At 50.9% G+C, this 230686-nt stretch carries 165 protein-coding genes, 4 tRNA genes and 1 pseudogene (2 of these 170 only partly in view); 74 read left to right on the forward strand and 96 right to left on the reverse strand.

The features are described 5' to 3' along the window. On the reverse strand, window positions 1-1671 hold the 5' portion of the coding sequence (locus tag CRO74_RS13445; protein WP_097126564.1) for an ABC transporter permease. It extends 735 nt beyond the left edge of the window; the window shows 1671 of its 2406 coding nt (coding positions 1-1671); the start codon lies at window positions 1669-1671; its stop codon lies off the left edge, out of view. Between the two features lie 355 nt (window positions 1672-2026). On the opposite strand from CRO74_RS13445, the gene CRO74_RS13450 reads away from it, so the two are divergent. Further along, window positions 2027-5338, forward strand: coding sequence for a leucine-rich repeat domain-containing protein (locus CRO74_RS13450; protein ID WP_097126565.1), 3312 nt, complete (start codon window positions 2027-2029; stop codon window positions 5336-5338). 25 nt (window positions 5339-5363) lie between these two features. On the opposite strand, the gene CRO74_RS13455 is transcribed toward CRO74_RS13450, so the two are convergent. Further along, complete coding sequence (locus CRO74_RS13455; RefSeq protein WP_097126566.1) at window positions 5364-7745, reverse strand: ABC transporter permease; 2382 nt, start codon at window positions 7743-7745, stop codon at window positions 5364-5366. Window positions 7746-8147: 402 nt separating this feature from the next. Between CRO74_RS13455 and CRO74_RS13460 the strand changes: the two genes are divergently transcribed. Further along, the gene (locus CRO74_RS13460; RefSeq protein WP_097126567.1) at window positions 8148-10355 is read left to right on the forward strand and encodes a carbohydrate binding family 9 domain-containing protein; all 2208 of its coding nucleotides are present in this window, start codon (window positions 8148-8150) and stop codon (window positions 10353-10355) included. Window positions 10356-10505: 150 nt separating this feature from the next. On the opposite strand, the gene CRO74_RS13465 is transcribed toward CRO74_RS13460, so the two are convergent. Then, a complete protein-coding gene (locus tag CRO74_RS13465) occupies window positions 10506-12902 on the reverse strand; it encodes an ABC transporter permease (protein ID WP_097126568.1) in 2397 nt (798 codons plus the stop codon). 39 nt (window positions 12903-12941) lie between these two features. Here CRO74_RS13465 and CRO74_RS13470 point away from each other — a divergent pair, with 39 nt between their 5' ends. After that, window positions 12942-13385: a hypothetical protein gene (locus tag CRO74_RS13470; RefSeq protein WP_097126569.1), complete on the forward strand. Its 444-nt coding sequence runs from the start codon at window positions 12942-12944 to the stop codon at window positions 13383-13385. Window positions 13386-13461: 76 nt separating this feature from the next. Here the strand turns inward: CRO74_RS13470 and CRO74_RS13475 are convergent, their stop codons facing one another. Beyond that, entirely contained in the window at window positions 13462-15888 is a 2427-nt protein-coding gene (locus CRO74_RS13475; protein WP_097126570.1) for an ABC transporter permease, read from the reverse strand. Window positions 15889-16599: 711 nt separating this feature from the next. Between CRO74_RS13475 and CRO74_RS13480 the strand changes: the two genes are divergently transcribed. Beyond that, complete coding sequence (locus tag CRO74_RS13480; RefSeq protein ID WP_245877840.1) at window positions 16600-18126, forward strand: right-handed parallel beta-helix repeat-containing protein; 1527 nt, start codon at window positions 16600-16602, stop codon at window positions 18124-18126. A 121-nt stretch (window positions 18127-18247) separates the two neighbouring features. On the opposite strand, the gene CRO74_RS13485 is transcribed toward CRO74_RS13480, so the two are convergent. The 5 genes from CRO74_RS13485 to CRO74_RS13505 all read right to left on the reverse strand — a co-directional run bounded on the left by CRO74_RS13485 (window position 18248) and on the right by CRO74_RS13505 (window position 24102). Further along, window positions 18248-20239 (reverse strand): hybrid sensor histidine kinase/response regulator transcription factor, encoded by a 1992-nt coding sequence (locus CRO74_RS13485; RefSeq protein WP_097126572.1) that lies wholly within the window; start codon window positions 20237-20239, stop codon window positions 18248-18250. Then, entirely contained in the window at window positions 20214-20612 is a 399-nt protein-coding gene (locus CRO74_RS13490; RefSeq protein ID WP_097126573.1) for a response regulator, read from the reverse strand. Before CRO74_RS13490 ends, CRO74_RS13485 begins: the two co-directional genes overlap by 26 nt. A 785-nt stretch (window positions 20613-21397) precedes the next feature. Next, entirely contained in the window at window positions 21398-21901 is a 504-nt protein-coding gene (locus CRO74_RS13495) for a hypothetical protein (RefSeq protein ID WP_097126574.1), read from the reverse strand. A 494-nt stretch (window positions 21902-22395) separates the two neighbouring features. Next, complete coding sequence (gene fdhA / locus CRO74_RS13500; RefSeq protein ID WP_097126575.1) at window positions 22396-23586, reverse strand: formaldehyde dehydrogenase, glutathione-independent; 1191 nt, start codon at window positions 23584-23586, stop codon at window positions 22396-22398. Between the two features lie 114 nt (window positions 23587-23700). After that, entirely contained in the window at window positions 23701-24102 is a 402-nt protein-coding gene (locus CRO74_RS13505; protein WP_097126576.1) for a GlcG/HbpS family heme-binding protein, read from the reverse strand. A 332-nt stretch (window positions 24103-24434) separates the two neighbouring features. Here CRO74_RS13505 and CRO74_RS31570 point away from each other — a divergent pair, with 332 nt between their 5' ends. Together CRO74_RS31570 and CRO74_RS13510 are read left to right on the forward strand one after the other, a co-directional pair. After that, window positions 24435-24587: a hypothetical protein gene (locus CRO74_RS31570; protein ID WP_179830194.1), complete on the forward strand. Its 153-nt coding sequence runs from the start codon at window positions 24435-24437 to the stop codon at window positions 24585-24587. Between the two features lie 419 nt (window positions 24588-25006). Beyond that, window positions 25007-25414 carry a response regulator gene (locus CRO74_RS13510; protein ID WP_097126577.1) on the forward strand — a complete coding sequence of 136 codons (408 nt, stop codon included), beginning with the start codon at window positions 25007-25009 and terminating at the stop codon, window positions 25412-25414. Between the two features lie 108 nt (window positions 25415-25522). Here CRO74_RS13510 and CRO74_RS13515 read toward each other — a convergent pair whose 3' ends face one another. After that, on the reverse strand, window positions 25523-25870 hold the full coding sequence (locus CRO74_RS13515) for a DUF3140 domain-containing protein (protein ID WP_097126578.1): 348 nt from the start codon (window positions 25868-25870) through the stop codon (window positions 25523-25525). Between the two features lie 558 nt (window positions 25871-26428). On the opposite strand from CRO74_RS13515, the gene CRO74_RS13520 reads away from it, so the two are divergent. Then, window positions 26429-29512: a PAS domain-containing protein gene (locus CRO74_RS13520; RefSeq protein ID WP_097126579.1), complete on the forward strand. Its 3084-nt coding sequence runs from the start codon at window positions 26429-26431 to the stop codon at window positions 29510-29512. A gap of 27 nt (window positions 29513-29539) precedes the next feature. Here CRO74_RS13520 and CRO74_RS13525 read toward each other — a convergent pair whose 3' ends face one another. From CRO74_RS13525 to CRO74_RS13560, 7 genes are all read right to left on the reverse strand, one after another. Beyond that, on the reverse strand, window positions 29540-30904 hold the full coding sequence (locus CRO74_RS13525; protein WP_097126580.1) for a neutral/alkaline non-lysosomal ceramidase N-terminal domain-containing protein: 1365 nt from the start codon (window positions 30902-30904) through the stop codon (window positions 29540-29542). Further along, on the reverse strand, window positions 30901-32304 hold the full coding sequence (locus tag CRO74_RS13530; RefSeq protein ID WP_097126581.1) for a DegT/DnrJ/EryC1/StrS family aminotransferase: 1404 nt from the start codon (window positions 32302-32304) through the stop codon (window positions 30901-30903). The genes CRO74_RS13525 and CRO74_RS13530 overlap by 4 nt, the downstream gene beginning before the upstream one ends. Before the next feature lie 338 nt (window positions 32305-32642). Next, complete coding sequence (locus CRO74_RS13540) at window positions 32643-33059, reverse strand: hypothetical protein (protein ID WP_097126583.1); 417 nt, start codon at window positions 33057-33059, stop codon at window positions 32643-32645. Window positions 33060-33189: 130 nt separating this feature from the next. Next, a complete protein-coding gene (locus CRO74_RS13545; protein ID WP_245877872.1) occupies window positions 33190-33693 on the reverse strand; it encodes a Crp/Fnr family transcriptional regulator in 504 nt (167 codons plus the stop codon). A 171-nt stretch (window positions 33694-33864) separates the two neighbouring features. Further along, entirely contained in the window at window positions 33865-36267 is a 2403-nt protein-coding gene (locus tag CRO74_RS13550; protein ID WP_097126585.1) for an ABC transporter permease, read from the reverse strand. 128 nt (window positions 36268-36395) lie between these two features. Next, window positions 36396-38837, reverse strand: a complete 2442-nt coding sequence (locus CRO74_RS13555; protein ID WP_097126586.1) for an ABC transporter permease — start codon at window positions 38835-38837, stop codon at window positions 36396-36398. Window positions 38838-38961: 124 nt separating this feature from the next. Further along, a complete protein-coding gene (locus tag CRO74_RS13560; protein ID WP_097126587.1) occupies window positions 38962-41379 on the reverse strand; it encodes an ABC transporter permease in 2418 nt (805 codons plus the stop codon). 38 nt (window positions 41380-41417) lie between these two features. Here CRO74_RS13560 and CRO74_RS13565 point away from each other — a divergent pair, with 38 nt between their 5' ends. Then, the gene (locus tag CRO74_RS13565) at window positions 41418-41861 is read left to right on the forward strand and encodes a PDDEXK family nuclease (protein WP_097127101.1); all 444 of its coding nucleotides are present in this window, start codon (window positions 41418-41420) and stop codon (window positions 41859-41861) included. 71 nt (window positions 41862-41932) lie between these two features. Here CRO74_RS13565 and CRO74_RS13570 read toward each other — a convergent pair whose 3' ends face one another. From CRO74_RS13570 to CRO74_RS13585, 4 genes are all read right to left on the reverse strand, one after another. Next, entirely contained in the window at window positions 41933-44320 is a 2388-nt protein-coding gene (locus CRO74_RS13570) for an ABC transporter permease (protein WP_097126588.1), read from the reverse strand. 100 nt (window positions 44321-44420) lie between these two features. Continuing rightward, window positions 44421-45098 (reverse strand): ABC transporter ATP-binding protein, encoded by a 678-nt coding sequence (locus tag CRO74_RS13575; protein ID WP_012929072.1) that lies wholly within the window; start codon window positions 45096-45098, stop codon window positions 44421-44423. Between the two features lie 185 nt (window positions 45099-45283). Next, window positions 45284-46531, reverse strand: a complete 1248-nt coding sequence (locus tag CRO74_RS13580) for an efflux RND transporter periplasmic adaptor subunit (RefSeq protein ID WP_097126589.1) — start codon at window positions 46529-46531, stop codon at window positions 45284-45286. 246 nt (window positions 46532-46777) lie between these two features. Continuing rightward, complete coding sequence (locus CRO74_RS13585) at window positions 46778-48502, reverse strand: ArnT family glycosyltransferase (protein WP_097126590.1); 1725 nt, start codon at window positions 48500-48502, stop codon at window positions 46778-46780. A gap of 224 nt (window positions 48503-48726) precedes the next feature. Here CRO74_RS13585 and CRO74_RS13590 point away from each other — a divergent pair, with 224 nt between their 5' ends. Beyond that, window positions 48727-50097: a sigma-54-dependent transcriptional regulator gene (locus tag CRO74_RS13590; protein ID WP_097126591.1), complete on the forward strand. Its 1371-nt coding sequence runs from the start codon at window positions 48727-48729 to the stop codon at window positions 50095-50097. Here CRO74_RS13590 and CRO74_RS13595 read toward each other — a convergent pair. From CRO74_RS13595 to CRO74_RS13605, 3 genes are read right to left on the reverse strand one after another with little or no spacing between them, the layout of a single operon-like run. Continuing rightward, complete coding sequence (locus tag CRO74_RS13595) at window positions 50094-50417, reverse strand: type II toxin-antitoxin system RelE/ParE family toxin (protein ID WP_097126592.1); 324 nt, start codon at window positions 50415-50417, stop codon at window positions 50094-50096. The genes CRO74_RS13590 and CRO74_RS13595 overlap by 4 nt on opposite strands. Then, window positions 50414-50638 (reverse strand): hypothetical protein, encoded by a 225-nt coding sequence (locus CRO74_RS13600; protein ID WP_097126593.1) that lies wholly within the window; start codon window positions 50636-50638, stop codon window positions 50414-50416. Before CRO74_RS13600 ends, CRO74_RS13595 begins: the two co-directional genes overlap by 4 nt. 59 nt (window positions 50639-50697) lie before the next feature. After that, a complete protein-coding gene (locus CRO74_RS13605; RefSeq protein ID WP_097126594.1) occupies window positions 50698-51438 on the reverse strand; it encodes a lysophospholipid acyltransferase family protein in 741 nt (246 codons plus the stop codon). Window positions 51439-51599: 161 nt separating this feature from the next. On the opposite strand from CRO74_RS13605, the gene CRO74_RS13610 reads away from it, so the two are divergent. From CRO74_RS13610 to CRO74_RS13680, 15 genes are all read left to right on the forward strand, one after another. Next, entirely contained in the window at window positions 51600-52577 is a 978-nt protein-coding gene (locus CRO74_RS13610; protein WP_179830195.1) for an acyl-ACP desaturase, read from the forward strand. Between the two features lies 1 nt (window position 52578). Beyond that, entirely contained in the window at window positions 52579-53946 is a 1368-nt protein-coding gene (locus CRO74_RS13615) for a sensor histidine kinase (protein ID WP_097126596.1), read from the forward strand. 36 nt (window positions 53947-53982) lie between these two features. Further along, window positions 53983-54291, forward strand: a complete 309-nt coding sequence (locus tag CRO74_RS13620; RefSeq protein WP_097126597.1) for a nucleotidyltransferase family protein — start codon at window positions 53983-53985, stop codon at window positions 54289-54291. Further along, entirely contained in the window at window positions 54284-54622 is a 339-nt protein-coding gene (locus CRO74_RS13625) for a HepT-like ribonuclease domain-containing protein (protein ID WP_097126598.1), read from the forward strand. Before CRO74_RS13620 ends, CRO74_RS13625 begins: the two co-directional genes overlap by 8 nt. 205 nt (window positions 54623-54827) lie before the next feature. Then, window positions 54828-55067, forward strand: coding sequence for a DUF433 domain-containing protein (locus CRO74_RS13630; RefSeq protein ID WP_097126599.1), 240 nt, complete (start codon window positions 54828-54830; stop codon window positions 55065-55067). Window positions 55068-55073: 6 nt separating this feature from the next. Continuing rightward, window positions 55074-55430 (forward strand): DUF5615 family PIN-like protein, encoded by a 357-nt coding sequence (locus CRO74_RS13635; protein ID WP_097126600.1) that lies wholly within the window; start codon window positions 55074-55076, stop codon window positions 55428-55430. A gap of 74 nt (window positions 55431-55504) precedes the next feature. Further along, window positions 55505-56983, forward strand: coding sequence for a DUF3375 family protein (locus CRO74_RS13640; protein ID WP_097126601.1), 1479 nt, complete (start codon window positions 55505-55507; stop codon window positions 56981-56983). Window positions 56984-57100: 117 nt separating this feature from the next. After that, window positions 57101-57307: a hypothetical protein gene (locus CRO74_RS13645; RefSeq protein WP_097126602.1), complete on the forward strand. Its 207-nt coding sequence runs from the start codon at window positions 57101-57103 to the stop codon at window positions 57305-57307. A 60-nt stretch (window positions 57308-57367) separates the two neighbouring features. After that, window positions 57368-57952, forward strand: a complete 585-nt coding sequence (locus CRO74_RS13650) for a DUF4194 domain-containing protein (RefSeq protein WP_097126603.1) — start codon at window positions 57368-57370, stop codon at window positions 57950-57952. After that, the gene (locus CRO74_RS13655; protein ID WP_097126604.1) at window positions 57936-61409 is read left to right on the forward strand and encodes an ATP-binding protein; all 3474 of its coding nucleotides are present in this window, start codon (window positions 57936-57938) and stop codon (window positions 61407-61409) included. Before CRO74_RS13650 ends, CRO74_RS13655 begins: the two co-directional genes overlap by 17 nt. Then, entirely contained in the window at window positions 61406-62536 is a 1131-nt protein-coding gene (locus CRO74_RS13660) for a Wadjet anti-phage system protein JetD domain-containing protein (RefSeq protein WP_097126605.1), read from the forward strand. Before CRO74_RS13655 ends, CRO74_RS13660 begins: the two co-directional genes overlap by 4 nt. Window positions 62537-62568: 32 nt before the next feature. Then, on the forward strand, window positions 62569-64830 hold the full coding sequence (locus tag CRO74_RS13665; RefSeq protein WP_097126606.1) for a type I restriction-modification system subunit M: 2262 nt from the start codon (window positions 62569-62571) through the stop codon (window positions 64828-64830). Beyond that, entirely contained in the window at window positions 64827-66170 is a 1344-nt protein-coding gene (locus CRO74_RS13670; RefSeq protein ID WP_097126607.1) for a restriction endonuclease subunit S, read from the forward strand. Before CRO74_RS13665 ends, CRO74_RS13670 begins: the two co-directional genes overlap by 4 nt. Continuing rightward, a complete protein-coding gene (locus CRO74_RS13675) occupies window positions 66167-67732 on the forward strand; it encodes an AAA family ATPase (RefSeq protein WP_097126608.1) in 1566 nt (521 codons plus the stop codon). The genes CRO74_RS13670 and CRO74_RS13675 overlap by 4 nt, the downstream gene beginning before the upstream one ends. After that, window positions 67729-68358, forward strand: a complete 630-nt coding sequence (locus CRO74_RS13680) for a retron system putative HNH endonuclease (RefSeq protein WP_097126609.1) — start codon at window positions 67729-67731, stop codon at window positions 68356-68358. Before CRO74_RS13675 ends, CRO74_RS13680 begins: the two co-directional genes overlap by 4 nt. An 11-nt stretch (window positions 68359-68369) precedes the next feature. Here the strand turns inward: CRO74_RS13680 and CRO74_RS13685 are convergent, their stop codons facing one another. The 3 genes from CRO74_RS13685 to CRO74_RS13695 are packed head-to-tail and all read right to left on the reverse strand — an operon-like array spanning window position 68370 to window position 75325. Further along, window positions 68370-70946, reverse strand: a complete 2577-nt coding sequence (locus CRO74_RS13685) for a pPIWI_RE module domain-containing protein (RefSeq protein WP_097126610.1) — start codon at window positions 70944-70946, stop codon at window positions 68370-68372. Further along, window positions 70903-74250 carry a pPIWI_RE_Z domain-containing protein gene (locus CRO74_RS13690; RefSeq protein WP_097126611.1) on the reverse strand — a complete coding sequence of 1116 codons (3348 nt, stop codon included), beginning with the start codon at window positions 74248-74250 and terminating at the stop codon, window positions 70903-70905. The genes CRO74_RS13685 and CRO74_RS13690 overlap by 44 nt, the downstream gene beginning before the upstream one ends. Window position 74251: 1 nt before the next feature. After that, window positions 74252-75325: a restriction endonuclease-related protein gene (locus CRO74_RS13695; RefSeq protein ID WP_097126612.1), complete on the reverse strand. Its 1074-nt coding sequence runs from the start codon at window positions 75323-75325 to the stop codon at window positions 74252-74254. A 153-nt stretch (window positions 75326-75478) separates the two neighbouring features. On the opposite strand from CRO74_RS13695, the gene CRO74_RS13700 reads away from it, so the two are divergent. After that, window positions 75479-76732 carry an IS1096 element passenger TnpR family protein gene (locus tag CRO74_RS13700; RefSeq protein ID WP_097127102.1) on the forward strand — a complete coding sequence of 418 codons (1254 nt, stop codon included), beginning with the start codon at window positions 75479-75481 and terminating at the stop codon, window positions 76730-76732. Window positions 76733-76749: 17 nt separating this feature from the next. On the opposite strand, the gene CRO74_RS13705 is transcribed toward CRO74_RS13700, so the two are convergent. From CRO74_RS13705 to CRO74_RS13725, 6 genes are all read right to left on the reverse strand, one after another. Next, window positions 76750-77205, reverse strand: a complete 456-nt coding sequence (locus CRO74_RS13705) for a hypothetical protein (protein WP_097126613.1) — start codon at window positions 77203-77205, stop codon at window positions 76750-76752. 137 nt (window positions 77206-77342) lie between these two features. Then, the gene (locus tag CRO74_RS31575) at window positions 77343-77492 is read right to left on the reverse strand and encodes a hypothetical protein (RefSeq protein ID WP_179830196.1); all 150 of its coding nucleotides are present in this window, start codon (window positions 77490-77492) and stop codon (window positions 77343-77345) included. Between the two features lie 170 nt (window positions 77493-77662). After that, window positions 77663-78115 (reverse strand): pPIWI_RE_Z domain-containing protein, encoded by a 453-nt coding sequence (locus tag CRO74_RS13710; RefSeq protein WP_097126614.1) that lies wholly within the window; start codon window positions 78113-78115, stop codon window positions 77663-77665. A gap of 213 nt (window positions 78116-78328) precedes the next feature. Further along, a complete protein-coding gene (locus CRO74_RS13715) occupies window positions 78329-78577 on the reverse strand; it encodes a hypothetical protein (RefSeq protein ID WP_097126615.1) in 249 nt (82 codons plus the stop codon). Window position 78578: 1 nt separating this feature from the next. Then, a complete protein-coding gene (locus tag CRO74_RS13720) occupies window positions 78579-79919 on the reverse strand; it encodes an ADP-ribose polymerase (protein ID WP_097126616.1) in 1341 nt (446 codons plus the stop codon). A 222-nt stretch (window positions 79920-80141) separates the two neighbouring features. After that, the gene (locus tag CRO74_RS13725) at window positions 80142-80537 is read right to left on the reverse strand and encodes a pPIWI_RE_Z domain-containing protein (protein WP_097126617.1); all 396 of its coding nucleotides are present in this window, start codon (window positions 80535-80537) and stop codon (window positions 80142-80144) included. A gap of 199 nt (window positions 80538-80736) precedes the next feature. On the opposite strand from CRO74_RS13725, the gene CRO74_RS13730 reads away from it, so the two are divergent. The 4 genes from CRO74_RS13730 (at window position 80737) to CRO74_RS13745 (ending at window position 85110) form a co-directional block, all read left to right on the forward strand. Continuing rightward, window positions 80737-81816 (forward strand): helix-turn-helix transcriptional regulator, encoded by a 1080-nt coding sequence (locus tag CRO74_RS13730; RefSeq protein WP_097126618.1) that lies wholly within the window; start codon window positions 80737-80739, stop codon window positions 81814-81816. Between the two features lie 45 nt (window positions 81817-81861). After that, on the forward strand, window positions 81862-82377 hold the full coding sequence (locus CRO74_RS13735; protein WP_097126619.1) for a YdeI/OmpD-associated family protein: 516 nt from the start codon (window positions 81862-81864) through the stop codon (window positions 82375-82377). Window positions 82378-82723: 346 nt separating this feature from the next. Beyond that, a complete protein-coding gene (locus CRO74_RS13740; protein WP_097126620.1) occupies window positions 82724-83425 on the forward strand; it encodes a hypothetical protein in 702 nt (233 codons plus the stop codon). Window positions 83426-83460: 35 nt separating this feature from the next. Further along, a complete protein-coding gene (locus tag CRO74_RS13745) occupies window positions 83461-85110 on the forward strand; it encodes a hypothetical protein (RefSeq protein WP_144035915.1) in 1650 nt (549 codons plus the stop codon). 83 nt (window positions 85111-85193) lie between these two features. On the opposite strand, the gene CRO74_RS13750 is transcribed toward CRO74_RS13745, so the two are convergent. The 3 genes from CRO74_RS13750 to CRO74_RS13760 form a co-directional block, all read right to left on the reverse strand. Beyond that, window positions 85194-87668 carry a TonB-dependent receptor gene (locus CRO74_RS13750; protein ID WP_097126622.1) on the reverse strand — a complete coding sequence of 825 codons (2475 nt, stop codon included), beginning with the start codon at window positions 87666-87668 and terminating at the stop codon, window positions 85194-85196. Window positions 87669-87751: 83 nt separating this feature from the next. Further along, window positions 87752-88120, reverse strand: a complete 369-nt coding sequence (locus CRO74_RS13755) for a DUF8478 family putative metalloprotein (protein ID WP_097126623.1) — start codon at window positions 88118-88120, stop codon at window positions 87752-87754. Window positions 88121-88266: 146 nt separating this feature from the next. Beyond that, on the reverse strand, window positions 88267-89199 hold the full coding sequence (locus CRO74_RS13760) for a tryptophan 2,3-dioxygenase family protein (RefSeq protein ID WP_097126624.1): 933 nt from the start codon (window positions 89197-89199) through the stop codon (window positions 88267-88269). A gap of 116 nt (window positions 89200-89315) precedes the next feature. Between CRO74_RS13760 and CRO74_RS13765 the strand changes: the two genes are divergently transcribed. Next, entirely contained in the window at window positions 89316-90038 is a 723-nt protein-coding gene (locus tag CRO74_RS13765) for an SDR family oxidoreductase (protein WP_097126625.1), read from the forward strand. Window positions 90039-90111: 73 nt separating this feature from the next. Here CRO74_RS13765 and CRO74_RS13770 read toward each other — a convergent pair whose 3' ends face one another. From CRO74_RS13770 to CRO74_RS13795, 6 genes are all read right to left on the reverse strand, one after another. Next, a complete protein-coding gene (locus CRO74_RS13770; RefSeq protein WP_097126626.1) occupies window positions 90112-90510 on the reverse strand; it encodes a hypothetical protein in 399 nt (132 codons plus the stop codon). Window positions 90511-90533: 23 nt separating this feature from the next. Beyond that, on the reverse strand, window positions 90534-91406 hold the full coding sequence (locus tag CRO74_RS13775; RefSeq protein WP_097126627.1) for a DUF4190 domain-containing protein: 873 nt from the start codon (window positions 91404-91406) through the stop codon (window positions 90534-90536). 156 nt (window positions 91407-91562) lie between these two features. Beyond that, window positions 91563-92198, reverse strand: coding sequence for a response regulator transcription factor (locus tag CRO74_RS13780; protein ID WP_097126628.1), 636 nt, complete (start codon window positions 92196-92198; stop codon window positions 91563-91565). Between the two features lie 37 nt (window positions 92199-92235). Beyond that, window positions 92236-94215, reverse strand: a complete 1980-nt coding sequence (locus tag CRO74_RS13785) for an ATP-binding protein (RefSeq protein ID WP_245877841.1) — start codon at window positions 94213-94215, stop codon at window positions 92236-92238. A 93-nt stretch (window positions 94216-94308) separates the two neighbouring features. Continuing rightward, entirely contained in the window at window positions 94309-96627 is a 2319-nt protein-coding gene (locus CRO74_RS13790; protein WP_097126630.1) for a tetratricopeptide repeat protein, read from the reverse strand. After that, on the reverse strand, window positions 96606-97823 hold the full coding sequence (locus CRO74_RS13795; RefSeq protein ID WP_144035916.1) for an ATP-binding protein: 1218 nt from the start codon (window positions 97821-97823) through the stop codon (window positions 96606-96608). The genes CRO74_RS13790 and CRO74_RS13795 overlap by 22 nt, the downstream gene beginning before the upstream one ends. Before the next feature lie 164 nt (window positions 97824-97987). Here CRO74_RS13795 and CRO74_RS13800 point away from each other — a divergent pair, with 164 nt between their 5' ends. Next, the gene (locus CRO74_RS13800; protein ID WP_097126632.1) at window positions 97988-100009 is read left to right on the forward strand and encodes an alpha-amylase family protein; all 2022 of its coding nucleotides are present in this window, start codon (window positions 97988-97990) and stop codon (window positions 100007-100009) included. A gap of 139 nt (window positions 100010-100148) precedes the next feature. Here CRO74_RS13800 and CRO74_RS13805 read toward each other — a convergent pair whose 3' ends face one another. The 5 genes and pseudogenes from CRO74_RS13805 to CRO74_RS13825 all read right to left on the reverse strand — a co-directional run bounded on the left by CRO74_RS13805 (window position 100149) and on the right by CRO74_RS13825 (window position 105912). Continuing rightward, on the reverse strand, window positions 100149-102368 hold the full coding sequence (locus tag CRO74_RS13805) for a TonB-dependent receptor (RefSeq protein ID WP_097126633.1): 2220 nt from the start codon (window positions 102366-102368) through the stop codon (window positions 100149-100151). Window positions 102369-102425: 57 nt separating this feature from the next. Next, entirely contained in the window at window positions 102426-103700 is a 1275-nt protein-coding gene (locus CRO74_RS13810; protein ID WP_097126634.1) for a sensor histidine kinase, read from the reverse strand. Then, window positions 103697-104380, reverse strand: a complete 684-nt coding sequence (locus CRO74_RS13815; protein ID WP_097126635.1) for a response regulator transcription factor — start codon at window positions 104378-104380, stop codon at window positions 103697-103699. The genes CRO74_RS13810 and CRO74_RS13815 overlap by 4 nt, the downstream gene beginning before the upstream one ends. Window positions 104381-104450: 70 nt before the next feature. After that, complete coding sequence (locus CRO74_RS13820) at window positions 104451-105422, reverse strand: aldo/keto reductase (protein WP_097126636.1); 972 nt, start codon at window positions 105420-105422, stop codon at window positions 104451-104453. Window positions 105423-105519: 97 nt separating this feature from the next. Continuing rightward, window positions 105520-105912: pseudogene (locus tag CRO74_RS13825) on the reverse strand (GxxExxY protein). A 234-nt stretch (window positions 105913-106146) separates the two neighbouring features. Here CRO74_RS13825 and CRO74_RS13830 point away from each other — a divergent pair. Together CRO74_RS13830 and CRO74_RS13835 are read left to right on the forward strand one after the other, a co-directional pair. Beyond that, complete coding sequence (locus CRO74_RS13830; RefSeq protein WP_097126637.1) at window positions 106147-106446, forward strand: putative quinol monooxygenase; 300 nt, start codon at window positions 106147-106149, stop codon at window positions 106444-106446. A 64-nt stretch (window positions 106447-106510) separates the two neighbouring features. Beyond that, window positions 106511-110089, forward strand: coding sequence for a carboxypeptidase regulatory-like domain-containing protein (locus CRO74_RS13835; protein WP_097126638.1), 3579 nt, complete (start codon window positions 106511-106513; stop codon window positions 110087-110089). 32 nt (window positions 110090-110121) lie between these two features. On the opposite strand, the gene CRO74_RS13840 is transcribed toward CRO74_RS13835, so the two are convergent. The 4 genes from CRO74_RS13840 to CRO74_RS13855 all read right to left on the reverse strand — a co-directional run bounded on the left by CRO74_RS13840 (window position 110122) and on the right by CRO74_RS13855 (window position 114740). Further along, on the reverse strand, window positions 110122-111324 hold the full coding sequence (locus CRO74_RS13840; RefSeq protein WP_097126639.1) for an MFS transporter: 1203 nt from the start codon (window positions 111322-111324) through the stop codon (window positions 110122-110124). 95 nt (window positions 111325-111419) lie between these two features. Further along, on the reverse strand, window positions 111420-111929 hold the full coding sequence (locus CRO74_RS13845) for a GNAT family N-acetyltransferase (RefSeq protein ID WP_097126640.1): 510 nt from the start codon (window positions 111927-111929) through the stop codon (window positions 111420-111422). 127 nt (window positions 111930-112056) lie between these two features. After that, window positions 112057-112503 (reverse strand): IS200/IS605 family transposase, encoded by a 447-nt coding sequence (gene tnpA / locus CRO74_RS13850; protein WP_097126641.1) that lies wholly within the window; start codon window positions 112501-112503, stop codon window positions 112057-112059. A 386-nt stretch (window positions 112504-112889) separates the two neighbouring features. Next, a complete protein-coding gene (locus CRO74_RS13855; RefSeq protein ID WP_097126642.1) occupies window positions 112890-114740 on the reverse strand; it encodes a family 43 glycosylhydrolase in 1851 nt (616 codons plus the stop codon). A 27-nt stretch (window positions 114741-114767) separates the two neighbouring features. On the opposite strand from CRO74_RS13855, the gene CRO74_RS13860 reads away from it, so the two are divergent. Beyond that, complete coding sequence (locus CRO74_RS13860; RefSeq protein WP_097126643.1) at window positions 114768-115223, forward strand: hypothetical protein; 456 nt, start codon at window positions 114768-114770, stop codon at window positions 115221-115223. 93 nt (window positions 115224-115316) lie between these two features. Here CRO74_RS13860 and CRO74_RS13865 read toward each other — a convergent pair whose 3' ends face one another. Then, on the reverse strand, window positions 115317-115994 hold the full coding sequence (locus tag CRO74_RS13865; RefSeq protein WP_097126644.1) for a leucine-rich repeat domain-containing protein: 678 nt from the start codon (window positions 115992-115994) through the stop codon (window positions 115317-115319). Between the two features lie 136 nt (window positions 115995-116130). Beyond that, on the reverse strand, window positions 116131-117060 hold the full coding sequence (locus CRO74_RS13870; protein ID WP_097126645.1) for a cation diffusion facilitator family transporter: 930 nt from the start codon (window positions 117058-117060) through the stop codon (window positions 116131-116133). A gap of 285 nt (window positions 117061-117345) precedes the next feature. Here CRO74_RS13870 and CRO74_RS13875 point away from each other — a divergent pair, with 285 nt between their 5' ends. The 4 genes from CRO74_RS13875 (at window position 117346) to CRO74_RS13890 (ending at window position 122128) form a co-directional block, all read left to right on the forward strand. After that, the gene (locus tag CRO74_RS13875) at window positions 117346-117873 is read left to right on the forward strand and encodes a PAS domain-containing protein (RefSeq protein ID WP_097126646.1); all 528 of its coding nucleotides are present in this window, start codon (window positions 117346-117348) and stop codon (window positions 117871-117873) included. A gap of 75 nt (window positions 117874-117948) precedes the next feature. Further along, the gene (locus CRO74_RS13880; protein ID WP_097126647.1) at window positions 117949-118326 is read left to right on the forward strand and encodes a hypothetical protein; all 378 of its coding nucleotides are present in this window, start codon (window positions 117949-117951) and stop codon (window positions 118324-118326) included. Window positions 118327-118446: 120 nt separating this feature from the next. Then, window positions 118447-120786, forward strand: a complete 2340-nt coding sequence (locus tag CRO74_RS13885) for a TonB-dependent receptor (RefSeq protein ID WP_097126648.1) — start codon at window positions 118447-118449, stop codon at window positions 120784-120786. Between the two features lie 163 nt (window positions 120787-120949). Continuing rightward, window positions 120950-122128 (forward strand): sialidase family protein, encoded by a 1179-nt coding sequence (locus tag CRO74_RS13890; protein WP_245877842.1) that lies wholly within the window; start codon window positions 120950-120952, stop codon window positions 122126-122128. Window positions 122129-122140: 12 nt separating this feature from the next. Here the strand turns inward: CRO74_RS13890 and CRO74_RS13895 are convergent, their stop codons facing one another. From CRO74_RS13895 to CRO74_RS13910, 4 genes are all read right to left on the reverse strand, one after another. Further along, window positions 122141-124573, reverse strand: coding sequence for a TonB-dependent receptor domain-containing protein (locus tag CRO74_RS13895; protein ID WP_097126650.1), 2433 nt, complete (start codon window positions 124571-124573; stop codon window positions 122141-122143). Next, window positions 124551-125900: an HTTM domain-containing protein gene (locus CRO74_RS13900; protein ID WP_097126651.1), complete on the reverse strand. Its 1350-nt coding sequence runs from the start codon at window positions 125898-125900 to the stop codon at window positions 124551-124553. Before CRO74_RS13900 ends, CRO74_RS13895 begins: the two co-directional genes overlap by 23 nt. 25 nt (window positions 125901-125925) lie before the next feature. After that, window positions 125926-127086, reverse strand: a complete 1161-nt coding sequence (locus tag CRO74_RS13905) for an imelysin family protein (RefSeq protein ID WP_097126652.1) — start codon at window positions 127084-127086, stop codon at window positions 125926-125928. A gap of 70 nt (window positions 127087-127156) precedes the next feature. Next, window positions 127157-128329, reverse strand: coding sequence for a DUF4856 domain-containing protein (locus tag CRO74_RS13910; protein WP_097126653.1), 1173 nt, complete (start codon window positions 128327-128329; stop codon window positions 127157-127159). A gap of 388 nt (window positions 128330-128717) precedes the next feature. On the opposite strand from CRO74_RS13910, the gene CRO74_RS13915 reads away from it, so the two are divergent. The 4 genes from CRO74_RS13915 to CRO74_RS13930 all read left to right on the forward strand — a co-directional run bounded on the left by CRO74_RS13915 (window position 128718) and on the right by CRO74_RS13930 (window position 133152). After that, window positions 128718-129146, forward strand: coding sequence for a response regulator (locus CRO74_RS13915; RefSeq protein WP_097126654.1), 429 nt, complete (start codon window positions 128718-128720; stop codon window positions 129144-129146). 70 nt (window positions 129147-129216) lie between these two features. Beyond that, a complete protein-coding gene (locus tag CRO74_RS13920; protein WP_097126655.1) occupies window positions 129217-130293 on the forward strand; it encodes an alpha/beta hydrolase in 1077 nt (358 codons plus the stop codon). A 30-nt stretch (window positions 130294-130323) separates the two neighbouring features. Next, window positions 130324-131799, forward strand: a complete 1476-nt coding sequence (locus tag CRO74_RS13925; protein WP_097126656.1) for a leucyl aminopeptidase family protein — start codon at window positions 130324-130326, stop codon at window positions 131797-131799. A gap of 141 nt (window positions 131800-131940) precedes the next feature. Continuing rightward, window positions 131941-133152, forward strand: a complete 1212-nt coding sequence (locus tag CRO74_RS13930) for an ATP-grasp domain-containing protein (RefSeq protein WP_097126657.1) — start codon at window positions 131941-131943, stop codon at window positions 133150-133152. On the opposite strand, the gene CRO74_RS13935 is transcribed toward CRO74_RS13930, so the two are convergent. The 5 genes from CRO74_RS13935 to CRO74_RS13955 form a co-directional block, all read right to left on the reverse strand. Then, complete coding sequence (locus tag CRO74_RS13935; RefSeq protein WP_097126658.1) at window positions 133149-133448, reverse strand: hypothetical protein; 300 nt, start codon at window positions 133446-133448, stop codon at window positions 133149-133151. The two genes, CRO74_RS13930 and CRO74_RS13935, sit on opposite strands and share 4 nt — an antisense overlap. A 98-nt stretch (window positions 133449-133546) precedes the next feature. Then, a complete protein-coding gene (locus CRO74_RS13940) occupies window positions 133547-136105 on the reverse strand; it encodes a bifunctional glycoside hydrolase family 9 protein/polysaccharide deacetylase (RefSeq protein ID WP_097126659.1) in 2559 nt (852 codons plus the stop codon). A gap of 4 nt (window positions 136106-136109) precedes the next feature. Next, window positions 136110-137474 carry a neutral/alkaline non-lysosomal ceramidase N-terminal domain-containing protein gene (locus CRO74_RS13945; RefSeq protein WP_097126660.1) on the reverse strand — a complete coding sequence of 455 codons (1365 nt, stop codon included), beginning with the start codon at window positions 137472-137474 and terminating at the stop codon, window positions 136110-136112. 149 nt (window positions 137475-137623) lie between these two features. Then, entirely contained in the window at window positions 137624-138367 is a 744-nt protein-coding gene (locus tag CRO74_RS13950) for a ferritin-like domain-containing protein (RefSeq protein WP_097126661.1), read from the reverse strand. Window positions 138368-138382: 15 nt separating this feature from the next. Continuing rightward, entirely contained in the window at window positions 138383-139099 is a 717-nt protein-coding gene (locus CRO74_RS13955) for a ferritin-like domain-containing protein (protein WP_097126662.1), read from the reverse strand. 565 nt (window positions 139100-139664) lie between these two features. Between CRO74_RS13955 and thrA the strand changes: the two genes are divergently transcribed. The 5 genes from thrA to CRO74_RS13985 all read left to right on the forward strand — a co-directional run bounded on the left by thrA (window position 139665) and on the right by CRO74_RS13985 (window position 147049). Next, entirely contained in the window at window positions 139665-142121 is a 2457-nt protein-coding gene (thrA, locus tag CRO74_RS13960; RefSeq protein ID WP_097126663.1) for a bifunctional aspartate kinase/homoserine dehydrogenase I, read from the forward strand. 27 nt (window positions 142122-142148) lie between these two features. After that, window positions 142149-142847 carry a putative polyvalent protein kinase domain-containing protein gene (locus CRO74_RS31300; protein WP_144035917.1) on the forward strand — a complete coding sequence of 233 codons (699 nt, stop codon included), beginning with the start codon at window positions 142149-142151 and terminating at the stop codon, window positions 142845-142847. 199 nt (window positions 142848-143046) lie between these two features. Further along, complete coding sequence (locus CRO74_RS13975; RefSeq protein WP_097126666.1) at window positions 143047-144261, forward strand: retropepsin-like aspartic protease; 1215 nt, start codon at window positions 143047-143049, stop codon at window positions 144259-144261. A gap of 38 nt (window positions 144262-144299) precedes the next feature. Further along, the gene (locus CRO74_RS13980) at window positions 144300-145925 is read left to right on the forward strand and encodes an McrB family protein (RefSeq protein ID WP_097126667.1); all 1626 of its coding nucleotides are present in this window, start codon (window positions 144300-144302) and stop codon (window positions 145923-145925) included. Between the two features lie 92 nt (window positions 145926-146017). After that, a complete protein-coding gene (locus CRO74_RS13985) occupies window positions 146018-147049 on the forward strand; it encodes a galactitol-1-phosphate 5-dehydrogenase (RefSeq protein ID WP_097126668.1) in 1032 nt (343 codons plus the stop codon). Here CRO74_RS13985 and CRO74_RS13990 read toward each other — a convergent pair whose 3' ends face one another. Continuing rightward, complete coding sequence (locus tag CRO74_RS13990; protein WP_245877843.1) at window positions 147050-148432, reverse strand: DUF4932 domain-containing protein; 1383 nt, start codon at window positions 148430-148432, stop codon at window positions 147050-147052. Window positions 148433-148662: 230 nt separating this feature from the next. Here CRO74_RS13990 and CRO74_RS13995 point away from each other — a divergent pair, with 230 nt between their 5' ends. Genes CRO74_RS13995 through CRO74_RS14005 form a run of 3 tightly spaced genes read left to right on the forward strand, consistent with a single transcriptional unit; the run spans window position 148663 to window position 150189 of the window. Further along, on the forward strand, window positions 148663-148878 hold the full coding sequence (locus CRO74_RS13995; protein ID WP_097126670.1) for a hypothetical protein: 216 nt from the start codon (window positions 148663-148665) through the stop codon (window positions 148876-148878). A gap of 18 nt (window positions 148879-148896) precedes the next feature. Then, the gene (locus CRO74_RS32400) at window positions 148897-149100 is read left to right on the forward strand and encodes a PIN domain-containing protein (protein ID WP_097126671.1); all 204 of its coding nucleotides are present in this window, start codon (window positions 148897-148899) and stop codon (window positions 149098-149100) included. Between the two features lie 12 nt (window positions 149101-149112). After that, window positions 149113-150189, forward strand: coding sequence for a Gfo/Idh/MocA family protein (locus tag CRO74_RS14005; RefSeq protein WP_097126672.1), 1077 nt, complete (start codon window positions 149113-149115; stop codon window positions 150187-150189). Between the two features lie 85 nt (window positions 150190-150274). Here CRO74_RS14005 and CRO74_RS14010 read toward each other — a convergent pair whose 3' ends face one another. Together CRO74_RS14010 and CRO74_RS14015 are read right to left on the reverse strand one after the other, a co-directional pair. Then, a complete protein-coding gene (locus CRO74_RS14010) occupies window positions 150275-151588 on the reverse strand; it encodes a RagB/SusD family nutrient uptake outer membrane protein (protein ID WP_097126673.1) in 1314 nt (437 codons plus the stop codon). Between the two features lie 78 nt (window positions 151589-151666). Then, entirely contained in the window at window positions 151667-154837 is a 3171-nt protein-coding gene (locus CRO74_RS14015) for a SusC/RagA family TonB-linked outer membrane protein (RefSeq protein WP_245877844.1), read from the reverse strand. Between the two features lie 158 nt (window positions 154838-154995). Here CRO74_RS14015 and CRO74_RS14020 point away from each other — a divergent pair, with 158 nt between their 5' ends. Beyond that, on the forward strand, window positions 154996-157218 hold the full coding sequence (locus tag CRO74_RS14020) for a S9 family peptidase (protein WP_097126675.1): 2223 nt from the start codon (window positions 154996-154998) through the stop codon (window positions 157216-157218). A 231-nt stretch (window positions 157219-157449) separates the two neighbouring features. Beyond that, window positions 157450-157770 (forward strand): hypothetical protein, encoded by a 321-nt coding sequence (locus CRO74_RS14025; protein ID WP_097126676.1) that lies wholly within the window; start codon window positions 157450-157452, stop codon window positions 157768-157770. 114 nt (window positions 157771-157884) lie between these two features. On the opposite strand, the gene ruvA is transcribed toward CRO74_RS14025, so the two are convergent. The 5 genes from ruvA to CRO74_RS14050 form a co-directional block, all read right to left on the reverse strand. Then, window positions 157885-158481 carry a Holliday junction branch migration protein RuvA gene (gene ruvA / locus CRO74_RS14030; protein ID WP_097126677.1) on the reverse strand — a complete coding sequence of 199 codons (597 nt, stop codon included), beginning with the start codon at window positions 158479-158481 and terminating at the stop codon, window positions 157885-157887. Window positions 158482-158593: 112 nt separating this feature from the next. Next, a complete protein-coding gene (locus CRO74_RS14035) occupies window positions 158594-160210 on the reverse strand; it encodes a lytic transglycosylase domain-containing protein (protein WP_097126678.1) in 1617 nt (538 codons plus the stop codon). Window positions 160211-160328: 118 nt separating this feature from the next. After that, the gene (gene gatA / locus CRO74_RS14040; protein WP_097126679.1) at window positions 160329-161777 is read right to left on the reverse strand and encodes an Asp-tRNA(Asn)/Glu-tRNA(Gln) amidotransferase subunit GatA; all 1449 of its coding nucleotides are present in this window, start codon (window positions 161775-161777) and stop codon (window positions 160329-160331) included. Window positions 161778-161875: 98 nt separating this feature from the next. Beyond that, on the reverse strand, window positions 161876-162079 hold the full coding sequence (locus tag CRO74_RS14045) for a Sec-independent protein translocase subunit TatA/TatB (protein WP_012928982.1): 204 nt from the start codon (window positions 162077-162079) through the stop codon (window positions 161876-161878). A 214-nt stretch (window positions 162080-162293) separates the two neighbouring features. Continuing rightward, entirely contained in the window at window positions 162294-162755 is a 462-nt protein-coding gene (locus CRO74_RS14050) for a YkvA family protein (protein WP_097126680.1), read from the reverse strand. Between the two features lie 192 nt (window positions 162756-162947). On the opposite strand from CRO74_RS14050, the gene mdh reads away from it, so the two are divergent. Next, entirely contained in the window at window positions 162948-163889 is a 942-nt protein-coding gene (gene mdh / locus CRO74_RS14055) for a malate dehydrogenase (protein ID WP_097126681.1), read from the forward strand. A 162-nt stretch (window positions 163890-164051) separates the two neighbouring features. On the opposite strand, the gene CRO74_RS14060 is transcribed toward mdh, so the two are convergent. The 7 genes from CRO74_RS14060 to CRO74_RS14090 all read right to left on the reverse strand — a co-directional run bounded on the left by CRO74_RS14060 (window position 164052) and on the right by CRO74_RS14090 (window position 175395). Continuing rightward, window positions 164052-165536 carry a hypothetical protein gene (locus CRO74_RS14060; protein WP_097126682.1) on the reverse strand — a complete coding sequence of 495 codons (1485 nt, stop codon included), beginning with the start codon at window positions 165534-165536 and terminating at the stop codon, window positions 164052-164054. A 183-nt stretch (window positions 165537-165719) separates the two neighbouring features. Further along, window positions 165720-168869, reverse strand: a complete 3150-nt coding sequence (locus tag CRO74_RS14065; RefSeq protein WP_097126683.1) for an efflux RND transporter permease subunit — start codon at window positions 168867-168869, stop codon at window positions 165720-165722. 20 nt (window positions 168870-168889) lie between these two features. Next, window positions 168890-169993 carry an efflux RND transporter periplasmic adaptor subunit gene (locus tag CRO74_RS14070; protein ID WP_097126684.1) on the reverse strand — a complete coding sequence of 368 codons (1104 nt, stop codon included), beginning with the start codon at window positions 169991-169993 and terminating at the stop codon, window positions 168890-168892. A 10-nt stretch (window positions 169994-170003) separates the two neighbouring features. Next, window positions 170004-171377, reverse strand: coding sequence for a TolC family protein (locus CRO74_RS14075; RefSeq protein ID WP_097126685.1), 1374 nt, complete (start codon window positions 171375-171377; stop codon window positions 170004-170006). 34 nt (window positions 171378-171411) lie between these two features. Then, complete coding sequence (locus tag CRO74_RS14080; protein WP_097126686.1) at window positions 171412-172041, reverse strand: TetR/AcrR family transcriptional regulator; 630 nt, start codon at window positions 172039-172041, stop codon at window positions 171412-171414. Between the two features lie 175 nt (window positions 172042-172216). Beyond that, complete coding sequence (locus CRO74_RS14085; protein ID WP_097126687.1) at window positions 172217-174748, reverse strand: zinc-dependent metalloprotease; 2532 nt, start codon at window positions 174746-174748, stop codon at window positions 172217-172219. A 137-nt stretch (window positions 174749-174885) separates the two neighbouring features. After that, window positions 174886-175395, reverse strand: a complete 510-nt coding sequence (locus tag CRO74_RS14090) for a DUF4293 domain-containing protein (RefSeq protein WP_097126688.1) — start codon at window positions 175393-175395, stop codon at window positions 174886-174888. 150 nt (window positions 175396-175545) lie between these two features. Here CRO74_RS14090 and mnmD point away from each other — a divergent pair, with 150 nt between their 5' ends. The 17 genes from mnmD (at window position 175546) to rpoC (ending at window position 193511) form a co-directional block, all read left to right on the forward strand. Continuing rightward, window positions 175546-176217: a tRNA (5-methylaminomethyl-2-thiouridine)(34)-methyltransferase MnmC2 gene (gene mnmD, locus CRO74_RS14095; RefSeq protein WP_097126689.1), complete on the forward strand. Its 672-nt coding sequence runs from the start codon at window positions 175546-175548 to the stop codon at window positions 176215-176217. A 126-nt stretch (window positions 176218-176343) separates the two neighbouring features. After that, window positions 176344-176934: a thioredoxin family protein gene (locus CRO74_RS14100; RefSeq protein WP_097126690.1), complete on the forward strand. Its 591-nt coding sequence runs from the start codon at window positions 176344-176346 to the stop codon at window positions 176932-176934. Window positions 176935-177077: 143 nt separating this feature from the next. Beyond that, on the forward strand, window positions 177078-179099 hold the full coding sequence (locus CRO74_RS14105; RefSeq protein WP_097126691.1) for a M13 family metallopeptidase: 2022 nt from the start codon (window positions 177078-177080) through the stop codon (window positions 179097-179099). A 58-nt stretch (window positions 179100-179157) separates the two neighbouring features. Beyond that, on the forward strand, window positions 179158-179694 hold the full coding sequence (locus tag CRO74_RS14110) for a hypothetical protein (RefSeq protein ID WP_097126692.1): 537 nt from the start codon (window positions 179158-179160) through the stop codon (window positions 179692-179694). Window positions 179695-179810: 116 nt separating this feature from the next. Beyond that, window positions 179811-179893 (forward strand) — tRNA-Tyr (locus tag CRO74_RS14115). Window positions 179894-179965: 72 nt separating this feature from the next. Continuing rightward, window positions 179966-180038 (forward strand) — tRNA-Gly (locus CRO74_RS14120). Between the two features lie 99 nt (window positions 180039-180137). Next, window positions 180138-180209: transfer RNA gene (locus CRO74_RS14125), tRNA-Thr, on the forward strand. Window positions 180210-180365: 156 nt separating this feature from the next. Then, window positions 180366-181553: an elongation factor Tu gene (tuf, locus tag CRO74_RS14130; protein WP_097126693.1), complete on the forward strand. Its 1188-nt coding sequence runs from the start codon at window positions 180366-180368 to the stop codon at window positions 181551-181553. 111 nt (window positions 181554-181664) lie between these two features. Next, a tRNA-Trp gene (locus CRO74_RS14135) sits at window positions 181665-181738 on the forward strand. 15 nt (window positions 181739-181753) lie between these two features. Then, window positions 181754-181945, forward strand: coding sequence for a preprotein translocase subunit SecE (gene secE / locus CRO74_RS14140; protein WP_012928967.1), 192 nt, complete (start codon window positions 181754-181756; stop codon window positions 181943-181945). Window positions 181946-182055: 110 nt separating this feature from the next. Beyond that, window positions 182056-182616 (forward strand): transcription termination/antitermination protein NusG, encoded by a 561-nt coding sequence (gene nusG / locus CRO74_RS14145; protein WP_097126694.1) that lies wholly within the window; start codon window positions 182056-182058, stop codon window positions 182614-182616. A 149-nt stretch (window positions 182617-182765) separates the two neighbouring features. Then, window positions 182766-183209, forward strand: a complete 444-nt coding sequence (rplK, locus tag CRO74_RS14150; RefSeq protein ID WP_012928965.1) for a 50S ribosomal protein L11 — start codon at window positions 182766-182768, stop codon at window positions 183207-183209. A gap of 25 nt (window positions 183210-183234) precedes the next feature. After that, window positions 183235-183933 carry a 50S ribosomal protein L1 gene (gene rplA / locus CRO74_RS14155; protein ID WP_097126695.1) on the forward strand — a complete coding sequence of 233 codons (699 nt, stop codon included), beginning with the start codon at window positions 183235-183237 and terminating at the stop codon, window positions 183931-183933. Window positions 183934-183936: 3 nt separating this feature from the next. Then, on the forward strand, window positions 183937-184470 hold the full coding sequence (gene rplJ, locus CRO74_RS14160) for a 50S ribosomal protein L10 (RefSeq protein ID WP_097126696.1): 534 nt from the start codon (window positions 183937-183939) through the stop codon (window positions 184468-184470). 57 nt (window positions 184471-184527) lie between these two features. After that, complete coding sequence (gene rplL, locus CRO74_RS14165) at window positions 184528-184914, forward strand: 50S ribosomal protein L7/L12 (protein WP_012928962.1); 387 nt, start codon at window positions 184528-184530, stop codon at window positions 184912-184914. Between the two features lie 250 nt (window positions 184915-185164). Continuing rightward, on the forward strand, window positions 185165-189034 hold the full coding sequence (gene rpoB, locus CRO74_RS14170; protein ID WP_097126697.1) for a DNA-directed RNA polymerase subunit beta: 3870 nt from the start codon (window positions 185165-185167) through the stop codon (window positions 189032-189034). A gap of 109 nt (window positions 189035-189143) precedes the next feature. Then, a complete protein-coding gene (rpoC, locus tag CRO74_RS14175; protein ID WP_097126698.1) occupies window positions 189144-193511 on the forward strand; it encodes a DNA-directed RNA polymerase subunit beta' in 4368 nt (1455 codons plus the stop codon). Between the two features lie 160 nt (window positions 193512-193671). Here the strand turns inward: rpoC and CRO74_RS14180 are convergent, their stop codons facing one another. The 6 genes from CRO74_RS14180 to CRO74_RS14205 all read right to left on the reverse strand — a co-directional run bounded on the left by CRO74_RS14180 (window position 193672) and on the right by CRO74_RS14205 (window position 202896). Beyond that, window positions 193672-196533 carry a TonB-dependent receptor gene (locus CRO74_RS14180; protein WP_097126699.1) on the reverse strand — a complete coding sequence of 954 codons (2862 nt, stop codon included), beginning with the start codon at window positions 196531-196533 and terminating at the stop codon, window positions 193672-193674. Window positions 196534-196722: 189 nt separating this feature from the next. Continuing rightward, the gene (locus tag CRO74_RS14185) at window positions 196723-199290 is read right to left on the reverse strand and encodes a TonB-dependent receptor (RefSeq protein ID WP_097126700.1); all 2568 of its coding nucleotides are present in this window, start codon (window positions 199288-199290) and stop codon (window positions 196723-196725) included. Between the two features lie 430 nt (window positions 199291-199720). Beyond that, on the reverse strand, window positions 199721-200422 hold the full coding sequence (locus tag CRO74_RS14190) for a hypothetical protein (protein ID WP_097126701.1): 702 nt from the start codon (window positions 200420-200422) through the stop codon (window positions 199721-199723). 128 nt (window positions 200423-200550) lie between these two features. Further along, a complete protein-coding gene (locus tag CRO74_RS14195; protein ID WP_144035918.1) occupies window positions 200551-201594 on the reverse strand; it encodes a hypothetical protein in 1044 nt (347 codons plus the stop codon). A 56-nt stretch (window positions 201595-201650) separates the two neighbouring features. Beyond that, on the reverse strand, window positions 201651-202367 hold the full coding sequence (locus tag CRO74_RS14200; RefSeq protein ID WP_097126703.1) for a hypothetical protein: 717 nt from the start codon (window positions 202365-202367) through the stop codon (window positions 201651-201653). Next, a complete protein-coding gene (locus tag CRO74_RS14205; protein ID WP_097126704.1) occupies window positions 202339-202896 on the reverse strand; it encodes an RNA polymerase sigma factor in 558 nt (185 codons plus the stop codon). The genes CRO74_RS14200 and CRO74_RS14205 overlap by 29 nt, the downstream gene beginning before the upstream one ends. A 247-nt stretch (window positions 202897-203143) precedes the next feature. Here CRO74_RS14205 and CRO74_RS14210 point away from each other — a divergent pair, with 247 nt between their 5' ends. Both CRO74_RS14210 and CRO74_RS14215 read left to right on the forward strand, forming a co-directional pair. Further along, on the forward strand, window positions 203144-204724 hold the full coding sequence (locus CRO74_RS14210) for an amidase (RefSeq protein ID WP_097126705.1): 1581 nt from the start codon (window positions 203144-203146) through the stop codon (window positions 204722-204724). 97 nt (window positions 204725-204821) lie between these two features. Continuing rightward, window positions 204822-207038, forward strand: coding sequence for a penicillin acylase family protein (locus tag CRO74_RS14215; RefSeq protein WP_097126706.1), 2217 nt, complete (start codon window positions 204822-204824; stop codon window positions 207036-207038). Between the two features lie 111 nt (window positions 207039-207149). Here the strand turns inward: CRO74_RS14215 and CRO74_RS14220 are convergent, their stop codons facing one another. The 6 genes from CRO74_RS14220 to CRO74_RS14245 all read right to left on the reverse strand — a co-directional run bounded on the left by CRO74_RS14220 (window position 207150) and on the right by CRO74_RS14245 (window position 215200). Beyond that, window positions 207150-207455, reverse strand: a complete 306-nt coding sequence (locus tag CRO74_RS14220) for a hypothetical protein (RefSeq protein ID WP_097126707.1) — start codon at window positions 207453-207455, stop codon at window positions 207150-207152. 687 nt (window positions 207456-208142) lie between these two features. Next, window positions 208143-210416, reverse strand: a complete 2274-nt coding sequence (locus CRO74_RS14225) for an alpha-L-rhamnosidase-related protein (protein ID WP_097126708.1) — start codon at window positions 210414-210416, stop codon at window positions 208143-208145. A 90-nt stretch (window positions 210417-210506) separates the two neighbouring features. Continuing rightward, the gene (locus CRO74_RS14230) at window positions 210507-211370 is read right to left on the reverse strand and encodes a glycoside hydrolase family 16 protein (RefSeq protein ID WP_097126709.1); all 864 of its coding nucleotides are present in this window, start codon (window positions 211368-211370) and stop codon (window positions 210507-210509) included. A 4-nt stretch (window positions 211371-211374) separates the two neighbouring features. Continuing rightward, the gene (locus tag CRO74_RS14235; protein ID WP_097126710.1) at window positions 211375-212217 is read right to left on the reverse strand and encodes a 3-keto-disaccharide hydrolase; all 843 of its coding nucleotides are present in this window, start codon (window positions 212215-212217) and stop codon (window positions 211375-211377) included. Window positions 212218-212362: 145 nt separating this feature from the next. Further along, entirely contained in the window at window positions 212363-213754 is a 1392-nt protein-coding gene (locus CRO74_RS14240) for a hypothetical protein (protein ID WP_097126711.1), read from the reverse strand. A gap of 12 nt (window positions 213755-213766) precedes the next feature. Beyond that, window positions 213767-215200 carry a Dyp-type peroxidase gene (locus CRO74_RS14245; RefSeq protein ID WP_097126712.1) on the reverse strand — a complete coding sequence of 478 codons (1434 nt, stop codon included), beginning with the start codon at window positions 215198-215200 and terminating at the stop codon, window positions 213767-213769. A gap of 332 nt (window positions 215201-215532) precedes the next feature. Here CRO74_RS14245 and CRO74_RS14250 point away from each other — a divergent pair, with 332 nt between their 5' ends. Then, window positions 215533-217524 carry a tetratricopeptide repeat-containing sensor histidine kinase gene (locus CRO74_RS14250; RefSeq protein WP_097126713.1) on the forward strand — a complete coding sequence of 664 codons (1992 nt, stop codon included), beginning with the start codon at window positions 215533-215535 and terminating at the stop codon, window positions 217522-217524. Between the two features lie 36 nt (window positions 217525-217560). Here the strand turns inward: CRO74_RS14250 and CRO74_RS14255 are convergent, their stop codons facing one another. Together CRO74_RS14255 and CRO74_RS14260 are read right to left on the reverse strand one after the other, a co-directional pair. Next, window positions 217561-217950 carry a hypothetical protein gene (locus CRO74_RS14255; protein ID WP_097126714.1) on the reverse strand — a complete coding sequence of 130 codons (390 nt, stop codon included), beginning with the start codon at window positions 217948-217950 and terminating at the stop codon, window positions 217561-217563. 36 nt (window positions 217951-217986) lie between these two features. Further along, on the reverse strand, window positions 217987-218628 hold the full coding sequence (locus tag CRO74_RS14260) for a response regulator (RefSeq protein WP_097126715.1): 642 nt from the start codon (window positions 218626-218628) through the stop codon (window positions 217987-217989). 260 nt (window positions 218629-218888) lie between these two features. Here CRO74_RS14260 and CRO74_RS14265 point away from each other — a divergent pair, with 260 nt between their 5' ends. Continuing rightward, window positions 218889-219200 carry a hypothetical protein gene (locus tag CRO74_RS14265; protein WP_144035919.1) on the forward strand — a complete coding sequence of 104 codons (312 nt, stop codon included), beginning with the start codon at window positions 218889-218891 and terminating at the stop codon, window positions 219198-219200. A gap of 20 nt (window positions 219201-219220) precedes the next feature. On the opposite strand, the gene CRO74_RS14270 is transcribed toward CRO74_RS14265, so the two are convergent. The 5 genes from CRO74_RS14270 to CRO74_RS14290 all read right to left on the reverse strand — a co-directional run. Beyond that, window positions 219221-221785, reverse strand: coding sequence for a GH116 family glycosyl-hydrolase (locus tag CRO74_RS14270; RefSeq protein ID WP_097127103.1), 2565 nt, complete (start codon window positions 221783-221785; stop codon window positions 219221-219223). A gap of 263 nt (window positions 221786-222048) precedes the next feature. Next, complete coding sequence (locus CRO74_RS14275; RefSeq protein ID WP_097126717.1) at window positions 222049-223530, reverse strand: RagB/SusD family nutrient uptake outer membrane protein; 1482 nt, start codon at window positions 223528-223530, stop codon at window positions 222049-222051. A gap of 14 nt (window positions 223531-223544) precedes the next feature. Further along, window positions 223545-226733, reverse strand: coding sequence for a SusC/RagA family TonB-linked outer membrane protein (locus CRO74_RS14280; RefSeq protein ID WP_097126718.1), 3189 nt, complete (start codon window positions 226731-226733; stop codon window positions 223545-223547). A gap of 446 nt (window positions 226734-227179) precedes the next feature. Then, window positions 227180-228592: a SusD/RagB family nutrient-binding outer membrane lipoprotein gene (locus CRO74_RS14285; protein ID WP_097126719.1), complete on the reverse strand. Its 1413-nt coding sequence runs from the start codon at window positions 228590-228592 to the stop codon at window positions 227180-227182. Window positions 228593-228631: 39 nt separating this feature from the next. Beyond that, window positions 228632-230686, reverse strand: the 3' portion of a protein-coding gene (locus CRO74_RS14290; RefSeq protein WP_097126720.1) for a SusC/RagA family TonB-linked outer membrane protein. Its footprint extends 1116 nt past the window's final position; 2055 of the gene's 3171 nt are visible here — the last part of the coding sequence; its start codon lies off the right edge, out of view — the gene reads right to left on this strand; its stop codon occupies window positions 228632-228634.

The following is a 230686-nucleotide window of genomic DNA, read 5'->3' on the forward strand; positions in this document are numbered from 1 at the left end:
GCGGGAGAAGTTGCGCCCGGCGGCCATGCCGATCTGATAGGCGGGAATAAAGTCGTAATCGACGCGTAGTCCCCGCAGGTTGATTTTCACCGGGGCCATGCTGTCCCCTTTCATGGCCATTGCACCGTACGAATCGAGCAGCCGACCCGACGGTACCCGCGACGAGCGGCCCATGTCGCGCACGGCACCCGTTCGCAGGAGTTGCTGTTTGAGGGTTTCGTAATTCGTTGTCGAATCGCCAATGTCGGGCATGAGCAGCACCTGATCTTTCGCGTAGCCTAGGCGGTAATTCTGAATGTACTTCATCTGGTTATAAACAACCGCCGTGCTGATAATGAGCGCGATGGCAATGGCGAACTGCGTGACGACCAGCACCTGACGCAGTTTACCCGTCCGCATGGTCGACGCAATCTGCCCTTTCAGTACGCCCAACGGCCGGAAGGAGGTGAGGAAGAAAGCGGGGTAACTACCGGCCACCAAGCCTGTCAGCAACGTAATGCCAACCAGAACACTTAAGAAGACGGGGTCGAGCAGTTGCTGAAACGACAGTTGTTTCTGGGTGAAGGCGTTCAGGGCCGGGAGGCACAGGATCAACAATAGGATGGCAATGCCTAAGGCAAACGTGACGAGGAGAATGGATTCGCTCAAAAACTGCCCAATGAGTTGGGAACGCAAAGCCCCTACAACCTTGCGCATCCCAACCTCTTTGGCCCGCCCCGCCGACCGGGCTGTTGCCAGATTCATGTAGTTGATGCAGGCAATGAGCAGAATGAATAAACCAATGGCCGAAAATAAATAGATATAACTCATGTCGCCGGTCGGTTCTATCTCCGAATCGGTATGCGACTTCAGGTGAATATCCGTGAGTTTTTGCAGGTTCAGCACCGAAAAAGCGGAGGCCTTGCGCCCTTCTTCGGCCGGAACATACTTGTCCTGAAAGCTCGGAAACGCAGCTTCCATTCGCTGTGGATTAGCATTGGGCTTCAGGAGCACGTAGGTATTAAATGAGTTGTTGCTCCAACTGGTCCGAAGCTGTTCAGCGCCGTAAACGCGGTTGTCGTTGAAGGTCGAAAACGACAGTAAAAAGCTGGGGTGAAAATGCGATTGCGCGGGCAAGGGTTCAAACACGCCCGTTACGGTCAGGTCGAACTGGTCATTCAGCCGAACGGTTTTACCGACTGGATTTTCGTTACCAAAATACTTCTCCGCCATGGGCCGCGAGAACATAATTGAAAACGGATTTACCAGGGCCTGATCCGGGTTGCCGCTAATCAGGTCAAAATCGAACACCTTGAACAGATTCGCTTCGGCAAAGAACATATCGTCCTCATTGAACGAGTGTTCGCCGTATTTGACCAGCCCCCCATTGTCAATCGTTCGTACAACCTGTTCGGCTTCGGGAAAGTCCTGTTTTATAAGCGGGCCAAAAGGTGGTGCCGCCTGCGCCAGCCGCAGGGAAGCCGTACCTTCCGATGACAGGAACGTTCGCGTAAGGCGGTACGTCCGGTCGGCATGTGTGTTGTAGCGGTCGTAACTGAGTGCGTCCTGCACATACAGCGCAATGAGCAGGAAACACGCCAGCCCTACCGCAACGCCCGTAATGTTGATGAAGCTGAATGATTTATGTTTCCGCAAATTGCGAAAGGCGATGAGGAAATAGTTTCGCAGCATAATCAGGCAGAGTTGAGCAGGGTACGCTGTACCCTATGCCAAATGCCGTACCAGAAATATAAGTAATTGGTAAATAGTGGATTAGGTGTAGTGGGTTGGGGCGGTGTGTCCGCAAACGGACGCTGGACGTACAGTTGCGGACAATGTAGTGCCGACCGTCCCGGTCAGATTTGACTAGTCTTTTATCCCCTAATGGACTAGTAGAAACTACCCTGGCCTCAACGACTTTGGGGGAATAATCAAGTTCGCTTTCAACGTCTGAAAACGCTCTTTCCTTATCTAATTTCTTACGCTTCTGGTTATAAAAAATTCACTACAATTTTTTAGTACTTTAGTTTTTAGAAATATACATTCTATGTCCACCCTAGCACTGAATCAAATCCAGCAAGCCAAACAAAGCCGCGCTACGTTTCTTGACTTAGGTAACTGCGGCCTTACAGAACTACCAGATAGCCTGTTGGATCTGACTTTTCTTGAGGGGTTAAACTTGGGTACTTTTTATCGCGATAAAGAGACTAAGGGGTGGATCGAGTCAGGTAATAAGGGCAATAGTAATGAGTTAGAGCCAACTGCCTTAATAAAGCTGTCGCGTCTCCCCCGGCTTCAGTCCCTGTCTCTGATGCGCACGGGCATTACCGACATTGGCGTGCTGGCCCAACTTCCCCGGCTTCAGTCCTTGGATCTGAGCGGCAATAGTAACCTGAGCGACATTGGCGTGCTGGCCCAACTCCCCCGGCTTCAGTCCCTGGATCTGAGACTCACGGGCATTACCGACATTGGCGTGCTGGCCCATCTCCCCCAGCTTCAGTCCCTAGAACTGAGCGGCAATAGTAACCTGAGCGATATTGGCGTGCTGGCCCAACTCCCCCGGCTTCAGTCCTTGGATCTGAGCTTCACGGGCATTACCGACATTGGCGTGCTGGTCCAACTGCCCCAGCTTCAGTCCCTGGATCTGAGCGGCAATAGTGACCTGAGCGACATTGGCGTGCTGGCCCAACTCCCCCAGCTTCGGTCCCTGTATCTGATGCGCACGGGCGTTACCGACCTTGGCGTGCTGGCCCAACTGCCCCAGCTTCAGTCCCTGAATCTGAGCTACAATAGTGACCTGAGCGACCTTGGCGTGCTGGCCCAACTCCCTCAGCTTCAGTCCTTGGATTTGAGCCACACGGGCATTATCGATATTGTTGTGCTGGCCCAACTCTCCCAGCTTCAATTCCTGGATCTGAGCGACACGCGCATTACCGACATTTCTCCTTTACGTTCTTTGTTTCAGGCAGGTCTTGACGTGAAATGGAGTGATTACTATTGGAAAGAAAATGGTATCTATGTTAAAGATTGTCCGTTGCTAATTCCCCCTGTTGCTATTGTACAGGAAGGTAATGCGGCCATTCTTAACTTTTTTCGGCAGATCGACGAGCAGGGCGGCACTGTTCCCTTATATGAAGCGAAACTCATTATGGTGGGTGAGCCGGGAGCCGGCAAAACATCGCTTACGGAGAAACTGATCGATGAGACGCATCAGGTACTTGTCGATGACCCTAAAAAGAAATCGACTTTGGGTATCAACGTTCGTGAAAACTGGCGGTTTACGGATTGCCTGCGGCCTAATGAGACCTTCACCGCCCACATTTGGGACTTTGGCGGGCAGGAAATTCAATACATGACGCACCAGTTTTTCTTGACGCCCGAGTCGCTCTATGTGCTGGTCGCCGATGACCGTAAACAGCATACACTTTTCCCATACTGGTTTGAAGTTATCCAGTTGTTAGGGAAAGATGAGTCAGGTACTAATAGCCCGGTGCTGGTTGTCCTGAACGAGCGGAACCATAAATCCATTTCCAATTTCGACCTGAATGAGTACCGGCGTAAATATCCGGGCATTCAGATTGATGTACTGGAAGTTGATTTGTCAGAGCCTAATCTCAATCGGTTTAAACTGGTCAGAGACAAAATTCAGCACTTGTTATGCACACTTACGCATGTTGGCCGTCAGTTGCCAAAAAAGTGGCCCATCATACGTAAAGCCATTATTGAACGTAGCGCTACACAAAACCACATCAGCGAGAAGGAATTTGCCGAAATTTGCGCTCAGTCTACCATCACGCGGCCAGAGGACCAGCAATTGATCAGTAAATACCTGCATCAGTTGGGCGTCATTCTGCATTTTCAGCATGATCGTCAATTGCGCGATTTTATCATCATCAACCCAACCTGGGCGCTCAAAGCCGTCTATGCGGTTCTGGAAGATAAAGACGTGCTGAAACGACATGGTCGATTTACCGACGCAGACCTCGATCGGTATTGGGAAAGCCTGACGGCTGAGGAGCGAATTAAAATTCTGAGCCTGATGGCGAAAGATAGCTTCGAGATTTGCTATCCCGTTGACAAACAGACGTACATTGATAAACAGACGTACATTGCTCCCCAGCTACTGTCAGACAAACGACCTGATTTTGTCTGGAACAATCGCGAGAGCTTGAAATGTCATTTTTTTTATCGCTTCATGCCGAAGGGTATTATGACCCGGCTGATTGTCCGCAAACATGAGGACCTGAAAAATGAAGAACTGGTTTGGGCGCGTGGCGCTGTTTTTCATCGCTTCGAATGCGATATGCTGGTAACCGAAGACGAAACAGAGCGCAATGGATTAATTGCCATTGAAATAAGTGGCCCGGCCAGCAGTCGAATTCGCGCCCTGAATTTTATCCGGGACGAAATAGAGGATATCCACCGAGCCTGGTTTCCCAATATCGAGTACGAGGAGCGAGCCCCCTGCAATTGTAAAGACTGTTTCCAGTCGCCAACGCCTACGTTTTTTAGCTGGACTAGTTTGAGTAAGTATGTCGAACAGAACATAAAAACAATAAACTGCGAAAATGGACTTATTAAGGGCGTGCCCGTTATCCCTTTACTCGAAGGTATTTATGACAAAGAGCGAATCAATAGTATTCAACGAGCCAGAAAGGAGCGGATGAGTCTGGGTGATGTCTATCCGTTTTCTGGTGATGTACCTGATCGTTCGCCAAAAAATGAGCGTATTGCTGGTCCATCTGTTAAGGAGGAGACTATAAAAGAAGACGCCAAAATTCCTGATCAACAAGTCGATAACCTACCAACACCAACCCTATTTGAGAAAATGAAAACGAACAGTTGGCAGGTTGCTGTCATTGCCGCCATTGTAGCCGCCCTTTTCTTTGTGTTTGCCAAGTCAAACAGTGAAGTTGACTTTTTGGGATTATTTCACGCCAAACAGGGGCAGGACACGGCCACACAAAAGCCCGAAGCAGTTCTAAAACCTGAAGCACCTACAACGGCTACGATCGTAGGACGTATAAAAATTAATAATCGGAATGCACGCGCCGAAGATGTCGAACAGGTGTATATCGTGGAGCAAGCGGCAGGGCAACCGGCATCGTTAGCTAATAATTCATTCAAACTTGACCGAGTAAAGATTCCTAAAACCCGACTCGTTACAATTGCTATAAATTTATCTGGAGGGCGGAGTTCGTCGCAGCTTCATGATTTACCTCAGGCCGATGAGAATAACGTGATTGATTTGGGTGAGGTACTATTATTCACCAGAGCTGATCGGGCACCTGCAACGACCGGAAAGCGTAACGGCCCATCCATCATTATCAACAACCTGAATAGTCAGCAGACCCAATAAGGCAGAAATCAGGATTTGCACCACGCTATTCATTTTGCAACGACTTGGCCGGATTCATCAGGGCGGCTTTCACACTCTGGAAACTCACCGTCAACAGGGCGATACTAACCGCCAGCAGCCCCGCCAGCGCAAAGACCCACCAGTCGATACTGATTTTATAGGCGAAATCCTGTAGCCATTGGGTCATGAGCCACCAGGAAACAGGCACGGCCAGGACAATGGCAATGCACACGGGTTTTAGAAAATCTCTCGATAGCAACGACACAATGCTTGTTGCCGAGGCCCCCAGCACTTTGCGAACGCCAATCTCTTTGGTGCGACTTTCGGCAATAAAGGTAGCCAGCCCAAACAAACCCAGACACGAAATCAGCACGGCCAGGGCTGCAAACAGACCAAACACCTGCCCCGTACGGACGTCGGTGCGGTAGGTGCGGGTGAAAAAATCATCAATAAACTCATAATCGAAGGGCCAGTCGGGAAACGATTGCTTCCAAAGTCCTTCGATTTGCCGGACGGTAGCGGGCACAGCCCCCGGCCGTACTTTCACGGAGAGCATCCCCGCTGCACCGTCGGCTAATGAAAACGTCAGTGGCTCAATGGTATTCCTGAGGTTTTTCTGGTGGTAATCGGCCACCACGCCCACTACCGGGCCACGCTGCGGCACTTCGCGGTAATTGCCGGTCTGGTCGTATTCAAAGGTGTAGTAGCCGAGCATCTTTCCCTTCAGGTTTTTCCAGCCGAAATACGCCATGGCTGCTTCGTTCACCAGAAATGCTTTTCGGTCGGCGGGGCGGCTGGCGTCCAGATTACGGCCCTGTTTCAGTTTAATATCGAATGTATTCAGGAAATCGTCGTCGATCATCTGGCGGCTCATGCTTAAATCCGTAACCCCCGCCGGTGCGTAGTCGCTGACCAGTTTATCACCGATCAATGCGCCACTACCCGGTACACTATAACTCCGGGATGCCACGACAACGCCTGCTAATCGGTTTACCTGTTCCTTGAAACGCAGCTTGACCGGCTCTGCCGCATCGCGCAAGTCCATCACCAATACCTGTTCGCGGTTGTACCCCAACTGCTTATGCTGAATGTAGTCCAGTTGGGTATACACGACCAGCGTAGCCACAATCATGACAATCGACACGGCAAACTGCCCGATTACCAGCGACTGCCGGAGTAAGGGCGTTTTGCGGCTCGTTGCCTGCCCTACGGCTCCTTTGAGAACCGAAGCGGGTCGGAATGACGAGAGCACAAAGGCGGGATACCCCCCCGCCATCAGGCACAGCAGGCCGATACCTACCAGCAGCCAAAGTCCGTACGTGGGTGTAAACAGCGTCGACAGGACCAGATTTTTTTCGGCCAGTTGATTGAATGCGGGCACTAACGCTGGAACAATCAGCGCGGTAAGGGACAGCGCGAGCAGGATAAAGAGCAGCGTTTCGCCCATGAACTGGCGGGTCAGTTGCCCGAATGTAGAGCCGAGAACTTTCCGAACCCCCACTTCCTTCGCTCGTCCGGTAGCACGGGCCGTAGCCAGGTTTACGTAATTAAACGCGGCCAACAGCAAAACCAGCAGGGCCACTATTGAAAAAATGGTGACGTAGGTTAGCCGGTTTGGGGCAATCAGATCGGTTTTGAGGTAGAGGTCGGTTAGCGGAATGAGGTGTAGTTTCCAAACGCCCACATTGGGGTCGTTAAGTTGTTTGAGATAGGCTGGAAACTGCGCTTCAACGGCTTCGGGTTTCGTGCCGGGGGCCAGCAGCAGGTACGTCCAGGCACTCCCGCCCCATAGATTGGTGGTTACGTCGTAGCCAACCAATTCATTGGCGTTGGCATAATTGGCCAGAAAGTCGATGTGGTGATGCGAATTGCCCGGCAGGTTGCGCATAACCCCCGTTACGTGCAGGGTGTGTTTGGCGTCGTAGCGGATTCGCTGGCCGAGCGGGTTCTGACCCGGAAAGTATTTCTGCGCCATGGCTTCGGAGATCACGACACCATACTGTTCCGTTAGCGCCGTGCGTGAATTTCCCTGGACAAGCGGCAATGTAAACACATCAAAGGCGGTGCTATCGGCAAAAAAGAAGTTGTCTTCGTAGGCGGATGTTGTTTGATGGGTAAGTAACGGACGTACTTTTTTGAGACGTACCACCTGCTCTACCTGGGCAAAACGTTGTTTGATGTCAGTGCCTAATTTCCCTCCGGATGTGGCATTGTTCTCGAATTGCTGGAGCAAAACAATCCGGTCGGCGTTCTGGTGGAATCGGTCGTAGGTAAGCTCATCGAATACATAAGCCGTAATCAGTAGGCCGCAGGTTAGTCCCAGCGTCAGGCCAATCAAATTGATAACGGTATACAGCTTATACCGGTACAGGCTCCGCAGCGTGATTTTGATATAGTTTGTAAACATCGTAATGCCGACCGTTCCGGTTGGGTGTAAGTGGAACACATAGGAACAACGCAACGATACCCCTATGCCAAATGCCGTACCAGTTTAATAACTAATTGGTTAGTAGTGGATTAGGTGTGGTAGGCTAGGGCGGATTGTCCGCAAACGGACGCTGGACGTACAGTTGCGGACAGTGTGGGGTGTAGTGCCGACCGCCGATACGTCGGACCGCTCGGTCAGGTGAGACAGGGTAATGAGTGGGTGACACGACTGGCGAGTTTAGCCTAGTTTTTGCTCAGTAAACAAACCTGCTTCGAACGTCTATAGTCGGTTGTAAGATTTACCTATCCGCAATACTAATTCATTGATCATAGCCGTACAATTAATCATTTTGCAGACTTTTGTTGCCATAAATTTCTGTCAATGAAAATACTGTCTACGCTATTACTTCTGATTTCCCTTCGTTCGTTTGCCCAGGATGCGACCATTTTTAAGCCCGATTCGGTTCGGCGGGTGATTGAAGCGGTACAAATTACATCGTCTCTGAAAGTTGAGGGACTATTGAACGACGCGGAGTGGAAGAAAACCAAACCGTCGCCCGGCTTTATCCAGATTGAACCGTATCAGGGTAAAAGCCCCAATCACCAAACGGACGTGCGGGTGCTTTATAACAAGCAGTTTCTTTATTTCGGAATCTTCATGCGGGATTCGCTGGGCAAAAAAGCCATTCGGGCCACCGATTTCAAGCGCGATTTCAACTACATGCAGCACGATCTGGTCAACCTCTCGTTCGATGGGTTCAACGACCGGCGCAATGCCATGGCCTTTGCCACCAACCCCTATGGCGTGCAGCGCGATTTCCTGTCCTTCGATGATATCTATTACGATTTCGACTGGGATGGTCTGTGGCGGGTGCGTACCACGCGGAGTGATTCGGGTTGGGTGGCCGAAATAGCCATTCCGTGGCAAACACTGCGCTACCCGAAAACGACCGAAGCGGTTCAGAACTGGGGATTCAATATGTACCGCAATCGGCGCTTAACGAACGAAATCTCGGCGTTTTCGCCTTATCCGCGCTCGTTTTCGTCGTTTCGGATGGATTACGCGGGTATGCTGGCTAACCTACAGCCGCCACCGCCGAAACCGAACATCCGCATTCAGCCGTATGTCCTGACGTCTTACGACCGATATACTGGTTTCGATGCGGCTGTAAAACCCGAAGAAACGCAGGTTAAATTCGGGGGCGAACTCAAATGGGCCATTAACCCCAATACCGTGCTGGACCTGACCGCCAACACGGATTTTGCCCAGGCGGACGCCGACCGGCAGGTGAACAACGTAAGCCGGTTTTCGGTGTTTTTCCCCGAACGGCGCCAGTTCTTTCTGGAAAATGCCTCGCTCTTTGGCGTAGGTATCAGCCGGAACTTGGATGAGTCGGGCGGGAATATGCGCATCCAGCCGTTCTTTAGCCGCCGGATTGGGCTGGACGATAGCGGTAATCCCATTCCGATTGATGTGGGTGGGCGGTTTGTGTATCGGTCCCTGAAACGAAACATCGGCGCTATTTTGATGCGGCAGCGGGGTGTTGGCGATACGCCCGCGACCAATTTTTTTGTCGGGCGTTTCTCGGAGAATTTCGGCAAACAGCACCATATCGGGGGCTTGCTGACGGTGAAAGATCGGCCCGATGGCTCGAATATCGTTGGTACAGTAGATGGCTTTTTCCGACTGGGCGAATCGCACTCGCTCAATACGCTGGCGTCTTACTCAACCTCGGCCCGAACGGGCAAACAGGGTTTCTCGGCTTATGCGCAGTATTTTTATGTCAGCAATCAGTTCAAAATCTGGTGGACCCAGTCCATTGTTACCAAAGATTATGATCCTGAACTGGGGTTTGTCTCGCGTAACGATGTCATCGCCACCACGCCCGGTGTCTTCTGGTGGTATCGCGGTCGGCGTCTGCCGTTCAAGAAGTGGCTGCGGGCCTGGGAGCCGAGCGTTTTCCCGGAGTTTTATCACCAGGCATCAACCGGCAAACTCATCGAACGCACTTGGACGGTTTACCCGGTCTGGCTGAATCTCCAGAGTGGGGCCTATGTTGGGTACAGTGTCACGCCCACTTACCAGCAACTAACGGAGGTGTTTGAGCCGCTGGGCGTCAAAATCGAAACGGGTCAGTTCAATTATGTGCGTCACCAGATCTACGCCAGCACCGACCCTTCCCGCATCCTCAACCTACAAACGATTTACAACTGGGGGACTTATTTTGGCGGAAAACTCAACTCGGGCGACTGGACGTTGCAGTTTGCGCCTATTCCGCATTTCTCGCTGTCGGGGCGTTTTAACCGGAACCGCTTCGTTGAGGTGGGCGAGGATAAAACCAGCACAACCGTCGATTTGTATTCCATCGAAGGGCGATTTGCCTTGAACCCGCGCCTTCAGTTGATCGGGTTTTACCAGCGCAATTCCGAAAACCAGTTGCAGAATTACAACATCCGTCTGTCGTGGGAGTACCAGCCGTTGTCATACATCTATCTGGTTTTCAACCACCGGGGTTTCCAGAATCTACAACAGCGAGCCCAGACCGAAGACCACGCCATTGCCAAGATCAGCTATCTGAAACAGTTTTGAGGGTTATCCATGTTATGTAGAGCCGCAACCCTTTGCGGCTCCTGTGCGTCAGCAACCTCTTGCGGCTCAGCACCCGGATGATTTTTGCTGACGTAAGGGATTGCTGACGCTAAAATTGCTGACGCACAGGAGACGCGAGGGGTCGCGTCTCTACTCGCTACGCAACGACTTCACCGGATTCGCCAGCGCGGCTTTCACGCTCTGGAAACTGACCGTCAACAGGGCAATACTCTCTGCCAGCAGCCCCGCCAGCGCAAACACCCACCAGGCAATGTCGGTTTTGTAGGCGAAATCCTGTAGCCATTGGGTCATCACCCACCACGCCAGCGGACTGGCAATGCCAATGGCCACCAGCACCAGTTTCAAAAACTCGGTGGAGAGTAAGCCTACAATGCTGGCGACACTCGCGCCCAGTACTTTCCGGATGCCGATTTCTTTGGTACGTTGCCCAACGCTGTGTAGTACCAGGCCATACAGACCCAGACAACAGATCAGGATGGCAACACCGGTGAAGGCGTTGATGAGCCGGGCAGTCAGGTCTTCTGTCTGGTAAAACCGCGCTACCTGTTCGTCCATAAACTGGTATTCAAATACTTCATCGGGGAACAACTGCTGCCAGGTTTGTCGGATGTGCTGGAGCGTTTGTGCTGGATGATGGCCCGCAATCCGGATACCCGCCCGGGCGTACCAATCGGCTTTGCTGGCAATCAGGCAGGGGCTTATCGCTTCCCGGAGCGATTTCTGATGGAAGTCTTTTACAACCCCTACAATGGGCAACTGCACCGGCGAGTGATAATACTGTAGTTTTTTGCCCAATATCTGCTGTGGATTGCTGAACCCAAGCTGATGGACGAGGGATTCATTAATGAGGTATTCGCGGATGGTATCGCTGGGGGCTATGTTCCGGCCGGCCATCAATGTCAACCCATAGGTGCGGACAAAGTCGGCATCGGCCAGCCGGTCACGAACGGGGAACACCGACCAGTCGTTGCTGCCGTTGAATTTAATGGAGCCGCCAAATAGCTGGTCGCTGGCGGGTGGGCGGTGACTAAGACTCACCGACAGCACATCGGCATACTGCGAAAGCTGCTTCTTGAAGGCTTCCTGCCGGGCTTGCTGTTTGGCGGGTACGGTAACTAGCACGACATTGTCTTTCGTAAAGCCAAGGTCGGCCTGCTGGATGTACCGAATCTGACTGGCTACCACCAGCGACCCAATGATCAGTGCCTGACAAACCGCAAACTGCGTCACGACTAGTGCCCGCTGAACCGTAAAGCCTCGCCCGGAAGCACCCGTAAGGGTACCTTTCAGAGCCGCCCAAGGCGAAACGCCGGACAATACCAACGCTGGATACCCACCCGCAATCAGGATGATGCCTGCCAGCAGCGAGCCAATGAATAAGATCGTTGGCCCATCGAGCCGGAAGGTTAATGCCAATTGGACCCAATCGGAGAACAAGGGAAGCAGAATCGTAACCAGTAACAGGGCCAGCGCGGATGATGTGAAAACGATCAGGCTTGTTTCCAGCATAAACTGGCTAATCAACTGCCCGCGCGAACTGCCCAGTGTTTTACGAACACCCACCTCTTTTCCCCGCCGGAGGGCCTGCGCCGTGGCCAGGTTGATAAAGTTGATACAGGCTGCCACAATCAGCAACACACCAATGATCCCCAGCGACCAGAGTAACGAAGCCCGAATCGTTTCGCCACCCCGCTTTATATCCGTGTGGATGTCGCATAGGGGTTGGGCGTGAAACTGAAAAACCTTCGCGTCGACGCCGTAATGCTTTTTGGCCAGTGCCGGAAACGACTGTTCGAGGCTTAGGGCCGCTTCCGGATTTTTGAGTGCCACATACACCCGGTTAGTACTGTTGAGGAACCACCAGTTGTCAACTTCATTCGCCGGGTCGAGTTGCTTTAGCGTGGCCATCGACACAAACAGACCAAGGTTAGTGTCGGTCATGGGCGGTGGGTCGGCCAGAATGCCCGTGATGGTTACGCCGGTTTTGTTATTGAGGGTTAGCGTTTGCCCGATTGGGTTGACATCGCCGAAATACTTTTTCGCCCATGATTGAAGCAAAACAGCGCTGTTGGGCTGACGCAGCGCTGTTTTTGGATTGCCCTGTAACCAGGTGTAATCGACTATATTAAACCATTCCGGCTCTACCAGCCCCGTGCCTTTATGCTCCAGAAATCGCCGGGGCGCAGTTTGCCCCGATTGCCTGATGCTAACGGTCAGTTCGCGGTTCATCATCAGAAAAGCCGCCTGTTCTACCTGAGAGTAGTCGTTGCGCAGGGCTTCGGCCAGGGGCAGGGGCGACTCCGGATTGTACTCAATGGAGCCATCGTCGAGGTGCATATCCGTGTTAATGCGGAAGATGCGGTCGAGTTTGGCGTGGTGCCGGTCGATGCTGAGGTGGTGGCGCAGAAACAGGAAAATGAGCAAGGCTCCCGCCATGCCAACGGACAGGCCAATGACGTTTAGCAGGGTGTAACTGCGTTGCGAACGGAGGTTCCGGAGGGCGATTTTGAGGTAGGAGCGAAGCATCACTTTTTTCGTTAGATTTGTTTACATCTTTCTGGCACTATGTATAACCCAGGCACCTTCGAATTTGCTCTTGTTCATGACGACATGAGCGTTTATGGCCCTAAAGCGCATCAACGGGTCATTTCTAAACTAAATTCAGGGCTTGGCCCTCTATTCTACCGCGAACAGACTATTCAACTGGAACCACTACCCGAAACCATGCTCGATGATGGGCAGGCAAGCCCTGTCCCCGATTTGATCCTGTATGATAACGAGGCTCGTTTAACACCCATTATTATTGAGATTTGTCATTCTGAAGGTCTTCGTAAAGACCTCAAGAAAGTGATTACGCTGCTTGAATCGGATGATTACGGCATTCGGGAAGGATTTGTGTACGATTATGTGGCCAGCCTCTGGTTTCGTTACACCAAAGGCGATGGCGGATTAACTCAGTCAACGTCCTTCTCCGAAATCCTGCAACTGGACCTGAATCAGTTTTTGTAGAGACGCAATACCTTGCGTCTCAGCACCCGGATGGTTTTGCTGACGCACAGGAGACGCGAAGTATCGCGTCTCTACATCATTCACTCCGTAACGACTTCACCGGATTCGCCAAGGCTGCTTTAATCGTTTGCGTACTGACCACCGCTCCCGTTAACAAAGCCAGCACGAACGCTACCAGCGCAAAAGGCCACCACGATAAATCGGTTCGATAGGCGAAGCGCGTGAGCCAGTCGCTGAGCAGGTAATACGCTGCGGGCCAGGCAATGACATTGGCGATGACGAGAATCAGCACAAATTCCTTCATAAACAGGTTGACAATGCCGAGCGTCGAGGAACCCAGTACCTTTCGGATGCCGATCTCTTTTGTCCGGTGGGTCACGTTCAGCGACACCAGTCCCAACACCCCTAAAAAGACGATAATCAGCGCCAGTGAGGTGGCCAGCCGGGATGCCTTCTGCAATTGAATCTCGGTCTTGTAGAGTTTCTGGAGCGTATCGTCCATGAATGAGTAGTCGAAGGGTGCATCGGGAAACAGCCGCGCCCATTCGTTGCCAATGGCGGCTACCGTTTCGGGCAAACTGGCCCCTGCCTGCCTGCCGGGCGCGATTTTAATGGATAAATAGCGATAGATAGGATCTTTCCGAACGGGAATGAACACCAGCGGCCGGATGGTTTCGCGGAGTGAGCCGAAGTGAAAATCGGTCAGGACACCACGAATGCGGAAGGTGCCGCCACGAAACACAACCTGCTGTCCCAGCGCCTTCTCCGGACGGGTCCAGCCCAGCGCTTTCGTCGCCGATTCGTTCATGACCACCGAAAGGGAGTCATACCCCCCGCCGTCAGCATTGAAAAACCGGCCCGCTTTCAGTGTCAAGCCATAGGTTTGCGCGTACCATTCGTCGGTTGTGATCGAATTGGCCGTAATGGCCTGTGTGCTATCCTGCCCCTGCGCAACCATACTGACACTCCCGCTACTGGCACCATCGGGAATCTCGAACGAGAGGCTTACACCGGCCACCCCCGGAACGCGGGCCAGTTGATTTCGGATACCTGCCATGCGCTGCACACCGGCCGTCGACCAATCACGCGGGACGGACTTGATCGCCAGAATCTGGTCTTTCTGATAGCCTAAATTCTTGCTGAAAAAGAAGGAAACCTGACGGTTAATAACGATAGCTCCCACAAAAACCAGAATGGCCACCGTAAACTGAAAGACAATCAGCGCCCGCCGAAAGCCAACGCCTTTCTGCACGGATGCTACCAGTTTCCCTTTAAGTGAATCGACCGACGGCAACCCCGACAGGACAAAGGCGGGGTAACTGCCCGCCAGTAGGCCAATCACAAATACAAGTACTGCCAAACCCAGAAATGCATAGGGCGACCAACTCAGCAGCGACGGTATTGGTTTTTCCAGCACTGTAGCGAACGTTGACCGGAAGAGTTCGTAACACCCCAATGCCAGCAAGGCAGCGCCAGCCGTTAACAGCACCGCTTCGACCAGAAACTGGGCAATGACCTGTTGCTTGAGACCCCCCAGCACTTTCCGGACACCAATTTCCCGCAACCGCGTTGCCGACATGCCGATGGTGATATTAACAAAATTCACCACCGCCATCAGCAGGATAAACAACGCGACAACCGTCAGGGTGAGGAGCATCTTCCCGACCAGCTCATTGTCCGCTTTCAGGTGAAAACTACGGAGCGGGCTTAGGAAAGGCTGTAAATTGCCCCGAATATCGGGGGGCGCGTGTGTCTTTAGCAACTGGGCGAAGGGTTGCGTCAGTTGTTCGGCTGAGGTGCCCGGCTGTAGCTCCAGATACGTAACAATGCTCCGGTTTTCCCAGGCGTTCAGGCCCTTTGCGTCGGAGAAATACCCAAAGTTGCGCAAGGAGATGAACAACTGCTCCGGCTGGTCGAACAGGTGCGTGACACTGTTGTCGGGTTGATTACTCAGCACCCCCGTAATGGTAAACACCTGTTTGCCAGCCCCCGGCGTCTGGATGGTCAGTTGCCGCCGGAGGACATTGGTTTGCTGGAAATATTTTTGGGCCAATGCCGCCGTAACTACCACCGTATTGGGTTCGCTGAGGGCCGTTTTCGGATCGCCATAGGCCAGCGGAAAACCAAACATAGACAGCAGCGTAGAGTCGCCCACCTGCATCGGCTCTCGAAAGTGTTTCTCACCGCTGGACACGATGGCATTTACGCCGTAGGTGCGGTAGTAATTAGCCACCAGATTAGGATAGGATTGCCTGAGTGCCGGTCCCATAGGTGCCAGCGAGCCGATCTCACTGCCCATGTCCGTTACCCTCCAGCGGCTTTGCAACAGGTACTGCCGGTCTACATGCCGAAGGGTTGTGTTCACGGCCAGTTCGCCCTGAATGTAACTGCCGATCAGCAGCAGAAACGTAATGCCTACCGTTAGTCCGAATAAGGTTACCAGCGCGTAGAATCGCCTTCGGGCGAGGTTGCGCAGGGCGATCTTGAGGTAATTTTGTAGCATATATGTAGAGCCACAAGGGATTGCGGCTTTGTTCGCATTACAGACAAGTTGTGGCTGAAACGAGCCGTTTACAGTTCTGAGATGCCGTAGACAATGGAGAAGAATTTGCTGCCGTGAAGGTATTCAGGAATGCGGTTTGTTCTCGCTTTGGGCTGGTTAGCAGGTCGTTAAAAAATGTTAAGCTTTTTACTGGTTACCTCACCTGCTCCCGGAATATCCAGATAGTTCGACTGCGTAGTAATTCGATCGCCCAAAATGACTCACGGGTTCTTGGTCAAAGTAGGATAAAAACAAGATGAGTGGTTTGTCCGCCAGTCTGAATTATAGGAAAGCATCTGTTTATTTGGCTACCTGACAGATGAGACGCCCAGAGGGGAAAAACTATTAAAATAGCGATTAAGTATACTATTGAATACCAGACTGTTTAGTTGTAAATAAATAGTTACACATATAAAGCTTTGCGGTTTGTATTATTGATGCTATTAATATATTTATGCATTTCACCGTAAATGTACTTAATATATGTCGATGATCTATTTATGTTTATTTAGAATTAAAAATAGTCTGATTCTGTTAACTAAGCAAGCGCTAAGGTTAAACTATGTATGTAAGTTTGCGCTATCCCTTCTGTTAGCTTTTACTCTGATGCTAACTAGTCAGTCTCTGGTAGCTCAAACATGTAATTGTAACATCACTATCTCGAAAGCAGCCATGTACGATGGCAAGGCGCTGGGCTACAAACCAGGCCAGACAATTTGCATTGCAGCCGGTAACTATTCGTACCTCTACTTCAAAAATATTGTTGGTTCTGCTACCCAGCCCATTAAGATCATTAACTGCGGTGGGCTGGTTACGATTGGCACCTCGACCGGTACAAATGGTATCCAGTTTTATGACAGCAAATTTGTCAAACTGACCGGCTCGGGCGATAGCCGCTATAAATATGGCATTAACCTGAATAAGACTCCCAGTGGAGCATCGGGCATCAATGTAACGGGCTTCAGCTCCGATTTCGAGATTGAGCGGGTTGAGGTCTCGGGCACGGGCTTCGCCGGAATCATGATCAAGATGGACCCTACCTGCAACCCGGCCACCTGGCGGGGTAATTTCAGCATGTACAACATCAAAGTCCACGACAACTACGTGCATGATACTTACGGGGAGGGCATGTACATTGGGAACTCCTTCTGGAACAGCGGCATCACCAAAACCTGCGATGGCGTAAGCAAAGTGGTGTATCCGCACAACATTTATGGTCTGGCCATTTACAACAACCTGGTCGAACGCACCGGTGCCGAAGGTATTCAGTATGCCTGTGCACCGGACTATCAGGTGTATAACAATGTGATCAACTATGCCGGTATCTCGCCATTTCAGCAGTATCAGAACAATGGCATTCAGGCCTCGGGGGGCTCTTCGGGTCAACTGTACAACAACATTGTGCGTAATGTGGGTGGAAATGGAATCATCTTCGTTGGCCACTCCGGTAAAAATACAATTTACAATAACCTGGTTACGGATGTAGGAGGGTACGGTTTATTCTGCGACAACCGGGCCGGAACACCCAGCGGTAATCCCCTGATCGTGACCAATAATACCTTTATCAAGTCGGCTCAGGATGGTTTATGTTTCTATAACAAGCTGGATAAAACCACCGTCACTAACAATGCGGTAATTCAGGCAGGAACGGGTAAGATAATTAAGCTCATAACCGGTTACCAGATAACGCAGTCTACCAATTATTACGGGTCTTCGCTAAGTACAGCGCTGACAACAAATGTTTTTGATATAAACTACCGGCCACAGAAAGGCTCTCCGCTGGTCGATAAAGGAGTTCTGAATACATCCTGCACCTTGACCACTGATCTTGCCGGTAACGGGCGCCCCAAAGGAATGGCTATCGACATTGGGGCGTATGAGTTTCAACCGGTGGCTGGCGCACGGGAAGGCGCTGAACTACGGGGGCTAACCGAAGGGCTGGAAACAACGGTGCGGGAAATTTCCTCATCGCCCTCGCCTTGTGTCGACGAAATAGTTCTTCGCCTGACAAACCCGGATCTGACCATGTCGGAAGTAAGTATCTATTCGATCGACGGCCAGCGAGTCAACCACATAATACCAGCTACACCCGCCAACGAAGTTCGTGTAGAAACGGCGATGTTACCGACTGGCCTTTACGTGTATCAGGTCATCACCCCCGATCTTAAGCTGCTGAAAGGTCGGTTTATTAAAAAGTAAGTAGTAAGGCAAATTAAGATTGAACACATCGAACCGCAGCCGTAGACGGTCCTATGTGTTCAATCTTGTTTGTTCCGTTACCTAAGAAACTCGTTGAAGATGCTGGTTGAACCAAAGCCCTCTACGCTTTTGCCAGGATAGCAAAGTCTTTGGGTGTAATTTGGTAAAGCTCCTTGAAACACTGACCAAAATACGAAGGCGTATCGAAGCCGACCATGTAAGCCGTTTCGGATACACCGTGTCCAGCTCGCAGCAGATCGACGGCTTTGCGTAACCGGTACCGGCGAACCAGATCGTTGGTCGACAGTTGCGTGAGCGCCTGCACTTTGCGGAGCAACGTTTTACTACTCAGCGCCATGCATTCGGCCAGTCGCTCAACGCTGAACGACGAGTCGTCGAGGTGCTCATCCAACACGGTAAACAGCGTTCTTAACCACCCATCCTGAACGGTTTCTATGGGTTGGGGAAGTTCCGGCCGGGCTAGTTGTTGCTGGTAAAGTGTCCGCAACCGTTGCTGACGAGCCAGCAGGTTTCGGAGTCGCAGCACTAGTTCCTCAATGACAAAAGGCTTGGTCAGGTAATCGTCGGCACCGTGTTGCAGGCCGGTAAGCCGACTATCGTCGGCCGCTTTGGCGGTGAGTAAAATAACCGCAATATGATCGGTAGCCGGTGTGGTTTTAATGCGGTGCGTTAAGGCATATCCGTCCATTCCCGGCATCATGATGTCGGAAATGACAACGTCGGGTAATTCGGTTTGAATGATTGTCCAGCCCTGTTCGCCCGAAGCCGCCGTAAGTACCCGGTACTGATGAGCCAGTTCTTCGGCTAAAAACGTGCGTAATTCATCATTATCTTCAACAACCACAACGAGTGGAGCATCGTTTGGAGGAACTACGGCCGCCAGTTCCGTATTTAATTCGGTTACCCGCAACGGAAACCAGTCCTGTAAAGGAAAACTGTCGTCGACTACGCCCTCATCGGTCACTAGAGGACTAATCGGTAACTCCACAACGAAGGTGCTGCCAGATGGTGTTGTGGCAGTGCCCGTATGGCTGCTGACTGATACGGTACCGCCCATGAGTTCGGTAAGTTCCTTAACCATCGACAAGCCAATGCCCGTGCCGGGTTCCAGCGGCCGTGCCAGCGAATCGACCTGATAAAAACGATCAAAAATATGAGGTAAATGAGCGGGTGCAATTCCGATGCCTGTATCTGAAACCAACAACCGAACGGGTGAGCCGTTTGTCAATTGAATTGTAACCTGCCCGGAGCCAGCTTTCTGAGTTGCCAATCCGGTTGTGAACTTAATGGCGTTCGCCAGCAGATTATACCCGATCTGGCCAATTTTTTCCGAATCGAACAGCCACATTCCCGACACATCGGTATGGTAGGTGAGGGTAATCCCGCGTTGCTCAGCCACGGGGATAAAAGCCTGTACCAATTGCTCAATAAACTCACCCAGGTAACCCGGCTGTTCGTTTACCTGAAGGTGGCCTACCTCCAGTTTGGCCAGGTCGAGAAGCTGGTTGACGAGCCGGAGTAACTGGCGGGCGTTTCGGTCAATGGCCACCAGGTCCCGGTGCGTACCCTGGTTTTCGCTCCCCTGGCGCAGTAGCCGCTCAACAGGGGCCAGAATAAGGGTTAACGGCGTTCGGAACTCGTGCGTTATGTTATCGAAGAAGTGGGTTTTTAAGTCGGCAATTAGTTTCGTTCTGGCCGATTCACGCAATTGGCGAACGTGACGCGCGGTTTTCTCAACGGTTAATTCCAGATCTTTGAAGTCGATTGGTTTACAGACGAAGTCAAACGCCCCCCGATTCATAGCCGTCCGTATGTTATCCATATCGCCATAGGCGGATACCATCACCGCCCGCCCATTAGGTAACAGATCGGGTAGATAGCCGAGCAGGGTCAGCCCGTCCATGTCCCGCATGTTGATGTCGACTAACAATACGTCGTAGTCCGGTTCGGCCTCAATCAGGGAGAGGGCTTCATAGCCTCCTCTGGCGAACCGGAACTGGTAGGTACCTTCTCTGATGGTAAGCCAAAACCGCTGCAGGAGCAGCGGTTCAATGTCGGGTTCATCATCAATGACCAGGATCTTGGTGCTCATGCGCCGTCAGGTCTTTGAGTTTGGTTTTGAGTAGCTTGAAATCCAGCGGTTTGGTTAGAAAGTCATCGGCACCGGCACGCATGGCCTGCTGGTAGTTTTCATCATCACCATAGGCCGTTACCATCATGATGGCTGGTGGCTGTTTTGGGTACTTTTGCCGGATTCGGCGCAGTAACTCCAGCCCATCCATGCCCGGCATGTTAATGTCTGACAGAATCAGCCCAACTTCCGAGTTTGCCAATCCTCCCAGCGCTTCTTCGCCCGAATGGGCAAAACTAAGATCTACCTGCTGGCTTAAAATTTCACGGGCAAACCGTTGTTCGTATAAGGGCTTGATGTCCAGTTCGTCATCGACAATTAAAATTTTTAGCATATGTTGATGTTTAGTATAGGGTAAGAGGGTTTTCCGTCTGGTGAACAATGCCAACCACCAGGTTGTCTGGTGTGCAACTAAATGTAGGCATTGTCCAGCCCTTAATCAGCAATATCCTTAAATGGAATAATTTAATTGGCCGGATACTACCTGCTTGTGTATCGACAGGCGGGTATCCGTATTTTATATGTTGAGTTAGTGAACAGTCGTTGCCTTGTTAAAAAGCATCATTTATAGTCTGGCCGACTGTAGAGCGGGTAAAGGTGCTGACGAAGTTGAACGCTGGTTTTGGATAAGGTGCTTTTGGTGAAACGTTATCTCGTTTTATGCGGATGGTCGAATTTTGACTCCGATAAACTAAATAAGCAAAACAAAATAAATGGTTAAGTAAACGTTGCCAAAAGGGATATTTTATTAATAAAAACGCTTAATAATTGCGTAATATGACTGTTTTTGTTTAAAATTCAAAGTATATTAATTTTCAGGCATGGGTACTGTCGTGTCTTGTTTTGAATCGAAATCATCTCGCTGTTTGCCAACGGCCGTGTGAGAATAGCTAGCCTCTCTGGAAGCTTGCGTACTAGACTTTAAAAGATGTTGATCTATCGGGAGGGGGATTGTTTTTGAACCAGACCAGGATATGCTGGTCAGATCAGGTTAGCACAGATGCGGGGAGACCTGAAAAGCAAAAGGCGACCGTTTCGGGTCGCCACAACTTTCCTCTTGCTAGTTTTTTCTGCCTGAATTCGCGGGGGCGTGAATGAGTTCGTAGGCTCCTGGCCCTATTACATTGACGATGTTTTGGCGAAAGGAATGATGAGGTGTTTGTAGACCATATGCTCGGTTGACGATCTGTCGGTAAACTGATCGATGTACTGCAGGAGCGTATCGGAGTTGGAGTGGCTGTCGGCGGCACAGTCGTACAGAAACCATTGAGATGCTTTGCCATCCGGTTCGTGCGCCGAAGTGTTCGGTATAACGCTTGGTCTGTTATTGGTCAGGTTCCTGCCTTTGAGAATTTCGTTATGACAGGATGTGCAGTTGGGGCCCATCGACCTGTAACTGATGGGCCATTCGGCCGGCCCCACTGGCAGCTTGTGCCCTTCTTTGAAAACAGGTTCCGGCGAGCGGTAGCCTTCTTCGCCATTGCCGGGTAGTTTTTCTGTTAAAAGGGTGGGTAGTACGTCGAAAATATGAATCAGCCCGTCGGGAGCGGGGATAGCGAAACCCAGATTCAGGACAATACCCAGCCAAACCGTACGGCAATACCCAACAAGTAGCGTGTTCATGACAAGTTTACGGGAAAGAAGAGAGTTAGGATCTCTTGATCGATTTGCTCCAGCCCACTACAGTGTAGTGGGCTTTCATCGCATCAGGAGAGTTGGATAAAGTTTTCACGGTTGGAGTTAGGAATAAGTCGTACCTGAGCCGGGTGCTCGACCCAGGTACGGCGATTAAAAAGAAGAAATCGGGTGTGGTTAAAGGTTAATTTTTAATGGTATGCGTTTAAGCTGGTGTGGTAAGAAGCAGCAACGTATTGGTTCTGGCTGTGTGTCATTGACAGTAGCAAAGTTGGGGCATCTGTCCAGCAGGCGCGCTCACATTTCGGACAAACACACTCACATTTCGGACATCCGTTTAGGAGACTTACTTCTTTAAGCATTCTCCCGAAAAATTAAAGTACACCCCATAAAAAATCCGCCGATCGATGAAGTCATCAATCAGCGGACATCCGTTTGGTTTGAGTCCGGGTCAACCTCATGGCGAACCGGTTATCCCTTATCTAGTTTGGGATCATTCCGTGGGGATCGATGACGAATTTCTTGGCGGCTCCTTTGTCGAAATCCTGATAGCCTTTTGGGGCTTTGTCCAGGCTGATCACTTCCACATTGACGGCTTTGGCAATCTGTATTTTGTCGTACAGAATGGCGTTCATCAACTGCCGGTGGTATTTCATGACCGGACACTGACCCGTGTAGAACGAGTGCGACTTTGCCCAGCCCAGGCCGATGCGTATGTTCAGGTTTCCTTCTTTAGCGGCTTCTGTCGATGCACCGGGATCGCCCGTTACGTACAGGCCGGGAATACCAATGGCCCCGCCCGCGCGGGTAATGGTCATGGCGGCATTCAATACGGTGGCCGGTTGCTCGGTAGCGGCATCGGCACCGTGGCCGCGTGCCTCAAAGCCCACGCAGTCGACGGCCGAATCTACTTCGGGTACGCCAATGATTTCGGCGATCTGATCGGCCAGAGAGGCTTCGTTGCGGAGGTCGATCGTTTCGCAGCCGAAGCTTCTGGCCTGCTCCAGCCGCTCGGGAATCATGTCGCCAACAATAACGACGGCGGCTCCGAGCAAATGGCAGGAGGCCGCACAGGCCAGCCCAACGGGTCCGGCTCCGGCAACGTACACAATTGACCCCGGCCCTACCCCGGCCATAACAGCTCCGTGGTAGCCCGTCGGGAAAATGTCGGACAGGAGCGTCAGGTCGCGTATTTTGGCCATCGCCTGGTCTTTATCCGGAAACTTCAGCAGGTTAAAATCGGCGTAGGGTATCATCACGTATTCGGCCTGTCCGCCAACCCAGCCGCCCATATCGACATAGCCATAGGCCGCACCGGGCCGGGCGGGATTAACATTCAGGCAAATACCCGTTTGGCCTACTTTGCAGTTGCGACAACGTCCACAGGCGATATTGAATGGCACCGATACCAGATCACCTTCCTTAATAAACTCCACATCGCGACCGGCCTCAATGACCAGCCCCGTTATCTCGTGTCCCAGCACCAGTCCGGCGGGTGCCGTTGTCCGACCCCGAACCATGTGTTGATCGCTGCCGCAGATGTTGGTTGAAACGATTTGCAGAATTACCCCATGGTGGCATTTCCGGTCGCCCAGGGCCAGCTTTGGGTACTCAATAGATTGTACTTCAACCACACCGGGTTTAATGTACGCAACACCGTGATTTTGACACATAGGGTTAGGGGTTAGGAGTTAGTAGTTAGTAGTTAGTAGTTAAGAGGTGGCTGACGCGAGTACATTGTTCTCGTGTCAGCCACGTATTGACTTAATTGACTTACTTCACTTTTTTTAACCAAATGCATCGACGCCTGCCTGGGCAACGATGTGGTCATTTTCGACGGTGCTACCGGAGACGCCGATGGCACCAATGATCTCACCTTCAGTATTTTTGATCGGTATGCCGCCGGGAAAGGTGATAAGCCCGCCATTGGAGTGCTCTATGTTATAGAGTGATCCGCCCGGCTGCGATAGTTTACCAATTTCGCCCGTTGGCATATCGAAGTAGCGGGCGGTTCTGGCTTTCTTCTGCGAAATGTCAATCGACCCCAGCCAGGCACCGTCCATGTGGGCAAAGGCAGTGAGGTTTGCTCCTGCATCGACGATGGCAATGTTCATTAGGGTTCCTAATTCGGTTGCTTTGGCTTTGGCTGCCTGTACTGCTGTTTCGGCTTGTGCTAACGTAATGTTCATAATCTGGTTTTAAATAACGACGAGTAAATTGGGCAGTTTGCCCTGATTTAAGCAAAACTAGAGAATAAGTAGGAGATGTGCCAGCACAATAATACCAATAAATAATACAATTATTTTAAGGGAGCCAGATTCTTTAGCAATTGGTTAACCGTATGGTAAGAATTGTGAAAGGGCGGCTTTGGTCCGTACCTCTACACTAACCAACTAATGTCTACCCCGCTCCACCTCGTAGTTGGTATGCCCAGTTCCGGGCTTTTATATTTTACGATCACCTTCGAACCGGTTATTAAGAGCCTTATAGATTATCTCTAATCGTATAAACGGCCCGGCGAGTGTCATGTGGCACTTTCGCTTTATGGCTGATGAGTGCGCTGAGTCTACGGGCTCAAACGGTGTATGTTACCCCCGATGGAGCGGGCCTAGGGCTGTTGCAGGTTAGCTCACCTACCCGCCACCAGACCGTTGAGGTACTCAAATCGAATTAAACTTGCAGGCAATTGTGCGAGCGAGCCTCCTCTTCTTAACTGAAGAAGAGGAGGCTCGCTCGCACAATTGCCTCAATTATTTTCAGGACCTGATTCAATTATAACGTAAATTCGGGGTTGTAAATGGCCCTGACGGGCCAACTAAACTTAAGTAAATAATGAATTCATTTAGTAGACCGACGACAAAACAAGACCTTTTTCCTTCACTTCTCAAGTGTATTTACTGTTGATGTTCAGCACCTTAAACGACCATTGAAACCGATACAACTAATTGCAAGGACCTAATAGCTACTAAAAAGAAACTTGTTCGTACTGGATTCTCTGTTTAAACAATTATGTCTATTCATATGTTAGTTAATTGTATACTTGAGGGTAGCCAAGCCGAGTAGTTAAAAGAGCCGGTGCCTGTTTGCAAAACAATGATGAAGATTAAGACTCCGCTTATCTACATGGTGGATGATGACGAACACCAACTCGACTTGGTTAAACACATTTTTGGCCGCTATCATGCGGATTGCCGCTTTCGTAGTTTTCGCGATGGGGCAGATTTAATCATCCACCTAACTCACCGGCTGGATAAGCAGTTACCCGATTTGATTATTCTGGACTGGAGTATGCCGATTCTGTCAGGAAAGCATATTCTGGAATTATTGAATATGGATCAGGAGTGGCGCCACATCCCGGTTGTGGTGCTGAGTGCCTCCGAACTGGACGAACACCGGACGCTGAGTTACAAACTGGGCAGTAAAGCCTTCATTGCAAAAGCCGAAACATTACAGGAATTGACTGATACTATCGCTCTGATTCGTGAGCTGTGGCTCGACTAACCTAAAAACCTCCGATCAAGGAGGTTTTTTTTAGCCTATTCAGCTTTGCTAAGTCGGTAACGCACACGAGTGCCGGAACGCCTTACTCACGAACCCATCAGTTAAAAACTACTTCTTAGTTGGGTCATGGCCCCAGTTCTTGAGCGAATACATCCAGTTAGAGTCCTCTACCTGAGCAGGGCGCTGGGCCAGATGACGCTTAATGTAGCTAACCACCCGCTTCATCTGGCTAATGTCTGCCTCCGACATAGCCTTGCCTTTCTTGCCCAAAATCTCGACGATCTCTTCACCCGATTGGTGGCCCGTTGATTCCCTGGCACCATCTTTTTTTTGACCTACCGATTTTGACTCTTCCGTAGTTAACCACTTCTTTAATTCAGAAGCTGACATATTGACGAGTTTATCGAACTCCTCTTGTGTTGTTTGCTCTTCCGGGTGATCTGTCTTGGTTGCCATACTGGTATATGTTAGTTTTTGTCTGCTTCACTAGCTGTGCATTTGCCCTGTTTTCATCAACGTTTCATTCAACATCATAGCCTTCACGATAAGAAGGGGACAACTCGTTGATTTCTTCAATAAAGCAGTGTTTGGAATAAGTGTTTCAAAAAAATAGATTTACAAACCAGAAGTTTCAATCATTTTCTGAATGGCGTGATTCTCGAAACGACGAATCTTCGGCTTGGAAAACAACGTTTGTCTGTGGTATGTTTATAACAACCGGCAACGGGACGGTATAATCAATAATCCGCTTTATGTTACCGGTTTGGATTCAATAAGCCGTATTATTTTCTCGTATTTCCAAAAAAAAGAAATAGGTAACACCAACTCTCTGCCGATAGTAGAAGTTGGGATTGGGAATAGGCAGGTTCTGTTTTAACTGAAGGCTGATTAGGCGTTAATAAGGCTAGCTTGTCGATTCAAAAAGTGGGTTATAATTAGTTACATTTGTTTACAATAAGGCCACAATAATGTATTTGTGCCTAACTCCGTAACTGACGATTTTACCCCAGTGTTATGATACCAGTATCTGCTTCCTCTAACGCACTGCATAAACCGGACCTAAGCTCCTCCTTCAACAGTACAGTACTATACCATGCCCGGCGTGGTGCCGATGGAAAGATTACGGATTTCAGCCTGGTTATGCTCAACTCCTCCGCCCAGGAGATGTGGGGATATTCACAGCATGAACTGGCGGGGCGTTCGATCAGTCAACTTTTTGCGGAAACAGACTGGCAGTTCTTACTACACCAATTCAGCCTTGTGGTGGAGTATGGGCGCTCTGTCCGGTTCGAGATGGAGCATAGCTGGCAACGGGACCCGTCAGTACATCGGTACGATATGCTGGTAACGAAGCTGGAAGACGGTGTACTGGTGTGCTACAGCGCAATTGTCCTCCCTGCCCAAACGGAACCGGTACAGCAACAGACAGATTTGCTCCGGAAACTCTTCGACGACTCCTCCTGCCTGATGCAAATGCTGGAAGCGGTGCGTGATGAGGCTGGTGAAATTGTGGACTTCGTTTGCCGAATGGTTAATCAGCCCTGTCTGGATCAGATGAGACTTGCTGAAAGCCAAGTGGTTGGCCAGCGGATGTTGCCCCTCTTTCCCGGCCTGTTGCCGTCAGGCGCGTTTGCCAATTGGGTAGCCGTAATGGAAACGGGCGAGACCCGGCAGCAGGAACTTTATTGCAACGCTAATGGCTACGAAGTCTGGGTCGATGCCAGGTACATCCGGCATAACGATGGTGTGATTGCTACGGGGTTTGATCTGACAGCTACCCGTCTTGCCGAACGGAAGCATCAACAGCAGGCCGAACTTTATAAAACTATTCTGGATACAGCGTTGACATCCATCACCGTACTGGAAGCTGTGCGGAATACTGATGGCAAAATTATTGACCTGCGCTACACCCTGATCAATCAGGAGCGGTTGCGGTTGGCCGGTAAGTCCGAATCCTTTTTTATGGGCAAACGCCTGACGGAGGTCTACCCCGGAATGGTGGAGTCGGGCGTGTTTGACCGGTGGGTCGAAGTGATCGAAACCCGGCAACCCCAAAAATTCGAAGTAAACTACCACTACGATGGGTTCGACGACTGGAGCCTCTGTCTGGGGTCGCCTTTTGGGGATGGGATAGTTGTTTCGTATACGGATATCACCAAACAAAAGGAGGATGAGTTGCAGGCCCGCCAGCAGGCTGACTTGCTGAACAGCATTCAGAATACGTCGCAGATAGGCATTTCGGCCTGCAAATCCATTCGCGATGCGGCTGGTACAATTATTGACTTTCAGCCTGTATTCCGGAATGCGACGGCCTCCCATTTGCATCGTCATCCACCGAACGAGCCAATTAAAGCTACCCTGCTTGAAGATATGCCCAGCCTGAAACCGTCAGGCGTGTTTGATCGCTATGTACGGGTGGTCGAAAGTGGCCAGCCCGATCAATTTGAACAGCACTTTAGTAGTGGTGGTCTTGATGGCTGGTTTGAGTTTTCGGTGCAGCCCTGGGAGGATGGATTCGTTCTGAATATACTCGATACAACCAGTTTGCGGCAAGCCGAACGGGAAAAAGTAAAACAGAGTACCATACTTCAGCAGGTTGTTGACAATTCCCAGGCGGGCCTGGTGCTGGCGCGGCCCCTGCGCAACGAATTGGGTACGATCATCGACTTTCGCTATGTATTGACAAACGAGTACAACGCCCGCATAACGGGCTGGACGGTAGCGGCAATGGCAGATGCCCTGGTGAGCGACCTGTTTCCCGGCTGGCAGAGTTCGGACCTGTTCCGTCGGTACGCCGAGGTAGTTGAGAGTGGTCAGCCGCAACGGCTAACCTTTCCGTACGAAGCTTATGGGATGGAAGGCTGGTTCGATGGGTCGTTTAGCTGCGTAGATGGCTGTTTGCTTTATACGTATACGGACGTAACCCCCCTGAAAGAAGCCGAGCTGGCTCAGCAACAATATGCCAGCTTACTGGAACAGGTCATGAACATGACGCCTGCTGCCATTGTACTGAACGAAAGTATCCGAAATGAAGCCGGAGAAATTGTTGATCTGCGCATGACGAAGTTGAACCAGATGGCGGTCGACCTGCTTAGGAATCCGATTGAAAAAGTCCAGTTTCGGCGTGTCTCCAACTACATTCCCGGTTCGCTGGACACGCCCCTGTTCGCGCAGTGTAAAGGGGTTATTGAAACAGGTAACCCTGCCCGCCTGGAAGTTCCCTGGGGCGACCGTTGGTATGATTTCTCCCTGGCCCGTTTTGGCGATGGCGTTGTGCTCACCGTACATGACATTACCCCCATGCGCGAATACCGGCAGAAACTGGAACTGGCCAATCTCGAACTGAAGCGGTCCAATGAAAATCTTCAATCATTTGCCTTCGTTTCCTCGCACGATTTGCAGGAGCCACTTCGGAAAATAATTTCCTTTGCCGATATACTGACTACCCAGTATGCCGGGCAGTTCGATGCACCGGCTACCGATATTGTGAAGCGAATCAACACGTCGGCCAACCGGATGCGGCTGCTTATTCAGGATTTGCTGGCCTACTCGCAGGTAGACACGCGTCAGGATTCGTTCGAGCCGGTCAATCTTACCCGGTTGATTGGGGAGTTACAGGAACATGAACTCTGGATGACGATTCAGCAAAGTAACGCCGAAATCCACCTCGGTGAGTTGCCAACCCTCATGGCCGACCGCCTGCAAATGCGGCAACTGTTCCAGAATTTACTGTCTAATGCCATTAAATTTTGCCCGAAAGGTGATACACCCAGTATCACCGTGAGCAGTCGACTGGTCAAACGCTCCGACCTATCAGTGCAGTTGATGTCGTCCAAACTGGAAAAGGATCAGGCAACGGAAACGTTGTTTGCTGAAATTTCGGTAGCCGACAATGGCATTGGCTTCGATGAAAAGTACCTGGACCGCATCTTTCAGGTCTTCCAGCGGCTACACGGCCGAAGTCAGTACAGCGGGTCGGGTATTGGGCTGGCTATTTGTTACAAGATCGCTGAGCGACACAACGGAGCCATTACTGCCAGCAGCCAACCCGGACAGGGCAGTACATTCCGGGTATATCTGCCCGTCAGGAAGGGTTGATGAGGCCGGAAGTGGATAAACGTCTTATCAATGATTCACCCTGGGTACCCCCACCTGGTCGGCCAGGCGGTTGATCTCATCGTAAATCAGGTTGGGTACAGAAGCGGCCCAGGGACTTGGCAGGCCATAGACCATTTGGGAAGATGCGCCTTCGTAACCGCCTTCCAGCAAAATGGTGGCCGAGGGAATGTATCCCATCACATCGTTGGCATAGCCCATCACGAAAATATCCGGACCAAAACGTTTTTTGCAGACGAGGGCGTATTCGATAACGAGTTCTCCCCCGAAGCTCAGAATGGGTTGATTCCCCAGTTGCCAGACCTGCAACGGATACGGATAATGAGTCAGAAAGGGTTTGCCCTGCTTCATCTCAGTCAGCATCCGGTTTGCCCACCGCGTTATATGTGGCGGACCGTCGATGGTCAGTTTGGTTAAGTCAGCCGCCGTCGGTGGGGCCGATAGCGGCAGGTCGATCTCCGAATACGCCGTGCGGAGTTGGGCCGGTAAACTGCGCATGGGTTCGTCGAGCACCCGGTCGACGGCAGCGGCCAGCTCCCGCCCGTACTGACGCGCCAGCGAGATCGTCCGGCGGGGGAGTGGGTTCTGATCGCCTGCCGCTCCCTGAAAGAAAAGGGCCGTAACGCCGGGGTGCTCTTGCTCCAGAGCCAGTTGCGCAAAACCGGCGTAGTCGCCCGACCACTGGTACAGATCCAGCACGGTAGGGTGACAGGCATAGCCAAAGACAATGGCTTTCAATGTGCCAGTGGCCGTCAGCACTTTAATGACCGGCACGGCATAGTCGTTGGGGCCTTTCAGTTCGGTTTGTTCCAGCAGCGCACCTTCCTTGTTGTTGCGCCGGTTCACCTGAAAACGGGTGACGCCATTCTGCGCGAAAAGCGTCACCGGCTCCATCGTCCGCAAAGCCTCGCCCACCAACGAAATAATCTGCGCTTCGAACTGCCGGGAATACCGGTCAATGATCGCCTGCTGGGCAGCGTCGAGCGGGTACACATCCTGAAGGCTGCGGTCGAGCACCGGCCCCGAATGTGTGTGCGAACTGTTCAGAATGATCTGCGCTTTCGACAACCTGAATTGGCTGTTCAGCCGGTCGCGAATCCGATCCGACATCGCTTTGGGGAAACCCAGCATATCGGTGGTGACGAGGACGGCCTGTTTGCCGTTTTCATCTTCCAGCGCCACCGCTTTAGCCCATAAGTCGTGAAGTTTACCGTCCGAGGCATGCGTTCGGGAAGCATAACCAGCCAGCCACTGCGCCGTTGTCGGGGTAATGACCACGCGGGCGACACCGGCTTTCCAGCCTTTTGCCAGGGCGGAGCTACCCGGCAGCCCGATCAATACTATGAGCCAGATGAACCGGAGCTGTTGTTTCATTTCTGACTCAGCAGTTTATCGGCCTGTGTATAGATTTTCTCGATGGCATTGGCAATTTCATCCATATCGGCCTGCGTGCCCAGCAGCATATTTTGCGTGAACCACACGGCTTCTTCGTTGCAGAGCCGGTCGTTTTGCGGGCAGTGGTTCCGCTCGACGTACCCCTTGAAATTCAGCATGGCTTTGGGATACATTTTCTGGTAGTTTTTCGACCGAAAGGCGTCGTCCAGATATGGCATGTTATTCAGCGTGGCATACCCTTTTGAGCAGGGAATACCTTCGGCCGCCAGCGCTTTTAGGAACATCTCGCGGGGTAATCCCTTGAACGCTTCTTTCTGGTACCGGAAAGGGAAAAGGTGAAAAGCCGCCCGCGTTACATTGTCGTATAGTTTATAGGGTACGATACCCGGAATGGAACGGATCTTCGCTTTCAGGTAAGCTGCATTGGTATTGCGGGTGGTGGTTTCGGCATCGAGCCGTTTCAACTGTGCCAGACCAATCGCGGCTTGGTATTCTGTCAGCCGCATTTTTGTGCCCTGAATCAGCGTGCCCGCGCCAATCACGCCGGATACCATACCGTAGGGATTTCCGTAGTTGTGGTACGAAAAACAGCGATCCATAAACGCGTCGTCGTTGCTCACCACGGCTCCCCCTTCGCCAATGGCTAGGTTCTTCGAGTTCTGAAAGCTGAAGCAGCCCGCATCGCCAAAGGTGCCCACTTTCTGATGGTCAATCTCGGCCAGATGCGCCTGACAGGCATCTTCAATAACCACTAGATTATGCTTTTTGGCAATCGCAAGAATCTGGGGCATGTTGGCCGGTAGCCCCAGGATATGCACCGGAATAATGGCTTTAGTCCGCGACGTGATTTTAGCTTCGATGTTGGCCGGGTTCATCTGGAACGTTTCGGGATCGACATCGACGAAAACGGGCATGGCTCCCGTTGCCAATACGGGTGCCACCGTACCGATAAAGGTGTAGGGCGGCACCAGCACCTCGTCGCCCCCGCGAACGTCCAGCTGCGCCAGCGCGGCAATGAGGGCATTGGTTCCATTCACGACCGCCAGCGAGCGTTTCACCCCCAGCGTAGCGGCCCATTGAGCCTCAAACTCACTAACGACCGTTGCCCGCGACCAGATGCCGCTGCGAATCACCTCCAGTAATTGTTTCTCGTCCTGCTCCGGTTTCCAAATCGGCCAGACTGGCCATTGTTTACTTCGGATGGGTTTCCCGCCCAGCAGCGCCAGCGGCTCCGCCAGCGAGGAGGACGTTGGTAACGCCGGGCTGGATGAACCACTGGCTGACGTACCCGTGAGTACGGCAGGGGCCAGCACGGCACCGAGTCCCGTTAGCGAATTGCGCCGGATAAATTCACGTCTGGAAAACTTGTTGGTTGGCATGTGCGTATAGCCGTGCCCGGTAGCCCATCCGGGGAACGCTCACCCCGGCACGTTATGGAGGTAAGCCGCTTCAAAAAGCGGGGGTTAACCAAAAAATACCTGTTTCCTTGATGGCGCGATGGCGCGAGGCTGGAGCCTCGTGTCTCTTATTCCCCGGCCTCTGGCCGGTAAGTCACAACAGCTAGATATACTGGCCAGAGGCCGGAGAATAGTAGACACGAGGCTCCAGCCTCGCGCCATCGCGCCACTAGGTATACGTACTTCCTTTTTCACGCTGCTAAATCAAAAAAAGTCGGAACATAAGTTGTCCCGACTTGAGAAGTAAATGGTCGTTTTTATTATCCAATCACTCGTTTGTCTTTCGCTACGAATTTTGCAAAAGCCAATAAGGCACCTGTCACCATTACGTTTCTGAAAAAGTTTACCATTTCCAACTCCTGTTCTCTCGCCAAATCGGCCGTCATAGTCTCTGTGCCTAATTCGTGACCCATGGCGCGTGGTAAATGAACCAATACAGCCATTAAGAGTGTATATAAAGCCATTGCCGAATAAGCCAACTTATCGTATTTGCCAATGACAGCACTTACGATAAATAAAAGGATGCAAACCAACGTGAAGTAATTCCAGAAATAGGGGAAAGGGATGTAATCAGGCACGAAGGAAGCTCCAACGTCTGGTTTGCCCAAATGTAGGCCAACGTAAAGCAAAAACGAAAGTGGGAAAATGTATTTCCCAGAGTGTAGAATTTTGTCCATGGCTTTACTGTCTATCGGGTTGGAAAGGGGACGAGTGGTCTGATTCCTACCGAACTAGCTGGATATTTTGGTGAATGATGAGCAAAATTCACCAATTGAACTTCCGTGAACGATGACAAAAGTCTATGTTTTACAACTTGGCTTTGAGTCGGCTAAAAACATCTTTGTTGATGCCCAGATAGGAGGCTATGAGTTTGCTTGAGAGTCTTGTCAGGAGCATTGGCCGGTATTCCATTAGCCATTTTATTCTGTCCAATGCCGTCAAGGATACAAAGGCGTTGATGCGATACACGGAGTTTGCGTAAGAGGCTTCCAGAATTTGTTTATACACTTTATCAAACTGCGGACTGGTTTCCATCATTGTCTGAAAGGATGGTCGGTCAATAGCAAAAAGTTCGCAGGGTTCAACGGTCCGTATATTTTCTGTGGCAGGGTTGCCACTGCTAAAACTTAACAGTTCTGAGCACCAATTGTCTTCAATGACGATGTCGCGGGTCGTTTCGTTAAAATCCTTGTCGTAGACGTAAACCTGCAAACAGCCTTTGGCAATAAAGTAAACGTATTTGCACGGGTCGCCTTGCCGTAAAATTTGTTCGTTTCGTTTTGCCTTGATGTGTTTGAACGTAGCAAGCACCTTGTCCAAATTGTCAAGGTCGTTTCCGAGTCTGTTTGTAATATGATTGCGTAAAACGTCTATCATTTAGTATCGGATGGTGATGGTTGCCTGACACCTAAATATACGACGTTCCTGTAGAGACAGGGCATGCCCTGTCTCTACCTATGCCCTGTCTCTACGTATGCATGATTATTCTGACCGCAACGATTTCACCGGATTCATCAACGCAGCTCTAATACTCTGGAAACTGACTGTCAATAGCGCAATGCCTACGGCCAGCATACCCGCTAGGGCGAATACCCACCACTCGATGTCGATCTTGTAGGCGAAGTCGTTGAGCCATTGGTTCATGGCGTACCAGGCCAGGGGCGAGGCTATGACCAGGGCCACCAGAACGAGTTTTAAAAAGTCCTGCGAGAGTAGGCTGACAATGCTGAACACCGAAGCGCCGAGCACTTTCCGAACGCCAATCTCTTTAGTGCGCTGCGCCGTTGTGTAGGCCGATAAGCCGAACAGGCCCAAGCAGGCCAGAAAGATGGACAGGAACGCAAAAATGCTGAAAATGAGCCCGGTTCGCGTTTCGGCGGCATAGAGTTTGTTGAACTCCTCGTCCATAAATTCGTAGGAAAAGGGTCGGTCGGGGATGAGCGTCCGCCATTTGCTTTCCAGGAACCGGAGCGTGTTGGGCAACTGACTGCCCGATAGTTTGACCAGCAGGATCTCACCGCCATTCTGCGGAAAAAGAACCAGCGGGCTAATCTTCTGCTTCATCGACGCGAAGTGGAAATCGGCCACAACGCCTTTGATTTCGCCCAGTCGCCCATTCATATCCAGCCACTGGCCAATGGCTTGCTGGGGTGTCCAGCCCAGTTCTTTTACGGCGGCCTCGTTGAGAATGAACCGGCTTCGGGTGAGGCTGTCGTTATCCGTGCGCGAGATACGGTCCATATCGGCGGCATTCAGGTTGCTGCCCGCAATCAGTTGCAGGCTCATCGTTGGCACATAATCTTCGTCGATGGTCACTCCGGCGACCATCTTTCGCTGATCGGCCGCCATCTTGGCACTGCGCATCACGTACCCGCCTTCCACAAACACCGGCGACTCCGACGCCAGCGACACATGCTGAACGTCCGCATTTTGGCGGAACTCACTTTTTATGGCCGCTATCTTCTCATTGACCTGCTTATCGACGGGAAGCATCAGCACATGGTCTTTGCTGTAGCCTAATTTCTTTTGCTGCACAAAAGCGAGCTGGTTGCGAACCAGCAAGGTGCTGATGATGAGGAAGGCAGTAATGGCGAACTGAAAGACGATCAGCGCCCGCCGAAACTGGCCCGCTCCGGCGGTTTTCAGATGCCCTTTCAGCACGCGTACCGGCTCAAACCGCGCCAGTACCAGCGCCGGATAGCTGCCCGCGATCAGGCTGACGACCAACCCGATACCCACCAATAGCAGGAGGTTGCTGGGTTCGAACCAGCTGCTAATGGTAAACTGCCGGTCAGACAGCTCATTGAATATTGGTAACGTTAGTGCCGCCAGCAGCAATGCCAGCACTAGGGCAATGGACGTAACAATCACCGATTCGCCAATGAACTGCCCGAAGAGTTGACCGCGCATTGCACCCATCACTTTTCGTACACCCACTTCCTGCGCCCGTTCCACCGCCCGCGAGGTAGCCAAATTAACGTAGTTGACGCAGGCGATCAGTAGAATGAGCAGGGCTATCGACCCGAAAATATAGATGTAGGTCAGGTCGCCGTTGGGTTCGAAACTGCCCTCTACCTCGGAGTGCAAATGCACCCGGCGCAGCGGTTCGAGATTATACGTCAGGTAGCTCCCCGCCGACATTTCCTCTTTCCCGAACTGCGTTTTCATGAAGCCCGGAATCTTGGCCTGTAGCGGGGCCATGCCGTCCGGTTTACGAAGCAACAGATAGGTGGCGTAATTGGACGAAAACCACTCTTCGCTTTTCGCTGCGGGCAGCGTCAGGAACGACGTCAGCAGGTCGTATTTAATCTGCGAATTGGCCGGACTGTCTTTCACGACGCCCGTAACGGCATAATCCCGGAACGACCCGCCTGTGTTGATGCGAAGCGGTTTGCCCACTGGATTCTCGTCGCCGAAGTATTTGCGGGCCGTGCTTTCCGACAGCACCACCAGGTTCGGGGCCGCCAGTGCCGTTTGCGGATCGCCTTTCAGGAGCGGGAACGAAAACAGTGTAAAGAAGGCTGAATCGGCGAAGACGATCCGTTTTTCGCTGAACTGCTGGTCGCCGGTATTGACAACCCCGTCCCGGTTAATGAGCCGCACCCCCGATTCGATCTCGGGAAACTGCCGCCCAAATTCCTTCACGACTTTGGTGCCCGTTTGCGGAATTTTCGCGACTCGGCCCTCCATGCTGTACTCCATCGTTACCCGCACGATCCGGTCGGCTTTCTGCTGGAAATCGTCGTAGCTCAATTCATGCGTGATGTACATGAACAACAGCAGGCACGAGGCCAGCCCCACCGCCAGCCCAACAATGTTGATACCGGAGAAAACCTTATTTCTCCACAAGTTTCGAACCGCAATTCGGAGATAGTTCTGGATCATGATTTGTGTAGAGACGCAATACCTTGCGTCTGTTTTGCGTCAGCAATTGGTATCTATAAAAAACCGTCCGGGTGCTGAACCGTCCGGGTGCTGAACCATCCGGTCAGGAGACGCGAAGGGTCGCGTCTCTACTCGCTCCTTAAACTCTTCACCGGGTTCATCAACGCGGCTTTCACACTCTGAAAACTTACCGTCAATAGGGCAATGCCTACGGCCAAAATACCCGCCAGCGCGAACATCCACCACTCGATGTCGATTTTGTAGGCGAAGTCGGCGAGCCATTGGTGCATGGCGTACCAGGCCAGCGGGGAGGCAATGACGATGGCGATCAGGACCAGCTTCAGGAAGTCTTTGGAGAGCAGACCGATGAGGCTAGGGACGCTCGCGCCCAGTACTTTGCGAACACCGATTTCTTTAGTACGCTGTTCAGCCATGAACGCGGCCAGACCAAACAGACCCAGACACGCAATCAGGATGGCCAGAGCGGCAAACGTTAACGCAATGGTGCCGATCCGTTGTTCAGCCCGGTACATCTCGTCGAAACTATCGTCCATGAATTTGTAGGTAAATGGCAGGCCGGGAGCCAGTTGCTTCCATTTCGCTTCGATCTGCTGCATTAGTACCGGCAGGTTCGTACTGCTCACCCGGAACGAAGCTGCCCCCGAATTAGCGTCCAGCACCATCGACAACGCCCCAATGTTGCGCCGGAGCGATTCGAAGTGGAAGTTCTTCACCACCCCAATGACGGTGTACGTTTTGCGGATTTTCCCCTCAGGGTCATCGAAGCGCCAGACACGCTTGCCGATGGGGTCTTTGAGCCCCAGAATTTTGACGGCCGCTTCGTTCAGGAGCATACCCGAGGAGTCAGAACCAAAGGCCTGTGAAAAATCCCTCCCCCCAGCCATCTGAATACCCAGCGTCTTGACGTAATCGTAATCAACACCCCAGCTTTGCATGCTGGCCCCCTTGTTCAGGTTCGTCTGGCCTTCGGGAAAGAATACAGTGTCGTTTCGGTCGGAGGGGGTGGGGAGATAACCGGACAGGCTGCCGCTCACCACGCCCGGCAAGCGCAGCACCTCCTGCTTGAAGGTTTCGGCCTGTTTGCCTACCGAATACAGGTCGTTGATGGTCAGGACGTGATCGCGGTTGAAGCCCACGCTCGTCGTTTGAATGTAAGTAAGTTGCCTATACACGATGATGGTCCCGACAATGAGCACGACCGACATCATAAACTGAAACACCACCAGTCCGCTCCGCAGGCTGACGCTGCGGAAGCTCATGTTTACGCGGCCTTTCAACACTGCAATGGGCTGAAAGGAAGACAGGAAAAAGGCCGGATAACTGCCCGCCAGCAAGCCCACGACAATCGGCAGAATAAGAAGCACCGGTAATAGCATTGGCGATACCAGCTGAGACAGGCCGATTTCTTTAGCCGCAATGTTGTTGAAGCTTGGCAACGCAACGGCCACGATAACGATGGACAGCCCCATAGCCAATACTGTTGTCAGCACTGATTCGGTCATGAACTGACCCACCAGCTGCTGCCGTTCGGAGCCCATTACTTTCCGGACGCCAACCTCTTTGGCCCGGTTCGATGAGCGGGCGGTGGCCAGATTCATGAAGTTGATGCAGGCAATGATGAGAATGAACAGCGCTACGGCCGAGAAAATATAGACGTACTGAATGTCGCCGTTGGGCGCCAGTTCGACTTGCTGTTTGGAGTGAAGATGGATATCGGTGAGGGGAATGAGCCAGAATTTCATCTGGTTGTTACCCTTCCGAAACTGCTCCATCGTGGTGCCTGTCATTTGCAGCAATTGCGGCCCTACATATTTCTCGATAACGGCCTCGAAGTTTTGCGCAAACACGCTGGGATCCGCCGGAGCGCCGGACCGTCCTGCCTTTAGCCGGATATACGTATGGTGGTTATTGCTGAGCCATTGCCCCCAGGGGTACTTGTCGCTGAGCATCGTCACGAAGAAATCGGTGCGGAAGTGTGCGTTCCGGGGCATGTCGCGTATGATGCCCGTTACTTTGTAGTTTTCCTTGTTCGCAAAAATCAGCGTCTGCCCCAGGGCGTTCTGGTTCCCGAAGTGCCGTTTCGCAGCCGATTCGCTGATCACCACCGTGTTCGGTTCCGTCAGTGCCCGTTTGGGATCACCTGCCACGAAGGGCAGCGTAAACACATCGAACAGCGTAGAATCGGCAAACGTAATGTCGCTTTCCCGGATATTGGTCGTTTCGCCAGCCTTCTTCACCAGCCAGTTTCCGCGTTGATGCAGCCGGACAAACTGTTCCACCTGTGGGTAGTCTTTTTTCAGGGTTGCTCCCAGTGGGTCGGCCGTTGTGGCGAAGTGCATGTCGTTACCCCCAAACTTAATATCGGACTGCACCCGGTAGATACGCTCGGCGTTGGCATTGTAGCGGTCGAAGCTCAGTTCGTCCAGCACGTACAGCATGATGAGCAGGCAGCACGCCAGCCCAACGGCCAGCCCGAAGATGTTGATAAACGCGAATCCCTGCTGTTTCCGCAGGTTCCGCCAGGCGATTTTGAGGTAGTTTGTTAGCATGTTGTGTATGTGTAGAGCCGCAATCCCTTGCGGCTATTTTGCGTCAGCAATTAGTATCTACAATAAAGGCCATCCGGGTGCTGAGCCATCCGGGTGCTGAGACGCAAGGGATTGCGTCTCTACATTATTCGGACCGCAACGATTTCACCGGGTTCATCAACGCGGCTTTCACGCTTTGATAACTTACCGTCAATAGCGCAATCATAATGGCAAGCACCCCGGCCAGGGCGAAGACCCACCATTCGATGTCGATTTTGTAGGCAAAATCCTGAAGCCAGTTGTCCATAGCCCACCACGCCAGGGGCGAGGCAATGACGATAGCCGCCACAACAAGCTTGAGAAAGTCTTTAGAGAGTAACGCCACGATGCTGGAAATACTGGCCCCCAGTACTTTACGGACGCCGATTTCTTTGGTTCGCTGCTCGATGGTAAGCAGGGCAATCGAGAACAAACCCATGCACGAGAGCAAAATGGCGATGCCCGCAGCGGTGGAAAAAATGGTGGATAGTCGCTGTTCTTTCCGGTACCAGCGTTCGGTGTTCTCGTCCAGAAACGACCCGATGAATTCCTGTTTGGGGGCAATGGTTTTCCAGGCGCTCTTGATGGTTTCCATCGCGCCCGTCAGGTTTTGCGGATTTACCCGCACAAGGATGTATTGAATGGGTGCGCTGGATTCCATTTGCAGGGTAATCGATTTGGCTTCCTGATGCAAAGAATAGAGATTGAAATCCGACACGACGCCCACAATCTGGTACGATTTATTGTCGGGCTTGATGAATTTGCCAACAGGATTCGCTTCGCCCAGCGCCTTGGCCATACTCTCCGTAATCAGCACCGCCGAACTCGAATCGGTACTGAACGCCGGACTGAAATCGCGGCCCTTCAGGAGCTTGATACCCATTGTTTTGAGGTAATCGGTGTCGATGCGAAGCCAATCGCAGGTGATGTCGCGCTTTCCGTAGAGGAAGCCGAACATCATGCGCGACGAACTGCCGTCCAGCCCCGCGCCAATGTTCACCCCGGAACCGGACACGGCCGTGATATTTGGCTGGTTCGTCAGCCGGTCGCGCATAGCTTTCAGGGCTACGGTACCGTTCAGTTCGCCACCCACCGGAATACTGATTACCTGCTCTTTGTCCATGCCCATGGGTTTCTGTTGCAGGTAACTAATCTGCTGGCGGACAATAACCGTACAAACAATGAGCAGACAGGCAATCGTAAACTGCGTTACGATCAGGGAGTTGCGCAGGAATCCCGGTTTGCTCATTTTTACTTTCCCTTTCAGTACCTCAACGGCGTTGAAGCGCGTGACGAACCAGGAGGGATAGCCGCCGGCCACCAGCGTGATGAACAGGAAGCCAAGCGCCGTTACCAGCAGAACGGTTGGCGTCAGGAAATTATCCAGTGTCAGGTAGCTTCGGAACAGGCGGTTGAAGGTAGGCAGCACAACATAGGCCAGCCCTAGGCCAATGAGCAGGGCAGCAAAGCACAGCAGCAGGGTTTCGCCCCAGATTTGACTGAACAACTGTCCCCGTTGTGCCCCCAGCGATTTACGAACCCCGACTTCCCGCGCCCGCGAGAGCGATTGCGCAATGGTCAGGTTAATGAAGTTGATGCAGGCAATGGCTAGAATAAACAGGCCGATGAGCAGCAATGTGTACACATACGCCCGGCTGATACCTCCGCCATGCGTGGTAACGGTGTCGAAATGGACATCGCGCATCGGCTCTAAAAGCAGGCTACGCTGGTAGCCCAGTTCATTTTTCGGATAGCCCTGTTTCTGACGGTCTTTAATGTCGGAAGCGAAGTATTTATCCATGAAAGCCTGCGTCCGACGTTGCAGCGTTTGGGCATCGGTACCGGCTTTTATTTTCACATATACATCATGGTTCCCATGATCCCAGCGGGATTTAAACTCCTGATAGTCGCCTGCATTGTCGCTGCGGATGAGGGCGTCGAAGTCGATTGATGAGTTTTTCGGAGCATTGCTGATGACGCCCGTAACGGTAAATGCCTGCCAGGCATCGTTCATGCGGAGCTGGAGCGGCTTACCGACGGGATCTTCCTGCCCGAAAATATCCTTCGCCATGCGTTCGCTGATGACAATGTCGCTCAGACTGTTCATGGCTGTTTTTACGTTGCCCTTTTGAAGCGGGAAGCTGAACATGGTGAGGAAGTCGGCATCGGCCATGCGGACATCCTTGCTGTAGGTCTGACTCGAACGCCGGACAATGGCACTCCGGTCGAACCAGCGCGTAACGCCTTCAATTTCGGGAAATTCAGCTTTGAGGGCAGGTGAAATCGGATAAGGCATCGTGCTCCCTTTATCCGTAGTCCCATCGCGGTTGGTCGACAGGAAGTTCAGCCGGAAGATGCGGTCGGCATCGGTATGGAAGCTATCGTACGACAACTCAAAGGTGGCCGTCAGAAATAAAAGCACGCAGGTACCGAACGCCACCGACAGGCCAACGATGTTGATGAGCGTGTGCGTGCGGTGTTTCCAGAGCGTTCTAAGGGCGACTTTGAGGTAATTGCGGAACATGAATGTTTTCGTTAATTTTGTCTAAAACGCTGTCTATTATGTACTTTCCTTCTGTAAGTGGTCCTTCCGTTGTCGGCGAAGATTTGGGCGTCTGGGCTCCTGCCGATCATCAGCGGATTATCGCTAAACTAACTGTCGGACTGGGTGTCCTTTATTATCGGGAAAAGACGGTTCGCTTAGAACCACTACCTGAAACGATGCTTGACGATGCCAAAGCCAGTCTTGTTCCTGATCTGTCACTGGTCGACAACAGCGCTGACGAAACGCCAATTATTATCGAAGTGTGCAAGACAAAAGGTCAAAAGGACGATGTACAGAAAGTGATTCAACTAGTTGATAATAATCTGTATGGTATCCGCGAAGGCTTCGTCTACAATTACAAAACCCAGCAATGGCTTCGGTATCGTTTTGGCGATGGTGGCCTGACCACCGAATCGTCATTCTCTGAGCTACTCAACCTCGACCTGAACGATTTCCTGTAAACGTACCCATGGGCTTTAGCCCGTGTATGCATTGATACAAAACACGGGCTAAAGCCCGTGGGTACGTAGTATCACTCCGTTCTCAACGATTTCACCGGATTCATCATCGCGGCTTTGATGCTTTGATAACTTACGGTCAGGAACGCAATGAGAACGGCCAGTACACCCGCTATGCCGAAAATCCACCAGGTCAGGTCTTCCCGATACGCAAACGTTTCCAGCCATTTGCTCAATGCCCACCACGCCAGCGGAGTGGAGAGTACCAGCGCAATCAGCACCAGTTTTAGAAAATCTTTTGAGAGCAGGCCAACGATATTCGTTACCGACGCGCCTAATACCTTCCGCACGCCAATCTCTTTGGTACGCTGCTCGGCCGTGAAAGCTGCCAGCGCAAATAGTCCCAGGCAGGAGATCAGAATGGCCAGCATACCGAAATAGTTGACAAGGATGTGTACCTGCTGCTCGGCCCGGTACAGGCTTTCGAACTCTTCGTCCAGAAAATGATAGGTAAACGGATAATTCGGGTTGAATTGCTTGGACAACTTTTCGAGCTCGGCGATGGCGTTGGGTGCTTGCCCGGCGTGGGTCTTTACAAGTAGATAACTCGTGTTCCGGCTGTCGAAGCAAAGGATAAGCGGGGCTATTGTCTGATGCAGCGAGTTGAGGTGAAAGTCTTTCATCAACCCAATGATCTTGCCCTTACCCGGCCAGAACTGCACATTTTTTCCAACCGGATCTTTCATTGCCATCAACCGGGCAGCGGCTTCGTTGATGAGGTAATTGGTCGAATCGGCGGGACTGTCGGTGCGGAAGTCGCGCCCGTCGACCAGCTTGATATTCATGGTTTTGGTGAAGTCGCCCCCCACAAACATGCAGGATACGTTTGTTTGCAGGTTGGGGTCTTTGCCGTCCCATTTCAGGTCGCCGGAAGTGCTTTGGACATTCACCGGTAATGACATAGCCGTTGTAGCCGAGGCAATGGCTGGCTGCCGCATCACTTCCTGCCGGAATGCTTCTACTTTTTTAGGTTGGGCAATCTCACCTTCCAGTGGAAGATAAACGATGTTTTCGCGGTCGAGGCCAAGGTTCTTGGTACGAAGGTAGTTCATCTGCCGACCGATAGCCAGTATGCCGACAATCAGAAAAATCGACAGCGAAAACTGGAAGACAACCAGCACCCGCCGGAACAGAGCCGGGCTACTAAACGCCGAACCAGAGCTCAATTGAATTTTCCCCTTCATGATTTTTATCGGCTGCAAAGACGACAGGAACAGCGCCGGATAACTGCCTGATAAAAAACCCGTAATAAGGACCAGTCCGAGGATGGTGAGCCACAGAGCCGGTTCGGTCAGGTCGAGGGTTAGTTGTTTCTCAAATGTGGTGTTGAAAGTGGGTAGCACACACCAGACGAGACCTACCGCCAACACGATGGCCAGCAAGCTCATGAGCATCGACTCGCTCAAAAACTGCCCGATCAGCGACGACCTCAACGCGCCCACTACTTTCCGAACGCCCACTTCCTTCGCCCGCATCGCCGACTGGGCCGTGGCCAGGTTCATGAAGTTGATACAGGCAATGAGGAGCATGAACAGCGCGACGATGGAGAAGATCCGCACATACTCGATGCGCCCACCCACCGATACGCCGTTTTTGTAGTCTGAATACAGGTGCAGGTCGGTGATGGGTTGCAGAACGGGGCGCCCCGTTTCGAAGTTTTTACCGGCAGTACGGGGGTAAATCGTTGCCATAGCGGCTTCGGCCTGGGCCAGCGTCGTCGGTCCGCCGATGCGGTTGGGTTTCAGCCGGACAAAGGTTTGAAAGGAGTTGTTGCCCCAGGTTTTCATCCAGTCCTGCTCGTACGCTTTCCAGTTCACCAGCCAGTCGAACTGAAGCGTCGAGTTGGTCGGCAAATTTTCCAGTATCGCACCAACAACGTAAAACTTGTTGTTGTCGAGTTGCAGGGTTTTGCCAAGGGCTAATCCATTCGGGAAGAATTTCTCCGCCAGTTTTCGGGTAATAACGATCTGGTTGGGTTGCGCCAGCGCGGCTTTGGGATTTCCGTATAGAGCAGGCAGGTCGAAGACACCAAAAAAATCGGCGGTAGCATAATGCCCTTTTTCCTTGGCGGTTGTTTCGCCAACTTTTACCAGCACTTCATTACTGAAGTTGATCTTGGTGGTGGCCGCTACTTCCGGTACATCTTTCGCGATGGCTTCCTGCAAGGGGCCGGGTGTGACGGTGTTCGTGACCGTTTCGCCATTGTAGGGGAAGTTGACCCGCACATAATGAATGCTCTCGGCGTTGTTCAGAAAGCGGTTATAGCTCAGTTCATCCTTCACCCAGAGGCCAATCAGCAAGCTGCACGCCATGCCCAACGCCAGTCCAAAAACGTTGATGGATGAGTAGAGTTTGTTCTTCATCAAACTCCGAAACGCGATTTTGACGTAGTTGCGGAACATGGGTTGAGAGGAGATTTGTAGAGACGCAATCCCTTGCGTCTCCTAAGCGTCAGCAAAACCATCCGGGGTATGAGACGCAAGGGATTGCGTCTCTACGTTCCTATACGTGGAAATTCTCCGTGACCACTTTACCATCGAACAAATTCACGATGCGATGCGCGAAACCGGCATCGTAGGGTGAGTGCGTTACCATAATGATCGTGGTGCCTTCGTCGTTCAGTTCGCCCAGGAGCTTCATTACTTCCTCGCCATTCTTGGAGTCGAGGTTACCCGTCGGTTCATCGGCCAGGATCAGCTTGGGTTTGGCAACAACCGCCCGCGCAATGGCCGTCCGCTGCTGCTGACCACCCGATAACTGTTGCGGGAAGTGATTGCGCCGGTGCATGATGCTCATCCGCTCCAAGGCTTCTTCTACGCGCTTCTTCCGCTCGTCGGGGGGCGTTTTTAGATACAGCAGGGGTAGCTCGACGTTTTCATACACGGTCAGTTCGTCGATCAGGTTGAAGCTCTGGAACACGAAGCCGATGGAGCCTTTGCGGAGTTGCGCCCGTTGCCGTTCGGTCATTTTGGCTACTTCCGTGCCGTAGAAATTGTACTCGCCCTCGCTGGGGTTATCCAGCAGTCCCAAAATGTTGAGCAGCGTGGATTTGCCGCAGCCCGAAGGGCCCATGATGGCGACGAACTCGCCGTCTTTGACATCCATATTGATGCCATTAAGGGCGGTGGTTTCTACTTCTTCGGTCGAGAAGAGTTTCTGAAGGTTAATTGTCTGAATCATATGGAAAAGGGTTTGCCACAGAGATGCACGGAGGAGCACAGAGATACACAGAGGTTTAAAAGAGATTTTTCCTGTGTTTATCCGTGTTGCCTTATTCGCCAACAAGCACGACGGTGGGCTTTAAAAGAGAAACTTTCTCTGTGTATCTCCGTGTACCTCCGTGTATCTCTGTGGCATACATAATGTTAAAATTCTAAAACTTCATTATCTCCAAAATTCTCGTAACTGCTCGTGATCACCTGTTCGCCGGGTTGCAGGCCGTCAAGTACTTCGTAGAACTCGGGGTTTTTGCGGCCCAGCGTAATTTGCCGTTTCACCGCCCGTTTGCCCGACCGATCCACGACATACACCCAGTTGCCGCCCGTGTCGGAGAAGAAGCCGCCGACGGGGATGAGCGTTGCTTTAGCCGCTTTGCCCAACTCCAGCTGAATCGGCGACGACTGGCCACGCTTGATGCCTTCGGGAGCCCCTTTCGGGAAGATCATGTCGACCTCGAACCGGCCGCTTTTTACCTCCGGATAGACCCGGTTAATGCTCAGTTCGTGCATTTTTCCGTTGAACTCAAACGACCCTTTCAAACCGGCGAATACCCGGCTGATGTAGTGTTCATCGACGCCAACCCGCATTTTGAAGCCGTTCAGGTCGTCAATCTGCCCAATGTTCTGACCCCGGTTGATGTTCGAGCCAACTTCCACATCGATGCTGGACAACTGGCCCGAAACAGGCGCTTTTACGACCAGGTTATCGAGTGTCTGTTGCCAAAGAGCCACATTTTTCTGCGTACGTTGCAACGTACCTTCCAATTGTTTGATCTGGAACTTCGCGTTATCTTCCTGATATTTCTGCGTTTCAATTTCAATACTACGCTGGCTGGTTAGCCGTTCGTAGGCACGCTTGGCCTTTAGGTAATCCTCTTCCGAAATAACTTTGTCCTTATACAATTTGGCCTGACGGTCGTAGGAGTCTTTCGCCTGATCAATTTGTGCATCCAGATCGGCCAGGGTTTTTCGGAGCGTAAACCGTTCAACCTGTAGGCGCTGGCGGGTATTTTGCAGGTCGTTAACCAGTCGGTTGGCTTCGGTTTCAGATTGTAAGAAGCTCAGTTTGAGGCTTTGGTTCTCCAGCTTCAGCAGCACATCGCCCTGCTTTACGGTGCTGCCGCCTTCAACCAGTTTCTGGGTTACGTATCCACCTTCGATGGCATCGAGCCGGATGGTTTTCAGCGGCTGTACCACGCCCGTGACGGCGATAAAGTCTTCAAAAGGGCCAGTCGAAACGGCTGAAACGGTGATTTTGTCTTTTTCGACATTGAGTTTCGACCGGCGGTCGGCGAAGAAGAGAGTGTAAGCTAGCAAGCCTATAACCAGTGTTCCGCCCCCGAAAAGAGCCAGTCGCTGGGTTGTCCAAAATCGTTTAGGTAGTACGCGATCCATTGCAATTGTCTAGCGAAAGAGTGAAAAGTGAGAGATCGGGCCGGCGTTCCAGTGGTATGCTAGTGTAGTAAAAGCAGATCCAGGCTCAAAGCTCATTCGCTACCAAGTGTTGTGCCAATAGTCATGCCAACCAACCCCTAAGTCTGATTTTCAATAGTTTAGATTATGGCTCAGCATGTTCGGTGTCCGCTTTCGGACGAATCTTGTCCGTTTTTAGGCCTCCCGGTGAAACGCCCGTCCGGTCTTTTACTTTTTAGCCCCCACCTCTGCCAATACGTAAGGCGTTAGCGTTTGGGAGCGGGTGGCCGGGTTGAGGAATTCATACGTCAACTGACTGACATGGTAGTACGGAAACACGGCCAGGTGCTTCACCTGAAAGCCACGCAATTCCAGTGAGTCGGCGTACTCTCCGGTGGTGAATACCTGCTGAGAGCCAGCCTGTAACCGGGCTTTCAGCGATGAATCGGAGCGGGCGTAGGTGGTAGGTGATTTTACGTAAAATTCGTACGTCCAGAAACTGCCTCCGCCCACACCGGTGCCTGGTTCATACAGGATCGTTGGCCGTTTGGCCAGTTTTGGGTCATTGTTGACATACTGGGCCGTTGCCATACCGGCCTGATACCGCAGAAAAGTGGGATACAGAAACAGATTCAGTGTTCCCCCTAGCACCAGCATAGCCCCCACCATGCGTCCCGACAGAGACAAAAGGGTATTTTGCCGGAAGAGCGTATAAGTCGCCAGCGTCATGATAATGACTAACACCACCGAGCCAACCAAATTTTCGGGCTGAACGAATACCAGCAACGCAATAGACAGGCCCGCAATCGCTACTCCAATCGCGGTTTGGCCAACGGTCCACCGGCGCAGATTCTTGGGGGTGAGGCCAACGAGAAACTGCGCTGTGATAACCGCGAAAAAGGGAAACACAATGTTCATGTAGTGGGGCAACTGAAATCCCGAAAACGAGAACAACGCAAACGTGAGCAGGCTAGAACCTAATGATACGTATTCTGGAGAAGTCGCCGGGGATGGGTTGTTTTGCCGTTTGAACAGGTCGCGGATCATCTTCCCAATGCCGATGTAGAGCGGCAGCGACCAGGGCAAGAAAGCCCACAGCAGTGTATGGACGAAGAAAAATTTATCCCCTTCGCCTTTGATAGGGCCGGTATTGAAGAACCGCCCAAACTGGCTATCCCAGAAAAAGAAGCGAACCCCGGAAACCCCCTTTTCTCCGAAAACGACCTTCTCGGGATGGGCGTCGAACTGTTGATAGAGGCAGTAAATTTCGGGCAGGGTAAACGCAAACGATAGAGCTACGGCCACATACCAGCGTAGTTTGAGCAACTCCCGCCAGTGACCTGTTAATAGCCAGTGCAGCACCAGGCCGCCCCCAATGGGAATGAGCACAAAAACCCCTTTAGTCATCAGGGCGCAGCCGGTCAGCAAGGACCCAATGACGAGGTGAAGCCAGTCTTTACGAACGCCATAATTGCTACCCAGAAACACCCGATAAAAATGGTAAACAGCGCCAATAATAAGCGGCATCAGGAAGGGTTCAGCCCGCACATCACTATTGGATAGCACCCCGTGGAAAGCTGTCAGGAGTACCAATGCTGCCAGTTGCGCCACTATTTTGGGGTATGTCAGCCGGGCAAATTTATAGGTGTACACCACACTGCCGAGAAAAAACAACAAGGCCGGAAACTTATACCCAAACGTGTTGATCCCGAATAGTTTGTAACTCACTGCAATGACCCAGAACGGAAAGTGTGGCTTGTCGAGCCAGTCGCTGCCCACGGCATACAGGTTCACGAAATCGCCGGTTTGGGCCATTTGTTTGGCTATGCAGGCGTAGAGGGCGCCATCGAGTTCCATGATAGGGGGAAACAAACCCGTAGCATTCAGGAAGACACCAACCGCGACAAAGGCATAAAACCAGCGGTCATCAAAAGAAGGGTAATTGTCAGTCATTTGTTCTTCTTACAGAGTCACTAGCGGTCAGGTTATTTGTCGGCGTAAAGAGGGTAAAAGTACCTCTGAAAGACGATTTGCCACCGAATTAGATTACCAACCATCTACTGACCATACCGACCGCTTAACGACTTTTAACAGGTCAAAGTACGGAAGAAAACCGTAATTCGTTGTTGAATCGGTGCCCTGATGCAACAAATCGTTTCGACTTCTATCTTTGGTCTATGCAAGATGCTAAACTCTTACTCGTCGATGATGATCCCGACGTATTACTGGCGGCCCGGCTGTTGCTAAAAAGGCACGTTGGCGCGGTAGACATCGAGAAAAACCCTGAAAAACTGCCTTTTCTCCTCAATAACAACCGCTATGACGCCATCGTGCTCGATATGAATTTCCAGCGCGATGTGAGCAGTGGTCGGGAGGGGTTTGCGTGGCTCGACCGTATTCTGGACATCGACCCCAAAGCGCGGGTCGTGCTGTTTACGGCCTATGGCGATGTGGAAATGGCAGTGCGGGCTATCAAAGCCGGAGCCGTCGATTTTGTGCTGAAACCCTGGCAAAACGATAAGTTTCTGGACACCATTCGTGGCGCTGTGAATGGAAAAAAAGAAGAGACCGAAGAGCGGGAAGATGCGCAAAAAACGGGTCGGAAAAAGTCGGCTACGGGCGGTACCTCCATCATTGGCAGTGCCATGAGACCGGTTTTGGAGACCGTAGAGCAGGTGGCGCCTACGGATGCCAATGTCCTGATTCTGGGTGAGAACGGTACGGGTAAAGACCTGGTGGCGCGCGCTATTCACGAAAACTCCCACCGGAAAGATAAGCCCTTCGTGAGTGTGGATGTGGGGGCGTTGACCGAAAGCCTGTTCGAGAGTGAGTTGTTCGGTCACGTGAAAGGTGCCTTTACCGATGCCCGTGACGACCGCGCCGGACGATTTGAAGAAGCCAATGGCGGCACTATATTTCTGGACGAAATCGGGAATCTCACGCCTTCGCAGCAAGCCCGTTTGCTAACGGTGCTGCAACAGCGGCAGGTAACCCGCGTAGGTTCCAACAAAGCCCGTTCGCTGGATGTACGGCTCATTTGCGCGACCAACGCTGATTTGAACGAGCGGGTAGCCGAGCGCGGTTTCCGGCAGGATTTGCTCTATCGCATCAATACCATTGAACTACATTTGCCACCCCTGCGCGAGCGGCCTTCTGATATTGGCCCCTTAGCCGAGTTCTTCCTGAAAAAATACGCGAAACAGTATAATCGGTCGGTAACGGGCCTAAGTCCGGCGTTGCTGGCTGACATGAAGCAATACCGCTGGCCGGGGAATGTTCGGGAGTTGCAACATGCGGTGGAGCGGGCGGTTATTCTGGCACGGCCGGAATTGGCATCGGGCACGCTACTTGAGCCGGGAAATTTCGTGTTTCGGAAAGATGGTAATGCGGCTTCCCCCGTCAATGAAACCCTGCAACTGGAAGATATGGAGCGGCAACTGATTCAGCAGGCGATGCAAAAACACCGGGGCAGCATTACCGACGTGGCGCGGGAGTTGGGCGTATCGCGGCAGGCGCTGTACCGGCGGCTGGAGAAGTTTGGACTTTAGAGGTCGGATTCAAGATTACCTTTGTTTCGGCTGGTGTGGTATACATCCAGAAAAATAAGAGTAGTGCCATCAATTCGATAAATAACCGCATAGCTGCGTTTGAAAATGGCCCGTCTGTAAGAGCCGTCCGTAGTTTTCATTACATCGTATTCAACAAAAGCGTATGGATTAAGCGGAATCCGTTCGGCAACGAAATTCATTAACGCAGAGGTCAATTGGCGTCCCCGTTTGACCGAAAATTGACCAACGTATTCTTGAATAAGCGCAACTTGTTCCAAAAAGAAATCGGTAAAAATTAACTCCCAATCCGTTACGTTCATAAACCAAGTTTTGCTTTGGCTTCTTCAAATGAGTACCGTGTTCCTTGTTCTGATTTTTGAATACGGTTTACGAGTTCATGGTCAGTTAAATCTGGTCCCTCGGCAGAAAATGAGTCTGGACGATCAAATTCGATAATATGTTTTTGAGCCAATGCGGTTAAAATAGACATGACGAAATCCTGATCTTCATCCGCTAAAATATTCACTTCCACCGTAGTCATATCGCTGTTTTTTTATGAAATATACTACTTCAGCGCCTTGAATCCAAACGAGTATAGTCCTAAATAATGTGCTTTAACTCCTCCGTAATCGCTTCCTGCGCCAGTTTAACAACCTCGTCGGCGGTGCGGCCAGCGGGTTCAATGCCGGCTAATACCGTCCACGACATTTTAGAAAACGATCGGAGTGGAAACATGCCTTTGGGATTAAAATGACCCGTTCCGCGAATGGTAATGGGTACCACAAGGGCAGCCGGTGCCCGCTTCATCAGCGTCGCCACGCCACCCGTTACAAAGGGACGCATCTGGCCCGACGCCGAGCGGGTACCTTCGGGGAAAATCACTGCCGAAAGGTTCTGTTGCTGAATGAGCTTTCCTAAACGGGCAATTTCCACAATGGCCTGTTTGGGATCTTTGCGGTCAATGAGGGCCGCGCCACTTTTACGCAGGTTATACGAAACGCCGGGAATGCCGTGCGCTATCTCGATTTTAGAAACAAACGTGGGCGTATGTGGACGCAGGAACCAGATAATGGGTGAAATGTCGAACATGCTCTGGTGATTGGCAACAAAAATAATGGGCCGGTCGGTGGGGAGCGTGGTGAGCGGCCGAAAACGGATGGTGCTGCCGGTCAAGTACCAGCCGTAGGCAATGCAGGCATTCATCCAGTCGACCGTTTTTTTGTGGGCCGGGCGGCCAAAGAAGTTAAAGGCGGTTGCCTGAGCGACATGAAAAACACACAATACCAATCCGAAATAAAGGAGGTAAACGCAGCTTAATACGTAATCTAAAACTTTTTTCATAGGGCCTACAGGCGTGAGCAAAGCGGCTAGTATAGCCCAAAAATAACAAGGAGTCGTTTATAGTCGGGAAGAAAAACGAAAGCGAATCGAAAACATCGACTCTTTTCGCCGAACTTTGCCGAATGTTGGGATAATTTGCCCCCTTTCATTGTTACTTATTCATGATATTATCTGGCACACGTTTGGACGTAATGCGATTCGTTGGCGAAAAGATCGACGCATCGGTGGATGAATTTCTTAAACCAATCGAAACCAATTGGCAGCCCGCCGATTTGCTTCCTGATTCCACGAAAGAGTCATTCTTAGACGAAGTCAAATTACTCCGTGAAAGCACCCGCGAGCTCTCCTACGATTACGTAGCCGTGCTGGTGGGCGATACCATTACGGAAGAAGCTCTGCCAACGTACGAATCGTGGCTGATGGATATGGAAGGCATCGAACAGGGCAGCACGTCGGGCTGGACGCGCTGGATTCGTAGCTGGACGGCCGAAGAAAACCGTCACGGCGACCTGCTGAACAAATTTCTGTACCTGTCGGGTCGGGTTAATATGCGGGCTATGGAAGTATCGACGCAATACCTCATTGCCGATGGTTTCGACATTGGTACCGGCAAAGACCCCTACCGGAACTTCGTCTACACCTCCTTTCAGGAACTGGCTACCAACGTATCGCACCGCCGGACGGCCACGCTGGCCAAGCAGGCCGGCTGCAACCAGTTGTCGAAAATTTGCGGAGTCATTGCGTCCGACGAAATGCGCCATGCCAAAGCCTATAAAGATTTTGTGCGGCAGATTTTCGAAGTCGACCCTTCCGAAATGATGCTGGCTTTTGAAGACATGATGCGCAAGAAGATTGTGATGCCTGCTCACTTCCTCCGCGAAAGTGGGGTGAAAATTGGCGACACGTTCAGCCATTTTTCGGATGCCGCCCAGCGCCTGGGGGTTTACACCACCTATGATTACATCGAAATTGCCGAAGCCCTGCTGGTCGACTGGAAAATAGACGCCATGACGGATCTGAACGATGCCGGACAGCGTGCCCGCGATTATGTGATGGCCTTACCGGCCCGTTTGCGTCGGATTGCCGAACGGACCAAGGTGCCTACACTTGAGTATCCATTTAGTTGGATTGCCGGGTAGTATGAATCGATTCGCCCTCGGTATAGGCTGGCGTATCGTCGGCATTGTTGGCCTTACCGGGGCGATCACCTATTTTTATCTTCAGCAGGCGGCCGGGATATTGCTCTTTCCCTTTTTCATTGCCCACATCGTCTTATCGGTCAATCTGTACCGATATGTAACGAGTGTAAACCGCAAGCTGACGCGTTTCCTAGAGTCGGTTCGCTACTCCGATTTCGCCGTTGCTTTTCGCGCCGACAGCAACCTCGGGCCGTCTTTTCACGAATTGAACGACCAGTTCAACGAAGTGCTGGATGCCTTTCGGCAGGCGCGGGCCGAGAAAGAAGCCAACCTCCATTACGTCAACACCATTGTTCAGCACGTGAGTGTTGGCCTGCTCACCTTCGATGCCACGGGGCAGGTCGAACTGGTGAACCAAACGGCCCTGCGGCTGCTGGGTATTTACCGGCTTCGCACCCTAAACGACCTCAAGGCTACCCACCCTGATCTGGCCGATATGCTCCGGGCATCGACAGCTTCATCGACGCCCGTATCGTACCAGACCGGTACCGATGGCGAACTGTCGGTTCGTTGCACGGCGGTTCGGCTGCGGGGGCGGCTCGTAACGGTAGCATCCATGCAAAATATCCGCTCGGAGTTGCAGCAGCGCGAACTCGATGCCTGGCAAAACCTGACGAAGGTGCTGCGGCACGAGATCATGAACTCCATCACGCCGATTGTGTCGCTGGCGGGCACCATGCGCGATATTGTTGAAACGGACCTGGTGCCGCTCTCCCTGCCTGAATACAAAGGGCAGCAATCTGCGGCTGAATCGGCCTTTGTGGCCGAATCCGTCAACGACCTGCGCGACGCCCTGACCACGATTGAACAGCGAGGGGCGGGCATTATGCAGTTTGTGGATGCGTACCGGCATTTTACGACCATTCCACAACCCATTATGGCCGATGTACCGGTCGACCAGCTCGTTCGTAATGTAGCGCATTTGATGCAGGCCGACGCGCATAAGCACCAGGTAGCTATCTCGGTATCGTCGCCCAATCTGGCTATCCGGGCCGATGCTGCCCAGATCGAAATGGTGCTGCTGAACCTGATAAAGAATGCCGTTGAGAGCCTGGGAAAAACCCCTAATCCAACCATCCGGATCGAAGCCGAAGCCGTGGGGCCACGCGTTGTTATCCGCGTGACCGACAATGGTGCCGGTATTGAACCCGAAGCGCTGGAGCAGATTTTCATCCCCTTCTATACGACCAAGAAAACCGGCTCGGGCATCGGGCTGAGTCTTTCCCGCCAGATCATGCAGCTCCATAACGGCCAGCTCACCGCCCACTCCCAGCCCGGCGAGGGCAGCACGTTTAGTCTGGTGTTTTGAAGAAATTCGTTATACTTACAGACTAAAACTATTAATATGATTAATGCCGTCTTAGCGAATAAACTACCCGTAGTGACTCAAATTCTGCGGGAGAATGGCGTCAAAAGGGCGTATGCATTTGGATCGGTTTGCACTGACCAGTTCAACGAAGCCAGTGATATCGACTTATTGATTGCGTTCGACGATACCCTCGATCCTATACAGTATGGTGATAATTACTTTACGATTGCCCATGCCTTGGAGAGCGCGTTAAAGCGTTCGGTCGATTTGGTGACGGAGCGGTCGTTGAAAAATCCATACTTCATTGCCATGCTTGAGCGGACAAAAACAGCTATTTATGAATGAGGATGTACGAAAGTGGTTGGTAGATATTCTGGAAGCGATTGACCACATAGATGTTCATTTAGGCGGCCAACGGGACTTTACGATCTATCAGAACAGCATAACCATTCAACGTGCCGTTGAACGAGAAATTGAAATTATCGGAGAAGCGACAAATCGAATTTTAAAAGTAAACGATTCAATTGCTATCTCGAACGCTCGGCGAATCGTTGATTTGCGAAATCGTGTTATTCATGCGTATGATGCTGTGGATGAAGTAATCGTGTGGAGCGTTGTCATCAAAAGTCTTCCGTTATTGAAGCAAGAGATTGAACACCTTTTGGCCGAAAAATAAAGGTTTTCCTCTATAGATTATTAGAACTGGCAAGGAAACCGTTTCGAGCGTCGCGCTGAGCCTGTCGCGCCAGCTCACCGCCGACTCCAAACCCGGCGAGGGCAGCACGTTTAGTCTGGTATTTTGAGTTGTCTACTTTACATAGCTGCCACCAACAGCACATAGAGAATAAAATGTTGTAGCTTCGTTAAAACGTTTGTGTGACATGGAAAATCTACTTGCTCGCGTAACCCTGAATCCGGCTGTTAGTCAGGGTAAACCAACGCTTCGGAATATGCGATTCACGGTAGCGCAACTGTTAGAGCTGTTGGCCGCTGGCATGACGAACGAGGAAATTCTGTCCGACTATCCTTATCTGGAAGAAGCCGATATTCATGCGGCTTTGTTGTATGCTGCCCACATTGCCAATGCTCGAACGATTATTAATCTAACGATTGCCTCCTAACTGGTCGTGCTAAAGTTTATTGTTGATACACAATTGCCGCCGATGTTAGCCACCTATCTACGCTGGAAAGGATTTGACGCAATTCATACAACACACTTTCCGGAAGGTCATCTACTACAAGATGCCGAAATTGGTAGAATTGCTCTTGAAGAGAACCGAATTATCATCACCAAAGATTCAGATTTTCCTGATGCGTTTTTCCTGAAAGGAGCGCCACCCCGCATTGTTTATATTCGACTTGGTAACACACGAAACCGCGAATTGACTGCTTTTTTAGAAGCTCGATGGCAAATGATTGAAGAACTGTTGATTCAGGACTCAGGTATGATTGTATTAAGTCAGGAGCAAATTATCAGCTATTAGGCGGGTAGTACGTTTAGTCTGGTGTTTTGAAGAAATTCGTTATACTTACAGAAACGTTAAAACGCCAGAGTGACATGGAAGCGGTATCAAATGTGAACTACCCACGCTACCAGTCTTTTTTCAACGCAGATCGAACACCCGTTCCGATTAAAGTACTTCGTAGTCGCAACCCGGCTTTGGTGTTATGCTTCTTGCAGGAAGCCTTTAAAACGGAAAATTATTCGCCCGCACTGACCAACGAACGATTGGTGGGTAATCTGGCTGATTTTCTTGAAATCTGGGGCGACGCTGATGACGATAGCCTTACCAGCGTTGTGATGGGGTTCGATGAGAAAGCTACCAAGCTTATTAAGGATTGGGTTCGCGAAGGTTACCTGACGCTCTACACCAATGATCAGGGCGATGATTTGCACTCGCTCACACCCGACATAGAAACCGTGCTCGACTGGGTAGCATCGCTAATGCAGAAACGCAGTTTCGTCGGTACTGAATCCCGCTTTTTAGATATTATCAAAAAACTGCGTGAACTGGTACAGAACACGTCCGAAGACTGGCGGGTGAAAGTGGCCGAATTAGAGCAACAAAAACTAGCGATTGACGAGCAGATCCGGGTGCTGACGATGACTCAGACGGTACAGACGTTTGCTGATTATCAGGTGAAAGAGCGGTTTCAGGAAGTAAACGTCGTAGCGCGCAGCCTCATGCGCGACTTTCGGGAAGTGGAAGATCGGTTTCAGTTTATATATCGAGAAATTGTTCAGAAACAATCGGCTGTTGATCAGACTAAAGGCAGCTTGCTAGGATACGCGCTTGATGCGCTCGATGAACTCCGCCAAACCGACGAAGGTCGTAGTTTCGAGGGGTTCTATCACCACCTGACCGACCCAATGCAGAAGGCTGAATTAGACGAGCTCATTCGGAGAGTGTTCGATTTGCTAACCGAACGAGGTCTGCCGCCCGACGATACATTTATCCGAAAAATCAAATTCTATCTCCATACCGAAGGGCAGAAAGTGAATGACTCATTCCACCTGCTGGCGAAGAAACTGGAGAAGGTTATTTCGGAGAAAAATATCCGTGAACGCCGGAAATCGCTGACGCTCATCAATGAAATTCGCACGCTGGCCTTTACCGCAATGGATAACCCACCCAAAGACGATGCGTTCTTAACGGTCGATGGAAAGGCTGACTATCTGTCTAACGATTCGACCGTATCGTTGCAGGAGCGGGAAACCCGAATTGTGCCCCGTGCATTGGCTTTGGCCAATAACGACGAGGCCGACTCGGGAGTAGAAGCTTTGGTGAATCAGACAGTTATCGACAAATCGGTTTTGCTGGCTAATATCCGATTTCTGTTACGTACGCAACCGCAGGTGACGCTCCGGGAAGTAGTTGACGAGTTTGGATTGAAATACGGTCTGTCGGAGTTGATGGCGTATGGGAGTCTGGCCGCATCGTCGGCGAAACACGTGCTTAACGACACTCGGCGCGACACCTATGCCATTGCCAGCAATCGCCGGGTCGAATTCCCGGAAATTATTTTTTGCCGTTAACTATTCATCAGAAGGTTTGATTGGTGAAACTGGCAAGAGAGGGGAGGATGAACCTAAAAAAGCTGTAGTTTCGTTATATATCGGTGTCATATACAGAAGCAAGTAAACAATAAGGCCATGAATCCAGCAGCACTCCGTCAGGGTATCAGCTACGTAACGAATAGTAAAGGCGAAAAAACGGCTCTTCAATTGGACTTAACAAACAAGGCCGTTCAGGAAATTGTCGAGGATCTTATCGATACATTAGATGCTATGGAACGACGGGATGAACCCAAACGGTCTTTCGCAGACATTAAGCAGGAAATACTGTCTATTAAAGATTGATCATCGTAAAGATGTTTATGAATAGGTTGGTATATAGATATTTATCGTCGCTTGCTCCCTATGCATAAACCCTACGCATCAGTTATTGTCAAGCTCTTGCAGTCGCACGCCATTTATGACGACGACCGCACGTACTGGGTACTACTCGACCAATATGAAACGGCCGTTCGGGACTATTTTCAGGTTATCGGGATCAACCTCGACCTGAACCGACGCGAAGGATATGCCCGGTTGATTCAGAAAGAATTTGCTGAAGACGAAGGTAATCCACCCATCAAACTCATTCGCAAGGTGTCGTTGAATTATGAGCTGAGTTTGCTTTGCGTCTTGCTGCGCGAATGGCTCGAAGAGCATGAAGTTAGTAATCACCTGAGTAGCAGTCGGCTGTTTGTGACGCGGGAACAACTGCGTGACCGTATCGAGCTGTTCTTCAAGAATCAACCAAACCGAAAGGCATTGTTGAGCAAATTAGACGGTTTGATTGAGAAGTTAGTAGACAATGGTTTCCTGAAACAAACCCGCAAAGACGAAACCAACCCCGACAATACGCAATATGAGGTGAAGTCGCTCCTGAAAGCAAAGTTGACCAACGATAAACTGGACGAGTTTCGAACTAAGCTTTTAGCCTATGTGGAGTCTATTTGATACCTCAGGCCGACAGGACGCGCGGGCAGGCTACCGGCTCAAAACCCTTGAAATCTTCAACTGGGGTACCTTTCACGAAGGAGAGGATAACGAAGGCCGCAAGAAAGGAGAGATCTGGAAACTATCGCTTAATGGGCAGAATACGCTGCTGACTGGTGCCAACGGCTCGGGCAAAACGACCTTGGTGGATGGGTTACTGGCCTTACTGGTTAACCCGCAGAAACGGTTCTTTAACCAGTCGTCAGGTGCTAAAAGCAGTAAGGAACGTAGCGAAGAATCGTATGTGGAGGGCCATTACGGACGAACGCAAAACGAGGATCAACAAAATTCACGGGTCGAGAAATTACGTCCCAACCGTTTCGAGACGTATTCCATCATTCTTGGGGTATTTACGAATGAAGGAGCGGGTAGTGTACCCATTACGCTGGCGCAGGTCCGCTGGTTTACCGGCAGCGGATTACAGCGAAAGTATCTGGTAGCTAAACTCGAACTTAACATTGCCGAGCATATCCAGTTCAGCACCGATGGCAACTGGCTTCGAAAACTCAAACGCCAATCTGGCGACCGCATTGAAGATTTTGACACATTCCCTAAGTATGCCACGGCTTTTCAGCGGTTGTTTGGTATGCGCAGCGAAAAAGCACTGACCCTCTTCAATCAGACCGTGGGCATGAAAGTGCTGGGCGATCTGGACGAGTTTATTCGAACCAACATGCTCGAAGAAAGCGATGCCGAAGCCGCCTTCAAAAAGCTGATGGACAACTACCAAACGCTACTCACGGCCTATCAGGCTCTCGAAAAAGCCCGTACCCAGCTCAACCTGCTTGAGCCTGTTTACAAACTAAGCCACCAGTACCACACGCTGGCTCAGTCGATCACAGCCACGAACGCCCAGTGTCAACTACTGGAACCCTGGTTTGCCCGGCAGCAAGTCCGAATTTGGGGCGAAGAACTGAGCCGCCAGAACCGTGAGCTCGACCAGCTTGGTGATAAACTGACAATCCAGGAGCAGGCGTGGCAGAACGCTGATGATAAGCGGGTTAAACTGGAAATTAGTCTGGCTAACAATCAAACAGAGCAGGAAATCAAGGATTTAGACAAAGAGATTCGGGCGCTCGAAAAAGCCAAAAAAGAAAAGGAGGATAATGTAAAAGATTACAATCGGCTGGCTCGTCCGCTGAATTTTACGGAAAATCCCGATGAAGCTACGTTTCGTGAAAATATGGAACAAGCTGTGGCGTTGCAAACAACCCTGGCCGACGATAAGAAGCATCTTAACGAACAGCGATTTACGAGTCGTACGAAGGCGAATGACCTGAAAAAGACCTTCGAGACGCTCACCGAAGAGATTCGACAACTGCAAAACAGCACAGGTAAAGTAACAGGTCGTCCGGCAGCTATCCGGCAGGAAATTCTGGTTGCTGTGGGGGCTACCGAAGCGGAAATTCCGTTTATGGCCGAAGTCATACAGGTACAAGCTGATGAAAAGCTGCTTTGGAACGATGCCATCGAAAAAGTACTGCACAATACGGGTCTGGATTTGTTGGTGCCCGATGCGTATTACTCCGCCGTGAATGCTTACATCAATGCCCAGCGAGATCTGAAGGGTAAAGTGGTGTTTCACCGCGTAACGGGTAAGGTCTCGAGGCCGCTTTTCCCTGATCCGAGAGCGTTGGTGACGAAACTGGAATTTAATACGAAAAGTCAGTATGCGGCTTGGGTGGAAAACCATATTGCCAGACGCTTCAACTACCTATGTACGGAGAGCCAGACCGAGTTTGAACGGGCCGAAAAAGCGTTGCTACCCTCTGGCCTAAACCGGAACAAAGATCGGCATGAACGTGACGATTCGCCCGCCCGCAGCCACATTCTGGGCTGGGATAACCGCGAACTCCTGCGCGACAAACAACGTAACGCCCGCGAACTTCATGACAGCATAAGTAAACTCGAAAAGACGCTCAGTAGTCTTGAAACAGAGCTTACTAAGCTAGAAGACAACCAGAAACGGGTATCGCTTTTTCTGGCGATTAAGCAGTTTTCGAAACTTGACTGGCAAGCCGACGTGCTTAACATTGCTGACCTGTCGAAGCAAAAAGCATCGTTGGAAAACTCTAGTCAAGCCTTGAAAACCTTGCGGGAACAGCTCGACGGCCTAAAGAAGTCACTTACTACGCTGACCGAAGAGAAAAATCATACTCGTGATGAATTTAGGGATACGGAACAGCGTATTCGGGCGCTAACAAATGAGCAGCGAACGGCCGAACGACTGTTAGCTACGTTCGATTCCAATGATCTCGACGCCGACTTGACGAAACTAACCGACTTAACCCGTGACGTAACGCTTACGTATACTCAGTTTGGAACGCAGAAAGAGCAGTTCGAACGGAAAGTAACGGAAACCATTAACGGGCTGGCCGGTCAGAAAACGAGCCTTGAACGGAGTATTCGGATAGCGATGGTCGATTTTAAGTCGCCGGGCAAAGACGTTCGGGCCACGTTTACCGATTGGGATACCGACACCTACGATCTGAAAACCGAAATCGACCAATTGCCCGAATACATCGACCGCTATCAGCAAATTCGGGACGATAATTTGGTAGAATTGGAAAATCGTTTCCGAGACGAGTTCAAAAGCGGAGCCACCAAAGCCCTAACCGATTACTGCAACGCCTTAGAACTACAGCACGACCGGATCTGCGAAACCATTGACCAGATCAACGGCTCGCTGCGAAATATTGCTTTCAACTTAAATCCCGATACATACATTCAATTGGAGCGCACCGACACCCGGCGGCCTCGTATTCGCGATTTTCGGTTTAGCAAACTAACGAGCTGGCAACCCGACCGCACGCAAATTGCCTTGGCTGATAACCCTAAAGAAGCCGAAATCGACCATTTTGTCAACCGGATTCAACCCTTCATCCGCGAGTTACAGGCCGACGAGAGATGGCGTCAGGAAGTAACGGATGTGCGCAACTGGTCAGAGTTCAAGGCCCGCGAGTATTTTATGGCTGATAAAGCACCCAGGCCCGGCGGTAGTTACGAAAGTTCGGGGAGTTTGTCGGGTGGCGAAGCGGCTCAATTAGCCTATACGGTGCTTGGAGCCGCTATTGCGCATCAGTTTGGTATCCACCGCGGTGGCGGACCACGCAATGGCGGACCAAGCGATGGGCATAGTCACCGGTCGTTTCGGTTCATTGTCGTCGATGAAGCGTTCAGTAAATTAGATGAGGACAAGTCGAAGTACCTGCTGCAACTTTGCCAGGGGCTGGGCCTGCAACTGATGGTTGTAACGCCCCTAACCTCGATTCACTTGCTCGAAAACGACGTATCGGTGATTCACTGGGTAACGAAATCGCAGAAAGACCGGCGCAAATCGACCGTGCGCGACATTCCCATTCTGGAATACCGCGACAAAAAGGAAAGCCTGCTGGCTGAAGCGACGGAAACTCCATGATAACCCTCGCCGACCTGTACCAGAAAGCCCTTCGCCGGTACGAAGCGGTACTTCGTGCGCATATAATCGGCGAAGACCCGTTCCCGATTGTAATACCCACCAATAAAACGCTGGATCGCCAGCGCGGGGCCGATGCCATTTTTGACCAACAGCGCGAGTTACTGCTTCACTCAAAAAACAAAACCGGTCAGGGCTACACCCTCGATCTGAAACTAAACCCCAAGACGAGCCAGAGCGAAATCCGAAAAATCAGCTTTGAGACATGCACCGACTTTCTGTACTTCATTCGGAAAGAAGCCGCCTATCAGGTATTTGTACAAGACATAGAGCGGATTCGGGTTGCATCACCTGCGTTGCTTCCTCTGGTTGAGCGAATACCCCGACTTGTGACGGAGCAGGCTGGCAAATGGTCCGATTTGCTGAAGGTAACGGCTTATTTTTTACAGAATCCGAAACCTCAGCAGTACGTTCGTAGCCTGCCGATTGCGCTGCCCACTAAGTTCATTGAAAACAACCGGCCTGTGCTGCGCACCCTACTCGACCATCTGATCCCGGAGCATCTGAACGCCGACGAAACGGATTTCTACAAACGCTTTCACCTGCACGTAGAGGAGCCACTGGTTAAAGTTCGGTTTCTGGATGCGTCCTTGCGAGTCCACCCCATGCTCTCGCACATCAGCGTATGGTTGAGTGAGTTTCGTACGTTGTGCCTGAGCGGAAGCCGCATATTCATCATCGAAAACCTAACTACTTTTCTGACCTTCCCAAGCCAGCCCGACAGCATCGCCATCTGGGGCGGTGGCTTTGCCGTTACCTTGCTGGGCGGCACCGATTGGCTCTATAACAAACAGCTTTACTACTGGGGTGACTTAGATGCCCACGGCTTCCTGATTCTGGACCAGTTCCGCAAACACTTCCCCCAAACGCAATCCCTGCTGATGGACCGCGCCACATTCGACGCCCACAAACATTTGAAAGGCAAAGGTGAAACAACGTCCGTAACGGAATTGCCTTATCTGACGCAAGAGGAGCGGGATTTGTTCGATTTGCTCAACCGCAACGGCTGGCGCGTGGAGCAGGAACGGCTGGGGGCGGAGTGGGTGAAGAAGGCGTTAAACTTTATGTAAATTGCAGAATAAAATACGCTGATAAGCACATTATGGTGACTGAAATAAAGACTCGATCTGCTAAAATATATGCCCCCCTTAAAGGTAAAGATCTGGTAGCTACGCCCGAAGAGCAAGTGCGTCAGGAATATATTGTTCGTCTTATGGAGCAGTATGGGTATGCTAAAGAACAGATGGGGCAGGAAATTCAGGTCAATAACTCCCAGCGTGGTCAGGGCCAGGCACGGGCCGATATTGTTATCTGGAAATCTAAGGAAGATAAAGCGGAAGAGAATAGCCCAATTATAGTCGTTGAATGTAAGGCAGAATACATCACAGTACGGGAAGAGGATTATTTCCAGGGATATAACTATGCGTCTTGGGCTGGAGCCGACTTTTTTGTAACAACAAACCTGAAGGAAACTAGAATCTTTCAGGTAGTAAAAGGTAAAATACCCAAGCGACTTATTGAGATTATTGATATTCCAATGGCAAAGGATATCAATAATGAGCGCAAGTTAAAAGACTTACTGAGCCAGACAAAAGCATTTACCCGCGATGAGTTTTCAAAGCTGCTGTTCAAATGCCATAACATCATTCGCAATAACGATAAGCTCTCTCCTGAAGCCGCTTTTGATGAGATTTCTAAAATTCTATTCATAAAGATTCGCTATGAACGTACGAATAGTAAGGGGCAAATCTTTTCTGAAGAGCAATTCAAACAGGACAAAGAAGCGCATAATCGGTATATGTCGCCGGGTGAGCTGCCGTTCTATCAGCGACTTTTTGAAAGTACAAAAAATGACTTCAAAAACGATGACCTGTTTGATACCAACGAAACCATCCGGATTCGGGAGAGTAGTTTTGAAGCCATCGTAAAAGAGTTGCAGAAATACAACCTTTCTACAACGTCTGACGACGTAAAAGGTATTGCTTTTGAGCAGTTCCTGGGCCGAACCTTTCGGGGCGAATTAGGTCAGTTTTTTACCCCCCGCACGGTAGTTGATTTTATGGTCGATGTGCTCGACCCGCAGGAGGGCGAGGTACTTTGTGATCCGTGTTGTGGTAGTGGCGGCTTTCTGATAAAGGCCTTTGAATACGTACGTGCCAAGATTGAAGATGATATTCACCAGGCCAAAGACGAAATTAAAAAACGCTACTACAACGACGACTATGATAAAGCGTCTTCCACAGAAAAGCAGACAACAGATGAACTAGTCAACGACTTATTTGCCAAGCTGAATTATGAGTTAGATATCAATAATCCTAATAGCCGACTTCGTAAGCTGTCGTACGACTGTATTTATGGTACGGATGCTAATCCGCGTATGGCTCGTACGGCCAAAATGAACATGATTATGCATGGCGATGGGCATGGGGGCGTTCATCATAATGATGGTTTACTGAATGTTAACGGCATTTTTGAAGGACGTTTTGATGTTATCCTGACCAATCCGCCGTTTGGCGCTCGTGTTGAAAAGTCGCTCAAAATCACGGAAGCCGACAAATACACCAACCAGGAGCGTATTCAACAATATCGCGAACGGTACGGATTGGATTACGATAAGGCGCTTAGTCAAATTAATGACCACATTGGTGAATCCGTACTCGATCAGTTTACAACTGGTAAAATGTCTTCACTTACGGAAGTCTTGTTCATTGAACGTTGCCTTAATCTGTTACGGCCCGGTGGCCGGATTGGCATTGTATTGCCTGAGGGGGTACTAAACAATCCAATGTTGCAGCGAGTGCGCGACTATTTTGAGAGTCAGGCCAAAATTATCTTTATTACCTCTATTCCGCAGGATGTCTTCATTGCGTCGGGGGCGACCGTAAAGCCCAGTATCTTGTTCCTTCGCAAGTTTACCGACGAGGAAACGGAACGCTGGCAGCAGCTCAAAGCTGAAGCAAGCCAACAGGCGTATGATCGTTATGCGGTCGAATGGAATACCATTCAGGACAGCTTGAGCCGACGAGGTAAAGACGCTGTATCGGCTACCGAAAAGAAGACACTTCGCGCCCGGTTAAATGAAATTCAGCAGGCGATGGATACCGAAATTCGGGCACAGGTCAAGAAAGACTTCGATTACCAAATTCCCATTGCCGAAGTTGAAAAGGCCGGGATCAGCTCAACGGGGGCACCCTGCGAAAATGACCTTGAGCCTTTAGCCAAAGAGTTCGGTGAGTACCGAAGAAAGGAAAATCTCTGGAAAGAACAGTACCTGAAAATCAGCTACGAGCAGGGTAACGATAACTCACTCCTCCGCTGGATTGGTAGCGAATCCACTGTTTTGTACAATAAAGCAAGCGTATGACCACCGTAGCAACCCAAAAAATGGACTTTGTCGCGTTTAACGACTTAGTTAACTGGAGTGTTCGGTATCTGCAAGAAAACCGCTCCTACTATAAAAACACGTTCTCGCTGGTTCGCATTGGTGATTTTCTGAAGCGTAATCGAAATATCATCGAGATTCAGGATGACGTACTTTATACCCGCGTAACCATTCGTTTATATACCAAAGGCGTACTCAAACGCGATGAGGAATGGGGCCGTAGCATTGGCACTAAGCGTCAGTTTGTGGTCTCGCCGGGGCAATTCATTATGTCCAAAATCGACGCCCGCAATGGTGCGTTTGGCTTGGTGCCGCCCGAACTCGACGGCGCTGTAACGACGGCTGACTTTCTGAGCTACAACGTCGACACGGAGCGGATTAACCCGGAATTCCTAACGCTGGTTTCGTCTACAAAGGAGTTTCTGAAAATCTGCCAAAACAGCAGCAGTGGTACCACAGGTCGTCAGCGCGTGGACGAAACGCAGTTTTTGAATATTAAAATTCCGCTGCCCTCCCCGGCAGAGCAGGCCCGTATTGTAGATGCTTATAACGCTCGAATTGATGAAGCCCAGCAATTGGCTAAACAGGCTGAGGAATTGGAAAAGGGTATTGAAGACTATTTTGTTGAGAAACTTGGCATAGAGGGGCATGATATTATACAAAGTACTGGCCCTAGATTCTATACAATTTCATTAAAATCTCTAACTAGATGGGATGTTTGGAGCGGAAGGCAATTAGGTAGTAGTTCACTATATGATAATTTGACATTGCTGGATATCATTAAATCCAAACCGATGTACGGAGCAAATGTTAGTGGTATTGATAAAATATCAGATACAAGATATATACGTATTACTGATATAAGAGAGGATGGAGAGCTAAATGATCAGATAGTTTCGCCCGCTGAAGTTGACGAGAGATTTTTGTTAACCGAAGGAGATTTCTTAATTGCACGTTCTGGAAATACTGTTGGTAAAACTTACTTGTATAAGGAGTCACATGGACGAGCAATTTTTGCAGGATATTTAGTGAAATATATAATAGACAAAAGTAAAGCTTTACCAGAATACGTTCTATATTTTACTAAATCTTTCATTTTTAAAAGTTGGATAGATTCTAATCAAAAAGTATCTGGTCAGCCTAATATTAATGGACAGGAATTCTTAACTGCTCCCATAATTCTACCTCCTATTGAGGTGCAAAGAGAAATTGTTCTATACATGTCTAAGATTAGAACGCGCATCATCAATATTCAAGCCGACTTTTTATTCCACCGTCAGCAAGCAATCGAAGAATTTGAATCTGAACTATTTGCCTTATGAGATTGCAAGAGCTTTACATAAAAGATTATAAAGTCTTGCAGGACTTTACGCTACGATTCGATCAAGAGTCGGCGGTTTCTGTATTGATTGGGGAGAATGGTTCGGGGAAGACAACGGTTATTGAGTGCTTGACGCTGATCTTCTCGGGCTTACTTAAGCCAAATACTGTCAGTGATTTATACAAAGCCAAATTTCCATTTAGCTTCCGTCTACGTTATAACATGTCAACTGGGCCACAAGTAGGCTTCTCTTATGAACATGAAATTAGATCTGCTGAGCCTTATGTTTATGAAGGTAGTTTAGAGATTCAGTTTGAGTACGAAGAAAGCTTAAATGTATGGGTAAGAGTAGATGGAAGCGACATTTATGATACGCCTGAATTATTGAGCCATTTTTTACAGGGTGAAGGTTTTAATGCTCGGCAAGTGCGTTATCTACTTCCATCTAATATAGTGCTATATTATTCAGGTATTTCAACGATACTTGAGCAATTTTTTGATCAGTATCAACAGAGTATGATTACTGATACAGTTAAAAAGAATAAGAGAACTAAGAATTCTGGTTATAATTTGTCTAAGGTTAACCCTGATCTGTTTTATTTTAAACCTGAAAATTTTCCGGCTTTGTTGATTGGCCTACTCAGCTTTCGGAATGAGAAAGTAGCAAGACAACTAGAACGTGAATTTGATATTTATAAAGCCGATCCTTTTGATCGTATCGTTATAAAATTACACAAACCTTATTGGGCAAAACCCAAAATTAATTCTGATCAATTTTGGGGTGCTGAAGGTGAATTAGCTACTTTTCTGGGTGTTTTGCGTGACAGAATCTACAAATCTGATTTCATGTTCAATGACGATAGTGTTACGTTCACTATCCGTACTCCCTCTCAACTTGCAGATGTGTGGGGCTTTTATGGTACGGAAAAAAGCTTATTTGAGTATTTAGTTACGTTGCAAGCTAATGACCTCATTGATTATATAGATGTTGATTTGCGCAAAAATATTCAGTTAGTAGTTCCTTATCAGCGCTTGAGCGAAGGAGAGAAACAGTTTTTGATAATCATGGCTTTGCGTGAATTATTTGCTGCAGAAGATAGTTTATTTTTGCTTGATGAGCCTGATACCTATCTGCATCCAGAGTGGAAACGCAAATTCATCGCTAATTTCCAACCTGAAGAACCGTATACAGAAAGCTTCCTGGCTTATTACTTAATTACAACGCATTCTCCAGGCTTAGTATCTGGTATGCAAAAGAATCAATTGCATATTTTGAAAAAGGAGAATGGGCATAGTGTTTCTAAACTATTTTCTTTTAACCCATATGGCCAGCCTGAAGATCAAATCCTTTTCGATTTTTTTGGCATAACAGGATTGCGTTACAAACCAGTTGAAGAAAAATTGAATGAGCTACGATTACTTGTCAACGATGGGGATTATGAGTCTGACAAGTTTGAAAACTTATTTCAACAACTTGAAAATGAATTAAGTAAAAGTGATGAAGGTATAATTCGTTTAAAACTTGAAATTGCTCGCCGTAAACGTGCTGCTCAGTCCAAATGAGAAAATTGAATAAGGGTGAGCCTTTAGCTGAATTCGATCGGTATATAAAGCATCATGATCCACAAACTTGGAAAGAGTTTAGTGAGGGTTGTGGTGAGCTAAAACAAGAGATGAGACTTCAAATGCTTGATGAAGAGCAGGATTACTTGTGCGGCTATACTGAAATATTAATCGATGATTTAAAAGAGTGCCATATTGATCACTTCCGAAAAAGAGACCATTTCCCTACACCTAAGCAACTTTTTAATTGGGATAATTTTGTCGTAGCTGTAGAAAATGAAGATTTTGGTGCTAAGCATAAAGATGGGCAAAATGGTATAAAAGATTACGAATACGCTCTAATTTTGAATCCAGTATCCGATTATGCTGAGACTTACTTCGAATACTCTTTACTAGGTGATATTCTACCAGCGCATAATTTATCCGTAGATAAAAAGGCTATAGCTGAAAAAACTATCGAAATATTCAATCTTAAACACCCTTCTCTTGTGCGGAGGAGATTGGATCGAATTATTACGATAGAAGCATTAAAAAATGACCCAAGTAATACAGTTGGCGAAATTAGAGCCCAGCTTGAAGGATGTGGTTTTAAGAGCTTGATTGAGCAGTATACTCAACAGGAATAAGTTTAAAAGGCCTATTCCGTAACATATTCCTCCAACAATGACGCCAGTTGCAACGGCAAGGGGAGCATAGTTGTATCGTTAAACTGTAACGACAGCGACCGTAGCTCATGCGTAATGGCCGCCCAATGTGCAGGATTATCTTCAGGCTGTATAGCCGCTACCGTAATTTCGCAAACCCGGTGGTTCCAGACGTATTTAGTTGGGTTCGGTGGTTGAATTTTACCCGTGCTGTCCGTCCATGAATTAAGCTTAGAGGCATTTTTGACGGCTTTGGTTGCGGTGCCGGGTTTTTGGCCTACGCTGGCAAACACCCGGTCTGTCATGGCGAATACACCACTACTTAACCCCACTACATCTTCGTTTATGGCAAACACCTGAGGGGCTTCGTTGGCACCTTCTTCCCGGATGCGCACTAATCGTAAACCCGGATTCAGGCTGCCTAACTGCCCGCTTTCTCCTCCCATACGGGTATCGACTGTATCCAGCGTCAGCTTACTGTTGGCAATACTTTTCCAGATACCTCGTAGCTTCTGGGCGTGTGTAATGAGTAATGCGTTAGCGGGCAGCTTTGCGAGAAAGTCCCGTATATGGTTCATTTGAGTCGGGTGCTCCATAACGCAAGCATCCATACAGGCTAATTCACGTTGAGCCCGTGCATAAGAAACCCATTTGTTAGTCGAATTCGGCAGTTTAACACTAATCTTACCGGTGTCGGGGTGAATGTGCAGGAGAAGTGGGAACTCAGCTAGTCGCCCCAAAAACCGGCTATTCTGTCGCACAATCCACAGGCCGAATATGTGTAACGGTGTAGGTAACGAGTGGCCTTTTATTGCGAAGGCTGGTTTGCAGGAAAGAACACCTAACTGGCGCAAGAGGTCCAAAACGGCGCGTTGTGCCCGGTGCTCAAGCGTGTCTTCCAGTTTGGCTTCAGCACTGATAAATTGAGTTAAGTAGCCTACGCGTGCCATTCCCTGTCGTAACGCTTCTTTCGGGTCTTTATTTGTGTCGAAGTTATTCGCTAGCTCCATCAGTACTCCTACTGCTGGCTGATCATCGGAGAGGGTAGGTAAATGCTGACGTATTTCTTCCAGACGGGTAGCTTTGGCGGCAAAATAAGCATGGCGTTGCCGTAGGGTACTCTTGCTTGTCTCCTTGTTATCCAGCTCACTGGCTATTGCGCCGATTTGTTCAATATGAAGGCGTAAGGTACACTTGCCGATTTTGTATGTTTCCGTTTGGGGCTCGTACGAAAAGCCTAAACAGCTTTCTAAAGTGCGGATCAAGGCATTTCTTGTTGACTCTTTTTGGTATATAATGCGCAAGGACAGCGTTTGTTGGCCTACCGCATCCTCAATACGGGCCTGCCGTTGTGGTAATGTAGCTTCAGAAAATAAGGCTTTGACAGGTACGAACGGATTTTTCTGATTTAGCTTAGGCTGAGTATTGATGCGAGGGTAAGCACCAAGGGGTGTCCAGTTTGCTGACAGCCGTTGTTTGAGCGTGTCAATGATGGCCGTCTTATCAGTCGCTGATAGACCTACACTAATTGGATGCGCTGCACTAATACTGGTACTATGAATAAGTAATGCCTCCGTATGCTGAAACGAATAAGTAGGTAACTGATTTAAAAGCTCCTGAGCAGGGGGTAGCGGGTTCGATAAATTCAATTTGTTTATAATAGCCTCCAAGGTGTCATCCCATTGTAGTTCATATTCTTTCTTGCCATCCTTGTCTACCTTGCCATTCGCTCTGCTACGTACACGAGCGATTTGGACGCTATTTTCATATACCAGTCCCGGAAGCCAGGAAAGTGGTGTGTGGATGAAGGCTGACTTAATATCTCCTTTAAACGAAATATTCTGGCTAATATACCGACGAACGCCTACGTGAACATATATCAGCGGGTTGGTCTGAAACGCCACCGTCTGTAAGGTAATCCGTAGGGATATTGAATAATAATACGTCTGTTTTTTCTTGCCGTACACATACGCCATTGGTGGCCAGGAGACTAATTCGGCACCCGATGTGCCAATACCCATAGGGCAACGCTTAAATACCATCTTCCGGCCACCAATTACTAGTGGTTGCGTTGTAAGGTCGGCAGCTAGTTGATAAGGTAGTAAATTATAATACTCACCAGCGGGTTTGGCCGTACCATTCTCCTCCTGTTGCCACCCGCCCGAAAGGGTTCGATACACCCAGCGGAGTTCATTACTTTGAAAGCTGTCAAGCACAGTTTGTAAAGCATCCTGCTCCACATCGACTAAACAAGTGATTGCCCATGCTTTCACCATAACCAGCAGATAGTCTGTCTTTATAGGTGCGATGCTATACAGCCACACCTTGTCGGTAAAGGTGGGGTTTTTGACATATACCAGATCAGGGATCAACGCCAGTACACTTTCGTTTAGCGATTTAACCGGCAATGAAACATACGCCTGATTTTTGTTTTTGCGGGTTTCTTTCCAGCACTCCGTTAATTCCTTGTACCACCTTTCCGGAAAAGACAGTGTGTGATAGGATAGAGCTGGTACGGAATCGAAATTAATGGGCTGAAAGGCCAGCGGCTGCAGGTTTTGGTATTTCATGGTGTAGATCAGTAATGTTCAATAGTGCATGGAAAAATGGTTGATATAATGCCTGGGCTACGGCGCGGTCGCGGGCTGATACAGATGAGGTTTCGTCGAAATAAGGACGAAGTAATTCACGCATGCCAACCAGCAAACTCGAACGCACTGTATCAGGTTGGCCAAGGGGTGTATTAGGAGCAAAGGCGGCATCACAGAAATAAACCTGGGCTGATACACCACCTCGGATAAGCCTGCCTATAACTTGCCAGATGCTGACCAATTGGTCCCAGTAAAGCGCATTTCGTTCAGTCTCGGGCATAGTAGGGAATTGTACGCGCATCCGTATGTAGCGATTCCAATTTCGTATAGCTTTTTTTCTGAAGATGCGGTTCATTTCGCCAGCTTCGGGGAGCTGACCGTTATGCTGGCGTTCAAACCAGTAGCTATTGGTATGATGATTTAAGGCCCAATGGTTTAACATTTTTACGGCCATACCAATATCGCCAGGATGTGGATGTGGTCGTACCAGGAAATAAGCAGCTCCCAATGCCGCCTGGTTTAAGTCATTTAAAATATTGTGTCCTCGTTCAATGGCAAGCAGGGGAGCGATTAAAATAAATGCCCCGCTTTGAGCAAACTGCTGCACTTTACTACGGAGCAAAATTTCTTGTTGGCTACTCAGTCCGTCATTAAAAGATTGACCATCAGGGGCAAGAGCTACAACCCGGCCTTTCCAGTTGCTACGCACTTCAATTAATTTATCCCTGACAATCTGTGCTTCGTAATAGCTGCCCACGATCAATAAGGCGCGTCGGCGTTTCTCATCAATGGTTAACAGATGTGATTCCAGAAGACTTGTTTCACCGATCTCGTCGCGTTCAGCCAGGCGTTGCACAAGTTCCTCTAAAGCATGTTTCCGGTCGTTCATATCTGAGCGCCCTGATACACGAATCGGTTCATTTTTATCATTTCGTAAGGGATAGTAGTAAAACTGGCTTTCGGTAACGCCTGATAATTCTTTTTCAGGAGAGCGCAAAAGTGAATCAACCGGAATCTGGAGGTGATAACTGGGGCTAGTGCCTGCCCAACTGGTACCAGAAAGCAGTAATACATTTGGGCCTGAAGCTTGCCCTTCTGGTACATCACTGTCTGCCTGATATAGACGGTGTAAGTTGAGTAACGCATACCGACCTGTGCCCATATTTTTGAAAAAGGTCAGTTGACCAGGCTTGTCTGCAAGTGATTCATACCGGAAGGCTAATACGTTACCTGCTGCCGATATGGGAATGAGTGATAAGTATTCTTTAGGTGGTTCGTTGAACAAATTACTACCCCAATCAGCTAAATCGAATGTAGCCTCAGCTTGCTTCCAATGCCGAATTATATAGCTTAAGCGGTTTTCCAGTACAGAAAGCAGTAATACAAATTCGAGTTTTAAGGCTGTATCTTTTAATGCTTCTGGTGCTAATTCAGCCGTGAACGTTGGCTCATTGACTAACCAGACCATAATTTCACGGTGTAAGCGCGACCGATTTTGATCTTGCGCAATAACTTTCTGCGCAAACGTTGCAAGGGCACTGTCCGTGTTTTCACCCAGCGGGTCGTGATTTTTGACAAACTTGTCGAATACCTCAGGAAGCTCACTTTTACCACTTACATCTGATACAGGTCGCTCCGCAAGTAATGTATCCGCTAATTGGTCAAATAATAGCCAACCTGTGAAGTATTGCTGCTTGTGCACCCACTCTTTGATAGGTTTTCCTTCGGAACTTATCAGAAGATCATAAAGGCGTTCGCACGCATCATGGGCCGCTACGATCATACGCCTGAACGTAGATATTGTGGCATCGGACCGAATTCCACGGCCACTACGTTCCTGAACAGATCGAATATGATTGTTGAGTGAGTCAAGCCATCCTCGGCGCAGAGTGTCATCAACTAATACCTGTCCGGGGCTGAACGCAAGATCAAATTGCACTTGCACCCGATCTGCTTCGTCGATGATGATCAGGTCACTGGTTTTGCAGATCAATTCGGCTAACTGCGTTTTACTGGCTGTAAGTTGCTGATCAGCGCGTGTGTATAATAAGCTGGCAGGCGTACCGACCCAGATTTTGGCATCGACTAAATCCCGTTGAGCATTGTGGTAAGAACATTTGGCATAAAGCGGGCAAGCATGCGTTGTTGATTGACCCGGTAAGCGAAGAGACAGGCAAGGACGTTTATAATCATCTTCACGTAAAATAGGCTCTTCTTTCATCAATACGGGAATCATACAGGCTGTACTTAACCAACTGAATCCTCGGTGAATGTCAGCAGCGTCTGTTGAAAAAGGACTACGCTCTGCTGTTGCAGTATGTAGACGTGTTAAGTGCTGATCGCGGTTAGATTTTCCCAATAAGGGAGCTGCTGGTAAACCTAAGCGGGATAAATAATTGCATTGATTTAGAACATCGCTTACATCGCCCACAAGTAGCGTCACACGTAACCCCTTTTTCGCGGCCCAAACCGCTAAGGCCATCATTAGCGTTGATTTTCGCGAGCTTAACATACCTACCACATTGGTGGTGCCATTGATCGTGAGACGATCTGACGGTAGAAAAGACTGGCTACGTTCATCGTAATTTTCTAGCTGAATTTTTTCTATACGATCAGCCCAATTTTGTGATGGTAAGTTATTGAGTCGATCACCATCATCCATCCAGCGACCAATCTCAATTAATTCATCTTTAGTAGGTTGTATTGTTTGGATACTGCGGTTCGCGGAGGGTATTGAGTGAGACTTCGGTTTTTCGACAACTAGGTTGGACGGAAATACAACCTGCCCAATCAGATTATTAATGTCTACGTTATATTCTCTATCTATTTCGGCCCAGTTTACAGATTGTTTACGCCCTGGAATAGGTTGAGCCAACGTTTGTCGGAATGTATGCAGTCGATTAGGTAATATGCTAACCGACTTTGCTGCATACGAGGTGTAATTGTCATCGACAGTATAAACGCGAAGTAATTCAGGTACCTTAATGTATTTTTCAAGTAGATCCTGCCATAAGGTACGGTGTCGTAATTGACCGATCAACAAGCGGGCACGGGATAAAAATCGTTCCTGGTCTCCTGTCCAATACTGTCGTTCTAGGTAGGGGAATTCGAACCCGCTCAACATTCCTGGTAATGTAAGGGCAGGCGAGGTTGGGAGTAATTCACGGAGTAAAAATAGACCTAGCTCAACATCCAGCAACCTGTTGGCCGATAAATCAGTCAAGCCGTCATGTCGGCTAAGTTCTTTTGTTAACTCTGCCTGCCAATAGGTAATATCTTTCATGTCAGGCAGTATGTTTACGAATGAGAGAACTGAATTGTCGTTCAGAGAGCGCTTTTCCATCAGCCTGTAAATAAGGGCTATACGCTTCTAGTACCCGGACGTAATCATGGTTGTACTTAAGCCGGTGTTGAGGAATGACATAGTAAAATCGATCGTAATCAATAGGAAAGTCTGGTTTAAGTAGATGTTTGGCCAGAAGCCTCGGATTTGACCAATCCTTAACGTCAACAGCCCATACTTCACCACTTGGTAAGGTTAATCGTAAATCGTAGCGATCAAAATGAGGCCATAATTCAACCTGTATGTTAGATTTTTCAAGCTGTCTGGCTAAACGTACTTCTGCTAATCCAGGATGCGTAATGTAGCGTCGAAATGGCCTGCGAAGCCGGAGCCAGGAAGCAGAAGCAGGTATTTCTTTGGGGGATATTTTACTGGTTAGCTCTCGACAAGTATCACTTTCGCAATGTTCTTCATTATGGATTGTGCGTTGTAGTATCACTCCGCAGGATGGGCATAATCTAAATGAGCCATTGGAAGACATAATCAATGGGATAGGCTCATATACTGATCGTAATGGTTCTGCTAATAGGTTGAGAGGGGTTTTCATTAAATGAGTTGCTAGCTCAAATTCCTGAATAATAGGTCGCTCAATGAATAAGCGCCTAAATCCCACATAGCCCCGTTGGGAGTTATGCTCCTTGCAGAGTCTGCGTAAAGCCAGAAAAATCTGATTCTGCTCTAGTTCATCGGCAACATTTAAATTGTCACAACTCAGTTCTTCGCAGAAAGCGGTAGGCAATCCCCAGTTAATTAGCCGATCAGTTTCAGCCCAGGTGGCTTGTGAGACATTTGCAAACATGTACCATTCTGCCATGGGCTTTGTGCATAAGTACAATATGTCCATTAAACTTTGGGGCGAAGGCAATTTATGGCTAACAGTATATAAGATGAGCCGCTCAAAGCTTCGTTGTAGTGGAGCTGGATAGGCGTATAGTTGTCGCATCGTTTCATCCCGCGAATGAAGCGACATTAAACCTGTAGCTAACTCTCGTAAAATAAGTTCGGCGGTATCCATCAGCAATGACCAGTTTAGTCACTACAAAGCAAAGTATTGTAACCGTAACCTATTTACGTCCTTTAGTAAATCGCAAAAATTTTATTGGAATGACATTTATTAGTTCATTAACGGAGAAATTTGGACGTTTTTTATCCAGTAGAAACCGTACCCATGCAACCCCCATACGACTTTTCCTCCTGCCTCCTCATTGACGACTTCGATACGTTTGTTCGTTACCTCGAAAGCAACCCCAACCTGCCGCTGACGGGTGCGGGCGATCTGAAAGCAGCTGACTTATGGGCTATTAACGAACGGGTCAATTATAAGGCTCCGCATTACGTAACGGCCCGCAGCCGTCAGGCCGATTACCCGCTGCTGGGTTTTCTATTTCAGATTGCTACCGTCAGTCGGCTGTTTATCATTCAGTTCAGTAATGTCAATACGTTGATGCCGGATGTGGCTCGGATTGACGCGTATCGGAGCCTGACCTTAGAAGAGAAGTACGTTTTTCTACTCGAAACGGCCTGGTGCTATTTGGATTGGACCGTGCTCGATGGCGATGGGCGAAGTGGGCAGGGTGCCGACTGGTTTCGGACGGGTGTTCGGCAATTGCTTCGGCATCCCGTTGATGCGGCCGTTACGCTAACACAGGACTGGAGTTTGCGGAATCGAACGCTCACCGTTTTTGCCTCCTCCATGGCCAACATTTATGTGCGGGCTGGACACTGGTTTGGCTGGTACGATGTGCGGGAGATAACACGAGCCAAGCGGGACAAGTATAGCCTGGAAATTGATCAGCTCAAACTCTCACCATGGGGCGATCAATGCCTGACGACCTTGCTGCTTGAGCGGCCATTTCGGTACTGGAATAAAAACGCAGGTCAGTTTGTATTCTTCGACGGCGACAACGACATTGAGCCAGAAGCGTCAATTAACATCAATACGTTTGCCGAGCCACTCCGAACATTGTTAGGTGAGCCGGATTTGCTGAGCCTATACCCCATTAATTCGAAGCCGCCAACGGGGGAGTTCTGGCTTCGGGTCGAATTGCCTGAGCATGGTGTGTCGCGTACTCTGGCTGTACCGGCCACATCGACGCTCGACGGGCTTCATGGGCTAATTCAGAAATCCGTCAAATTTGACAACGATCACCTCTATAATTTCTACCTGAACTGGCGTAATCCTCTCAATGGCGAATGTTATAGCTCTCCCGAAGATGACTGGAGCGAAGATCCACCTGCGGATACCATTTGGCTCGCTCAGTTGAATTTATACGAAGGACAAGTATGGCTCTACGTCTTCGATTTATCCACCCGCTGGGAATTTTACATTACGGTCGTCCGGCATTTGCCCGATGCCGTTGAAACGAAAGCTCGCGTGGTAGAGAAAGTGGGGCGGTCGCCTAAGCAATATCCTGATTGGTGAGCAAACTGTGTCGTACTTTATGACTCCTCTTTACCAAATAACACTTTAGCTTCGGCGTCATAATCAATGATGAACCACTCGTGGTATAATGTCGTGAGATAAAAACCTTCGGGTTGGTAATCGCCGATGGCGACAAATCCGGCGCCGAACAGGCTATCATCGTAGGTAGTATCTTTGAGGTAGATGACCAGTTTGGCGTGGTCCTCACTTCGAAAGTAATGCAGAATAGTAATGTTCGGATGGTGGCTTCGGCCGACTGGCAATAGTATCCAAGAAGCACCTGCTTGAATGAACTGCGGGCGAGCGGTAACGGGGTTAAAATCAGGGTCCCACTGGAAAATCCTATCGTTTGGCTCGTACGTTTTAAATTTCCATTCCCACGTTTCAGGGCCTTCATGTTTCTCAATAATCCGGTCCCAGCGATTGTGCTTGATCCGGTCGATTGTCTGGGGAGATAAGTCTTCTATACGCATAGTTTTTAAGCAGTTTTATTTCCTCCCCTTAGTTGTTTCACCTATTGACGTTTATCAACCAGCACTTAGCGACCCACGAACCCCGGACGCTCCCGCTTTTTGGACGTCTGTTCATAGCATGGCTAGTAACGGGTCCATTATTCAGAAATGGTCTTCTTCAGGTCTTCATCCCAACAACCATCTTTCTCGGTAATAATGCTTTTGTACTTCCCCAAAGCCGCTTTTAAGTTTAATTTGGGCTTTTTATCTGACGAGGATTTGATGGGTTTAGTTGTAGTTTTCATCATGATATCTGTTCGATTCGCTAAGCTAACGTTTTGACATTATAGCTGATTGCGTTGTCTGGAAGGGTTTAACTATACAGACAGGCATAAGTATTTTGAGCATAAGCCACCCACCACAAAAAAAGCGGACGCCAAAACGCCCGCTAACTCTTTCATTGGATAATTCTCTTCTCTCATGCCACCGCCTTCGCAAACATACCCAGTCGCTCGCGGAGCAGGTACCCGCTGATGTCGGTGCGGAGGGTGCCTTGGGAGCTGTAGGCTTTTAATTCGGAAGGAAGACTGGCGTATTTGGCCAGGGCGTTGTACCAGGCGGTGCGGTCCATGTAGGGAGCCAGCAGGATACGCGCCTGGCTCAGTGCCCGGTGCTGCCGGGGCGACCAGATGGGCCGGTTCCGGTAAACAGCGCCGTGGCCGATCAGTAAATCGGGCAGCACCTGGGGCGGAGCCAGCGGCACCAGTTCGGCTAGTAAATAAAGTCCCAGCTCCACATTAAGCAGTCGGTTGGCTACCATGCCGGGTAGCGCATGCCGAAAGCGCAGCCGGGTTGCCAGCGGCTCCTGCCAGTGAAGAAGACTGGCAAGCGCCGGGCGGGTAACACGGGGGGTGGAGAGAAGAGTGTTCATCGTTTTAGTTGTTTACTGTTCCTGTTGTTGAATCAAATTTACTACTACAAGAACGTAACCTTTTTACGTTGTTCTCTTTTTCCTAAAAATAGTTGAAATTATTTTTAAGCTTCATTCTCTTACTCACCTTCCCCCAAAATAAAAGCAGATGCAGGCCGCACCGAATGGAACGCCTGCCTGCATCTGCCAGAAAAAGGAGGATAAACAGTGTCATCACTGCAAGGAGAATGCAGCCCTCGGAAAATGAAAAACGCGATACGTGCCGTTGTCGTCAATGGTCCAGTTCTCCCACAGACTGATCACAAACAGCCATTGCGATACGTCGGCCTGACGGGCTTCGTAGCCGCGTTGGCGAAGGGCGTTCTTCACGGCCAGGGTAGTTGTACTGCCTTCGGCCAGAATAAGCGCGGTGGCGGTGAACCGCACGACCAGCGGGTCCAGTTTTTTGCGTTGTAATTCCATCTTAAGCCTTGATTTTGACAATGTACCGAACCGTACACTGCGCCGGGTTGTAAACAATAAATTCGTTCTTTTGCAGGCTGACGCCCTGCCTGGCAAATACAGAATCATACTGCGGGCCAAGTTGCTTCAGGGCGTTGATATCCAGTTGCATGTGACCGGGTTCATGTTTCGTCAGTTCAAGCTGCTCGCCGACATGTACTTCATAAATAGCCAGATACCCTTCTGACTGCCGACCGTTGGCCCATACAGAGCCGTTCAGCGAGGTGTAGTTGATCGATTTGCTGAACTGGTCGGCGAAGTAGATGCCGTACCCGAACATCTTGCCCGTAATAACGGCATTGGCCGGACGTAGCAGAAGCCCCGTTTTCAGGATAGACAGCCAGTTCTCGCTGCGGCTTCCGTGCCAGAGCGCCATGGTTTTTCGATTCTTCTGTTGACCCACATACGCGTCGAAGGCGGCATCGGTGGCCGCATGGCGGACGCTGAACGCTGCGTCAAACTTGAGGGCGTCGGAACCCATCATGCGCTTGATTAGCTTAATGATGTGCGTATCGGTTACCGGCTCGATGGCCAGGTTCAGGCTGTCCAGCAGCGTTGGCTGGGGCAGATCATCGGAGGTTGATTCGGGGGCCAGTTCAACCTGACCGCGCATCACATCGAGGGTCGATTGCTCCTCGGCGAGGTGGTCGCGGAGGGGTTGTAGTTCCTCGGCCGACTGGGGTGATACACCCGCCAGATGCGCCCCCACTTTACTCATCCGACGGGGTATGACCTTGAACAGCTCAAGCAGTTTGACGTTATAGGCTGCCGTGTCCATGTTGACCGCCAGAAGGTCGGCTAGCTCGTCGAGTAGTTGCTGGGCGTTTTCGACCTGTTTGCGGGTCACCTCCTGAGCCGTAACGACATAGTTCTGAAAAATAGACTGTTTCGCTAATTCCAGGAGTCGTGCCATCAGGTTCCGAACGTCCGGATTGGCAATGGTACTGGCATCTGTTTCGAGCCGGGTGGCGGCAAACAGGTGGGTTTGGTCGGTGTAGCCCTTCGCTTTTTTCTCGCGCACTTTCCGTTCCCAATGCGCCATTGGATGCACCGATTTGCTCCGAAAACCGCCCACGCGGCCATAATGTGCTTCGAAGGTGCCATTTTCCTTCTCCCGCATTTCATAGTATTTGTTATTGTTCTCGGCCGTTACCATCATGAGTTTGATAGTCCGCAAATGCCGGATTGGCTGCGCAGGTAAAACGGGTTCGGCCGTAGATGTTGTGGGACGGGAGGTCTGAAGGAGGGCGGTTGGCGCAGACTGCCCCCACACCCGTTGTAACAACTGATTTAACATGGTCATCGTGGAAAGTGGTCAGGGTTGGTCAGGTGTTGTCAAGGTGCTGTCAAGGATGGTCAAGTGTTGTCAGGAAGTTGTCAAGTAGGGTCAGGGATGGTCAAGTGTGGTCAGATGTGGTCAACATTTGTTTTTTTAAGTAACCCTTGAGATTTTCTGACTATGCTTGACTACTTCCTGACCACTCCTGACTATACTTGACTACGCCTGACCACCTTTGACTATACATTATGCCAGCATCTTGCGTAAAACACCGAGCCGGTTGCGGGAGAAACCAACGGTTTTCTCGGAAAAATGGCTGCAATCGCGGCTAAGGTCGAAGGCCAGCCGATGATTCGGAGCAGCTGCGTAAGCGTCCAGGAGCGTTTGCCAGTGAAGACTGTTGGCAAAGTGAGCCAGTAGCAGCCGTCCTCTGTTGAGGTATTTTTTCTGTTTGGGCGACAGGCTGGGCCAGCGGGCATCGTCGGGCCGGAGCAAGGCCGGTAGCTCCGTGGGGGCCGCGCTGGGGTGAAGCTGCTGAAGCAGAAACAAACCCAGTTCGAGGTCAACTAATTGCCGGGTCGAGAGCGACGGGCGGGGCGTGTAAGCCGGGGTGTTTGAGTCGGGACGCTGTGTATGAGTCATGATATAGTCTATGTAATGTCCGGTTCAAAAGTATATCCCCCAAAACGTAATCTATTTACGGCCTTCTTTTTATTTGAAAAATATTTTTGCCATGTTTGTCTTGCGTAGAGACGCAATACCTTGCGTCTGATATGCGCCGGATGGTTTTTATACTGACACCAATGAGACGCAAGGTATTGCGTCTCTACACAAGACAAACATGCCCATAACCCGCTCCGCTTTCCAACGCTATCGGCTCATTGATGAGATCATCAGCCGGTACCCTCGTCGGTATTCCAAACAACGGCTGTTTGAACTGTGTCAGGATAAATGCGGCATCCGGTCGATTTCGTCGCTCGAAAAAGACATTCAGCGAATGCGCGAAGACCACGACGCGCCCATTGAATACGACAAACGGGCAAACGGCTATTACTACAGCAACCCGCAATTCCGGCTCCTGAACCTGATGCTCTCGCCGGACGATATGGAAGCCCTCGATTACGCCCGCGAGGTGCTGGCCGCTACCCAGGGAGCCACCGTTGCCGATGAACTGACCAATGCGCTTCAAAAAGTGCGGCAGAGTCTGGACATTATTCACGAGGTACGAAGCGACGACCGGGGTGCGCAGGCCACCTCGCGCCGGATTGTGTACGTGGAAGAGAAGATTCTCGGCGGTAACCGGCAGTTTGTTCCGATCCTGATTCGGGCGGTCAACCAAAGCCGACAGGTGGCGTTTCGGTATCTGAAGTACGAGGATGTTGTACAAGCTACGAACAGAAAGACGCCCCAGAAACGCAAGCAAGCCAGCGCACCGGCTGTTCCAACTGAGCGGCCCAAACTCCGAATTCTGCACCCGATCCTGTTGCGCGAGGTGGCCGATAGCTGGTATGTAATCGGGTACGATGCCGTGAGTGGTCGTGAGAAAACCTTCGCGCTTGACCGCATGAGCGAACTCGAACTGCTAGATGATCCCTGCGATGTACCACCCACCATTCTCGCCAACGTGAGTGAGTTGTTCGAGCACATTTACGGCATCACGGACAGCCACGGCCCGGTCGAAGATATTGTCCTTTCGTTTTCGCCTTTGTTTGGGCAATACGTGAAAGCTAAACCAATTCACCAGACGCAGGAAGTGTTGAGCGATACCGAGACGGAATGCGTCGTGCGGCTCCGTTTGGCACCCAACCGCGATCTGCTCATGCACCTGCGTAGCTACGGCGAACACCTGACTGTGCTGGAGCCCGCCAGTCTTGTTCAGGAGATAAAGACGTCGCTGGAAGCGACGCTATCACGATATTAAAGGGTTAATAACCCTTTATTTTAAAAATGCTTTTTTCCTAGAACTATGCCTTCTTTTACAACTACCCTCCAGAAATTCGACGAGAAAGGCGAAAAAACCGGCTGGACATATATCGACATTCCGCTCGATGTTACAGAGTCCCTAAAGCCCGGTCAGAAAACATCCTTCCGGGTAAAAGGTAGTCTGGACGATTATCCCATTGCCCTGGTTGCCCTGCTGCCCATGGGGAAATCGGGGGAGCAGGAGGGAGGGTTCATCATGCCTGTCAATGCTACCATGCGCCGGGGTATCCGCAAAGAAGCGGGTGCGTCGATACGGGTGAGTCTGGCATTTGACGATTCGCCCATGCCCCTCTCCGCCGATCTGCTGGCCTGCCTGGACGATGACCCGGCTGCACTAGCTTTTTTTCAGACGTTGGCCAAAGGTCATCAGGTGTATTTCAGCAACTGGATTGAAGAGGCAAAAACAATCGAAACCAAAACAAAACGGCTAACTCAGGCTGTCATGGGGCTGAGCATGGGCCTGGGTTTCGGGGAGATGATCCGGTATTTCAAGAAGTAAAGTTTAGTAAGCAACTGCCCCACAATCTCTTTATTTATGTTTATAAATCCATTCGGTACTTGTCTTCCGGGTGCAGATTCATAGTTATTGATAATATTTATTTACCATATAATAAAAGTAGTTAACTAGTAGTATAAAAAAATAGATATATTTACATATAATTTATTCTATCATATTAAACGATTAGCCAGAAAAAACCTGCTGATCCTCAGATCAATTACGCGCAACTCATTCTTCGATTTCAACTTTTAGGCGCTTGTTAATTAATGTGAGTTAGCTGGTGGCTATATACTCAACCATACAGCACGATATAACCAAACGCTTCCCAATCGATCCAATTCTTTCTATGAAACACCTCTTGTATTTGTTTATGCTGGCATTGCCAGTTGTTGCCACAGCTCAGAAAGATTCACTCGCTGGTGCTGTCCAGGCAACTCGTCCCTTACCACTTTATAGGCCCGGTTTTGCCTTAATGCTCTCAGCAGGGTCTACGGGAGGAGGGGTTGCTGTGGGTTATTCGGTCAGTCGATCAGTTGCCGTTCGGGTCGGGGCAAATCTATTCAATTACGATGGTACGTTGAAAAGCGGGAAAGACACGGACGACATACAGATTGGTTTCGATTATACGGTTAAGCTGAAGAATGCCGATTTGATGGTTGATCTGTATCCCTTCAAACGGTCGGGATTCCGGCTAACGGGCGGGGCCTATTACAATATCAATACGGTTACTTTTTTCGGGAAACCAACAAAAGACGTGAAGTTCAACGATACTGTCTTCACGATTGATGAGGTCGGTACGCTGGATGGCAAGGCAAATTTCAATAAGGTTGCGCCGTATGTTGGCCTGGGTTTTGGCAATCCCTACACCCGAAAACGACTCAAATTCATGGTTGATATCGGGTTCTTTTACCAGCAATCGCCCCTGGTAACGTTTAGAACGACCGGTATGCTCGAACCCTCGTCCGACCAGGGATCGGTGATTCAAAAAAACCTTGAGCCGCTGAAATACTACCCTGTTGTGAATCTGGGCCTTTCTTACAAGCTGTAAACACATTGTACATCACCAGTTTTCAAAAGAATACCATGAAAAAAGCTATATATCAGTCTGTACGTCCTTTCTCTAAAAGTTTACTGCTTCTGGCCACCCTTGGTATGGTTATGGGCTGCCAGGCCATAAAAGACATTGCCAACGTCAAGCCGTTCGATGGGATTGTTTACAAACTGAACTACCAGCCCGCCAAAACGCAGGTGCAGGGGTTAGTACTGGATGCGAAAACGAACGAGCCACTGCAAATTCCGGTTAAAGTGGCTATTCTGGGCAAAGATGCCGGTCGTACAATCACCTTTGCCGGCAAAGCGCAGACCGCTTATACGGCCCCGAAAGGCGATCTGTTTATTGGGTTAAAAGGGACAGAGCCAACCGTTTCCGCTCCGGCTGAACTACGGGTAGTTGTTAACGCTGATGGTTATGTAGCTTCCAGTATCAACCTGGCCCTGACCAAATCATTGAACAGCCCGTTTACCATTCGTTTGGTGAAGCTCAGTGCAACGCCAGCGGGCGTAGCCGCTCAGACTGCCACCGCCACCACTTCGACATCAGGTGCGTTAACGGCCAATAAGGTTATTGACGTAACTGTTCCGGCAACTGCAACGGCGTTGGCCCTTCCGATGAGTGTTTCGCTGTCGGCGAATACGGTAATGAAAGATGATAAAGGCCAGCCCGTGAAAGGGAATGTTACGGCTTCCGTAGTGGCCTATTCCGGTCAAAGTCAGGATGCTTTACAAACCTTTCCGGGTGGTTTGTCGGCACCCGTCGTTAAAAATGCCCAGGGAGCCAGTAATGTTACCGGCCGGTTTGCCCCGGTGAGCTTCGTATCGATCGAGATCAGGAACAGCAGCGGACAGATCGTATCGACCTTTAGTCAGCCCGTAACTGTGCAGATGAGTGTACCTTCGGGCGTTTATAACCCGCAAACCAAACAGGCGCTAAAAAATAGCGATAACCTGGAAGTGTACAGTTACAACGAGAATACCGGCGAATGGACGTACGAGCGTACTGTAAGCGTTCGTCAGCAAGGAAGCTCACTGGTAGCCGATGTGCCTATCACACATCTTTCCGGCTATGCCCTAACGACTGAACGCCCTGCCGATGCCTGTAGCTCAACGTTCAAGATTGCCAATCTGCCAGCTAATTATTCGTATATCGCGGATTTGATTGTCTATGAAGGCAGTAATCAGGATCAGGCACTGGTCCTTGAGCGGACAGGTTCTCTATCGGGCGACCAGTTTGCGCTGACACTCGATAACAGTCAGCGCTATGAGGTGGCTATTCTGGACCCGTTGAGCGGTAATGTAATTGGTCGTTCCGGAAAGTTCACAAATGCCTGTAGCGGAGGTGCCAGTGCCGCCGGCACGATCACCATTACGCCACCTGCGAATAAAATCAACGCCAACTTTACAGTAAGGGCCGTTTGTGAAAATGGAAAGAACATTGAAGTGTATCCAACTACAACCGTATATTACCAGGAGGCAGGGAGTAATTCGTCCGTCAAGGCGGGCGTAACGTTTGTCGATGGGAAAGGCACGCTGACAGGACTGACGCCGAATACGAATTACACGGCAAGTGTTTACTACGAAGGGGTTTTTACCGAAAACTTTAACTCCGGAGCCGCCGATTCTGACCGAACTCTGACGTACGTTTTGAAGAACAACGTTAGCGTCTGTAATCAGTAACTAACAAAAAACTCAACTTATTGCCTTAACGGGTGGGAAGTTGAGTTTTTTTATGCCGGTATGTCTACGTACCTGAAAGCGTTCTAATTAAACGGAATCACCAGCTTCAAACAGATATTCCGCCCCATGCCGTACATGCCCAGATAGCCGTTGGGCGATTGGGTGAAATACTCGAAATACTTCAACCGGCTGAGGTTCGACTGATACGCCACATCGAACAGGTTGTTGACCTGGAATATGACGTGCAGCGCGGGTTTGTCCTTGCCAACGTGTATCTGCGCATCCGCACCGGCATTTACAAGCGTGAAGCCCGGCGTGGCCGTTTCGGTATCGTTCAGCCCGAGGAAACGGTCCTGACGGGCGTTGTGCTCTATGTCGGCTTTCAGGGTAAGGTCCGACAGCCACGTGCCTTTCAGCGGCAGTGCCTGACTGATACCGGTGGTCACGCGCAGGGGCGGGATGAACGGCAGGTACTCGCCATTGGTGCCCGCGTCCGTGAAGCGGCTGCCCCGGTTGTAGCCGTACACCACCGCCAGTGTGTTATCAAAACTAAAGCCCCGCCAGGTGGTAGGATGCAGGCTTAGCTGCGTTTCGAAGCCGTATAGCTGGGCTGATGATTGCTGGTACTGGTACGTTTTATTGCCCGGTACGATTACGACCGGCTCGCCCTGCGCATCCACCAACTGCGTTAGAGAGATGTAATTCTGGATGAAGTTGTTAAAGACGCTCACGCCAAAATTGACATTGGGGAAGGTCGCGGTCAGGCCAATGTCCTGCTGTAAGCTGAATTCCGACTTGAAGTCGCGGTTACCGATGTAGACGATACGAGCGCCGGGGTCGAGGCCGTTGGAGGCTATTTCTGTAATGCTCGGAGCGCGGTACCCACGGGCAATGTTTGCTTTCAGGGCCAGTCTTTCCGAGAATTCATAGGTGACGCCCATGCTCATGGAAATACCCGTAAAGGTTTGTTTTAGCCGGGGAAACGGAAGCGTGGCTCCAGCGGTATCCGGCAAAAAGGCGCGTTGATCGAAGCCGGTTTTGGGGTCGATGCGAACGTAGAAATCATCGCCGGTCAGGTGTCGGTTGTCGTAGCGAAGGCCACCGCTCAGGGTCAGTTTGTCAGCCTGATATTTTAAGAACACGAACGTACCAACATCGAAGAGTTTGTAGTCTGGAATGGGGAAGGCGGTGCCATTCTTATTCTTGTTGGACTGCGCCATGCCGTTCACGCCCACCGTTGTTGCCAATCGACCCACGTTAGGCAAATTGTATCGGACACCGTAGTTCAGGGTGTTTAACCGGACATACAAACCCGGCTGGTCGGGTTTGGTAGGGTGGTTGAATTCCCGGCGGACATTCTGCTGAAAAGCCAGCAACACGTCTATTTCGCCGTTGCCAATCTGATAATGATTGTTGGTATGGAGTCGGTAATGCTGAATGTGCTGAATCAGCGGGCTAAGCCGATAGGACGTTAGCTCGCTGGCAGGCACGATGGGCCGATTTTTGATGTCGTCCCGGTTCGATTCGAACACCTGACGGGTGAACTGTCGGGTCAGCGAGTCGCGGCTTCCGTCGGGGATGCCCTGCAAATTGTCGTAGAGTGACGCGCCGAAGCGCGAATAGCCCCGCTGGCCGGTGTAGCCCAGCATGGAGGTGAGCGTTCGTTCCGAAAAGCCGGTGTTGTATACTCGCCCATCAACCTTGTTCTGGTAGTTGGTAGCCGCCCGTATCGACCCGCGCATGTTCCAGGCCCAGCGCGATCCGCCCGAGGCCAGACTGATCGACTCACCCAGCAACCGGTTGTTCGACTGGTATTCGGTCACGACACCGACTTTCAGCTTCCCCTCGGTGTCTTTTGGGTAGGTCGGCATCATGCTGACAACACCCGCCAGCGCGTCGGAACCATACATCAGGCTGGCTGGTCCTTTGATGACTTCGGCCCGGTCGATGTTGTAATTGTCGACTTCCACGCCGTGCTCGTCCCCCCATTGCTGGCCTTCCTGCCGAACACCGTCGTAGAGGGTTAGCACCCGGTTATAACCCAGCCCCCGAATGAACGGTTTGGAGATATTCGGGCCGGTCTTTACGGCTGTTAGTCCGGGTGCGTTTTTCACCAGCACGTCGATGATGTTGCTACTGGTGGTACTCTCAATGGCCCGGCGCGAGATGGCCAAAATAGCGACCGGGTTCTGTTTCATGAGCGTTCCCCGCGTAACGCCCGTTACAACTACCTCGTTTAGGGCGTTGATAATCGGTAGTAGCGTCACGTCATATACGTTGGTGCCGGGGTTGATCTGTACCGTATCTGACTTAAACCCGACGCAGGAAATGATCAGGTTGCGTAGCACTGAATCGGCTTTAATGGCCAGCGAATATTGACCACGGGCGTCGGTAATGGCCCCTTTGTTCTGGCCCACGAGGTTAATGGTGCCGAACGGGATGGGTTTTCGGCTGTCGGCATCGGTGACGGAGCCACGAATAATGCGACTGGGTACGGGTTGTGTATACGCCAGTTCGCCGGTTAGCGTAAGGCTAATCAGTAATAAAAATGATTTCATTCAGGGTGTTGCGTTTGGTTGAGTACTCCAATGGAATACAGCAAAAATCACCGACAGGAAATCGGTGTATGCTAATCAGGATGTTACCAAACGACGGGAGGGCCCCTATGCGAGAAGCAGGAGAAACGAAGACTGGATTGAAACGTCTGAAATCGGGACCCGAAAACTGACTCCTGCTGACTGCGCAACAGAAAAAGAAAGGCAAAAAACGCACTAACAACAACCGGCAGATGAGCCGCCAGATCGAGCAACAGAATCTCCTGCGCTGTGTGCGTATTGGGCAGAATCGGCCCCTTCCCGAAAGGCCAATAGGGGTGAGCGTGGACAATCAGCCGACCATCCGATAATCGGTGCGCATGGCGAAAAACCACGCCATTTACCCAGATGGTCAGGAACAGACCAAATAGCAAACGGGCTACGCGAAACCGATGAGCATGGAGCCACTCAATCATCTCTGTGCTGACGAGGTGTCGATCAGGATATTAAACTTTTGGTCAAATATACGCCCCAGACAGCCATCTGAATTTAGATTTTCCTAAAAAAAGCCGCCAATTGAGTTTGTGGCCGCTGGGGAAAATGTAAGAAATGAACGGTCTGCTTAGTTGGAGCCGGGTAATGATGCCGTCTGACCCCAGGATACCCGTTCGGCATCGGTCCATACCTCCGGGAAGAAGATGATTTGCTGTTGCTGGGGAGGTAAATACGATTGCCAGTTGGTGCCGCCCGTTGCCTGAATGTCCTGCGGCTCCTTATGCAAATACTGCACCGCCGAGCGCAGATGCGCCAGTTTCCAGCGGACATTGACCCGCCAGTCGTACTCGCGCAGGGCCGCCACCAGTTCCGGCGTATGTTCACCTGCACTGGCCAGCGATTGATAACGTTGATAAAGGTTGTGGGACTCATGCTCTTCAGCCAGTCGCACAAGTTGCGCCCGGTAATGTTTATCGAACTGGCGCAGGGTCAGCGTCTTTTTCTGCGTGGCCAGTTCAGTAGCGCCCCGTTTCCAGTAAATGAATTCATACAGATCGGAGATGTAGGCCGGATCGGTTGGGGCACCGGTGAGCAGGTTGCGGAAATCGGTCGATACGATTTCGATTTGCCGGAACTGTACCGACTGAAAGCCGCTCGACGGCAGCAATGCCATCCGGAATTTTAGAAACTGCTCGCGTTCCATCCCGGTAATCATGACGCTGAAGGACTCTTCCAGCAGCGCGAAGTACCGGTTAATGCGCTGCATACGTGCCAGAAAGAACCCGGCCGTCAAGGGTTCGGCATGGGCAATCTGGTCGATTTCGTGGAGAATCAGTTTGAAGTACAGCTCCGTAATCTGGTGGTAGGTGACGAAAATTAGCTCGTCGGGATAGGCCGTTTTCGGGTTCTGGAGCGACAGCAGGGTTTCGAGGTGAATGTAATCCCAATAGGTCAGGTAATCGGCCTGGAGCAGCCCTTCGAGGTAAGACGTCATGTCCTGCCCCATAGCGGCAAATTTTTGTTCCAGCTGGTTAAGCTTGTCGGTGAGTGATTCGTGCATAGGTCGGTTGGTAGGAATCTGGTGTAAATGTCGCACCGGGACGACTTCTTTACCAACTTTGCCCGAACCTTTGCGACCTTTGCAGGGGTCCGCCAAAACGGCTCAACTGAATCACGATGAATGTAGAAAATAAAACCATTATTATTTCGGGGGCGTCGCGCGGCATTGGCCGGGCAACGGCCTTACTACTGGCTCAACACGGGGCCAATGTAGTCGTTACCGCCCGCAACGCCGATGATTTGAAACAACTGGAGACAGACGCCACCGAAGGTCAGGTGCGGGGTAAAGTCGTTGCCGTTGCCGGTGACGTTGCCAGCGAATCGGATATGGCGGCTGTTGTGCAAACGGCTCTGGATCAGTTCGGCCGCATCGACGTAGTGATCAATAACGCAGGGTACGGCGTTTTCAAAAACGTCGATGAAATCACGGTAGACGAGTGGGATGCCTTAATGTCCACCAACGTGAAAGGCACATTTATACTAACCAAAGCCGCCCTGCCCACGCTGAAAGCACAGGGTTCGGGTCATATCGTTATTGTAGCCTCGGACGTTGCCAAGCGGACCTTTGCCGGTGGCTCGTTGTACACCGCCAGCAAGTATGCTCAGGAAGCCTTCATGGGCGCATTGCGGAAAGAAGTTCGGTCGTTCGGCATCAAAGTGACGGGTGTTTATTCCGGTCTGGTCGACTCCCATTTCCACGCCAAAGGCCACGGTCACGAAACCTCGAAAGGCTGGCTGCAAAGCGAAGACATGGCCGAGTCGATGCTATTCATCGTAAGCCGCCCCGCCCACGTGGTCATCGATGAGTTCATGGTGCATCCGCTGGTGCAGGAGTACTAGTAAGTACAGGATGATGTAGGCTGGCATCAGTCTACTGGTGGTTCCAGTAAACTGATGCCAGTTAAGTGAAAAATTATTTTCGGGAAATCAGGGCATACCGCTGGCCGTTGCTGGTAAAGTCCAAGGTAAAATCAGTGCCGTTAATGGAGCCGAGACGAGTGCTGGTAGTTGGATTTAGCACATCGTAATCCTTGCCGCTTGTCTTTCGAATCGCAAACGTCCCATAATCAGTGGGGTCGGTAGTTCCGTTTTCGATCACATTCACAATTACCTCAATTTCAGTATCACTCTTACGACTTATGACGGCATTTGCCGAGGCTCCCTGGAACGGAAAATTGTATCTGTCAGGGCCGATAACAAGTTGACTAATCTGGTACGTTCCCGCCAGATCTGGCTCAACATCCGATTTCTTTTCTGGTAAGCACGAACTTACCGTTAAAAAGAGGATAAGGGCAACCAATAGATTTTTCATAAATACGTTGGATTAGCTAAAGTCTAGAGTACATACACGTACAATAAGACGGCGGCTGCGGCCACAATACCAATAATCATACCCGCCATTGCCAACCCTTTGCCCTTGAACCGGTTGGGTTCTTTCCGAATTCGCGACAGGCTCAAGGCGCCAAATACCACGGCAGCCGCGCCTAATAAAAGCGAACCTAAACCCGTAAAAATGGCTAAACCGCCCGCCGATATCGCAACAATGGCAAAGGGGTCTGTACGGGGGCCATCGTTCTGTGGACTTGTAGGGCTGTCGTATGATGTGCGGTTTCCTCCGGAATTCGTGCTGGACGAGTTCGAGCCCGCTGTAAACCGTTCGACTTCGCCATTCGAGTACTTGATACTCAGAACATCGCGTTTAGAGATCGTGTAATCCGGCCCGTCCTGACGGTCGCATTTCTTATACCGAATCTCATTGACACCCACTTCTTTCACTTTTGCCTCAATCACATCACCATTGCGCAGGACGATCTGATCGCACTGGGGTGGAGCAGGTTTGCGGGGGAGCAGGTGTTTGATGCTACGCCAAAGGGTAGGGCGATGCACGTTAGTGGCAATGGCCAGATCGGCGGGGGCGGCTGCCGGTTCTTCCCAGATAGGCCTGGTGGATACGGCAGGTAGGCTGGTTAGTGAAGCGGTGGTCAATGAATCGGGAATTGGCCTGGTTGCCGGGGTACTTGTTGCCAGCCGCTGGGGAGCCGGGTGATAGGTAGGCGCAAAATAAGCGGTAGGGGCACGCTGGCAGGAAGTTAATCCGCCCATGGAGGCAATGGCAAGCAGGAAAACAGCAATCGCGCCCTGGAATATAGTTCTTTGGCCGGTCGATAAGGACCGCGTTCCGACTAGGAAAAGGTATCGTGTTTTCACAACAGGTAGAGTTTTGTGCGTGATTACCGTCAATCACGGGGCAAAACTACCGGCTGGTTCAAGGGTCAACAATACCGCATTTGTATGATTTTAACGAGCTGAAGGGCAAACGGGAAGCGATAAATAAATGGCGTCAGCCTGCTGGTTATTCACATTTTACTGCCGACCCAGGTATTTATTGACCGCTTCAATTTTAGAATGTACCTGTAACTTCTGATAAATATTGAAGATATGTTTGCGCACCGTAGTCGGGCTGACAAACAGTTCGTTGGCGACTTCCTTATGACTGTGTCCTTTCGATAACCGGTCGAGGATTTCGCGCTCGCGGGGCGTCAGGATGTCCAGTTCGTTGGGAGCCGCCGGACTGATATAGAACGAACCCGCGATCTTTCGGGCTATGGTGCTGCTCATGGGGGCACCGCCTTCGTGCAGTTCAGTAATCGCTTCGAGCAGTTTGTGGGGCGGGCTGCGTTTGAGGATATACGAGTTAGCACCGGCTTTGAGAGCATCAAAAACGGTTTCGTCTTCGTCGTACATGGTACACATCATGAATTGCGTTTGTGGGCAAAGTGCCTTTAGCTGCCGAACACAGTCGATACCGTTCATGCCAGGTAAGTCAATATCCATCAGAACCACATCCACACAGTGGCTCGGCAGATAGTCGAGCGCCGATTCGGCATTCTCGAACGTAGCCTGGCAGCTAAAGCCCTCGGCCCCATCGACTAAAATGGCCAGCGACTGCCGAATCGGCTCTTTATCCTCAACGATGGCTACGGTAATAGCGGTTTTCATCCGGCAATATTGACCCTTTTTTCATTTCCATGCCATACTACGTTTGTAGTATTTTGGCCGTTGACACGGACGGATACGGAAACGAAATTTTGACCCACGTACCCGCCGAAGACGATGCAATTTCGCAGCTACCTCCCGATTCGTTCATCCGGTGCTGCATATTTCCCAGGCCATTCCGTAACCGGGTTCGTTCATTCGGGCTAAAGCCCTGCCCATTGTCGCCCACCTCAATGAGCAACCGGCCGGTTTCGGGCCGAATCACGAGGGATACCTGTGTAGCCCGGGCGTGCTTGACCACATTATTGAGCGCTTCTTTCACGGTCAGAAATACATTTCGGCGATCCGTTCCCCGTATGGTAATCTCGCTGGGCGACTCATTGACCTCTGTCTGGAGCTGTAAGTCGGTGTTGTCGATAAATTCGCTGGCGTACGCCCGGGTGTACGCGATTAACCCATTGAGACTATCATTTTTGGTATTTAACGACCAGATGATTTCGTTCATGGTAGTGATCATATCGGCAGAAATGGCCGAAATCTTTTCAACTTCGGGCGTGGTTGCCGTTCCCATTCGCGTTTTAACCACTTCGCTCAACAGGCCAATGGCGGTCAACGAGGCTCCCAGGTCATCGTGCATTTCCTTCGCGATGCGTAGTCGTTCTTTCTGCTGCCCCTGTAACTCAGACTGCACAACGGCCAGCTCGTGCGTGCGTTCGGCAGCCAGTAAGGCGTTGTGGGAGGTACGCTGGCGCTGGCGCGAGTACAGATAAGCGAACAGCAACCCACTCACAATTACGAGTCCAGCCAGAGCCGCTACTAAACTCCATAAGTTCTGGCGTTGACGAGCCTGTTCCAGTCGGCTAATCTGCCGTTGTTTTTCGGCCAGTTTCTGCCCGGCTTCGGCTTGACGAAGTTTAAGCTCGAAGTCTTCCAGCAGCGTTTTTGCTTCCAGGCTGGAAAGTGAATCCTTGGTCTGCATGTATTTGTCATACCAGGGAATCGCCCCTTTATAATCACCTAAACCCAGGCTCGCATTGGCGTATTCGCGGTAAATATTCCGAAATTCGGATAACCCCACTTTGTTCTTTTGGGCCATGGCGTACGCCTGGTCGAGCAATGATTTGGCTAACCCGTAACGCTTCATTTCGTTATAGGTTTCGGCCAGTCCGGCCAACAGATGCAGTTCCTGAAGGGGATTTTTTACCAGCCGGTTAATTTGCCGGGCATTTTTGTAATAGTAAAGCGATGAATCAATCTGCCCCAGCTCTTTGTGCAGATTGGCGATGTTTCCGTATATGAGCGCTACAAGCTGAAGGTCCCGCGTTGAGTCGAGCATCAGCCGGGCTTTATGATAGTAGGCCAACGCCGGCTTTAATTGGTTTTGTTTGACATAAACGTTCGCTATACTAAAAAAATCCAGGGCCAGATCCTGCTGCGAACTGTTCGCCATTCGATCATACTTTAGTGCCCGATCGAAGTAGGTCAGTGCTTGCGGAAAGAGCCTTTCGGTTTCGTAGATAAGGCCCAGATTCTGATAAAGAACAGCGGCCTTTCGGCGATCTTTATGGGCCAGCCTGTAGGGAGCCGCTTTTTTGAAGTACTCAATGGCTTGCTTGTTTTTACCCTGCCACTTAGCCGATTGAGCCAGCGCAAAATAGCACATACTTTGGTACTGTTCCGACGTGTCCCGCAAAGCCTTTTGCAGCCCTTCACTAGCCAGTTTGTACGATTCCTCGTGGCGGCCGAGTAGATCAAGCAGGTAGGTTGTCAGCCGGATACTCTCGAAGTAGCCTTTGGTATAGCCAATTTTAGTGGAGAAGGCATAGGCCCTTTGATACTCCTTGAGGGCCGTTTCCGGCTGTTGCATTTCAATGGCTTCTGCTTTTTTGAGCAGCGTCATAATATAACTCGTATCGACTGGGGTGGATACCCCCTGACCGAAGCCACTCCTGTTTTGGAGAATCAGAAAAGAAAGTACAATCAGAAACCGTTTGACCTGCATACGTAGGGCATTACGCAAAACCGTTGATAGGCAAAGGTAAGAGGCTGGCGGGCTATAATTTTCCCCGTTAAATGGATTGGCGCGCCTTAAAACCCCGCGCCAGAACCAGCGTTACTGGACTTGCCTTTTTAAGATTTCACGCTCAAAAAACTCGCGTTGCTCTTTGGGTAATTCATAAAGGGCTTTCTCTTCCTTGCCAAACACCACCCGGCGATAGGTAGTAACGTAGGTCGAAATAATCTCAAATCCAGCGCGGCCTTGTAGCCAGATTTCCAGGTCGGTTAGTTCGGGTTCAGTGGCGGTTTGGGCTTGTAGGTGTTTTGTAACTGCCTTCTCTAAATTTGTAATGGAATCTTTATCGGTTCGTTCTATTGCAATTGTATTTTTAAAAGCATTAATAGCTTGAACGTAGTTGCCTTTCTTGCTATAGGTAACTCCTAGATTATACCAAATTTTTGCGTCATCAGGCTGTAAATCAATTGCCTTCAGTAAAGCCTCAATAGCTCTGTCTTGGTTATCTTGCATACCATAAGCGATTCCTAAGTTAGCCCAAGCTTTTATATAATCAGGTTGTAGTTCTATAGCTTTTTTGTATGCTCTAGTTGCATCATTATAGCTGATTTGAGCCTCATAAGTAACTCCAAGGTTGTACCAAGCCTTTATGTAGTCGGGTTTTAATTCGACCGCTTTTTCATAAGCTTCCATAGCTTGGAAATAGCTATTTTGCGCGCTATAAACAACTCCTAGATTGTACCAAGCCATTTCATCATCTGGCCTTATTTCAATAGCTTGTTTAAAAGCTTCAATAGCAAGGATATAATTGTCTTGGCTAGTATAAATTGCACCTAAGCCATTCCAAGCTGATTCTAAACTGGGCCTTATTTCAATAGCTTGTCTAAAAGCTTCAATAGCTTGATCATAGTTTGTTTGGTCAGTATACGCAATTCCTAAAAATAGCCAAGCCCATTCGGAATTGGCTTTTACATGAATAGCTTGCTGATAAGCATGGATTGCTTCGTTATAATGACCTTTTTTGTGATAATCTAGACCTAAGTTTATTTGTTTTTGGGCTATTGATACTAATCCTAGCTGTTCAACTTCTAAATCAATTTGCACCTTCAACGCCCGCTCGCGAGCTTCCACTTCCCAATAAAGTTTTTGCTTTTTTTGCGGCTCAACTTCACTTTGATACATACTTTCAAAGCGTGCCTTCTGGCTTTTAATCTCATCATGCGAATAATACAAGGCCAGAAAGTCAATGAACAAAGCCGTAACACCCTCTCGCTGTTCGCCAATTTCAATGGCAATGCGTAACAGCGGTTCCGATACATCGTATAGTTTGTTGCGTTTGTCCGTCGGGTCGGGGAGGGCGTCAATCAAGTGCTGGCGTTGGAGTTCGCTGAGCTGTTTGGTGAGCGATGTGGTGGCAATGAAGCAGTTTTTGCCAATGTCGGTACCTTTTTGCGGGATTTTTGCGAGTGCCAGATAGTACAGAATCTTTTGCTGCTGGGCAGGCAAAAACCGAATGAACGTCTCATAATACGGCTTGAGATCGTTCATAGTCTTCATGAAAATCACGGAGAGGTCGGCTAAGCTATCCGCTTTCAGAAACTCATAAAACGTAACCAGAAGCCTATGGTTTCCTTTCACCAACTCGTGAATGGCCCGCACCTGTGCTTGCCCTTTTCCGGCCAAATGCTCGATCATGGTCGGATTATTCTCAATCTGAGCAAGGCTTCTTAGTAGTTCCAGCGACTCCTCGTAGGTGAGTTTTTTGAGCGTGATCGTGGAGAAGAAACCGTAAAATGGGCGGTCTTCGCGGCCCAAATCAGGGCTGGTAGCCTGAGAGGTCGCCATGATGCTGATCCGGTTGTGCCGATAAAGCCAGGCACGTAGTTTCGACTGCCCATCTTTATTTAACGCTTCCAGAATGGAATCGAAATTCTCACTTAAAATCAGCAGGGGTTTGTCGCCAATATAATCGCTGATTATGGTTTCGGCTACGTACTCCTGGCGGCTTTCGGGGGTTTCGCGCAGGATGTTCAGTTGAGTTTCCAGTGCTGCCCGGTCGGCATCGTACCAGCGCATGAATGCGTTGATAACGCGAATCAGGAAATCGAGGTAGCCAGAAATGCCGTATTCTTCCTCGGCAAAGTAGGAGACAACAATGGCCCGTGATTGCACCAGCTCGTTTACCCGGTAATACAGCACCCGAAGCATATGTGTTTTGCCCGCACCGCGCGGCCCCACAATAAATACCTGATGGTTTACGCCGTTCTGCGCAATCTCCCAGACATATTGCTCCAGCAGACTGACCGTCTTCTGGCGGCCTATCAGCATTTTTTCCAGAATGTCGGGCTTAACGTTCTTCGCTCCAAAACTCAGAAACGTACTGATGCCTTTATTTCCTACGCTTTGTTGAGTTTCCACCACTGTTTAATGAGGTTATATTTGAATTGGTAGTGCCTTGCCCCGCTCTCAATCTTTCGAACCAGGTATTGCTCTTTCCATAGTGTTTCCAATGCATCCAGAAGTTGTGCCTTGTTTGCCGTCGTTATATGCTGTTGCAGGTCGTTTTCGGATGCAAAGCCATCCTGATTAGCTAACTGGTTTAGTATCTCAAGCATCCGGTCGGCCTTCTGTAATTCGTAATAAATGCCAATTCGCTGGTATAATTGGTTAAATACTTTTGCCTCATCCGGGTCGTTCAGCAAACTCTCCTGAGCTTTGTTGATCGTATCGTCGTTGATCTCCCCGTTATGGTGCGACTGAATAAGCTGGAAAATTGTGTTGATATAAAAAGGCAAGTTTTCGGCGAATCGGTGAATGCGCTGATGAAGTATGGTTATATCACCAGAGTGAGTAAACCCTGATAAAGCTAGACATCGACACAAAAACAGCGCGTCTGCGTCATTCATGGGTTCTAACCGAAACGATTTCGTATCGTTAAACGGTTCGCCTGTGTAATTATGCTTCCTACGTAATCGATCTAAAACAACCTGCATACCCACTGAGCCACAAACTACGAATCGGATATGTCCCTGCTCCTTCAGGTCAATGCGTAAATTCCGGAATAAGTCCAGCAGTTCGATGGCATCTTGTGATTTGTCATTTTCCAGCCAATCCCAGAGCATCACAGGGAATTCGTCAAGCACTAGTGTCAGAATTTCACCATCCTTTCGGGTGCGAGCTGCTAAATCTTTAATACAGGCGGTTAGCGCATCCTTCCACTTGGTTTTAAATTCTGGAAGCTTGAACGTAACTTCCTTAATTTTCACCTCCGCTGGTTTGAAGGTATTGTAGAGATTCTTTATACCATGCCACCCAACTTTAAGTATGCCCAACCTCTCTTGTTTTCGTAGCGTGTCAAGTAAAACATCCGTTAGTTCGGTAACATCTTTTACCCCTTGAAGCATAAAGTAAATGACCTTGTTAGGCTCATCCTGTTTTATACTGAGGTATTCCAATTTCTGCACCAGAAGCGTTTTGCCCATACGTCGAAATTCTTCTATGGTTACGCTTTGGGCCATAAGCAACGTTCTCAATTTCTTCAATTCTTCATCACGGCCAACTATTTTATCAGGTGGAATTGTACCGACTGTGGGGGTTAGTAAATAAGGGGTCATGAATCGCTCATTTATATTTATGTCAAACATAAGACAAAAATTAACTATAAGATAAAATCATCTCAAGATGATTTTATCTTATAGTTAATTTTTGTCTTTAAAAATGAGTAACAGTAATCTTTCCCGGCATCCTCCTTCCTGTTACTGAAACAAACCTCCGGGAAATGAAGGCTGCCGTTATCATACTACTCGTTGCGCTCTTCAATGGTCAACTATGTGCTCAACCGGGTAAGCTGGGGCCTGCCACCAAACGCTATTTTGGCCTTCACTTCGATTTTCACGCCGGTAGCAACGACTCCCTGATTGGCCGAAATCTGTCAGAAAGTGGCCTCGATTCTCTACTGACGGCCGTCAAACCCGATTTTATTCAGATCGACTGCAAAGGTCATCCGGGTGTGTCGAGTTATCCTTCCAAAGTGGGTACGGCAACCGTGGCTCCAAACATCGCGAAAGATCCGCTGGCGTTTTACCGGGCCGTTACCCGCAAACATGGCGTTGGGTTATACCTGCATTATTCGGGGGTGTTCGACGATGCGGCACTGGCTAAACACCCCGGCTGGGCGGCCGTGAAAGCCGACGGCACACTTAACACCTCGAAAACGTCCGTTCACGGCCCTTATGCCGACTCGCTCCTGATTCCGCAACTCAACGAACTGGCCGATTATGGTGCCGATGGCGTATGGGTCGATGGCGAGTGCTGGGCAACGGTGCCGGATTATTCACCCACTGCGCTGGCGAAGTTTCGGGCTGAAACGGGCATTCAGTCGGTGCCGCGCTTGACTAAAGATGCTGGTTACGGGGCGTTCAACGAATTTGCCCGGCAGTCGTTCACCCAATATATCGGGCATTATGTCGACGCGGTTCATCGCCACAAGCCCACCTTCCGGATTGCATCGAACTGGGCCTATTCGTCCATGATGCCGGAACCCATCACAACCAACGTCGATTTTCTGTCGGGCGATCTGACACCGGGGAATAGTGTCAATTCTGCCGCGCTGGAAGGGCGCGTTATGGCCGCGCAGGGCCAGCTTTATAGCAAACCCTGGGATTTGATGTCGTGGAGTTTCTGGTACGAATTCAGTCCGGTACAGCGGCAGGGCGATCAGAAGTCGGCGGTGCATCTGATGCAGGAAGCCGCCGAGATTATCGCGCTTGGCGGTGGGTTTCAGGCCTACTACCAGCAAAGCCGGGATGCCTCACTCCCCCGGCGCGAGCTGCCCGTTATGGCTGATTTGAGCCGGTTTGTGCGCGCCCGGCAACCCTTTTGCGAGGGCAGTACACCCGTGCCGCAGATTGCCGTGCTGTATGCAAACACAACGGTTCGGGCGTTCAATCAGTCACTGTTCGGGAATGGGCAAACGCACCGGGTTAGTGGCATATTGTCGGCCCTGCTGGATGCGCAATTACCCGTCGAAGTGCTGTCTGAACATCACCTTCGGGGACGGCTAAATCAGTATCCGGTCATTGTAGTGTCGCAACAGGATTCGCTTGATCCGGCGTTCCGGCAAGAACTGCTCAACTATGCCCGGCAGGGTGGTCATTTGATGCTGATCGGCGCGAGAACAACCCGCTCATTTGCCGCCGAACTGGGCGTTGCACCAATGGATGAGAAGGCCACTACGCCCAGGTCGGTGCTGCACAAGGGCGCGTCGATCGTGCTTACCGGCCCGTTTCAGCCCGTGCGGATTACCGGCCCGAACACAACCCCCATTGGTAACTTCCTGCAATCGGAAGCGGGTGGACCGGTGCCGGGCGTAATCGCTACGGAAACGCAGTTTGACAAGGGGAAATTGACGGCGATATACGCCGATCTGAGCCGTGATTACGAGAAACACCAATCGGCCAAACTGCGTGATTTCATCGCGTCGCTGGCCAAACCATTACTGACAAACCCTGTAGTTGAGGTAAGCGGCTCGCATCTGGTACACGTTGTCCTGAACCGGCAACGCGACCGGCTGGCGGTGAACCTGATCAACACCGGAGGTCGCCACGCCGACCCGCAGGTATTTACATACGATGAAGTGCCACCCCTAACCAACCTCACCGTTCGGATTCGTGTTGACAAGAAACCGAAGCGCATCATCCAGCAACCCGAGAACCGGAGCTTACCTGTTCGCTATGACAAAGGGGTAGCTACCGTGACCGTACCAGAGTTGGCGTTGCATTCGGTACTGGTTGTCGAATGAGGATGCTGGCACGAGTATTGACCGCACGGGCGGCCCCGTCGTGCCTTTTGATACAGTCAGTATTCACTGATGCAAGCGAATGCTTGCTATATCAAAAGGCACGACGGGGCCGCCCGTGCGGTCAATACTCGCGCCAGCATCACAACGTGTACTTCAACGCCAAATTCACGATTCGCCCTTCCAGCGGTGCCCACACCGGACGGAAGGTAGGTTGGGTGATGGGGCCACTCACAACGGTTTCGTAGTTAGCCTGTTTGATGTTGAAGAGGTTTTCGGCGTTCAGTACGAGCCGCCAGTGTTCGTTGTAATGATACTCGGCAACGGCGGCAAAGAACCAGTAATTCACTACTTTCTGGTTGTTGTAGAGGTATTGCGATCCTACATAAGCCGATTCAACACCGAGCCGAACGTGTTCACTTTCCCAGGCCAGGGTGGTCGAGAATTTGTCTTGTGGAGCCAGAGGGAGATAGGTGTTATCGGTTGGCCCCGGACTGGAGGGTCCCGGACTGGAGGGTCCGTCGCGTCGGGATAGGGTGTGATTGTAACCCAGATAAAGTTCATAATCCTTGTACTCCAGCCGAACATAGGTATCTGTACCGACGCTGAGCAGGTTGTACGGCGCGTTGATCAGTTGAGTATAAGCCCCCAGATTACTCGACGTACTGGCGAAAGCCGAAACGACCGGCGAGTTGACATAGGTGTAGTAAAACGCCTGATCGACCTGCACCGACAAACCACTCTCAAAAGTTTTAGAGTACGCAATGTCCATATTCGCCCCCATCGATTTCTCAGCTTTCACATTGGCCACGTCGATGGGCAGCAGGCGCGGGAAAATCAGACTGACGTTCAGCGCACCGGGTGTTTGGTTGACAAAAAGATTCGGGGTTTTATAACCCGTTCCAACGCTCAGTCGAACCGTCCACGGCTCCGCTGGTTTCAGCTTGACGGACAGGCGGGGCAGCAGAAAATTGCCGAACGTGTTATGATGATCCAGCCGAAGGCCCGCCTGTACCGCTACTTTGTCGCCCAACTGCCAGTCGTCCTGCACAAACCCGCCAATGGTCTGATAGGTATAATCGACCAGCCGGGTACTATCGGGGTTCTTGCGGAAAGCCTCAACGGTTAAGTTCACACCAACGATAAGCTGGTGTTTGCCAAATCGCTTTAGGTTGTTACCTTCCAGATAGAGCGACGACTGTTTTCCATCGGAAAGTTTCTGATAGTCAGTATTTTTCCGGTGGAACGTGCTCAGGGCCCCTTTGAGGGTGATGGCGTTAGTTTCGGAGGTGTTGTGGCTGGCGTCGAAATCGACGGTGTGCCGTTGCAGGTCGGTGCTGTTCCGGTACGCATTGGGCTCTGTGCCCTCCAGAGCTGGCAAGTAGCCACCTTCTCGATGCTCGTTGGTGAACGAATAACCGATGTTCATCCGGGTATGGTCGGTGGGATTGTAGAAGAACTTCGGATGAAAATTGACCTGTTTGATTTCCGGGCTGTCTGTGTAGCCATCGCCCGTTACGTCAACGGCTTGCTGGTTGGTGTAACCCGCAAACAACGTCAGTCCGGTTTTGCCGTAGCGTTGCGAATAATAGGCGTTGCTGTTGCTTTCTTTCAGGCCCGACCGATTGATCAGGGCCGTAAACGTGGGCTTATCGGACGTGGGCGATTTGGAGACGATGTTGATCATGCCGCCAATGGCCCCGCCACCGTAGAGCGTCGATACGGAGCCTTTGACAACCTCCACCTGTTTTAAATCCAGCGGGGGAATCTGCAAGACGCCGAGGTTGCCCGAAAAACCTTCGTAAAGCGGCAGGCCATCGCGCAGGATCTGGGTGTATTTCGGGTCGAGGCCCTGCATCCGAATGGCCTGGTTGCCGTTGACCGCCGATGTTCGCTGGATATGGATGATGGAAATATCGCCCAAAATACTGCTCACATTACCGGGCACGACGGCACTTTCTTCGTCCATATCCTCCTGCCCCAGCACCTCTACCTTAATGGGCAAGTCTTCAATTCGGGAGTTGGTGCGGGTAGCGGTTACGGTCACTTCATCGAGGGATGCATCCTGGCTATGCAGCCGAAAAATCAGCGTGTCGGATGTTGTGGTTACGGGAAATGATTCGGTTTCGTAACCAACGGCACTAACCGTCAGGGCTTTTGTTCCGGCTGGTAAATTGCTGAGCCGGGTCATGCCATTGGCATCGGTAACGTTGCCAATTACGGGTTTCGTGGTGGTGCGAACGGTGGCGGCAATGACGGGCTGGCGGGTCAGGCTGTCTTCAACCCGAATCAGGAGATTGGTTTGGCCAAATGAAGAAAGGGTACTAAAAAGAAGCAATCCAATTGAAAAGAGGTAGTTCATTGCTGTGAATTTGACAGCAAGTTTCGGTGGGAATTATGGAGAGAATTTGAAGAAAGCTTACCGAGCCGGTAATTCTATCCGGAAGGAATGTTCCCGCCTTTCTGTATCGTATGTATAGGTTAATGGCAGGCTATAGCGGTCGCAGATTTGTTTGACCAGTGCCAGCCCCAACCCCGTCGAGTCGGGCCGGGCGGGATTTTTGACGAACCGGTCGAATAACTGATGCTTGGGAAAAGGTAATGGCTCGCCTGTATTTGCAATGGTTAGCGCATTGGTCGTTAACGCTACATTGACAGATCCGCTCCCTTTTGCGTGGCTCCCATGCCGAGCCGCATTTTTTAGGAGATTGGTTAGCAGAACACGCGCCAGTTGCCGGTTCATACGCAGATGGATATGAGGGGTAATGGTTCGTTCAACCACCAATTGCCGGTGTTGGAAGAATGGTTCGTACTCATCTACAGATTGCGTCAGCAACTCGCTCATGTCAACAGATTCGTCGTTGGCAAATTGGTTATTTTCTACCTGGGTGAGTAACAGCAACGAACGATTGAGCTGGCTCAGTCGTGCCAGCGCATCGGTGGCGCGTTGCAAATGATCGTAGTCAGTTTCGATCAGGTGATCGGACTGAAGGAGGAAATCCAGTTCGGCCGATGCAACCGCCAATGGGGTCTGTAATTCGTGCGAAGCATTCTCGGCAAATTGTTTTTGCAGGGAAAACTGACGTTGTAGTTTCTGCGTCAGTTCCCTCAGCGAACGGTTGAGGAGACTGAATTCCCGAATGGTACTGTCGGGAAATACCGGTTCGTTGCTACTATCGAGCCGAACGGCACCAAGTTGGTTGATGGTGGCGTAAAACGGATGCCACAAGCGACTTGATAAGCCGATCCCGATTGTGACGGACAAACCCATCAGGAGTAAAAAGCCAACGATAACGCCTGCCGAGATTTCGCGCGATAGCTCATTAAATTCATAGTACGGTTGCTGAACTGTGATCAGATACAATTTCCCGTGTATCAGAACTGTTTGCTGGAGTTGCCGAATTGGAATTAGCTCATTATGATTCAGCGAGTCAGGAACGGTTATGTCTGCGAAGGTGGGCTTTACGGGGGTGTTTGACCGGTAAATGCGCGGGTTGTTATCCCAGTCGGTAAGTGTTGAAGTCGGCTGATGACGCAGCTTATGAATCGTCTGGCTAACCTGCGTCATTAGAATTTCATCGACTTCGTGCCGGATCGCATGGTGGATAAGCGCATAAAAGCCGACAGACCCCACCAGGGCAATCACAAACGCCGTACTAATTAAATAGCGGGCTGTTTGGCTAAGTAGGCTCATGGCAGTCGGGTCGAAAAAATGTAACCGGCTCCGTAGCGGGTTTGGATGTAATCCGGGCAGCCCGCCGTTATAAGCTTACGGCGGAGGTTTTTGACGTGCGTATAGAGGAATTCGTGCGAATCGGCCGCATCCATGGCATCTCCCCAGACATGCTCGGCAATGGCCGATTTCGATAACAGCCGGTCGGCATTGGTAACTAAAAATAGGAGCAGTTCGTATTCTTTTCCCGTTAGCTTAATGTCGGCTCCCTCAATTGTTACCCGTTGCTGATCGGGCCAGAGGGTGAGCGAACCGGCTGTTAGCTGTGCCTGCCCGTTAAACAGGCGTCTACGCAGCACCGATCGCAGCCGGGCGTTGAGTTCGGGCAGGTGAAAGGGTTTTGTCAGATAGTCGTCGGCTCCGGCATCCAGACCGGTAAGTTTGTCGGCCAGGGCATCTTTCGCCGTCACGACGATGATGCCCGTTGTCGACTGCCGCCGTTTAAGCGTTCTGACCAGGTCGAGGCCATTGCCGTCGGGCAGCATCAGGTCGACCACCACGCAATCGTAGTCATAGTCATTTGCTTTTTCGGCAGCCTGTAAGTACGTACCGGCCGTCGTGACGGTGTACCCTTCACTTTCCAGATAGTGCTGTACGGCCGTTTGTAAAGCAGGCTCGTCTTCGATCAGGAGGATTTTCATAAGATTGTACCAGACAGCCTCTGGCTGTCTGCAGGATGATACAGACAGCCAAAGGCTGTCTGGTACAAATTTACTGACTCCACTCGGTTGGTGTGCGATCCCAGCGGTGGCCTTTTAATTCCTGCGCTAACTCGGGCGACAGAGGTCCTTTGTCGCTCACGGCGGTATTGGCTTCTACATTGCGGATCTGGCGCATTCCCGGAATGGTGGTATGCACATCGGGATTGCTCAGAATAAACCGAAGGGCCATTTCGGGCATACTCATACCGTCTGAAAGGAGTGGCTTTAGGGCATCGGCATGATCGACACTGCTGTTCAGGTTTTCGGGTACGAAATACGTTGACCGCCAGTCGTTGGCCGGGAAGGTCGTTTCTTTGGTGAAGGTTCCCGTCAGCGTGCCTTCATCGAAAGGGACACGGGCAATGATGCCAACGTTCATTTCGCGGCAGAGCGGGAACAGATTGTCTTCCGGATTCTGATCGAAAATGTTGTAAATGACCTGCACGGCGTCGATGAGGCCGGTGCGGATAGTGTTGAGGCTGTTGTCCGGCTCCCAGCGGTTTACCGACAGTCCCCACGCCCGCACTTTACCCTGCTCACTCAGTTTGGTAATGGCTTCTTTCCATTCGTCCTGATCGGCCCAGCTGTCTTCCCAAACGTGAAACTGCTGCAGGTCGATGGTGTCGACGCCGAGGTTTTTCAGGCTTTTTTCGGTGTATTCAACGATGTAATCGGCCGGGAAAACGTCTTCGAGCTTAGACCCCGCTTTCGAGGGCCATTGCCGGTTCTTAGGTGGAATTTTGGTCGCGCCGTACAATCGCTTGTCGGGATTGTTTTTAAGCAGTTGGTTCAGGATTTCTTCACTGACACCATCGGCATAAGCCCAGGCAGTATCGAAAAAGTTACATCCCAATTCAACGGACCGTTGGAGGGCGCGTAGTACTTCTTCTTTGTCGGACCCGGTCCAGCCGGCCAGGCCCCACATGCCGTAACCAATTTCGGAGACGTTCCAGCCCGTACGGCCAAATGTGCGATACTTCATAATAAGGGTTTTGTTTAAACACAGGGCGTTACGCCATATCAACACGAAGAACAAGGCGTTTTGTCTGTTCTTTTACCGTTATAATCAACCCATTCTATTAATTTAAGTTGCCATTAATTTTCCGATGAATGCCATTGCGTAAAAGTTCAACGTTGAAATTAATGAGAAGGCCCAGTTTCATTTGGGCCATTCTGAGGTAAGTCATTGGTTGTACATGATTGAGCGGAATCAATTCCTGTACGGCCTTTAGCTCCAGGCCGATCAGTTCATCCACAATGATGTCCATGACAAAAGTTTTGTCTAATAGATGGCCTTTGTAGATGACAGGTAGCTCAACCTGCCGTTCAACACAAAGGCCGAGGCTCTATAATTCAAACGCAAGACATTCTTCATAGACAATTTCAAGTAGCCCTGGTCCAAGTTCGCGGTGTACTTCTATGCAGGCACCTATTATTTTGCGACTAAGGTCGTTATAGGTTTTCTCATTCATACTTGTTTCTGTTTGTTAAAAAATATGAATGATTTGTGTGTAGTAAGTAATAATATGAAAAAAAGTATATATAATGGCTGGTTGCCTAAAAACAAATGAAGCTTCTTAATAAGCTCTTTTCTGTGATCTCTGTGGTTGATAAAAAAGAAGAATTAATGAACCACAGAGAAAACCAGCGGAATAAAATAGTTCTTTGTCTAATAAAGTATAATTGCTCTTTATTCGATTGAATTTATGCTCGTTCGTATAGTTAGAATGACGTTTCAGGACGGTAAACTACCTGACTTTCATGCCATCTTTGACCGCTCCAAGCATCACATTCGCGCCTTTCCCGGTAACCATCACCTCGAACTCCTGCGCGATCCCGATCAGCCAAACGTTCGCATGACGTACAGCCTTTGGGAGTCTGCCGATGCGCTGGAGTCGTATCGGCAAAGTGATTTATTCCGGACGACCTGGGCCGCTACCAAAGTGCTCTTTGCCGAACGGGCAATTGCATTCTCGGGCGAAAAGCTGGAGGAGATAACCGGTTGATTTCGTGAGTAAAATCGTCTAAATTGTGCCTTCTGCACACGAACAGATCAATCCCTGAACATACATGAATCGTCAGCTTTCTATCGTTTGGTTGACTACCTGTCTGCTAACCTGGCTAGCCACGATCACGTATGCACAAACCACCGTACTCACGGGCTATGTAACGGATGCTACTACCGGTAAACCCATGCCCTTTGCCAATGTTTACCTCAATGGCAGCACCCGTGGTACAACCACCAACGAGCAGGGGTATTATTCACTAACGGGCGTGCCGCTTGGAACAGTCGAAGTAGTGGCCTCTTTTATTGGTTATCAGCCCAGTCGGCGGACATTTCGGCTGGATAACAGCCCGGATAACCGAGTCAGCTTCCGGCTCAAGCCCAGCGATCAGACACTGGCTACCGTTACGGTTCGGGGCAATCCTAAAAAATGGCAGCAGCACCTGCGGCAGTTTAAACGGCAATTACTGGGTGAACCCTTTGGCGGACAATGCCAGATTCTGAACGTCGACGCGCTGAGCTTTCACGAAGAAGACAGCCACCTGAAAGCAACCGCCAGCGAGCCACTCGTTATTGAAAACCAGGCGCTGGGGTATAAAATCTGGTACGACCTGCTTCATTTCGACGGGACATCAAAGAAGGTTTATTACGCCGGTGCCACCCGGTTTGAAGAAATAAAACCAACGGATGAACGACAGGCGAGCCGATTTCGGCGTAACCGGATGCGGGCTTATCTGGGATCGACCCGGCATCTGATGGCCAGCCTGATCGACAGTACGTACGAGAAAGAAGGGTTTCTGGTGTATCAGGAAGATTTAGTCGTCCCCATCGCCAAAACCAGCGACAATCGAACCACGTTGTACGGTTCATTAAATGGTCGTTTGAAACCATTACGCATAAAAGAGATAATTCAGCCGGGGCGATTACCTACCGAGCGACGCCTGGTGTCGGCCCAGCCGCTGGTTGTATTTTACACCAGTTCCCAGTCGAACTATTCGCCCTACTTCGATGCGCGCTATGCCTACACGCAAATCACATTACCCGGCGGACAGCTCGAAATGACGGTGGACGGAACGGTTACGCTGCCCTTTGGTGTCGAAATTCAGGGATCGCTGGCCGACGATCGCATATCGACCATGCTTCCTGCCGACTGGACTCCTAACCGCGCCGATGCCGAATCTGTAAACACCAACACACCTGTGGCTATTCAGGGAAAGCTGATGCCGCCCGACGCCCGGATGAATCGGATTGCAACCGCCTTCAATGAGCGGTTTCAGGCACTGGCACCAGTTCTGTTTATGCATACTGACAAACCTCTCTACGCTACCGGCGACCGTATTTGGCTAAGCGCGTATCTGCTCGATGCAGGAACCAGCCGGAGGCCACTCGGTGAGACGGCTATCCACGCCGATCTGCTGACAGCTTCGGGCAAACTTATTCAACACCAGTGGCTGAAGGTGGAGGATGGTCGGGCAGTGGGGAATTTCCGGTTGTCAGACACGCTGGCGTCGGGAACCTATCGACTCAGAGCCTACACAGATGAAGACGACGGCCAGCACCGACCCGCTTTTGACCGGGCGATTGCGGTCTATAATATTCTCCAGGGTACAGGTGTAACGCGCAAATCCAGCGCAGTCGATACATCGCTAAAATCAATTGACGTTCAGCTATTGCCCGAAGGTGGGCGCTGGCTGGTTGGGTTACCCGCCCGACTGGGAATCAAAATCGTTCAGCCAAATGGACATGGGCTATCCCTGCCGGGCCGAATCGTGAATGAAGAGGGGACGGAAATAGCTCAGTTCACGACAAACGCGCTGGGCATGGGCAGCGTAGTTATAACACCCCAGAAGGGCCGGAAATACTATGCTGATGTACAGCAGTTCGGTCAACAGCAATTGATACCACTACCCTCCGCCGAGTCGGAAGGGTTTATGTTGGCGGCCGATGTGGTCAGCGATACGACTCGGCTGGCACTTACCGTCATTGGCACCAGTCGCCCGGCGAAAGACTCGGTGTATGTGTTGATTCAGCAACAAGGCCGATTGGTGGAGCAACGGAAAATTTTGCTTGAAAACGGCGTAGCACGGGTAAGCCTGCCGAGTGCGTCGATGCCATCGGGCCTCAACCAGATTACGCTTTACGATGCTACCGCGCGCCCACAGGCCGAACGGCTGGTGTTTCTGCCTGAGCGTGTGCCGCCCATTAAGGTCATAATGGGTACAAACAAATCGCGCTACCAGCCTCGGGAGAAGGTTATCATGAGCGTTAATCTGAATGATGATGGCTTACCCGTTGTGGCTGGGTTATCGGCTTCCATCACCGATATTGAACAAGTGCCCGACGATACCGCAGAGGCCACTATTCGTACCCACCTGCTGCTCACCGGCGAATTACGCGGGCGGGTGGAGCAACCTAATCGGTATATTACTGATAACTCGCCCGCGACCCGCCGGGCGGTAGATGACCTGTTATTGACGCAGGGCTGGCGACGCGTGAGCGGTACCCCCTCCACCGAATTACTCGGGGGCGTTTCTGTGATGGGTCGGGTGCTTAACGCCAAAAACCAGCCCATGCCGGGCGCACAGGTCATTCTGGCCTCCACGGCCGCCGGGCAGTCGTTTGTGCGGTCGGCGGGGGCCGACGAGCGGGGTCGCTTTCGGCTGGCTGGTTTCTCCATTGCCGATACGCTTAAGCTGATGGCCCAGATTACCGATCGTCAGTTGAAAACGATTCCCGGTAAAGAGGCCCATCTGGTTCTGGAAGGCCCTGAAACGGGCTGGTTGCCGGATACCGCACGGGCGCTGCCAGATTGGCTAAGTCTGCGTGCGCAACTGGATGCGGCTCGTACCCGTCAGGAAGGCGACGCGGAGCTTTACCGGGATAAACGAGTGAAATTACTGAAAGAGGTGACGGTTCGGGGCCGACGAACCGATGATCGTCCGGAAGATATTCAACGGTCCAGTTTGCACAAAGAGGCCGATGCGGTACTTCTCTTCGATGATAAATCACCCCGTTTCTTCAACCTCTACGAAATGATACGAGGCCGGGTAGCGGGGGTTACGGTAGCCCAGTCAACGACGTCGCTGGTGGGTTCCTATCAGGTTATCATTCGAGGCATTGGCAGTTTTAAAAGCAGTACGCAACCGTTATTTCTGATGGATGGCATGCCCATTGATGATGCAGAAGGCACCGCTTTGCTCTCCTTCAATCCGGCCGATATCGAACGTATTGAAGTACTGAAAAATGGCGGCACGGCGGGTATTTATGGCGTTCGGGGCGGCAATGGGGTCATTGCTTTCTATTCTAAACGTTTCCGGCCGGGGCAGTCGGCCGCCGACGATGAAAAGGCAGGTATGAAACCGCTACAGGTAATTGGCTTCCCGTCCGTTCAGCGGGAGTTTTATGTGCCCCGTTACGAAACGGTTACTACAGATCGACCCGGCGAAGGGCAACCGGAATCTGCGGAGCGTATCGACCGGCGAGATGTGTTGTACTGGAAGCCTATCATGCAAACAGACAGCCAGGGGCATAGTCAACTGGTGTTTCCGTTGTCGGATGTAGTCCGAACACTGCGGGTGGTGGTGCAGGGTGTTACTGCCGATGGTCGGCCGGTAGTGGGTGTGCAGTTGATTCGCGTTCAGTGATCGTAGGCTAACTTTCAAGCTGGTGCGAGCTTTCAAACCTTCCGTTTCCACGCCAGCCACGCCACTACGGACAGACAGACGCCGAACCAGGCGAAGGGTAATCGTAGATCAATTAACGATAGAATCCCAAATACTACTGTGGTCACAAAACTGGCTACACCCTGCAAGGCCTGGTTGATGCCGAAGATTTCACCCCGGTCTTCGTCCGACGTTAGTTGGGCCATCAAGCCTTCAATCAACCCCTGAATAAGTGAAAACGTAAGACAGTCGATCGTGACGAGGATGTACAGCCATAGGACTGACGTGCCCACCAGGCCATAACCGCCAAGTATGGGTGCACCCAAAAGGGCGAGCCAGAAAATGCCCCGTCGCTGGTTAATCCGGTCGGCGATGTAGCCGTAAAAGACGTAGCTGATCACGACGCTTAGCCCACCGAAATACATGAAGAAATACGAAATGGCTTTGGCATCCATTTGCAACGCCCCAAAACTGGCGAAGGTGACGAAGTAAAAATAGTAGCCCGTGCTGAACGTTAGTGCCAGTTGCATCAACACCAATATCTTCAGGCCTTTATAGTGCCGGTCTTTGGCTAACAGCCTGGTCCATAGAGTGTGTACGTCGAGTGAGTTGGCTAGTTCCGTTTTTAGGGCAGCCGTTGTTATACCCGGCGGATTTGGGTGGGTTTCGCGCAGTGTCCAGCTCAGAATCATGTTTACGCTCGACAGCGTGACCGCCATAATAGCCACCACCCGCGCCTGATCGCCCTGAACAACGTCGAAGGTTGTTAGTAGCAAACCCGATACGGCCGGACCAATGACAAAGCCAAGGGATATGATGGCCCCTTCGATGCCAAGGTTTTTAAACAGACTCTCTTTGGGTGAGATATCCGTAATCGCCGAGCGGACGGTGGCGTACATGCCGTTTGTCGTGCCATCACTGACCCGATTGGCAAAATAATAACCAACCCGAACGGGTAGCAGCAGGCAGTCGGCCAGGAACGTGCCAATGGCTGAGATGATGAAAATGGGGCGACGGCCGTAGCCGTCGGAGAGCTTTCCTAACAGCGGTGCCGAAAACAACTGCATGCCCAGAAACAGGGCTGTGCCCACGGCAAGCCACAGTTGGGGGCGTTCCAGCCCTTTGACAAACTCCGGCAGAATAGGTCCAACCGCCGAGCCGACGATGACATCAATGAAAATGATGGCGTAAATATGAAGCAGTTGACGGTTGGCCACAGGATGTGTTTTCGGTAGACTGCAAAGTTACCCTACCATGCGTTCATAGTTGCTGACAAATTACCATCCCATACGGTCAATATGTGCGCCAGCGTCTAAAACGTCATGACGTAAAACTGACTGGTAAATGACTGTCCAAATTCGTGCATCTCGCGCCGGTACGTGGGTTGAAAACCATATCGTTCGTAAAACTGCATCAGTTTGGGGCGGGAAGCGTCGGTTTCGAGTTGCAGGGTTTTAATGCCACGTTTCAGGCACTCTTCCCGGCTGAAGTCGATGATAGCGGCAAATAAATTCTGCCCGTTAAATGGTCGACGGATGGCCAGTTTGTGGATAAAGCCCGAGGTGTTGGGCGGCACATCCGGCCAGTAGAGCGGGTCGACCCATTGCAGGATAAAGACTGCAGCCGGTTCGGGGCCAGCCCCTTCCTGACGGTCGGCGTAGAGCACAAAGAGGTTGCCGGTGGTGTGTTCATCCAGCAGATTTTCGGCGGTGAGCGTATCGACTTTCCAGAGTTCGCGGTCGTTATCGGCGAGCCATTGGCCTACTTCGCACAGGATGGTCAGAGCCAGATCGGGCTGGTCGTTTCGGAAGGTAAAGGTCATAGTGAGGTTGTATGGGTGAGCTGTGTGTCTGTGTCGGCTGGGCATCTGTGTCGGCTGGGCATCTCTGTCGGCTGCGTCAGCCCCGCACTACGTACGGGGTTATCCAGAGTCAACACCTTCGGCGTTGTTAGTTTAGTAAGTGCTTTTCGTCGTAATTAACGCCGTGTTCGTCTAGCAGGGCTTTGTATTCATCACTGAACGTTACTTTTTTGTGGTGTTCTTTCTGTCTCTTGATGTAATTGATGACCCGGTCGCGCTCTTTGATCGAATAAGTAAAGGCACCGTACCCTTCAGCCCAACCTTCGAAATCAGGGAACAGGCCGCTCGCCTTCATCCAGAGCGAGCTGGCTACTTTGATGTCTTTCACGAAATCGGCCAGGGCTATGGAAGGATGCAGATCACTGAGAATATGGATGTGGTCTTCCACGCCGTTTAGTCTGAATAGAGTCCCTTTCTTGTTTTTTATGACGCCCCAAATGTATCTATACAGCTCTTCGCAATGTGCATCTGTGATGGTTGGGTTTCTGTACTTTGTGCCAAAGACAATGTGGTACAGGATCTGGCGGTAGCTCATAGGCTGTAAGTTAGGCACAGATCAAGTACTAGTCAACACCTTTGGCTTTGTTGTATACAGGTTGCCTGGGTGTCGTATGCCAGGCATGCCATACGCTACGCGTGCCGTACGCTACGCATACGGTTATCCAAAGTCAACACCTTCGGCGTTGAGAGAGTCAGCTGTCCACAACGCCGAAGGTGTTGACTTTGGATAACCCCGTACGTAGTGCGGGGCTGACGCAGTGCGGGCAGTGCATGACTGACGTAGTGCGGGGCTGATGCAGTGTGGGCAGTGCGGGGCTGATGCAGTGCGGGCAGTGCGGGGCTGACGCAGTGCGGGTAGTGCAGATAGTGCAGGTATGCGAGCAGGGCGAGGCTGACGTGGTCCAGGGTCCCGGCTACGATCTACAGCCCTGATCCGTCACTGACCACCTTGCTTAATACCGACACGCCGTTTTCGTCAAACGCTTCGATGGCGAAGTAATAGGGAACGCCAACGTTTAAAGCCCGCAACTCGAAGGTATTGGGTCCGTCATTCCAGAACTGGTAATTCTGATACAGCTTGTCGGGTGCAATGCCCCAGCGGATGTTGTACCCCACGGCCCCCGGAACTTTGCTCCACGAGAGGTCGGCATTGCGCTGGTCTTTTTGTCGTTTAGCCGTGAGAGTAGCCGGAGTGACGGGCGCTTTTCCGAGGCCGTTACCAAATACCCGGAAGGCGTTAATGGCCAGATGCGAACCGGCAACATACACATGCTCATACCGAACATAGCGTGCGCGGGCGGGCTTGTCGAGCGGCACATACGCACAGGCGCGGTCGCGTTTGGGTTCTTTCGTCAAATCGGCTACGACAGTCCATTTCTTGTTATCCATTGATGTCAGGATTTTGAACTGCGTGTAGACTGTAGAATCGGAATCGTAAATAGTTTGCTTGTAGTCGATATAATCCACTTGCACCGCTCGTATATCGCGTTCTGCACCTAAGTCGAGGGTGAGTGTTTCGCCGGGTTTGTTCTGGCCCGCTACCCAGAACGTGCGCGGATTTTCATCGGTCGTTCTGTCCGCCGACAGGGTATCCGTTGGTGCCGCTCTTAACGTCGATGAAGCCACGGCGGGTTTGCGGTAGGAGAGGAGCATCCAGCCCGTAAACAGTTCATCGGCATTCATCCCGTTCTGGCTCGGAACGGCTTTGTCGGGCAGGTAATGCGGGAAATCGCCGAAACGAGTGTTGGCAAACATCTGGTCGTCTTTATCGAAACCCGCCGGGTTCATCACAATCCGACGTTCCATGCCCCAGTTGTAGCCAATCCAGGTGGTGCCGGTATTCCAGTAATTGCCAAAATTATCCTGAAAGGTGTTGCCGTGGCCGCAGCCCGTAGCAAATCCTCCCGGCTTGTACGCAACGGGGTTGTAAGGCGCGTACTCAAACGGACCAAGCGGATCTTTACCAACGTAGGTGCCATTGCCGTACACATTGTATTCGGTGCCGGGTGCGCCGTATTGCAGGTAATATTTGCCGTTATGTTTAGTCATCCAGGCTCCTTCCGTAAACGGCTTAAAGGGGTCGGAGTGGTTCGGGCCGAAGCGCTCCCAGCCGTGTTTATACGGGTCGAGCCAGAACATGGCTTTGTAAGAGGCCGATGGATTCGTACCCGCATAGGTTAGATTGCGGCTCTTGTCTAGCTCGGCACCAAAGAGAGGGTACACGTTCGAAGAACCCCAGTACATATACCACTTATCGGTATCATCGTCGTGAAACAGCGCCGGGTCCCAGGGGCCAATATCTTTCGGTAAACGGGGTAGCCATCGGTTGAAAAATTTCAGTTTTCCTTTCTCAGGTTCGGTCGAGTAAAAAATAGGGCGCTGCTCAAACGTCGACTGAAAGAGGTACAGCGTGTCGCGAACCGACAATGCTGCCGGAGCGCACATATCTTCCATCGGCCACTTATCGGGCACAACATATTTCCAGTTAACCATGTCTTTAGAATGCCACCAGCCCCCCTGAATCGTGACGAACAGGTAATACTCTTTCTTGTGGTTGATGATAACCGGGTCGGCACCGGACCGGTATGAGATCTTTTCGTTTAACTGCTCGAAGTTATACCGATAGCTGATGTCCATCGGATTGCAGTACGTTAGCTTCGGCTTTTGCTGGGCTATAGCTGGCGTATAACCGCCAAGTAACGAGCCGGTTATAAGTAGAAATAAGGTCAGGAGACGCACGACGTTGTCAGGTTTGATACCAGTATTTAACATTTAGATAGGCTCACAAGTTAAGCACCTATGACTGATATAAACAAGACTCTCCTGCAATCGCTGGGCAGCGGCCTGGCGGGTGCCTGTGCCCTGACAGCCCTCCACGAAACGGCCCGCCGGTTCATCCCCGACGCCCCCCGCGCCGATATTCTGGGTATGCGGGCCATTAAGAAAGTAATGAAAAGCGTTGATGAAGAGCCACCCGCCGACGACGAACTTCACGACTGGGCACTAGGTGGTGATATTGTTTCCAACGCCATATACTATAGTCTAATCGGGCTGGCCAAGCCAAAGAATGCCCTGCTTACTGGAGCGGCTTTGGGGGTAGCTGCGGGCGTTGGTGCGGTAGCTCTCCCCGGTCCTATGGGGTTAGGAACCGCGCCCAGCAGCCGTACCACCGCAACTGCCGCCATGACTGTGGGCTGGTATCTGGTGGGAGGGCTGGTCACGGCGGGGGCTTTTGCATTGCTGAAGCGTCGGTAAAAATCATCCGGTATTTGAAAAGTGATTATGCGCTCAATAGGAGAAAAGCATGGATTCCGTGCTTTTCTCCTATTGAGCGCAGAGTGTCGCTAGTTACCAGTGCAACCCCCAGCGGATAGCTTCGTTGCGAAGCGTTCTGGCGGCTTTGTAGTTCTTTTTGAGAAGAAGTTCGGTTTCGCGTTGATCGGCCATTTCCAGATCACGCTGGTATTGACCGATGAACGGCATCTCCCAGAAACCGTCTGGCCAGGCTTTGATGGGGTTGTCGCGTACGTTTAGACAGACCAGCGATTTAAGCCGACTGAACGTGGCAGGCAGCGTTGTTAATTTGTTGTTATGTACGTAAAGTCGTTTCAGATTTGGCAGTTCGCAAAGTGACTCCGGAAGTTCGGTTAGTTGCTGCCCCACAAGGTACAGCTCTTCCAGATTAGTTAACTCGCTGATGCGGTCGGGCAGATAACCGATGGTTTTTGCCGGGGTCATACAGCGACGGATTTCGGCGATTTCTTCCAGATAGGCAAATGAATCATTCGTTTCCTTTGCCCTTTTTCGGACGATGTTGATCAGGGAATTACCCGATTCCTGTGATAATGGGGCAAGGGTGCCCATGTAGAGGTGAGTAACCTGTGGATAGTTGAAAATCTCCTCCGGAAAGCCATCCAGATCAAGCTTGTTCAGGTTTATTTTCGTGGATAAACACGACCGAATATGGAATAAACGCTCTTCAACGGTCTCGGGTTGTTCGTTATCTTCGTCTTGAAAGAAGTACATGTTGCTGGCTGTTGTTTTTCTTCAAGATACGAAGAAAATAGCTTGAATGCCAGTTGAATAGCCTGAATAGTATCGTTCTGATACACGTCTGAGAAATCGGTTTCACACAAGCTTTTCTGACGTTATTGCCCCTTTTTTAACAGACTTCTGTCTGGCATTCGTCTTTGGTCGTGGTTTCGGTTTCCAGCGTAGCGTGGCTTATTTTTCGGTGTTCGAGCCGGTGCCGGGCATCGTGTTTAAGAGCCACGATCTGCGAATCCGAGAGGCCGGGTTGAATGACCAGGTGGGCGGTGAGTGCGTTTTCGGTTGTGCTCATCGCCCAGATGTGTACGTGATGTACATCACGTACGCCCGTTACGGCCCGAAGATCGGTGAGTACGTCGTTGAGGTTGATATCCGTCGGTACGCCGTCCATCGACAGCCGCAAACTGTCGTTCAGCAAGCGCCAGGTTGAGCCCAGGATCACAGCGGCTATAACCAATCCGATAACGGGGTCGAGCCAGACCCAGCCGGTATAACTGATAACGATACCGGCCACAACGACGCCGAGCGATACCAGTGCGTCGGCGGCCAGGTGCAGATACGCCCCTTTGATATTCAGGTCGTGGTCTTTATCGCGGAAAAACAGCAGTGCAGATCCGGCGTTTACCAAAATGCCGAACCCGGCAACCCATGCCACCGGGCCACCCGCCACCGGCTCGGGATGTTGAAAACGCTGGATGCTCTCCCATAAAATAGCCCCAATGGTGATTAACAGAATGACGGCGTTGGTGAGCGATGCTAGCACAGTACTCTTCCGGTAACCGTAGGTGAAACTTGGTGTCTGCCGAACGCGCGCCAATCGAAAGGCCAACAAAGACAGCAGGAGACCGGCAACGTCGCTGAGGTTATGGCCCGCATCGGCAATGAGACCCAGAGAGTTGTAATAAAACCCCAGGCCAAACTCGACCACCACATACAGCGTATTGAGAACGGCCCCGATAATTAATGCCCGGTTAACCGCAGTCAGCACGGTAGGCCCGTGGTGGTGCCCCGCATGGTCTTCATGATGGTGTTCGTGTGCCATTGGTTGGTGGTTGGTCGAAGTTAGTTCGGTGTGTCCATAAAGAACAACGGATTTAGGCGTAAGGTGGTTGCGTCGCTTATAGATGAGCGTTCGTTAAAAGCATGGAAAGAATATAGGTTGAGAATGTATTTATATAAAGTTTGATGTAGATTGTTGCCTTATAATAAGTAACAGATAAAAAAAAGGCTTATAACTATCCATAAGGGGCACGATTTAGTTGTAAAGTCTGTATGATTACCAATTGCCTTCTCAACTAAGCATAGAAGGTTTACTCTACCAACCACTATGGACTTTTGCGGACCTTATGATGAACAACTTGCTGCCCGTTATCGGCAGTCTTTACTAACGCCTTTGTTAGCAGGTTGGGAATTCAGGCAACGGCCCACATTGGAAGCAGGTCATACCGGGTGGCAACTGTTAGCAAAAAAGCAGGATTGGGTATTAACAGCCCCGATCCGACATGATTTACTGAGCAATGAATGGGCAATTGTCGTTACAAACGCCGAGCAGATCATCGAGTATGTGAACCCCCTGTTCGAAAAAATGACAGGCTATACCAATCCCGAAGCTATAGGCCGTCGCCCGAATTTTTTGCAGGGTGAAGGGACTTCACAACTGGCCCGGCAGCGTATGCGGAAAGCCATTCAAAAAAAACGGACGGTTAGTGAGCTACTCCTGAATTACCGGAAAGACCGAACGGCCTACTGGTGTAATGTGGTGATTCGCCCGATTACCAATCATCACAAAGAGATCGTCAACTTCATCGCCTTTGAGAAGGAAGTGCAACTGGAAGATGTGCCCGACAGCCTATAGCCTACCTGTTTAGTAGAAACTTTCCTGGCTGAAATGAACCACGCATGCCAATCCTGTTCTACTTTTGTGCAGGACATGAAAAATGCGCTGGTTTATATTCTCCTGCTTGCTACGCTGCTGCCAACCGTCAGTCAGTGGGGGACCATTGCGTATTACAATGTCAATAAAGCGTATATTGCCCGCGTCCTCTGCGAGAACCGCGACAAACCCCAGCTTCATTGCGATGGGCAGTGCTACCTAGCCAAACAGTTAAAAGCCCAGCAGGATCGGCAGGATAAAGAAACCACCGAGCGGGTTCAGAATACGCCGGTCATTCAGCTGTTTTTTCAGGACAGACTATCTTTCGAGTTTGGCCATTTTGCGCTTTGGCGGATTTCAGTTGCCTTTTTTGCTTACCGATTCCCTTCGTATACGGCACCTGTTATGGGTCTGTTACAACCTCCTCAGGTGTAGAGCCGCAGCCCTGCGGTTTGTGGATTACTGTTTGATCAATTGAAAACAGTACAGCGTAGACGCTTTCTGATGGAGCGTTTTCGCCTTGTTCATCCCATTTTTCTAACCTGACTATTCATAATGAACATGTATAAATTGTTCATGGCCTCTTTCGTATGGGCCATGACGTCAGTCTGTGCGTTGGCACAGCATAATTATTTTGGGCTTGTTTTCGACGCCCAGACGAAAGAACCATTACCCGGCGTAACACTGGGATTCCCTTCGGGAAAAGGCCTTATCACCGATGCCACCGGGCGATTTTCGCTGGTCGGTAACCCAACCCGCATAACGGTGTCGGCGGTTGGATACCGTCGGCAGGAGGTGGTTTTGATACCCAGTCGGCCCGTTCGTATTGCCCTCGAACCCGCCGTCGAGGACCTTCAAACCGTTGTCGTAACCGGTAATCGGGAAGCCGCCCTGCGTACCGAAACGCCCATTGCGATCTCGAAACTGTCGGCCAGACTCATCAACGAAACCAAACCGACGAGCATTTACGAGGTCATTAACAAGACGCCGGGGGTACTGATGGTCAACCTGAATAATGAGCAGCACATGATGGCTATTCGCCAGCCAATGACCACCAATGCGTATTTTCTGTACCTGGAAGATGGCGTGCCCGTTCGGCCAATGGGCGTGTTCAATCACAACGCTTTGCTGGAAATGAATCAGTTTACGGTAAGCTCCATTGAAGTGGTGAAAGGGCCGGTGTCGTCCATGTATGGCCCGGAAGCTGTGGGCGGGGCGGTAAACTTCATTACCCAACGCCCAACGGCGGTACCAACAGCCCGCGCAGGCATCCAGATTGACCAATGGGGGTATCAGCGCGTACAGGTTGGCGCGGGAGCCCGGCAGGGTAAGTTCGGGTTATACGTGGGCGGACTGCTGTCGCGGCAGCGTGATTCCTGGCTGGCCAGTTCCAACTACGATAAATCGTCTTATTTTGCCCGGCTCGAATACGCTTTTTCGCCGAATACGCGTCTAACCGGCACCGTTTCGTACAACGATTATAACTCGCAAACGAGCGGGAGTGTAGACAGTACGGCGTTTTTTGCCCGGCAATACGTGAGCACGACCGATTTCACTTACCGAAAAACGGTCTCATTCCGCAGCCGCCTGACGCTCGAACACACCTGGAAAAACGGCTCGGAATCGTTCGTAACGGGGTTTGCCCGAAAGAACAGCGTTGGGCAGAATCCGGCCTATTCGATTCGCTGGACAACGGGTTCGCCAACGGCAACGGGGCAAATTAACAGCAACGACTTCAGCAGTTACGGCGTCATTGCCCAACATACGCAGAAGCTGTCTTTTCTGAACAGCAAACTCATCGTGGGCACCACGCTCGATCTGTCGCCAAACACCTATTATGCGTACCAGACTGAGCTGACGACGGAGTTACGTGCCGACAAAAAGTCGGTGGTAAAGTACACCCAGGTCAGGGAACGGCCCGATAATCAACTGGCTAATTACTCGGCTCACATTCATAACGTAGCGGCTTACGGGCAGTATGATCTTGAGCCATTACCCAAACTACGGGTATCGGCCGGGCTGCGTTACGACCGGATGGCCTTTGATTATACCAATGCCCTGGACCGGAGTTCGGGCGGGAAAGCCTACGGCCAGGTTACGCCCAAACTGGGGGCGACTTATGATCTGGGAGGAGGTAAGGGCCTGTACGCCAACGTATCGAAAGGGTTTTCGCCCCCCGCCCTTACGTCGATTTTCCTCAAGCGAACGACGCCCACCGCTACCAGCGAACTTTTCTATTATAACCTGAATCCGGCCAGGTTCAATAATGTAGAAATAGGTGGCTGGGCTTCGCTGCTGGGTAATAAACTCTATATCGATGGTGCCTTGTACCAGATGACCGGTACCAACGAACTGCTGAACATCCGCCAGCCCGACAATTCGACGGACTACCAGTCGGCGGGGAGAACGCTGCACCGGGGCGTTGAGCTGGGCGTTACCTACCGACCGTCGAAGCAGGTGTTTTTTCGGTTCGGGGGCACTCATGCCGTGCATCGGTTTGTGGAGTTTACCCTGAGCCAGCGGGTGTCCGACGCCGTGCAGAACGTGAACGGGAACGACATGCCCTCGGCCCCGCGCACCCTCTGGAATACGGAAGTTAGCTACTATCCGGTCTGGCTGAAAAACTTCCGGACATCCGTAGAGTGGCAGCATGTGGCGGGCTGGTATCAGAACCAGATCAATACCGTCCGTTATGGGGGCTATGATGTTGCCAATGTTCGGGCGGGCTACGAGTGGAAAGGCATCGAATTGTTTACGAACGTGATGAACGTAACAAATGCCCTGTTCGCCACCAATGCCACACGCGGAAACAACGCCACCGACCGAACCACCTACACGCCAGCCGCCCCGCGCACGGTAGTGGTTGGCGTTCAGTATACATTTTCCGGTAAATGAATTTTCAACCTGTGTAGAGACGCGATACTTCGCGTCTCCTTTGCGTCAGCAATTTTTAATATCAGGCTGCAAGACGCGCGAAAAACCATCCGGTCAGGAGACGCGAGGGATCGCGTCTCTACAAAAAAACAAACTTATGGCACACTTATTTTCAATTCTACTTATGTTTCTCGTCAGTCTACCGACAACAGAAACAGCGATTTCCAATCCGCAATTTACCGGGGCTGTTCCCCACCTGACGACCGATGCAACCGGTAAGCCGTTGTTAAGCTGGGTGGAAAAAATCAGTGAGAAAGAGACGGCTTTTTATTTCGCCATCGCGGCCAATGGACAAACGTTCGGGGAAAAAATCAGGGTGAACGCGCCGGTTACTATCTCCACTCATGCCGAAGGAATGCCTAAACTGGCCGTAAAAGCGGATGGAACCCTGCTGGCTGTTTACGAAGTGCCGAGTCCAACACCCGAGTCGCGCTTTGCCGGTGATCTGCTGTACACGATGTCGGTAGATAATGGGCAGCACTGGACCGACCCGGTTCCCCTTTATCAGACGATAAAACCCGGCACGAGCCATTCTTACAGCGACATCACGCGCTTGCCCAACGGCGAAATCGGGGTTATGTATTTGGATGAGAAACTCCCCGGAAAGGAGGGACGCCCGGTAGTATTTGCCCAGACAACACAAGGAAAGGGCTTTGGTCCGGCGGTGCTGGTCGATGATAACGCCTGCCAGTGCTGCCGCACCAATGTGTTTGTCGACGCCAAAAAAGGGATTCATTTGACCTACCGCGACCTGATCCCATCCGGCAAAAGAGACGAACCCGCATCCCGCGACATCAGTACGGCTGTTTCGACCGATAATGGCAAAACCTTCGGCAAACCACAGCGTGTGTATGCCGACAATTGGCAGGTAAACGCCTGCCCCCACGCGGGACCTGCCGTAGCCGAGGTCGGTAATGAGTTGCTGATGACCTGGTTTTCGGGTAAGGAAGAGGCTGTTGGATTGCGGTTGGCCCGACTCGGTTCGGATAAGCTCGTATCGAGCGTGCTCTCGAACCGGGCGAAGCATCCGCAGGTGGCAACGCTCGGAAATCAACTGATCTGGGTCTGGGATGAGGCCGTTTCGAAAGACGGTTCCGGTGAAATGGGCTCGTTTGTCCAGCGAATTGGTATGCGAATCGTTGAGAAGGGCGTAGCCAGCCCGACAACGTACCTAACCGCCGAAACCACCAACGCGGCCTATCCGGCCGTACTGGCGACGAAAAACGGGCTGCTGGTCGCGTACGAACAAACCACCGGTAACCAAAAGCCGATCATTGTGGTGCGGTCGCTGCCATCGTTGTGAGGCCGGTACTGGCTATAGTTTCACCTGCAGGGTCACGTACAAACCGCGTCCATCGGAAGGCAGAATGCCGGGGCCGGGGTAACCCGTGGCCCGGCGGGTGAAATACGCCCGATTGGCGAGGTTGTTCAAACTACCCTCCAGTCGAAACCGGCTGAACTGATACGACAGGCTGGCGTCCATGATGGAATAGGCCGGAATAAGCCCGATCACTGCCGAAACGCCCCCTTCGCGCGAGTTGGTCGCGTCAGAAAACTGATCCGACAGATAGGTATACTGAAACGAAGCTTTCAGGTTTTTGTAGCCGACCCGTACGCCACTTTTCAGGTTTACATTCGGCACAAATTCAACCTGATTGCCAACGACTCCGGCAATCTCGCTGGCTCTATAATTAGAGTGGATCAGGGCGATGTTGGCGAACAAGACGCCACTCAGGTTTGTATTTGCCGGGTTGGCTAAACGAAGAAAATCGCCTTCGGCATAAGATTCCAGCCCCATGATAACAGCCTGCCCAATGTTACCCCGTCGGCGCAGAACCCGGTCGTTGGCGTCGTAGAACTGCACCTCACCGATGCGGTTGTTGTAGTTCAGATAGAACGCGCTGACGTCGAAGTTGTACAGCGTGGTTTGCGTGCTGCGAATGCCCAGATCGATGGAGTACCCTTTTTCGTCCTGCAAATTAGGGTCAATAACCGACGATGGGTTGGCAATCCGCATATCACTGAAGGTGATGGAGCGGTAATTCTGCGAAATGTTGCCGTATATGTCGAGCTGCGTAGTGGGTTTGTAGCTGATACCCAGCCCGCCCAACAGAAACTGGCGTCCGTTGGTTCGGACTTCGTTGGTGCGGGTGGCGTCGATGATATTCCCTGCCAGATCGCGGGTAACGGTGCCGTAGAAACCATCGGCTGTCGTATGAATGTATTCGAAGCGTACGCCGGGGGTAATGGACAATTTCTCCCCCACATACAGGATGTTTTCGGCAAAGAGCGACACATTCCGGTTAGGAAACTGGTAGTCTGACGCAATGCCCTGCTCGGTATCCGTAAAGGTGAAGTTTGCATCGTTGCCCGTGCTGCCCAAGCCCTGAATGCTGTGGTTATAGCCGTGATAATAACGTGTTCCAACCAGCAAAACGGCCTGTTGTTTAGCGAGCTGGTACCGTTTTAAGTACCGCGCTTCGGCCCCATAATTCTGAAAATCACCTTTTATCAGATCCCGCTCGCTGTTGTCATCGACGCTGGCCACGCGGTTTGGCCGGAACCCCAGCGAATACCGATAGGCATACAGGCCAAATACCCGCACATTGACTTCGTTGTTGGCGTTGAACTTATGGTCGAAATGCAGGGCGGGCATCGTCCAGTTTACCTTGAACCAGTTACGCTCACGGTTGCTTTGCCGGGGATCTTCCCGAAACATGGCGTCGGTCAGGCCGCCCGGCTGCTGGGCCAGGTAGCTCATCTGGGTGATGTCGACCCCTACCGACGTATTTTCCGAGAACCGGTAGTCGATGTCGGCGAAGGCCGTGTAGTTGGTGAAGTGGGAATTAGGCCGCCAGCCATCGCCTTTTTTGTATTGGAAAAACGTGTAATAGCTCAGTTTGCCAACCGTGCCACTGGCGCTCGTGAAGGCGTTGTAAAACCCGAAGGTACCCACGGTTTGCCGGGCTACCAGTTCAAATTTTCGGTCGGCAACGGGCTTTCGCATGACAAAGTTGAGCAACCCGCCAAACTGCGTACCGTACTGCAACGAAGCGGCCCCGCGAACAATCTGGATACGGCCAACGGCTTCGATGGGGGGCGTGTAGTAGCTTTCCGGATACCCCAGCGCGTCGGCACTGATGTCGTAGCCATTCTGCCGGACGTTGAAATTGGAGCTACGGTTCGGGTCGAGGCCACGCCCGCCGATACTGAGTTGCAGCCCGGCTCCTTCGTTCTCCCAGATATTTAATCCTGCTACCCGTGCGTAGATCTGCCGGGCGTTGTTGGTCGATAAATTCGCGACCAGCTGATCCGGAATGATCACTTCGGATTTCTTGCCCTCATAAATCCCCATGCCTTCAACCCCCCTCATACGCGTAAAGCCAAAGTCCGACTGCTTATCGGTCACGGTTACCTCGTTCAGCGTTTCGAGCCGACTAGCCAGGTAAATGCGTACCAGTTGATTCCGTTCAGCAAGTTTTACGGTCTGCGTGGCGGCTTTAAAATCGGGACTGCTGGTGTTCAGTACGTACGTGCCACTGGGCAGGTTGGCAAAGGTAAACTGACCCAGGCTATCTGTTTGGGTCGAGCGGTTGCCATTGTTCAGGTAGATCGTGCAACCCTTCACCGCCGAGCTGTCCTGCCGGGATTGTACCGTACCCGAGAGTTGATACTGGGCAAGGGCGGTTGTTGAGCAGAGAAGAAGGAGGGCGAAGCCCACCGATTTAAAAACCGTAAATGTTGTCATTGAAAGGAGTGATCCACGCTTTGTGGGTAAAGGAGTCCTGTTTGTCGGCCAGATTGGTCGCCGGGTTGATCAGGGGTTTTCCCAGACGGCCATTGAGGGCTACGTAGGAGTCTACATAGACGGCCGGATGTTGAAAACCACGTTTAGAATAATAATCCCGAAGCAGGTGCGCGTATTGCAACAACATATCGGGTTGGGTAGCCATCATTTTTTCCTGAAGGGGCGTCAGGAATTCGGTGTTGTTCACGATTGTCCGGTGGCCCAGTTGGTCTTTCACGGTAAACTGGGCGTACCCCGCTTTCTCCATCAGCATAACCCGCCAAGAAAACCGATAGCCCTGTTCGGTCCAGAACAACTCACCCGGATACAGGAGGTAGCGAAAGGGAAAGAGAAGTTGAAACACAAAGAAAATCACGAAGGTTACCTGAATAGCCGAGGTGATTAGTGGCGGGTACGTATATGTCCGCTGGCTGATCAGGAAGGTGGTTGGAATGGACAGCCTCTGGCTGATCGCCCGAAGTAACGCCAGATGAAATGGAGCTGAAAAGAAAATGAGCGCCGTTACAATCATGATGTACGGAAACATGCCGATGGGAAACAGCCATGCCGTTAATCCGTGAAATACCACAACGGCCGCATACGCCCAGGGCCGGGTTTTGCCGTTCCAGAGCAGAAACGGAATGCTTAGATCGTACAAACAGCCGAACCAGCTAAAGACCAGCGGCACCCATGGGTAATTGAACAGAAAACCAACCAGCGGCACATCGTTGTGGGCCGGTAACCAAATTCGTAGGGGTAACCCATGCAGGAGCCAGTCGCTGTTGACTTTAGCCAGACCGGCAAACACGTAGAGAATGGCTACCAGCAGTTTCAGGGAGTCGAGTTGCCAGGCTGGAATCTGACCGGCCCGCAGGTAGGGACGGCGGTAGGCATCCACTGAAAAGTACGCGTGAGCGGGCAGAAAGATCAGCAGCAGGCAAACCATACTTGTAAAATAGTAATGGTTGAGGTAGGTGCTTTTGTCAATCAGCTCGATGTACGTGAAGCTCAGGAACAGGAGCACACTGGCTGCCCGGTAAAATAATCCCACCGCAACAAGTAGGGCCGAGATACCACAAACCGCAAAAAGAAGGTATGTGTACTGACCCAGTGGCTCCACAAACTCGAAGCCATAAAACGGGAAAAAGAAGCGAGGCTGAATATATAATTCCGCAATCCACCCCTTGCCCCAGAAACGGACAATGCTCCCGAAGAGCATTAGTCCGAACAAGAGCCTGAAAACGGCCAGCGGTGCCGCCGAAGTGGTTTTACGAAAATAGTGTTGCATAAGTGGGGTAGACAGTAGCCTTTACTTAGTCCCCGTCGTTGTCCGTATACGTAATGGTGATACTCATGGCGGTAGTCATGTCGACCTTGAGCATGCGAACGGCCTTTTGCATCTGCGTATAAGCGAGGACAACGGCCGCATTGTTGGTCTTGACTTCATCGGCCAGATTAGGCTTCAGCGCATTGAGCTGCTGGTTTACAGCCTCGAACTGCTTGTTGATGATGTCGACCAGCGATGTGCCCGTGCTGCTGTCTTTCGCGCCGAGCGAGTTGAGGTATGTTTTCAGACCTGGCCCTTCCTGACCCGTTTTTACGCTTTTCCCGTTGAAGAAGTCAACGCTGGCCTGATGAGCCGTTTTGGCCAGGGTCAGCGACAGGTCTTTCTTGTAATAGGCTTCAATCTTATCGGTAGCTACCGTGCCGTTGGTCATGGCACCCGACGGGATACCCAGCTTTCCGGAACGGATATAGCGTTCATAATTGAGCACATAGCCGTTTACCAGTTTAGACGTCGAGCAGCCCGCGTTTAAGGCCGTGCAGTTGATGAATGTGTCCCGATAGCCACCCGTTGTCCAGGCAGTGTACACTGTTGTGAACTGCGTATTCATCTGGCTCGTCAGCCGCTTCAGGTAAGCAATTCGTTTGGCGGCATCGGCGGCTGTTGTGTAGCGGGCAACGATAGCGTCGTCTGTCGTGCCGAGCCCGTTGATGAGGTAATCCAGCGCTGGAAAGCCCTGTTTTGGGTAGGAGAGCGGTACATCGAACGTTCCCGAACCCGCCGAAATATACTCTTCGATACCGGTTACGTTGGCCGGGTAGATGTTGAAAAAATTACGAAGTGTGTACTGCTCCGCCGGACCTACATCGAACAGCTCAACTTTCTGCCAGTCGGTATAGGCGTCTACCCAGGCCTGCCGCAACGCCGTGAGCGATGCGTTGTCCGGTTTTGCTGCAAACGCGTCCGATTTGGCCAGCATTACATCAAACTTCGCTTTAAAATTCGTGTAGCTGGGTACAATGATATTATCGGCAAGGTTGGTCAGCATGGCTTTCCGGTCGCTGCCTGCCTGATCGGTGGGGGTAGTTGGCGTTGGCGTTGGTGTGTCCGAACTACTTCCCGAACAAGCCCATAATGCGCTGACAAATGCGCAGATGAATCCGATTTGTTTCCACTTACTGTTTATCATGAGTTAAAAATGGAGACAGAGCAGTGTTAGCGACACTGCTCTGTATTAAGTAAAAGATATAGTTTGTTGTCTAGACAGGGATGTTGAACTTTGTTCGGATAGCCGAAGAGGCCGCATCAATTTTGGCATTCGTCAAACCCCAGAATCCATTGGGTGCGGAGATAAGACCCGTCAGCACAGCGTCCGAAAAGGCAGCATCGGCCTTATTTAGTTTGGCGTACCGCAGAGAATAAATGAAGCCGAGACCTTCGCCAATGGCGTGGGCTGCAGCGGCTGTGTTGGTTCCGGCGGTTTTCCACTTGCCCAGATAGCCCAGGGCCGCATTGGCAATAGCCTTTTCCATAGCCAAGTGAATGAAAGAGGCTTGTTCCTTCAGCGTTTTGGTATCGTTATTGACAATAGCCGCCCGACCTTTCAATAAGGCTGCATGAATTTTCGGGAAGTCTTCTTTATTGTACTCCCACAGGTAAGAGCCGATAAAACTCTCTCCCGATGAGGTAGCCGTTGCTTTACCACCGTATACCGGGTTAGCCGTCAGGATGCCATACACTTCATCCCAGTTTTGCTCAAGCTGCGTGTATTTTTTTCCGGTTACCAGCGTCGTATTGTCCAGCGAAAGATTTTTGTCGCTCAGGAGTACGTTACCGATGTAATCGACCTGAAAAGCGCCAATCAGTCCTTTCTGGATGATCTGTCCCCATTCGATCCCCTGTTCGTCGACGAGATAAGTACCCAGTTTACCCGCTTTCCCTTCCGATGCGACTGCCGATACGGATTGGCTGGCAGTGGCAATTTTAGGGAAACCGGCTTCGATCGTTGCCCGTTCTTTCTCAGCATCCGTGGCCGACAAGGACGAAGCGGTTACGTTACGGAGTTGGATTCCCGAGCTGTTGAGAGCTGTATTGGCCGTACCCGAAAAGGGGCTGCCGGTGTTTGAGAACATGTTTTTGAGCACGTTGGCATCCAGTGCAGCTCCCGTGCCTACCGCCGTACCGTTGTAGGTATTGATCGCCCGGAACATGAGCAGGCGGGTCGCACCCGTGGTTAAATCGACTGTTTTTGCCCCATCGTTATCCACGAAGAATGTAGCGTAGGTGGTAGTATCGGTCAGTTTACCGTAATCAACCGTTTTACGGAGTTGGGGCGTAACGGTTGTCGGGTTGTCTTGGTCCGTACAGGCCGACAAACTGGCGGCAAAGAACAAGACTGGTACAACGTGAGCAAGTAGACGAGGCTTTAACATGGATTGGTTAACTAATGGAGAATTCGCCTGCAAAGGTATAGAGTATTTAGACTAATTATAATATACTATTTGGAATTATTTAAAATAGGCGATTAACTCACTGAATAAAAGGGTATTATTATATTCTTGTATGGCTTTCGATCTAACAAGGCTTACTGATTAGTATCGTTAAATAATAGTTAATAAATAGTTCATTCTGTGGTGTTTTAATTGTCATAATATTATATTTGACCTGTTATTCGCCTTTATTTGCTGTTATTAGCAAAGAAAAGTCACTTTAGTCGGAAAAAATGATTTCTTATCAAGGTGACATTGTATACCGTAATCAGTCGGTGAAGTCTACTCAACGCACGCAACCATCCAACGCTTTACTTCAATCTTTTTTGCGATGGCTTTCCATTTGCCTTCGGGTTTGGGCTATGCAGATGCGCCCGCCGTTTGGGTCGTTGATGATGATGAGGACGACCGACTTTTTATTAGTTCTGCTTTTGAAGATACAGAACGACCCATCAGCGTGATAACACTCACCGATGGCGACCAGTTGTTGCCTGAACTGGCCACTTGTGTGCGGTTACCTCAATTGATTTTGCTGGATATAAATATGAACCGGCAGAATGGATTCGATACCCTGACGCAACTCCGAAGCACGCCCACATTTGCTCATTTGCCCGTTGTGATGTTCTCCACCTCGTCGGATAACGTCGATCGTCAGCGAAGTCTGGCGTTGGGAGCTAACCAGTTTATGACCAAACCTGCCAATTATAATCAGCTGGTTAGTGTGTTGAAAGGGTTGGCCGATACATGGGCAATTGCCTGATTGCTTTTCTATACCCTAACTTTCCCGGCTCGTACTGAACCAACCCGGACCTATATCCGATTCTAAGCGTATGTCTTCATCACTACGTTTAGAATTGCGTACGCACAGCACAGATGACCGTCCGGTATTTGTGTCGGGTAACTTTTGCGACTGGTACCCCGATCTGGATCGTTTCCGGATGCAGCCTGTAGCACCAGGTCAATATGTGTACGAGTTTCCGGGAGAGGTCGATCTGCCTGACATTCTGGACTATAAATACACGCGGGGCGGCTGGGACCATGTGGAACTGGGCGCTTCGGGCGAGGGCGTCACTAACCGGCGGGTATCCGCTTCCGAATCGGTAAAGCAGGATTATGTGCCCCATTGGCGGTGGTTTGGCATGCCGTTCAACCCGGAGTTGTTGCCAAAAATAGAGCTGCTGGGCGATACCTTCGAGTCTCCTCAACTCGGTGCCACCCGCCGGGTGCATGTGCTTCTCCCGCACGATTACGAGACCTCGGGAAAAAACTATCCCGTTCTTTATTTACATGATGGCCAGAATCTGTTTGGCGGTGGGGCTGGCTTCGGAAGCTGGGAGGTTGATCAGAAAATGGCTTTGCTGGCTGGCCGTAACCACCATGAGGTAATTCTGGTTTCCATCGACCATGCCAACGATGAGCGCATTCGGGAGTTCACCTTCAACCGTACTCGCGCTGGTCAGGGGCGGGGCAGATACTACCTTGATTTTATTCTTCGAACCATTAAGCCCCTCGTCGACAAGCGATTCCGAACTTTGCCCGATGCGGCCCATACGGGCGTTGGTGGCAGTTCGCTGGGTGGTTTGATCAGTATTTATGCGGGACTTCTGCACCCCGACGTTTTTGGTCGGCTGATGGTTTTCTCGCCTTCACTCTGGATTTCGCCCAAAATCTATTTCGATGCCATTCGCTTTCAGGCTCCCGTACCTATGAAAATTTATGCCTATGGGGGTGAACAGGAGTCAGCATACATGGTGCCCAATATTCAGCGCTTCAATGAAGCACTGGTGCGTCAGAGCTACGGAGGACACTCCATTGACATTCATGTATCTGTCGACCCCACCGGTACCCACCAGGAAGCGCACTGGAGTCAGGAATTCCCAAAAGCCCTTGAATGGCTGTTTTATTGAGTTTCTGCCCGAAATAACGTATCATTAACTATGAATATCATTTTAACAACACCGTCACCAGCCTCCGGTGATTTGATCATTCCTGTTTTACAGACCAATTCGCTGGCCGACCAATTGGTGGGATTTGCCCCAACGCTGGGTGTATCTGCTGAGGTGCTGCAACGCGATTTTAAGGCAGATGCCAAAGAAGTGCTGACCGTATACAGCCAGAATGGCCAAAAGATATACCTGCTGGGGTTGGGAAAAGACCCTCAGGAAATGGATTGGCTGCGAACGTTCCGAAAATTCTTCTTCGATCAGAAAAGCAAACTTGCAACAACGCTGGCTATCGATCTTACCGCGTTTGACGGGAGCGTTGTCGCCGGTGTGGTGCTGGGCGTTCGTGGGGGCGGGTATGACCTCAAGCTGTACCAGACCGATAAACCCGAAACGCCCGTCTTCTACACCGACGCCGGGATGTTGACACTCCAGCTGAGCCCCGACCAGCAAGCGGTGGCTCAGGAAGCCCTGACCCGTGCCGAGGCCATTGCCCAAACCCAGCTTCAGATGCTGGACCTGATGAATGCCCCCGCCAACTACAAAAAACCGCAAACCCTGGCTGACTGGGCCGTTGCATCCGGCCATCAGTTTGGGTACGGGGTAACGGTGCTCGACAAAGCCGAACTCGAACGGCAAAAGCTGGGTGCGCTGCTGAGCGTGAGCCAGGGGAGCGATGTGCCGCCAGTGCTGATTATCGCCGAATACAAGCCGGAAGGCATCGAAAATCCCCGAAAAGTGGGCCTCGTGGGTAAGGGCGTTACCTTCGATACGGGCGGGGTGTCCATCAAGACGTCGTCCAATATGCACCTCATGAAAAGCGATATGGGCGGGGCTGCGGCTGTGCTCGGTGCGGTGGAGGTGGCCGCCAAATTGAAATTGCCCATTCATGTGATCGGCATTGTTCCATCTACGGAAAACTCCACGGACGGCCGCTCTACCAAACCCGGCGATGTGGTGACGGCCTACTCGGGCAAGACCATCGAAATCATTGATACCGATGCCGAAGGCCGCGTTATTCTGGCCGATGGGCTGGGCTACATGGTGCGCAACTACCAACCCGATGTGCTCATTGACCTCGCTACACTGACTGGTAGCGTTATTGCCACGCTGGGGTATCATGCCGCTGGCCTGTTTACGCCCAACGATGCATTAGCCGCCACGCTTACGCAGGCCGCCAACCAGACGGGTGAACACATCTGGCGATTGCCGGTGTGGGATGCCTATACCGAAGACATAAAATCGGATGTGGCCGATGTTAAAAATTACAGTGGTAAGCCAGTGGCTGGGGCCATCAGCGCGGCTAAGTTTCTGGAAGTGTTCTCGGAGAAACACCCCGCCTGGGCGCACCTGGACATTGCCGGTATGGCTTTTGCCGATACGGAATTTGGATCGCAAAAGAACGCGACTGGTTTCGGTATCCGGCTGTTAATCGCCTACTTACAGCTGCTTATCGAAGAAAAGCAGTAAGAAAATTCGTTGTTTGGCTATTTGGCTGTATCTTTTTTCGCCAAACCCAGTTTATTACTTCGTCTGGCTAGCCTGGATACTAAACCGATGATGTTTTGGTAAGTCTTATCGGTTTCAAACTAACCCTGAACTATAGACAGTATGAGTCAACTTTCTTTTCTGTGCATTGCCACGTTCTTCAAAGGACAGGATTTCATGAAAGCCTGTAAAGAGTTGGGAAACACGGTTTACCTGTTAACCGACCAGAAACTTGCCGACGAAGCATGGCCCCGTGAGTCCATCGACGAGTTTTTTTTCCTGCCATCGCCCAGCAACGCGCCCGACGTGCTGGACCAGATGATTATGGGACTGGCTCATGCAATGCGCTCCCGGCGAATTGACCGGGTAGTAGCCCTGGATGACTTCGATGTAGAGAAAGGAGCCCTTATTCGCGAGACCTTCCGAATTGACGGAATGGGGCAGACGACCGCCCGCTATTTCCGGGATAAACTGGCTATGCGAACACGGGCTTTTGCCGCCGGGATTCGCGTACCTACCTTCTGCTCGCTCTTTCATGACGAAACGGTCACGGCATTTTTACAGACTACCGAAGCGCCCTGGCTCATAAAACCCCGCTCGGAAGCGTCGGCTACGGGGATTCGGAAAGTTCACTCACTGGACGAAGCCTGGTCGGCCATTCATTTGCTGGGTGAGAACCGGCACAATTACCTGATCGAAGAGTTTAAGCCGGGGAAGGTCTACCACGTCGACTCGCTATCGGTAGATGGCAATGCGGTGTTTACGCGGGTTAGCCAATACCTGGCAACGCCCATGGAAGTGTCGCACGGGGGCGGGGTTTTCCGAACGGTAACCTTGCCCCTCGATACGCCCGAAACCGATGCGCTCCGGCAGATTAACGATCAGGTTCTGTCGGCTTTTGGTATGCGGTACAGTGCCTCGCATTCCGAGTACATTCGGGGCGACCACGACGGAGAACTGTATTTTCTGGAAACAGCCTCGCGCGTGGGTGGCGCTCACATTGCCGAAATGGTAGAGGCTGCTTCGGGCGTGAACCTATGGCGCGAATGGGCCAAACTCGAAACGGCCATTGCCCGTAAAGAACATTACGTTCCTCCGGTCGATACCGGTCGCCATTCCGGGTTGATCGTTTCGCTCGCCCGCCAGCAATGGCCCGACCTATCGGTGTTCAGCGATCCGGAAATTTTCTGGCGCATCAACCGTGAATACCACGTCGGGCTCATCACCCAATCCGACGACCGGGGCCGTATTCGAACCTTGCTGGACGACTACATGCACCGCATCTACGCCGAATTCCACGCATCGGCCCCCCTGCCCGATAAGCCCACGAGTTAAAGTGTATCCCGCTTCGCTTTGCCAACGGGTACCGATACGCCAAACGCCCTTGGATCGCTGGGGGGCAGGGTTTTTCGTTTTTTGTTATCCTGCACCGGGGGGAGCGGGTTGTTAGGTGTCTGGGCAGTCATGCCACCACCCGACAGGGGTGTATCGACCCCCGGAATAGCTACTTGCTTGGGTGAAGGACTCTGCTGAACGGGTGTTTGCTGTACGGCTTTGGACGTGTCGCTCTGGGCGAAAGCGACGGAACTGTAAAAGAGGCCTATAGCCAGAGAAAATAGGAGCGTACGCATAGAAAAAGTTCGTTTGTTGAGTAAACAGATGCCGCTTTTGTTAGCGCGCAATTGTATCAATATCAACACGCTTTCATGCGTAAGGTTTTGAGTTCTTTCTACAACACATCGGCCCGTACAAATTCATATTTTTTCTGAAGAAGCTCGGTCAGTAACTCGTCCAGACGATCGTACAGTTTATCCGTTCTATTAGGGGCAACGCCAATGTGCATAAGTAAGATAAAACCATTCAGACCAGCCGTTTTTTTCTGCTCATACGCCCGTATGGATTGCAGGATGGTGGCGCTGCTGCGGTAGTTTTTATCCTGTGGCGTGGTGTAATCGGCATGACTCAGCGTGCCGGGCGTGTAGTTGATGAGTTGAACGCCTTCTGTTTTGGCCCATGCGGCAATGCTGTCGTTGTACCATTCGTAGGGAGGTAAAAAGAGCTTTTTTGCCTTTTTGTCTTTGCCGAAATGGGCCAGTGCGGCATAGTTAGCCCGTAGGTCATCCACAAATTGCTGCCGGGTCACGAGCAGACTGTCGCGTTTGACCCAGTCGCAGTAGAGCAAGTGCTGGTCGGAGTGGGGGCCGAGGTAGTGTCCATCCTGTTGAAGTTGGTTTATGAGCGAGGCAAAAGTGGGATTGCGTAAAAAACGGCCGGTCAGAAAAAACGCAGCCCGAACCTGGTGCTTTCGCAGGGTTCGGGCTATAGTCGAGCCGCCATCAGCAAACTCATCGCCGGTAAAGACCAGCGCCAGGCGTCGGGTGGCGGTGTCACCTCTTATTTTTGCTCCTTTGAAATACGTTGACTTGGGGTCAATTTTTGTCGATGGTTTTAGCGGTTTAACTGGTTTCTGAAGATTCCGGGACGTGTTCGCCTTTGCTGGTTTATAGTTCTCGGCATGTTTAGCGGCCAGGAGATACACCAGCGAGGCCGTGCCATCCATGGTTGGTTCGTTGGTGCTGTAGTCGCCGTAGTCGTCGTGATACACGGCTACGTTGCTTTGGAACGGCGCGTATTCATCGGATTCGTGCAGCGTAATGCCGATCAGGTTTCTGTAAATACTGCCGCGAACGGGACCATCCACCAAACCACCATCGATGGGGTAGTTTTTTAAATGGGTAAATGACGAATGTGGGTCGGTAGGGGTATCGGCGTTGGCGGGAAGTCCATACACAAAGCTTGTTCCCCATGGATTACAGCCAAAGAGCCAATCGAAATTCGCCTGTTCCAGCGTGGCAAACTGTACATCGCCGGTGAGTTGCCGATACCAGAAACACTGGGTTGCAAAGGAGGTTGTGAGGTTGTTACTGCACCAGGTAAAGGGCACCCCCCGATAAAAGGCATTCTGGCCCGCCCGTTTCCAGATTACCTCAATACCCGCCTTGTAATAATCCGTAACGGTTTTTCGATCTCGGGCAGGCAGGCGTTTCGCCAGTTCCGCATGACCCACGTTCACAAACGGGTACCACTGGTAATGCCGGGCCGTATCGTTCAGTATCCAGGGCGTAACCGGCTCCATCCGGGCAAAGTCAAGTGCCGTAGTTTGTAATTTAGCCGCCTGTGTTCCGGTGGCACCCGCTGCATTGAGTTGCTCCACGGTGGCCAGTTCCATGTCGTCGGCGTAATTGTCTTCTTCATAAAAGTAAGGAGCCCGGCCCGGCGCAGTCTGGCAATTGCCCGGCTTTTCCAGTCCAAGTTTATAAGCCGATTGCGCCCGTTGCCAGAGTTTGCTGGCATAGGCGGGGTCTTTTTTATGGGTTAACTGATAGCCCAGTGCTAGTGCGCTGCTTACTTTTCCGGCGGTAGAGGCCACGCCCGTTGCCCGGTTTTTATACTTGAATAGCCCCTGTGGCTTTCCGGTTGCAAAATACACGGGCCGTTCCGCTCCCTTGCCATACATGCTGTCCAGTTTGGGAATCCGCATACTCGAATGGTCTCGGTCGTCGCCGAGCTGGTTGAAGAGCCACGTATCGGTCGGGTGCATTTTCAGGAGCCAGTCGAGACCCCAGCGCGCTTCGTCCAGTACATCGGGCAGGCCGTTGGCACCAGTCAGGCCATTCAACTGGTGCTGATCGCCAAAGGCCGTCGGGAAATCGCGCAGGGCGGCCAGCAGGTGGTACGTTGCATTGGCCGAGGTAGTCACGTATTGCAGGTAATCCGAGGCATCGTGCCACCCCCCCGATGCGTTGATATGCGTGCTGTCGGGCATGGGGCCGTACATGGTGTAGCCGTCGTGCGTGTGGCAGGAGTCTTTCAGGAACGGATTGAAGCCGCTGCGTTGCTGGCGCATGTAGCGAAGGCAGAAATCGGCGGCACCGGCATAGACACTATCATCAATCCGAAACCCCGGCGACCGGGTACCGTCTGCCGTACGCAGGTAATACCGGCCGGGCTTCCGAAACCCGGAGAAATCGAATCGGTACGACTGTTTGAACGGGCCGTATTCACCAAACGGCCGCCCCGCCGAAAGTTGTAGGTGAACTTCATTTGTTTGTTCATCGACCAGCTCGAATGTCTCGATGGTCTTATCCGTCAGGCTTCCCCAAACGGCCGTTTTTGGACTATCGGGCCGGTAACCAAGCAGGTTAATGCGAATAACGGCGGAGGGTTCGCTGGGTATGGTAACGGATACCAGACTGACCAAGACGGAAAGAAACAGAACGAAACGCATAGGTTTACGGGGTTGTCATTTTCAACAGCAACCCCATCATCATCTCCTCAAAATACGCACCATTGTACGGGCCGAACCAGTTCATGTCGCGGGTTTCGTAGGTAGTACGGTTATAGTATTTGTCGGGGGTTACATAGCCGATGTAGCCGCCGTCGAAACTGGTAATCATGAGGTTAACACCTTTCTTTGTAGCCAACGGTTTGAAATCAGCCACGAATTCGCCGGAGTAATCGCAGGGGGTGCCGAGCAGTACCGTTTGGCCAATGCGTAGGGCTTTCAGGTCGGACGGGTAATCACCGTAAATGGCGTAGAAGAGCCACGGCCGCACGCGCCAGTTGCCAATAACGCGCGGGTGCGGTTCGCGCAAACCAAGCGGAAGGGTCAGAATGCCCAGCGTGCTATCGGCTTTGGTCTGGATTTGTGGAACGGTTCGTTCGATACGCAGGGCCAGATCACCGGCGTAGTTTCGGATCTCCTGAAAGTCGGTTTTACCCCGCGCCTGCGGGCCGGTACTGCCAACAGCCCCCGCCATGAACACCGCAAAATCGGCCGATTTTTTCTCCAGCCGGTCGACCAACGAGCCGGGATAATCGCGGCTGAGGTAGTTCCACATGTCGTCTTCGTAGAGAGTCGCGTGGCCGGAGAAGGTGCAAAGCAGGGCCGATTCGCCCGTTTGTTTCTTTAATTTTAGTAAATGCACCATCCCGTCGAGCGGCCCCGTGGAGCCGGAGAAACCAATGCGGTTATAGATATGATCGCTGGCGTCTACCTGCCCAAAGCCAACCTGTACGGGGGCCATGTTTTGTTGGGCTGCCCGAATGGCGTTTATGATGCCGTCGGTAATACGAACCACCAGTTTCTCGTCATACTTGCCCGTAATCAACTGGCCTACCAGCCCCGGTGCCCAGCCGCCAATGCTATTGTGGGAGTGAATAGCCCCTGTGTATAGATCCTCCCACTGTAAGCCAACTTCGGGAAGCCGTTTTTTGAGCGCTTCGACGACCGTGGGGGGCGTAATAAGTAAGTCCAGACCAATCAGGGCGGCTTTGGTACCACCATTGTCAAGAACGATGGCACGGACAAAAATTGAATCGGCTACAATGTGCCATTGCTTGCCGCGTCGGGCACCGTAACCACCGGTGGGCGTTGGGTAGGGGGGCGTAATATTGGCTTTGGCCCAACCCGCCCGCAGAGGTGTTTTGGCGGCTAGAATGGCCGGGAGCTGAGCCAGCCGCGCTTTGGTCTGTGCGTAATAAGGCATCTGCCGGTACGGCGTCTCATCGACCGGGGCCAGGCTAACGGCCAGAAACAACAGAATAAAAACAACAAGACCCAGCAGGATTTTCAGGAGGATACGAACGAATTTCATACAGATTGCCGCCACCAAGGGCGAATTTATCTGCAAGCAACGAAAAAACGCACGGATGGAAAAGACATAAAAAAAAGGTATCAGGGAAACTCCCCGATACCTTTCCTCACCCTCGCCGGTTTCCCGGCCTCCCTATACTTAATGTAATACTATAAAAAAGCTGCTGCAATGGCCATAACCTGTTGTTTGGTTAGCGGCTCATCGAAAGCTCCACGCAAATTATCCTCGCTTATACCTGTCACGTTCGGCAGCGTTTTCAGGTTAACACCCCCCTGCGTAAACGTTGTTTGTGTCGGGTCAGAAACCCAGCCTTTCATATTCATCATCCGGCGAATTTCCGATGCGTGCCGGGCTTCGACGGAGTGAATCTGGAGGGCCACTTGTAAAATACCTTTGTCGTTGACCAGATTGCCGACCTGCCCTTTGTAGGCCTGTACGCCTGTGTCTTCCAGCGCCCGTGCGGTGGCCAGGAATGTGCCGTAGGCCGAGAAAGTACCGGCCGGAAATTTAAAGGTTGGTTTAGCAACGGCAGCCGCACCCAACGCACTTTTCAGCAAGGCTACGTGGGCTGTTTCGTGTTTACTAATTTGATTGATTACGGCCAGATCGCTGGCCGGAACGAGCCCCGCTGTAGCCAGACCGATGCGATAAAATTCGTCTTCCAGGTACTCCAGTGTGAGCGCGAAATTTGCGGTATCAATGGCGGCCTGCGAAGGAGCGGTAGTGGCCTGGGCAAAGGCCTGGTTCAGGCTGGTAGCTACCACGGTTGGGATACCGGCGGCCAGCAGGTTTGACCCAAATTTGAGCAGATTTCGGCGCGAATAGAAGCTGAAACGCTCGCTAATCTCGGGATCTGCTTTTTCGATATCGGATAATAACTTGACTAAGTTCATAGCGTTGTGTCTGGTTTACTTGGGTAGATTGGTGGCCGTAATCGGTGTTCTGACATACTTCTGGGCAATTGGCAACACCGCAGAAGGCGGGGTGGCCGCATCCAATCCGGTAGTGGGTGCCACCACATCGTCGCCAGCGAAATCAGCTGATTTTGGGTTCAGCAGATCCCGAATAGCCGCTGCGTGACGCGCTTCTACCGACACAATTTTACCCGCCAGTGCGAGGTAATTCACATCTGTTATCAATGTACCGGCACCATTATAAGCAGCTACGCCCAAGTCTTCAAACGCTTTGGCCGTGCCGAGAACGCTGGCCCGGTCGCTGAAATTAATGGTGCTGAAATTGGGTGTCAGGTCAGCAATGCGGCTGGCGGCTGGAATGGCGGCTTTGAAGAATTCGCGGTGAACAATTTCATGATCGCGAATGTCTGTCAGAACGGCTTTCTCGGCATCGGTCATGCCATTGTAGGGCGAGAGCAAAACCTGAGTGTAAAAAGCAGCTTCCATTTGCTCCAGCGCAAAGGCGTAGTTTAGAATACCAACATCGCCCGTTCCTAAATCGACCGGGGCCATTACGGTGGTGGGATTCTCTTCACCTTCTTTGCAGGATGCCAGAATTGCGCCCCCTGCGGCAAAAGCGCCTGCGTAGCGAAGAAACAACCGGCGGCCTACGCGTACTGGCTCTAATTGGCCTGGTAACATCGTAAGGCCAGATTCGTTCTGCTTATTCATAACGTGCTTGAGTAAATTAAGTGTAGTAACAACATAACCGCAGGTCTAACAGACGGTTCGAAAAGATTTACGGCATTCGGGTGTGCCCGGATTTAAAATAGACTTAAAAAAAGCTCATACCGAAACGAAAAGTCTTTCCCACGCGCTATCTGCCAGCATAAATGGGCAAAAATACCGTATTTGCCTACACCTGTTATGACGGTTAATGAGCTCTGGTGGGTTAGGATATTTACTATACGGGTGATTCATTAAGGGCTATGATCCTATAAGAAGACCGAATTCGGCTCTACTAACCATCGATAAAACCACTCGTTTAGTACGGCATCGTAATTGCTGAAAGCGTTTCTACCGATACCAGGCGCTCTTTATGGGGTTCCTTTTCTGGTAACGGAAGCCCGGAAATGAGCTTGTCGTCGTTATCTTTGCCTTTATAAGAGTACCATCATCAACAGCTTCCTGAATAATAAGTAACGAGTGTTTGTCGACTATAAGTCGCTCCAGGGCATCGGATCGCCGGTGACCTGGTCATTCACTCATTCACACAATCACTCATTCGCCATTACAAATGCAGGTTCTTAAATTTGGCGGTACCTCCGTTGGTTCCGTAGATAGTATCAAGCAGGTTATCCAGATCATTGAAAACCATCGGCAGAACGGCGACCAGATAACGGTTGTATTTTCGGCGATGGGTGGCATCACCAACCAGCTTATCGAGATTGGGCGGATGGCCACAACGGGTGAAACCGATTACATGGAACTGGTTCGCCGGATTGAAGACCGCCATTTTAATGTTATAAAAGCCCTGATCCCCGTCAAGGAACAGAGTAAAGTGTTTGCGCACGTTCGGGGAATTATCAACGAACTCGAAGACTTGCTGCGGGGCGTGTCGCTCATCCGCGAACTCACCCTCCGTACCCACGACCTCATCACCAGCTTCGGCGAACGGCTGTCCACCACAATCATCACCGAATGCGTGAAGAGCCGGGGTATTCCGGCACAGTTTTGCGACGCCCGGAAGATCATCAAAACAGACGCTCAGTTCGGTCAGGCAGAAGTAAATTACACACTGACGAACCAGCTTGTTCAGGAGCATTTCGCTAAAACGTCCGACCTCCAACTGGTGACGGGCTTCATTGGCTCGACGGAAAAAAACGAAACCACAACCCTGGGTCGGGGCGGTTCGGATTATACGGCCTCCATTTTGGGCGCGGCTCTGAATGCGGAGGTGATCGACATCTGGACGGACGTCGACGGTATGATGACGGCCGACCCGCGCAAGGTGCCCAACGCCTTTAACATTCCTACCATCACCTACGCCGAAGCCATGGAGCTATCCCACTTTGGCGCGAAGGTGATCTACCCGCCCAGTCTGCAACCGGCCTTTGCCCGGAACATTCCGGTGCGGGTGTTGAATACCTTTAACCCAACCCACGCGGGTACCGTCGTGAGCCGCACCGCCGAACGTCGGCAGTACACCATAACGGGTATTTCGAGTATCGACGACATTGCGCTGGTAAACGTGCAGGGTTCCGGTATGATCGGCGTGGCCGGGGTATCGGCCAAGCTGTTCGGTGTGCTGGCCGCTCACAAAATCAGCGTCATTCTGATCTCGCAGGCTTCGTCGGAACACTCCATCTGCTTCGCCATCGACCCGCGTGGGGCCGAGAATGTGAAGACTATTCTTGACGCCGAGTTCGCTACCGAAATTGCCCACGGGCATATTGATAACATCGCCATTGAGCGCGATTTGTCGGTGATTGCTACGGTGGGAGAGGGGATGAAGAAAAGCTCCGGTATTGCCGGGAAACTGTTTTCGGTACTCGGTAAAAACGGGGTCAACATTGTGGCCGTCGCGCAGGGGTCGTCGGAGATTAATATCTCCGTGGTTATCAACAAGAATAACCTCTCGAAGGCGCTTAACTCGCTGCATAACATCTTCTTCCAGTCCGAAGCCCGCGTGCTGAACCTGTATCTGGTGGGTACGGGCCTGATCGGGAAAACACTGCTGCAACAGATTTACAACCAGTCGGAATACCTGCGTTCGGAGAAACTGCTGAAGGTGTGTGTGGTAGGCATGACAAACACCAAAAAGATGGTGCTCGACACGAGAGGGATTTCGCTGGATGGCTGGCGCGAACGTCTGCTGACAGATGGAGTGACAACGTCCTTACCGGCTTTTGTCGAGAAGATCAAAGATTACAACCTGCCCAACTCGGTCTTCATCGACTGCACCTCCGACAAGGACATTGTGCAGTTTTACGAGTCGCTGCTGGACGCCAACATCTCGGTGGTAACGCCGAACAAAGTAGCCAATTCCGGTCCGTACAGCGAATACCGACGCTTGCAGCGCACGGCCCTGAACCGGGGCGTCAAGTTCCTCTACGAAACCAACGTGGGAGCGGGTCTGCCCATCATCAACACCGTGCAGGGGCTGATGACCGCGGGCGACCGTTTTCTGAAAATCGAAGCGATTCTGTCGGGAACGTTATCGTTTATCTTCAACACCTTTCGCCCCGGCATCTCCTTTGCCGACGTGGTGCGCGAAGCCAAAGAAAAGGGCTATACCGAACCCGACCCCCGCGACGACCTGAGTGGCTTAGACGTAGCCCGTAAAATCCTGATTCTGGCTCGTGAAGCCGGGTTTCCCCTCGAACCGGAAGACGTCACCATCGACACCCTGCTGCCCGAATCCTGTCTGGCAGCACCCACCATCCCGGCCTTTTTCGAGGAACTGGAACGTAACAACGACTACTTCGAAAACCTGCTGGCCGAAGCTGAAACGAAGGGCGAAAAGCTACGTTTTGTCGCCAGTTTCGAGAACAATAAAGCGACCATTGGTCTGCGGCCGGTTGGCGTGGAGCACCCGTTCTATCAGTTAACCGGTGCGGATAACATCGTTTCGTTCACCACGGAGCGTTACAAAGACCGGCCCTTAGTAATCAAAGGCCCCGGCGCAGGAGCGGAGGTAACGGCTTCGGGCGTGTTCGCCGACGTGGTCAGTATCGGGAGCTATTTAGCGTAAGTGTTAGCTAAGAACCAACTTTAAATCATGTCTGTTCATGAGGAAATCGAATCATCAGATGGAGGAGAACGTTACATACCTCAACGAGTACCATCGGCAGCAGAGCAAAAAAATGATCAGGAAAGTCTCCGAGCAGCCCTTGATGTCATTGCAGGAGTGCATCGAGCAAGCAAAGCGGCTCAAGGACCAGCCCCTCAAAACCGTGCCCAAAAAGTCGCGTTAGATAAAGCCCTTCGAGTCGGCGAGGAGAAACTACTTCGCAGATGGGCTATTTCTGAATCGAAAATGTTGCCCGCCGAGCCTTTTACGGATGCCTGGCAGGCTCAAGGTGGCGAAGGTGGAGCTGAGCACCAGGTGTATGTTCAATTAGGGGTTTATTATAAACGCAATAACCTCAACTATTACGGTACCTGGTTGAGTTATCTGCACAATCTGTTACTTCATAACTGGCTCTTCCCCGAGACGGGCTACACGTTTCTGGGCTTGATGGATGTCGATGGCTTTTTACATTCTGTTGTTAGTCAGAAAGCCTTACGCGGCATAAGAGGAGCAACGCCTGAGGAGGTAGCCGCTTACATGCTGCCCTTTGACTTTGTGCCTCTGCAAAACAGCGACTATATCAACGCGAATTTTGGGATCATTGTCAGTGATTTACATCATCGAAATGTACTTGTACGGGATGACGGAGAATTGCTGGTGTTTGATCCGGTTATTTACTTGCAGTGATTAGCATTTTTGCCGACGTCGCTGTAGTCAATATCGGGAGCTATTTGGCGTAGTACCGACCGTCCCGGTCGGGTGAGCTTCGGTCGCACACACACCCGACCGGGACGGTCGGTACTACCCTAAGTTGCCTTTACAATAAGGTGACTTAGAAGCGTTCAATCGTCTCACTGTAGATCTGGTCTATTCTTAATTTGCCTCTATGCGACCTCCTCTATTCCTGATATGCTTCCTGCTGACTTCCGCTTCTGTTTTCTCGCAACAGAACACGTCTTACAAAGACCCAACAACGGCCCTGGAAAACTTCGAGTTTAAGGCCATTGATTACAGCACGTTAGATTCTGTTGCCCGCGATTACATCAACGCTATCGAGCATAGTCTCTACCATCGTTTTGATCAGGCCGAGGTATTGATGACAAAGGTCGCTTTGCAGACGGCCGCTCCATTACATGTGGCAGCCCGTGATCATTTACTAAATGAACTTTACTTCTGGCGGGGGAAATATGGTGAGTATGTAAGATTTGCAGATCAGATTAAAGAAAAACCTCAATTCTATGAACTGGCTACACAACTAGCTGCTCAGCCAGCCATGCAAATCAGTTTTTTAACTGATAGCCTGCTAATTCCGGTAAGGGTTCGGAGGCATAGCTACGTCATTGCCAACGTCCTCCTTAACGGAAAGCCTGTACGGCTTGTGCTTGATTCGGGGGCTAATTTCTCAATTATATCTCAGAAGCTGAATGACGAATTGAAGATGGCACCTTTGGCCACGGTGAACGTTTTAAACTCCGTTGGTACACTGGTTAAATCATCTGTTGGCCTGCTTGATTCACTGTCGTTTGGCAATGTGCGGTTAACACATGTACCTGTAATCTACACGGCGAAAGATGGCGTTTTCAAAACGATGCATGCGGATGGCCTTTTGGGTTGGGATATTCTGCAAAAGCTCACTTATACAGCGGATTTCAAAGAGCAGACGCTTATGATTCGAAAGCCTGTTTTAGATACTACGGCTGAAAAGAATCTGTTTGGTATTGGGTATCCTATACTGGTTGTTCGTTCTGCATCTGGTAATCCGCTCAATATGTATTTTGACTCCGGGTCCAATAGTGTCGATCTGCGGGAGAAAGGAGCTGCTAAACTTGGGGAATATAAGACCAGAAAAAGGCCGGGGGCAGCCTTTGGAATTGGTAAAATGAAAATAGGCTTATTTCGTTATGTGAAGGACTTTACATTTCAGACAAACGGTCAATCATTCAGTCGGAAGTCTACGTATTTATCGCCCCTTAAAAAGGTTTTTCTAAATATTGACTGTGATGGCGTAATCAGTAATGCACCTTTTCAAAAAGGCCGTTTTACGATAGATTACCTCAATAACCATGTTGGCTATAGCGAGACGAAGGTCGTAAAACACTAAAAATTTCGTAGCTTCGTAAACGACAATTCCTCTTTCCTGTGTTACCTGATACCCAGCAGCAACCCCTCATTGAACGCATTCGTGACATTGGTCACCCTGAAGCTGTCCGGCGATTTTTTGGGTTGTTGAAGGAGCTGATCGACATCGTTAACCTGCCCAATGGCGATGCCCGGCTGGCATTTACGGTGCGTCAGGAGAAAGCCGCCATTACCGCCCACATCAACTATTTTCAGGCCCTGCGCATTCAGCGGCCTCGAAAGGGCGAAGTTGAATACCATCTTACCGTTAAGAAGTCCTATCAGGACCGGCTGAAAGTCCTGGAGGAACTGGTGTTTGAACCCATTACCGAAAAGTCGGAATACGTAGCGGCTATCATCGGGCAGTCGAACGTGCATCTGCTCTACCAGCCGGTGCTGCGTACCTGTTGGGAAGACTGCCTGCTCGAACTCGTTGAGAGTACAAAACGGGGCCCGCACTCCGCCCGCCATAATGCCGATGTGTACCGGGCTGCCGAAGATGAAGCCTTCCTGAGCGAAATAACCCGGCTCGCCGACGACCCAACGCTGGGCGACAGACGACCGAACGACTACACCGCTGAAGAACCGGAAGCCGAATACGAAACCGAGCCGGAGCGGCCTAGCCAACCGCATAACCTCATCTTGTTTGGACCGCCGGGAACGGGCAAAACCTTTGCGCTGCAGCCGTATCTGTGGGAAAAGAATGCCGCGTCTGGATTGTCGAGTTCTGTCCGGGCCAGTCTGATTACCTTTCACCCGGCTTATAGCTACGAAGAGTTTGTAGAAGGTATCCGCCCGGAAGTAATTAACGGGCAGATTAGTTACCGGATTCGGAAGGGGATTTTTTATAAAGCCTGTATGTCGGCCATTCAGCAGGCCGGTTATGCCACACTGGCCGATTGCCTGAACGACTCGGTGGAGACCCGCCAGCAGAAGTTGAAAAAGGCACCTCCGCACTACCTGCTCATCGACGAAATTAACCGGGCCAACGTGGCAAGTGTGTTTGGTGATTTGATTACGTTGCTTGAAAGCGATAAACGACTGGGTGCGGAAAATGAACTCTGGCTGACGCTGCCATATTCGCAGGAGCGTTTCGGGGTGCCGCTGAATCTATTCGTGGTTGCCACCATGAATACGACCGACAAGTCGATTGCGCTGCTGGATATTGCCCTCCGACGACGGTTCTCGTTTCGGGAAATTGCGCCCGATCCTTCTGTTTTAGGGACGATTGACGGCATTGACCTGGCGCAACTATTACGAACAATCAACGAACGCATCGAGTACCTGCTCGACCGCGATCATCAAATCGGGCATGCTTACTTGACCACTATCGAAACGCATGCTGACCTCTGTACGACCTTCCGCGACCGAATTATTCCGCTTTTGCAGGAGTATTTCTTTAACGACTGGGCAAAAATACAGTTAGTTCTGGGCGACAACATGGCCTGGGGAAAAGACCCCGATCTGCGGCTGGTTCGGTTGAAGAAGAAATATACATCGGCAGCGGCCAGCAAACTGTTTGGCGAACTGCCCGACTCCATCGACGAAGTCGTTACCTATGAAATCAATCCGCATTTGCAGCAGGGCGATTTCGACCAGATTCCGGTCGATGCCTTTGTGAAGATTTATCAAAAACAACAAGTATAGCGGGCAGAAGGCCGCTTTTTAGAATTGGTAAAACCAGTTTATATACCAACTGCGGGTTTTCACGGCAACAGCCGACCACCCGCTCTACAATTATGAAAGCACTCGTTCTTACGCAATACAATCAGCTCGATTTTCAGGAAGTTCCCAAGCCCGCAATCCGCCCCAACGAGGTGCTGGTTCGTGTACAGGCCGTCGGTATCTGCGGCTCCGACGTACACGGCATGGACGGCAGCAGCGGCCGGCGTATTCCGCCCATCGTAATGGGCCACGAAGCCAGCGGCATCATTGCCGAAGTAGGCAGCGACGTGAAAAACTGGGCCACCGGCGACCGCGTCACGTTCGATTCGACGGTGTATGTGCTCGACGACTGGTACAGCCGCCGGGGGCAGTACAACCTGAGCGATGGCCGCGAAGTAGTCGGCGTATCGACGCCCGATTTCAAGCGGAACGGTGCCTTTGCCGAGTACGTGGCCATACCCCAGCATATTCTGTATGCCGTTCCCGATAATGTCAGTTTCACCCAGGCTGCGCTGGTCGAGCCGGTTGCCGTGGCACTCCATGCCGTTAGCCTGACGCCCATTCAGGTCAACGATTCGGCGGTCGTGGTTGGGTCGGGCATGATTGGCCTGTTCGTAATTCAGGTACTGAAACTGGCGGGTTGCGGTATCATCATCGCCATCGACCTGGACGACGATCGACTTGCGTTAGCCCAAAAACTCGGCGCAACCCATAGCATTAACGCTAAAAGTGGCGACGTAGCCAAACAGGTACAGGACCTGACGCACGGCCGTGGGGCCGACGTTTCCTTTGAAGTGGTAGGCGCGGGGCCAACGGTCAAAACCGCCATCGACTGCGTTCGTAAAGGGGCTACGGTCACGCTGGTCGGAAATCTGGCGCCAACGGTTGAAGTGCCGTTACAGGCCATCGTCACCCGTCAGTTGCGGCTACAGGGTTCCTGCGCCATCAACGGCGAATACGAAGCGGCTCTGGCCCTGATCTCGTCCGGTCGGATGAATGTCGAAGCCATTCTGAGTGCCGAAGTGCCGCTGGAAGAAGGTGCCGACTGGTTCAAAAGGCTTTACGGAAAAGAGAAAGGATTGATAAAAGTGGTGTTAAAACCGTAGTTACTGCTTAGCGGCCCATGCTATAATAGCCGGGTACAGATCGGCAACGGTTTGACCCGGCTTTCTGGTTTTATACAGCCGAAGTAACTCCTGATCGAATTCGCGGAACCGACGGAAGCCTCGATTTTTTACCATATTTGATTGCCTGTTTTTGTTGAGAACGGCGAACGTTTTGGCATCGAAAAGGTCATTAAATAAGAGCGATACGAGTGCATAATTCATGTACTCTTCAAAGCACAAAAGAGCGTTGTCGTAATTGACAGAGGGCGTATTGGGCGTAATCCAATCGGCCATATTTTTATAGGCCGCTGCTACCGCTTTGTCGTACTTGTCTGCTTCAGGATTCAGGTAATTGTGATTCAGCTCTGTAAACGAAATCACCATTCGCTGGCCACGCAGCACATCGCCGGACTGACCGGTTTCGTCTTTGCTGATAAACGGATAATTAATGTGGCACTGGGCTTCGGTGAACCCGTTGTCATCAAATCGATTCGCTGACTGGTTGCTGCCGACCAGGGGCGTAAAAATCATTTTGACGGCGGAGTAGCGCGTTGTTGGAAACTGCTTTTCCAACCAGGTCTTCATCGTTGCCACATCTACATTCTTTTTGAAATCAGTAATCAGGCTGGTGTAGTATGGCTGATGCTTCTGAAAGAACGTGTGAAAGCCGGACTGGCTGGCAAATTGCTCCACGAGTGGAATATAAGGCGTTAACTGATTTACCTCTCCCCAGCTAATTCGGTCGTAGACGGGGCTTTTCTCCAGTTTGTTTGCCTGAAGGGTGTAGGCATAACTATCCATCTTAAGATTGTGGTAGTTATTCACGGATTTACGCAGCAGGGAGTCTATCGTACGCACTACCGGATGGTTTTTGTACGGTGAAAAATGACTCATTACCTGTGAGTAATAGGGTGTGTCTTTTTCAATCGCATCGGTTTTGCCGTAGTCGGTGAGGGCAAAAATCACATTGATCAATTCGTAGACTTCCGGAATTTCAACGATCGTTTTCCCCTCATTCGCTTTCTTGTAGGCGTCCGTAAATACGGCGGTTTTTATAGGCTTATGGCTGGTAAAATGCCCCTGTAAGGTATCGCCTTTGGCTTCCCGGATTATCTGGAAATGGGTGATAACACCGTAGTTGAGGGTCATTGCAATGGAGTCTTTTTCGGACACCAGCAAGAATGGAACGGATGGCTTATCAAGGGGGAAATCATGCGAAAAGTCCTTCGGAACATCGTTGACTCCAGTGAAAGGCCCCCGCTCGCCATCAACGTAGAGAATGACACTGTTTTGATTTGTTCGAATAGTAGGAAGAGAGGTCGTTTGCCCTAATGCGTTCAGTATCGTTAAGGTAATGAGCAGAAAAGTAACTATTCTTTTCATGTATATATGACGGTTGAGTTTCGTCTGCATGTTATGCAAAAAGGCGTAGCATTGCTATTGGTACTCGAAAAATTCTTATCATTAATAATTCAATCTTCGTTTGAGTAGAAGACCTACCGAAAACGCATTTCGTTGGAAGACGTTTTAGAAATTATCGGCTTTACTTTACAGGCGAAGTTTGAAAAAGAGCGAAGTGACGTTTGGCTATCTTGTATCAAAACATAAACTATATGAACGCCATCAACATCCAGAATCAATCCGATCGCTATGTGATTAGCATTGATAAAAAGGCAGTTAGCCAGGAGTTTATGCTGGAGCTTCTTGAACGATTACAACTGGAACAACTGGCACAGAAAGTTGACTTTGATGACTCAATTCTTGCGCTGGGGGAGGAGATAAATGCTGGCTGGTGGCAACAGAACAAACATCGGTTTATTAAGGAATAACCGTGAAGAAAGTTATTCTTGACCACAACATCTTATTCTCGGCTATCCATACCAAATCGTCTTATACACGACAGCGATTGTTGGATAGTCCATTCGCTGGATGAGAATGATACGGCTTACATTGCTTTGGCCCTTGAGTTAGATGCTGAATTATGGACACGAGATGAAGCCTTGAAAACAGGGCTTCGTTTACGTGGTTTTGACAAATTCTTTAGTGAATAAGTAAAATAAATTATGCCTGAACCCATACGCATTGCCATTATTGGCCCCGGTAAAGTGGCGCATCTGCACGCCAAAGCGGCTCTGGAAATACCCAATGCCGAACTAGTCGCCGTTTACGGCCGCACCTATCAAAAAGCGGAAGATTTTGCCAATCAATACGGCATTCGTGCTTACAGCGACATCTACGACATGGTCGACCGCGAAAACGTGGACCTCTGTCTGGTTTGTACCACGCACCCCGGTCACCGGGAGCCAACGGTAGCGGCCCTGAATGCGGGTTCGCACGTGCTGGTGGAGAAACCACTGGCGTCGTCGCTGGAAGATTGCGACGCCATGCTCGAAGCCGCCAAACGCAATAATCGCCACCTGGGGGTTATCAGCCAACGGCGGTTTTATGCACCCAGCCAGCGGATTCGGGAGGCTATTGATACCGGAAAGATAGGAGCGCCGGTTCTCGGAACGGTTCAGATGCTCGGCTGGCGGGATGAGAACTACTACAAAAGTGACGCCTGGCGCGGCACCTGGTCCGAAGAAGGCGGTGGTGTTTTGGTCAACCAGTCGCCCCACCAACTGGATTTACTGCTCTGGTACATGGGCGAAGTCGACGAGGTATTTGGCGTATGGCGTAACTTGAACCACCCCTATATTGAGGTAGATGATACGGCGCTGGCCATCGTCAAATTCAAGAATGGTGGGTTGGGTAATATCATCGTGAGTAACTCACAGAAGCCCGGTATTTTCGGGAAAGTCCACGTACACGGCCAGAATGGCGCTTCGGTTGGCGTTCAGACCGATGGCGGGGCCTTGTTTATTGCGGGCATGTCGAGCATTACCGACCCGCCGGTCAATGACCTCTGGACGGTGCCGGGAGAGGAAAATTTACTCGCTCAATTCATCGAAGAAGACACGGCTTTCTTCAAGACCATCGACGCTACGGTCTATTACTTTGGTCTGCAAATTGCCGAGTTCTGCGACGCTATCCGGGCCGGTCGTGCCCCTGCCGTAACAGGCGAAGAAGGCCGTAACGTAGTAGCCCTTTTTCAGGCTATTTATGAATCGACACGAACGGGCTTATCCGTAAAATTTTAAACGTAACAAAAAAGAGGAAAGGGAATCGGGAGACGGAAGGGGTATTAATTCCTTTCGTCTCCCGATTCCCTTTCCTCTTTTTGTCCTAATTTGGGTCGGTTGGTGGTGTACTTGTATTGTTATCGCGCTCGGTAAACGGATAAGGCAGGAAATTGCGCGTCCGCTCGGCGTTGGCTTGTGGGGTTGTATCTGGTCCGGGGCGGGCAAATCGGCGGCTATCTTCGAGACGGAATCCCTGGAATGCCAGTTCGATCTGCCGGTTGCGGTAGATTTGCGTCAGTACGTCCGCTGCTGTTTGTGAGCCGGCATAAGCCGCCAAACTCGCACCCACACCCCAGGCATCCTGCGCCGGTGTTTTGGTTAGTACCTTGTTCAATTCCGTTACGGCATTAACCAGATCGTTTTTGCGAGCATAGGCTTCCGCCCGAATCAGCAGCATTTCGCCCGGCAGATAAACCGGAATGGGTGCGCCATTGGCCGTGTAAAAACCCGTGCCGAGGTTCTGTGTAGCCGTCGCGCCCGTGCGGGTATAAAAAGTAATACGCCGGTCGGCTGCGTCGGGTACGAGCGCTCCTGTCAGACCTAAATTGGCGTTCGTCGGTGCGAATACGTTCACATTACTAAAGGCACTCTCGAACACCGGATTCCGCGTGTTGTCGTCGAAGGCAAATGACGAGCGGACGGTCAAATTTACCCGTCCGGCAGCGGCAATGGCCTTGTCATAATCACCAACGAAGAGCGCGTAGCGGGCAATCAGTGCCTGAATCGTATTTGGAATGTCGATGCCCGTTGGCACGCGGCCCAGAAATGCCGCCGAAGGGGGCGTTGTGCCTGCCAGTGTAGCAGCCGTTTCCAGCTGTTGAATGGCCGAGCGCAATAATTGTTCACGACTAACAAACGGCGCATTCGTGCCGGTAGTAACGGGAGCCTGCTGGAAAAACTGAGCAGTCGTTCCGAGCGACAGGGCTTTGAAAATTGACGCATAGGCCACGATGCCGCTACGAAGTCCGGGGTCGGCAACTACGCGGTCGGCGTTAGCCAGTACGATATCGGCGGTAGCGCGGGTCAGTTGCGCGCTGGTCCAGAGATTGCGAATTACGGCGTTGGAGCCTTGTACGCTCTGAAAACCCTGTTCCATAAACAGTTCGTCGGTGTTACCGGCGTTCAGCACGCGCAGTTCGCGGGTGGCCAGACCGCTGGCAGCAACGGCGTTATAAATGACGCCGGTCCGGCCAAAGGTGTACCGGTATTGGAGCCCGTTAACGAGCGTAACCAGCCCATCGGGCGAGTTGATGACCTGTTGTTCGCTGGCCGCGCTGGGGTTCAGATACTCCTGATTACAGGCGTTTTGCGTTACCGTCAGCGCGAGTAGTGAGATTACTATAAGAAGCTTTTTCATGTGTCTGATGTATGGTCTACATCCCTGCCTTTTGTGTTTCAACGGCTTTTCGTTATCGTGAAAAAGGCTGGGCGTATGTTAGAATGAAGCGGACAATTGAACCTGGTACGTGCGTGGAATCGGTACGTTGCCAAAGTCAACACCCCGAACCAAATCGGCATTTCCACCCGAGTTGGTTTCAGGATCGAAACCGTTGTATTTATCCCAGGAGATAAGATTGCGACCAATCAGGGCAATGTTAAGGCTGTTAAGTCCCTTTACAAAATTAGGAAGGCGGTAATTCAGCGCCACTTCGCGCAGTTTCACGAAGGAGCCATCATCGACCCGAAACTCGCCAATTGGCCCGATTGCGAAGATGTAGCCGCGTTTCAGCGTACCCCGCATTTCCTGTTCCGTGAGCGTTCCAATGCCTACGTTCTCACGAGTACGTTTATCAGCGTTGAAAACCTGATTACCCTGTACCGCATCGAGCAGGAAACGTAACGATAGTTGCTTGTATGATACATTCGACGCAAATGATCCGGTCCATTTTGGATTTGGATCGCCAATGATTTTGCGAATGAACGTACCGGTTGGTTGCCCTTCAGGCGTACGCTGAACGGTATAGTCGATACTGGCTGTCGATTGTGTGCCGCGTTCGCGCTGAGGCAGACCTTCAGACGTCAACAGCAACGAGCCGTCTGGATTGCGGGCATACGGGAACTCGAAGAACACGCTGGCGGGCTGTCCTTCAAGCAGAAACACGGGTGCGCCCGATACCGTCGAAATTTCGATGCGCGGGCTGCCAAGTTGCAGAATCTTGTTCCGGTTGCGGTTGAAGATCACCGTAAAGTCCCATGAGAAATCTTTCGTTTTTACCGGCGTGACGTCAAGCATAAGCTCAATACCCCGGTTTTCCATCGTGCCTACATTATTGATAATGCCGGTGCCGCCCGTTGATGGAGCCAGCGTCCGGTTTACCACTAAGTCGCTGATCTGCTGGTTATAAGCCGTTGCGGTCAGGTTGATTCGGTTGTTCAGGAACGACATATCAACGCCCCCTTCGAGTTCGGTCATCCGTTCGGGCCGAACCGCCGGGTTCGCCAGTGTAGACGATGGAATGATGGTATTACGGCCTAAGAACGGAATCGGCTGGAATTGCCAGAACCGGCTGTAGGAACCAATGCCCGACAGGTTGCCCGATGCACCGTAGCTGGCGCGTAATTTCAGATCGCTCCAGATGTTGTTGATCGCTGATTTCTTCCAGAAGTCAAGGTCTGACAGCACCAGCGACCCACTCAGTTTTGGATATGTCTGGTTGGTTTCGGAGGGCGAGAATTTCGAGGAAGCATCGCGCCGGAGCGCACCCGTCAGGAAGGCAAGGTTGCGATAGGCAAGGGTAGCCTGACCGAAGTAGCCACTCAAATTGAAGCGGTCAAGTCCGTAGCCCAACCCAAATGTTGTGCTGGAGGCACCGCTCACCGTTTCAATGAAAGGTGCGAGGTTCTGGCCTTCGTTTCGGCTGAAATCGGTCTGGCTAAACTGGTAATTGTAGCCTGCAATAACGTTCAGTTTAAAATTATCGGTCAGATATCGCTCGTAGCCAACCGTTACGTCGGAGTTGAGTAGCATTACGTTATTGGTAGCCGTGGCCGCGTAGCCGAACGGGAATCGTTCGAGAGGCAAACCAGCCACCGATTGATAGGGGTAAGGCCGGATGTAGTTTTTGCCGAACTGCCCATACGTATCAACGCCCACAATCCAGTCGACGCTCAGTCCTTTCAGTGGCGTCAGATTGAGTTGCAGATCGCTGATCGTGCGGTTCACCGACTGCGTAAACTTCATATCTTCGATGGTCGAGAGCGGGTTTACTCGGGTTGGTTCAACGGCCTGAAGGTTGCCCGCTGCGTCACGCTGGGTAATATCCCAGATGTTATTGGTGATGCTAACCGAGTTGATGGGGCTGTAGAATACGTTGCCGTTGGCTTTCTCGTTCGAGAAACTGTTGGAGTAACTCAATCCCGCCGAAAGTTTGGCCCAGGTGGTTAACCGCTGATCGAGCCGGGCGCGGAAGTTATAGCGTGCGAAATCGGTGCCTTTGATAATGCCCTGATTTTTCAGATAGCCAAACGATACGTAATAATTGGTGTTGTTGGCTCCACCCGAAACGGACAGGGAGTTGTCCGTGCCGTAGCCGGTGCGAAAAATCTGATCGAAATAATTGTACCGCTGTACATCCACCAGGTTCGTTGCCAGTTGGGTAGTAGCTCCATCGCGCACGGTGCCAATGGTTGTGGTGCCGGGATTGGCTGCAATTTGAGCCGCCGAGACACCACCAATGGGGTGCAGTCGCAGTCCGGCAAAACCAAACTGCTTGTTTAGGGTGCCAAGTGGTACGTTCTTGCGTAATTCGTTAACGTTGAAACTGGTTGTGAACGAAATACGGGGCGCGCCGGTCTGGCCGCGTTTGGTGGTAATCAAGACCACACCATTGGCGGCCCGCGAACCGTATTGGGCAGCCGCAGCCGCTCCGTTTACGACGTTCAGGCTGGCAATGTCGTTTGGGTTCAGATCGGCCAGACGGTTTTGCGCTGCATTCGCTCCGCCAATCTGACTGCCCGCTGCCAACTGCGATACGTTGTCGCTGGCGTTGCTCACGATCACGCCGTCGATAATATAAAGCGGGTCCGATGAGCCGGAGAGTGATTTTACGCCCCGCAGCCTGACCGAAATGCCGCCCGCCGGGTCGCCGGAGTTCTGGGTAATTTGCGCTCCCGGCACTTTGCCTTGCAGCGCGTTGATTAACCCGCCCGTGCCGGTCTGCGTCAACTCTTGCCCTTTGATGGTCGTAATCGCATTACCAAACTGCCGACGCGGTCCCGACAGGGTCGATGCGGCTACAATGACTTCATCAAGCGTCTGGTTTTCTTCGGCCAATGTTGCATTGACGACGACTGATTCCTGATTGCCTAAGTTGACAATTTGATCCTTAGATGTGTAGCCTATTGATGAAAAGGTTAGTGAGTAGGAGCCGGGAGCAACCGTAACGCCCAGCGTGTATGAGCCGTCGGCAATCGACGTAGTGCCGAGTTGTGTGCCGCGCAATAGAGCCGTCACACCGGGAATACCCTGGCCGTTGCTGTCCGTAACGCGTCCCTTGAGTGTATAGCGAGTGCTTTGCGCAAAAACATTCGTACAAAGCAACAGGATCAGCCAAAGCATCCATAAGGAATGCGTTCGTTGGCCACTGATAGAGTACCTGTTTAACATAGATGTCTAAGTTGGTAAGTAAGTGAGATTTATAAATTTTAATGGGAAATATACTCATAAATAAAATGTAGTAGGTACAAAGAGTCCATGCTTTTTACCTAAGAAATGAAATCCTAAATTTTAGTAGCTTTGACTCTTTGATAAGTTCTATATACTTCATGACTACTAAAATGATTGTCGGATGGCTGCTTGGCGCGGCTGTCCTGTCTACTCACCTGGCAACAGCTCAGTCGGCCAAACAACCGTATACAACGCTTCAGCAGGCTATTTCTTCCGGCGGGCAGCTCAACGGTTCATCGGGTCCGCGCTCGGTCAACTGGATTGAAGGCGGCACTAGATTTTCCTTCATCGACGGCCAGAACACCATCAAGACGCTATCCCCGAAGGATCAAAAAGAGGAAGTCATTTTCGACGGGAGTCAACTGAAGTTTCCGGGCACCGATAAGCCTTTCGCCTACGGTTCGTTCCAATGGTCGAAAGATTCGAAGAACATCCTGTTTCAATCGAACTTCCGGCCTGTCTATCGGCGGTCGGGTATTTCCGATTATTACGTGTACGCCGTAGCCGACAAAAGCCTGAAACTCGTGGCTAAAGACGCGCAAACGGCCGAACTCGCCCCCGACGGCAGCAAAGTGGGGTATGAACGGGGCGGCAATCTGTATGTTTTCGATTTCGCCACCCAGAAGGAAACCCAACTAACCGACGACGCCAAAGCAGCTTTCTACAACGGTCGTTTCGGTTGGGCGTATGAAGAAGAGTTCGGGTTGGCGCAAGCCTGGGACTGGTCGCCGGATAGCAGGTTTATTGCCTTCTGGCAGTCCGACGAGCGGCAGGTGCCCATCTATAAACTGACGGATTACAAAGGTTTCGACGAGAAATTTGATTCACTACCTTATCCGCGCGTTGGCGACAAAAACCCAACGGTTCGGATTGGCGTCATTGAAATCGCCAATAAGGCAAAGCAGTGGATGAAGGTGGAATTAGGGGACGGCTATATTCCCCGAATTTACTGGACGTCGCAGGAAGGGCAGTTAGCTCTGATGCACCTGAACCGGAAGCAGAATCACCTTCGTCTGTTTATGGCTAACGCCCGTACAGGTGAGGCCCGGCAAATAATGGAAGAGAAATCAACCACCTGGGTCGATGTGTTCGATTTCTTCGCGGGTATCAATCACCTGATCTATTTTCCGGCGGGTGTACAGGAGTTCTACTGGGTATCGGATCGCGACGGGTTTGCGCATCTGTACCGCTACGATTATACCGGCAAACTGCTCAACGCCGTAACGAGCGGGAAGTGGGAGGTAAGCTATGTACACCACATCGACCCCAAAACGAAGAAGGTCTATTTCACCTCGACCGAGGCATCGCCACTGGAGCGGCAGTTGTTTGTCGTTGACGTTGATGGCAAAAACAAGCGTCGGTTAACGACCGTAGCGGGCAAGCACACGGTCAACTTTTCGCCCAATGGTCAGTATTTCATCGACCGTTATTCAAACGTGTCGACGCCAACGCAGGTTGAATTGCGCGACACCAAAGGGCAGTTGATCAAAGCGCTGGAAACCAACAAAAAGGTGTCGGATTATATTGCCAGCCATGAGTACTCACCCAAGGAGTTGACCCATTTCACCACAACCGATGGCCAGCAAGTAGATATTTCAATCATCAAGCCCATTAATTTCGATCCAACCAAAAAGTACCCAATCGTGATGGACATTTACGGCGGACCGGGGGCGCAGTCGGTATATAACGAGTTTGCTACCACAGGCTGGCACCAGTGGCTGGCGCAAACGGGTTACATTGTCGTTGGTGTCAATAACCGGGGCAGTGGTGGCTACGGCCGCGAGTTTGAGAAAGTCGTCTACGAAAAGCTGGGCAAATACGAGAGTATGGACTTTGCCGAAGCAGCCGCTTATCTGGCTAAGCAGCCCTGGGTCGATGCCAACCGTATGGCGATTCGGGGGCATAGCTACGGTGGGTATATGAGCAGCTATACCATGCTGACCCATCCTGGTGTTTTCAAAGTGTCGCTGGTAGGCGCTCCCGTAACGGATTGGCGGCTGTACGACTCTATTTACACAGAACGCTACATGGGCCTGATCCCCGAAAACGAAGAGAAATACAAAGCCAGTGCCGTGACATCTTACGCCAAAAATCTGGCCGGGAAAATGTTTATAGCGCACTCGACGATGGACGAGAACGTACACGTTCGGAACACCTTCCAACTAATGAACGCGCTTGAAGATGCCGGTAAAGACGCCGACCTCCGCATTTACCCACCCGGTGCGCATGGGGTAGCTTACAGTTCAGGTACGCAATTGCTCTTATATCAGCAATACACAACTTATTTGGAAACGAATTTGAAAGGGAGTCCTGTAAATTAAAATAGGGTTAAAATAAAAAAGCCCGGCTACTAAATAGCCGGGCTTTTTTATTTACATAATTCGCTGATTACATTCTGTCTATCAGCAAATTATACTTATCTAGGTATTTTCTATGGTTTTTATGGGATAAATACTTATCTATTTGACTGATGAACATATCTGTTTGGTGCTAGTTTGACAGTACAGAATTGCTTTTGAGTTCGTAATCTTACTACACAACAATCAATTGTTATGAAAAAAATAATCATCGCTGCCTCTGCCTGCGCTCTGCTGGCAACAGCTCAACCCACCTATGCCCAAGCCGTTCAGGAAGGAAAGGCTGCCAAAAAAGAGATGAAGGCCGAGAAGAAAGTGGCTAAGGCGCAGGAGTACAAAATGGAAGCCAGAACTCACAAAGGTCTGGAAGTCAAAGGGATTTCGGATCCTAAAACCCGGATGGCCAAAGCGGATAAGAAAATGGAGAAGGCAGAGAAGAAAATGCTGAAAGGCGAAGCCAAGGAGTTGAAAGCCGTTGCCAAAGAAAAAACAAAACAGGCGGCTGGTGTAAACTAGAAGCCCTTTTAAAGTGCACAGAATACATTTTCATTTACCCATTCACTTACACACCAAAGCGGAGGAAAGCAGCAATGCCGTCCTCCGCTTTTTATGTTAGTTATACCTAGACATTTAAGGCTGGCGCAGCGCCCGCCGGATTACATCTTCAACGCTGAGAGTCGGCTCGGCTCGCAAGGCGTCGTCTACACTCTTTTCGGCTGTTGGTTTGGGGAAACCGAGGGCAACCAGCGCAGCCAGCGATTCCTCCCGAATAGGATTAGCCGCTGCTTGTTGGCGATAAGACGGCCCATCGGGTACAACACCAGCCCGTTTCATTTTATCTCGTAATTCGAGAATGATCCGTTGGGCCGTTTTTGCCCCGATGCCTTTAATCGCCTGTACGGCCCGGACATTTTCACCGAGAATGGCCAGCCGTAAATCACCCGGCTGCATGGCCGACAGCATACCCAAAGCTGTGTTTGGGCCAACGCCTGATACGCCAATCAAGTCCAGAAATAAGCTCTTCTCATCGGCATTGGCAAAGCCATATAACGCCTGAGAATCTTCCCGAAATAAGTGATGAATAAAGAGTTTAATCCGGTCGCCACCACCGGGCAACACTGCGTATGTCTGGAGTGATATATGTACTGAGTAGCCGACTCCATGTACGTCGATGATGACATGGGTAGCTTCTTTATAGGACAGAGTTCCGTCTAAATAAGCAATCATTCGTTAGCTGGAAAAGCTTGTTTTTAAGGTAGTTATGTTAAAGTAAAGATACGAAAAACCCACGACTTTCCGGGAGAAATGTCGTGGGTGTATGTTATTGTAGGATAGTTACTTACCCAACAATGAGTTTCTGGCCGGGTCGCAATGAATTGCTTCGAATGTGGTTCATTCGTTTAAGCTGGTCGATGGTCAGGTCGTACCGCTGAACGATGTTCCAGAGCGTATCGCCACTTTGTACACGATGGTACCGGGGCTTGTAGTGCTTCGACTTCGCCAGTACTTCGGCTTTTTTGCGGCTTTTTGCGGTTCCCTGATCGGCCAGTCGCTCGGCCCGGGTTTCGGCTACTTCTTTCAGGATAACCAGCTTTTGCCCCCGCCGGATGCTGGTAGACCGTAAATGATTCCAGCGTTTTAAATCATAAAGTTCGACGTTGTAACGGTCGGCAATTTGCAGTAGGTTATCACCTTTCTTAACAACGTATGTCTGTTTGCGGGGCTTGCGCAACACCACTGTTTCGATGTCCTCTTCGGGTTCATCGGCTGATGAAGCATCGGCGAGTCTTGTCTCATCCTTTACCCGGTCAGTCTGCGTTTCTTCCAGACTGATACGTGCCAGTGGGTTTCGGCCTAGTTCATTCCATGCGCCCACTGAATCGCTGCCATATCGAACATTTTCAGCACTTGCCAGCAGAATATGATCCATAACGTTTGGACGTCGGCTTGCCGAGTCTAAGATCGATCGTCTGCGACTGGCGAAATAGCTGTACTGTTCCCGAGGTACCCGGAGTGGGTAATGGTTTGTGTATTCTGGTAAAATGGTCGTTGTGATAGCCGGATTCATCTTTTGCAGATCAGCCAGCGGCATGTTGCTGTGCTTGGCAAACGTTTCGAGGTTGAAGTAGCCACTCACATGAACGGTATCATGCGGGATGGGGTATTCGTACTTTTCGGCCACAATACCGTGATCATTGGCGTAGTTCATCAGGTAGGTGAACGCTACAAACTGTGGTACGTATCCACGAGTTTCTTTCGGCAGAGCATCGTAAATAGTGTAGAAGGAATCACCCCCCGACCGGCGCATGGCGCGTTTAACCGCATTGGGGCCACAGTTATAGGCGGCCATAGCCAACTCCCAGTCGCCAAAGATGTTGTATAGATCGCGAAGGTATTTACAGGCCGCTTCCGTTGCTTTAACGGGGTCCATACGCTCATCGACAAAATCGTCCTGATACAGGCGTAAATCGCGCCCGGTACCGGGCATAATCTGCCATAAGCCTCCGGCACCAGCCCGAGAAATAGCCCGTGGATTCAGAGCCGACTCGACAATTGACAGGTATTTGAATTCGTCGGGGAGGCCATACTGCGCCAGTACGCGCTCATAAAGCGGGAAAAAAAGAGGCATTCGCTCCAGCATCGTTTTAGTGGTACTGGCTTTGCGGAACGTGAAATAATCCACATAAGCCTGTACGGCCTTGTGGTAGTTCAGGGGAATGGATTTTTGCAGCTTCGCCAATCGCTCACGTAACAGACTGTCGGGCACCGTTGGTACGGCAGCAATAGTATCTTTCTTTACGATCGTACTGTCCTGATGAATCGTCGTCTCAGTCTGGCCTGGCGCGGTTCGGCCTTTACTGGTCAACGCCGGATTGGCACGGGTTCCTATTGTCAGGCCAACCAGCACCGCACTTAACAGCCCCATCTTTTGGAGGCTACGGTTCAGATAGTTCATATAGGTTTCGTTCAGTTACGTTTGTTAGGGTTGATGATTGAGATAGGGTGTATGATGTATGATGTATGATATATGGTGTATGCGGGGGCTCTTGCTTAAATACATCATACATCCTACATCATATAGTGTACATATTTCTTGCTAACGCTACCAAAGCTCCCTCAGCAAAGGGCGGAGCCATCAGTTGTACCCCAATTGGCAGGCCGTTGGCATCCGTTCCGGCGGGAATGGATATGGCCGGATAACCAACTACGTTGGCCTGCACCGTAAAAATATCGGCGAGGTACATTTGCAGTGGGTCATCGCTGGCGCTTCCTCCGGTCTTTTCACCCAGGCGAAAGGCCGGTGTTGGTGTGGTTGGTGATAATAAAAAATCGTACTGCTCAAAAAGCTGTTCGGCTTCCTGACGAATCAGTCGGCGAACCTGCTGCGCTTTAGTATAGTACGCATCATAGTAGCTGGCACTTAACGCAAATGTGCCCAGCAGGATGCGTTTACGAACTTCAGCACCGAACCCTTCTGTGCGGCTTTTTTTGTACAACGACAAAAGGTCCATTGCTGGTGTGTCGTTGGATAGACTTCTGTAACCGTATCGCACGCCGTCAAAACGAGACAGGTTGGAGGAAGCCTCGGCCGTAGTTAGAATATAGTACGTTGGAAGCAGGTACTTAATAAGCGATATATCAACGGGTTCTACCGAATGACCTGCGGCCCGGAGGGTATCAATCTTCGCTTGGGTTGCCTCCCGAATGGATTGATCGACTCCTGTGCTTTCGATTCCATCCCGCAGGTAAGCAATACGAAGCGGTCGGTCAGGTAAAGTTGCCTGACTATACGCCGAAACGGGCTGGCTCGAAACGGTACTGTCGAACGCATCGGGTCCGGCCATAATTTCGAGCAAAAGAGCGGCATCCTCAACGGTATTGGCTATCGGACCGATGCAATCGAAGGAAGAAGCATAAGCGATCAGGCCCCACCGGCTGATGCGCCCGTACGTTGGTTTAAGGCCCACAACCCCACAAAACGCGGCTGGCTGACGAACCGAGCCGCCCGTATCGGAACCAATGCTGGCCAGACAAAGTCCCGCCTGCACCGCTACCGCCGACCCGCCACTCGACCCGCCCGGTACGCGGCTGGTATCCGCAGCGTTAAGGACAGGGCCAAAGGATGAATTTTCATTCGATGAGCCCATCGCGAACTCATCGCAGTTTTGCCGACCGATGATGATAACGTCTTCATCGAGCAGGCGTTGTATGGCGGTGGCTGTAAACTGGGCCGTAAAATTATCGAGAATCTTGCTGCCCGCCCGAACCCCGTGGCCGGTGTAGCTCAGAACATCTTTTATGCCGATGACCATACCAGCCAGTCGACCGGCTGTTCCGGCGGCTAGTTTCTGGTCTATAGCTTCAGCCTGTTGACGGGCTTCGCTGGTATATACTTCGGTGAATGCGTTGAGATGACTGTTCTCGTCGATGCGAGCGAGGTATTGCTCTACCAGTTGCTGGCAGGTAAGAGAGCCGTTAGCAAGGTCGGCCTGAACGGTGGAGAAGTTACGGTATAGTGTCAAAATAGAGGATACGAGTTGAAAACCCTATAAAGCAGAAACAGACAATTAAGCGGCTCCGGTTTGGGGCAGCTCAATTGTCTGTTTATAAATGAAGCGGATTATTTCTCCGACTCTTTCAGACCTTCTTCGATATTTTCGCGAACGTCTTTGGTAGCGTCTTTGAATTCTTTGATGCCTTTACCAAGTCCCCGTGCGAGTTCGGGAATCTTTTTAGCGCCAAACAACAGGAGCAATGCCAGGAAGATAAAAATCATTTCCTGACCGCCCAAACCCATAAATGCCAAAATGTTTGCCGAAATCATGTTTCCTGGGATTTGAATGTATGCAAAATTAACAAAACTCTCTCGTACAATCTATTAAAAGTCGGTGAAACTTACGCAGCAATCGTCCGTTTGGTTTCGTGACTACTGTTTAAAGTTGTATCCGGGAACCGGATAGTTGCCTTGTGAATGTTCCCGGTACCAGGCGAGTGCAACGCTGGTGTAAACCTTAAACGGGGAATTTGCCCCTTTTTACTCACCCAATCTTAATAGTTTTGACCGGCTGGGTTGTCATTTCCCCCGTACCGGCCGTCGTTTGTTCCCACTGGCGGAACTTCTCAATATCATCTTTTATACCGCTGAACAGCCACAGCATCAGCGCTATATCGTCCGTTAAGCCCACGATCGGCAGGAAGTCGGGCAGGATGTCAATGGGCGACACAAAATAAATAAGTACAGCAATGACACGGATCAGTGTTTTCCAGGGTAACTGGCGGTACTCGCCCGATGCATAGGCTTTTAACAGGCGCGTTACAATGCCCAGTTGCTCACGAAAGACGGCTATGTTACTGCCCGACAAGCCACCACTCTTGTTCAGGGCATCCCGAATTAACTGGTAGAGACTACGGGAGTTACGGGCGTAGCGAACCGCGCCTACATTGGCCCGTTTAAAGAAAATAGAGGTTAAAATCCGCGAAATAAGACTTTTGTTTGCCATTGTTATTCGTGTGGTTCGTGCCGGCAGCTAACCGGCAACGCAAATTATAGTGAATGTTTAACAAAAATAATTCACTGAATAATTAATAAACGTTGGAACGCATTATAAGTTTTAATTGGCGCATTGTGGTTTGTCTTGATGGTGAGACGTACTTTTGCGGACGTTTGTTAACCCTTTAATTCCGAATACTGTATGAAAGTTACCGTAGTAGGCGCCGGGGCCGTTGGAGCCACCTGCGCCGATAACATCGCCCGCCGGGAACTCGCCCATGAAGTCGTTTTATTAGATATTAAAGAAGGGATCAGCGAAGGTAAGTCGCTGGACATGCTTCAGGCGTCAACGCTGCTCGACTGCGATATAAAGCTGACAGGTTCTACCAATGATTATGAGAAAACGGCCGGTTCCGATGTTGTCGTGATCACCTCAGGGTTACCCCGTAAGCCGGGCATGACCCGCGAAGATCTGATCGGTATCAACGCAGGAATTGTAAAAGGCGTTACCGAGAACATTCTGAAATACTCGCCCGATGCGATTTTCATTATCATCTCTAACCCAATGGATACCATGACGTATCTGGCGCTGAAAGCATCGGGTTTGCCAAAGAACCGGGTTATTGGTTTGGGTGGTGCGCTGGATTCGGCTCGTTTCAAAACGTACCTGTCGCTGGCACTGGAGTGCTCGCCAAACGATTTGCAGGCGTCCGTTATCGGTGGTCATGGCGACACGACCATGATTCCGCTGACGCGTCTGGCCACGAAAGCCGGTGTTCCGGTAAGTCAGTTCCTGGATGAAGACACGCTGAAAAAAGTAGCCGCCGACACGATGGTAGGCGGTGCTACACTGACTGGTCTGATCGGTACATCGGCCTGGTACGCGCCGGGTGCCGCTGGTGCCTATATGGTGGAAGCCATCGTGCGCGACCAGAAGCGGATCATTCCCTCCTGCGTACTGCTGGAAGGTGAATACGGCCAGTCGGATATCTGCCTGGGTGTTCCGGTCGTATTGGGCCGTAATGGCTGGGAAGAAATCATTGATTACAAACTAACTGATGAAGAGCAGGCTGCCTTCAACAAATCGGCCGATGCCGTTCGGAATATGAATGGCGTACTGAGCACGCTGAATATTGGTGTGTAGTTGGTAATACCTTCTCGTAGAAAAAGCAAAAACCGGTCCTAACGATCGGTTTTTGCTTTTTGCCGTTAGGCATAGTCTGTGACTATGCCTAACGGCCAACTACCCTGTCAAATTCGTACACCCCACCCCCTAAGCTCAATACCTTAATAATTCAATAACCAATCAAATAAATACCTGGTATTGTAGCGTCAACTGGCCGCGTCGGCCACCGGCCGAGAGTTGTGAGGTGCCGGATGATGGTTCGTAATAAGGCCGGTTCTGGTAATCAAGGGTTAGTTTCCCGTTATGACCTTTGATGAGGTAGTTCAGTCCAATATTATACACGCCTAGCGTACTGGTAACGCGCTGGTAGTTGGCAATCTGAGCCTGTACATAAGGCATAAGCGTTCCGTTACCCGCCCCGAAGAGATCCCGTTTCATCAGATAGCCAAATTGGCCGTACACCACACTGCCCGTTCCGAACATCGGAAACGTGTTGCCCTGAGTGCCGCCTAAACCACCGGGGCGCTGGGCCGCAGCAATATCGCTGGCGGGGTTGAGCGCTCCGTTGAAACGCAGGTAGTTCTTACCGTAATCGGTATGGAAATAGCCGAGATAAGCATTGACGGCTGTTCCTTTCGCTTTGTTCAGGGGCATATCCAGGAACGACGCTACGGACCACAGGTTCATGTTTTTGTAAACCGTATCGCCTGGTGCGGCCAGATGTACCATGGCGTTTTTCTGCGTGATAAAACCGGCTTCGAGATTAAAAATACGTCTGGCACCTAAGTAAGTTCCTGTGTTATAACCCGGAACCTGATTCGTTTCCTTGTCGAGGAATTGCCACATGAACAAGCCCTGGAATTGCTTGTTGTGCCCTTTCAGGGCAAAAATAGAGTTGGGGCCGTAGGTTGGCAGGGCGGCACCGTTTGTCTGGATAGGGAAGGGGTCGCTCATAACAACCCGGTAATCAAGGTGGCCGACCTGACCACGGGCGTACAAGCTTAATTTTCGGGAGAACTCATCGGTCTGATCAACAGTCGCCTGCGCAAATACGGGCACGTCCATCGTCATAATGCTACTGACACTGGGGGCTGAAAAACGCGATAAGCCATTGACGATCGTTAAGCCCCCCCCAATTTTCAGGTAATCTTTGTTTTTCCAGACTATATACTCACTGACGGCATCGTGGAAGAAGGCCTGAATCTTCCGGTTCGATGAGCCTGTCTGGTTGAAGCCGCCGTTCAGATAGTTGAAATTGTTCATCCCGAACTGAAAATACAGAAAGACATGGTCGCTGATTTGACCGAACATTTGGATTCGGGTACGACGCAGACCGATAGAGAGGGTATTGTCTTTGGGGACGCCAATAACCGTTGAGCCGGGATTGCTTTGGTTAAACTGGAGCCAGGCCTGGTTGAGGAAGGTAGCTTTGAAGAAGTGTGAGCCCGATTCGTTTAGGTTGTATTTTAACTCGTTTCTCTCGGCTGTCGGTTTGGGAGCGGGAACTTGATTGACGGTTTCATTGACAACGACCGGCCCCGTTGTAGTGATGACCCGAGTGGGTTTAGTCGTGTCGGATGGCGTTATAGAGGATTGTTGAGCAAACGTTAGTTGTGTAGATAGCAATAGGACGCCTAGCCAAACAATTTTCAGAAATTTATGCATGTAACTGCTGTTTTGGTAACGGCACAAAGCTATAGGTACCTAACTGCGCATCGGGACGTTTGTAGTTAAATTGTAATTAAACTTAGCCACGCGCTGGTTTGAATGGCGGACAAATAGTATGAATAGGACGCAAAAAAGCCGCCTGTTTACCTTACAGGCGGCTTTTCTCGTTATGTATTAAAGTTAAACTTTCGCGGGTTTTGCTGGCACGGGCTTGTCTTTTTTACCCGTTATCCGGCCATACAACCGGCGCATTCCGTTGAAGGCATTTTCAAACGTCAGGTAAACTGTTGGCACCAGTACCAGCGTAAGCAACAGCGAACTGATCAGACCGCCGATGATCACCCAGGCCAGGCCGTTTTTCGATTCCGACCCGTCGCCCGTTGCCAGCGCCATCGGCAGCAGACCAATCGCCATGGCGATGGTTGTCATCAGAATGGGGCGAATCCGTTCGCGACCCGCTTCAACGAGGGCATCGACGGTGCTCTTGCCTTCTTCTTTCTGGGCATTGGCAAAGTCGACCAGCAGAATAGCGTTCTTGGCCACCAGACCAATCAGCATGATCATCCCCAACATAACGAAGAAAGAGATGGCCTGCTCGGCCAGCGCCAGTGCCAGGAAGGCCCCGATAATCGCCATTGGGATCGAAAACAGAACAACGAACGGCCGGAAATAGGAGTTGTACAACGCGACCATCAGCAGATACACGAACGTAATGGCCAGACCCAGCGCAATACCCAAACTGCTGAACGCATCCGACTGCCGCTCTAGATCGCCCTTAAGCTGGTAGGTTACGCCACCCGGTAGTTGCTTGGTCTTGAGGATATTGTCGATTTCTGCACCTACCGTACCCGTTGGACGACCAACCACGTTGGCATTGACAAACAGCGAACCTACCCGGTTGTAACGTGTTAGCTGCGTAGCACCCGTACCCAATTCCAGATTAGCAATCTGACGAATCTCGATCAGTTTTCCCTGGGCATCCGGTACGGTCAGGTTACCAACATCGTCCTTGCTCTGGCGGTTGAATTTGTTAAGCTCAACCCGAATATCATAGTCGCGGCTGCCAACGCGGTATTTACTGTCGGTATTGCCCGAGAAAGCGGTCTGGAGCGTAGCGCCCACACTCGCCACCGAAACACCGTACTGCGCCATCTGGCGACGATCCAGATTGACTTTAAGTTCGGGCTTGGGGTCATCGACGGCAAGCTCGACGTCCGTCGTGCCGCTCACCGATTTTACCACCTGCTTCACCACCGCGGCTGCCTGCTGTAAATCCTGTTGTGAGTTGCCTAACAACAGAATCTGAATTGGGGCTGCGTTGGCACCACCCGTAATGCCCACCGGTGCCGACTTTACGTTCAGGCCGGGGGTTTTCATGATCTGGGCCTTCGCCTGAGCGGCAAACTGTTCAATAGAAATTTTCCGCTCTCCTTTAGGGACGATGGTCACGGTGATTTCTGCTTTGTGATAGGGCGTTGAGCCTAAGCCGCCACCCGAAGCCGAGCTGGAATACCCAACGTTGCTGTTCACTTTCGTCACCAGCTTGTTTTGCATGAGTTGCCTTTCGATAACCTGACAGATTCGGTTCGTTTCGGCCAGACTGTTAAAGGGTTCGCCCTCGATCTGTACGATAAATTCGCCCTGATCACTTTGCGGGAAGAAGGTGGTTCCAATAAAACCACCGCCTACGAGGCCAAACGAGCCAACCAATAGGGTAATGGCCGTAAGATACACCCAGCGCTTATGTCCCAGACCCCATACCAAAAGTCGGGCGTAGCCGTGCTTGAGCGAGTCAAATTGCCGCTCGAACCAAGCCAGAAACCGCTTGCCGGGACTACGACCGCTGAGGTCCGTTTCCTTGGCGAACCGCGAAGCCAGCAGGGGCGTGATGGTAAACGAGACCACCAGCGACATCAGCGTGGAGAAAACGACGACCAGCGAGAATTCCCGGATAATATTGGCAATCAATCCCTGCACGAAAACGAGCGGCAGGAACACCACTACGTCGACCATGGTAATGGCGAGGGCCGTGAAGCCAATCTCATTCCGTCCGTCGAGGGAAGCCGTGCGCCGGTCTTTGCCCATTTCGAGGTGGCGGTAGATGTTCTCCAGTACCACAATCGAGTCATCGACCAGAATACCCACCACCAGCGACAACGCCATCAGCGTCATCAGGTTGAGCGTAAAGCCCAGCAGGTACATCGGCACAAACACCGAAATGATCGACGCCGGTACGGATACCATCACGATAAATGCGTTTCGGATACTGTGCAGGAACAGCAGCATGACTAACGCCACCAGCACAACGGCAAACTCAAGGTCGAAAATAACCCCGTCGGCCGATGCCAGCGTGTAGGTCGATGAGTCGCTGGTGACTTCAAATTTCAGACCAATGTTGGCGTACTTTTTCTCGATACCGCCCAATATGCCCCGCACCTGCTGGCTTATCGCCACGGCGTTGGCATCGGTTTGCTTCTGGATCGAGATACCGATGGATTCACGCCCGTTGATGCGGTTGATGGTTGTGGCATCAGAAACACCGTCAATCACCGTGGCAACATCCTGTAGCGTTACCTGCGTACCATTCGTGGAGGTCAGAAGGGCCGCGTTACGAATCTGGTTGATGTCCGTAAACTTACCCGCCAGCCGAATGGCGTATTGCGCCTGATCGGTTTCGATACGGCCGGTTGGGTAATCGAGGTTGGCCGAGTTGACCGCCTGCGTTACCTGAGCCAGCGTAAGGTTATACAGTTTCAGCTTGTTAGGATCGACACTGATCCGGATTTCGCGCTCGCGCCCACCCGTCAGGGTTACCTGACCGACACCGTCAACTTTCGTCAGCTGCGTCCGGATCTGGTCATCGACCAAATCATACAACTTAGTCGCTTCCAGATTGGCCCGCACGCCCATCCGAATAACGGGAACGTCGTCCGTCGAGAATTTTTGCAGCGTCGGTGACTCCACTTCATCGGGTAGCTGCGACAGCACCGCGTTGACTTTGCGCTGGGCATCCTGCAAGGCCTGATTAGGGTCGGCGCTGGCGCTTAACTCTATCTGAATAATAGAAAGCCCTTCCTGACTGGTTGAACTGATGTTTTTCAGGTTCTCCAGCGACGACACCGCATCTTCAAGTTTGCGGGTTACCGAGTTTTCTACCTCCCCGGCAGCCGCGCCCGGATAGGTGGTGATGACGGTTACAACGGCCGCATCGAATTTAGGCAGAAGGGTGTAGTTGAGGCTTTTGTATGAAATGATGCCCAACAAACCCAGGACCGTAAACGCCACGACAACCAGCGTTGGGCGTTTTATGGCTATTTCAGTTATTGACATGTACTAGTTCGTTTTAGGGTTTACGGATTAACCGCTACAGATGTATCTGATTTACTCGCACTGCCAGCTCCTGAACTGACCGTTACTTTAGCCCCGTTACTCAAGTTTAGCTGACCATTTATAACGACGGGTTCGCCCTGTTTCAGACCTTCCAATACCTGATACTGATCGCCGTTGTCGTAGCCAAGCCGGATTTTGCGCAACCGGGCAACATTGTTCTGTACCACATACACACTGGCACTGTCGGCACCGCCAACCAACGCCCGGCGTGGGATGAACAAACCGGCAATGCCTTGTTTGAACGTAAAGTTGGCGTTAGCCAGTGTCCCCGCTTTGAGCTGGTTTTTGCTGTTATTCGTCAGGTAAAGTTCAACCGGGTAGTTGTGCAGCGCATCGCCTTTGGGGCTGATGTAATGCACCGTTCCGGAGAAGGTTACGCCCGGAAAAGCCTGAGCTGTAATGCTGGCCCTGTCGCCGAGTTTGAGTTGGTAAACGGCCTGCTCCGGCACATTGACGACCAGTTTCAAATCCTGTAGGTTGATTACCGATGCCAGCACGGCCCCAACCGCCACGTATTCGCCATTTTCAACTTTCTTGTCATACACATACCCGCTGATGGGTGAAACAACGGCTCCGTTGCCCAGCACCCGCTGCTGTTGTTTCTCGTTGAGCAACGCCGTAGTATATTGGTCTTTATATTTCTGGTAGGTTTCCTGCGTCACGGCCCCGCCTTTGAGCAGCCGCTCGTAGCGTTCCATTTCGCGTTTGGCGTTTTCTACGGCTGTCTGGTTATTCTGAACCACAATGCCCTGAACGTCATCCTGTACATAGCCCACCTGCTGGCCCTTTTTGACGTAAGTACCCAGCACTAGTTTGAAATTCTGAAGTTTTCCCCGTGTTTCGGCAATGATATCGCCTTCATTCTGGGCGGCAACGGTACCCAGCAACGACAGGCTTTGGTCCAGACGCTCGTACGAAACCGGCTGTACGTCGACAACGGGCGTTGTCTGGAATTGGACGGACGACGTTTTGGCCGCGTCAATATCTTTTTTGTTGTTGATCAATCGGAAAGCAATCAGCGCGATCAGGGCAGCTACCGCTCCAATGATTAATAGTCGTTTCATGGTAACTGGTTTATTTTTGAGTGACGTATTGAAGGATAGTTCCCTGTGAATTTTCGTAGTCTAACCGGGACTGATACAGACTAATAAGCTTATTTGCCAAATTGTTCTGCGCCGTTGTCAGGGCGTCTTTGGCATCGATCAGCGTGACGGAGGTAGCAATCCCTTCCCGGTATTCAAGTTCGGTAACGGACAGGATTTTGCGCGCCAGTTCGATGTTGTCGCGTTCGCGCTGGATCTCGGTGGCCAGATTTTGATAGCTAACCTGGGCGTTACTCAAATCCAATTGAGCCGACTCTCGGCTCAGGATCTGCTGAAGCCGCAGTGTTTCGAGATTCAGGCGGTTTTCCTTGTCCCGGTACCGGCGCTGGTTCCCGTCGAAGGGCGTCCAGTTGAGGGTTAGGCCAATGGTTGAGCTTTTAAACCACGGCAGACTGCCATCGAAAAAGCTGAACGTTTGTCGCTGGGCGTTGGTGGCGTAGGTGCCGTAGAGGCCCAGGGATGGATAATAGCCCCGATTGTTTGACTGGCGATTGAGATCCTGCAACTGGGTATTCAGGACCAATTGCCGAAAATCGGGCCGGTTCTCGAAAAAACGACTGTTGGCCATTGGTAGCTCATTTACCGCTAACTCCTTCTCAACCTCCAGTGGCTGAATCGCCAGTGTTTCGCTGAGGGGCATTCCCATCTGAAATTTCAGTTGGTTGATGGCCTGTTCATAATTTCGGTTTGCCTGTTCCAGCTGCGACTGTAAGTTGTTGCGGTTTAACTGGATGCGCCCAAAGTCAATCTCGCGGGTTGTACCGTTCTTCAACCGAACCTGTTCCTGCTGCAACAGCGTATCGGACGAATTCAGGTTACGAATGGTCAGGCGTTTCTGTAGATCAATGACCAATGTCTGGTAATATGCGCGGGCAATGTTGTAAGCCTGTGTCTGTTCGGCCTGTAGCGTGGCCTGTGCCTGCACCTGGGTCGAAATTTTAGCCGCTTTCAGGGCCAGTCCAAACGAGGGGTCGAAGAGTTTCTGATCGACTCGCCCGGTTAGCGTGGAGCTATACTGCGTACCAAATTGAACCGGCAAAAAGGTGCCGGGTTGACCAAAGAACTCGCCGGGCAACAACTGCACCGGAATTTTGACGTTGTCCAGCACCGACCCTGATACCGAAACCTGTGGCAGGTTTCGCCCGATTACCTGCTGGGTTTGGGCGAGTGATATCTGCTCGTTGACCCGGGCAATTTTGATACTGGGGTTGTTCGCCCGTGCGTACTCAACACACTGAGCCAGTGTATAACCGCCCGGTGGTGCCGTCTGTGCGCTGGCCAGGGTGGTTAGTACGCTTAGGGTCAGCAGCAATAGCATCCGTACAGGTTGCTTTATACCTTTCATTCTGTTTGCAAATCTAGATATAGTGAAAATGGACTTATAAGCTTCGAATAAATCGGCGGATGGCCCGCTCGAATAGTTGTTCTGGTTGTTTAAAGAGGGCTACCATTTTCGGGTCGTGTACGTCTTCAAGAAGTTTGGCGCCCTGCTGCGGCTGAATGCTGGTAATCAGGTTTATGTATCCCTGCATGAGGCAAAACCAGTTGAAAATCACTTCGCCAATCGTCTCTGTGTCGTGGCTAACGGCGTTGAAAAGACTTTCAATTTTCTCTTTAGCCTCCTGCATCCCTTCGCGAACCATATGTCGTTGTTGCTCCATGCGTTCCGGGTTGTGCATCAGCCGATACACTTCGGGCTGCTCATGGGCAAATGCCCACTGGCGCATCGATAGCCGGACAATCTTCTCCTCCGGATTCAGGTCCATTTCCAGAATGGCATCAAACACCCTGCGATTCTCAAGATGCCCTTCCCTGACAATGTTGAGGAGCACATCTTCTTTATTCTCGAAATGTTCATATACAATCGGGGGCGTATAGTCGATGGCATCGGCTATACTCCGGATCGTGACGGCACTCCAGTCTTTCTCGCGGGCGATCTGACGGGCAGCATCTAAAATTCGCTGTCGAACCTCGGCTTTCTGTCGCGTACGACGGTCAGTTGCGCTCATTTTCTAACATCTTTCAAATTATCTAACAAAGGTAGATTTTATTTGTTTCGTGAAAAACAGATTTTTTGAAGAAAGATGTAAATGGCTGTATATAAACGCAGAAAGGCTATAATGTTCCATTGAACGTTATAGCCTTTCTTTAAATTTTACTAAAATAGTTCTCTTGTTACGGATACTATTTCCAGTCGCAATCGGGTGATAACCACTCCTGACCTGGATCAATAGGGGCACCGTCTGGCGGAGCAGGGGTAGCGGCTACCGGAATAGACGATGGGTTGGTCTCGTACTGGGAGATCAGCCAGTATAAATAGTCGCCGGTGGCACCCGGCGAGGTTTCCGTTGAAATCGAGTTCCTGGCGGGCAGATTGATGGATGGTTTACCCGCGTATTGACTTTTGATACGCATGATGCCTTCGTGAGCTGATGCCCGCACGGCACCATCCAGGTCTTTATCCACAGCTAACTGCATCAGACTTTCCAGTACTTTCCGTTGCAGCATCCGACGAATAGCACCGGTATACGTAAGGTCTTTAAGCATCTGGCGGTAGGAAGCACCACTGCGGAAGGTCGTTGTAATCAACTGATCGATGACCTGGTCTAGACTGGGCAACGTACCATTGACAATCGACTGCTGACTGGCTAAGCGGGCGCAGCGTTCGGGGTTTAATAACATCCGAAGGGTCATGCCCGCAGCCGCTTCGGGCGGTCCCATTGGGTCGAACGTAATACCGGTCCGACGCTTGAAAACTTCCCTCGGATTGGGGTCGTACCGAAAGGGGCGGGGGGGAATCATTGCTAACACCGGCGCTGGAACGGCCAGAAAAGCCGGGTCGATGGTAGCCATCAGCGCATCTATTGCCCGTTTCTGCTCTGCTGCCGGAACCGCTGATAGCACCGGCTGGCCATCGCCCCGCAGGGCATTGGTGTACGTTTGTCCGCCCACCACCTTAGCCGCCGATTCGACCTGATACCGGTGGAACATGTACATGGGAACGAACACTTCTTCCAGTGTCGCCATCGGCGCATTGACCGGAATCTTTTTCTCCGAGAAATTAGCCAGGGCTATCCGCCGAACGTCCGACACCCGCTTCAATTCATCGACGGCATTAGCGCCATTGTCCCAGAGGTGTGTGCCGGGGTGCGACGATCCTTCGGGCCGGGCGTCCTGATCGGTCAGGAAGGTTAGTCCCGCTTTATGCATGTCGGTTACTACTTTTTCCAGCGCCTGTTTTTCGTCGGCTCCGGCCGGAAACTGTTCGTAGCCGTAGCGGATGCTCCACTTGTCGTAATCGCCGATCCCTTTGGCGTACGCGTCCGACAAATCAATGCTGGCCCCTTTGATTTTGGCCACCATCGTTGGGTAATCCATCACCGACGCCCGATTCTGGGTACTGGCGATGTAGTTGTGCGGTAACCCAAGGGTATGCCCAACCTCATGTGCGGCCAGTTGCCGGAGCCGGTCGAGCGACATTTGAAGCATGGGGTCGGCGTTGGGACTGGCTGCACTGGCAAAATCACCCACCAGGCCCTGTGCGATCAGGTAATCCTGCCGAACCCGTAAGGAGCCAAGCGTAACTTTCCCTTTAATAATTTCGCCGGTACGAGGATCGATGATACTGCCACCGTACGACCAGCCCCGCGTAGAGCGGTGAACCCACTGCACCAGATTATAGCGGACATCCATCGGGTCGGCATCGGCGGGCAGCAGCTTTACCTGAAAAGCATCTTTGTAGCCAGCCGCTTCAAACGCCTGATTCCACCAGGCCGTCCCTTCCATCAGCGCCGAGCGAATGGGTTCCGGCGTGCCGGGGTCAAGGTAATACACAATGGGTTTCACCGCTTCGCTGACAGCCGCCGACGGGTCTTTTTTCTCCAGCCGGTGCCGGGAAATGTATCGTTTCATGATTGGCTGGCTTACCGGAGTGGCGTAGTCGAAATACTCGATGCCGCCGTACCCAATGCGGGGATCGAACAGACGGGGCTTGTAGTTGGCATCGGGAAGCTGCACGAACGAATGGTGCTGGTGCATGGTCACGGCCGATGGCGTTGGAACTACTTCACGCAGGTAAGAACCCGGATTATCGCCTGTGAGGGTAATGATGGTTTCGAACTCGGTATTTTGCGGGAAAGCTTTTGTTCGTGGCAAATACATCGAACTGCGGGCCGGATCGAACCGGAAAGTCCCCTGCTTGGTACGGGCAATAGCCTGAACGGCACCCACGGCATCCTGCATCAGGAACGGCGTCAGGTCAACTAACACCTTGCCATTTTCTTCGGCCATAATGTCGAAGCCCGCATGAACGGATGTCGCGAAGGACTCTTCAACCGCCCGGCGCTCAAGTTGATCGGAAGTGATGGCCCGGTATGCGTAGTTGGGTTCGATCAACAAAACTTTAGGGCCGGTGCGCTGAAACTTTACAATATGTTCCTGACCCAAACGGCCCCGGTCGAGCCCAATGTCGTTGGAGCCAACGCCCTGCGCCAGCGTTGGGTAGTACAGAAACTCGGTATCGAACGAGGAAATTTCGAGCCATACTTTCCCTTTTTTCGCATCCCAATAATAGGTCATAAAACCGGAATTGCGTTCCATGCCATTGGTAAAGGTGGCGATGTTTGCCGATGTGCCGGTTGTACTGGTTGGCTGGGCTGTGAGCAGGAAAGGAACAGTTAGGAATAAATAAAGAAGGGAGAGTACCTTTTTGTGCATATTGACGTGAGGTTGTAATTCACAGCCAAGTTACGGTAAAAGCGTGTATTGGCAGTAGATACACGCATAAAAGGATAGCCCGTCAATACTTTCTGTTGTATTGACGGGCTATCCTGATACTTTATAAAACCGTAACGCTACCGCAACCGGTCTGATCCGCGTACCAGTTTTTCGTCCCGCCGGATAAATCGGTTGGCTAGTGCGTTAAATAGCAGAGCACCCACAATGGCATAGAAGCCGGTTAGGAACGTACCCTGGTCAGACGGGTTACCAAATTCTTTACCCGCGTATAAGGTCCGGTAAAGTATGATACCCATTATGGATGTTAACATCAGTGCGTTTACTGCACACAAAGCTGTTTGAGTAAGCCGGTTTTTAAACTGAAAGATAGCGTACAGAGAAGATAAAGCCACCAACCCGATTAATAAGCCTAAATACCAGACGGATACCTCGAAAGTAACGGGAATTGATTGCGACGGGACGCCTGCCTGGGGCGCAACGGCTCGTTGTTGAGTATACTGCAGGGCCGTGAGTTTTGCCGTTTCGAGCGATTGCGTACCCATTTTTTCCCAGATAGGGTTAGAAAGTGCTATGCCCATGGCAACGACAATAAGAAACAAAAATATCGTCTGAACGCGTTGAATCATTGTTAATTTGAATGAATAATGAATAGGAGTCAGTGAGAATTAGTTAGTGCCACCCCAAAGCGTGATTTGTACATAAGTCACTTTGCCGATGGCTATGTCCCAATAGTCACCACTGAATTAGACACAAAAGTAGGCCAAAAACGACAGATAATGAAAGCAGATATTCGCCTGATGATAACCGCCGACGGTTCGCACACGGCCGTTAATCAGGTGTTCGGCAAGCCATACCATTCCATTCATGGTGCCTATCAGGAATCGCAACGCGTTTATATTGAGCTGGGCTTGCTGGCGGCCTTCAATAAATTTCCTGAAACTGACCTGCATGTCTTTGAAATGGGCTTCGGTACGGGCCTGAATGCATTGCTAACGGCCCGCGAAGCACAAATTCATCAACGGCGGGTAGTTTACTCGGCGATCGACGCCTATCCAATGGCGATCGACGACGCCCGCCAGCTTAATTACGATGCGTTTTTTGGCACCTCTTACCTTTCTAAACTTCATGAATCGCCCTGGAATGAGCGGGTTGCCGTAGACACTTATTTCACACTAACTAAACATGAGGGAAACGTACAGGAACTTGACACTACCGAACGGTTTCATGTCATCTATTTTGATGCATTTGCACCAACGGCCCAGCCCGAGCTCTGGGAACCGGAAGTCTTCGAAAAAATGGCCCGTTTATTGCTACCGGGTGGTATGTTAACGACCTATTGTTCGCGGAGTTATGTGCAGCGGAACATGCGCTCCGCCGGGCTTACCGTGGAGAAACATTCCGGACCACTGCACAAACGGGACGTTATCCGAGCCGTAAAAATGGATTAAGTGGACAGTATTTTACGGCCACCCAACTCGTTCTGAAACCCTTTGCCGGCCTTGCCGTTAAAAGGACTCCTTTTTGCTAATTTTATGAACCCCCGTACGTTATTCACTAAACTAACAACAGCCCCAATGAATCGTCTGCTTCTCTTTTTCGCGGCTTTCGTTCTGCTCACGATCAGTGCATTTCGAACCAACTTGCCCATTGAGCCGGTCATAAACACTACTTCTGCCGAAGCCAAACACATTAAATGGCTGACGGTTCAGGAAGCTTACGTCCTGACGCAGAAGAAACCGAAGAAATTTGTGGTAGACGTATATACCGACTGGTGCGGCTGGTGTAAGGTAATGGATCGGGAAACCTTCTCGAAACCCGCTATCGTCGACTATGTAAACGAGAATTACTACGCCGTTCGGTTCAATGCCGAGCAAACGGCCGATGTAACACTGGGCAAACAAACCTTCAAGTACATCAGCGGTGGGAGCCGGGGTGTTCATGAATTGGCCGCTGCGTTACTGAAAAACCAGATGAGTTACCCGACGACTGTGTTTCTGGACGAAAAGTTTAATCTGATTCAGCCTATCGCTGGCTATCTGGAGCCAAGAACGTTCCACCAGATCATCACCTACTTCGGGAAGAACTACCACCAGAAAGAACCATTCGATCAGTATAAAACAGGGTCATATAAAGAATTTCAAGCGTCGCTCTCAGCGGACAAATAAGCATATACCTGATAGGAACGCGGATTGAACGGATTAAGCGGAGTAGAACGGATTTATCTGTTTTTATCCGCTTAATCCGTTCAATCCGCGTTCCTATTTTTAGTTAAATTTGTATCCTTTCATCAACCCCAACTGTCAATACAATGACAAGACGAGTAAGTTTTATAGTGACGGGTGCCCTGGCCGTTGCGTTTATGGCCGCTGGTCCCCGAAAATTTATTGATCCTCAAAACATGGATTTGTCAGTGAAGCCCGGCGATAACTTCTATCAGTATGCCAATGGGAACTGGCTTCGTCAAAATGCTATTCCGGCTTCTAAAACCGCATGGGGCAGTTTCAATGAACTTCGGGATAAGAGTCTGGATGCCATGAAAACCTTGCTTGAAGATGCTGCCAAGACTACAACAAAAGGTCGGCTGTATCAAATGGTGGGCGACTATTACATGAGTGGTATGGACAGCCTGACGATCGAGAAGCGTGGGTTTGATCCAATTAAACCAGAACTGGCACGCATTGAAAAAGTCAATAACAAAGCGGCTTTCATAGATGAACTGGCGTACCAGCGTACGCAGAGCAATGGTATGCTATTTGGCTTCTTCGTAACCCAGGACCGTAAAAACGTTTCCAAATATTTACCCCAGTTCAGCCAGGGAGGTACCACGCTGCCCGACCGTGATTACTATTTGAAAGATGATGCGCGTAGTGTAAAAATTCGGGATGCATACCGGGATAACCTGACCAAAATGTTCGGTTTGATTGGTGAAGAGCCAACCCAGGCATCGCAGGATGCCGATGTGGTTATGCGGGTAGAAACGGCACTGGCCAAAGCCCAGATGCCCCGCGTAGAGATGCGTGATCCTTATAAAACGTATAATAAACTTACGGTTGCCGATTTCAGTAAACTGACACCCGGCATGAACTGGGCCGATCAACTGACCAAGTTTGGTGCCAAAGGGCAGGATACCGTGTTGGTTCAAAGCCCGGCGTTTTTCCGCTCGCTGGATAGCCTGGTAACTGCTACGCCTATCGAAGACCTGCGCACCTACATGCGGTGGAATATCCTGAAAGGTGCCGCTCCGTTCCTGAGCGATGCGTTCGTGAAGCAGAACTTTGCCTTTTCAAAAGTACTGACCGGCCAAAAGGAGCAGACGCCCCGCTGGCAGCGAGTGAGTGGTCTCATTGATAACTCGCTCGGTGATTTGCTGGGTCAACTGTACGTACAACGGTACTTCAAACCCGAAGCTAAACAGCGCATGCTGACATTGGTTGGTAACCTCGAAGATTCGTACAAAGAACACATTAAAAACCTCGACTGGATGAGCGAGGATACCAAGAAGAAAGCACTTGCCAAGTTAATTTCCTTCAAACGGAAAATCGGGTATCCTGATAAATGGAAGAACTACGATGGGGTTACCATTGCCCGCAACGATTATTACGGCAACGTGAAGTCGGCCAGTAAATGGTCGTACAACTACATGATCAACCGCCTGGGCAAGCCCGTCGACCGGACCGAGTGGGGCATGACACCGCCAACGGTAAACGCTTATTATAATCCCGTTAACAACGAAATCGCTTTCCCGGCCGCTATTCTGCAATTTCCATTCTATGATTTCGATGCGGACGATGCGATCAATTACGGTGGTATTGGCGCCGTAATCGGTCATGAAATGACGCATGGGTTCGACGATTCAGGTCGTCAGTACGATGCTGACGGGACATTGCGCGACTGGTGGACCAAAACCGACGCCGATAACTTCAAGAAACGGGCCGATCAGGTAAAAGAGCAGTTCTTTGGCTTTAAAGTGCTGGATTCCATCAAAGTAAATGGCCAGCTAACCCTCGGCGAAAACCTCGCCGATTTGGGAGGGCTAGCCATTGCGTACGATGCCTTTAAAAAGACCGCACAGGGCAAAACGAGCGGTAAAAAGAGCATGATTGATGGCTTTACACCAGATCAGCGGTTCTTCCTGTCTTGGGCGCAGGTATGGCGCATCAACGTTTTACCTGAAACACAGGCGCAGCTAATCATGACCGACCCGCACGCACCGAACTTATACCGGTGTAATGGTCCTGTGTCGAATATCAACGCCTGGTATCAGGCCTTTAATGTTCAACCGGGCGACAAGATGTACAAAAAGCCGGAAGACCGAATTAAAGTTTGGTAAACTAAAAAGGCTTGAACAGCCAGAACCTGTTCGAGCCTTTTCTAAACCTTCTTTTTCTATGAAGACACCCTTACTCTTGACGGCCTTGGTGCTTATTAGCTTAGCCTGCAAAACCAAGCCAAAGCAGGAAGCTCAGACCACTTCGACTACGGCGGTAGAAGACAGTGCCGCTGCACTGGCAAAACGCCCAACGGATAATACACCCCGCTCGGCGGCCGATCGATTGGTGAGAGCTCTTTATTTTGAGCACAACAAAACGGAAAATCCCATGCGCGAGACAAAAGATCGTGCGTTGATCGAACAATTTTTTGCGAAATCTACGGCCGAACTTATCTGGAACGACGCTCAGAAATCAACGGGAAAACTAAATAGAAAAAAAATAAATGGCCTATATAATGTCCCTGATGAGGCCATAAAAAAGACCTGGGTACTACCTGCTGTTGTTGGAGGAACACGAGCTATTGTGTACGTAACATTTGAGAACAAGGCTAAACCTGAGGAAATTAAGGTGGAAATGCAGCAAACGGCAGGCCGGTGGCGGATCACGGATATGCGCTATCCTGACGGGACCTTGTTGACCCAACTGGTTCAATAATATTTAACATTCTGTAAATTATTTTTAGAGCATCTGTTGACAACACCGTAAAATCGTGTAATTTTGCAACTCCAAACCGGAAACGGGGCGGAAAATGTTCTTTAACAGTGCTTTTTGGGGAGTTTCCAGAGTGGCCAAATGGATCAGACTGTAAATCTGCTGGCGTACGCCTTCGGAGGTTCGAATCCTCCACTCCCCACCCTTTAGTGAATAGTTAATTAGTAGTTAGTTGTACCAGTTACAGCTTTACTGTTAACTAATTACTAAGTAAGCGGAAGTAGCTCAATTGGTAGAGCGATAGCCTTCCAAGCTATAGGTTGCGGGTTCGAGACCCGTCTTCCGCTCAATTGGTAAAGCGGTAGCTTTAAACACGCTACAAGGTAATCGAGATCGCGCACGATTTAGGTTTACTTTCTCTTTGCTGATTCCACTGTTAGAAACAAGCCGTTATAGCTCAGCGGTAGAGCACTTCCTTGGTAAGGAAGAGGTCCGGGGTTCAAGTCCCCGTAACGGCTCAAGACTTCTTCAGGAGGTCTTTTTGACGGGGCCGCCCGTGCGGTTTTAAGCCCAAATGGCATCAGACCTCAAACGGGATGATTTCGCTGGGCCTTATTTACGTTCAGCGAATTTATTCACTAACAAATAACAGTTCACAATAGCGTTTTAAAAACATGGCAAAAGAGAATTTTGACCGCTCGAAACCGCACGTAAACATCGGTACGATTGGTCACGTTGACCACGGTAAAACGACGCTGACGGCTGCCATTACGAAAGTGCTGGCCGGAAAGGGTCTGGCCGCAATTCGGGACTTCTCCTCGATTGACAACGCTCCGGAAGAAAAAGAGCGCGGTATCACCATCAATACATCGCACGTTGAATATTCAACGGCAAACCGCCACTACGCACACGTTGACTGCCCAGGTCACGCCGACTATGTGAAAAACATGGTAACTGGTGCTGCGCAGATGGACGGTGCTATCCTTGTGGTAGCTGCAACGGATGGACCAATGCCCCAAACGCGTGAGCACATCCTGCTTGCTCGTCAGGTAGGTGTTCCTCAGCTCGTTGTGTTCATGAACAAAGTGGACATGGTGGACGATCCAGAGTTGCTCGAACTCGTTGAAATGGAAATCCGCGAACTGTTGAGCTTCTATAACTTCGACGGTGACAATATCCCGGTAATTCAAGGTTCGGCCCTTGGTGGTCTGAATGGCGATGAACAGTGGGTTAAAACCATTGAAGAGTTGATGCAGAGTGTGGATGATTTCATTCCCCTGCCTCCTCGTATGACAGAGCTTCCATTCCTTATGCCCGTAGAGGACGTATTCTCGATCACAGGTCGTGGAACCGTTGCTACCGGTCGTATCGAACGGGGTATCATCAACTCAGGCGAACAAGTTGAAATCCTGGGTATGGGTGCTGAAAACTTAAAATCAGTTGTAACGGGTGTTGAAATGTTCCGGAAAATTCTGGACCGTGGTGAAGCCGGTGATAACGTAGGTCTTCTGCTCCGTGGTATTGAAAAAACCGATATCCGTCGTGGTATGGTTATCTGTAAGCCAGGTTCTGTAACCCCACACTTGAAGTTCAAGGCTGAGGTTTACGTTCTGTCGAAAGAAGAAGGTGGTCGTCACACACCATTCTTTAACAAATACCGTCCACAGTTTTACTTCCGTACCACAGACGTAACAGGTGAGATCACTCTTCCTGCAAACGTTGAGATGGTAATGCCCGGTGATAACATCACTATCGAAGTAAGTCTGATCAACAAAATCGCTATGGAAAAAGGTCTGCGTTTCGCTATTCGCGAAGGTGGTCGTACCGTAGGCGCTGGTCAGGTAACGGAAATCCTCGACTAAGGTAAATAATTGATAACAAGTGCATTTCTTAACGGGAATGCACTTGTTTTTTTGATATTAGTTCGTACTTTTGCAGTCCAATTCGGGGCACGCCGAATAGACCAGTAACAAACGGGTGTAGTTCAAGGGTAGAATAGCGGTCTCCAAAACCGTTGATGGGAGTTCGAATCTCTCCACCCGTGCCAATCCCTTACTTTAATATGGACAAGTTTATTTCGTTTCTGAAAGCCTCCTGGGAGGAAGTTCAGCACAACGTGACTTGGCCCAAATTCAGCGATCTGCAATCCAGTTCAACGCTGGTACTGGTAGCATCGCTGATTTTTGCGCTATTGGTCGGTCTGATAGATCTGGTATTTGAGAACGGACTGAACGCGTTTTATCAGTCATTCTAAAAACAAGTCATAGGTAGTCAAGAAATGGTCAAAGATTGTCAGGAATTGTAAATCACTTCTTGACTACACTTGCCAACGTTTGACGATACTTGGCAACAAATGACAAGCAAATGAGCGGCATACAATGGTACGTCATACGGGCCGTTTCGGGACAGGAGAAGAAAATCAAATCCTATCTTGATAACGAAATTATCCGGCAGAAATTGGACGAAGTAATTCCGCAGGTTCTTATTCCGGCGGAAAAGGTATACGAAATGCGTAACGGTAAGAAGCGCGTTCGGGAAAAATCATTTTTTCCTGGCTATATCCTTATTTCGGCTGATCTGGGTAATAATCGGGCACTCGATATGATTCTGAATATGCCGGGTGTATTGGGCTTTTTGGGTAACTCTCAGGTAGGAACGACATCAAAAGTGCCCGTTCCATTACGCCAGGCCGAAGTAAATCGCATTCTGGGTAAAGTTGACGAAGAAGCGCAGGAAGTAGCTGCTCCAACCGTTGCTTACATCAAGGGCGAATCCGTTAAAGTGGTTGATGGCCCGTTTGGTGGGTTTATCGGAACAGTAGAAGAAGTATTCGACGACCGAAAGAAAGTGAACGTCGTTGTGAAAATATTTGGCCGGAATACACCGGTAGAACTCAGTTACGCGCAAGTAGAAAAGGAACTCTGATTAGTCGTCAGATTCCATGATCGGGCGTCCTATGCTTCCCTCAGAGGACAAACGATCAAAACAAGTTGGTTTACTATGAAGGAACCTGGATCGGTTATGTGACTAACTCCCAGGCAACGTAAGTTGTAGATCGTAACTCAATTACCACAATGGCAAAAGAAGTAGGTGGCTACGTAAAGCTGCAAGTCAAAGGTGGGCAAGCCAATCCCTCACCTCCGATCGGTCCGGCACTGGGTTCCAAGGGTTTAAATATCATGGAATTCTGCAAGCAATTCAACGGCCGGACGCAGGATAAAATGGGTACGGTGCTGCCAGTTTTGATCACGTATTACAAGGATAAATCCTTTGATTTCGTCATCAAGACTCCACCGGCGCCGATTCTGCTGTTGGAAGCAGCTAAGCTGAAAGGCGGATCTGCTCAACCAAACCGCAACAAAGTGGGCTCTGTAACATGGGACCAAATTCGGACAATCGCGGAAACGAAGATGCCCGATTTGAACGCCTTTACAGTAGAGTCTGCAATGAAGCAGGTGGCCGGTACGGCCCGCAGCATGGGAATCACGGTGACGGGCACAGCGCCCTTCGAGAACTAATAGACTTGCCGAAGCAAACACAGACATGGCTAAGTTAACGAAAAAACAAAAAGAAGCTCAATCGAAGTACGATGCTGCTAAAGAATACTCGCTCCAACAGGCAGCCGAGATTCTGAAGGAGATTTCGTTCACGAAATTTGACGCTTCTGTGGATATTGACGTTCGGTTGGGCGTTGACCCGCGTAAAGCCGACCAGATGGTTCGTGGTGTTGCCACGTTGCCGCATGGTACCGGTAAGACGGTTCGCGTTCTGGTGCTTTGCACCCCGGACAAGGAAAACGAAGCGAAAGAAGCTGGTGCTGATTTCGTGGGCCTGGATGATTACATTCAGAAGATCGAACAAGGCTGGACGGACATCGACGTGATTATCACGATGCCGAACGTTATGGCCAAAGTGGGTCGTCTGGGTAAAGTTCTTGGTCCACGCGGGCTGATGCCAAACCCGAAATCGGGTACGGTAACTCCCGACGTAGCAAAAGCTGTTCGTGAGGTGAAGGCTGGTAAAATCGACTTTAAAGTCGACAAAACCGGTATCATTCACACCAGTATTGGTAAAGTATCGTTTACGCCAGAAAAACTGGCCGAAAACGCGCAGGAAATCATCGCTACACTGATGCGTCTGAAGCCTTCGTCGGCCAAAGGAACGTATGTGAAAACGATCAACCTGTCGAGCACGATGAGTCCGGGAGTAACGATTGATAAAGGCACAGTAGCCGGAATTTAAGCCATGAAGCGCGAGGACAAAGGAGCAATTATTGAGGAATTAACTGGAAAGTTCCAGTCGACTCCCTTCTTCTACATCACGGAAGCCAATGGCATGACGGTTGCTGAAACAAACAACCTCCGTCGGATGTGTTTTGAGCGGGGTATTGAGTACAGGGTGGTGAAGAATAGCTTCATCAAGAAAGCACTCGAAACCCTCGATACGGATTATACACCGTTCAACGATACGGTGCTGCATGGCCAGTCGGCAGTGATGTTTCACGCAGACAACGGCAAAGCACCGGCTAAGCTTATCAAGGAGTTCCGTAGAACGAACGACAAGCTGCAATTGAAGGCTGCTTCTATTGATTATAGCCTATTTATTGGTGCTGACCAACTCGACACGCTCATCGCACTGAAGAGCAAAGAAGAGCTGATCGGCGAAATCATCGGCCTGTTGCAGTCGCCTGCGAAAAACGTCATCTCGGCGTTGCAAAGTGGTGGCAACAAATTGGCCGGTATCCTCAAAACGCTGTCGGAGCGCGAGGAAGCAGCTTAATTTTTCCGACAATATTTTTTCACAATTGTATCACAATCAAATAAAAGAAATACGACAATGGCAGATTTGAAAGCGTTCGCGGAGCAGCTTGTAAGCCTGACAGTTAAAGAAGTTAACGAACTGGCTACCATCCTGAAAGATGAGTATGGTATCGAACCGGCTGCAGCCGCTCCCGTGATGGTAGCTGGTGGCGGTGCAGGTGCAGGTGATGCTGCTCCAGCCGTTGCTGAGAAAACCTCGTTCGACGTTGTTCTGAAGTCGGCTGGTGCTGCTAAACTGGCTGTAGTTAAATTGGTAAAAGACCTGACGGGTCTGGGTCTGAAAGAAGCTAAAGAATTGGTCGACACAGCGCCGAAGCCAGTTAAAGAAGGTGTAAGCAAAGACGAAGCTGACGCTCTGCGTAAGCAACTCGAAGAAGCTGGTGCTGAAGTAGAAGTTAAGTAAGCAGATAGCTCTTTCGCATATCGCTCCAGACAGGAGAGGCCAGACCAACGTCTGGTCTTTTCCTGTTTGGAGACTTTTTGTCTAAGCTCTTGCAAAAGACAAACTTATTTTTATTGCCTTATGTTGTCTATTTACGCTCCTTGGGTCGGGTGACACCCGGAGCCTGAATAGCCGCTTAGTCCGAGTGCCGTGGCAAATCTTCGCAACGCACTCATTGAGAATCGGTTACGCAACTAAACGAAGCACAATCTTGGCGACAAACGCGAAAATCAGTACACGCAAAAATTTTGCGACGATTCAGCCAGTGATTGGGTATCCAGACTTTCTGGATATTCAAGTAAAATCCTTCAAAGATTTTTTCCAGCTTGACACTCCCTCCAACCAACGGTCGGAGGAAGGCTTGTTCAAGGTATTCCAGGAAAATTTCCCCATTTCAGACTCCCGTGAAAACTTCAAGCTGGAGTTCATCGACTATCTGGTTGATCCCCCGAAATACTCGGTTGACGAGTCTATTGACCGGGGTTTGACGTATTCGGTGCCTTTGAAAGCCAAACTGCGTCTGACAAACAATGACCCCGACAACGAGGACTTTGAGACAATTGAACAGGAGGTGTTCTTAGGGAACATTCCGTATATGACCGAGAAAGGCTCGTTCGTCATTAACGGGGCCGAACGTGTGATTGTTTCTCAATTGCACCGTTCGCCAGGTGTGTTCTTTTCGATGAGTAAACACACGAATGGTACCAAGCTGTATTCAGCGCGGATTATTCCATTTAAAGGCTCATGGATTGAATTCTCGACCGACGTCAACAATGTCATGTATGCGTACATCGACCGGAAAAAGAAATTCCCGGTTACAACGCTGTTACGGGCTATTGGCTTCGGTTCGGATAAAGACATTCTGGACTTGTTCGGTTTATCAGAAGAAGTACCGGCAACGCCTGCCAACCTGAAAAAGGCCATTGGCCGTCGGTTAGCGGCTCGGGTACTGCGCACGTGGACGGAAGACTTTGTGGATGAGGATACGGGCGAAGTAGTGTCGATCAGCCGGAACGAGGTGCTCTTGGAGCGAGACTCGGCCATCTCGGCAGATGACATTGATGTAATTACGGAATCAGGTCAGAAATCAGTTATCCTGCATAAGGAAGACATGAACATGGCCGATTACAACATCATTTACAACACGCTGCAAAAAGATAGCTCTAACTCTGAAAAAGAGGCTGTGGAGCAAATCTACCGGCAGCTCCGGAACGCTGATGCACCTGACGAGCAAACCGCTCGGGAGATCATTCAAAGCTTGTTCTTCTCGGACAAGCGGTATGACCTGGGTGATGTAGGCCGTTACCGGATCAATAAAAAACTCGGTCTCGACATTTCGTCGGACATGAAAGTACTAACTACAGAAGACATTGTGTCGATTGTGAAGTACCTGATTGGTCTGATTAACTCAAAGGCCGTTGTCGATGACATTGACCACCTCAGCAACCGACGTGTTCGGACAGTAGGGGAGCAATTATATGCACAGTTTGGTGTCGGTCTGGCTCGTATGGCCCGGACGATCAAGGAACGGATGAACGTACGGGACAACGAGGATTTCAAACCCGTTGACCTGATCAATGCCCGGACACTTTCGTCGGTCATTAACTCGTTCTTCGGTACCAACCAGCTGTCGCAGTTTATGGACCAGACCAATCCGCTGGCCGAAGTGACGCACAAGCGTCGTATGTCGGCACTCGGACCCGGTGGTCTATCACGTGAGCGGGCTGGTTTCGAAGTTCGTGACGTACACTACACGCACTATGGTCGTCTGTGTACTATCGAAACCCCGGAAGGCCCCAATATCGGTCTGATTTCGTCGCTGTGTGTCTATGCTAAAATTAACAGCATGGGCTTCATCGAGACGCCATACCGGATCATTGAAAACGGAAAGGTATCGATGGATAAGCCGGTCATGTATCTGACGGCCGAAGAAGAAGATACCCACTACATTGCACAGGCCAACGCTGGCATCGACAAAAAAGGCAACTTCCAGGTAGATCGCCTGAAAGCCCGTTTTGAAGGTGACTTCCCAATGGCTGAGCCTGCCAACGTAACCTTCATGGACATTGCTCCGAACCAGATTGTGTCGGTGGCGGCTTCCATGATTCCGTTCCTTGAGCACGACGATGCTAACCGTGCCCTGATGGGTTCGAACATGCAGCGTCAGGCAGTACCACTGCTTCGTCCCGAAGCCCCAATCGTGGGTACCGGCTTGGAAGGTCGTGTGGCTGTTGACTCACGGACGCTGGTTATTGCTGAAGCCGATGGTGTTATTGAGTTTGTTGACGCGACAAAAATCATTGTTAAGTACAACCTCGACGAAGATCAGATGGCGGTTACGTTCGACGAAGATCGGAAAACGTACAACCTCATTAAATTCCGTCGGACCAACCAGGACACCTGCATCAACATTAAACCAACTGTACTGAAAGGGCAGCGGGTGAAGAAAGGCGATGTATTGTGCGAAGGCTATGCCACACAGGCTGGTGAATTGGCCCTTGGCCGGAACATGAAAGTAGCGTTCATGCCCTGGCAGGGATACAACTTTGAGGATGCTATCGTGATCTCGGAGCGCGTTGTGCGTGAAGATATCTTTACGTCGATTCACATCGAAGAGTTTGAACTGGAAGTTCGTGATACCAAACGGGGCGAAGAGGAATTAACCTCCGAAATTCCGAACGTAAGCGAAGAAACGGTTCGTAACCTCGATGAGAACGGTATCGTTCGCGTAGGTACGGAAGTGAAGGAAGGCGATATCCTGATCGGTAAGATTACACCGAAAGGCGAAAGCGATCCGACACCGGAAGAAAAACTTCTCCGTGCTATCTTCGGCGATAAAGCCGGTGATGTGAAAGATGCATCCAAAAAAGCACCGCCATCCCTCAAAGGTGTCGTGATTGATACCAAGTTGTTTGCGCGTCCGGCCAAAGAAGATCGGGGTAAGCACAAAGACGAGGTTAAAGCACTGATGAAAAAATACGGCCGTGAGTTGAATGACTTCCGTGCGCGTATGATCGAGAAACTGGTCGGCTTACTGGACGGTAAAACCAGCGCGGGCGTCAAACATAAGTTTGGCGACGAGATTGTGAGTAAAGGTGTGAAGTTCAGCCGTAAGAACATTACGGAAAACCTCTTCCCGGATCGCAATGCCTACCGCGATGAAAGCAGCTACGCTGTGCCGGAAGAAGCCAATCTGTTGTCGGACATGAACCTCGAAAGTTGGACAGACGACGAGAAAGTAAACCTGATGGTTGTCGAACTGGTGAAAAGCTATAACAATCGTCGTAGCGAAATCACGGGTCGGTTCAAGCGTGAGCGGTTTACCCTCGAAGTTGGTGACGAACTGCCAGCCGGTATCGTGAAGCTTGCCAAAGTCTATATCGCCAAGAAGCGGAAGCTGAAAGTAGGGGATAAGATGGCTGGACGTCACGGTAACAAAGGGGTGGTTGCCCGGATTGTACGTGATGAAGATATGCCGTTCCTGGAAGATGGAACGAAAGTCGACATCGTACTGAACCCGCTTGGTGTACCTTCCCGGATGAACCTCGGACAGATCTATGAAACGGTACTGGCCTGGGCTGGTCAGAAACTGGATCGGAAATATGCAACGCCAATTTTTGACGGCGCAACGGAGCAACAAGTAGCTGATGAGTTGGATGAGGCTGGTTTGCCTTCATTCGGCCGTACGTACCTCTACAACGGATTGACGGGTGATCGTTTTGACCAGCCGGTAACCGTAGGGATCATCTACATGCTTAAACTTGGCCACTTGGTCGACGATAAGATGCACGCCCGTTCGATCGGACCTTACTCGCTCATTACACAGCAGCCGCTGGGTGGTAAAGCGCAGTTTGGTGGTCAGCGTTTCGGTGAGATGGAAGTATGGGCACTGGAAGCTTTCGGTGCTTCGAACATCCTGCAGGAAATCCTGACGGTTAAATCGGATGACGTTGTTGGTCGTGCGAAGGCATACGAGGCTATCGTGAAAGGTGAGAACCTGCCGAAGCCAAACATTCCGGAGTCGTTCAACGTACTCGTTCACGAGTTGCGCGGTCTTGCACTTGAAATTACACTTGAATAATAGGAGTTAGGAGCGAGGAGTGAGGAGTGAGGAGTAATGCATCAGCAATAACTCCTTGCTTCTCGCTCCTAACTCCTCACTTCTCGTTTTAACCTATAATCTCCAACCAATGTCGTTCAAAAAGAACAAAAAGCTCAATAGCGACTTTGCCAGCGTGACGATCAGTCTGGCATCGCCGGAGTCTATTTTGGAGAGTTCCTACGGCGAGGTAACACAGCCGGAGACGATCAACTACCGGACCTACAAACCCGAAATGGGCGGCTTGTTCTGCGAGCGCATTTTCGGGCCTGTGAAGGACTGGGAATGTCACTGCGGTAAATACAAGCGGATTCGCTACAAAGGCATTATCTGCGATCGCTGTGGTGTTGAAGTAACCGAGAAGAAGGTACGCCGGGAGCGTATGGGCCACATCGAACTGGTGGTGCCCGTTGCGCATATCTGGTATTTCCGCAGCTTACCAAACAAAATTGGTTATCTGCTGGGCCTTTCGACCAAAAAACTTGACCAGGTCATCTACTACGAACGCTATGTTGTTGTACAGCCCGGCGTAAAAGCAGAAGATGGTATTAACCAGCTTGACTTCCTAACGGAAGACGAGTACCTGGATATTATTGACAAACTGCCAAGCAGCAACCAGCATCTTGACGACAAAGACCCGAATAAATTCATCGCCAAGATGGGGGCTGAAGCACTGGAGATGTTGCTGTCGCGGGTTGAGCTGGACGAACTGTCTTACTCGCTCCGTCACGCTGCTGCAACGGATACATCACAACAACGGAAAGCAGAAGCGCTGAAACGCCTTAAAGTCGTTGAAGCATTCCGGGAAGCGAACGGTCGTATCGAGAACCGCCCCGAGTGGATGGTGATCAAAATGGTACCGGTTATTCCTCCCGAACTGCGTCCGCTCGTCCCCCTGGATGGTGGTCGTTTTGCTACGTCTGATTTGAATGACCTGTATCGTCGGGTTATTATTCGGAACAACCGTCTGAAGCGTCTTATCGAAATCAAGGCTCCCGAAGTAATTCTCCGTAACGAAAAACGGATGTTGCAGGAAGCTGTCGATTCGCTGTTCGACAACTCACGGAAAGTAAACGCCGTTCGTTCGGAAGGTAACCGTGCCCTGAAGTCGTTGTCCGACATGCTGAAGGGTAAGCAAGGTCGTTTCCGTCAAAACCTGCTCGGTAAGCGTGTCGACTATTCTGGTCGTTCGGTTATTGTAGTTGGTCCTGAACTGAAACTCCATGAATGTGGTCTGCCGAAAGACATGGCTGCCGAATTGTTCAAGCCGTTTGTTATTCGCAAACTGATTGAGCGTGGTATCGTTAAAACCGTGAAGTCGGCCAAGAAAATTGTTGACCGGAAAGACCCCGTTATCTGGGACATTCTGGAAAACGTTCTTAAAGGCCACCCTGTTCTGCTGAACCGGGCTCCAACGCTTCACCGTCTGGGTATCCAGGCATTCCAGCCGAAACTGATCGAGGGTAAAGCTATTCAGTTGCACCCACTCGTTTGTACCGCCTTTAACGCTGACTTTGACGGTGACCAGATGGCCGTTCACGTGCCGCTGGGCCAGGAAGCTGTCCTTGAAGCGTCGCTGCTGATGCTGGCGTCGCACAATATCCTGAACCCTGCCAACGGTGCACCGATCACGGTACCCTCGCAGGACATGGTATTAGGCCTGTACTACGTAACAAAAGGACGTAAGAGCATTCCTGAGTACCCGATTGTGGGTGAAGGCATGACGTTCTACGGTACGGAAGAGGTTATTATCGGTATCAATGAAGGTAAAGTTTCCAAGCACGCCAATATCAAATGCCGGGTGAAAGTTCGGGATGAGAATGGTGAGCTGGTTTATAAAGTCATTGACACCGTAGCAGGTCGGTTGTTGTTCAACCAGGCTGTTCCAGAAGAAGTGGGTTATATCAACGAACTGCTGACGAAGAAAAAGCTTCAGCAGATCATTGCGCTCATCTTCAAAATCTCGGGTGGTGCCCGTACGGCTCAGTTCCTCGATGAGATCAAAGAACTTGGTTTCCAGATGGCCTTCCGGGGTGGTCTGTCAATCGGTTTGAGCGACGTTATGATTCCCGAAGCCAAACAAGGTCTTGTCGACGAAGCGAAAGCGGAAGTACAGGCTGTTTGGGATAACTACCTGATGGGTCTGATTACGGAGAACGAACGCTACAACCAGGTTATCGACATCTGGACGCGCGTAAACTCTCGTTTGACCGAGACGCTGATGAAGCAGCTCGAAGCCGATCAGGGTGGATTCAACTCGATCTACATGATGATGCACTCGGGAGCCCGTGGTTCGCGTGAGCAGATTCGTCAGTTGGGTGGTATGCGGGGTCTGATGGCCAAGCCACAGAAAAACCTCCAGGGTTCAGTTGGTGAGATCATTGAAAACCCGATTCTGTCGAACTTCAAAGAAGGTCTCGACGTGTTGGAGTACTTTATCTCAACCCACGGTGCGCGGAAAGGTCTGGCCGATACGGCTCTGAAAACGGCCGATGCCGGTTACCTGACCCGTCGTCTGCACGACGTAGCCCAGGATGTTATCATCAGTGAAGACGATTGTGGTACGCTGCGCGGTCTGCAAGTGTCGGCTCTGAAAGATAACGAAGATATTGTTGAGCCGCTGTCAGAGCGTATCCTGGGCCGTACTACGGTTCACGATATTTATGATCCGCTGCTGAAGGGTGAGGATGGTAGACCATTACTGATCCTTGCTTCCGGTGAGTTGATCACTGAAGAAGTAGCTGCTCAGATTGACGAGACAAGCATTGAAACAGTCGAAATTCGTTCGGTACTGACCTGCGAATCGCGTCAGGGTGTTTGCGCCAAGTGTTATGGCCGTAACCTTGCATCGGGCCGCATGGTCGACATAGGTGAAGCTGTGGGTGTTATTGCCTCGCAGTCCATTGGTGAGCCGGGTACACAGCTAACGCTTCGTACCTTCCACGTGGGTGGTACGGCGTCTAACATCGCGGTTGATGCGTCGATCAAAGCTAAATTCGATGGTCTGATCGAGCTTGAAGAGATGCGGACGGTTCAGTCGGAAGACAATGAAGGCAATGCGCAAACGATCGTAATGGGTCGTTCGGGTGAAGTTCGGATTGTGAATCCGAGTGACCGGAGCATTGTACTCATCAGCAATAACGTACCGTATGGTGCATTCCTGCGGGTTAAAGATGGCGATATGGTGAAAAAGGGCGACGATATTTGCGCCTGGGATCCGTATAACGCCGTTATCCTGTCTGAACTGACCGGTACGCTGAACTTCGACGCTATCGAAGATGGTATTACCTATCGTGAAGAGTTCGATGAACAGACTGGCTTCCAGGAGAAAGTGATCATCGAAAGCCGCGATAAGGCAAAGAACCCAGCCATTATTGTACAAGGCACGACAACGTTGACGTTGCACCTGCCCGATAACGAAGGTGGACCACTCCAGAAAAGCTACAACTTACCGGTTGGCTCGCGTCTGGTTGTGAAGGAAGGCCAGAAAATTAAAGCTGGCCAGCCACTGGCGAAAATTCCGCGTAACGTGGGTAAAACTCGTGACATCACGGGTGGTCTGCCACGGGTAACGGAATTGTTCGAAGCCCGTAACCCGTCGAACCCGGCTGTCGTTAGTGAAATTGATGGCGTTGTAACTTACGGTGCGATCAAACGTGGTAACCGCGAAATCTTCATCGAGTCGAGAGACGGAACGAAGAAGAAGTACCTCGTCCCACTGTCGAAGTTTATCCTGGTTCAGGACAATGACTTCGTACGGGCTGGTGCTCCGCTGTCTGACGGTGCCATTACGCCAAGCGACATTCTGGCGATTAAAGGCCCAACGGCTGTTCAGGAATATCTGGTAAATGAAATTCAGGAAGTATACCGTCTGCAAGGCGTGAAGATCAACGATAAGCACATCGAAGCCATTGTTCGGCAGATGATGCAGAAAGTTGAAATCATCGACTCGGGCGATACCAACTTCCTCGAAGGTCAGGTGGTAGATAAGTGGTCGTTCCGTGAGGAAAACGACAAAGTTCTTGACGCTAAAGTGGTTATGGACGCTGGTGATTCACCAAACGTTAAACCCGGTCAGATTTTGACGAGCCGTCAGCTTCGGGATGAGAACTCCAGCTTGAAACGTCGTGATCTGGCCCTTGTGACCGTTCGTGACGCCATGGCTGCCGTTTCGCAACCAACACTGATGGGTATCACGCAGTCGTCTTTGGGTACAGACAGCTTCATCTCGGCCGCTTCCTTCCAGGAAACGACGAAAGTACTGAGCGAAGCCTCAATTCGTGGTAAGCGCGACGTACTTGACGGTCTGAAAGAGAACGTAATTGTTGGTCACCTGATTCCTGCTGGTACAGGCCTTCGTCGCTACCAAAGCGCGATCGTCGGTTCGAAGGAAGAACTGGAAACGATCACCGAATCACGCGAACAGTACGCCCGCAGCAAAAAGAAAGCTACGGTCTAACCGTTTAGACATAGTAAATGCAAAAGCCCCAACCAGCAATGGTTGGGGCTTTTTGTTTGTAATACCGATCGTCGGCCCGGCGACCGGCCCGGTCGGCTGATACTTTCAACCGGATACCCGGCCGACCGGGCCGGTCGCCGGGCCGACGATCGGGACTACATCATCGCAGTAGCTCATCAAACGTAATGCTCAGATAATATAACCCACCGATACGGGCCAGGCCATACCCCTGAGCGTAATATTGGTTCAGGATATTAGTCCCACCCAGCTTCACGACCGATTTGAAGGTGGGTACTTTGTACGAAACCTGGGCGTCTAAACTGGTCCAGGAGGGCAACCAGATGTCACCGGCCGTTGTACCTTGCTCAACCCACATTCTGTCTGTCCAGCGATAGGTGAGGGTAGCTCCCAGCCGGTCTGTCAAGCGCGAGTTGCTTAGGGTAATGTTGTAGCGGTTTTCCGGCGAGATAAAGAAGTTACGCCCCTTCTGTGAAACTTCCGGATTGCTCATCTTTCGTTTTATGATCGGGTTTCCTGCATTGTCGTTGATTACGTTCCCCTGGGCATCGCGTAGCGTAACAGTACCCACTTGATAAGCGTAGTTGCCGCTGATGGTGAATCCCCGCCCCAGACCGTACTCCGACCCGATTCCCCAGCCATTCACGAAAATCTCGTTGAAGTTGTTGAAGTTGATTTGTAGTGTCCGATAGGCGTTTGACGAGAAGTCAGAAATCTGCCCATTCGTAGGTTGGTAAAAGCTCTGCGCGGCAATGAAATCCGTGTATTTGCTGTGGAAATAGAAAGCGTCGACATAAAGTCGGTTCTGGATCAACGTTTTGTAGCCAACCTCCCACGTCTTTATCTTCTCCGTGGTGAAGTTTGCCGGATTGTAAGCCCTGGTACGAAGCTGCGCTTCCGATAGACGCCCGGCCGAAAAATCCCTGACATCGCTGTCCAGATAAGCCGGGTTTGAAAAGAGTTGTGCCGACTCAGCCGCCAGTTGCGAACCACCCACATCGCCCCCTCTACCGGTGGCCGGAACGGCAAATAGTTGTCCGGGCGATGGGTTTCGGAAGGCCGATTGCCAGGAGCCACGGAAATTATGCGGCCCAACGCTCACCACAGCCGATGCGCGAGGGGTGAAGCCACCCTTAAAATACTGGTTCTTGTCGTACCGAATAGCGACTGTTGGTTTTACCGTTAACAAGGTGCTTATTTTTAGTTCTTTGGCCGCCTGCACATACGCTCCGTATTCGTTAATGGTGTATTCCGAACCATCCGCTTTCAATGTTACGGCGGTTCCGCCTGTGTTCAGCACGTAATGACGGATGCTGCCCCCTGCAATCACCTCGGCTACATTGTTGAGCGCTTTCGTGAAATTGTACATGCCTTCATAGTGCCACATAGCAGAGTTGTCGCGGAACCGGGTTCCTCTGGCGCCTTTGTAGCCGGGTACGGTGTCAGTATTGTAAGTGTTGGCAAACGCGTCCCGAACAAGGTTGAATCGGTCCGAGCCGGGCAGGAAGCGGCCCCGGTCGGCGGTATTGCGGGCTTCGCCTATGCTAACTTTGTTTTCTACGTAAGCCTGGCCAAATTCAGCGGCCCACTGGTTTAATGATTTCCAGCTGTTGTTGATGGCGGCCGCCGTCTGACCTATATTCCAGCCTTCAGCCTGCTGCTGGGTTGTGTAGGCCCGTACAAAGAAGTTATCGCCCCGCACTTCGGCTTTGAACTGGTGCCGCTGGTAATCCGGAAAATACTCCCGAAAGCCAGCGGTACGAATGAAATTGCCATTGCCGTAGTACCAGCCCAGCGACGCTTCCATATTACGGGGGAGCTTGTAATGCAGGGATACGTTGGCGCGGTTGTTAAAGACCTTGCCGTTGTTACCCAACACATCCAGCTCGGTATAGCCGGTTCGGGTTACGAGCTTATTTTGCAACAGTACATTCGCATAATTGGCCGGGAAACTAAACGCCCCGCCCGCATTGATATCATCGCCGTATATATTAACCCCGTCGTACTGAAAATTTGTATTTGGATCGTTGTTGGGAACAAACCCAATGCCGGTCGCCAAACCGCCCCGCGAAGGGTCAGTCGTGAAAAAATTGGCGCGGGCGCGGGTTGACCGATCGCTGTAATCATCGGCAATGAAATCCGTACCGCTAAGCCGCTGAAAATTGACTTTAACAGCGAACCGGGCACCCAGCTGTTTCGCATACCGGATGGCGATGTCGCCGTAGCCTTTCGGCCCGAAGCTCCCTTTGCCGAAGTTGTTGGCGCCAACTTTTAGCTGAACACTCAAGCCCTGATAGGTAAACGGATTTTTGCTTGTGGTGAGCATCAACCCCTGAAGCGCATCCGGGCCGTATAACGCCGACGAAGCACCCGGGATCAATTCGATGCTCTCCACATCCAGATCGGAAACACCGGCTACGTTGCCAAAACCAAAGCCGAGACCTGGCGAGCGATTGTCCATCCCATCGGTCAATTGCAGAAAACGGTTGTTATTGTTAGCGCCAAAACCACGCAGGTTAACGGACTTGAATGTCAGGCTTTGGGTGAGTAAGTCGACGCCTTTCACATTCTGCAACGCATCGAACGGACTCGTTGCCGGTGACTGCTGAAACTGCCTTGCGCCCAGCTTCTCAACGGTTACGGCGGCTTTCTGAATGTCTTCCGGTACGCGACTCGCCGATACAACTACCTCATCCGTCAGAATCGCTTCTTCTGTTAGCCGAATAGCAAGACTACGGAAGTTGTTTCCCCGCACAACGATATCCTGGCGTTTATAGCCAATGAAGGAAGCGGTTATCGTTAACGGTAGCGATTCACTGGTTTGAAGGGAAAATCGCCCATTGGCCTGGGTAATGGTGCCTGTGTTGGTGCCCCGAATAATAATTGTAACACCGGCCAGGGGTTGGTCCTTTTCGTCGGTAACTAGCCCCGCCATATTGGTCTGCGCCCAGGATGATAAGGGGCCAAGCAACCACAATAATGAGAGTAAAAAATGATGTTTCATAGTTGAGTTTCTGGTAAAAGTTGGATACAGATACTAAAAAAATACAAAGCTGTGTACGCTAAGTAAAATTAGCGTACACAGCTTTCATTAACTTAATAACTTATAATCTGGCACAGGTTACGGAATTCAGAAAGTGTTTGGATTAGCTTTTTCTCCACTTCTGTCTGCTTACCTGACCCATGCGTGTCGTTAAAATGTGTACCGTAATGTAGTGCCGTACGTTCTGGGATCGCCCAGTACAGCCGCGTACTGACCGGCATTACCAGCTGCGGGCAGTAGTTGTTCAAAGTAATCCTTGTTCGTAAGATTTCGGGACCATAACAGGATCGACACACCATTTGAGGCACGGAAGCCAACCCGCGCGTTCAGCAGCGTATAGCCGTCGATATTCAGGAAAGCTGAGGGCGATGCGCTCGAAGAGAACGAAGAACGGTAATAGCCATCGACCGCCAGGAAGAACCGGCCATCCTGATTTAATAACTTGCCGTTACCAGAAACCTCGCCACCCAGCGAGCCCGACCATTTGGAGATGCCCGGCAGTGCACCACCGGAAATATCCTTGAACGCTGACTCGCCACCCGTCTCTTCCAGTGGAACAGGAGCATTCTTGAAGGAAACGTACTTACCGTCGGTATAAGAAACGGCTCCGTTTATTGAGAAACGGTTGTTCACCCGGAGGTTTCCATCAATTTCAACCCCCTGTACCCGCACTTTCTCGGCATTCGCAAGATACCCTCTGTTTACGCCCACTTCAGCGGTTTGAACCTGCGTCTGGTAATCTTTAATTTCGGTATTGTAGACCGTCACATTAAAGGTTGAACTCGGCGTCGGTTTGGTTTTTACACCAAGCTCGTAATGGGTGACGTATTCAGGTTTTACTTTGGCCAAATCAATCAATACAGCACCGTTTGCTGTTGGAAGCCCCCCCAGATTTACCCCAACCGGCTTGTAGCTGTTCGCATAGGTGGCGTAAGCATTAAACCGTTTGCTAGCCCGGTAAGCAAGGGTTACCTGCCCTGAGAAATTATTGTCCTCAACGCCAAATGCGAATGCCTGATTCGTGTAGATAGCGTTCTTGAGCGCAATCAGAGCAGGGTCGGTCGTTTGCAGACCGCCATAAGTTTCGCGCTTGTAGTCGACGTCTTTCTTATCGTAGTTGAAGCGGATCCCCGGTAATAAGTGCCACTTGTCGGTGATAGCCCAGTCGATCTGGCCAAACACGGCCGCGCCGATGGTCTTGAGCCGTGATGTCGTTTTGGTGCCAAAGCCATCGAAAAGCCCCGGCGTTTTCCATAAAGCACTAGTCGAACTCTGCGAGAACCGCCACTGCGCCGAGCCTGATTCTTCCGTCTGAACCGGGTCCGATTTCAGGTCCTGATCGATAAAGAATACGCCAAAAACACCACTAAGCTTCGACGAAAACTGACCCGCGTACCGAATTTCCTGTGTCCATTGGGCATGCCGCGAGTTCCCCTGCGACTTGGTCAACACCGGAAGTCCGGTAAAATCCCGGTCGTTGGAAGGGTCCCAAACCCAGTAGCGGTAAGCCGTTGTTGCCGTCAGGGTGCCGCTGCCGATCTTGGCATCGACGTTTACCGAAACACCACCAAAATCGTTGTTTGACCGCCAGGGGGTATCCGTATCCGTAACGCGGTCGAATGGGTTGGTGCTCGGGAGTTTATACCCCAGATCGGCAATAATATTGTTGAACTGCCGATAAGCGGCTCGTTTTGTTGTGACAACACCAGCAACCACCGTTGCATAGCCATCGGGACGCTGGCGGGAGTTGTCGCCTGCCAGGGTAATCTTCACTTTATCGGATGGCGTATAGAGTAGTTGCCCCCGGTAGCCCAGGTTATTCAGTGTATTGGTTGGCTTTAGCGTAGTAATGTTGTAGATGGTTCCGTCGCGCTGAGTCCCCGAAAAAGAGGCTCTAACGGCCAGTTTTTTGCTGATCGGTCCGGTCAGCGAGGCTTTAGCCTGAATGTAGTTTAGGTTACCATAGCTCACTTCGAAGCTGGCACCGGGCTGAAAGCTTGGGGCGCGGGTCGTAATGTTAAAGGCACCGGCGGTGGTGTTTTTACCAAACAATGTTCCCTGTGGCCCACGAAGTACTTCGACCTGTTCAATGTCAATAAAATCGAGTGACGTTGCGGCCGGACGGGCATAATACACGCCGTCTACGTAAAATCCAACACCGGGGTCGATGCCATCGTTGGTAAGCCCGAAGCTCGAACCCAATCCACGAATGTTGAGCGTCGTGTTCCGGGCATTAGACGAGTAAAGCTGTACACTCGGAACTAGCTCTTTCAGCCGGTTTACGTTGAATGCACCGGCATCTTCGGCGCGAACGCCACTAACGACCGTGATCGGAATGGGTACATCCTGAGCCGACTCCTGCCGACGCCGGGAAGTGATTACCACATCTGCTAGCTGATTGGTGCCTTCTTCGAGTCTGATTTCTACATTATCGTTGCTCAGAACCACTTCCTGTGTCTGATAACCCAGGTACGATACCGTCACAACAAAGGGAAGTTTTTGGCCAGTAAGCAATGTGAACTGACCATTTTGATTAGTAGCTCCCCCGTTTGTTGTCCCTTTAATAACAACTGTTGCGCCAATCAGGCTTTTTTCAGTGCGAGCGTCAATAACTCTACCAGTTATCGTTGCGTTAATGACAGGGGCATTTTGAGCGGATAGAAGCAGGGGTAGTAGGAAGGCCCCGATTAGAAAAGTGGATGTTAAAATTCGTTTCATTTAAACTTGTTGGCGTATAAAATGAGGTGCCGAAGCATACTCCCTATTCTCCCGGTTGTAGATAGACTATTAGTACTTATAGTCTATTGAATTAATAGGTTATGCAAAACAGCACCTTGTTTTTCTGACTTCCAAATAGCTTTATATAAAATCGACCGAATTGGTTTATTATCTTGCCAGGAATCAATAGTATCTTGGAAAGGGTCAATAAATTGTATCACAACGTTGCATTGATGAAATGCGACTATTTGATTTGTACAAGTCTATAGAGAATAGGGGTAATAGTAAGTGGTTGATAGATAGCTATGTTCAAAGAAGGGGTATTGTAGGAAAATTCTGATAGTTATATTATCATTTTATCTGATACAAAAAAAGTCGGTTCAATACATAAAGTACCGAACCGACTAAAAAGACTATTAAGAAGTTTGTGTTAGGCCGCGCGGCTACTTTGTGGCCGACGTAATACAGCCGAGCGCAGCGGTTGCGTAGCAGCACGTGCTTCTTCGATTACCTGCTCCGACACCATGCCCAGATGGTTTGCCCGTTTCAGGACATAATCGAAAGGCAGGTTAAAATAGTTTGATACTTCACTGCGGAAACTGTCCGGGAAACGAGACAACCGCAGACCGAAAAACTTACGCACTTCACTCTCAGGCAGGAGGGCTGCCAGCGCTACACGCTCGGCTTCAACCAGCAATTCCTTACGGACCGGGTAGAGGTGTTCGAGCCCGATGGAAGCGGCCAGAATGTTCAGAAACAGATTTTTGTACATCGCCGACAGTTCCGCCGGTAAAATGATCCAGCCCTGCTCCCGAAACTTAGCCGAGAAGCCGGTCAGTCCTTTCTCTCCGCGAATCTCCCCGGCGATCAACTCGTTCGGGAAACGCAGTTGGTTGGCTTCGGTATCGGCGTCTATCTTCTGAAGCCGGAAAACGATGGCTTCAATGGGGCTTTTGGTGAACAGTAAATCAGCAGGCATGGCACGCGTATTCTCCCACTGATCCGTCATCTGCATGAACAGACTTTCGTTAACGGGAAGGTTCTCGGCGTTGCCAAGACTGATGAGCATTTGGCGAAAAGCCGCCAGAAAATCAATCTGGAGCTGATTCGGATTGGAGCGTCCTTTCTTCATTCTGATTGAGTTGCCGGACGTTGGTTTTCAGGCCAGAATCCAGCTCATTAGTATGGTTGTTTATTGGTAATTGGGGAGGTAAATATACACAATAAACCGCTGACTAAAAAGGGGTAACACAAACATAATCAGAACCCCACAACGACTCGTAATCCGGGTGATACTTTCCTGAAAAAGCCATTCATATACATTTCCGGTTGGACTTTAAAGAGCCCGTTTTGGTACACTGTACCACCTAAACGAATGGTGTTCGAGCTGAAATAACCACCCCGCCGATAAACGGGAATACCTACGTAAAACGAAGCAAGCTGACGATCGAAGGCCGTGCCCCGACTCTCCTTATGGCTACGGTAAAAAGCTACCCCCACATTAAGGAAATCGTTTCTGAATGCCTGAAGAGCACCATCGGGAGTTTGCTGACTAAAAAAGAAATTTGATGTGTATCCAACACCGTAGCTAATTCGATGAAATCGGCTGGGAATGAATTGAAGATCCAGATTGAATGACGACGCCCATTGGCCCCGGATCAGACCGACGCCAATGCCTGGCTGTATGCTGAGAAACGGGCTACGGGCCAGTCCGGGTGCCAGGAAAGTAGCTTTTGCATCGGAGTTCTGAATGACGTTAAACGCCATTTTAGGACTCGTTAAATCGTGTCCTTTATACTGTCGTACCGATTCGAGTGCCGTCTGTAGCTTTTGATTGACACCGCCGTTACGCAAAAGACGGTCAATATCATGCAGGTTATTGATCAACAGATACACACTAAAATCATCGGGCGTAGCCTGTAATACTGACGATACCCAAACAACCTGAAGCGTATCCTGACGGGTTTTTAACAGTATTGGTTCATCGCCTTCGCTGAACCGAAAGGCCGTGGTTGACTCGGGCGTATGGCGGAAGACCAGGGATCGGTCGGTTTCGCCGAGCTTAAACAGGGCATGAGTTGCCCGGGTTGAGCTTTGTGTTGAATCGTCTACCTTTCGGAAGTCGGCAACAAACAGCCGTAGTACAGAATCCACATTGGGTCGTGCCTGTACCTGCGCAAATCGATCAAATCCGATGATCAGGGTATTTTTCTGACCCAGGTCGACTTCAATGTGACTGAGGCCGATGAATTTCCGTTTAGCACCCGGCAGCATTAAGTGTGAGTTTGTAGATGATTGGGACATAGCGGTCCCAACTATGCTCAGAAGAAGCACAGTGATCAGACAAAATAAGCGCATGATTATTGGTTTGGTTTATGAGTTAATGGGAGTGTAAGGGCTGGTCGACTTTCATCGGATATGGATTCGGTCCGCTCACCTGTACCAATTCTAACGAAGTTTTCGGCAGGATAAAGCTTTGGCCGTGTCTCTTCTTCGGCGCGCAGTTCGTTGGCGTGAACAACGTTGAATCGTCGTTTCGGTGTAGAAGCTGTTGCCGTTCGCTTATTCAAGTCGGGCTGTTTTTCCTCGCCGGGTAATTCGTTAGTTAAAAGGGGCAATTCGGCTGGTAAGACAGATAGGGCCAACGGTTCGGTTGATGGCGTCGTTGCTTCCGCTTGCGGGCTGTCGGGCCGATGGGTGTCGCTTCGGGACGTTGCCGGATGGCGCTCTTTTTTCGAGAAATAAGCTTCCCTACTGGCTACAGAAGACGCCGGTTCTGGTCGTAATAAGGGTACGTCCGGTTTGAGTTGGCGGGGTTGATGTACAGCAACGTCAGTTCGGCTGTCAACCCGTTGAGTCAGCCAGTACCCGCTTAACGTTACTCCCGCCAAGCAGGCTGCGGCTATCCACCAAGCCATTCCTATCTTTCTCCGCGCAGGAGCCGTTGCCAGCTTAGGGTTCAGTTGACCCCACAACCGTTCCGGGTCGAACGACGAACCGGGTGGTGGCGAATCGGGCAACTGGCTGAGCGTATGCCGGACCCACTGGTCAAGAGATTCGTCGGGTTTCTGCTTCATAGCCGTTTTGTAGTAACCAGGTTTGCAGCAAAGCGCGTGCTTTACTCAGTTGCGATTTTGAGGTGTTTTCGGAGATATGAAGTTGCTGGGCTATTTCACGGTGGGTGTAGCCTTCTATGGCGTAGAGATTAAACACCGTTCGATAACCGGGCGGCAATTCCTGAATCAGAGCATAAATTCGTTCGGCATCCAGTCCCATATCCGGCAACGGTTCTAGAGCAGGCTGCTGATCGCCTGCATCATCGGTCAGGAAAACCGGTAGATGCCGATTCGCCCTTAAATGCTGTAAAGCCTCATTGACAACAATGCGTCGGAGCCAGGCTTCCAGACCCGGGTCGTCGCGGTAGGTAAAATCGTGGATGGCGCGGAAGGCTTTAAGAAAGGCATTCATCAGTACTTCTTCGGCGTCGGGTTCATGGCGGATATAACGGAGGCTAACCCGGTACAGTCGATTGGCGTACTGATCGAACAGACGTTTCTGGGCAAAGGTGTTGCCCTGTTTACATTGCTCGATGAGTTGCTTCGACATAGATGAACCTCGCCAAAAGAGATAGTTACAATGACAGAAATGCCGGGTTGGGTAAAAGGGTTGCCTGGCTCAGAAAAAAAGTGTCAGAAACCGATTTTCTCCTGCCTGTTACTTCCGAATGCACTTTACATTAATTCCGCAGCTTCTCATAGAAACGAAACAAATACAAATCAAATAGCCCTTTATTGGCTTAATGCAAGCAGGAAAGTTTATTTTTACCCTACGATTACACTTCCCTACAACCTGCATGGTACAACGTATCCGCCTGATTCAGTTTTTACAGTTCTGTTCCTTTCTCATCTTGCTTAGTCCGGCCCTGAGGTTATCCGCTCAGGCCCAGCAAAAACCAGCCAAATCCTTCGACCTGCTCGAAACAACCATCAGCGATATTCACCGGGCTTACCGGGCCGATTCACTCTCAAGTGAGCAACTGGTGCACGCCTATCTGGAGCGCATCAAAACGTATGATCAGCCTACCCACCTCAATGCCATCGTTAGCATCAATCCGGAAGCCATAGCCACGGCCCGTGCGCTGGATGCTGAGTTTAAGAAGACCGGTAAACTGCGGCCCCTGCACGGGATTCCGGTGATTGTTAAAGACAACTACAACACCAAAGGCCTGCAAACCACCGGCGGCTCCATTGCCCTCAAAGGCTTTGCACCTACCGAGGATGCGTATCAGGTAAAGAAACTGCGCGAAGCAGGAGCCATTATTCTGGCGAAATCCAATATGGCAGAATGGGCCTTCACACCCATGCATTCGCAGAGTTCCATACTGGGCGAAACGTTGAATCCCTATAACCTGGCGTATGTACCCGCCGGATCGAGTGGGGGAACGGCGGCAGCGGTTGCGGCAAATCTCGGCGCGGTTGGCTTGGGCTCCGATACGGGCAACTCCATTCGCGGGCCATCGTCGCATAATGCTCTGGTGGGGTTGCGGACATCGCTGGGGCTGGTGAGTCGATATGGCATTATTCCGCTGTATACCCGCAATGATGTGGGCGGGCCAATGTGTCGGACGGTGGAGGACGCGGTGCGGCTGCTGGACGTTACGGCCGGGTACGACCCCAAAGATCCGATCACCAAGAACAGTCACGGAAAAGTGCCGAAAAGTTACAGCCAGTTTTTGCGGAAAGATGGCCTGAAAGGAGCCCGGATTGGTGTCATGCGTCAACTCAGCGACAAGAATGTTCACCCGGAAATCAAACAGCTTTTCGACAACGCGTTAGCGGACATGGCTCGTGCGGGTGCCGAAATCATCGACGTAACCATTCCGGAATTCGATTCGCTGCGGGCCAACCAGTCGTGCCCCGAGTTCAGAACCGACATAGAAAATTATCTGCAAACCTTCGTGAAGCGCGATACGCTCAAAACACTGGAGGATATTATCCGTATCGGCGGCTACTCAGATATTGTGCGCGACCGGCTAACGTACCAGCAAACCCATTCGGGTCGCGCGCGTCACCCCGAAATTCCCTGTGGCGACCCGTTCACGGATCCCTTGCGTATTGCGTACCGAAAAGGTGTTGAGGCCGAAATGAATCGGCTTAAGGTCGATGCGCTGGTATACCCGACCTGGAATTACCCGCCCGCGCTGGTTGGCGATGCGAAGGGCTACAAAGGCGATAATAGCCAGTTAGTAGCTCCGGCCACTGGTCAGCCCGCGTTCACCGTTCCTATGGGCTACACCACTGGCGATTTACCGGCGGGTATCCAGTTCCTGGGCCGTATTTTTGACGAGCCAACCCTTATCCGGCTCGCTTACGCCTACGAACAGGCAACCCATCACCGTATGCCGCCCAAACGGTTTGGGGCAATCGGGCAATAATGTCTGGGCCAAGCTCAAGCTTGGCCTGTGCGGCTACTATTCTAATGGCCAAGCCAGAGCTTGGCCCAGACGAAACAACTATTCAACTTAATCATCCATGAATCGACCACCGTTACAGCCAATCGGCTTCCTGTTCAGTCTACTCATTCTCCTGAACGGACCTTCCCTCCAGGCTCAATCGTTCACCAAGGCCGAAATTGCCCGCTGGCAGCAAAAGGCCAAACAGGTGACCATCACCCGCGATACCTGGGGCGTTCCGCACATCTACGGAAAAACGGATGCCGATGTGGTATTTGGGCTGCTGTTCACCCAGTGCGAAGATGATTTCGGGCGGGTGGAGGAAAACTACATCACCTCTACCGGGCGACTGGCCGAAGTAGAAGGAGAATCCGCGATTTACCACGACTTACGAGCGCGTTTGTTTCTGGACACAACACAGGCCATCGCTATCTATAAGAAAAGTCCGCTGTGGATGAAAAGCCTGCTGGACGCTTTTGCCGATGGGTCCAACTACTACCTACACACGCACCCGGAGGTGAAGCCCCGGCTCCTGAAGCGTTTTCAACCCTGGATGCCGCTCATGTTCAGCGAAGGCAGCATTGGCGGAAATATCAGCGTGGTGTCCACCGAGCGGCTCAAAGCGTTCTATGAGCAACGTAAGTCAACGTCTTACGTTGATTATAATGACCACTACGAACGTGAGTCCATTGGTTCCAACGGCTTTGCGATTGCTCCCGCTAAAAGTGCGACGAAAAATGCGCTGCTGCTGATCAATCCGCACACGTCTTTCTACTTCCGCTCGGAGGTGCATATGGTTAGCCAGGAAAAACTGAATGCGTACGGGGCCGTGACCTGGGGGCAGTTCTTCATCTATCAGGGATTCAACGAAAACTGCGGCTGGATGCACACCACCAGCTATGCGGATTCGATGGACGAGTATCTGGAAACCATCGAGAAGAAAGGTAATGCCCTGTATTACAAGCATGGCAAAGACCTCAAGCCGGTGCGTACTCAAAACGTGCGGATTCCCTACAAAACGGCCAGCGGGATGCAGTACAAGGACTTTACCATGTATTTCACCCAGCACGGCCCCATTGCGGGGGAGAAAGACGGGAAATGGATTGCCATCGACATGATGAACACACCTTTGAATGCGCTCTCGCAGTCGTATTTGCGGACGAAGGCTACGGGTTATGATAGCTTCAAAGAGGTAATGAAGCTCAACGGCAATGCCTCCAACAACACCATCTTCGCCGATAAAAACGGGACAATTGCCTACTGGCATGGTAATTTTATGCCCAAGCGCGACCCTAAGTTCGATTGGGAAGAACCGGTAGATGGCAGTAATCCCGAAACGGACTGGAAAGGGCTGCACGCCGTCGATGAAATCGTGCAGGTCCGCAACCCGGCCACCGGCTGGATTCAGAACTGTAACGCTACGCCCTTTACGGTCTCGGGCAGCAGCAGCCCCGACAAGAGCAAGTACCCTGCCTACATGGCTCCTGATGCCCAGAACTACCGGGGTATTAATGCCGCCCGCGTCCTGAGTGAGAAAAAACTATTTACCCTCGACACGCTGATTGCGGCTGCTAACGATCCACATCTGGCCGCATTCGATGAACTGCTGCCTCCTTTGCTGGCCGCTTACCAAACCGTTTCGGCCGATGCCGCGAACCAGTCGAAAGACCTTGCCGAAGCCATCGGCGTGTTGAAAAGCTGGGACAAGTCGTACGGCAAAGCGTCGGTTGGACAAACGTTGGCCATTTTCTGGGGCGAAAAAATACAGCGACTGGCCCGGAGCCGCGCGGCTGGCGATCAGCAATTCGATAACCTGTCGCTCACGGCCTACACTATTAGTAGCACCTCACCACAGGAAAAAGTGAAAGCCCTGGCCGATGTCCTGGCCGACCTTACCCGCGACTTTGGTACCTGGAAAACGCCCTGGGGCGACATCAACCGTTACCAGCGACTGACCGGCAAAGTTCAGGAAACGTATGACGACCTAAAGCCCAGTATTCCTGTTGGCTTCACGTCCTCGGCCTGGGGTTCGCTGGCGGCTTTTGCGGCCAAAACCTATCCCGGCACCAAAAAACGCTACGGCAGTGTAGGCAACAGTTTCGTGGCGGTGGTTGAGTTTGGCAGGAAAGTGAAAGCCCGCTCGGTCGTAACGGGTGGGCAAAGCAGCCAGCCCGGCACGCAGCACTTCACCGACCAGGCTCCGCTTTACTGTGAAGGAAAATTCAAAGATGTACTGTTCTACCCTGAAGACATTCAGAAGCACGTTGAGAAAACGTACCATCCGGGGGAGAAGTAAGAGGAGGGATTTGAGCTCAAAGAGGGTTAGATCATGCTTGGTCTAGCCCTCTTTTGTGGAAATGCAAGCCGGATATAGATGGCTGGTAAAAACGTTTATATCGAAATGCTATCAGCCAACCAGCCACGTCAGCAATGAACCCATCAGGATCAGGCCTGTGATAACGATGGTTGTGAATAGATAATGTTCGCTTCGGTTCAGGCTATACATCAGTTGTTTGTCTTCATCAACTCCCAGAAATCTGCTTTCAGAAAACCACCGCGATGATCGGGTTGAGATGCCAGAAATACGGGTGGACTCCTCTACGTCGTTGAAAATCAATAGCTCATCCAGCATCTGGCTGGTATCCCTGGCATTAGCAGATATGAAAATTGTTGATAAGGCAGGGCGGCTCTTTGCACTGGTTAGTAGCTTCATGGTTTTTGAATAACACTTGAGTTAGAGATTCCCTACCTCGTTAATAGGACAATATTGGCTCATTAGACGTTGTAAATGATAAATTTTCGATAAACGGCTACTTTTGCCCGTTTTTTGTCAAATATCTGGTAATAATGTAAATAGAAAGTTGATAAATTCAATATTTTTCAGATACACACTGTTTACAAATACTTTCAGAAACTCTTATTAAAAATTGGCCGGAAGGGACCTTCTTTTGGAATACAAATGAAAACATTATAATGTTTTATATTTTCACGTATGATTTTTTGGTTTACTATTAAATGGCCCTAAATTTCCGTTGAGTGGTTATGTTAGGATTTCAGCAGGGCACCAGGCAGCATATTGGGTACTATTTTACCATATGAGTAAGTCGTGGCGCTGGTGCTGTTCGGCGTGTCGGAAAATGCCAGGAAGTCGACGGTAATGTCTTTGCTGATGGACTGATATCGTACCCCCGCGCCGGAGAACGGTTCGAGCCGGGTTCGGCTTTCCTTCGATAGTAAGATATCAACGTTCGTGGGATGGTTACTTATTTGTATCCCGTAGGTTTATTTAGTAGCGTAATTATACCATTGGCTAATCTGAATAGCTACAAATAGTAGCTTGCCTTCATGAAATAAGGTAGTTAGCAGGATGAGTTTTCTGTCAGAAGGCGGAAAAGATTCATCATCGCACCTCCCATTTATAGGCACCTGGGCTAAAAGCTATAATCTTCCAGAAATTTCCCTCGGCGATAGCCTTAACCAGACTACCGTTTTGCCATACCTGATCTTTGGCTTTTTTACGGGGCAGATACACGACACCGCTAGTGTTGGCGGGTAGCGTAGCGCGCAGTAAAAAATGGTCCGGCGTGTTGTCGAACGCTACCGAAATGGGTCCGCGTAAAGTGGCTAGTTGCAGAGAGGCCTGCCGTAATGTATCGGGTTGGGGTTTTATCTGAACGGTTTCATAAGCAGGCGTTAGGGGTTCTACGCCCATCAGCTTCCGGACGATGATGTTGGCCGGTGCCGAGCCCCAGGCGTGGTTCCAGTCCTGGTTGGGTTTGTAGCGGGTATCCCAGGCTTCGGTCGTCATGGTGGAGCCCGTCCGGAGCATGTTGTACCAGCTACGTTCGTCGGTTGAGGTCATCAACGCCAGTGCGTGGGCGCTTTCGTTGGCGTTATAGAACGCATCGAGCAGAAACTGTGACCCATATACGCTGCACGCCATCCCCCGCGATCGCATATGGGCAAGCACATGCGCCTGCTGTTTTTCCGGAACCAGCCCAAAGGCCAGCGCCATCATGTTGGCATGAAGGGAGGCATGGTTGGTGCCTTCGCCGTCACGTACCAGCCCCGTTTTGGGATCAATGAATGTGGCCTGAAAGGCTTTCTTGACAAGATTGGCGCGATTGGTATATAGCGTGGCGTCGTCGGTTTTGCTCAGGCGGCTCGCTAACTGCGCCATAAAGGCAAGTCCCTGATAATGAAATGCGTTGACAACGGCGTTGTAGTCAGTAAAAACAAAACCGTCCGTTTCGCCCGCTTCTTTCTTGCCAAGACCCAAAACGCCCTGCTGCGGCCAGTCGACAATGTCCTGAATGGTTGGCCGACCGTCGAAGGTATCGTAGTGAATTGACTTCTTGAACTCGGGAGTTTGCAGGCCCGTTCGGGTGCTGATGAGGCCATCCGGTCGGGCGAGGGGTAGAAGAAGTTTAGCTTTTAGTTCGGGGTAGAGGGCTTCTACGGTGCGTGAATCGCCGGAGTACAGGTAGTCGTACCAGGCAATCAGTACATTTTGTAACGACCATTCGGTGGGCCAGGTGGCGTGGAAAACCAGGTAGTTCAGCGATCGTTTGGCCATGTTGTATTCAGCATCGGTAGCATAGTGCGAAAGCTGGTTGAGCAGGGCGTCAGCTTCGTACGGAATCCGCTCGCGGTCGCCATCTACATAATACCCGGTGAAGGTTGTGGCTTTGATAGTATGTTTGCAAAGGTCCCAGATCTGGTTCAGGGTCGAGTCTGAGCTGGTGAACGTCGTGGCGGCCTCGTCGAACGGATAGGTGACGACCTGCCGAACGACTTGTTCAATCCGCCTGCCCGGATTCGATGCCAGTTCGACGTAGCGGAATGGCAGCACTTCGCCGATATAATCGGGCATTAAAATGGCTTTGGGACCGGTGTTGCGCTTATCCGGTTTGAACTGAAGGGCGTAGCGGTGCGTCCCTTTTTGTAACGGTACGGGAATCTGCCGGTACCGGAGCGTACCCGATGGTTTTTCGTTGACGTGGCCCGCTGCTGTAACGGCTTCGCCCAGGCGCACAAGGAGCGTATCCGATTCCGTAGCGGCCGTAACGGTCAGGAGAACTTGCCCAAAAGCGTCTTTACCGAAGTCATAGACGATCTGTTGTCCGGCCAGCGTGCGTTGTGAACGGGGCGCTTCTTCAGTTTTGACCAGCGGGTAGAAGGGCGTTTCGTAGTCGGTCAGGCTCGGAGCTGTCCGGAACGCTTTAGGTTGGGAGAACGCACCTTCAACGTTTCGCTCATCCCAGACCTTGACTTTCCAGAAATAAATTCGGCTGGTGTCCAGTTTTCGGGCAGCGGGCAAAAGGACGCCCACGCTTTGACTGCTCATCACTTTTCCGGAATCCCAGACGTCGCCCACATTCACCTGACTATTTTTCCGGCTGGAAGACAGAACAACCCGGTACGCCGTTTGCCGACTCGTTGCTCCGGTAGTGGAAAGCACCCAGCTAAAGGAAGGGCGGGCGCTGCGAATCAGGGCCAGTTGCCCGGCAAACGCGGCCGAATCGGCACCGTCGAGGGTGTAGTTCGTTAAAAAGCCATTGCTCCACACCTTGTCGGTATGGAGCAACAGATCGGTTCGTAGGGTGGTGGGAGCCGTTTGAGCGAAATTGGTCAGGCTAGCCGCCAGCAGCCCCAAAAAGAAAACGTAGCGCATGGAGTCGGGTTGTTCGCGTAAATCTACACAATGGACATCTTTTCACAGCCATTGGCCTGCGTCTGCGAATCCCAACCCACTCTACCAAAACTACCGTTGGTAAACGCGCACGTAGTCTACTTCGTATCGGGTGGGGAATGGGGTGCTGGCCGGGTCTCCGCCATTGTCGCCACCAATCGCCAGATTCAGAAGTATGTAGTGAGGCTGATGAAAGGGGTTGATGCCGGAGCCATCTTTATTGACGGTCTCGGTCAGCGAAACGGAGTTCAGCAGCAGATCGTCTACAAACAGTTGAATGGAGTCTTCGGTCCAGTCCATGCGCCAGACGTGGAACTTCTTCGACCAGTCGGGGTCATTGAACGAGGCTATAGTTTTTGTCTTGCTGCGCCATTCGGCCGTCCAGCGCTTGCTGGTGCCCCAGGCCACGTTAGCCAGTAGCTTATCTTTATAATATTCCATGATGTCGATTTCGCCATTGGATGGCCATTCACCCGCTACACCCAGCGTCCAGAAGGCGGGCCACAGCCCGGTACGGGCGTCGATACGGCCGCGCATCTCAAACCGACCGTATTTAAAACTTTGCCGTCCGCTTGTGGTCATGCTGGTCGATGTGTAGTCGATGGTTTTGCGGCTGGTTTTCCAGTCGGTGCTGCCCGCCTTATAGTTTGGGTTGGGGCGCTGTTCCCGTTTGCCTTCAATGACGAGCAGGCCGTTCTCGCACCGGGCGTTATCGGGCTGGTACCACTGTAATTCGTTGTTGCGGACAAACCCGTTTTCAAACACCCAGTTTTTGGCGCTGGGGGCACCCGTGGTGTTGAACTCATCCGACCAGGTCAGTTTCCAGGCGGTGTCCGGCTCAATTACCTGCGGGTTGTTGGCGTTGTTGAGCGGCTTCATGCAACTCCCAAGGCTCAGCCAAAGGGGGAAGGACAGTAATACGAGTACTTTTTTCATAACGTTATGGTTTTCGTGTTTGTAACCGGCGGAGAACAGCCGCCAACTGACTGGGTTTACCCAGGTAGGGAGACAGGTCGAACAATGCTACTTTGCGAAACTCGACCGGATGGCTTTCGCTTTGCAGGGAAATGTACCCACCAGTCAGTAGCTGCCCGTCTTTCTTCTGGTTCGGGGCAAAGTTAATCACATTACCGCCCCCAATCTGCGGTTTGGTATAGGTAAGTACGGTATCTCCTTCCACAATGTGTTTGATGAGTGAATCGCCCAGCACGAGGGCTTCGGCATGAACCCACTGATCGCCCGCGTAGGTTTTGGATCGGGAGTCGATGCAGTGCGGAGTAAACAGCTTACCATCCAGCACAACGTTGGTACCGGGGGTACATAAGTTGGCTGTGTGCCGTTCGTGCTGGCCATCGCCCCCCAGCAGTTGCATCTCCATCGAAATAGGGAAATCCTGTTTCAATCCCATCGTTTTCGGATCTTGCCCGTGCAGCATGGCCCCGCTGTTCCGAATGGCCCAGCCCGGCCCTCCGTTTACCTGCTCACCAACGAATCGGTATTCCATTGCCAGCAGATAAGCCGAAAAAGGCTTTTTATAAAAAATGTGGCCGTACTGCTCATCGAAAGATTTATACTGGTCATAGCGCACAACGAGTTTACCGTCTTCCACCCGGAATGTGTTGCCGTAGTTGTCATCGACAGGATGCCCCGTTATTTTAACCGACCAGTCGGTCAGGTCTTTGCCGTTGAAGAGTTGAATCCAGTTGTCTGACTCGGGTTTGGATGGACACTGACTCAGGCTGGTCGTTAGCAGTACGCAAATGAATAGGAGCAGGGGACGCATAAAGGAGATTAAGGGAGCTGATTAGACAGGGCGAAAGTAAAAAGAAAAAAGACGAGACAAGGCCTCGTCCTTTCTAATCTAATCGGAAAATCTGGGCATGCACAAAACCCAAAAGATGCGCACATTCCGGTGCGAATCACGGTGCCTAATCGATCTTGACTACGTTTCGTCTGGAAATGGCCAGTGAAAAAGATACAAAGAAGGAAGGTCTTAAAACGCGCTCGGTGACACTCTCGATTTTTGCGTCTTTGTAAACGCTGCCAACACTGTACTCTTTGGTTTTCAGTCGATTTACATTCGAGTAACTTACGCCGGTAGAAACGATAACCTTCTGCGAACGGCCCAGTATGGCGGAGCCCCCAAACAGAAAACCCAGGTTAACGTCTGTCAATTCTTTAAAATCAGCGTTAATACCAAACATCCCGCCAATGGCTGCGTAACCACAGGTTCGCTTATACACGTGCATCATGGACGCAATGCCCGGTGCGACTGTTTCAGCGAACTTAACTTTATCCCGTTGCTTTAATGTATCACCATTCAGGTAGAATTTATCGTCCGAAATAAATTTGAAAACGGGTCCTACGCTATAATCTATTTTTAGCCCACCGCTTACACGAAGTGTTTTCTTAAATGGTTTTTTGCCACTGAGGTCCTCGTTAAGGCCACCAACCTGTACGTAAAACTCCAACTCATCTATATCATCCTGTACAAAAATTCGATCCGTCGATATAAAAGCGTAGTTGGCAGGATTCAGGGCTTTTAGGAAAAAATCAGTAATATTCATCAGTGCATCACCATACTGTTTTTCGAGCCCTTCATAGTTGGTTCGAACCTGCTCCTGGGCGTCTTTTATTCGGGCTGCGTGGTCTTTATCCCCTGCGTCAATGGCGGCATTGAACGCTTTTGTGTACTGTTCATTAGCCTTTTCGTAAGCATCCTCGAACGCGTCAAATTTAGTTTTGAGTGTATCTATTGCGGCTTTTGTGATACCCCGGTCCCGTAAGGCCTGCTCCATCATTCTCTCGGTATAATGGGTACCGTCGGTCATGGTAGTAGCCAGCAGTTTCTGATCCTCCAAAATCTTTTTAGCCTTATTTGCTTTTCTGTAGTAATCGAGACAGGCTACAACTAGTGCATCCAATTGACCCGCTTCTCTGGCAACGAACGTTTTTTTGGGAGCTGCTGCGGCCTTCTCGTTGTCATTGGCTTCTTTCTTGACCTCATCCATTTTTGTTATCTGTTTCTGAGTGTCAGCCAGTTTCTTATTGGCCTCTGTCTGTTCATCATCGGTCTTGATTCTGAATAAGGTGGCGATCTCGGCGGGTCTGTCTGTCGATAAGTTGATCATCCGGCCGTTGATCAGCACTTTTTTCGCGAAGGTGTTAAGATTGATGATCCGGTAGCCGATGGTGGAGTCCTGATGTACACAACGAGTCTCCCTGGATTTATACGTACTCGATAGATAATCGTACGTAATTATTTGGGCATAGAGGGTCTGGCCCGCTCCAAAGAGCAGGAAAAAAAGTAACCGTTTCATGGGTGTGGATAGTTAGCCTTTGTGAATATTTTTCAGAAAACTCATGCTGGGTGCGAAGAAGTACTCACCGCCTTTCAGGTTTACAAACTGGGCGAAGGAAGCCTTTTTTGTAGGTTCTGTTAAGCCCCACTCGGGACAGAAGACTCCTTTGGCGGATCGGTCTCCCTGCCCAATAACCGGATCTATACCTTCTTGCGTGTCGTTGGCCTGTGTCTGGACAAATTCAAACTGGTCTTTAATACTGGCCTGGTAACTCATAAAGAGTAGCCCTACTTTGTCGGTGGGTTTGTTGTAAATGTTCCCGTCGTTGGGATCATCGGTTCGATTGCCATAGGGGATACCCCGCCGGGCCATAACTCGGTTGTTAGCTACCTGAACACCTTCTTCTACCGGTCCAACACGGGGGTTTGTTTTACGAGTATGGCCGTGGAACGGGCATTTGGCGTTGTTACCCGACTGATAGGCAAAGTTGTTGAGTAGAGCACTATTGATAAGTCCCGGTTTTTTGTCAAGTTCAATAGGGCTGCCATCTTCAGCCCGCCCCACCAGCATAGCCCCCGCTCGCTCTTTATCGTCTTCTTCCCTGAAGCCCAGAATACCTGCCAAAATGGCTTCCTCCTGCTTGAAGCCTTTTACGTTCTGCTCCAGTTTGCGGAAAACGAAGTAGCTGCCCCAGGCGTTGGGGTCTTTGGGCGAGAGCGGGTCTTTTACCAATACCAGTTCTTTTGCTGCACGGGGGTCGAACTTGATTATTGTGTCTTTATCCTTTTCATCTTTGATGTCGCGGGCTTCATCCTTGATATTATTATTTTTCTTGTACGTCTCCCATTCATCTTCAAAGAACAAGGGTTGCGATATGCCATCTACGTAACCAAAGTGTTCAATGCCAGCGCCTTCGGCGTTTTTGAGCGCGCAACCCCAGGCAATGGTTGTAACATCGGCAAAGGATTGAATGGCCCGGTTGACATTGTCTACTGAGGCCTCCAGTAAATCTTTATGTGTATAGGCCAGTAACAGCATAAAGTGAATTTCGGCCTGAAAGCCGCTTTCCCAGCTTTCGGGGTCCGGATCGTTGAGCAGAGCGGCACTGGCTTTCATCCCTCTCTGAAAAGGCTTGTCCGCCAATTCTGTGTTTTTGCCATCACCAAACAAATACCGATAGCCAGCGGCACTGATATGGATGCAGGCAAAAAGACCAGTGTCTATAGCCTGATTCTCTTTCCAGAGTAGGTTGCTTCGTAATTGCGCGTACCCCGACTGAATAAGCGCATCCTCGCCTTCTACCAAACTGTGCAGCCAGGTTTTGGCCTCATCTACGTGGTTTGGCCGACAGTGGATGAACACGTTGGCCGTATGGGGGCGGCCATGCGATTTGAGGATGTTGCCCTGAATGCCGTCGAGCAGGGGACGATTGGCTAAGGAGTGAGGATCGAGTAGAACAGACATAGTCAGCTAAGTGGAGGGTAAAATTTTCTTAAATCCGATTAACAGCGATCGTACCAGCAAGTTAGGGTTTAAAATGCTTTTGATGTGAATGAGTAACTCAGAGTAGGGGTGTGGATAGAGTCGGAAAGCCGATGGTCTTTTATGTAGGCATCTAAGGTTGCAGGATGTTGTTAGAACTACTCAAAGGTCGATATAGGCCATACATTGGCAAATCACTGATTATGATGATTTTGTATCCTAGTATTTAGGGATATTACTATTGTTGATCTGTATATTGTCTCTGGATTTGGATATTGGGACAGACGGTGTAAGTTTGTTTAAAACACACCCTTATGAAAAAGCTGCTACTTTTTTTGTGCTTACTGGCGCAAACAGGGTTCGCACAGGTGCTCCGAATTGACAGCCTGAAACAGGCGTTGAGAAACGTACAAAACCAACCCAAGGGTTATGCAAAAGATACGCTTGCCTACACGACGCTCAAGGCAATTGCGGTTAGTTATGTAGATGTAAACCTGGATTCTGCAGTTCACTACAATAGGTTGATGATCAAGATTTGTGAAGATTCGACACGACAAAAAGACCTCATTTATGCTTATCAGCTTGCCGGGTATCTGTACCAATTGAAAGGAAACCACTACGAGAGTATCCGGTTTCATTACAAAGCGCTGCCACTAGCCGAAAAATTAAAGAAATATGCACAAGTTGCCAGCTCGAAGAGCGCATTGGCACACGCCTTTACCAGCCTCAAACAATATGGGAAGGCAGAAGAGCTTTGTGGGCAGGGGTTGGCTGTCTTGGAAAAAAATCCGAATCCATACATTGAATTGTCAATACTGAATGTGCTGGGTATAATTTACCGGAACCAGCGCAACTTACAGAAGGCTCTGAGTGTCAACCAGGTAATGCACGAATTGGCTCAAAAAGAAGGCGATCCGTGGTATCAATCGCATGGCTTGCAGGCTATTGGCCTGGTCTATAAGGAGATGGGAGATATGAAGAACGCCATTTCCTATCACCAGAAAGCCCTGGAGGTGTGTCATAAGAAAGACGGTGTCGACTTTGCCGGCCGTATTGATCTGGAAGAAAATATTTTAGTCAATATGGCCGATTTGTACATCCGAATGAAAAACTGGCAACTGGCATTACTGTACTGCCGCCTGGCTAAAGAAACGGCTATACCTGCCAAAAATAGTAGCATTCTGCTGGAGGCAGACGAAAAGTTATACACCATCTACAAGCAGATGGGTAAGCCTGACAAAGCCTTGAAAGCGTACGAAAGTTATGTTCTCCTGAAAGACAGCTTATCAAAAGAAAAGAACCAGCAACGTATCGAATCGTTACAGGCTCAGTACGATAATGTACAAAAAACAAACGCTTTACAAAGGCAGACAGTAAACCTGCTGGCCGAAAAAAATCGCAGTCAGGCCCTTGCCCAGTCCCGTAACGGACTCTTTATAGGAATCGTTGCTATCTTACTTATTCTCGCTCTACTAGTGAGCACAAATAGACGGTTACAGACCAAAAACCGGGAGATTGACCGGCAACGGGGCTTGCTGGAAATGGCCAGAAGCCAACTTGCCAACGCGAACAAGACCCTCGAAACGAGGGTGGAGGAACGTACCCGGGAACTTGTGCTGGTTAACCAGGAGCTAGTCAAAAAAAATGAAGAAATAAAAACCGCACTCTACAAAGGACAAACTATTGAACGTAAGCGCGTGGCTCTTGAACTGCATGATAACCTGAGCAGTTTGCTGAGTGCAGTAAATATGAGTATGCAGGCCATCAATCCTCAGAACTTATCAGCGTCCGAGCAATCGGTCTACCAAAATGTCAGGCACCTTATCCAGAATGCTTATTCGGAAGTAAGAAATATTTCTCACAATATTCTCCCGGCCGAACTGGAACGGGAAGGCCTCTCTATAACGCTGACGACACTGGTGGAGCGGCTCAACCAGAGTTCACCTTTACTCTTCACCCTTGCAATCAATGGGTTGCAAAGTCGGCTGCCGGTCGAAATTGAATTTAACGTCTATAGTATCGTACTGGAATTAATCAACAATGCTATCAAACATGCGCAGGCTACCACCGTGGCTATCAACCTGTTTCGTACCAATTTAGGTATTGATATATCCGTAACGGACGATGGGGTAGGGTTTGCGGGAAGTCACGCAAAACGGGGTGTTGGTTTGCAAAATATCCAAACCCGACTGGACTCGCTGGGCGGAACATTTTCGATCACATTGCCCGTAGAAAAAGGAACCCGTGTTGCCATAAAAATTCCCATTGAAACTAATAGTTTCAATGGGAATCTGCCTAAACTGTAATGCCATATTACGTGCATGAACCTGCCGTTGTTCGCGTCATTGTGGTGGCGGTATACGAATTGGATCCATGTTGGCTCGCTTATCAGAATGGTCGAGTGCGGCCCAGGCTTCATCTAGGGTGCCGGGACCACCTAACGAAGGTATATTGGTTTCCCTGTGATATTTGAATTGATTGTACGTGAACTCAGTGATCAGATTGACCAGGTAAACGGGGTTATCGTGAGCATCCAGCGTTAGAAGCACCCGGTAAGGGGAGAGGTCATGATCAAAAACCAGCGGCTCGATGTGAATAGGCTTGCTGTCTTCATCGAGGAGAATGACACGGGGTCTAAATTTACCATCCTCATCAAGCACCTGGGTGATAGAGGCAAAGCTTAGTAAGTGGACGTACCGGGGCGGACCTGGTATGTCGGTGCGGGTTTCCATAGTGTAAGTGGGTTAGATGTGAAGGAATTTATTTAGTTAAACGAGGTTAAATTTGATGGCATACTTTACCAGACCGATGGTAGTCTGAACGCCCAGTTTCTGCATCAGGTGTTTGCGGTGCGTTTCTACCGTGGTAGGGCTGATGAATAGCTTCTCCGCAATCTGCGTGCCCGAATACTCCTGCGCAATCAGCTTCAGCACATCCAGTTCGCGTTTGGAAATGCTTATCTTCTGGGGTTTATCCTGATCGGGGGTTATTTCAATACCGGCTTCATTGGCCAGTTGCAGCATTACCTGTTCACTATAAAACTTGTTGCCTTTGCTAATGGTACGCAGCGCTGTTTCCAGTTCAGACCGCTCGGCACTTTTTAATACGTAGCCATCGGCGCCCGCGCGGATAGCCTCTTTAATGGCTTCTGGCTGGTCGGCTACCGTGAGCAGGCAAATTCTCACCTGCGGAAAACGCTGGCGTAGCTGGATGGTTAGCTCAATGCCGCCCATTACCGGCATTTGTACGTCCGAAACCACCAGAGTAATGTTGGGCTCAATTTCCAGAGCTGTTAACACCTGTTGGCCATTGGTGTGTTTCGACACGACCTCTACGCCGTCGATACTCGCGAGGAGCATGGCAATGCTATCCAGCAGGATTCGGTGGTCTTCAGCAACGAGAATGCGCATAAACAAGTAAAATAAGACTGGCCCACCGCCACGTTGGTTACCCGTTCCATTTTGCGGTGGTTCAGAAGGTTATGGGGTGGATGGAAACGTACCCTAAAGGTCTGTATTCCGGCATCAGCCAACCATCCCCGATTCGCATGATTTTGTATCCTCTAATTTAAGGATATTGGCCCGGCGTAAACGCAGACCAACTGCACTCCCAATTATCGTTATTTGCACAGACATTATAGGAGCTGACCGGATTATCGTAATTTGCTGGCATGAGAAACTTCACGAATTGCCTGGTCATGCTGCTGGTACTTCCGGCGGTGCTGAGTTGTGGCAGTGGCCCGCTGGAAAAAAAATACCGCAGTCAAACCATGTGGTACGACATCCGGGTCGGGTCGAGCGCCAAAAATGACTCCATCAACCACGAACTCTGCCGACTGGCAGTAGTCGATAACACCAGCCGTAAGGTAAAAAACGAAGATTTTACCTATCAGGAGTTGATCGATCAGGGATACGACCTGCTGGCTAAAACCCATCCGGAGGCTTATGTCGACAGTTTGCGCGAAGTACACAGTAAGCCGTAAGTAAAGGCTGAAGGGCTACTTTACTGGACGCTTACGGTGCCCGTAACGCTTTCTCCCTCCTTCAGGTTGCGGGCGGCTATTCGCTTTCCATCAATTTCCAGCGTCTTTAAGGGGAGTTGACCATGTAAAACGGTTAGCGCAATTTGTAATTTACCAGCTTGTCGGGTCTTGGTGCAGGTTCCCCAGGCGTAGCCGTTCGACCAGAAGTAAGTGCCTTCCTGATTGTTGAACTGCATCGTCTGACTCACGCCCGAATAGTGAAATCCGCTCAGGGCGAGGGTTGTAGCCCAGCTAACCATAGCGCGGGCATAGTGGTGGCCGCACTCCGCTTCGTCGAAGGGGTTGCGTTTGCTACCATCGAACCGGTTACGGATGTTGCGGATGCATAGCAGCCCCGACTCGGTCTGGTTTTCGTACAACATGCCAATGGCCGCCGTGTATTCGAAGCCGGTCATCACTTCCGAAAAGTAGGGGAAGGGGACTTTGGGGCGTCCTTTGGGCCAGCTCGCCATGAGCAAAGACGCTTCATCACCAATCGCATACGACCGCATGTTGTTGAAATGGTCGGTCATGGAGGCTCGGTAGTTGTACTTCAGAATGGATTTCAGGGTCGTTTTTATGTGGTCCGGATTCACCAGGTAGCCCAGCCCGCAAACGTGCGCCATAAATTGCCCCACCAGTTGATCCACCAGACAACCTTTGGCCAACTGGTAAGCCGGGTCATTCTGCTCCACCTTGTTGAAGCCCGAAAACGTCCCTTTGGCAATCAGATGGCCTGCTGGCGAAATAACCTGCTGTTCGTAATAGTCGCCGTTGAACAGGTTGGCATCCGTCCAGGCGCTCCCTTTCTGAAAAATCTGGTCGCAGGTTTGGGCAAAGGAGCGGTCATTCATGGCCATTGCCATCGCCGAAGCGGCTTTCAACGCGCCCAGGTACCAGAGCTGCATTTGTGGGTTAGGACCAAAGTACTCCACGTCCATGGTGTTGTGCTGCGCGCCTTCCATTATGCCATCCCGGTCTGCATCCCAGCCGCCCGGAATCCAGGCAAACGCCAGGGCCTGTTTTACCTGCGGCCAGTTTTTACGCAGGAAGTCGGTATCGCCGGAAAGCTGCCAGTCGCGGTAAAACTTCATGATCGTACCCATCTGCCCATCGGCGGCTGCTACACCCCCGCCAAACCCTTTTTTCAGCGGTAGTCCCACCCGGAAACTCATTAGCCCGGTGTCATCCATGGCGTAGTTGAACTCAACGTCCCGCATGGTTTTGGCCAGATTACCGAACAAAAAGGGTGTTGCCTGTTCGTAATTCCAGACGTGCGTACACGATCCCTGACAGGAGCCAACATCGTCCATCACGCCCTCCCAGCCAAATATCCGGCCATCTTCCGTTCGGAAAACCGTTTGCGAACGCAGGGTGCTGGTATTAAATAAAGCCGCTTCTTTCACCTCGTCGGGGTAGCTGCTCTGCATTAGCGCGTTCACAAATTGGAGAGTTTTCTGCTCCAGCTTCGGTAAAAGGGGAATGGTTCTGTCGGCAACGGCCCAGGCGTCCTGGTACTGCGTGGTGTAGTAATTGCCTACGCGCTCCTTCGACCAGCCGAAGCGGTTGGGGAAGTGCCAGGTCAGGAAAAAGGTGAACGCCTGCGTCTGGTTCGGCCCGATCTTCTTTTGCACCGCCAGCGAAGCCATCGGGTCTTCGTCGGCTGGGGTTGTCTTTTCGGTTAGTTTTCCGTCGTCGCTGAAATCATCCCAGAAATCGAGCAGGGCGTTTTCCCAGGCATTGGTTACGGACGACGTGCGGTAACTAACGCCTTGTGGTTCGGCGGTGGTGAGGGCTACGGTGCCCCAGGCGGGGTCGGCTTTATCGACTCCATCGGAGTACATATAAATACCGGTCAGGCCGTTTTCCTGCCGAAACTGATTGCGGTTTTGTTTGGCTCCCTGCGGTTCCAGTTCGCCTTTCCATGATTTATTGTTTCGGCTGCCATCTCGCCCGATAAAGTTGTGCATCGACCCGCAAACGGAAACCGTGATGGGCTCGCTGCCGGTGTTGGTCACTTCGTAGGTTAACACGGCAATGGGTAATCCACTGGCGTCGGCATCGGTGGGGATGAGCGGGTTGAACCCTTTTATCCGCACCGAAACGGGCATGGTCGCATCGCTCAGGCTGACCTGCCCGAAGGGATAGGCCGTTTCGAAACCCGAGTTGGCAAAGCGGGGTAGGCCATGATGATCGACGGGTCGACCTTCCATGTGCTGGTACTCATGCGTTTCGAGCGGACCCAGGAGGGCTTTTGTCTTTTTGGCTTCCAGCACATGAATGGCGAAGAAGGGCGCGGTATTGCCCATCAGCACGGTACTGTATCCTTTGGCCGGGCGGTTCATGATCTCCCAGTCCTGCAACTGCCCACGCCCACCGAGCGACACGGTTCCCGTACCGATGCCACCCAGCGGCAGGGCAATTCGGGTGAGGTGCTGCTGGTCGTAACGTTTCAGTACGGGCCAGGCCTGCGGACGCCATAGGGATGATTGCGCCTGTGCTGTGTATGCGGTAAGGACGAGGAGCAGAACGACAAATTTTTTCATGATCTCGAAACTATAGGCAGGAGTGAAAAAAAACAGCAACCCGTGGTTGTGGAGCCGTTAACGCTAAAAGCGCCTGCACATCAGTTTCTTACCGTTGAGACTTTTGTCGTTGTGCCGTTGGACATAGTCATAGACTATGCCCAACGGCCACCTCCATCGTTCGGCTTGGGTGAGGGTAAAAAGTGAAGGGGTTTCAAATGCCATATCTTGGAGATATGGCATTTGAAACCCCTTCACTTTTTACCCTCACCCGACTCTATCGCTTAGAGCGGGTTCTGAACAATCGCTTTGTTGGCGTTGATTTCCCGACGTGGAATCAGGAACTCCCACTGAACATCGCCGGGGGCTACATCGAAGAGGACAACTACAGCCGAACTGGTGTTGGTCGTGCCGTTTCGGTTGAGTGCCATGTTCATGCGCTTGAGGTCGGTGAACCGGAACCCTTCGCCCCACAGTTCGATACGACGCTGGAAAAGGATTTCATTGATCAACGCAGTACCCGTACTGGTCGACAGCTTATATGATGGATCGCGTTTGCTAACCAGTTCGAACAAGGCGCTGGCGGCTGCCGTAGCATTCCCCAGACGGGCCTGTGCTTCGGCTTCGATCAAATACATCTCCGCCACCCGCATGTAAGGGATATCGCCCATGGCACTGGTGGAGGGGGTGCCCGGTAAACGGAATTTCTGGTTCATGTAGGGAACCCGAACACCACCCGTTGGCACGATTGAATTAGTGGCCGTTGGGGCTTTTACCCACATTTTCGACCGTACGTCCGTAGCCGGAATCTGGTCGTACAACTGGCTGTTGATGGCCTTCGGTGTTACCCGGATGTTGGTGGAGTTATAATTGCTGGACATGTAGGAGTGAAAGGCGCCAAAGAACTCGGATTGATCTTCAACGTGATCGAATCCCCACATCCACTCGGGATTGCCTATGTCCGAAAAGCCTTCCTGGTATTGAGCAACGCTCATCAGCGAGAAACCTTTTCGGGCTTCTACCGCAAATTTCGCTGCACCAGCCCAGTCCTGCTGGGTTAACGCTACACGGGCCTGCAACCCTTTTATGACTTCCAGATTAATGTGCGATTTAAACGAACGGGCCGATGTAAGCAGGGCGGCTGCATCCACCAAATCTTTATTGATCTGCGTATACACTTCCTCTACCGTCGACCGTGGCAGGCCTGCTGTTGTGGGTACCAGCACCAGCGGTACACCCAGTTGGCTATTGGGTTTGGCTGCGGCATCGTATCGCTTTCCGTAAAGTTGTACCAGGTTAAAATAGGAGAACGCCCGTAAGGCCAGCGCTTCTCCTTTAACCTGATTCCGCTCCGGCTGAGCACCTGCGGCATTGTCGATACTGGCTATACCGATGTTCGCATTCCCGATTACCCGGTAATACAACTCGTAGGGTAGCTGGTTGCCCGCCGATGTTTCCGAGCGGTGAGCCTGCCAGCGCTGTTCAGCCAGATGCCACGTATTCGAGGTGTTGCTCAGGAGTAAATCTTCACCCAGGGCGTCGATGATGATCATCATGGCCGGATGGCCGAAGTGCCCCTGCGAACCCAGGTACCGGACTACCATGGCCCGGTAGATGCCATTGATGGCACTGGCGGCATTTTTCGTGGTGGAATAGGCCGCCCCGGCATCGATACTGGCGGTGGGTGCCGTTTCCAGATATTCTTTTTCGCAGGCTGTTGTCAGCAGGCCCAACGCGAGTACTATAGTTAGATATCTTGCTTTCATGAATTGTCTGAAACTTAAAGCGTAAATGAAACACCCAGAATTATGCTTTTGGCTGGGCTAAACACGTTACTGGTTACCCCTGTAAAGGTTTGCTGAACGTTCATACCCTTCCTGTTGGACAGGATAAAGAAGTTCTCACCAGTGATGTACACCTGAGCATTCTCCAGGAAGGCTCTGCGAGACAATGTGGCGGGCAGGGCATACGACAGCGTTACCGTACGGAGGTTCAGGTAACTGGCATTTGTGAGCCAGCGGTCCGATGCGGCATCAAAATCCGAAGTGCGTCCTGCGTCCATGCGGGGCACATTGGTGATGTCGCCGGGATTCCGCCAACGATTCAGAATGTCGACCGATTTGGCGCTGCCATATCCACCCGAACTCATCAGAGCCGCGTAAGCTCCGTCGTAGGTTTTGCCCCCTAACTGATACACGGTCAGTGCTGTCAGTGAGATGCCTTTGAAACGGAAGGTATTCGTAAACCCACCCGACATGGCGGGAATAGACGAGCCATTATAATGGTACCGTGCGTTGTTAACGCTGGTTGTCAGCGTATCCCCGGCTTCCGTAATGCGGGAGTTCGATGCCACATAGTTTGCTGCCCGGTATTGTGCTTCGCCCGTGTTTGGGTTCACACCCAGGTATTCGCGAAGCCAGTAATCGTAGATAGACCGGCCAACGGCCAGTTTTTTCGTGCCGTCGATAATTTCGGGATTCTCATCCGGCATTTTCGTAATCCGGTTTTTTACGCGTGTTGCGTTCAGATCGATCCGCCAGGTGAAATCCTTGGTGCGGATGGGTTCGATGCCTAACTCAATCTCCATGCCCCGGTTGTACATCGTGCCGATATTTCGGGTAACTGTTGAAATTCCATCCGACAGCGGTAAGGGAACAGCGAAGATCAGGTTGGACGACCGGCGGTCGAAGTACTCGACCGTACCGGAAACGCGCCCTTTGAAGAGGCTGAACTCCAGCGCGGCATCGAAGGAATTGCTCGATTCCCAGGCCAGATTCTGGTTGCCAAGGCTCGTTTGCAGAATACCCGCTTCCGATGCGTTGTTCCAGCTTCCTAATCCAAACAGAGGCTGCCAGGCATAATAGCTGATAGTGTTGCTCTGCGCGAACGCTGCGGTATTTCCTCCGCCATCATTACCGGTCTGACCATACGACGCCCGTAATTTAAGGGAGTTGATGGTTGGGATAGACCGCAGGAAATCCTCCTGATCGATACGCCATGCCCCACTTACGGAGTAGAACGTACCCCAGCGGGAATCCCGGTAGAACTTACTCGACCCATCGCGCCGAACCGAAGTAGACAGGAAATACTTCTGGTCGTAATCGTAGTTGATCCGGGAGAAATAGCCCTCTACCCGGCGCGTGTTGTACACCGACGACAGGAAGGTTGTGGTCGTAAAGTTGCCTAACTCATAGTTGCCTTCCACAATTTGCTGCGACCGGGAGCCTTCGAGGTTGTTGTCGTTGATGCTGAAGTTCTCGTGACCCAGCAGCACATCGAAGGTGTTTTTCCCGAACGATTTGTTGTAGTTCAGCAGCTGATTGAGGTTGAAGCTGGTAATATTCTGGAATTCGTGGTTCGCACGACCCGCCGGAGCACCATCACCCACTTCGGGGTTGCCATAGGTAAACGCATTCGTATTGGTAATGTCCGTACCTACATTCACCGAGAATTTGAAATCCTTCAAAAACGAAACTTCGGCGAAACCCCGTGCGCCCAGTACGTTCCGGCGTAAGTAGTTTTGGTTCAAAAGCGTTTCGGCAACCGAATGGCGACCACCAAACTGGGGCCGGGCAGGTAGACCAAGGGAGGTCAGGTTACCATAGTCCCAACGTCTGTCGCCGTTTGGCAGTGTCAGAAACTGGCCTGCGTTGTTTGGGTCGTAGGCATAGACCGGATAAATTGGGCCCATGTTCCGCGAGAAAAAGAACGGGTTCACAAACGACGTGCTGCCGTCAGCATCCGCCTGGTTGGACTTGGAGATGGTCGTCGACAGGTTGGCTCCCACCCGAAACCAGGGTTTCATCTGGGAGTTGATGTTGATACGGCCCGTGAAGCGTTCGAAGTCGGAGCGAATCAGATACCCCTTGTCGTTAAGGTAACCCAGGGACACAAAATAGTCGGAGTTTTTCTGTCCACCGGCAAAGCTTACGTTTAGTTCACGCCGGTTTCCCTGACGTGTAACCGGCTTCTCCCAGTTCAGATCATCGGGCGAATAAAGAAGCTGGGCGTTTTGGTTGAACTGCCCATCGGTATTGACCAGTTGATTGCCGGGTACGTTATACACGTTATAGCCGACCAGGCTAACTAGGCGGTTGGTCGCATCGGCGTTTGCGGTCGCCAGCGCTACCGGGTTTGTGGCCCGGTAAGCAACGCTGTTCCGGTACGTTTCCCACATCAGTGGGTAATACTCGCCAACGCCAACCCGGTCGTATTCGGGCAGACCCCGGCTGCTGAAGCCCTGTGTGTATCGTACATTGATGGTACTCCGGTCTTTCTGCCCTTTTTTGGTTGTTACGACTACCACGCCATTAGCGGCCCGGGCGCCGTACAGGGCGGTTGAAGCCGCGTCTTTCAGGACCGACACGCTTTCAATATCGCTCGGATTGATGTTGGCAATGTTGCCCGAATACGGAATGCCGTCCACTACATATAGTGGATCGTTTCCCGACGAGATAGAGCCGAAGCCCCGGATACGGATTTCGGGGGCAGAACCCGGTTGTCCGCTGCCTGCCGTTGTCTGAACGCCCGATACCGCACCCGAAAGGGCCTGTGCCACGTTACTGACGCCACGATTCTGAATCTGCGTTGGCGACAGCGTCCCCGCTGAACCAGTAAAGGATGCCCGTTTTGCCGTACCGAATGTGGTTACAATGACCTCGTCCAGATTAGCCGCATCGGGTGCCAGACTTACCGTAATTGTCGACTTGTTACCAATGGCTATTTCCTGCGAGGCATATCCAATAAAACTAAACACCAGGCGCCCCGTAGTAGGCGCACTTAACCGATAGTTGCCCTCGGCATCGGTGGTTGTACCACGTGTTGTTCCTTTAAGCTGTACGCTTACGCCGGGCAGTCCGCCCCCGTCTTCGGATGATGTGACCCGGCCACTCACCGTAAAATCCTGTGCCAACGCAGGTAGGCAGGAGAGAAGGGCCAAAAACCAACTGCCCAATAGAAATTTTCTCATGAAGTGCTATTGATAAAGTGTTTTAATAGGGTTTTAATTTCGGGGCAAAAGTACGCCATATTAAATAAAATCAATATATTATTCTTAAAAAGTGATTGGTGATATACTATTAATATTGAATAATTTAATATAACCCAATTTATATAAAATGTTGGTATTGTTATAAAAAACCGCTTTGGTTGGTATTTGATCTTATGAAAATTGCCTTATCGTGTCTATTAGTTAGATTATTTTTATGAGAAAAAAGATGGGTACATAACCGTTTGCATGGGCCGATTCTACAATTTTTTCGTATTCATAAAGCGTATGCGATTAGCATAGACAGGTGCTTTTTTAGCTCACAGCATAAAAAAACCGGCAGGTTGACCCGCCGGTTTTTGTGCTTTTTTGACTAGAGTGAATAATAACCAATAGCTACTGATTGATCTGGTATATTAGGTCGACCCTTACTTATCAAACCACTGGGGTGCGTCGACCGCTAAACCCGTTGGGGTATTCGGGTTCGAATTTATTTCTTCGCTGCGGTAGAGCAAACGCCGAACCAGACCCGCCACCGGCGCACCCGATGGGGTACTCATGGCTGGAATTTCCTGACCAATAATACCCGACCGGCGATGTTGTACCCACCCTTCAATGGGGCGCATGAATAAATCGAGGTATTGTTGCTGGGCCAATACGGTGCGGTAGTTGGCTGCCGTCAGGGCCGGTAATTGATTAACATACGTATCCGATTGGGTGGCTGGTACGCCAAACGACACCAGCGATGCCCGTACGCCCGCCCGCATCCGCTGCGTAGCCAGATCGAAACCACCCGGCGCAAAGCCACGGGCAATGGCTTCGGCCTCCAGCAGGAGCTGTTCCGAATAGGAAAAAGAGACTTCGGGCAAATCCGGACGGAGCAGGTTCATGTTCACCAGCGACGATTTCGTCGTATAATTTTCCGTCGAATTGAGGGCTACGAATTCATTGGGCGCAGCCTCCGGACCTACCTGGTAAAAATACGGAATGCGCGGGTCGCTGAGTGACGCCAGCAGGTCGTACACGACTTTGGAGCAGTACCAGTCCGACTGAACGCCCCCCCGGAAAATGGCCGTAAAGGAAAAACGCGGATTCTGCCGACCAGGCTGGTTGTAGTACTGGAACTGCATGGCGTCCGTTGTGGCAGCAATCATATTGCCCCCCGCCAGCAGTTGCCCGATAGCGGTTCCTTTGGTTGGGTCGGCGTCGACCATCGAAAACAGAATTCGCAGCTTGAGTGAGTTGGCAAACTTGCGCCACTTGGTCATGTCGCCCCCGTAATAGAGGTCGTTGGGAGCAATGATGCCCTTCGTGGCGGGGTCGATCTGGGCGATGGCTTCGTCGAGCAACGCGATTGTTCCGTTCAGTACATCGGCCTGTTTGTCAAATTTGGGTAGATCGACGCTACCTTTGGCGGCATCCGTAAACGGGATATCGCCCCACAGAAGCGACGTCTGCGAATAGGCAAACGCTTTCAGGATCTTGCACTGCGCCAGCGCATTTTTATTGATGGGCTGGGCGCTTTCGGCCACCCGGATGGCTACTTCCAGGTTTTTCAACACATCGGTGTAGGTTCGTCCCCAGGCTGTGCGGATACGGGTCTGGTCATATTTAGCCTGTTCCAGTCCCCAACGGCCACCGGAGGCCCACATCTGATTCATGAGGGCGATAGGCCAGGTCAGTTCAGCCACGCGAAGGAGCGAAAACTGGGTGCTGGCTCCCGAGAACAGCAGCGAAGGATCGACCGTAGTGGAGCGATTGGGGTCGATATTGAGGTCACTATTTTTGAAACAGCCGGTGGCCGTCAGGGCCAACAATCCAGCGTATAGTAGTTTTTTCATGGGAATACTAAGCGTTTGAAAATGTTAACGGATGGCTGATTAAAAGGTAAAACGCAGGTTTGCGCCAATGCTTCGGCTGCTGGGAATACTGCCCCGTTCCAGCCCTTCGCCAATGAGCCCGGTACCAAGTACGTTGGCTTCGGGGTCGATGTGCGGTACGTTCGAGTGAATAATCCAGAGGTTACGCCCTTCCACCCCAAAGGCAATACTGCCGAAAGGTGTCTTGCTGACCAGCGCACGGGGCAGGTTGTAGGCAATGCGTACTTCGCGCAGTTTGGTGTACGAACCATCGAAGGTATTCGTTTCGGGACTCACCGAGTTGTCCAGCTGATTCCAGTACTGCTGCACGCTGGCAACGGGAACGTCGTTGGGCCGGTAGGTGCCGTCGGGGTTGCGGATCACACCGGGATCGATGAACGGTGTCCGGTTGTTGACAGCCGTTTCGGCGGCCATCCCGCCACTCCGCACAATACCGACCGTCTGCGAGTTGATAACGCCCCCTTTCCGCACATCGACCAGGAAGTTGAAATCAATGCCTTTGTACGAAAAGCTATTGTTGATTCCCATTGTCCAGTCGGGGTAAATGTTGCCCAGTAACCGGCGGGGTCCTGCCGTGCGCAGGCCGGTGGTTGGGTTGATCACGATATTGCCCTGCGGATCACGTAGCCAGCCCACGCCCTGAATATTGAACGTTTCGCCCGGCCGGGCCACAACGAAAATACCGAAACCATCGCCCGAGGTGGTAACGAACTCGGTCAGGCCGTCGGCCAGGGACTCCACCCGGTTGCGGTTGCGGTTGAAGTTAAAGGCGGCATCCCACCGGAAGCCCGAGCTGGTTTTCAGGGGCGTTACGGTCAGCATGGCTTCGACACCCGTGTTCGAGATTTCGCCCACGTTGAGCCGCCGGGCCGAGTAACCGGTCGATTGCGGCACGGCAATCGAGATGATCTGGTCGTAGTTTAAGTTCCGGTAATAGGTCAGATCAAGACCCAGGCGTCCGCCGAAAAATTTAAGCTCGGTACCGAACTCGTAGGAGGTCTGCTGCTGCGGCCGCAGGTTCGTGGGCGGCAGCACGTTGGTAGCCCCGAAGGCCGATGCGCCCCCAATCGGGTACAGAATATTGAAGGTGTAAATGTCGCTGGCCTGGGTGAGCGGATTATACGTGAACGCCAACTGATACGGATCTTCATCGGAGCCGACATTGGCGTAGTTGGCCCGCAGTTTGGCGTAGCTCAAAATGTCGCGCTTCACAATGCCCAGATTGGGGAAGGCTTCCGTCAGAATAAACGAGCCGCTGACGGATGGGTAGAAGTACGAATTGTTGTTGACCGGCAACGTGCTGGACCAGTCATTCCGACCCGTTACGTTCAGAAACAGGAAATTCCGGTAGTCGAAGCTGAAGTCTCCATAGGCACCGAATATCTCCCGGCGGCTGTAGAAGTTCGACGCTACGTTGGACTGCGCGTTGGCGAAGGTGTACAACTGGTCGATGTTCAGCCCATCCGACAGCACCCGCGACCGGCGAATGGTGCGCTGGTTGAACTGGTGGCCCACAATGCCCTTAAAGGTCCAGTCGTCCGAAAGTCGGCGGGTGATGGTGCCGATCAGGTCGGACTGAAGTTCACGCTCGTAGATTTCGTTGGTGTCGAACTGCCCGTTCAGGCGGCCCCGCGTACCCCGACGCGTGGTCGACCGGCGGGTTTCAGAAAAAAAGTCCGTCCCTACGCGGCCCGTCACGTTGAACCAGGGAGCCACATCATAACTCAGGCTGGTACCGCCGTAGACCCGGTCAACCGAATTCGAGAATTTATTAAATGCCGTAACGAAATAGGGGTTGTTCTGAATACCGTCGAGGTCGATAGCCCGCGCCAGATTACCCGTCCAGCCCGCCGGTACTGTTTGGGTGGCGGGGGCAAACAGGTTATTTTTCAGATCATTAATGTCGATGGTAGGGGACAGGCCCGCCAGAATCGTTGATAGGATATTGGTCGTATTGGAGCCCTGCTGCGGCCGGCCGTCGCTGGTGGTGCGGACGTAGTTGAGCCACACCCTTGAGGTAAGCTTATCCGTTATTTTACGTCCCGCATTGATGGC

This window comes from Spirosoma fluviale (assembly GCF_900230225.1).
GTDB classification, from domain to species: domain Bacteria; phylum Bacteroidota; class Bacteroidia; order Cytophagales; family Spirosomataceae; genus Spirosoma; species Spirosoma fluviale.

Coding starts and splice junctions, on each gene's coding strand:
- CRO74_RS13450 (WP_097126565.1), top strand. CDS start 2,027: ATGTCCACCCTAGCACTGAATCAAATCCAGCAAGCCAAACAAAGCCGC.
- CRO74_RS13455 (WP_097126566.1), bottom strand. CDS start 7,745: ATGTTTACAAACTATATCAAAATCACGCTGCGGAGCCTGTACCGGTAT.
- CRO74_RS13460 (WP_097126567.1), top strand. CDS start 8,148: ATGAAAATACTGTCTACGCTATTACTTCTGATTTCCCTTCGTTCGTTT.
- CRO74_RS13465 (WP_097126568.1), bottom strand. CDS start 12,902: ATGCTTCGCTCCTACCTCAAAATCGCCCTCCGGAACCTCCGTTCGCAA.
- CRO74_RS13470 (WP_097126569.1), top strand. CDS start 12,942: ATGTATAACCCAGGCACCTTCGAATTTGCTCTTGTTCATGACGACATG.
- CRO74_RS13475 (WP_097126570.1), bottom strand. CDS start 15,888: ATGCTACAAAATTACCTCAAGATCGCCCTGCGCAACCTCGCCCGAAGG.
- CRO74_RS13480 (WP_245877840.1), top strand. CDS start 16,600: ATGTACGATGGCAAGGCGCTGGGCTACAAACCAGGCCAGACAATTTGC.
- CRO74_RS13485 (WP_097126572.1), bottom strand. CDS start 20,239: ATGAGCACCAAGATCCTGGTCATTGATGATGAACCCGACATTGAACCG.
- CRO74_RS13490 (WP_097126573.1), bottom strand. CDS start 20,612: ATGCTAAAAATTTTAATTGTCGATGACGAACTGGACATCAAGCCCTTA.
- CRO74_RS13495 (WP_097126574.1), bottom strand. CDS start 21,901: ATGAACACGCTACTTGTTGGGTATTGCCGTACGGTTTGGCTGGGTATT.
- fdhA (WP_097126575.1), bottom strand. CDS start 23,586: ATGTGTCAAAATCACGGTGTTGCGTACATTAAACCCGGTGTGGTTGAA.
- CRO74_RS13505 (WP_097126576.1), bottom strand. CDS start 24,102: ATGAACATTACGTTAGCACAAGCCGAAACAGCAGTACAGGCAGCCAAA.
- CRO74_RS13510 (WP_097126577.1), top strand. CDS start 25,007: ATGATGAAGATTAAGACTCCGCTTATCTACATGGTGGATGATGACGAA.
- CRO74_RS13515 (WP_097126578.1), bottom strand. CDS start 25,870: ATGGCAACCAAGACAGATCACCCGGAAGAGCAAACAACACAAGAGGAG.
- CRO74_RS13520 (WP_097126579.1), top strand. CDS start 26,429: ATGATACCAGTATCTGCTTCCTCTAACGCACTGCATAAACCGGACCTA.
- CRO74_RS13525 (WP_097126580.1), bottom strand. CDS start 30,904: ATGAAACAACAGCTCCGGTTCATCTGGCTCATAGTATTGATCGGGCTG.
- CRO74_RS13530 (WP_097126581.1), bottom strand. CDS start 32,304: ATGCCAACCAACAAGTTTTCCAGACGTGAATTTATCCGGCGCAATTCG.
- CRO74_RS13540 (WP_097126583.1), bottom strand. CDS start 33,059: ATGGACAAAATTCTACACTCTGGGAAATACATTTTCCCACTTTCGTTT.
- CRO74_RS13550 (WP_097126585.1), bottom strand. CDS start 36,267: ATGATCCAGAACTATCTCCGAATTGCGGTTCGAAACTTGTGGAGAAAT.
- CRO74_RS13555 (WP_097126586.1), bottom strand. CDS start 38,837: ATGCTAACAAACTACCTCAAAATCGCCTGGCGGAACCTGCGGAAACAG.
- CRO74_RS13560 (WP_097126587.1), bottom strand. CDS start 41,379: ATGTTCCGCAATTACCTCAAAGTCGCCCTTAGAACGCTCTGGAAACAC.
- CRO74_RS13565 (WP_097127101.1), top strand. CDS start 41,418: ATGTACTTTCCTTCTGTAAGTGGTCCTTCCGTTGTCGGCGAAGATTTG.
- CRO74_RS13570 (WP_097126588.1), bottom strand. CDS start 44,320: ATGTTCCGCAACTACGTCAAAATCGCGTTTCGGAGTTTGATGAAGAAC.
- CRO74_RS13575 (WP_012929072.1), bottom strand. CDS start 45,098: ATGATTCAGACAATTAACCTTCAGAAACTCTTCTCGACCGAAGAAGTA.
- CRO74_RS13580 (WP_097126589.1), bottom strand. CDS start 46,531: ATGGATCGCGTACTACCTAAACGATTTTGGACAACCCAGCGACTGGCT.
- CRO74_RS13585 (WP_097126590.1), bottom strand. CDS start 48,502: ATGACTGACAATTACCCTTCTTTTGATGACCGCTGGTTTTATGCCTTT.
- CRO74_RS13590 (WP_097126591.1), top strand. CDS start 48,727: ATGCAAGATGCTAAACTCTTACTCGTCGATGATGATCCCGACGTATTA.
- CRO74_RS13595 (WP_097126592.1), bottom strand. CDS start 50,417: ATGAACGTAACGGATTGGGAGTTAATTTTTACCGATTTCTTTTTGGAA.
- CRO74_RS13600 (WP_097126593.1), bottom strand. CDS start 50,638: ATGACTACGGTGGAAGTGAATATTTTAGCGGATGAAGATCAGGATTTC.
- CRO74_RS13605 (WP_097126594.1), bottom strand. CDS start 51,438: ATGAAAAAAGTTTTAGATTACGTATTAAGCTGCGTTTACCTCCTTTAT.
- CRO74_RS13610 (WP_179830195.1), top strand. CDS start 51,600: ATGATATTATCTGGCACACGTTTGGACGTAATGCGATTCGTTGGCGAA.
- CRO74_RS13615 (WP_097126596.1), top strand. CDS start 52,579: ATGAATCGATTCGCCCTCGGTATAGGCTGGCGTATCGTCGGCATTGTT.
- CRO74_RS13620 (WP_097126597.1), top strand. CDS start 53,983: ATGATTAATGCCGTCTTAGCGAATAAACTACCCGTAGTGACTCAAATT.
- CRO74_RS13625 (WP_097126598.1), top strand. CDS start 54,284: ATGAATGAGGATGTACGAAAGTGGTTGGTAGATATTCTGGAAGCGATT.
- CRO74_RS13630 (WP_097126599.1), top strand. CDS start 54,828: ATGGAAAATCTACTTGCTCGCGTAACCCTGAATCCGGCTGTTAGTCAG.
- CRO74_RS13640 (WP_097126601.1), top strand. CDS start 55,505: ATGGAAGCGGTATCAAATGTGAACTACCCACGCTACCAGTCTTTTTTC.
- CRO74_RS13645 (WP_097126602.1), top strand. CDS start 57,101: ATGAATCCAGCAGCACTCCGTCAGGGTATCAGCTACGTAACGAATAGT.
- CRO74_RS13650 (WP_097126603.1), top strand. CDS start 57,368: ATGCATAAACCCTACGCATCAGTTATTGTCAAGCTCTTGCAGTCGCAC.
- CRO74_RS13655 (WP_097126604.1), top strand. CDS start 57,936: ATGTGGAGTCTATTTGATACCTCAGGCCGACAGGACGCGCGGGCAGGC.
- CRO74_RS13660 (WP_097126605.1), top strand. CDS start 61,406: ATGATAACCCTCGCCGACCTGTACCAGAAAGCCCTTCGCCGGTACGAA.
- CRO74_RS13665 (WP_097126606.1), top strand. CDS start 62,569: ATGGTGACTGAAATAAAGACTCGATCTGCTAAAATATATGCCCCCCTT.
- CRO74_RS13670 (WP_097126607.1), top strand. CDS start 64,827: ATGACCACCGTAGCAACCCAAAAAATGGACTTTGTCGCGTTTAACGAC.
- CRO74_RS13675 (WP_097126608.1), top strand. CDS start 66,167: ATGAGATTGCAAGAGCTTTACATAAAAGATTATAAAGTCTTGCAGGAC.
- CRO74_RS13680 (WP_097126609.1), top strand. CDS start 67,729: ATGAGAAAATTGAATAAGGGTGAGCCTTTAGCTGAATTCGATCGGTAT.
- CRO74_RS13685 (WP_097126610.1), bottom strand. CDS start 70,946: ATGAAATACCAAAACCTGCAGCCGCTGGCCTTTCAGCCCATTAATTTC.
- CRO74_RS13690 (WP_097126611.1), bottom strand. CDS start 74,250: ATGAAAGATATTACCTATTGGCAGGCAGAGTTAACAAAAGAACTTAGC.
- CRO74_RS13695 (WP_097126612.1), bottom strand. CDS start 75,325: ATGGATACCGCCGAACTTATTTTACGAGAGTTAGCTACAGGTTTAATG.
- CRO74_RS13700 (WP_097127102.1), top strand. CDS start 75,479: ATGCAACCCCCATACGACTTTTCCTCCTGCCTCCTCATTGACGACTTC.
- CRO74_RS13705 (WP_097126613.1), bottom strand. CDS start 77,205: ATGCGTATAGAAGACTTATCTCCCCAGACAATCGACCGGATCAAGCAC.
- CRO74_RS31575 (WP_179830196.1), bottom strand. CDS start 77,492: ATGATGAAAACTACAACTAAACCCATCAAATCCTCGTCAGATAAAAAG.
- CRO74_RS13710 (WP_097126614.1), bottom strand. CDS start 78,115: ATGAACACTCTTCTCTCCACCCCCCGTGTTACCCGCCCGGCGCTTGCC.
- CRO74_RS13715 (WP_097126615.1), bottom strand. CDS start 78,577: ATGGAATTACAACGCAAAAAACTGGACCCGCTGGTCGTGCGGTTCACC.
- CRO74_RS13720 (WP_097126616.1), bottom strand. CDS start 79,919: ATGACCATGTTAAATCAGTTGTTACAACGGGTGTGGGGGCAGTCTGCG.
- CRO74_RS13725 (WP_097126617.1), bottom strand. CDS start 80,537: ATGACTCATACACAGCGTCCCGACTCAAACACCCCGGCTTACACGCCC.
- CRO74_RS13730 (WP_097126618.1), top strand. CDS start 80,737: ATGCCCATAACCCGCTCCGCTTTCCAACGCTATCGGCTCATTGATGAG.
- CRO74_RS13735 (WP_097126619.1), top strand. CDS start 81,862: ATGCCTTCTTTTACAACTACCCTCCAGAAATTCGACGAGAAAGGCGAA.
- CRO74_RS13740 (WP_097126620.1), top strand. CDS start 82,724: ATGAAACACCTCTTGTATTTGTTTATGCTGGCATTGCCAGTTGTTGCC.
- CRO74_RS13745 (WP_144035915.1), top strand. CDS start 83,461: ATGAAAAAAGCTATATATCAGTCTGTACGTCCTTTCTCTAAAAGTTTA.
- CRO74_RS13750 (WP_097126622.1), bottom strand. CDS start 87,668: ATGAAATCATTTTTATTACTGATTAGCCTTACGCTAACCGGCGAACTG.
- CRO74_RS13755 (WP_097126623.1), bottom strand. CDS start 88,120: ATGATTGAGTGGCTCCATGCTCATCGGTTTCGCGTAGCCCGTTTGCTA.
- CRO74_RS13760 (WP_097126624.1), bottom strand. CDS start 89,199: ATGCACGAATCACTCACCGACAAGCTTAACCAGCTGGAACAAAAATTT.
- CRO74_RS13765 (WP_097126625.1), top strand. CDS start 89,316: ATGAATGTAGAAAATAAAACCATTATTATTTCGGGGGCGTCGCGCGGC.
- CRO74_RS13770 (WP_097126626.1), bottom strand. CDS start 90,510: ATGAAAAATCTATTGGTTGCCCTTATCCTCTTTTTAACGGTAAGTTCG.
- CRO74_RS13780 (WP_097126628.1), bottom strand. CDS start 92,198: ATGAAAACCGCTATTACCGTAGCCATCGTTGAGGATAAAGAGCCGATT.
- CRO74_RS13795 (WP_144035916.1), bottom strand. CDS start 97,823: ATGACCCCTTATTTACTAACCCCCACAGTCGGTACAATTCCACCTGAT.
- CRO74_RS13800 (WP_097126632.1), top strand. CDS start 97,988: ATGAAGGCTGCCGTTATCATACTACTCGTTGCGCTCTTCAATGGTCAA.
- CRO74_RS13805 (WP_097126633.1), bottom strand. CDS start 102,368: ATGAACTACCTCTTTTCAATTGGATTGCTTCTTTTTAGTACCCTTTCT.
- CRO74_RS13810 (WP_097126634.1), bottom strand. CDS start 103,700: ATGAGCCTACTTAGCCAAACAGCCCGCTATTTAATTAGTACGGCGTTT.
- CRO74_RS13815 (WP_097126635.1), bottom strand. CDS start 104,380: ATGAAAATCCTCCTGATCGAAGACGAGCCTGCTTTACAAACGGCCGTA.
- CRO74_RS13820 (WP_097126636.1), bottom strand. CDS start 105,422: ATGAAGTATCGCACATTTGGCCGTACGGGCTGGAACGTCTCCGAAATT.
- CRO74_RS13830 (WP_097126637.1), top strand. CDS start 106,147: ATGCTCGTTCGTATAGTTAGAATGACGTTTCAGGACGGTAAACTACCT.
- CRO74_RS13835 (WP_097126638.1), top strand. CDS start 106,511: ATGAATCGTCAGCTTTCTATCGTTTGGTTGACTACCTGTCTGCTAACC.
- CRO74_RS13845 (WP_097126640.1), bottom strand. CDS start 111,929: ATGACCTTTACCTTCCGAAACGACCAGCCCGATCTGGCTCTGACCATC.
- tnpA (WP_097126641.1), bottom strand. CDS start 112,503: ATGAGCTACCGCCAGATCCTGTACCACATTGTCTTTGGCACAAAGTAC.
- CRO74_RS13855 (WP_097126642.1), bottom strand. CDS start 114,740: ATGTTAAATACTGGTATCAAACCTGACAACGTCGTGCGTCTCCTGACC.
- CRO74_RS13860 (WP_097126643.1), top strand. CDS start 114,768: ATGACTGATATAAACAAGACTCTCCTGCAATCGCTGGGCAGCGGCCTG.
- CRO74_RS13865 (WP_097126644.1), bottom strand. CDS start 115,994: ATGTACTTCTTTCAAGACGAAGATAACGAACAACCCGAGACCGTTGAA.
- CRO74_RS13870 (WP_097126645.1), bottom strand. CDS start 117,060: ATGGCACACGAACACCATCATGAAGACCATGCGGGGCACCACCACGGG.
- CRO74_RS13875 (WP_097126646.1), top strand. CDS start 117,346: ATGGACTTTTGCGGACCTTATGATGAACAACTTGCTGCCCGTTATCGG.
- CRO74_RS13880 (WP_097126647.1), top strand. CDS start 117,949: ATGAAAAATGCGCTGGTTTATATTCTCCTGCTTGCTACGCTGCTGCCA.
- CRO74_RS13885 (WP_097126648.1), top strand. CDS start 118,447: ATGAACATGTATAAATTGTTCATGGCCTCTTTCGTATGGGCCATGACG.
- CRO74_RS13890 (WP_245877842.1), top strand. CDS start 120,950: ATGTTTCTCGTCAGTCTACCGACAACAGAAACAGCGATTTCCAATCCG.
- CRO74_RS13895 (WP_097126650.1), bottom strand. CDS start 124,573: ATGACAACATTTACGGTTTTTAAATCGGTGGGCTTCGCCCTCCTTCTT.
- CRO74_RS13900 (WP_097126651.1), bottom strand. CDS start 125,900: ATGCAACACTATTTTCGTAAAACCACTTCGGCGGCACCGCTGGCCGTT.
- CRO74_RS13905 (WP_097126652.1), bottom strand. CDS start 127,086: ATGATAAACAGTAAGTGGAAACAAATCGGATTCATCTGCGCATTTGTC.
- CRO74_RS13910 (WP_097126653.1), bottom strand. CDS start 128,329: ATGTTAAAGCCTCGTCTACTTGCTCACGTTGTACCAGTCTTGTTCTTT.
- CRO74_RS13915 (WP_097126654.1), top strand. CDS start 128,718: ATGGCTTTCCATTTGCCTTCGGGTTTGGGCTATGCAGATGCGCCCGCC.
- CRO74_RS13920 (WP_097126655.1), top strand. CDS start 129,217: ATGTCTTCATCACTACGTTTAGAATTGCGTACGCACAGCACAGATGAC.
- CRO74_RS13925 (WP_097126656.1), top strand. CDS start 130,324: ATGAATATCATTTTAACAACACCGTCACCAGCCTCCGGTGATTTGATC.
- CRO74_RS13930 (WP_097126657.1), top strand. CDS start 131,941: ATGAGTCAACTTTCTTTTCTGTGCATTGCCACGTTCTTCAAAGGACAG.
- CRO74_RS13935 (WP_097126658.1), bottom strand. CDS start 133,448: ATGCGTACGCTCCTATTTTCTCTGGCTATAGGCCTCTTTTACAGTTCC.
- CRO74_RS13940 (WP_097126659.1), bottom strand. CDS start 136,105: ATGCGTTTCGTTCTGTTTCTTTCCGTCTTGGTCAGTCTGGTATCCGTT.
- CRO74_RS13945 (WP_097126660.1), bottom strand. CDS start 137,474: ATGAAATTCGTTCGTATCCTCCTGAAAATCCTGCTGGGTCTTGTTGTT.
- CRO74_RS13950 (WP_097126661.1), bottom strand. CDS start 138,367: ATGAACTTAGTCAAGTTATTATCCGATATCGAAAAAGCAGATCCCGAG.
- CRO74_RS13955 (WP_097126662.1), bottom strand. CDS start 139,099: ATGAATAAGCAGAACGAATCTGGCCTTACGATGTTACCAGGCCAATTA.
- thrA (WP_097126663.1), top strand. CDS start 139,665: ATGCAGGTTCTTAAATTTGGCGGTACCTCCGTTGGTTCCGTAGATAGT.
- CRO74_RS31300 (WP_144035917.1), top strand. CDS start 142,149: ATGTCTGTTCATGAGGAAATCGAATCATCAGATGGAGGAGAACGTTAC.
- CRO74_RS13975 (WP_097126666.1), top strand. CDS start 143,047: ATGCGACCTCCTCTATTCCTGATATGCTTCCTGCTGACTTCCGCTTCT.
- CRO74_RS13985 (WP_097126668.1), top strand. CDS start 146,018: ATGAAAGCACTCGTTCTTACGCAATACAATCAGCTCGATTTTCAGGAA.
- CRO74_RS13990 (WP_245877843.1), bottom strand. CDS start 148,432: ATGAAAAGAATAGTTACTTTTCTGCTCATTACCTTAACGATACTGAAC.
- CRO74_RS13995 (WP_097126670.1), top strand. CDS start 148,663: ATGAACGCCATCAACATCCAGAATCAATCCGATCGCTATGTGATTAGC.
- CRO74_RS14005 (WP_097126672.1), top strand. CDS start 149,113: ATGCCTGAACCCATACGCATTGCCATTATTGGCCCCGGTAAAGTGGCG.
- CRO74_RS14010 (WP_097126673.1), bottom strand. CDS start 151,588: ATGAAAAAGCTTCTTATAGTAATCTCACTACTCGCGCTGACGGTAACG.
- CRO74_RS14015 (WP_245877844.1), bottom strand. CDS start 154,837: ATGTTAAACAGGTACTCTATCAGTGGCCAACGAACGCATTCCTTATGG.
- CRO74_RS14020 (WP_097126675.1), top strand. CDS start 154,996: ATGACTACTAAAATGATTGTCGGATGGCTGCTTGGCGCGGCTGTCCTG.
- CRO74_RS14025 (WP_097126676.1), top strand. CDS start 157,450: ATGAAAAAAATAATCATCGCTGCCTCTGCCTGCGCTCTGCTGGCAACA.
- ruvA (WP_097126677.1), bottom strand. CDS start 158,481: ATGATTGCTTATTTAGACGGAACTCTGTCCTATAAAGAAGCTACCCAT.
- CRO74_RS14035 (WP_097126678.1), bottom strand. CDS start 160,210: ATGAACTATCTGAACCGTAGCCTCCAAAAGATGGGGCTGTTAAGTGCG.
- CRO74_RS14045 (WP_012928982.1), bottom strand. CDS start 162,079: ATGATTTCGGCAAACATTTTGGCATTTATGGGTTTGGGCGGTCAGGAA.
- CRO74_RS14050 (WP_097126680.1), bottom strand. CDS start 162,755: ATGGCAAACAAAAGTCTTATTTCGCGGATTTTAACCTCTATTTTCTTT.
- mdh (WP_097126681.1), top strand. CDS start 162,948: ATGAAAGTTACCGTAGTAGGCGCCGGGGCCGTTGGAGCCACCTGCGCC.
- CRO74_RS14060 (WP_097126682.1), bottom strand. CDS start 165,536: ATGCATAAATTTCTGAAAATTGTTTGGCTAGGCGTCCTATTGCTATCT.
- CRO74_RS14065 (WP_097126683.1), bottom strand. CDS start 168,869: ATGTCAATAACTGAAATAGCCATAAAACGCCCAACGCTGGTTGTCGTG.
- CRO74_RS14070 (WP_097126684.1), bottom strand. CDS start 169,993: ATGAAACGACTATTAATCATTGGAGCGGTAGCTGCCCTGATCGCGCTG.
- CRO74_RS14075 (WP_097126685.1), bottom strand. CDS start 171,377: ATGAAAGGTATAAAGCAACCTGTACGGATGCTATTGCTGCTGACCCTA.
- CRO74_RS14080 (WP_097126686.1), bottom strand. CDS start 172,041: ATGAGCGCAACTGACCGTCGTACGCGACAGAAAGCCGAGGTTCGACAG.
- CRO74_RS14085 (WP_097126687.1), bottom strand. CDS start 174,748: ATGCACAAAAAGGTACTCTCCCTTCTTTATTTATTCCTAACTGTTCCT.
- CRO74_RS14090 (WP_097126688.1), bottom strand. CDS start 175,395: ATGATTCAACGCGTTCAGACGATATTTTTGTTTCTTATTGTCGTTGCC.
- mnmD (WP_097126689.1), top strand. CDS start 175,546: ATGAAAGCAGATATTCGCCTGATGATAACCGCCGACGGTTCGCACACG.
- CRO74_RS14100 (WP_097126690.1), top strand. CDS start 176,344: ATGAATCGTCTGCTTCTCTTTTTCGCGGCTTTCGTTCTGCTCACGATC.
- CRO74_RS14105 (WP_097126691.1), top strand. CDS start 177,078: ATGACAAGACGAGTAAGTTTTATAGTGACGGGTGCCCTGGCCGTTGCG.
- CRO74_RS14110 (WP_097126692.1), top strand. CDS start 179,158: ATGAAGACACCCTTACTCTTGACGGCCTTGGTGCTTATTAGCTTAGCC.
- tuf (WP_097126693.1), top strand. CDS start 180,366: ATGGCAAAAGAGAATTTTGACCGCTCGAAACCGCACGTAAACATCGGT.
- secE (WP_012928967.1), top strand. CDS start 181,754: ATGGACAAGTTTATTTCGTTTCTGAAAGCCTCCTGGGAGGAAGTTCAG.
- nusG (WP_097126694.1), top strand. CDS start 182,056: ATGAGCGGCATACAATGGTACGTCATACGGGCCGTTTCGGGACAGGAG.
- rplK (WP_012928965.1), top strand. CDS start 182,766: ATGGCAAAAGAAGTAGGTGGCTACGTAAAGCTGCAAGTCAAAGGTGGG.
- rplA (WP_097126695.1), top strand. CDS start 183,235: ATGGCTAAGTTAACGAAAAAACAAAAAGAAGCTCAATCGAAGTACGAT.
- rplJ (WP_097126696.1), top strand. CDS start 183,937: ATGAAGCGCGAGGACAAAGGAGCAATTATTGAGGAATTAACTGGAAAG.
- rplL (WP_012928962.1), top strand. CDS start 184,528: ATGGCAGATTTGAAAGCGTTCGCGGAGCAGCTTGTAAGCCTGACAGTT.
- rpoC (WP_097126698.1), top strand. CDS start 189,144: ATGTCGTTCAAAAAGAACAAAAAGCTCAATAGCGACTTTGCCAGCGTG.
- CRO74_RS14180 (WP_097126699.1), bottom strand. CDS start 196,533: ATGAAACATCATTTTTTACTCTCATTATTGTGGTTGCTTGGCCCCTTA.
- CRO74_RS14185 (WP_097126700.1), bottom strand. CDS start 199,290: ATGAAACGAATTTTAACATCCACTTTTCTAATCGGGGCCTTCCTACTA.
- CRO74_RS14190 (WP_097126701.1), bottom strand. CDS start 200,422: ATGAAGAAAGGACGCTCCAATCCGAATCAGCTCCAGATTGATTTTCTG.
- CRO74_RS14195 (WP_144035918.1), bottom strand. CDS start 201,594: ATGTCCCAATCATCTACAAACTCACACTTAATGCTGCCGGGTGCTAAA.
- CRO74_RS14200 (WP_097126703.1), bottom strand. CDS start 202,367: ATGAAGCAGAAACCCGACGAATCTCTTGACCAGTGGGTCCGGCATACG.
- CRO74_RS14205 (WP_097126704.1), bottom strand. CDS start 202,896: ATGTCGAAGCAACTCATCGAGCAATGTAAACAGGGCAACACCTTTGCC.
- CRO74_RS14210 (WP_097126705.1), top strand. CDS start 203,144: ATGGTACAACGTATCCGCCTGATTCAGTTTTTACAGTTCTGTTCCTTT.
- CRO74_RS14215 (WP_097126706.1), top strand. CDS start 204,822: ATGAATCGACCACCGTTACAGCCAATCGGCTTCCTGTTCAGTCTACTC.
- CRO74_RS14220 (WP_097126707.1), bottom strand. CDS start 207,455: ATGAAGCTACTAACCAGTGCAAAGAGCCGCCCTGCCTTATCAACAATT.
- CRO74_RS14225 (WP_097126708.1), bottom strand. CDS start 210,416: ATGCGCTACGTTTTCTTTTTGGGGCTGCTGGCGGCTAGCCTGACCAAT.
- CRO74_RS14230 (WP_097126709.1), bottom strand. CDS start 211,370: ATGAAAAAAGTACTCGTATTACTGTCCTTCCCCCTTTGGCTGAGCCTT.
- CRO74_RS14235 (WP_097126710.1), bottom strand. CDS start 212,217: ATGCGTCCCCTGCTCCTATTCATTTGCGTACTGCTAACGACCAGCCTG.
- CRO74_RS14240 (WP_097126711.1), bottom strand. CDS start 213,754: ATGAAACGGTTACTTTTTTTCCTGCTCTTTGGAGCGGGCCAGACCCTC.
- CRO74_RS14245 (WP_097126712.1), bottom strand. CDS start 215,200: ATGTCTGTTCTACTCGATCCTCACTCCTTAGCCAATCGTCCCCTGCTC.
- CRO74_RS14250 (WP_097126713.1), top strand. CDS start 215,533: ATGAAAAAGCTGCTACTTTTTTTGTGCTTACTGGCGCAAACAGGGTTC.
- CRO74_RS14255 (WP_097126714.1), bottom strand. CDS start 217,950: ATGGAAACCCGCACCGACATACCAGGTCCGCCCCGGTACGTCCACTTA.
- CRO74_RS14260 (WP_097126715.1), bottom strand. CDS start 218,628: ATGCGCATTCTCGTTGCTGAAGACCACCGAATCCTGCTGGATAGCATT.
- CRO74_RS14265 (WP_144035919.1), top strand. CDS start 218,889: ATGAGAAACTTCACGAATTGCCTGGTCATGCTGCTGGTACTTCCGGCG.
- CRO74_RS14270 (WP_097127103.1), bottom strand. CDS start 221,785: ATGAAAAAATTTGTCGTTCTGCTCCTCGTCCTTACCGCATACACAGCA.
- CRO74_RS14275 (WP_097126717.1), bottom strand. CDS start 223,530: ATGAAAGCAAGATATCTAACTATAGTACTCGCGTTGGGCCTGCTGACA.
- CRO74_RS14280 (WP_097126718.1), bottom strand. CDS start 226,733: ATGAGAAAATTTCTATTGGGCAGTTGGTTTTTGGCCCTTCTCTCCTGC.
- CRO74_RS14285 (WP_097126719.1), bottom strand. CDS start 228,592: ATGAAAAAACTACTATACGCTGGATTGTTGGCCCTGACGGCCACCGGC.